The 230686-nt window shown below is 62.8% G+C and carries 219 protein-coding genes, 1 pseudogene and 1 riboswitch (1 of these 221 cut by a window edge); of the genes and pseudogenes, 114 read left to right on the top strand and 106 right to left on the bottom strand.

Annotated elements, in window-relative coordinates:
* Nucleotides 1-1112 carry the 5' portion of an exodeoxyribonuclease V subunit gamma gene (gene recC / locus ACFULT_RS21705; protein ID WP_378482433.1) on the bottom strand. Its footprint begins 2164 nt before the window's first position, so only the first 1112 of its 3276 coding nucleotides appear in the window; the start codon lies at nucleotides 1110-1112; its stop codon lies off the left edge, out of view.
* Nucleotides 1113-1284: 172 nt separating this feature from the next.
* On the opposite strand from recC, the gene ACFULT_RS21700 reads away from it, so the two are divergent.
* From ACFULT_RS21700 to ACFULT_RS21670, 7 genes are all read left to right on the top strand, one after another.
* On the top strand, nucleotides 1285-2883 hold the full coding sequence (locus ACFULT_RS21700; protein WP_378482432.1) for an FAD-dependent monooxygenase: 1599 nt from the start codon (nucleotides 1285-1287) through the stop codon (nucleotides 2881-2883).
* 75 nt (nucleotides 2884-2958) lie between these two features.
* On the top strand, nucleotides 2959-3312 hold the full coding sequence (locus tag ACFULT_RS21695; RefSeq protein WP_037105321.1) for a VOC family protein: 354 nt from the start codon (nucleotides 2959-2961) through the stop codon (nucleotides 3310-3312).
* Between the two features lie 197 nt (nucleotides 3313-3509).
* Nucleotides 3510-4922, top strand: coding sequence for a dicarboxylate/amino acid:cation symporter (locus ACFULT_RS21690; RefSeq protein WP_378482431.1), 1413 nt, complete (start codon nucleotides 3510-3512; stop codon nucleotides 4920-4922).
* 58 nt (nucleotides 4923-4980) lie between these two features.
* Nucleotides 4981-6105, top strand: coding sequence for a hypothetical protein (locus ACFULT_RS21685; RefSeq protein WP_378482430.1), 1125 nt, complete (start codon nucleotides 4981-4983; stop codon nucleotides 6103-6105).
* A gap of 193 nt (nucleotides 6106-6298) precedes the next feature.
* Entirely contained in the window at nucleotides 6299-7012 is a 714-nt protein-coding gene (locus tag ACFULT_RS21680) for an excalibur calcium-binding domain-containing protein (RefSeq protein ID WP_378482429.1), read from the top strand.
* Nucleotides 7013-7107: 95 nt separating this feature from the next.
* Nucleotides 7108-8412 carry a hypothetical protein gene (locus ACFULT_RS21675; RefSeq protein ID WP_378482428.1) on the top strand — a complete coding sequence of 435 codons (1305 nt, stop codon included), beginning with the start codon at nucleotides 7108-7110 and terminating at the stop codon, nucleotides 8410-8412.
* Between the two features lie 27 nt (nucleotides 8413-8439).
* Entirely contained in the window at nucleotides 8440-9108 is a 669-nt protein-coding gene (locus ACFULT_RS21670) for an NUDIX domain-containing protein (protein WP_037105313.1), read from the top strand.
* Nucleotides 9109-9134: 26 nt separating this feature from the next.
* On the opposite strand, the gene ACFULT_RS21665 is transcribed toward ACFULT_RS21670, so the two are convergent.
* The 3 genes from ACFULT_RS21665 to ACFULT_RS21655 form a co-directional block, all read right to left on the bottom strand.
* Nucleotides 9135-9644 carry an O-acetyl-ADP-ribose deacetylase gene (locus ACFULT_RS21665; protein ID WP_037105310.1) on the bottom strand — a complete coding sequence of 170 codons (510 nt, stop codon included), beginning with the start codon at nucleotides 9642-9644 and terminating at the stop codon, nucleotides 9135-9137.
* Between the two features lies 1 nt (nucleotide 9645).
* Entirely contained in the window at nucleotides 9646-10581 is a 936-nt protein-coding gene (locus tag ACFULT_RS21660; RefSeq protein WP_037105308.1) for an ADP-ribosylglycohydrolase family protein, read from the bottom strand.
* Nucleotides 10582-10646: 65 nt separating this feature from the next.
* Complete coding sequence (locus ACFULT_RS21655) at nucleotides 10647-11657, bottom strand: FAD-dependent monooxygenase (RefSeq protein ID WP_037105481.1); 1011 nt, start codon at nucleotides 11655-11657, stop codon at nucleotides 10647-10649.
* A gap of 53 nt (nucleotides 11658-11710) precedes the next feature.
* On the opposite strand from ACFULT_RS21655, the gene ACFULT_RS21650 reads away from it, so the two are divergent.
* The 4 genes from ACFULT_RS21650 to ACFULT_RS21635 all read left to right on the top strand — a co-directional run bounded on the left by ACFULT_RS21650 (nucleotide 11711) and on the right by ACFULT_RS21635 (nucleotide 16360).
* The gene (locus ACFULT_RS21650) at nucleotides 11711-12292 is read left to right on the top strand and encodes a TetR/AcrR family transcriptional regulator (RefSeq protein ID WP_037105306.1); all 582 of its coding nucleotides are present in this window, start codon (nucleotides 11711-11713) and stop codon (nucleotides 12290-12292) included.
* Between the two features lie 80 nt (nucleotides 12293-12372).
* Entirely contained in the window at nucleotides 12373-13389 is a 1017-nt protein-coding gene (locus ACFULT_RS21645) for a diiron oxygenase (RefSeq protein ID WP_037105304.1), read from the top strand.
* Nucleotides 13390-13450: 61 nt separating this feature from the next.
* A complete protein-coding gene (locus tag ACFULT_RS21640; RefSeq protein ID WP_176458401.1) occupies nucleotides 13451-15001 on the top strand; it encodes an FAD-dependent oxidoreductase in 1551 nt (516 codons plus the stop codon).
* 96 nt (nucleotides 15002-15097) lie between these two features.
* Nucleotides 15098-16360, top strand: coding sequence for a DUF2786 domain-containing protein (locus ACFULT_RS21635; protein ID WP_378482427.1), 1263 nt, complete (start codon nucleotides 15098-15100; stop codon nucleotides 16358-16360).
* 3 nt (nucleotides 16361-16363) lie between these two features.
* On the opposite strand, the gene ACFULT_RS21630 is transcribed toward ACFULT_RS21635, so the two are convergent.
* Nucleotides 16364-17356 (bottom strand): isopenicillin N synthase family oxygenase, encoded by a 993-nt coding sequence (locus ACFULT_RS21630; RefSeq protein ID WP_037105478.1) that lies wholly within the window; start codon nucleotides 17354-17356, stop codon nucleotides 16364-16366.
* 82 nt (nucleotides 17357-17438) lie between these two features.
* Here ACFULT_RS21630 and ACFULT_RS21625 point away from each other — a divergent pair, with 82 nt between their 5' ends.
* From ACFULT_RS21625 to ACFULT_RS21610, 4 genes are read left to right on the top strand one after another with little or no spacing between them, the layout of a single operon-like run.
* The gene (locus ACFULT_RS21625; RefSeq protein ID WP_037105296.1) at nucleotides 17439-17774 is read left to right on the top strand and encodes a helix-turn-helix transcriptional regulator; all 336 of its coding nucleotides are present in this window, start codon (nucleotides 17439-17441) and stop codon (nucleotides 17772-17774) included.
* Nucleotides 17771-18238, top strand: a complete 468-nt coding sequence (locus ACFULT_RS21620) for an SRPBCC family protein (RefSeq protein WP_378482426.1) — start codon at nucleotides 17771-17773, stop codon at nucleotides 18236-18238. The genes ACFULT_RS21625 and ACFULT_RS21620 overlap by 4 nt, the downstream gene beginning before the upstream one ends.
* A 24-nt stretch (nucleotides 18239-18262) precedes the next feature.
* The gene (locus tag ACFULT_RS21615) at nucleotides 18263-18640 is read left to right on the top strand and encodes a helix-turn-helix transcriptional regulator (RefSeq protein WP_230594070.1); all 378 of its coding nucleotides are present in this window, start codon (nucleotides 18263-18265) and stop codon (nucleotides 18638-18640) included.
* Nucleotides 18637-19122 carry an SRPBCC domain-containing protein gene (locus tag ACFULT_RS21610; RefSeq protein WP_378482425.1) on the top strand — a complete coding sequence of 162 codons (486 nt, stop codon included), beginning with the start codon at nucleotides 18637-18639 and terminating at the stop codon, nucleotides 19120-19122. Before ACFULT_RS21615 ends, ACFULT_RS21610 begins: the two co-directional genes overlap by 4 nt.
* Nucleotides 19123-19131: 9 nt before the next feature.
* Here the strand turns inward: ACFULT_RS21610 and ACFULT_RS21605 are convergent, their stop codons facing one another.
* The 3 genes from ACFULT_RS21605 to ACFULT_RS21595 all read right to left on the bottom strand — a co-directional run bounded on the left by ACFULT_RS21605 (nucleotide 19132) and on the right by ACFULT_RS21595 (nucleotide 20977).
* On the bottom strand, nucleotides 19132-19491 hold the full coding sequence (locus ACFULT_RS21605; RefSeq protein WP_019666704.1) for a VOC family protein: 360 nt from the start codon (nucleotides 19489-19491) through the stop codon (nucleotides 19132-19134).
* A gap of 19 nt (nucleotides 19492-19510) precedes the next feature.
* Nucleotides 19511-19921 (bottom strand): VOC family protein, encoded by a 411-nt coding sequence (locus ACFULT_RS21600; RefSeq protein WP_019666705.1) that lies wholly within the window; start codon nucleotides 19919-19921, stop codon nucleotides 19511-19513.
* 96 nt (nucleotides 19922-20017) lie between these two features.
* Nucleotides 20018-20977, bottom strand: coding sequence for a DMT family transporter (locus ACFULT_RS21595; RefSeq protein WP_378482424.1), 960 nt, complete (start codon nucleotides 20975-20977; stop codon nucleotides 20018-20020).
* A 38-nt stretch (nucleotides 20978-21015) separates the two neighbouring features.
* Between ACFULT_RS21595 and ACFULT_RS21590 the strand changes: the two genes are divergently transcribed.
* The gene (locus ACFULT_RS21590; protein ID WP_378482423.1) at nucleotides 21016-21549 is read left to right on the top strand and encodes a CGNR zinc finger domain-containing protein; all 534 of its coding nucleotides are present in this window, start codon (nucleotides 21016-21018) and stop codon (nucleotides 21547-21549) included.
* On the opposite strand, the gene ACFULT_RS21585 is transcribed toward ACFULT_RS21590, so the two are convergent.
* The 3 genes from ACFULT_RS21585 to ACFULT_RS21575 form a co-directional block, all read right to left on the bottom strand.
* A complete protein-coding gene (locus ACFULT_RS21585; RefSeq protein ID WP_378482422.1) occupies nucleotides 21546-22220 on the bottom strand; it encodes a DUF998 domain-containing protein in 675 nt (224 codons plus the stop codon). The two genes, ACFULT_RS21590 and ACFULT_RS21585, sit on opposite strands and share 4 nt — an antisense overlap.
* A gap of 73 nt (nucleotides 22221-22293) precedes the next feature.
* Nucleotides 22294-22821 (bottom strand): dihydrofolate reductase family protein, encoded by a 528-nt coding sequence (locus ACFULT_RS21580; protein ID WP_378482421.1) that lies wholly within the window; start codon nucleotides 22819-22821, stop codon nucleotides 22294-22296.
* 54 nt (nucleotides 22822-22875) lie between these two features.
* Nucleotides 22876-23661: an ankyrin repeat domain-containing protein gene (locus ACFULT_RS21575; RefSeq protein WP_378482420.1), complete on the bottom strand. Its 786-nt coding sequence runs from the start codon at nucleotides 23659-23661 to the stop codon at nucleotides 22876-22878.
* Nucleotides 23662-23786: 125 nt separating this feature from the next.
* Here ACFULT_RS21575 and ACFULT_RS21570 point away from each other — a divergent pair, with 125 nt between their 5' ends.
* Nucleotides 23787-24587, top strand: a complete 801-nt coding sequence (locus ACFULT_RS21570; protein ID WP_378482419.1) for an acyl-CoA thioesterase — start codon at nucleotides 23787-23789, stop codon at nucleotides 24585-24587.
* 4 nt (nucleotides 24588-24591) lie between these two features.
* Here ACFULT_RS21570 and ACFULT_RS21565 read toward each other — a convergent pair whose 3' ends face one another.
* The 5 genes from ACFULT_RS21565 to ACFULT_RS21545 form a co-directional block, all read right to left on the bottom strand.
* Entirely contained in the window at nucleotides 24592-25668 is a 1077-nt protein-coding gene (locus ACFULT_RS21565) for a superoxide dismutase (RefSeq protein ID WP_378482418.1), read from the bottom strand.
* A gap of 46 nt (nucleotides 25669-25714) precedes the next feature.
* Complete coding sequence (locus ACFULT_RS21560) at nucleotides 25715-27298, bottom strand: ABC-F family ATP-binding cassette domain-containing protein (protein ID WP_378482417.1); 1584 nt, start codon at nucleotides 27296-27298, stop codon at nucleotides 25715-25717.
* A gap of 93 nt (nucleotides 27299-27391) precedes the next feature.
* On the bottom strand, nucleotides 27392-28243 hold the full coding sequence (locus ACFULT_RS21555; RefSeq protein ID WP_037105270.1) for a sugar phosphate isomerase/epimerase: 852 nt from the start codon (nucleotides 28241-28243) through the stop codon (nucleotides 27392-27394).
* Nucleotides 28240-29421 (bottom strand): dihydrodipicolinate synthase family protein, encoded by a 1182-nt coding sequence (locus ACFULT_RS21550; RefSeq protein ID WP_378482416.1) that lies wholly within the window; start codon nucleotides 29419-29421, stop codon nucleotides 28240-28242. Before ACFULT_RS21550 ends, ACFULT_RS21555 begins: the two co-directional genes overlap by 4 nt.
* Nucleotides 29418-30575, bottom strand: a complete 1158-nt coding sequence (locus ACFULT_RS21545; RefSeq protein WP_094721125.1) for a Gfo/Idh/MocA family protein — start codon at nucleotides 30573-30575, stop codon at nucleotides 29418-29420. The genes ACFULT_RS21550 and ACFULT_RS21545 overlap by 4 nt, the downstream gene beginning before the upstream one ends.
* Nucleotides 30576-30779: 204 nt before the next feature.
* Between ACFULT_RS21545 and ACFULT_RS21540 the strand changes: the two genes are divergently transcribed.
* From ACFULT_RS21540 to ACFULT_RS21525, 4 genes are all read left to right on the top strand, one after another.
* Nucleotides 30780-31805, top strand: coding sequence for a LacI family DNA-binding transcriptional regulator (locus tag ACFULT_RS21540; RefSeq protein ID WP_037138849.1), 1026 nt, complete (start codon nucleotides 30780-30782; stop codon nucleotides 31803-31805).
* A gap of 114 nt (nucleotides 31806-31919) precedes the next feature.
* Nucleotides 31920-32804 carry an ABC transporter permease gene (locus tag ACFULT_RS21535; RefSeq protein ID WP_378482415.1) on the top strand — a complete coding sequence of 295 codons (885 nt, stop codon included), beginning with the start codon at nucleotides 31920-31922 and terminating at the stop codon, nucleotides 32802-32804.
* 17 nt (nucleotides 32805-32821) lie between these two features.
* Nucleotides 32822-33850: an ABC transporter substrate-binding protein gene (locus ACFULT_RS21530; protein WP_019666719.1), complete on the top strand. Its 1029-nt coding sequence runs from the start codon at nucleotides 32822-32824 to the stop codon at nucleotides 33848-33850.
* Nucleotides 33851-33859: 9 nt separating this feature from the next.
* On the top strand, nucleotides 33860-34669 hold the full coding sequence (locus ACFULT_RS21525; protein WP_378482414.1) for an ABC transporter ATP-binding protein: 810 nt from the start codon (nucleotides 33860-33862) through the stop codon (nucleotides 34667-34669).
* A gap of 54 nt (nucleotides 34670-34723) precedes the next feature.
* Here ACFULT_RS21525 and ACFULT_RS21520 read toward each other — a convergent pair whose 3' ends face one another.
* Genes ACFULT_RS21520 through ACFULT_RS21505 form a run of 4 tightly spaced genes read right to left on the bottom strand, consistent with a single transcriptional unit; the run spans nucleotide 34724 to nucleotide 40909 of the window.
* Nucleotides 34724-35773, bottom strand: a complete 1050-nt coding sequence (locus ACFULT_RS21520; protein ID WP_378482413.1) for a zinc-binding dehydrogenase — start codon at nucleotides 35771-35773, stop codon at nucleotides 34724-34726.
* Nucleotides 35774-35829: 56 nt separating this feature from the next.
* On the bottom strand, nucleotides 35830-36996 hold the full coding sequence (locus ACFULT_RS21515; protein WP_378482456.1) for an amidase: 1167 nt from the start codon (nucleotides 36994-36996) through the stop codon (nucleotides 35830-35832).
* A gap of 17 nt (nucleotides 36997-37013) precedes the next feature.
* Nucleotides 37014-38831, bottom strand: coding sequence for a hydantoinase B/oxoprolinase family protein (locus tag ACFULT_RS21510; RefSeq protein WP_378482412.1), 1818 nt, complete (start codon nucleotides 38829-38831; stop codon nucleotides 37014-37016).
* Nucleotides 38828-40909 (bottom strand): hydantoinase/oxoprolinase family protein, encoded by a 2082-nt coding sequence (locus tag ACFULT_RS21505; RefSeq protein ID WP_378482411.1) that lies wholly within the window; start codon nucleotides 40907-40909, stop codon nucleotides 38828-38830. The genes ACFULT_RS21510 and ACFULT_RS21505 overlap by 4 nt, the downstream gene beginning before the upstream one ends.
* A 284-nt stretch (nucleotides 40910-41193) precedes the next feature.
* On the opposite strand from ACFULT_RS21505, the gene ACFULT_RS21500 reads away from it, so the two are divergent.
* Complete coding sequence (locus ACFULT_RS21500; RefSeq protein ID WP_378482455.1) at nucleotides 41194-41937, top strand: FadR/GntR family transcriptional regulator; 744 nt, start codon at nucleotides 41194-41196, stop codon at nucleotides 41935-41937.
* Between the two features lie 75 nt (nucleotides 41938-42012).
* On the opposite strand, the gene ACFULT_RS21495 is transcribed toward ACFULT_RS21500, so the two are convergent.
* From ACFULT_RS21495 to aztB, 5 genes are all read right to left on the bottom strand, one after another.
* Nucleotides 42013-43023, bottom strand: coding sequence for a diiron oxygenase (locus ACFULT_RS21495; RefSeq protein WP_206539348.1), 1011 nt, complete (start codon nucleotides 43021-43023; stop codon nucleotides 42013-42015).
* A 198-nt stretch (nucleotides 43024-43221) separates the two neighbouring features.
* Entirely contained in the window at nucleotides 43222-44460 is a 1239-nt protein-coding gene (gene aztD / locus ACFULT_RS21490; protein WP_378482410.1) for a zinc metallochaperone AztD, read from the bottom strand.
* A gap of 120 nt (nucleotides 44461-44580) precedes the next feature.
* Nucleotides 44581-45471, bottom strand: coding sequence for a zinc ABC transporter substrate-binding protein AztC (gene aztC / locus ACFULT_RS21485; RefSeq protein ID WP_378482409.1), 891 nt, complete (start codon nucleotides 45469-45471; stop codon nucleotides 44581-44583).
* Nucleotides 45468-46688, bottom strand: coding sequence for a hypothetical protein (locus ACFULT_RS21480; RefSeq protein ID WP_378482408.1), 1221 nt, complete (start codon nucleotides 46686-46688; stop codon nucleotides 45468-45470). Before ACFULT_RS21480 ends, aztC begins: the two co-directional genes overlap by 4 nt.
* A 348-nt stretch (nucleotides 46689-47036) precedes the next feature.
* Entirely contained in the window at nucleotides 47037-47906 is an 870-nt protein-coding gene (gene aztB, locus ACFULT_RS21475) for a zinc ABC transporter permease AztB (RefSeq protein WP_378482407.1), read from the bottom strand.
* 21 nt (nucleotides 47907-47927) lie between these two features.
* Here aztB and aztA point away from each other — a divergent pair, with 21 nt between their 5' ends.
* Nucleotides 47928-48632: a zinc ABC transporter ATP-binding protein AztA gene (gene aztA / locus ACFULT_RS21470; RefSeq protein ID WP_378482406.1), complete on the top strand. Its 705-nt coding sequence runs from the start codon at nucleotides 47928-47930 to the stop codon at nucleotides 48630-48632.
* Here the strand turns inward: aztA and ACFULT_RS21465 are convergent.
* From ACFULT_RS21465 to ACFULT_RS21455, 3 genes are all read right to left on the bottom strand, one after another.
* On the bottom strand, nucleotides 48564-49187 hold the full coding sequence (locus ACFULT_RS21465) for a vancomycin high temperature exclusion protein (RefSeq protein ID WP_378482454.1): 624 nt from the start codon (nucleotides 49185-49187) through the stop codon (nucleotides 48564-48566). The genes aztA and ACFULT_RS21465 overlap by 69 nt on opposite strands.
* 104 nt (nucleotides 49188-49291) lie before the next feature.
* Nucleotides 49292-50770, bottom strand: coding sequence for an FAD-dependent oxidoreductase (locus tag ACFULT_RS21460; RefSeq protein ID WP_378482405.1), 1479 nt, complete (start codon nucleotides 50768-50770; stop codon nucleotides 49292-49294).
* A 53-nt stretch (nucleotides 50771-50823) separates the two neighbouring features.
* Nucleotides 50824-51213: a PPOX class F420-dependent oxidoreductase gene (locus tag ACFULT_RS21455; protein WP_378482404.1), complete on the bottom strand. Its 390-nt coding sequence runs from the start codon at nucleotides 51211-51213 to the stop codon at nucleotides 50824-50826.
* Nucleotides 51214-51355: 142 nt separating this feature from the next.
* Between ACFULT_RS21455 and ACFULT_RS21450 the strand changes: the two genes are divergently transcribed.
* Nucleotides 51356-52981 (top strand): long-chain fatty acid--CoA ligase, encoded by a 1626-nt coding sequence (locus ACFULT_RS21450; RefSeq protein ID WP_378482403.1) that lies wholly within the window; start codon nucleotides 51356-51358, stop codon nucleotides 52979-52981.
* A 344-nt stretch (nucleotides 52982-53325) separates the two neighbouring features.
* On the opposite strand, the gene ACFULT_RS21445 is transcribed toward ACFULT_RS21450, so the two are convergent.
* Entirely contained in the window at nucleotides 53326-53700 is a 375-nt protein-coding gene (locus tag ACFULT_RS21445) for a hypothetical protein (protein WP_378482402.1), read from the bottom strand.
* 15 nt (nucleotides 53701-53715) lie between these two features.
* Complete coding sequence (locus ACFULT_RS21440; protein WP_378482401.1) at nucleotides 53716-54213, bottom strand: DUF3558 family protein; 498 nt, start codon at nucleotides 54211-54213, stop codon at nucleotides 53716-53718.
* A gap of 194 nt (nucleotides 54214-54407) precedes the next feature.
* Here ACFULT_RS21440 and ACFULT_RS21435 point away from each other — a divergent pair, with 194 nt between their 5' ends.
* Both ACFULT_RS21435 and ACFULT_RS21430 read left to right on the top strand, forming a co-directional pair.
* Nucleotides 54408-54809, top strand: a complete 402-nt coding sequence (locus ACFULT_RS21435) for a hypothetical protein (protein WP_378482400.1) — start codon at nucleotides 54408-54410, stop codon at nucleotides 54807-54809.
* Between the two features lie 48 nt (nucleotides 54810-54857).
* Nucleotides 54858-55907: an HNH endonuclease gene (locus ACFULT_RS21430; RefSeq protein ID WP_378482399.1), complete on the top strand. Its 1050-nt coding sequence runs from the start codon at nucleotides 54858-54860 to the stop codon at nucleotides 55905-55907.
* Nucleotides 55908-55916: 9 nt separating this feature from the next.
* Here ACFULT_RS21430 and ACFULT_RS21425 read toward each other — a convergent pair whose 3' ends face one another.
* The 5 genes from ACFULT_RS21425 to ACFULT_RS21405 all read right to left on the bottom strand — a co-directional run bounded on the left by ACFULT_RS21425 (nucleotide 55917) and on the right by ACFULT_RS21405 (nucleotide 59136).
* Nucleotides 55917-56678, bottom strand: a complete 762-nt coding sequence (locus ACFULT_RS21425; protein WP_378482398.1) for a hypothetical protein — start codon at nucleotides 56676-56678, stop codon at nucleotides 55917-55919.
* Between the two features lie 61 nt (nucleotides 56679-56739).
* A complete protein-coding gene (locus ACFULT_RS21420; protein WP_378482397.1) occupies nucleotides 56740-57462 on the bottom strand; it encodes a hypothetical protein in 723 nt (240 codons plus the stop codon).
* Between the two features lie 46 nt (nucleotides 57463-57508).
* Nucleotides 57509-58576, bottom strand: a complete 1068-nt coding sequence (locus tag ACFULT_RS21415) for a hypothetical protein (protein ID WP_378482396.1) — start codon at nucleotides 58574-58576, stop codon at nucleotides 57509-57511.
* A 3-nt stretch (nucleotides 58577-58579) separates the two neighbouring features.
* Entirely contained in the window at nucleotides 58580-58864 is a 285-nt protein-coding gene (locus ACFULT_RS21410; protein ID WP_378482395.1) for a hypothetical protein, read from the bottom strand.
* On the bottom strand, nucleotides 58861-59136 hold the full coding sequence (locus tag ACFULT_RS21405) for an SAV_915 family protein (RefSeq protein ID WP_230620828.1): 276 nt from the start codon (nucleotides 59134-59136) through the stop codon (nucleotides 58861-58863). Before ACFULT_RS21405 ends, ACFULT_RS21410 begins: the two co-directional genes overlap by 4 nt.
* A 100-nt stretch (nucleotides 59137-59236) precedes the next feature.
* Between ACFULT_RS21405 and ACFULT_RS21400 the strand changes: the two genes are divergently transcribed.
* Nucleotides 59237-59530, top strand: a complete 294-nt coding sequence (locus ACFULT_RS21400) for a hypothetical protein (RefSeq protein ID WP_019666748.1) — start codon at nucleotides 59237-59239, stop codon at nucleotides 59528-59530.
* On the opposite strand, the gene ACFULT_RS21395 is transcribed toward ACFULT_RS21400, so the two are convergent.
* Entirely contained in the window at nucleotides 59512-60069 is a 558-nt protein-coding gene (locus ACFULT_RS21395; protein WP_378482394.1) for a dihydrofolate reductase family protein, read from the bottom strand. The two genes, ACFULT_RS21400 and ACFULT_RS21395, sit on opposite strands and share 19 nt — an antisense overlap.
* 224 nt (nucleotides 60070-60293) lie before the next feature.
* On the opposite strand from ACFULT_RS21395, the gene ACFULT_RS21390 reads away from it, so the two are divergent.
* The 3 genes from ACFULT_RS21390 (at nucleotide 60294) to ACFULT_RS21380 (ending at nucleotide 63255) form a co-directional block, all read left to right on the top strand.
* On the top strand, nucleotides 60294-60749 hold the full coding sequence (locus ACFULT_RS21390; RefSeq protein ID WP_094721106.1) for a MarR family winged helix-turn-helix transcriptional regulator: 456 nt from the start codon (nucleotides 60294-60296) through the stop codon (nucleotides 60747-60749).
* Nucleotides 60750-60850: 101 nt separating this feature from the next.
* The gene (locus tag ACFULT_RS21385; RefSeq protein WP_378482393.1) at nucleotides 60851-62446 is read left to right on the top strand and encodes an ATP-binding cassette domain-containing protein; all 1596 of its coding nucleotides are present in this window, start codon (nucleotides 60851-60853) and stop codon (nucleotides 62444-62446) included.
* Nucleotides 62443-63255: an ABC transporter permease gene (locus ACFULT_RS21380; protein WP_378482392.1), complete on the top strand. Its 813-nt coding sequence runs from the start codon at nucleotides 62443-62445 to the stop codon at nucleotides 63253-63255. The genes ACFULT_RS21385 and ACFULT_RS21380 overlap by 4 nt, the downstream gene beginning before the upstream one ends.
* A gap of 59 nt (nucleotides 63256-63314) precedes the next feature.
* Here the strand turns inward: ACFULT_RS21380 and ACFULT_RS21375 are convergent, their stop codons facing one another.
* The 19 genes from ACFULT_RS21375 to ACFULT_RS21285 all read right to left on the bottom strand — a co-directional run bounded on the left by ACFULT_RS21375 (nucleotide 63315) and on the right by ACFULT_RS21285 (nucleotide 80309).
* Nucleotides 63315-63695 carry a hypothetical protein gene (locus tag ACFULT_RS21375; protein WP_378482391.1) on the bottom strand — a complete coding sequence of 127 codons (381 nt, stop codon included), beginning with the start codon at nucleotides 63693-63695 and terminating at the stop codon, nucleotides 63315-63317.
* A gap of 7 nt (nucleotides 63696-63702) precedes the next feature.
* Nucleotides 63703-64212, bottom strand: coding sequence for a DUF3558 family protein (locus ACFULT_RS21370; RefSeq protein WP_378482390.1), 510 nt, complete (start codon nucleotides 64210-64212; stop codon nucleotides 63703-63705).
* Nucleotides 64213-64637: 425 nt separating this feature from the next.
* Nucleotides 64638-65489 (bottom strand): hypothetical protein, encoded by an 852-nt coding sequence (locus ACFULT_RS21365; RefSeq protein WP_378482389.1) that lies wholly within the window; start codon nucleotides 65487-65489, stop codon nucleotides 64638-64640.
* Nucleotides 65486-66301, bottom strand: a complete 816-nt coding sequence (locus tag ACFULT_RS21360) for a MerR family transcriptional regulator (protein WP_378482388.1) — start codon at nucleotides 66299-66301, stop codon at nucleotides 65486-65488. The genes ACFULT_RS21365 and ACFULT_RS21360 overlap by 4 nt, the downstream gene beginning before the upstream one ends.
* Nucleotides 66302-66462: 161 nt before the next feature.
* Nucleotides 66463-66843 carry a hypothetical protein gene (locus ACFULT_RS21355; RefSeq protein ID WP_378482387.1) on the bottom strand — a complete coding sequence of 127 codons (381 nt, stop codon included), beginning with the start codon at nucleotides 66841-66843 and terminating at the stop codon, nucleotides 66463-66465.
* A gap of 8 nt (nucleotides 66844-66851) precedes the next feature.
* Entirely contained in the window at nucleotides 66852-67349 is a 498-nt protein-coding gene (locus ACFULT_RS21350) for a DUF3558 family protein (RefSeq protein WP_378482386.1), read from the bottom strand.
* Nucleotides 67350-67674: 325 nt separating this feature from the next.
* On the bottom strand, nucleotides 67675-68052 hold the full coding sequence (locus ACFULT_RS21345; RefSeq protein ID WP_378482385.1) for a hypothetical protein: 378 nt from the start codon (nucleotides 68050-68052) through the stop codon (nucleotides 67675-67677).
* Nucleotides 68053-68062: 10 nt separating this feature from the next.
* On the bottom strand, nucleotides 68063-68506 hold the full coding sequence (locus tag ACFULT_RS21340) for a DUF3558 family protein (protein ID WP_378482384.1): 444 nt from the start codon (nucleotides 68504-68506) through the stop codon (nucleotides 68063-68065).
* Between the two features lie 158 nt (nucleotides 68507-68664).
* Nucleotides 68665-69105 (bottom strand): mandelate racemase/muconate lactonizing protein, encoded by a 441-nt coding sequence (locus ACFULT_RS21335; RefSeq protein WP_378482383.1) that lies wholly within the window; start codon nucleotides 69103-69105, stop codon nucleotides 68665-68667.
* Nucleotides 69106-69134: 29 nt separating this feature from the next.
* A riboswitch (SAM riboswitch) is annotated at nucleotides 69135-69255 on the bottom strand.
* Between the two features lie 281 nt (nucleotides 69256-69536).
* Nucleotides 69537-70163, bottom strand: coding sequence for a DUF305 domain-containing protein (locus ACFULT_RS21330; RefSeq protein ID WP_378482382.1), 627 nt, complete (start codon nucleotides 70161-70163; stop codon nucleotides 69537-69539).
* A 74-nt stretch (nucleotides 70164-70237) separates the two neighbouring features.
* Nucleotides 70238-70639 (bottom strand): DUF6153 family protein, encoded by a 402-nt coding sequence (locus ACFULT_RS21325; protein ID WP_378482381.1) that lies wholly within the window; start codon nucleotides 70637-70639, stop codon nucleotides 70238-70240.
* A 163-nt stretch (nucleotides 70640-70802) separates the two neighbouring features.
* Entirely contained in the window at nucleotides 70803-72014 is a 1212-nt protein-coding gene (locus tag ACFULT_RS21320; protein WP_378482380.1) for a Fic family protein, read from the bottom strand.
* Between the two features lie 82 nt (nucleotides 72015-72096).
* Entirely contained in the window at nucleotides 72097-72594 is a 498-nt protein-coding gene (locus tag ACFULT_RS21315; RefSeq protein ID WP_378482379.1) for a hypothetical protein, read from the bottom strand.
* Nucleotides 72591-73433, bottom strand: a complete 843-nt coding sequence (locus ACFULT_RS21310) for an SDR family NAD(P)-dependent oxidoreductase (protein WP_037105453.1) — start codon at nucleotides 73431-73433, stop codon at nucleotides 72591-72593. Before ACFULT_RS21310 ends, ACFULT_RS21315 begins: the two co-directional genes overlap by 4 nt.
* 209 nt (nucleotides 73434-73642) lie before the next feature.
* Nucleotides 73643-74104 (bottom strand): DUF3237 domain-containing protein, encoded by a 462-nt coding sequence (locus ACFULT_RS21305; protein ID WP_037105177.1) that lies wholly within the window; start codon nucleotides 74102-74104, stop codon nucleotides 73643-73645.
* Nucleotides 74101-74973 carry an amidohydrolase family protein gene (locus ACFULT_RS21300; RefSeq protein ID WP_378482453.1) on the bottom strand — a complete coding sequence of 291 codons (873 nt, stop codon included), beginning with the start codon at nucleotides 74971-74973 and terminating at the stop codon, nucleotides 74101-74103. Before ACFULT_RS21300 ends, ACFULT_RS21305 begins: the two co-directional genes overlap by 4 nt.
* 44 nt (nucleotides 74974-75017) lie before the next feature.
* The gene (locus ACFULT_RS21295; RefSeq protein ID WP_378482378.1) at nucleotides 75018-75965 is read right to left on the bottom strand and encodes a 3-hydroxyacyl-CoA dehydrogenase NAD-binding domain-containing protein; all 948 of its coding nucleotides are present in this window, start codon (nucleotides 75963-75965) and stop codon (nucleotides 75018-75020) included.
* Nucleotides 75962-78730, bottom strand: a complete 2769-nt coding sequence (locus tag ACFULT_RS21290) for an acetoacetate--CoA ligase (RefSeq protein WP_378482377.1) — start codon at nucleotides 78728-78730, stop codon at nucleotides 75962-75964. The genes ACFULT_RS21295 and ACFULT_RS21290 overlap by 4 nt, the downstream gene beginning before the upstream one ends.
* 1 nt (nucleotide 78731) lies before the next feature.
* On the bottom strand, nucleotides 78732-80309 hold the full coding sequence (locus ACFULT_RS21285) for a long-chain fatty acid--CoA ligase (RefSeq protein WP_378482376.1): 1578 nt from the start codon (nucleotides 80307-80309) through the stop codon (nucleotides 78732-78734).
* A gap of 126 nt (nucleotides 80310-80435) precedes the next feature.
* Here ACFULT_RS21285 and ACFULT_RS21280 point away from each other — a divergent pair, with 126 nt between their 5' ends.
* From ACFULT_RS21280 to ACFULT_RS21270, 3 genes are all read left to right on the top strand, one after another.
* Entirely contained in the window at nucleotides 80436-81269 is an 834-nt protein-coding gene (locus ACFULT_RS21280; RefSeq protein WP_378482375.1) for a PaaX family transcriptional regulator C-terminal domain-containing protein, read from the top strand.
* A 229-nt stretch (nucleotides 81270-81498) separates the two neighbouring features.
* Nucleotides 81499-82857, top strand: coding sequence for a hypothetical protein (locus tag ACFULT_RS21275; RefSeq protein ID WP_378482374.1), 1359 nt, complete (start codon nucleotides 81499-81501; stop codon nucleotides 82855-82857).
* Nucleotides 82858-82883: 26 nt separating this feature from the next.
* The gene (locus ACFULT_RS21270; RefSeq protein ID WP_378482373.1) at nucleotides 82884-83627 is read left to right on the top strand and encodes an HD domain-containing protein; all 744 of its coding nucleotides are present in this window, start codon (nucleotides 82884-82886) and stop codon (nucleotides 83625-83627) included.
* A gap of 122 nt (nucleotides 83628-83749) precedes the next feature.
* Here ACFULT_RS21270 and ACFULT_RS21265 read toward each other — a convergent pair whose 3' ends face one another.
* The gene (locus tag ACFULT_RS21265) at nucleotides 83750-84586 is read right to left on the bottom strand and encodes a hypothetical protein (RefSeq protein WP_378482372.1); all 837 of its coding nucleotides are present in this window, start codon (nucleotides 84584-84586) and stop codon (nucleotides 83750-83752) included.
* Nucleotides 84587-84985: 399 nt separating this feature from the next.
* Here ACFULT_RS21265 and ACFULT_RS21260 point away from each other — a divergent pair, with 399 nt between their 5' ends.
* A complete protein-coding gene (locus ACFULT_RS21260) occupies nucleotides 84986-86113 on the top strand; it encodes a hypothetical protein (RefSeq protein ID WP_378482371.1) in 1128 nt (375 codons plus the stop codon).
* 409 nt (nucleotides 86114-86522) lie between these two features.
* On the opposite strand, the gene ACFULT_RS21255 is transcribed toward ACFULT_RS21260, so the two are convergent.
* Nucleotides 86523-87668 carry a hypothetical protein gene (locus ACFULT_RS21255; protein ID WP_378482370.1) on the bottom strand — a complete coding sequence of 382 codons (1146 nt, stop codon included), beginning with the start codon at nucleotides 87666-87668 and terminating at the stop codon, nucleotides 86523-86525.
* A 9-nt stretch (nucleotides 87669-87677) separates the two neighbouring features.
* Here ACFULT_RS21255 and ACFULT_RS21250 point away from each other — a divergent pair, with 9 nt between their 5' ends.
* From ACFULT_RS21250 to ACFULT_RS21220, 7 genes are all read left to right on the top strand, one after another.
* Entirely contained in the window at nucleotides 87678-88103 is a 426-nt protein-coding gene (locus ACFULT_RS21250) for a hypothetical protein (protein ID WP_378482369.1), read from the top strand.
* Nucleotides 88104-88266: 163 nt separating this feature from the next.
* Nucleotides 88267-88620: a hypothetical protein gene (locus tag ACFULT_RS21245; RefSeq protein ID WP_378482368.1), complete on the top strand. Its 354-nt coding sequence runs from the start codon at nucleotides 88267-88269 to the stop codon at nucleotides 88618-88620.
* A 30-nt stretch (nucleotides 88621-88650) separates the two neighbouring features.
* The gene (locus ACFULT_RS21240; protein ID WP_378482367.1) at nucleotides 88651-91158 is read left to right on the top strand and encodes an ATP-binding protein; all 2508 of its coding nucleotides are present in this window, start codon (nucleotides 88651-88653) and stop codon (nucleotides 91156-91158) included.
* A gap of 472 nt (nucleotides 91159-91630) precedes the next feature.
* On the top strand, nucleotides 91631-92776 hold the full coding sequence (locus ACFULT_RS21235) for a hypothetical protein (protein WP_378482366.1): 1146 nt from the start codon (nucleotides 91631-91633) through the stop codon (nucleotides 92774-92776).
* Nucleotides 92777-92895: 119 nt separating this feature from the next.
* Nucleotides 92896-93186, top strand: coding sequence for a type II toxin-antitoxin system Phd/YefM family antitoxin (locus ACFULT_RS21230; RefSeq protein ID WP_378482365.1), 291 nt, complete (start codon nucleotides 92896-92898; stop codon nucleotides 93184-93186).
* A gap of 2384 nt (nucleotides 93187-95570) precedes the next feature.
* On the top strand, nucleotides 95571-96683 hold the full coding sequence (locus tag ACFULT_RS21225; RefSeq protein WP_378482364.1) for a ParB N-terminal domain-containing protein: 1113 nt from the start codon (nucleotides 95571-95573) through the stop codon (nucleotides 96681-96683).
* Nucleotides 96680-97531: a restriction endonuclease gene (locus ACFULT_RS21220; protein ID WP_378482363.1), complete on the top strand. Its 852-nt coding sequence runs from the start codon at nucleotides 96680-96682 to the stop codon at nucleotides 97529-97531. The genes ACFULT_RS21225 and ACFULT_RS21220 overlap by 4 nt, the downstream gene beginning before the upstream one ends.
* 45 nt (nucleotides 97532-97576) lie before the next feature.
* Here ACFULT_RS21220 and dndA read toward each other — a convergent pair whose 3' ends face one another.
* Nucleotides 97577-98764, bottom strand: coding sequence for a cysteine desulfurase DndA (gene dndA / locus ACFULT_RS21215; RefSeq protein WP_378482362.1), 1188 nt, complete (start codon nucleotides 98762-98764; stop codon nucleotides 97577-97579).
* 100 nt (nucleotides 98765-98864) lie between these two features.
* Here dndA and dndB point away from each other — a divergent pair, with 100 nt between their 5' ends.
* From dndB to ACFULT_RS21190, 5 genes are read left to right on the top strand one after another with little or no spacing between them, the layout of a single operon-like run.
* Nucleotides 98865-99992, top strand: coding sequence for a DNA sulfur modification protein DndB (dndB, locus tag ACFULT_RS21210; RefSeq protein ID WP_378482361.1), 1128 nt, complete (start codon nucleotides 98865-98867; stop codon nucleotides 99990-99992).
* Entirely contained in the window at nucleotides 99989-101518 is a 1530-nt protein-coding gene (gene dndC, locus ACFULT_RS21205; RefSeq protein WP_378482360.1) for a DNA phosphorothioation system sulfurtransferase DndC, read from the top strand. Before dndB ends, dndC begins: the two co-directional genes overlap by 4 nt.
* The gene (dndD, locus tag ACFULT_RS21200) at nucleotides 101515-103488 is read left to right on the top strand and encodes a DNA sulfur modification protein DndD (protein ID WP_378482359.1); all 1974 of its coding nucleotides are present in this window, start codon (nucleotides 101515-101517) and stop codon (nucleotides 103486-103488) included. Before dndC ends, dndD begins: the two co-directional genes overlap by 4 nt.
* Nucleotides 103489-103492: 4 nt before the next feature.
* Nucleotides 103493-103873, top strand: a complete 381-nt coding sequence (dndE, locus tag ACFULT_RS21195) for a DNA sulfur modification protein DndE (protein ID WP_378482358.1) — start codon at nucleotides 103493-103495, stop codon at nucleotides 103871-103873.
* Nucleotides 103874-103879: 6 nt separating this feature from the next.
* A complete protein-coding gene (locus tag ACFULT_RS21190; RefSeq protein ID WP_378482357.1) occupies nucleotides 103880-105337 on the top strand; it encodes a DNA phosphorothioation-associated putative methyltransferase in 1458 nt (485 codons plus the stop codon).
* A gap of 26 nt (nucleotides 105338-105363) precedes the next feature.
* Here the strand turns inward: ACFULT_RS21190 and ACFULT_RS21185 are convergent, their stop codons facing one another.
* The 9 genes from ACFULT_RS21185 to ACFULT_RS21145 all read right to left on the bottom strand — a co-directional run bounded on the left by ACFULT_RS21185 (nucleotide 105364) and on the right by ACFULT_RS21145 (nucleotide 120569).
* The gene (locus ACFULT_RS21185; RefSeq protein WP_378482356.1) at nucleotides 105364-105840 is read right to left on the bottom strand and encodes a hypothetical protein; all 477 of its coding nucleotides are present in this window, start codon (nucleotides 105838-105840) and stop codon (nucleotides 105364-105366) included.
* Nucleotides 105837-107903 carry an AAA family ATPase gene (locus ACFULT_RS21180; protein WP_378482355.1) on the bottom strand — a complete coding sequence of 689 codons (2067 nt, stop codon included), beginning with the start codon at nucleotides 107901-107903 and terminating at the stop codon, nucleotides 105837-105839. The genes ACFULT_RS21185 and ACFULT_RS21180 overlap by 4 nt, the downstream gene beginning before the upstream one ends.
* Nucleotides 107900-108064 carry a hypothetical protein gene (locus tag ACFULT_RS21175; RefSeq protein ID WP_378482354.1) on the bottom strand — a complete coding sequence of 55 codons (165 nt, stop codon included), beginning with the start codon at nucleotides 108062-108064 and terminating at the stop codon, nucleotides 107900-107902. The genes ACFULT_RS21180 and ACFULT_RS21175 overlap by 4 nt, the downstream gene beginning before the upstream one ends.
* 29 nt (nucleotides 108065-108093) lie before the next feature.
* Nucleotides 108094-110241, bottom strand: coding sequence for a DEAD/DEAH box helicase family protein (locus tag ACFULT_RS21170; protein ID WP_378482353.1), 2148 nt, complete (start codon nucleotides 110239-110241; stop codon nucleotides 108094-108096).
* A gap of 159 nt (nucleotides 110242-110400) precedes the next feature.
* Nucleotides 110401-111570 carry a hypothetical protein gene (locus ACFULT_RS21165; protein ID WP_378482352.1) on the bottom strand — a complete coding sequence of 390 codons (1170 nt, stop codon included), beginning with the start codon at nucleotides 111568-111570 and terminating at the stop codon, nucleotides 110401-110403.
* A gap of 592 nt (nucleotides 111571-112162) precedes the next feature.
* Nucleotides 112163-113863, bottom strand: a complete 1701-nt coding sequence (locus tag ACFULT_RS21160; protein WP_378482351.1) for a DEAD/DEAH box helicase — start codon at nucleotides 113861-113863, stop codon at nucleotides 112163-112165.
* Nucleotides 113860-118680: an AAA domain-containing protein gene (locus ACFULT_RS21155; protein WP_378482350.1), complete on the bottom strand. Its 4821-nt coding sequence runs from the start codon at nucleotides 118678-118680 to the stop codon at nucleotides 113860-113862. Before ACFULT_RS21155 ends, ACFULT_RS21160 begins: the two co-directional genes overlap by 4 nt.
* 558 nt (nucleotides 118681-119238) lie before the next feature.
* Nucleotides 119239-119472 carry a hypothetical protein gene (locus ACFULT_RS21150; RefSeq protein WP_378482349.1) on the bottom strand — a complete coding sequence of 78 codons (234 nt, stop codon included), beginning with the start codon at nucleotides 119470-119472 and terminating at the stop codon, nucleotides 119239-119241.
* Between the two features lie 680 nt (nucleotides 119473-120152).
* Nucleotides 120153-120569 carry a hypothetical protein gene (locus ACFULT_RS21145; RefSeq protein WP_378482348.1) on the bottom strand — a complete coding sequence of 139 codons (417 nt, stop codon included), beginning with the start codon at nucleotides 120567-120569 and terminating at the stop codon, nucleotides 120153-120155.
* 311 nt (nucleotides 120570-120880) lie between these two features.
* Here ACFULT_RS21145 and ACFULT_RS21140 point away from each other — a divergent pair, with 311 nt between their 5' ends.
* Both ACFULT_RS21140 and ACFULT_RS21135 read left to right on the top strand, forming a co-directional pair.
* Nucleotides 120881-121267 carry a DNA/RNA helicase domain-containing protein gene (locus tag ACFULT_RS21140; RefSeq protein ID WP_378482347.1) on the top strand — a complete coding sequence of 129 codons (387 nt, stop codon included), beginning with the start codon at nucleotides 120881-120883 and terminating at the stop codon, nucleotides 121265-121267.
* Nucleotides 121268-121287: 20 nt separating this feature from the next.
* Nucleotides 121288-121599, top strand: coding sequence for a winged helix-turn-helix domain-containing protein (locus tag ACFULT_RS21135; RefSeq protein ID WP_378482346.1), 312 nt, complete (start codon nucleotides 121288-121290; stop codon nucleotides 121597-121599).
* 11 nt (nucleotides 121600-121610) lie between these two features.
* Here the strand turns inward: ACFULT_RS21135 and ACFULT_RS21130 are convergent, their stop codons facing one another.
* A complete protein-coding gene (locus tag ACFULT_RS21130) occupies nucleotides 121611-122912 on the bottom strand; it encodes a hypothetical protein (protein ID WP_378482345.1) in 1302 nt (433 codons plus the stop codon).
* Nucleotides 122913-123073: 161 nt separating this feature from the next.
* Between ACFULT_RS21130 and ACFULT_RS21125 the strand changes: the two genes are divergently transcribed.
* From ACFULT_RS21125 to ACFULT_RS21105, 5 genes are all read left to right on the top strand, one after another.
* Nucleotides 123074-124375 carry a hypothetical protein gene (locus ACFULT_RS21125; protein WP_378482344.1) on the top strand — a complete coding sequence of 434 codons (1302 nt, stop codon included), beginning with the start codon at nucleotides 123074-123076 and terminating at the stop codon, nucleotides 124373-124375.
* Nucleotides 124372-126387 carry a hypothetical protein gene (locus ACFULT_RS21120; protein WP_378482343.1) on the top strand — a complete coding sequence of 672 codons (2016 nt, stop codon included), beginning with the start codon at nucleotides 124372-124374 and terminating at the stop codon, nucleotides 126385-126387. Before ACFULT_RS21125 ends, ACFULT_RS21120 begins: the two co-directional genes overlap by 4 nt.
* Nucleotides 126375-129095: a helicase-related protein gene (locus ACFULT_RS21115; RefSeq protein WP_378482342.1), complete on the top strand. Its 2721-nt coding sequence runs from the start codon at nucleotides 126375-126377 to the stop codon at nucleotides 129093-129095. The genes ACFULT_RS21120 and ACFULT_RS21115 overlap by 13 nt, the downstream gene beginning before the upstream one ends.
* A complete protein-coding gene (locus ACFULT_RS21110) occupies nucleotides 129092-129940 on the top strand; it encodes a hypothetical protein (RefSeq protein ID WP_378482341.1) in 849 nt (282 codons plus the stop codon). Before ACFULT_RS21115 ends, ACFULT_RS21110 begins: the two co-directional genes overlap by 4 nt.
* 134 nt (nucleotides 129941-130074) lie before the next feature.
* Complete coding sequence (locus ACFULT_RS21105; RefSeq protein WP_378482340.1) at nucleotides 130075-130854, top strand: hypothetical protein; 780 nt, start codon at nucleotides 130075-130077, stop codon at nucleotides 130852-130854.
* A 190-nt stretch (nucleotides 130855-131044) separates the two neighbouring features.
* Here ACFULT_RS21105 and ACFULT_RS21100 read toward each other — a convergent pair whose 3' ends face one another.
* Complete coding sequence (locus tag ACFULT_RS21100; protein WP_378482339.1) at nucleotides 131045-131665, bottom strand: maleylpyruvate isomerase family mycothiol-dependent enzyme; 621 nt, start codon at nucleotides 131663-131665, stop codon at nucleotides 131045-131047.
* Between the two features lie 91 nt (nucleotides 131666-131756).
* Entirely contained in the window at nucleotides 131757-132470 is a 714-nt protein-coding gene (locus ACFULT_RS21095; RefSeq protein ID WP_378482338.1) for a GntR family transcriptional regulator, read from the bottom strand.
* Nucleotides 132471-132579: 109 nt separating this feature from the next.
* Here ACFULT_RS21095 and ACFULT_RS21090 point away from each other — a divergent pair, with 109 nt between their 5' ends.
* The 6 genes from ACFULT_RS21090 to ACFULT_RS21065 all read left to right on the top strand — a co-directional run bounded on the left by ACFULT_RS21090 (nucleotide 132580) and on the right by ACFULT_RS21065 (nucleotide 138526).
* The gene (locus ACFULT_RS21090; protein WP_378482337.1) at nucleotides 132580-133299 is read left to right on the top strand and encodes a phosphonatase-like hydrolase; all 720 of its coding nucleotides are present in this window, start codon (nucleotides 132580-132582) and stop codon (nucleotides 133297-133299) included.
* A 38-nt stretch (nucleotides 133300-133337) separates the two neighbouring features.
* Complete coding sequence (locus ACFULT_RS21085) at nucleotides 133338-134306, top strand: phosphate/phosphite/phosphonate ABC transporter substrate-binding protein (protein ID WP_378482336.1); 969 nt, start codon at nucleotides 133338-133340, stop codon at nucleotides 134304-134306.
* 2 nt (nucleotides 134307-134308) lie between these two features.
* Entirely contained in the window at nucleotides 134309-135109 is an 801-nt protein-coding gene (gene phnC / locus ACFULT_RS21080; RefSeq protein WP_378482335.1) for a phosphonate ABC transporter ATP-binding protein, read from the top strand.
* The gene (gene phnE, locus ACFULT_RS21075) at nucleotides 135106-136689 is read left to right on the top strand and encodes a phosphonate ABC transporter, permease protein PhnE (protein WP_378482334.1); all 1584 of its coding nucleotides are present in this window, start codon (nucleotides 135106-135108) and stop codon (nucleotides 136687-136689) included. Before phnC ends, phnE begins: the two co-directional genes overlap by 4 nt.
* Nucleotides 136665-137690: a zinc-binding dehydrogenase gene (locus tag ACFULT_RS21070; RefSeq protein WP_378482333.1), complete on the top strand. Its 1026-nt coding sequence runs from the start codon at nucleotides 136665-136667 to the stop codon at nucleotides 137688-137690. The genes phnE and ACFULT_RS21070 overlap by 25 nt, the downstream gene beginning before the upstream one ends.
* A 62-nt stretch (nucleotides 137691-137752) precedes the next feature.
* Complete coding sequence (locus ACFULT_RS21065) at nucleotides 137753-138526, top strand: hypothetical protein (RefSeq protein WP_020112777.1); 774 nt, start codon at nucleotides 137753-137755, stop codon at nucleotides 138524-138526.
* Between the two features lie 12 nt (nucleotides 138527-138538).
* Here the strand turns inward: ACFULT_RS21065 and ACFULT_RS21060 are convergent, their stop codons facing one another.
* Complete coding sequence (locus tag ACFULT_RS21060) at nucleotides 138539-139603, bottom strand: diguanylate cyclase (RefSeq protein ID WP_378482332.1); 1065 nt, start codon at nucleotides 139601-139603, stop codon at nucleotides 138539-138541.
* A gap of 231 nt (nucleotides 139604-139834) precedes the next feature.
* On the opposite strand from ACFULT_RS21060, the gene ACFULT_RS21055 reads away from it, so the two are divergent.
* Nucleotides 139835-140179, top strand: coding sequence for a hypothetical protein (locus tag ACFULT_RS21055; protein WP_378482331.1), 345 nt, complete (start codon nucleotides 139835-139837; stop codon nucleotides 140177-140179).
* A gap of 20 nt (nucleotides 140180-140199) precedes the next feature.
* On the opposite strand, the gene ACFULT_RS21050 is transcribed toward ACFULT_RS21055, so the two are convergent.
* The 3 genes from ACFULT_RS21050 to ACFULT_RS21040 are packed head-to-tail and all read right to left on the bottom strand — an operon-like array spanning nucleotide 140200 to nucleotide 143400.
* Complete coding sequence (locus ACFULT_RS21050) at nucleotides 140200-140580, bottom strand: hypothetical protein (protein WP_378482330.1); 381 nt, start codon at nucleotides 140578-140580, stop codon at nucleotides 140200-140202.
* 40 nt (nucleotides 140581-140620) lie between these two features.
* Nucleotides 140621-140971, bottom strand: coding sequence for a hypothetical protein (locus ACFULT_RS21045; RefSeq protein WP_378482329.1), 351 nt, complete (start codon nucleotides 140969-140971; stop codon nucleotides 140621-140623).
* A complete protein-coding gene (locus tag ACFULT_RS21040; RefSeq protein ID WP_378482328.1) occupies nucleotides 140968-143400 on the bottom strand; it encodes an AAA family ATPase in 2433 nt (810 codons plus the stop codon). The genes ACFULT_RS21045 and ACFULT_RS21040 overlap by 4 nt, the downstream gene beginning before the upstream one ends.
* Before the next feature lie 179 nt (nucleotides 143401-143579).
* Between ACFULT_RS21040 and ACFULT_RS21035 the strand changes: the two genes are divergently transcribed.
* A complete protein-coding gene (locus ACFULT_RS21035) occupies nucleotides 143580-144452 on the top strand; it encodes a MurR/RpiR family transcriptional regulator (protein WP_378482327.1) in 873 nt (290 codons plus the stop codon).
* Nucleotides 144449-145300 carry an EamA family transporter gene (locus ACFULT_RS21030; RefSeq protein WP_378482326.1) on the top strand — a complete coding sequence of 284 codons (852 nt, stop codon included), beginning with the start codon at nucleotides 144449-144451 and terminating at the stop codon, nucleotides 145298-145300. Before ACFULT_RS21035 ends, ACFULT_RS21030 begins: the two co-directional genes overlap by 4 nt.
* Before the next feature lie 79 nt (nucleotides 145301-145379).
* Here the strand turns inward: ACFULT_RS21030 and ACFULT_RS21025 are convergent, their stop codons facing one another.
* Complete coding sequence (locus ACFULT_RS21025) at nucleotides 145380-146012, bottom strand: isochorismatase family protein (protein ID WP_378482325.1); 633 nt, start codon at nucleotides 146010-146012, stop codon at nucleotides 145380-145382.
* Between the two features lie 124 nt (nucleotides 146013-146136).
* On the opposite strand from ACFULT_RS21025, the gene ACFULT_RS21020 reads away from it, so the two are divergent.
* From ACFULT_RS21020 to ACFULT_RS21010, 3 genes are all read left to right on the top strand, one after another.
* On the top strand, nucleotides 146137-147138 hold the full coding sequence (locus ACFULT_RS21020) for a GlxA family transcriptional regulator (protein ID WP_378482324.1): 1002 nt from the start codon (nucleotides 146137-146139) through the stop codon (nucleotides 147136-147138).
* 27 nt (nucleotides 147139-147165) lie between these two features.
* The gene (locus ACFULT_RS21015; RefSeq protein ID WP_378482323.1) at nucleotides 147166-147996 is read left to right on the top strand and encodes an adenylate/guanylate cyclase domain-containing protein; all 831 of its coding nucleotides are present in this window, start codon (nucleotides 147166-147168) and stop codon (nucleotides 147994-147996) included.
* A 133-nt stretch (nucleotides 147997-148129) separates the two neighbouring features.
* Nucleotides 148130-148687 carry a hypothetical protein gene (locus ACFULT_RS21010; protein WP_378482322.1) on the top strand — a complete coding sequence of 186 codons (558 nt, stop codon included), beginning with the start codon at nucleotides 148130-148132 and terminating at the stop codon, nucleotides 148685-148687.
* 97 nt (nucleotides 148688-148784) lie between these two features.
* On the opposite strand, the gene ACFULT_RS21005 is transcribed toward ACFULT_RS21010, so the two are convergent.
* From ACFULT_RS21005 to ACFULT_RS20985, 5 genes are all read right to left on the bottom strand, one after another.
* Nucleotides 148785-149315: a hypothetical protein gene (locus ACFULT_RS21005; protein ID WP_378482321.1), complete on the bottom strand. Its 531-nt coding sequence runs from the start codon at nucleotides 149313-149315 to the stop codon at nucleotides 148785-148787.
* Between the two features lie 239 nt (nucleotides 149316-149554).
* A complete protein-coding gene (locus ACFULT_RS21000) occupies nucleotides 149555-150253 on the bottom strand; it encodes a type 1 glutamine amidotransferase domain-containing protein (protein WP_037105068.1) in 699 nt (232 codons plus the stop codon).
* A gap of 76 nt (nucleotides 150254-150329) precedes the next feature.
* Nucleotides 150330-150920, bottom strand: coding sequence for a TetR/AcrR family transcriptional regulator (locus ACFULT_RS20995; protein WP_378482320.1), 591 nt, complete (start codon nucleotides 150918-150920; stop codon nucleotides 150330-150332).
* 167 nt (nucleotides 150921-151087) lie between these two features.
* Nucleotides 151088-153322: an NADP-dependent isocitrate dehydrogenase gene (locus ACFULT_RS20990; RefSeq protein WP_378482319.1), complete on the bottom strand. Its 2235-nt coding sequence runs from the start codon at nucleotides 153320-153322 to the stop codon at nucleotides 151088-151090.
* 150 nt (nucleotides 153323-153472) lie between these two features.
* On the bottom strand, nucleotides 153473-154858 hold the full coding sequence (locus ACFULT_RS20985; RefSeq protein ID WP_378482318.1) for a serine hydrolase domain-containing protein: 1386 nt from the start codon (nucleotides 154856-154858) through the stop codon (nucleotides 153473-153475).
* Between the two features lie 155 nt (nucleotides 154859-155013).
* On the opposite strand from ACFULT_RS20985, the gene ACFULT_RS20980 reads away from it, so the two are divergent.
* Both ACFULT_RS20980 and ACFULT_RS20975 read left to right on the top strand, forming a co-directional pair.
* On the top strand, nucleotides 155014-155811 hold the full coding sequence (locus tag ACFULT_RS20980) for a hypothetical protein (RefSeq protein ID WP_378482317.1): 798 nt from the start codon (nucleotides 155014-155016) through the stop codon (nucleotides 155809-155811).
* Nucleotides 155812-156038: 227 nt separating this feature from the next.
* On the top strand, nucleotides 156039-157130 hold the full coding sequence (locus tag ACFULT_RS20975; protein ID WP_378482316.1) for a hypothetical protein: 1092 nt from the start codon (nucleotides 156039-156041) through the stop codon (nucleotides 157128-157130).
* 50 nt (nucleotides 157131-157180) lie between these two features.
* Here the strand turns inward: ACFULT_RS20975 and ACFULT_RS20970 are convergent, their stop codons facing one another.
* On the bottom strand, nucleotides 157181-157825 hold the full coding sequence (locus ACFULT_RS20970; RefSeq protein ID WP_342585470.1) for a VWA domain-containing protein: 645 nt from the start codon (nucleotides 157823-157825) through the stop codon (nucleotides 157181-157183).
* Between the two features lie 144 nt (nucleotides 157826-157969).
* On the opposite strand from ACFULT_RS20970, the gene ACFULT_RS20965 reads away from it, so the two are divergent.
* Nucleotides 157970-158653: a Tellurium resistance gene (locus ACFULT_RS20965; RefSeq protein ID WP_037105056.1), complete on the top strand. Its 684-nt coding sequence runs from the start codon at nucleotides 157970-157972 to the stop codon at nucleotides 158651-158653.
* 83 nt (nucleotides 158654-158736) lie between these two features.
* Here the strand turns inward: ACFULT_RS20965 and ACFULT_RS20960 are convergent, their stop codons facing one another.
* From ACFULT_RS20960 to ACFULT_RS20930, 7 genes are all read right to left on the bottom strand, one after another.
* Entirely contained in the window at nucleotides 158737-160086 is a 1350-nt protein-coding gene (locus ACFULT_RS20960; RefSeq protein WP_378482315.1) for a rhodanese-like domain-containing protein, read from the bottom strand.
* Nucleotides 160087-160141: 55 nt separating this feature from the next.
* On the bottom strand, nucleotides 160142-160411 hold the full coding sequence (locus ACFULT_RS20955; protein WP_027494148.1) for a metal-sensitive transcriptional regulator: 270 nt from the start codon (nucleotides 160409-160411) through the stop codon (nucleotides 160142-160144).
* Nucleotides 160412-160490: 79 nt separating this feature from the next.
* A complete protein-coding gene (locus ACFULT_RS20950; RefSeq protein ID WP_378482314.1) occupies nucleotides 160491-161264 on the bottom strand; it encodes a sulfite exporter TauE/SafE family protein in 774 nt (257 codons plus the stop codon).
* Entirely contained in the window at nucleotides 161264-161683 is a 420-nt protein-coding gene (locus ACFULT_RS20945; protein WP_378482313.1) for a DUF302 domain-containing protein, read from the bottom strand. Before ACFULT_RS20945 ends, ACFULT_RS20950 begins: the two co-directional genes overlap by 1 nt.
* A 42-nt stretch (nucleotides 161684-161725) precedes the next feature.
* A complete protein-coding gene (locus ACFULT_RS20940; RefSeq protein ID WP_378482312.1) occupies nucleotides 161726-161977 on the bottom strand; it encodes a YgaP-like transmembrane domain in 252 nt (83 codons plus the stop codon).
* Between the two features lie 32 nt (nucleotides 161978-162009).
* Nucleotides 162010-164076 carry an MMPL family transporter gene (locus tag ACFULT_RS20935; RefSeq protein WP_378482452.1) on the bottom strand — a complete coding sequence of 689 codons (2067 nt, stop codon included), beginning with the start codon at nucleotides 164074-164076 and terminating at the stop codon, nucleotides 162010-162012.
* A 636-nt stretch (nucleotides 164077-164712) separates the two neighbouring features.
* Nucleotides 164713-165255, bottom strand: coding sequence for a DUF2231 domain-containing protein (locus ACFULT_RS20930; RefSeq protein WP_378482311.1), 543 nt, complete (start codon nucleotides 165253-165255; stop codon nucleotides 164713-164715).
* A 104-nt stretch (nucleotides 165256-165359) separates the two neighbouring features.
* Between ACFULT_RS20930 and ACFULT_RS20925 the strand changes: the two genes are divergently transcribed.
* The 3 genes from ACFULT_RS20925 (at nucleotide 165360) to ACFULT_RS20915 (ending at nucleotide 171121) form a co-directional block, all read left to right on the top strand.
* Entirely contained in the window at nucleotides 165360-167660 is a 2301-nt protein-coding gene (locus tag ACFULT_RS20925) for an ATP-binding cassette domain-containing protein (RefSeq protein WP_378482310.1), read from the top strand.
* Nucleotides 167661-167680: 20 nt separating this feature from the next.
* Entirely contained in the window at nucleotides 167681-168562 is an 882-nt protein-coding gene (locus ACFULT_RS20920) for a hypothetical protein (protein ID WP_037105046.1), read from the top strand.
* A 153-nt stretch (nucleotides 168563-168715) separates the two neighbouring features.
* Nucleotides 168716-171121, top strand: a complete 2406-nt coding sequence (locus tag ACFULT_RS20915) for an ATP-dependent Clp protease ATP-binding subunit (protein WP_378482309.1) — start codon at nucleotides 168716-168718, stop codon at nucleotides 171119-171121.
* Between the two features lie 29 nt (nucleotides 171122-171150).
* On the opposite strand, the gene ACFULT_RS20910 is transcribed toward ACFULT_RS20915, so the two are convergent.
* Complete coding sequence (locus ACFULT_RS20910) at nucleotides 171151-171462, bottom strand: hypothetical protein (protein WP_094721058.1); 312 nt, start codon at nucleotides 171460-171462, stop codon at nucleotides 171151-171153.
* Nucleotides 171463-171535: 73 nt separating this feature from the next.
* On the opposite strand from ACFULT_RS20910, the gene ACFULT_RS20905 reads away from it, so the two are divergent.
* The gene (locus ACFULT_RS20905) at nucleotides 171536-171832 is read left to right on the top strand and encodes an antibiotic biosynthesis monooxygenase family protein (protein ID WP_378482308.1); all 297 of its coding nucleotides are present in this window, start codon (nucleotides 171536-171538) and stop codon (nucleotides 171830-171832) included.
* A gap of 37 nt (nucleotides 171833-171869) precedes the next feature.
* The gene (locus tag ACFULT_RS20900) at nucleotides 171870-172733 is read left to right on the top strand and encodes an alpha/beta fold hydrolase (RefSeq protein ID WP_255122902.1); all 864 of its coding nucleotides are present in this window, start codon (nucleotides 171870-171872) and stop codon (nucleotides 172731-172733) included.
* Here ACFULT_RS20900 and ACFULT_RS20895 read toward each other — a convergent pair.
* The gene (locus ACFULT_RS20895) at nucleotides 172726-174078 is read right to left on the bottom strand and encodes a cytochrome P450 (protein WP_378482307.1); all 1353 of its coding nucleotides are present in this window, start codon (nucleotides 174076-174078) and stop codon (nucleotides 172726-172728) included. The two genes, ACFULT_RS20900 and ACFULT_RS20895, sit on opposite strands and share 8 nt — an antisense overlap.
* 86 nt (nucleotides 174079-174164) lie before the next feature.
* Between ACFULT_RS20895 and ACFULT_RS20890 the strand changes: the two genes are divergently transcribed.
* From ACFULT_RS20890 to ACFULT_RS20880, 3 genes and pseudogenes are all read left to right on the top strand, one after another.
* A complete protein-coding gene (locus tag ACFULT_RS20890; protein WP_371828833.1) occupies nucleotides 174165-174779 on the top strand; it encodes a TetR/AcrR family transcriptional regulator in 615 nt (204 codons plus the stop codon).
* A gap of 20 nt (nucleotides 174780-174799) precedes the next feature.
* A pseudogene (locus ACFULT_RS20885) lies at nucleotides 174800-174928 on the top strand (DUF2256 domain-containing protein); the annotation flags it as partial.
* A gap of 15 nt (nucleotides 174929-174943) precedes the next feature.
* Nucleotides 174944-175195, top strand: a complete 252-nt coding sequence (locus ACFULT_RS20880; protein ID WP_255122905.1) for a DUF3253 domain-containing protein — start codon at nucleotides 174944-174946, stop codon at nucleotides 175193-175195.
* Here the strand turns inward: ACFULT_RS20880 and ACFULT_RS20875 are convergent.
* A complete protein-coding gene (locus tag ACFULT_RS20875) occupies nucleotides 175192-175806 on the bottom strand; it encodes a TetR/AcrR family transcriptional regulator (RefSeq protein ID WP_094721053.1) in 615 nt (204 codons plus the stop codon). The two genes, ACFULT_RS20880 and ACFULT_RS20875, sit on opposite strands and share 4 nt — an antisense overlap.
* 127 nt (nucleotides 175807-175933) lie before the next feature.
* On the opposite strand from ACFULT_RS20875, the gene ACFULT_RS20870 reads away from it, so the two are divergent.
* Nucleotides 175934-178144, top strand: coding sequence for an MMPL family transporter (locus ACFULT_RS20870; protein WP_378482306.1), 2211 nt, complete (start codon nucleotides 175934-175936; stop codon nucleotides 178142-178144).
* A gap of 67 nt (nucleotides 178145-178211) precedes the next feature.
* Here the strand turns inward: ACFULT_RS20870 and ACFULT_RS20865 are convergent, their stop codons facing one another.
* Nucleotides 178212-179156 (bottom strand): sugar-binding transcriptional regulator, encoded by a 945-nt coding sequence (locus ACFULT_RS20865; protein WP_094721051.1) that lies wholly within the window; start codon nucleotides 179154-179156, stop codon nucleotides 178212-178214.
* A gap of 130 nt (nucleotides 179157-179286) precedes the next feature.
* Here ACFULT_RS20865 and ACFULT_RS20860 point away from each other — a divergent pair, with 130 nt between their 5' ends.
* From ACFULT_RS20860 to ACFULT_RS20815, 10 genes are all read left to right on the top strand, one after another.
* Nucleotides 179287-179928, top strand: a complete 642-nt coding sequence (locus tag ACFULT_RS20860) for an SIS domain-containing protein (RefSeq protein WP_378482305.1) — start codon at nucleotides 179287-179289, stop codon at nucleotides 179926-179928.
* On the top strand, nucleotides 179925-181409 hold the full coding sequence (gene xylB / locus ACFULT_RS20855; protein ID WP_378482304.1) for a xylulokinase: 1485 nt from the start codon (nucleotides 179925-179927) through the stop codon (nucleotides 181407-181409). The genes ACFULT_RS20860 and xylB overlap by 4 nt, the downstream gene beginning before the upstream one ends.
* Nucleotides 181406-182023: a hypothetical protein gene (locus tag ACFULT_RS20850; protein WP_094721049.1), complete on the top strand. Its 618-nt coding sequence runs from the start codon at nucleotides 181406-181408 to the stop codon at nucleotides 182021-182023. Before xylB ends, ACFULT_RS20850 begins: the two co-directional genes overlap by 4 nt.
* Nucleotides 182020-183063, top strand: coding sequence for an NAD(P)-dependent alcohol dehydrogenase (locus ACFULT_RS20845; RefSeq protein WP_037105016.1), 1044 nt, complete (start codon nucleotides 182020-182022; stop codon nucleotides 183061-183063). The genes ACFULT_RS20850 and ACFULT_RS20845 overlap by 4 nt, the downstream gene beginning before the upstream one ends.
* A complete protein-coding gene (locus tag ACFULT_RS20840) occupies nucleotides 183060-183824 on the top strand; it encodes an SDR family NAD(P)-dependent oxidoreductase (protein WP_037105014.1) in 765 nt (254 codons plus the stop codon). Before ACFULT_RS20845 ends, ACFULT_RS20840 begins: the two co-directional genes overlap by 4 nt.
* On the top strand, nucleotides 183818-184873 hold the full coding sequence (locus tag ACFULT_RS20835) for a zinc-binding dehydrogenase (protein WP_378482303.1): 1056 nt from the start codon (nucleotides 183818-183820) through the stop codon (nucleotides 184871-184873). Before ACFULT_RS20840 ends, ACFULT_RS20835 begins: the two co-directional genes overlap by 7 nt.
* Nucleotides 184870-186453 (top strand): sugar ABC transporter ATP-binding protein, encoded by a 1584-nt coding sequence (locus tag ACFULT_RS20830; RefSeq protein ID WP_378482302.1) that lies wholly within the window; start codon nucleotides 184870-184872, stop codon nucleotides 186451-186453. The genes ACFULT_RS20835 and ACFULT_RS20830 overlap by 4 nt, the downstream gene beginning before the upstream one ends.
* On the top strand, nucleotides 186450-187469 hold the full coding sequence (locus ACFULT_RS20825) for an ABC transporter permease (protein ID WP_094721046.1): 1020 nt from the start codon (nucleotides 186450-186452) through the stop codon (nucleotides 187467-187469). The genes ACFULT_RS20830 and ACFULT_RS20825 overlap by 4 nt, the downstream gene beginning before the upstream one ends.
* Before the next feature lie 46 nt (nucleotides 187470-187515).
* On the top strand, nucleotides 187516-188556 hold the full coding sequence (locus ACFULT_RS20820; RefSeq protein ID WP_094721045.1) for a substrate-binding domain-containing protein: 1041 nt from the start codon (nucleotides 187516-187518) through the stop codon (nucleotides 188554-188556).
* A 96-nt stretch (nucleotides 188557-188652) separates the two neighbouring features.
* A complete protein-coding gene (locus tag ACFULT_RS20815; protein ID WP_037111034.1) occupies nucleotides 188653-189411 on the top strand; it encodes a GolD/DthD family dehydrogenase in 759 nt (252 codons plus the stop codon).
* An 18-nt stretch (nucleotides 189412-189429) separates the two neighbouring features.
* On the opposite strand, the gene sigJ is transcribed toward ACFULT_RS20815, so the two are convergent.
* The 4 genes from sigJ to ACFULT_RS20795 form a co-directional block, all read right to left on the bottom strand.
* Nucleotides 189430-190347 (bottom strand): RNA polymerase sigma factor SigJ, encoded by a 918-nt coding sequence (sigJ, locus tag ACFULT_RS20810; RefSeq protein ID WP_378482301.1) that lies wholly within the window; start codon nucleotides 190345-190347, stop codon nucleotides 189430-189432.
* Nucleotides 190348-190354: 7 nt separating this feature from the next.
* Entirely contained in the window at nucleotides 190355-191692 is a 1338-nt protein-coding gene (locus ACFULT_RS20805; protein ID WP_378482300.1) for an NAD(P)/FAD-dependent oxidoreductase, read from the bottom strand.
* Between the two features lie 91 nt (nucleotides 191693-191783).
* A complete protein-coding gene (locus ACFULT_RS20800) occupies nucleotides 191784-193034 on the bottom strand; it encodes a DUF4185 domain-containing protein (protein ID WP_378482299.1) in 1251 nt (416 codons plus the stop codon).
* 217 nt (nucleotides 193035-193251) lie between these two features.
* A complete protein-coding gene (locus ACFULT_RS20795) occupies nucleotides 193252-194007 on the bottom strand; it encodes a DUF559 domain-containing protein (protein WP_378482298.1) in 756 nt (251 codons plus the stop codon).
* Between the two features lie 240 nt (nucleotides 194008-194247).
* On the opposite strand from ACFULT_RS20795, the gene ACFULT_RS20790 reads away from it, so the two are divergent.
* Entirely contained in the window at nucleotides 194248-194904 is a 657-nt protein-coding gene (locus ACFULT_RS20790; protein ID WP_378482297.1) for a hypothetical protein, read from the top strand.
* 12 nt (nucleotides 194905-194916) lie between these two features.
* Nucleotides 194917-195843, top strand: a complete 927-nt coding sequence (locus ACFULT_RS20785; RefSeq protein ID WP_378482296.1) for an ABC transporter substrate-binding protein — start codon at nucleotides 194917-194919, stop codon at nucleotides 195841-195843.
* Here ACFULT_RS20785 and ACFULT_RS20780 read toward each other — a convergent pair.
* Both ACFULT_RS20780 and ACFULT_RS20775 read right to left on the bottom strand, forming a co-directional pair.
* Nucleotides 195840-197903 (bottom strand): helicase-associated domain-containing protein, encoded by a 2064-nt coding sequence (locus tag ACFULT_RS20780; protein ID WP_378482295.1) that lies wholly within the window; start codon nucleotides 197901-197903, stop codon nucleotides 195840-195842. The genes ACFULT_RS20785 and ACFULT_RS20780 overlap by 4 nt on opposite strands.
* A 58-nt stretch (nucleotides 197904-197961) precedes the next feature.
* On the bottom strand, nucleotides 197962-198780 hold the full coding sequence (locus ACFULT_RS20775) for an ABC transporter ATP-binding protein (protein ID WP_037111048.1): 819 nt from the start codon (nucleotides 198778-198780) through the stop codon (nucleotides 197962-197964).
* A gap of 239 nt (nucleotides 198781-199019) precedes the next feature.
* Here ACFULT_RS20775 and ACFULT_RS20770 point away from each other — a divergent pair, with 239 nt between their 5' ends.
* From ACFULT_RS20770 to ACFULT_RS20745, 6 genes are read left to right on the top strand one after another with little or no spacing between them, the layout of a single operon-like run.
* Nucleotides 199020-200051 (top strand): ABC transporter substrate-binding protein, encoded by a 1032-nt coding sequence (locus tag ACFULT_RS20770; RefSeq protein WP_052059317.1) that lies wholly within the window; start codon nucleotides 199020-199022, stop codon nucleotides 200049-200051.
* A gap of 34 nt (nucleotides 200052-200085) precedes the next feature.
* Nucleotides 200086-200739, top strand: a complete 654-nt coding sequence (locus ACFULT_RS20765) for an AAA family ATPase (RefSeq protein ID WP_141217182.1) — start codon at nucleotides 200086-200088, stop codon at nucleotides 200737-200739.
* Nucleotides 200736-202370 carry an ABC transporter permease gene (locus ACFULT_RS20760; protein WP_378482294.1) on the top strand — a complete coding sequence of 545 codons (1635 nt, stop codon included), beginning with the start codon at nucleotides 200736-200738 and terminating at the stop codon, nucleotides 202368-202370. Before ACFULT_RS20765 ends, ACFULT_RS20760 begins: the two co-directional genes overlap by 4 nt.
* Complete coding sequence (locus tag ACFULT_RS20755; protein ID WP_080733011.1) at nucleotides 202367-202987, top strand: helix-turn-helix domain-containing protein; 621 nt, start codon at nucleotides 202367-202369, stop codon at nucleotides 202985-202987. Before ACFULT_RS20760 ends, ACFULT_RS20755 begins: the two co-directional genes overlap by 4 nt.
* Before the next feature lie 6 nt (nucleotides 202988-202993).
* The gene (locus ACFULT_RS20750) at nucleotides 202994-204100 is read left to right on the top strand and encodes a mandelate racemase/muconate lactonizing enzyme family protein (protein WP_037111014.1); all 1107 of its coding nucleotides are present in this window, start codon (nucleotides 202994-202996) and stop codon (nucleotides 204098-204100) included.
* Nucleotides 204097-204951, top strand: coding sequence for an NAD(P)-dependent oxidoreductase (locus tag ACFULT_RS20745; RefSeq protein ID WP_094721035.1), 855 nt, complete (start codon nucleotides 204097-204099; stop codon nucleotides 204949-204951). Before ACFULT_RS20750 ends, ACFULT_RS20745 begins: the two co-directional genes overlap by 4 nt.
* Before the next feature lie 4 nt (nucleotides 204952-204955).
* On the opposite strand, the gene galK is transcribed toward ACFULT_RS20745, so the two are convergent.
* From galK to ACFULT_RS20730, 3 genes are read right to left on the bottom strand one after another with little or no spacing between them, the layout of a single operon-like run.
* Nucleotides 204956-206053, bottom strand: coding sequence for a galactokinase (galK, locus tag ACFULT_RS20740; protein ID WP_378482293.1), 1098 nt, complete (start codon nucleotides 206051-206053; stop codon nucleotides 204956-204958).
* Nucleotides 206050-207135, bottom strand: a complete 1086-nt coding sequence (galT, locus tag ACFULT_RS20735) for a galactose-1-phosphate uridylyltransferase (RefSeq protein WP_378482292.1) — start codon at nucleotides 207133-207135, stop codon at nucleotides 206050-206052. The genes galK and galT overlap by 4 nt, the downstream gene beginning before the upstream one ends.
* Nucleotides 207132-207914, bottom strand: coding sequence for a DeoR/GlpR family DNA-binding transcription regulator (locus tag ACFULT_RS20730; RefSeq protein WP_037138562.1), 783 nt, complete (start codon nucleotides 207912-207914; stop codon nucleotides 207132-207134). The genes galT and ACFULT_RS20730 overlap by 4 nt, the downstream gene beginning before the upstream one ends.
* Before the next feature lie 185 nt (nucleotides 207915-208099).
* Here ACFULT_RS20730 and ACFULT_RS20725 point away from each other — a divergent pair, with 185 nt between their 5' ends.
* Together ACFULT_RS20725 and ACFULT_RS20720 are read left to right on the top strand one after the other, a co-directional pair.
* Entirely contained in the window at nucleotides 208100-209806 is a 1707-nt protein-coding gene (locus ACFULT_RS20725) for a sodium:solute symporter family protein (protein ID WP_371828871.1), read from the top strand.
* A gap of 13 nt (nucleotides 209807-209819) precedes the next feature.
* Nucleotides 209820-210107, top strand: coding sequence for a hypothetical protein (locus ACFULT_RS20720; protein WP_037111001.1), 288 nt, complete (start codon nucleotides 209820-209822; stop codon nucleotides 210105-210107).
* A 56-nt stretch (nucleotides 210108-210163) separates the two neighbouring features.
* Here the strand turns inward: ACFULT_RS20720 and ACFULT_RS20715 are convergent, their stop codons facing one another.
* Both ACFULT_RS20715 and ACFULT_RS20710 read right to left on the bottom strand, forming a co-directional pair.
* A complete protein-coding gene (locus ACFULT_RS20715; RefSeq protein ID WP_378482291.1) occupies nucleotides 210164-210964 on the bottom strand; it encodes an IclR family transcriptional regulator in 801 nt (266 codons plus the stop codon).
* Nucleotides 210961-212460 carry an APC family permease gene (locus tag ACFULT_RS20710; protein WP_378482290.1) on the bottom strand — a complete coding sequence of 500 codons (1500 nt, stop codon included), beginning with the start codon at nucleotides 212458-212460 and terminating at the stop codon, nucleotides 210961-210963. The genes ACFULT_RS20715 and ACFULT_RS20710 overlap by 4 nt, the downstream gene beginning before the upstream one ends.
* Nucleotides 212461-212781: 321 nt before the next feature.
* Here ACFULT_RS20710 and ACFULT_RS20705 point away from each other — a divergent pair, with 321 nt between their 5' ends.
* The 14 genes from ACFULT_RS20705 (at nucleotide 212782) to ACFULT_RS20640 (ending at nucleotide 223803) form a co-directional block, all read left to right on the top strand.
* Entirely contained in the window at nucleotides 212782-213363 is a 582-nt protein-coding gene (locus ACFULT_RS20705) for a MauE/DoxX family redox-associated membrane protein (protein ID WP_378482289.1), read from the top strand.
* Nucleotides 213364-213391: 28 nt separating this feature from the next.
* Entirely contained in the window at nucleotides 213392-214003 is a 612-nt protein-coding gene (locus ACFULT_RS20700) for a redoxin domain-containing protein (protein WP_378482288.1), read from the top strand.
* Nucleotides 214004-214035: 32 nt separating this feature from the next.
* Nucleotides 214036-214734: a methylamine dehydrogenase light chain gene (locus ACFULT_RS20695; protein WP_020112685.1), complete on the top strand. Its 699-nt coding sequence runs from the start codon at nucleotides 214036-214038 to the stop codon at nucleotides 214732-214734.
* A complete protein-coding gene (locus ACFULT_RS20690; protein WP_378482287.1) occupies nucleotides 214731-216044 on the top strand; it encodes a hypothetical protein in 1314 nt (437 codons plus the stop codon). The genes ACFULT_RS20695 and ACFULT_RS20690 overlap by 4 nt, the downstream gene beginning before the upstream one ends.
* Nucleotides 216045-216064: 20 nt before the next feature.
* Nucleotides 216065-217630: a multicopper oxidase family protein gene (locus tag ACFULT_RS20685; RefSeq protein ID WP_378482451.1), complete on the top strand. Its 1566-nt coding sequence runs from the start codon at nucleotides 216065-216067 to the stop codon at nucleotides 217628-217630.
* 10 nt (nucleotides 217631-217640) lie between these two features.
* Nucleotides 217641-217979 (top strand): plastocyanin/azurin family copper-binding protein, encoded by a 339-nt coding sequence (locus ACFULT_RS20680; protein ID WP_037138557.1) that lies wholly within the window; start codon nucleotides 217641-217643, stop codon nucleotides 217977-217979.
* A gap of 8 nt (nucleotides 217980-217987) precedes the next feature.
* A complete protein-coding gene (locus ACFULT_RS20675) occupies nucleotides 217988-218284 on the top strand; it encodes a biphenyl 2,3-dioxygenase (RefSeq protein WP_378482286.1) in 297 nt (98 codons plus the stop codon).
* Nucleotides 218285-218312: 28 nt separating this feature from the next.
* Nucleotides 218313-219149: a methylamine utilization protein gene (locus ACFULT_RS20670; RefSeq protein ID WP_378482285.1), complete on the top strand. Its 837-nt coding sequence runs from the start codon at nucleotides 218313-218315 to the stop codon at nucleotides 219147-219149.
* 82 nt (nucleotides 219150-219231) lie between these two features.
* Complete coding sequence (locus ACFULT_RS20665) at nucleotides 219232-219486, top strand: hypothetical protein (RefSeq protein ID WP_019667678.1); 255 nt, start codon at nucleotides 219232-219234, stop codon at nucleotides 219484-219486.
* A 5-nt stretch (nucleotides 219487-219491) separates the two neighbouring features.
* Complete coding sequence (locus tag ACFULT_RS20660) at nucleotides 219492-220742, top strand: cupin domain-containing protein (RefSeq protein WP_378482450.1); 1251 nt, start codon at nucleotides 219492-219494, stop codon at nucleotides 220740-220742.
* Nucleotides 220743-220769: 27 nt separating this feature from the next.
* The gene (locus ACFULT_RS20655; protein ID WP_378482284.1) at nucleotides 220770-221891 is read left to right on the top strand and encodes a YbfB/YjiJ family MFS transporter; all 1122 of its coding nucleotides are present in this window, start codon (nucleotides 220770-220772) and stop codon (nucleotides 221889-221891) included.
* A 23-nt stretch (nucleotides 221892-221914) separates the two neighbouring features.
* A complete protein-coding gene (locus ACFULT_RS20650) occupies nucleotides 221915-222310 on the top strand; it encodes a DoxX family membrane protein (RefSeq protein ID WP_037111041.1) in 396 nt (131 codons plus the stop codon).
* Nucleotides 222307-222714, top strand: a complete 408-nt coding sequence (locus ACFULT_RS20645) for a CoA-binding protein (RefSeq protein ID WP_378482283.1) — start codon at nucleotides 222307-222309, stop codon at nucleotides 222712-222714. The genes ACFULT_RS20650 and ACFULT_RS20645 overlap by 4 nt, the downstream gene beginning before the upstream one ends.
* A 93-nt stretch (nucleotides 222715-222807) precedes the next feature.
* Nucleotides 222808-223803, top strand: coding sequence for an MBL fold metallo-hydrolase (locus ACFULT_RS20640; protein WP_378482282.1), 996 nt, complete (start codon nucleotides 222808-222810; stop codon nucleotides 223801-223803).
* Here the strand turns inward: ACFULT_RS20640 and ACFULT_RS20635 are convergent.
* A complete protein-coding gene (locus ACFULT_RS20635) occupies nucleotides 223777-224850 on the bottom strand; it encodes a DNA polymerase IV (protein ID WP_378482281.1) in 1074 nt (357 codons plus the stop codon). The genes ACFULT_RS20640 and ACFULT_RS20635 overlap by 27 nt on opposite strands.
* Before the next feature lie 125 nt (nucleotides 224851-224975).
* Between ACFULT_RS20635 and ACFULT_RS20630 the strand changes: the two genes are divergently transcribed.
* Nucleotides 224976-225641 carry an SIMPL domain-containing protein gene (locus tag ACFULT_RS20630; RefSeq protein WP_378482280.1) on the top strand — a complete coding sequence of 222 codons (666 nt, stop codon included), beginning with the start codon at nucleotides 224976-224978 and terminating at the stop codon, nucleotides 225639-225641.
* Between the two features lie 46 nt (nucleotides 225642-225687).
* Here the strand turns inward: ACFULT_RS20630 and ACFULT_RS20625 are convergent, their stop codons facing one another.
* Nucleotides 225688-226362 carry a GntR family transcriptional regulator gene (locus ACFULT_RS20625; RefSeq protein WP_378482279.1) on the bottom strand — a complete coding sequence of 225 codons (675 nt, stop codon included), beginning with the start codon at nucleotides 226360-226362 and terminating at the stop codon, nucleotides 225688-225690.
* Between the two features lie 263 nt (nucleotides 226363-226625).
* Between ACFULT_RS20625 and ACFULT_RS20620 the strand changes: the two genes are divergently transcribed.
* Nucleotides 226626-228041, top strand: a complete 1416-nt coding sequence (locus ACFULT_RS20620) for an MFS transporter (RefSeq protein ID WP_378482278.1) — start codon at nucleotides 226626-226628, stop codon at nucleotides 228039-228041.
* A gap of 3 nt (nucleotides 228042-228044) precedes the next feature.
* Nucleotides 228045-228767 carry an aspartate/glutamate racemase family protein gene (locus tag ACFULT_RS20615; RefSeq protein WP_378482277.1) on the top strand — a complete coding sequence of 241 codons (723 nt, stop codon included), beginning with the start codon at nucleotides 228045-228047 and terminating at the stop codon, nucleotides 228765-228767.
* Here the strand turns inward: ACFULT_RS20615 and ACFULT_RS20610 are convergent.
* Nucleotides 228722-230461: a metallophosphoesterase gene (locus ACFULT_RS20610; RefSeq protein WP_378482276.1), complete on the bottom strand. Its 1740-nt coding sequence runs from the start codon at nucleotides 230459-230461 to the stop codon at nucleotides 228722-228724. The two genes, ACFULT_RS20615 and ACFULT_RS20610, sit on opposite strands and share 46 nt — an antisense overlap.
* Nucleotides 230462-230686: the final 225 nt, after the last annotated feature.

The raw sequence follows: 230686 nt of genomic DNA, 5'->3' as shown, positions 1-230686 counted from the left end.
AGAGTCGGATCCTCTTCGAAGGCGTGGAGCAACACCTCGCGGAGGACCTCCACCTGCCGAGCCGCGCCATGGCACGCGTGCACGGCGATGGTTCCGTCGGGTGTCGCCGAATGCACCGGCGCGCGTGCAGCTTCGATATCGGCTTGGACACGTCCGAGCAGAGTGGGTACTTCGAAGGATTCTTCCTCGGCGCGATCGACGATCCTGGCGTCCAGAGCAAGGAGTCTCGACTGGAGCTCTCGGACGTCCCGGGACAGGCTGGCGAGCAGCGGGTGATCGATCGTCAGGATCGATCGGTCGTCCGCACGCTTGACGATGGAATTCGACCGCGCCCTCTCGTCCCACAGCGCACGGCTGGGATGCGGAAGCCAGAAGTGCACGTCTCGATGCTCGGAAATGGCTGCGACCACCTGCAGTTGATCCGTCGTCAGACGAGTAGCTCCGAAGATCGACAATCGGTCCGGAAGCCGGAGAAGATCAGGCCGCCTCCGCACGACGTCACAGCTTTCCGAGAGCCGTTCCGCCGGACTCGGCATGCCGATACGTTCACGGACCGCGCGCCACAGCTCGGCTTGCCAACGCAGATCCTCCGGCAGGTCGCCGCCGAGTCCGTCACTGTCGACGCCGCGCTGCCAGTCGACGAGCATGAGCGGCCGGTCCGCCCCGTAGGTGCGAAACAGACCCGCCAGATGAGCCGCCGTGGACCACCGACGTCCGGCGCGATGGTCGTCGGCACCGTGCCCGAGGTGGTGCGCCACCACCGCGCACCACGGCTGGTCCATCGACTCGTCGAGGACCGCGAGGGTTGCCCAGAGAACTCGATCCGTCGACCACGCGTCGTCCACCGGGTCGAAGCCCGCAGCGTCTGCCAGGGATTCGTCGACAAGCTTTGCCGGAGAGGGGAACTCGATGTTGGCGGCAACGCCGTCGCCCCTGTCACCACCGAGGCAGACCGACAGCCGCTGCGTCAACCACCGCTCGACACCACGTGCGGGGACGGAGACGACCTCGGCCGCGAACGGATCCGACAACGGTGTGGCCAGAACATCGGCCAGAGCGGACGCGAGAACACTCGTGCGTGTCGCACGATGGATCAGCAGCGTCAACGTCACTCCCTTTGCTCGTCGCCGGCGGCGGAAATCTGACTTGACCCTACTCGAGCCGACCGACACCGAATGCGACCCGCGAGTCATCCGTAAAGCATGAAATAGATCCGAGCAGGTCCGACGCGACCGGGCTGCGGCCGATACTCGGCGACATCGGGTCGACGGAGAGGGCGTACACGTGAGTGCAGATGTGCTGATTGCCGGAGCGGGACCGATCGGGCTGACCGCGGCAATAGAGCTGCGTAGGCGGGGTATCGACTGCCGCATCGTCGATTCCGCGTCGACGCCGCCGCAGTACGCGAAAGCCGTTGGTATTCAGCCGCGCACGCTGGAGGTGTTCGAGAACATGGGCGTCTCCGGTGCGATCCTCGATGCTTCGGTGCCGATGCGGGGTCAGATCGCGTTCGACGGAGGTGTCGAGGTCGGCCGAATCGAGCTGACGTTGCCGCCGGATGTTCCGTTCTGGTTCGCCGGACTCCCCCAGTACGAGACCGAACGCATTCTCGCCGAGCATCTGGCCGGGCTGGGGACGGTGGTCGAGCGGGGCGTCGGGCTGGCGTCGTTCGAGCAGGACGGGCAGCGCGTCACTGCGACGCTGACCGACGGATCGACAGCGGACGTGCAGTACTTGATCGGCTGCGACGGGGCTCACAGCGCGGTGCGCAAGCAGCTGGGGCTGACGTTCGAGGGTGGGGCGTTCGCGGAGGGCTACATGCTGGGCGACACCGAGGTCGACTGGTCGATACCGCCGGGATACGGGGTCAGGAGCTCGCACCGGACCGAGGACGGAACCGTCGACGATCTGCTGGTGGCGATCCCACTTCCCGGCCACGGTCGTTACCGGATGTCGATGTTCGTGCCGGAGGAGCTCACGGCCGCGCCCAGTGCCGGTGACGGCATCGTGCACGGCTTCACCGGTGGGCCGACGCCCGAGCTCCGCCATATCCAGGCGGTGTTGGACCGGTTGTCACCCGAACCGACGACCGCACGGAACCTGCGGTGGTCTTCCGTGTTCAAGATCAGCCACCGCATCGTCGACGCGTACGGCAGGGGCCGCGTCTTCGTCGCCGGCGACGCTGCGCACATTCACCCTCCGACCGGTGCTCAGGGCATGAACACCGGCATTCAGGATGCACACAATCTGGCGTGGAAGGTAGCGCTCTCCGTGCGGGGCATCGCCGCGGAAGGCCTGACGGACACCTACGACGCGGAGCGCAGGCCCGTCGGCGAGGACGTCGTCGGGATGACCGTCCGCAGCGCCCGCGAAGGAATCGGCGCCGGTGAGAACTCCTTCGAGACGACGATGCGTCGGCAAGCGCAATTGCTGATCTCCTACCCGCCGGGACCTCTCGTGTCGGCAGTCGACGACGCGTCGACCGCGGTGCAACCGGGAGAACGCGCTCCGGATGCTCGGGAGTTGCGTCGGGACATCGTCGCGTTCTCGTTTCGGTTGTTCGATCTGTTCGTCGGGGTGTCGCACACGCTGTTGCTGTGGTCGGACGACTCGCGAGGCTCGGGAGGCTGGGTGGCGGAGTACGAGGATCTGGCAGCTGCTGCCGTCACAGCGGCACACGGTCTACTCGACGCCTACCTGGTGGTCGCCGAGCGGGTCGACTCGACGTTGCCGGTGATCGTCGACGCGCAGGGGCAGTTTCGCGACGCGTATTCGGTTGTCGGTCCCGAGGTGTTCGTCGTGCGGCCCGACGGGTACCTGGGCCACCGGGGATCTCCCGATAGCGCGGCGGTCGTCGGCTATCTGAAAGGCACCTTCGCCTGAGAGCGATGACTTCGCACGCCGGGGCGGGTCTTCATAGGCGTACGAAGCACAGTTCTCTCTCGGAACGGACACCTCATGGCCATCGAACACGTACTCGCCGTCGTACCCGTGACGGACATCGACGCGGCCGAAACGTGGTACTCGTCGTTCTTCGGGGCGCCTGCCACCAACAACCCGATGCCGACCCTCGTCGAATGGCGGGTGACCGATGTCGGGTGGGTGCAGGTCACCGTCGACGACGTGCGTGCAGGCACCGGTCTGCTGAATTTCGGGATCGACGATCTCGACGCTCACCGCGCGGAACTCGCATCCCGAGGCATCGACGCCGGTGACGTCGTCGACGCGAACAAAGGCGTTCGGTTGTCGACGGTTCTCGATCCCGACGGCAACACCATCACCCTCATCGGCGGGTTCCGCGTCGACTACTGAACCCGGGCGCACGTACGAGGCCGAATCAACTGGGAGTAATCTCCAGTAAGTGATGCCGCTCCTGACCAGTCGACGCTACGTCGACCTGCGCCTGCAAGCGAGCTCTCTCTGTCTGTGACCGAGTCGTCTCGGCGTCGCATTCTCTGATTCGAAGGGCTTCTCTGCCCTCACCTCTCTTCTTGTCGAAAGGCATCTTCATGTCTGCGCCCAGTACTACGCGCGCGTCCCGCATACCCACGTGGGCAAAATCCTTCGGGCCTCAGATCGTCGCCGGGTTGATCCTCGGCGTCGTTCTCGGTCTCATCGCACGATCGATGCCCGACGCGGCCGACGGTAACGACAACTGGCTGGTCGGCACCGTCGCCACCATCGGGTCGAGTTACGTCAAGCTGCTCACCGTCGCGGTCGTGCCGCTGGTGTTCACCGCCATCGTGTCCTCGATCGCGAACCTTCGCCAGGTCGCCAACGCCGCCCGGTTGGCGGTCCAGACTCTGTTGTGGTTCGCGATCACCGCGTTCATCGCCGTGATCATCGGAATCGTCATCGGTCTGGTTGCTCAACCGGGTTCGCGCACCGGCGTCGAGGCGACGTCCGCCAAGGACCCGAGCAGCGTGGGGTCGTGGTGGTCGTTCCTCACCGGGTTGGTACCCAACAATTTCTTCGCTCTCGGCTCCAAGACGTCGGTGACGACCTCTGCTGCCGGTGACGGATTTGCCAGTACCGCAACCACTTCACTGAGTTTCAACATCCTTCAGTTGTTGGTGATCGCTGCAGCAATCGGAATCGCCGCACTGAAGATCGGCGACAAGGCCGAGCCGTTCCTCACCTTCAACGCGTCTCTACTCGCCATCGTGCAGAAGGTGCTGTGGTGGATCATCCGGCTTGCGCCGATCGGTACGGCCGCACTCATCGCGAACGCGGTCGCAACCTACGGATGGGATGCGATCGGTTCCCTCGGCGTCTTCACCGTCGCCATCTACGTCGGCCTGGCAATCGTGTTCTTCGTCGTATACCCCATCATCGTTCGTGCGCATGGCCTTTCGGTCCGACAGTTCTATTCGGGAGTGTGGCCGGCAACTCAGCTGGGATTCGTCTCTCGCTCCTCCATCGGCACATTGCCTCTGACCGAGCGAGTGACCGAACGCAACCTCGGCGTTCCCCGTGAATACGCTTCGTTCGCCGTTCCGCTGGGAGCAACGACCAAGATGGACGGTTGCGCCGCAATCTATCCCGCCATCGCCGCTATCTTCGTGGCCCAGTTCTACGGCGTCACGCTGACGTTCACCGACTATCTGTTGATCATCGTTGTCTCCGTCATCGGATCCGCCGCAACGGCAGGCACCACCGGAGCGACCGTCATGCTCACGTTGACCCTCTCCACACTGGGGCTCCCGCTCGCCGGAGTCGGCCTGTTGCTGGCCGTCGAGCCGATCGTCGACATGGGACGCACGGCAGTCAACGTGACCGGTCAGGCCCTCGTGCCCGCGATCGTTGCCAAGCGCGAGGGAATCCTCGACGAAGCCCGGTACAACAGTCCTCGCAACGGCGACCCGTTCAGCGACGACGACGTCACTCCGCCGACGGACCGACAGCCGCAGCTGTCGCCCTAGCAATGGTGGCTGCGACGGTGCGCCGAGCGCGCCGTCGCAGCCATTAAACTAGGCACTCATGGGATCCAAAGGACCGGCAAGCCGGGGGCAGAAGCGCGCAGCGAAAACGAAAGCGCGTGCCCGACGGCAACAATCCGCAGGCTCCGCTGCCCGCACATCCACGATCCCCCATGCCCTGCTGGAACATTTCCACTCCTGGCTCACCGATCGCGACATGGGTGAGCACGCCGACCGCGTCGTGAGCCTGGTGAAGACGACGCTGGGTCAGGTCGACCGGGCCAACCCGGGATTCGTCGTGACCTCGTGGACTCCGAACGACGCCCACTTCATCGTCGACGCCGTCGAGCGGATCGAGGACTCCGATCCGGACAACGGTGCTGCAGCAGCAACGAACATCGTCGTAACGCTGCTCGAATTCCTCACCTTCCTCGACGAGACCGACGCATGGACCGGTAGCGACGAGGACTTCGCGCACTGCATGGAAGACCTCACCGACTTCATCGACAACGATCCGGACGTCCTCGCCCCGGAAGACATCGAGTTGCCGCTCGTAGCGCCGGCCGACGAGTCGGCAGCACTGGCCGCACTTCCCGTCGTGGCCGGTGTCGCCGCCGTGGTCGACCGGGTGGGGTCCGGCGCATCGGTGAACGACATTCCCGAACTGTCGACGGCGCTGTCCGAGGAAGGCGAGCACGACCACTCGGACCACGAACCGCAGCCCGAGAACATCACGGCCTTGGACCACTGGGCAGTCGCGTTCGCCACCGACGTCCTGGAGACGGACGGCACCCGCGTCGTGCCAGGCTCGGCGGTGGACAGTTTCTCCTCGCGATCCGTCGACGTGCTTCGAGACGTCCTCACCCAGCACATCCGCCACCAACTCAGCATGAGCGAGACCGACGTCTCGATGGCCCTGTCGAACACCTTCGCGATTCAGACTTTGCTCGCGGCGATGACCGAGGACCTGCCACTCGACAACGCGGACGAGGACTACGAGGGCCTCGAAGGCGAGGACCTGCGAACGGCGCAGTTGATCGACTACCGGATCCGCGCCCTGCAGGAGCAAACCGTGCTGGTCTCCGCCGATGACGCACTGACCGTTCCCGAGGCGCTGCGGCCTGCTGTTCTGGCGGGCGTGACGCTGGCAGAACCGTTCGGGGATCAGGACCCGGAAGACCTGTAACGAACTGCGCGGTACGTACGACATGGTGCTCGGAATACAGCACACGGCCGGCGTGAAACAGTCCGCGGCAGCCGGATTCTCGCTTCGAGCCCCGCCGTCGTACGAAAGCACGATCCGTCGCATGATCGATCGGCCGTCTCGACTGGTCACGGTGCTCACGCGCCACTTCTCCATCACTCGAGGACTCCCCCCCATGACCGATCCTTTCTCCCAGCCCTACGTCTTCCCCGGCGCTGAACGACCCGAGCGACCCCGACCGTTGATCGGCCGGATCATCGCGTGGTGCGCCGCAGTACTCGGCGCGCTGGTCCTCCTCGCGTCCATCGCGGACTTCTCGCTCCCCGGCATCGTGTTCGGACTGTGTGTCGCCGTGGCCGGTGCGTTGTACTTGATCGTCAAGCCCTCCCATGGCCGAGTCGTCTGGGCAACTCCTGCCCTGGCAGCCATTCCCGCGCTCGTCGCCGTCGGCATCGTTGCGCCCGCACCGCACTCCGACGACGTTCCCGCTCCGGCGGCGTTCGCTGCACCGGCTATCGCCGAGGCGTCCCCGACGACGACCCGCCCGACGACCGCCCGACCGACGACGACCACTCCCACGGCCACGGTCGCGCCGACTACCACTGCACCGACGACCACCCTCGCGCCTGCTCCCGAGACCGTCACCGTCTATGCGCCTCCGCCGACCACTACCGTGCCGTACGTTCCCGAGCCCGCGCCGGTCTACATCGCCGAGCCCGAGCCGGAGTACGTGCCACCGGCCCCCGCGGCAGCGGCGGTTCCGTCGTACGTCTCGTACGCCAACTGCGCCGCGGTTCGGGCTGCCGGTGCCGCACCGATCTACGCAGGCGATCCCGGTTACAGCTCCAAACTCGACCGTGACGGCGACGGCGTCGGCTGCGAGAACTGAGCTCGCCGAACTTGTCGGACCCCACCGATACAGTTCTTGTCGCAGGCCGATTCGGCTGCCGCGCAAGCAATGACGTCAGTGGCAAGGGGTGCGCAGTGAACGACCGAAACTTCGATCTCATCGACTTCATCGAGGGTGCGTGGCGCACCTACCAGGCGGATCTCGCCGCGTTCGTCGCGGAGATGCCCGACGGTGAGGTACTGACGGTGAGTGCGGAGTCTGGGGTGGACCGGAGAGACGGGGACACGCCGTGGATCCGGGTGTCCTCGGGTCCGGATGGAGAGATTCGGTCGGACGCTGCGCTCGGGCGCTACCTCTACGACGGGATCGAGCCGCCGGTGGGCGACGACGAGAAGCTCGGCGAACTGGGGTGGGCCACGCCGGGTGAACGTGACGTCTTCGGAGTGAAGAGCTGCTCCCTGCAGTGCAACCGCTCCGACGCGGCTGATCTCGCGGAGCGAATAGTCACTGCGTTTCGGTCCGTCTGGCACGTCACCCACCCGGCGTTCCTGTCCGCAGACGCGGAGGGCGGTAGCGGACGGCAGTTTCGCACCGCGGCCGATCCTCGCCGCACCGATTCCACCGCACTGGTACCGCTGGACATCGATCATCTTCGCGCTCTGATGATCGACACCCTGCGCGGAGCCGGTATCGACATCTCGCAGGAGGACAACGGCGACATAGCAATCGGTGGATTCGCACTACCGGTCCACGTGTGTCTCGGGCCGGATGCCACGGCCGTGCGACTGCACGCTCCTCTCGTGACCGGTGTTCGGCACTCCACTGCGCTGTCACGCAAGATGGCCTGGCTCGGCACACGGTGGAAGGAGATCAACTTCGTCGTTGCGGGTGGGCAGTTGTTCGCAGGTGTCGACGTCACGACGCGCACCTTCGTCCCTCGCCACCTCACTGCCGCTATCTATTCGCTCGGTCTGTTCGTGGACCGCATCGACACCAGATTCGCGTCCGAGCTGGGCGGCACTGTGTTCGATCCGGACCACACACATCCCGATGCTCTTGCACAGGTCACGTGGTCCGACGACAGTGGAACGCTCGGCACTCTGCGGGCCGCGTGCGAGCTGACGGCCGGTCCCGTGGACACGGCGACCGTCGATGCGTTGTGCCGTCGCCAGGACCTGGCCGAACTCACCGAGCGCGCACTGTGGTCGGCCGAGCGCTTTCGTGGGCACGCCCACCGGCTGGGCGACGAACGCCGTCTCCGAGCCGCGGTCCTGTGCGACAAATTCGCGGCAGCCTGGGAGGACGTCGCTGCGAGCCTGAAGCGCGCCGCCCGGCCTGCACCTGCGCCAGTTCCCCGCGGCGAACAGACCCAGCTCTTCCTCCAGTTCGACCAGCCCTCGTTGTTCGATGTCCGAGTGGATAACTCACCAGCGCGCTAACAGCAGTAGGTGCGCTAACATCGACGAATGACCGAGGGCGCGGGCACGACACTGACGGATTACCCACGTCCGTCGGTAGCCGTCGACGTCGCAGTGCTGACCGTGCACGAGTCCGCATTGTTCGTGGTCACCGTCGACTCACCTCGTGGCCTTGCACTGCCCGGTACCTTCCTTCATCCCGGTGAACGCCTGTCCGATGCAGCGCATCGAGTGCTGCAATCGAAAGCCGGTATCACGGCACTGCAGTTTCACCAGATCGGCATGTTCGACGCCCCCGACCGCGACGACCGCGGTTGGGTCCTGTCGATGGCGCACGGCGCTGCAGTTCCGTACGGCTCGCTACCCATCGGTGTGAAAGTGGTTCGCATCGAGGATGATCGGCCATCACAGCCGTTGTCGTTCGACCACAGCGACATGGTCGTTCTCGCCGTCGAGGACCTGCGCCGGCGGTATGCGTCGAACATCGATCCGTCGCTTCTGCTCGGTGAGGAGTTCACGCTGCTCGAGCTGAAGCAGTTGTACGAGGTGGTGTTCGGGAATCGATTCCCGAAGGACACGTTCAGACGCCACGTGTCACCGGCGCTCGACGGGACCGGTGCGACGTCCGTCGCTGCGGGCGGCCGCCCGGCCGAGCTGTATCGACGGAAGGCCGGCGCGGTCCTGCCGGAAACGGCGTCCGCGCTGTTGCGGTCTTAGCCGCAGGATGCGGCCTGTCCGCTGAATCAGCCCAGCAGACGCGTCGTCGTTCGAGCAATGCTGTCACTGAAGGCGACGAGCGTCACCACGTCCACGGACGTTCGAGCGCCCGTGACGGCGGCGACCTGCTGCGCTACTGCATCGTCCACCGGCCATCCGTACGACCCGCCCGACACGAGGGGAAACGCCACCGTCGACGCGCCGAGCGAATCTGCGACGGCCAAACTACGCACGTATGCCGATCGCAGGATGCCCGATCGATCCTCGTGTGCCGAATACCGTGGTCCGACAGTGTGAATCACCCACCGAGCCGGCAATCGGCCTCCGGTGGTCGCGACGGCAGCGCCCGCGGCCAAGCCGTCGGGCAGGCTCGTGCGGCGCAGCTCCTTGCAGGCAGCGAGGATGTCGGGCCCTCCTGCTCGGTGGATCGCGCCGTCGACACCCCCTCCTCCCAGCAGCGTCGAATTGGCTGCGTTGACGATCGCGTCGACCCGCAGCGTGGTGATGTCGCCGTGAACGACGTCGATGATCGCCATGTCAGATCTCTCCTGTTATGTCGGCGGCAAGCGAGAGGAGATCCCTGCCGGTCAGGTTCGGGTACCCGTGCAGCATCATCTGCCACTTCTCCGGAACAGCCGACGCGCCCCAACGGGCTCCGACGAGTCCTCCGGCGATCGCGGCAGTGGTGTCGGTGTCACCGCCCGCGAGAACACAGAGCTCGAGCGTTCTCACCAGGTGTTTCGGTCCTACCTGCTCGGCTTTCGTTACTGCCCACCATGCCGTCTGCAGCGCGTGGACGACCCACCCGTTGTTCGGGAAGTCCGTCGGGCTCCCGTTCTCGGCCTCGTCGAGCAGTGGTGCCCAGAAGTCGGCCGCTTTCCCGGCGACGTCCAGCCATCCGCGCACGCCGTCGAAGTTTTCGTGATGGACGGCATGTGCGATCGCGAACGTCCAGAGCTGGCACGCCTCGCCTGCCCTCGGATCGGAATGCGTGAGTTCACTGATCGATCGGGCTGCGTTCGTCAGGTCGTCGGTGGTGTCGTTCAGGTACGCGAGTGCGACGGGGGCCGTACGCATCAGCGAACCGTTTCCTCCCGTGCGGCCGGTGAGAGCTGCCGCCCGACGTGTCATGTCCGCGGCGGATTCACTTCGGTACCCGAGTACCGACCGCGTCTGATGTCCGATGTCGGCCGGATTCGTGTCGTACCAGGCGACGAAATTGGCGGCCACGGCATCGAGTCCGGCGCCCTCTCCTGGTTTCGCCTCGCGGGCTGCGAGGGCCACTGCAACAGCCATGGATGTGTCGTCGGTCCACTCACCAGGCGCCCAATCGAACGGACCGCCGCCGATCATGTCGACGACAGTTCCCGGTGCTGGATGGGTGAACTCGTAGCCAGCACCGAGGGCATCCCCCGCTGCCGTGCCGAGTAGCACTCCGGCTGCGCGATTACTTCGACCGGTATTCGATGTCACTGCCGGATCTCCTTAGCTCGTTTGTGCGCTTAGATTAGCGCATATTTGAGCTAATCTGCAACAGCTCAACCGATCCGCGTCAGACCACCCGCCACCAGGTCCCGCACTCTCGTCCACCGACGAGCGGTTGCGCACGAACCAGCCAACGACGACGCGCGCGAGATCCGGTACGCCCGGCGGCGTCGAGCAGCGTCGTACCTACGCAGAGCGCCGGCGACCGTCTCCTCCTCGACGAGAGAAGAAGCCAGAGCGACCGCATCCAACAGGGACTCACACGCACCCCGGCCCAGATTGGGCGCCATTGCATGCGCGGCGTCACCGACGAGCGCGACATTCCCACGGACCCACGACTTCATCGACGGGATCGTCGCGAGCTCACGGAAATCGGTGCGCTGCTGATCGATTCGCGCAACAACGTCGGACACACCGCCGTGCCACGACGTGAAATGCTCCGCCATCGACTCGCCCTCACCCAGCTCCGTCAGCCTCACAGAGGCGAACCAATTCGTGCGACGACTGTCGTGGGGCGTCGTTCCGAACAGCTTGCCTCGTCCCCACGTCTCCGTCATGGACACACATGGGCCGTCGACGGTCCCCCGCCACGCAACAGCGCCCAACGGAATCGGCGTCCCCTCAGGACCGAAGACTTCCGACCGGATGGCGCTGTTGATCCCGTCGGCGGCGATGATCACGTCGCACTCGGACACGTCGGACAACGCTTCGACCCGGCGGCCGAACTCCACGACACCCGTCGGACTCGCCGCAGCCAACACTTCCAGCAGAGCCGGTCGAGGAACGAGACGCGCTGAATGCTTCGCGCCCAGACGAGCGATGCACGAACCGTCAGGGCGTAGAAATCGCGCGCCGGTCACTTCGACCGACGCGGATCGAACAGCGTCGCCGACCCCGACTGCATCCAGGGCCCGCAGCGCTTCCGGCCACATCCCCAGAGCCGTACCACCTGCGGACACCTCGTCCGACTTCTCGAGCACACAGACGTCCCACCCCGCGCCGACCAGAATCGGCGCGGCGGCGAGTCCTGCAATTCCACCCCCGACGATCACCGCTGACTTCATGTTCTGGACGATACTACGATCGTAGTGTACTGGCACTACTTTTATAGTGAGCCATGACCACCCAGCGCCGACACACCGCAGCAGCAGCTCTCGACCAGGTAGGCGAACACGGGCTCCACGGCCTCACGCATCGCAAGGTCGACGCTCGCGCAGGCGTGCCGGCGGGGACCACCTCGAACTACTTCCGCACTCGATCCGCCTTGATCGCAGGCGTGCTCGAACATCTCGAAGAACTCGACCGGGAGGCGTGGGAGAACGCATCCGCCACACCCCGACCTCGGTCTCGTGGGGAACTGACGGCAGCGCTGGTCGCATTCGTGGACGACGCGATCGGCCCGCGGCGAACACACACGATCGCGCGATTTGCACTCTTCGCCGCAGCGGCCACGGACCCCGAGTTGGCGAGAAGGCTCGGCGCAATCCGCGCCAGGATCGTCGAATGGGCAGAGAGCACCCTGATCCACATCTCCACCGAGGACACGGCATCGTGCGCCCGCGCGCTGTGCCACTACCTGGACGGCCTGATCCTCCATAAAATCGCCACTGCGACAAATTCGAGCACGCTGTCACACACAGAATCGGTGGATATCGGCGTAGCCGTCGACCGAATAACTGCAGGTGGAACCCGTTCTTGAAAGTTACTCGTGAGTAAGCTGGCTTTTGCTGATACTACGAGTTACATTAAAAACACGTTCGCACCATGTAGGAGGAAGCGATGACACTGACGTCAGAAGACGGCACGATCTCGATCGACCCGGACGCAGAGACCGAGAAGTACAACGAGACTCTGCGCCTTCTGTCCGAGGGCTCGGTGCACAAGCATTTCGACCCGTACGTGGACATCGACTGGGAGTCCCCCGAGTTCGCGGTGACCGAGAACGATCGCCGGTGGATTCTCCCGACCAAGACCGATCCGATCGGTGGGCACGCCTGGTACCAGGCTCTGCCGGAGGACAAGAAGATCGCGATCGGCATGTGGCGCCAAGCCAACGTGGCCAAGGTCGGACTGCAGTTCGAGAACATCCTCATTCGCGGGATGATGCAGTACGTCTTCTCCCTGCCCAACGGTTCGGCCGAGGCGCGGTACTGCACTCACGAGTCGATCGAAGAGTGCAACCACACGCTGATGTTCCAGGAAATGGTCAACCGGGTCGACAACGACGCACCCGGCATGAGTCGGCCGATGAAGATGCTGTCGCCGATCATCCCGTTGTTCGCGTCGATCGCCCCCGAACTGTTCTTCGTCGGCGTCCTCGCAGGCGAGGAGCCGATCGACCACATCCAGAAGGGCGTGCTGCGGTCGGGCGAGGAAATCCACCCGATCATGCAGGGCGTCATGGCCATTCACGTGGCCGAGGAAGCACGCCACATCTCCTTCGCGCACCAGCTGCTGCGTCGTCGCGTACCGAAGATGTCGAAGGTAGGTCGCTTCTTCCTGTCGCTCGCTTTCCCGATCGTCATGCGGGTGCTGTGCGACGCGATCGTCATTCCCCCGAAGCGGTTCTGGAAGAAGTTCGACATCCCCGCATCGGTCAAGAAGGACCTGTTCTGGGAGAGCGAGGAAGCCCAGCACACGCTGCAGGACTACTTCGGTGACGTGCGCATGCTCGCCAAGGACACCAAGATGATGAGCCGCCCGGCCAAGCTGATGTGGAAGCTGTGCGGAATCGACGGCAAGGCCTCGCGTTTCCGCAGCGAGCCGGACCGTAGCTCCAGCCAGTTCGCCGCCTGATCTTCCCCGTCCTTCACAGCGCCAGTTCTCTCCACAGCAGCGCCTGCCGTCAGGAATACTCATGCCCCACGTTGTCACCCAATCGTGTTGCAGCGACGCATCGTGCGTCTACGCATGCCCCGTCAACTGCATTCACCCGACACCCGACGAGCCTGATTTCCTGACGGCAGAGATGCTGCACATCGACCCGGCGTCATGCGTCGACTGCGGGGCGTGCGTGTCGGCGTGCCCCGTCGACGCGATCGTTCCCAAGTCGAAGCTCACCGAGAGTCAGCTTCCGTTCCTCACGATCAACTCCGATTTCTACAAGCAGGAACGGCCGCCGCGTCCGATCCTCGCCCCTGTGTCGCCTGCACCAGCGGTCACCAAGGAACGCGAGCCGCTGCGTGTGGCGATCGTCGGCTCCGGCCCGTCGGCCATGTACGCGGCCGACGAGTTGCTGACGCAGCCCGGGGTGAAGGTCGACGTGTACGACAGACTCCCCCAGCCCCACGGCCTCGCTCGCCTCGGCGTGGCACCCGATCACGAGAAGACTCGTCAGGTGTCGCGTCTGTTCGACCAGATTGCCGCGCAGTCCGGTTTCGAGTTCCACCTCGATACCGAGATCGGCAAGGACATCACCCACGAACAGCTGCTCGAGACTCACCACGCGGTGATCTACGCCGTGGGCGCCTCACGCGACCGCGAGTTGACGATCGACGGCGCGGACCTCCCGGGACGGACGTCGGCTACCGACTTCGTCGCCTGGTACAACGGGCACCCGGACCACTCGCACCGCCGGTACGACCTGTCGCACAAGCGCGCCGTCATCGTCGGCAACGGCAACGTCGCTCTCGATGTCGCGCGCATTCTCACCATCGATCCCGAGCGACTCGTGGGCACCAACGTGCCGGATCACGTGGTGAAGACCCTGCGCGAGTCGAAGATCGAGGAAGTGCTCGTCGTGGGCCGACGCGGTGTTGCGCAGTCGGCGTTCACCGTTCCCGAGTTCGCCGGCCTGCTCTCGACCCCGGGCATCGACATCTCGCTGCACCACGACGAGATCCAACTCGATGCCACCACGGCCGCGCTGGCCGACGCCGACGACCTTCCCCACGCGGTCGCGCAGAAGTTGCAGTTGCTGCGTCGCGTCGAGGACACCCCCGGCGGCGACAACAGGCGCATCGTGCTGCGCTACCTGCTCTCCCCCACCCGCATTCTCGGCGAAACCTCGGTCACCGGAGTCGAATTCGATCGGATGACGCTCGAGACGGACGACGACGGAGGCGTGCGCAGCGTCGCGACGGGCGAGAAGGAAACCGTCGACGCCGGACTCGTGCTCACCTCGATCGGCTACCGAGGCGTCGCGCTTCCCGGTGTGCCCTTCGACGACCGTCGCGGAGTCATCCCCAACGACGACGGCCGTGTGCTCGACTCCCCCGACGGTGAGGTCGTTCCCGGAACCTACGTGACCGGCTGGATCAAGCGCGGACCGTCGGGATTCATCGGAACCAACAAGTCCTGCGCGCAAGGGACCGTTCTGAACCTGGTCGAGGACTTCAACAACGGGCTGCTCCCCGATCTCGGTGTCGCAACCCCACCCCGCCGACAATGGCGACTCCGTCGCACGTGAGTGGATTTGATGTCGTAGTGCCCTGATAGAACTTTCGTCGACAGCGTTGCCAGCCCCTCACTGGCGTCGACGACACTCTCGACGAGGGGAACATTCATGGGCACTTCGGATCTGACTCGCGCCCCGCAGTGGTGGCTCGGGCACAGCAACATCGATATCGACATTCACACTCTGATGACCGCCGGAGTCGATCTGGCGTCCAGTCTGCTGACGGACGAGACGGCACTGCACGCCTTCGTCGGTCGGCTCATGGACATCGAGAATCGGCTTTCGGCGGCTCGGTTGTGCACCGAGAGCTCGGTGTTCTCCGCGTCGCTGCTGGAGACGGCGTTCGAGCGTGGGTGGATGCCTGCAGAACTCGTACACGTCGTCGGCCAGGGCGCAGACAAGGCAGCCGCACCGATGCTGGTGGTCCTTCTCGGCGAGCATGCACGGCGCAGTCATGCGTTCTCTCGTGCTCCCCAGGAGTGGATCGGGCAGTTGCGCACGCTCGGTGTCGATCCGGGTGCGGAGCTCGCCGGCCTCCGCACCAACCGCCGAGTCACGCCGCATGCATTCTGGACCACTTTCCTGCACCTGAATGCCACCGTCCGCCGGCTGCCCACCATGGAAACGACCGGGCCACCGCCGTCTCTTTGGGGCGAGAAGTCGCCATCCGGTCGCGTCAGGTCGGACGACAAGGTGCTCAACAAGATTCGCGGACTGTTGGCCAAGGCAGAATCGTCGTCGTTCTCGGGAGAACGAGAATCGTTCTCCGCCAAGGCGCAGGAACTGATGACGCGCTACGCCATCGATACCGCCATGGTCGACGCGCGCTCGACCGACCCCATCGACTCCCGTGTTTCCGTCAGAAGATTCACCGTCGACAACCCTTACGTCGATGCGAAAATGCGGTTGTTCTCGTCCGTCGCTCGACCCAACGGCGTCAAAACCGTTCACTACCGTAGATTTCAGCTGGTCGCCGCGGTAGGCATGCCCGTCGATATCGACTTGTGCGAGTTGCTCTACACGTCGTTGTTGGTGCAATCGGCCATGGAACTGGACGCGGTGGGTGTCGATTCGAGCAAGCGCGGCAGAGGTTTTCGCCGGTCGTTCCTGTTCGCCTATGCACAGCGAGTCGAGGAGCGCATCACCGAGGCATTCGTCCGAGCTCGCACCGAGGCCGGCGAACAGTACGGCACTGCTCTGGTCCCGGTCTTCGCCGAACGCGACCGAGCCGTCACGGCGATGTTCGACGAGATGTTCCCGAATCTGACGTCGAGGAAGACCAGCTTTTCCAATCGCAGTGGCTGGCATCATGGTCGGGTTGCTGCCGACCGTGCCGACATCACCGGAGGCCGAGAGAAAATCGAGGACTGACCCTCAGTACGCCGAGCTCGGACCGGTCGCCGTGATGCCGTGGTGGATCTCGGCGACATCCGGGTGGGCTCGTGTTCGCGACTTCCAGGCGTTCTCGCCGTAGGTCGCGAAGATGGGGTTGTTGGGATCGTCCTCGACGCCCCGGCTTCGAGCGGCGAGTTCGTCGGGCAGTTCGACAATGGGAATCACGGCGTCGAGGGCTGGATTGAGGAAGAACGGAATCGATACTCGGTCGGTGCCCTCACTGGGCGCGACGACGCGGTGGCGGGTGGCGCGCAAGTATCCTTGCGTCGCGAATTCGAGGAGCTCTCCGATGTTGACGATGAACGCATCCTGGACGGGCGGAACGTCGATCCACTCGTCCGGCGAGAGCTCCACCTGTAGGCCTCGGGAGTCCGGCTCGACGAGCAACAACGTCAACACTCCCGAATCCTTGTGCGCACCCACTCCCTGCGGGTTCTCGGAGCTTCCGGGGTACCGCACCACCTTGATCAGGGTTGCCGGGTTGTGTGCGAATGCGTCGTCGAACACGCCGGGCTCGGCACCGAGTGCCGTTGCCCATTGCCGTAGCAGCCGCAGGCCCATGTCGGACAGTTCCTGTTCCCACGCTTCGAACGCGGGACGCAGCTCCGGCAGCGCCGACGGCCAGAGGTTCGGCCCCTGCAAGTGCCAGTAGCCCTCTGCCCCGTCGACGAGGGCACGTTCGGGGCCGATGTCGATCTGTTCGCGCCAGTCGGTTCGTCCGTTGGTGAGCTCTCCACCGAGACGCGAGTACCCACGAAACTGCGGACTTTTCAGTTGAGAGATCTCGTCCTTGGCGCCGTCGTCCAGGTCGAAGAACTCCCGTGCCAGGCGCAGGACCTCCGCGATTCGGGAGCCGGACACCCCGTGGCCGGTCAGGTAGAAGAACCCGGATTCGTGGGCGGCGGCGAGCAGGTCGGCGCGAAATCGCACCGGATCGGAGTCCGCGTGTGTGAGGTCGAGAACCGGAAGCATGCTGTCCAGTATCGAACTCTGCATCGACATCCGCTAATACTTAGCTCTTGCGCTAACCATCCGAACGTTGATAGTTTGCCTCATGGCTCAGTTTTCGCCGACGCTCGATCTCGTCTTCCACGCACTGTCCGATCCCACCCGGCGGGCCGTTCTCGCACGCCTCGGACGAGGGCCGGCAAGCGTCGGCGAGTTGGCCGAGCCGTTCTCCATGGCCCTACCGTCCTTCCTGAAACACATCCGCCTCCTCGAGGACAGCGGGTGCATTCTGACCCACAAGACCGGGCGAACACGTATCTGCGCGCTCGTCGCCGATCCGTTCTCCGCCGTCGAACTGTGGCTCGAGAAACAGCGTTCCACCTGGGAAGCGCACACCGACCGTCTCGAACAGTTCGTCACCGAAACACAGGAGCCGTCATGACACACACGCAATCCGACCTCGATCTGACCGTCTCTCGGATCATTCGCGCACCACGCACACGAGTGTGGGAAGCCTGGACGACACCCTCCCAGCTGGAACAGTGGTGGGTCCCCAAGCCCGCTACTGCACGCGTCGTCGATCTCGAACTGCGGCCGGGTGGATCGTTCGTCACCGAGATCAGCGAAACAGGAGTGACCTTCGGGCCGCATATCGCGGGATGCTTCCTCGACGTCGTCGACGGGGAACGTGTGGTGTTCACGAATGCACTCACTGCAGGCTGGCGACCGGCTGCCGACCCGTTCATCACTGCCGTCATCACGTTCGCCGACCACCCGGGCGGGACCGAATATCTCGCAACGGTCATGCACAAGGATGCAGCCACGGCTGCGCAGCACGTCGAGCTCGGTTTTCACGACGGGTGGGGAACCGTCACCCGGCAGCTCGCCGAACTGGCCGAGGCCTGACAGGAAGTCCTCGACCCTTGACCGATGCCGACCGACCGCCTAACGTACAACCAAATGGTTGTAGATGAAGTGAGCGATGCCGATCTCGACCGCCTCTTCCAGGCGTTCGCGGACACCACTCGGCGCGACATCGTGTCCAGGCTTCTACGGAACGAGCATTCGGTGTCCTCGCTCGCCGCTCACTACTCCATGAGTTTCGCGGCCGTGCAGAAGCACGTTGCGATTTTGGAACGCGCTTCGGTCGTGAGCAAAGAGAAGCGCGGACGGGAGCAGATCGTGCGAATTCATTTGGTAGGCATCGAAAGAGCACGAGCACTGCTGGCCGAGTACGAAACGATCTGGCGCCGACGCGTCGACCGGATCGCCGATATCCTCGCCGAAGACCAGGGAGAACCCTCATGAGCGTCATCAGCACAACACAGAACCCCGACCGACTGAACTTCACGATCGTCGCCGAGTTCGACGCGACAGTCGACCGGGTGTGGCAGATCTGGGCCGACCCCCGTCAGCTCGAACGCTGGTGGGGCCCACCGACCTGGCCCGCGACCTTCGACACCCTCGAGTTCGTCGAAGGTGGCAAGGCGCTCTATTACATGACCGGTCCCGACGGCGAGAGGGCTCGCGGGTGGTGGCGCATCACGTCACTGGACGCTCCGTCGAGCCTGTCGTTCGACGACGGTTTCGCCGACGACGACTGGAACCCCATCGACAACGTGGGCGTCACGAAGACCGCCGTCACGCTCGAGGACGTCGACGGACGTACCCGCATGACGACGGTTGCGACCTTCGTCAGTGCCGAGCAGATGAACACGCTCATCGAGATGGGCATGGAGGAAGGCATGAGCCTGGCCATGGGGCAGATCGACGCCGTGCTTGCTGGGTAGTACCGGAAACTACTGCGCCGCCCAGATTCCCAGTTCGTTTCCGCTCGGGTCGGTGAAGTGAAAGCGTCGACCTCCGGGGAATTCGTACGGCCCGTTGACCACTTCACCGCCGGCTGCGGTCACTGCGTCCAGTGACGCTTCCAGGTCGTCGGAGTAGAGCAGAACGAACGGGCCACCGGTCGGGCGTGGTTCGGTGGAGAGCGCGAGACCACCGACCTCGTCCCCGTCGGCGCCTTGGATTCCGGCGTACTCGGGCCCGTAGTTGTTGAACCCCCAGCCGAATGCGCCGGAGTAGAAGGCCTGGGCTGCGGCCAGGTCTGTCACTGTCAGTTCGATGTAGTTCAGTCGATGGTGCATGTTCTCGGCCATGTCGGCAGCCTACTTTCCGTCACGAACCTGCGATGTTGACCAGCCAGTTGATGCCGAATCTGTCGGTGAGCATGCCGAAGGTGTCACCCCACGGGGCCTTGTTCAGACCCATCGTGTTCTGTGCCCCGTCGGCCAGTGTGTTCCAGTATCCGGTCAATTCGGCCTCGTCTTCGCCACTGAGCGAGACGGAGATGTTGTCGCCGACGTTCAGGTTCATGCTCGACGGCGTGTCCGCACCCATCAGAGTCAGACCGCTGGGCGAGACGAGTTGGCCGTGCATGATCTGGTCTTTCTCGGCCGGGTCGTCGCTCGCACCGAAGTCTGCGAACGTGTTGAGAGTGAGCTCGCCTCCGAACACGGAGTGGTAGAACTGCAGTGCCTCACGGGCGTCGCCGCGAAAATTGAGATACGGATTCAGGCGGGTCGTCATGATGTCTCCTCGCGCTCGGTGCCGTCCACTTAGGGGTTCGACGACAATCCTAGGAGCCTGGCTGCCGGCGGGGGCGTGTTCGAATATGTACGGCACTCACGGGATACGCGGCTCACCCAGCTTGACCACGATGACTCCGATCAGAATGAGAACGCCGCCCGAGATCTGAACGAGCCGTGGCGTTTCACCGAGAAGCAGCCAGGCGAACAGCAGAGCCGACACCACTTCCGTGAGCCCGACGAACGACGCGAGTCTCGACCCCAACCTGCGAATGGCGGCAATTCCGCACACGTAGGCCAGCGCCGCCGTCACGATGCCCAGCCCGAGGACAGACCCCCACCAGGGCATGCTCGCGCCTGCGAGGACGACATCGTCGGTGCTCGCCGCGAAGGGAACCACTCCGAGCGCGCCTGCGACGAGCAGAATCGTTCCGCCGCACAGCAATCCGGCAGCGGCCAGCGTCAACGGGGGCAGCCCGTTTCCCTCGTCGGCGGACATGATCCAGTACACGGCTGCGCCCGCCATTGCTGCCAGCGCCCACAGGATCCCGAGAGGGTCCAACGAAGCACCGGACACGAGATCGAGCACCAGGAACAAGCCGACGGCGGCGACGGCAGCGCCACCGACCGTCACCAGCGTCGGGCGCTGCCCTCGCCGCAACCACATCCACCCGATGACTGCCACCGGAGAGGTGAATTCGATGAGCAGCGCAACCCCGACCGGCATGTAGTTCACCGCGTTGAAGAATGCCAACTGGCAACCGGCGACGGCGAACACGCCGTAGGCGAGGATGGTGCGCAGATTCTTCGACAGCAGTGCCCACCGTCCCCGTAACGCGAGCACGCCGGGAACCAGAAGGACGGCGGCAGCGATCATGATCCTCGCCGTGACGGCGGACCCAGCCGTCCACCCGGCGTCGAGCAGGCTCTTCGCCAGCGGCCCGGACAGCCCGAACGCGGCCGATGACACAACCGCCAATCCCAGACCCGAGGCCAGCCTGGAGGGAGTGGCTGCCATCCCACCCGAGGAAGTTCCGTCATTGGTCAATGCCGTCATGGCTCATTACAGTAGGAACCGATTGGTAAGGTGTCAACATGGTTTTCACCGATGACACCGCAGGTGCGCTGGTGTCCGCCGTGGCCTTGGCCAACTCGGGCGAGGATCCCGACACACTCGTGACCCGAGACCAGCTGAAGGAGTTCTTCGCCCGACACCACTACACGGGACGGTTCGACGGCGACGCAGCCGAGCTCGATGCCGTCCGCGCCCTGCGTCCGTCGTTGCGCACTTTGCTGACGAGCGACCGCGACACTGCGGTGGAGCTCGTCAACGCGATCCTGGCCGACGCCTGCGCCTTGCCCCGGCTGGTCCGCCACGGCGAGACCGATTGGCACCTGCACGCGGTCAGCGACGACAGTCCCCTTGCGCGACGCATCGCCGTCGAGACCGCGATGGCGATGATCGACGTCATCCGCGCCGACGAACTCTCCCGTCTGACCATCTGCGCAGCCGAGTGCGAGGGGATCGTGCTCGACCTCTCGCGTAACCGATCGCGCAAGTTCTGCAGCACCGCGTGCGGTAACCGCACCGCCGTCGCGGCGTACCGGACGAGGCAGGCCGGAACCTAACGCTCGCGCACCCTGCTCGTCGACGCCGCTCGAACCCACAGGGCGAGTGAGATGAGCGCCAGCACCTCGGCGACCACCAGGGCACGCTCGACGTAACCCAACGTGACGACCCGGTACCAGGGAGTCGTCGTGGTCGCGCCGACGACGAGCGCGTACAGGATGGGGAGCAACGTGGCCACCGCCAGGAATGCCAGGCCGAGCGTCGACCGTGCTCGAACACCCCAGCGCCCGTCCCGCAGCCACGGGAGGGAGAAGGTGATCACGGCGATCGGCACACTCACGAACGCCACTGCCGCGCCGGCCCGGTGGATGGCACCGCCGAGCCCGAGTGTGGCGTCGTTGCTCCAATCCTGCTTGGGGACGGCGACAACGGCGACGAGGCCGACGGTCCACAGCGTGTGGGCAACCGCCGCTGTCGATCGTGGCCTGACCAACCCGGTGCGAACCGCAGCCACCAGGGTCGCGGCGGATCCCAGCGCAAGAAGCAGCACTCCTGCGGTGAAGACCCACTGCTGGGCGCCGAGGCCGTACTCACTGATGGTTCGGCGCAGGTGGCTGGGATTGCTCGCCGCGGTGTGAATGTCCAGCACGAGCACGAGCACGGAACCGAGGATGATGGCGACGGCACCGGCCGAGGCGGGTCGCACGAGGCGCGGTATGTCGATCGTCACCCGATCCACTGTGCCCGAAGAATGCGCCTTCAGGCTCGTCCCCGAAGTGGAAGTCACAGAACCGCGCGCCGTATCAGCGAAGCACGCGGTACCAGTTCTCGACTTCTCCGGGGATGCGTTCGAGGGTCACCCGCTCACCACCGGGGCGGTCGAAGAGGCGCACACCGTCGCCGAGGAGAACCGGCGCCGTGAAGACCAGGATCTCGTCGAGCAGCCCTTCGTCGATGCACTGCCGGGCGACATCGGCACCCAGCACGTTGACATACTGCTCCCCCGCCGCAGCGGCAGCGCATTCGACGGCTGCGTGCAGGTCGGTGGCGACCGAGACCCCGGGAATGGGATTCACCGGAGGTCGATGCGTCAGCAGCACGGTGGGGCCGTCGTACTGGCCACCGAACGCACCCTCGGCATCCGTTCCTCGATTGGGGTCGTCACCGAAGAAGGTGACGGCTCCACACAGAATTGCTCCGATTCGGGACAGCAGTCGATCCGCAGCCTCGTTCGGCTCCCCCACGTACTCGCTCAGCCAGGACATGTCCCCGCCGGGACCGGCGATGAATCCGTCGAGCGACATCGTCGCCGAATACAGCAGTGTGGCCATAACGTCGTACCTCTCTGGTCGGTTGCACGTTGAGACCTGCCGCGAGCGACGGAATCATCGGCCGGTCTCGATCCGAAATCCTCGGGCGCGCATCTCGTCGACCAGCTTCTCGCGTGAAGACAGGAAGTCGCGGTTCATCAGTGTGTCGTTCGTCCGAAACAGCGAGGGTAGGAACGTCTCACCGATGTCGTTACGTAAACCGCCGTCGTTACGTAAACCGGCGTCGGCTCCGGCTTTCACGAGCCGCAGGCACATGTCGACGTTGTTCACCGCCGCCGCCGAAAACAACGGAGTCTGACGACTCACTGTCTGACGGGTGTCGAGCGACGCCCCGGCGTCGATCATCACGTCGAGCATGTCCTCGCGCCCGTACAGCGCGATGCCGTGAACGGCGTTGCCGCCGAAGCGGTCCGGTGAGTCGACGAGGGTTGCGTCCCAGTTCAGCAGTGCCTGCATGGATTCGATGTTGTCTCGCAGCACTGCGTAGTTGAGGGCGTTGTAGCCGCCGACGGTCTCTGCGCGAGCGTCGGCTCCGGCCTCCAAGAGGGTGGTCACCGTGCGCGCCGAACCGAATTCGACCGCCCACAGCACTGGTGTTATCGCTGCTCGTTTGGGGTCGTGGTCGTTGCTGAGCGACTCGATGTCCGCGCCGTCCTCGACGAGGGAACGCACCTCGTCCAGGTTTCCCTTCTGTGCGGCGTCCAGCAGTGCGACGACTCGCGGGTCGTCGAAGTACTTGTCCGCGTCTGCGCCGAAGAATCTGGACAGCGGCTCGAAGGCACAACCGGAGAGGCACAGAGCCACCAGCAACGGGAGTGCCCACTTCGTGACCTTCGACATGACCGGTCCTTTCACTCGATGTAGAACGACCGTATGCGCGAACGAACAGCGGGCGAATCGGTGAAACTACTCGAGTCCGGTACTATGACGCGCAGCATAGAACCGCCGATCAGAGCAGGGGAACGATGTCCGACGATCATCAGTTCGACGACGCGATTGCACTCGAGAGCATCAGCCCCGGAGTGTTCCTGGGCCGCACCTCGGCGCCGTACAACAACATGGTCGGCCCGTTCGGTGGCGTGACGGCAGCAGCCTTCGTGCGAGCCGTCCGGCTGCATCCCGATCGTCTCGGCGACCCGGTCTCGCTCACGATCAACTTCGCCGGCCCCATCACCGAGGGCGAATTCCAGATCTCGACGCGCGCGGTGCGCACCAATCGATCGAACCAGCACTGGTACCTGGAATTGACCCAGGACGGCGTCGTTGCAACGACGGCGACCGCCGTGTTCGGCACTCGACGCGACACCTGGGACGACGACGAAGCCACTGCGCCGGCCGTGCCTGCGCCGTCCGAACTCGAGCCCGGTGGTTTCCCGGAGTTCATCGCGTGGGCGCGAAACTACGAAATGCGTTTCGCCGCAGGCGCGTTGAGCGAGAACGAAGCTGCAGACTCCGCCATCGCCCTGTGGGTCAGGGACACCCCGGCACGCGCATTGGATTTCGAGTCACTGACGTCGATGTGCGACGTGTTCTACCCACGCGTCTTCCAGCGCCGCGGCAAGTACGTGCCTGCCGGCACCATCTCGCTCACCATCCACTACTTCGCGACGGCCGACGATCTTGCTGTGCAGTCGGATTCGTTCGTTCTCGCGAACGCCGCAGCCCGACGGTTCCACAAGGGGTACTTCGATCAGTCGGCCGAGCTGTGGAGCAGCAACGAGAAGCTACTGGCGACAAGCCATCAGGTGGTGTACTACAAGGACTGAGCGCCTATTCTCGGATGGAGCTGACGGTGAAGGGCTCCACCGGATCTCCTCCCCGCTTGTCGAACTGACTGTTCACCACGAGCAGGCGATCGTCCGTGGCAGCGACGGTCGTCGGGTAGGCGAACGATCCGTCGGTGATCTCTCCGACGACTCGGCCGGACCTACCGTCGTCGGACAGCTCCACCCGTGAGATGAGTCCGTCGCGATTGCGGACGACGTAGAGCGTGTCGTCGTCGAGCTCGAGTCCGTCGGCGTTCACGAGAGTCCGACCGCCGAGATCGACTTGGGTCACTTCCTTCGACCGTCCGTCGACTCGGTACAGGTTTCCGGTGGACGACTGCGCGACGACCAATGCGTCGTCGTCGACCTCGACAATGCCGTTGGCGTTGAAGCCCTCGCCGTACTGGAACGGAGTGCCGTCGAAGTCGACGAAGGTTTCGAGCGGACCGTCCTGAGCTCCGTCGCGCACCTGCACTGCTGGAATGCGGAACAGCGCGGGGCTGCGCGAATCGGTGACGAACACGTCGCCGTTGTCGGCGATCGCGACGTCGTTCAGGAATGTCGCGTCCTCGCCGAGGCCGTTGGTGAACGTGCCGACGAGGGAACCGGACACACTGTCGTAGACCCAGACCTTGCCGGTGGGTCCCCCTGCGATGACGAGGCGGTTCACGTCGTCGACGTCGTTGTTGTTGTCGTTGTCGTTGTCGTCGTTGTCGTCGTTGTCGTCGTCACCATCGGAGACGTCGAGGCCCGCCGCGGCGGTTCGCCCGTCTGCACCGCCGGGTAGGAACACCTCCAGCTCAGGGGTGCCGAGCGTTCCCCGGAACACTGTTCCGTCGCCCGTCGACGTCACGTAGAACGTCTCGTCGTCGGCGGCGATGCCCTCGGGAAACACATCCGTTCCCGGCAGGGTGTAGATATCGGCGTTCGACGGCGCAGTTGTCGGTGTCGACGACGCCGGCGCCTGAGACGAGGACGTGGTGTCAGGCGCGGCGGCCGGCGTCGGATCGGAGGATCCGCATGCCGCCGCAAGCGCGGTGACTGCAGCAAGGGCGGGGATCACGAAGGGGGCGCGTTTCACCCTCCCGAGTGTTCCATATGTCCGAAAATCTGGCTGCTGCCCCAGGTCACAGCGGCATCTGCACCCCGGCAGTTTCGGCGACGCCGCCCTGGCCGTCGAAGGACAGTTGCCGCACGGCCACTTTCTCGACGAAGAAGCGGTCGTGGCTGACGAGGATCACGGCGCCCGGGAACGCGATGAGGGCGCGTTCGAGCACTTGCGTGCTGGCCAGGTCCAGGTGGTTGGTGGGCTCGTCGAGGACGATGACGCCTGCTCCGAACAACAGGCACTGCGCCAGCGCGACTCGGGCTTTCTGCCCGCCGGACAGCACGCCGATGCGCGTCTTGAGATCGAGTTCCGAGAACTGGAGCAAGGTCAGGAAGCGATTGACTTCCTTTTTCGTGGCGGTGAATGCCAGGCTGCCGGGCATGGCGTTCACTGCGTGCGTGACGGTGTCGTCGGGGTCCAGGTCCGCGAGCACCTTGTTGTAGTAGATGAACGACGGCGATTTCGTCTTCCACTTGACCTTTCCGGCGTCGGGTTGCTGTGCGCCGGTGAGGATGTCGACCAGGGTTGTCTTTCCGCATCCGTTGGGTCCGGTGATCGCGATCCGGTCACCTCGGTGGATCTCGAAGGACACATCGGAGAAGAGGTGTTGCTCGCCATGGCTTTTGGAGATTCCGGTGATCTCCGCCAGGTTGTCGTGGACGTGAAGTCCCCCGTAGATGGCGGTGACCACGGTGTCGACGGGTCGAGGATTCTTGGCCTTCTTGATGTTCGCAAGCCTGCGCTTGAGGACGCCGCTCGGGTTCTTCAGTGCTTCTTTTCTGTCGGAGATGGCTTCCTGTTCGTACGCCAGCAACTGCTGTTCGCTACTGAATTCCCGTTCGAGGTTCTTGAGTCGGAACTGCTTCTGCACAACGTATTCCGAGTACGAACCGTCGTACGTCTGCAGGTGATGGTTCTCGATCTCGACGATGCTGGTGACCACCTGCTCGAGGAAGTGCCGGTCGTGCGACACCACCAGCAGGGCTCCGCGGAAGTCTCGCAGCCAGCGTTCGAGCCACGCGATGCCTGCGACGTCGAGGAAGTTGGTGGGCTCGTCGAGCAACAGTACGTCCGGCGCTTCGAGCAGAATCTTCGCGAGCGCGGCGCGGTTTCTCCAGCCGCCGGACAACTTGCCGACGGGCAGATCCCGACGGTCGGCGTTGAACCCGAGCATGGACAGCACGGTGTCGATCTGCTGGTGGTAGGTCCAGCCGCCACTGCTGTCCATCGCTTCGAGCAACTCCGCCTGGCGATCGACCAGCTTGTACATCTGCTTCTCGTCCAGATCGCCACCCAACGCTGCCTCGACCTCGGCGAGCTCGGATTCGATCGCATGCACGGCTTTGAAGAGCGACTCCAGCTCGGCTTGGATGCTGCGCTCACCGTCGAGTTCCGAGAACTGGGAGAAGTACCCGATGCGGGCACCGTCGGTGACGTCGACGATTCCGGAATCCGGCTGCTCACGCCCCAACAGCAGCTGCAGCAGGGTCGTCTTGCCGGTGCCGTTGCGTCCGATCAGGCCGATCCTGTCGCCGTCGGCGAGCTTGAAGAACACTTCGCGAAGCATCACCTTGCCGTCGTATCCCTTGGCGACGTCGTTCATGCGGATCCAACTCAAACGAAACAGCTCCTACTAGGGATGTGACCGGGTATCGCCGACAACTGTAGGCCAGTTCACGGCGATCCCCGTCCACGCTCATCCCACGAGAGCCGGTAGCACCAGGTCGCGGTAGCGCTGTTTCATCGTGTCGACGACCAGGTCGCAGTCGGTGTCCCAGACTGCGGTGTTGAAGATCTCGACTTCGACGTCGCCGCGGTAGCCTGCCTCGCGTACCCAGGTGCCGATGGTCGTGAAGTCGATGACGCCGTCACCCATCATTCCGCGGGAGAGCAGTGGGTCGGCTTCCATCGGCACCAGCCAGTCGCATACCTGGTAGGAGCTGATGCGGCCACGTCGTCCCGCGGTGCGGATCAGCTCGTCCAGGTCCGGATCCCACCAGATGTGGAAGGTGTCGACGACGACGCCGACTGCCTCGGCCGGGTGGGGTTCGGCCATGGACAGTGCCTGTCCCAGAGTGGAGATGACGGCGCGATCGGCAACATACATCGGATGCAGCGGTTCGAGCGCTATTCGCACTCCCCGCTCGCGGGCGTACGGAACCAACTGGGCCAGGCGATCTTCGACGCGTGCGCGGGCGCCGATCAGGTCCTTGTCCGGGATTCCTCCCATCACCATGACCAGTTCCGGCGCTCCGAGTTCTGCGGCCTCGTCGAGTGCTCGGCGGTTGTCGTCGAGCCCGTCGTCGTCGAGGGCGGTCAGAAATCCGCCTCGGCACAGGCTCGATACGCGCAGGCCTGCGTCGGACACCAGCTTGGCAGCCTGCGCCACACCGACTTCGTGTACGCGGTCTCGCCATGGGCCGACGGCGCCGAGTCCGGCGCGAGCGGCGCCGTCGACCGCTTCCTTCAAGGTCCACCTGTTGACCGTCTTGGTGTTCAAAGACAATGCAGCGTAGGGGTTGTCGAGGTCGTAGCAGGCAAGCGTCACGACGTGACTCCGTTCAGTTCCAGGAACAGCTCCATTCGGTGCACGGCCAACGAGGGATCGTCGAGCAGACCTGCCCTGTCGGCCAGGACGAACAACTGCGTCAGATGTTCGACGCTTCGGCCCGACGCCAAGCCCCCGACCATCGAGAACCCCGGTTGTTTTCCGCGCAGCCAGGACAGGAAGGCAATACCGGTCTTGTAGTAATAGGTGGGCGCGGAGAAGATGTGGCGTCCCAGCTCCTGCGTCGAGCGCAGGATCTCCTCTGCACGGACGGTATTGCCGCGGTCGAGTTCCTGCAGGGCCGTCGACGCCGCGGGGTAGATGCCGGCGAAGATGCCGAGCAAAGCGTCGGAGTGGCCGTGCTCGTCGCCGATGATCAACTCCGGGTAGTTGAAGTCGTCTCCGGTGTACAACCGCACGCCCGACGGTAGTGATCGGCGCAAGGCGATCTCGTGCTGTGCGTCGAGCAGGGAGACCTTGACGCCGTCGACCTTGTCCGCGTGCTCGTCGACGAGTCCGCGGAACACCGAGGTGGCCTCGTCGATGTCGACGCTTCCCCAGTAGCCGGCGAGTGCCGGGTCGAACATAATACCCAGCCAGTGCAGGATGACGGGCCGATCGACTTCGCGAAGCAACGTGGAGTAGACGTAGCGGTAGTCGTCCGGTGACGCCGCGACTTTGGCGAGAGCGCGGGAGGCCATGACGATGACGTTGGCACCCGCTTCGGTGACGACGGCGATCTGCTCGCGATAGGCGTCCAGGACCATCTCGAGCCCGGCTCGACCCGTCGGCACGGCGTCGAGGTCCAGTTGGTCCGTTCCGGCACCGCAGGCCAGCAGTCCACCGACCTGTGCTGCTTCCGCACCCGAACGCCTGATCAGCTCCGCGGTCGCGGCCCAGTCCAACCCCATCCCGCGCTGGGCTGTGTCCATGGCGTCGGCAACGCCGAGTCCGTAGGACCAGAGTTCGCGACGGTAGGCAAGCGTTGCGTCCCAGTCGATATCCGCGAGTGCGCCGGGCGTGTTGTCTCCGGTGGCACGTGGGACGACGTGCGCGGCGGCGTAGACGATGCGCGAGGCGATCGGGCTCGTCGGCCGTGTCCACTCCCCTGGCTCTCCCAGCGTGTGAATGCCTCTGCCCGGCAACGCTATCGCCACACGCTGATCGACCGCGGTCACAGCGTGATCTCCGGAACGTCGAGTCGGCGGCCTTCCGCGGAGCTGCGGAGACCGAGCTCGGCCAGTTGCACTCCCCGAGCGGCGGAGAGCAATCCGTACCGGTGCGGTCGCTCGGCGATCACGTCACGGAGGAATTCTTCCCACTGCAGCTTGAATCCGTTGTCGAGCTCCGCGTTCGCGGGTACGTCGAGCCACTGGTCGCGGAACGGTTCCGTCACCGGGAGATCCGGGTTCCACACGGGCTTCGGTGTGTGGGATCGGTGCTGGGCGACGCACGTGCGCAGCCCGGCGACTGCGGAGCCGTGCGTGCCGTCGACCTGGAATTCGACGAGTTCGTCGCGGAACACCCGCACCGCCCACGACGAATTGATCTGGGCGACGACGCCGTTCTCGAGCTCGAAGATGCCGTAGGCGGAATCGTCGGCGGTGGCCGTGTATTCGCGCCCCTGCTCGTCCCAGCGTGTCGGAATGTGGGTCGACGCCTTGGCGGTGACGGTCTCGACCTTGCCGAGGATGCCTTCGAGAACGTAGTTCCAGTGGCAGAACATGTCGATGATGATGCCGCCGCCGTCCTCGGAGCGGTAGTTCCAGCTGGGACGCTGCGCCGGCTGACCGTCGCCTTCGAAAACCCAGTAGCCGAATTCGCCTCGCAGCGAGAGAATTCGACCGAAGAATCCCTCGTCGACCAGTCTCTTGAGCTTCACCAACCCTGGCAGGTAGAGCTTGTCGTGCACGACTCCTGCGGTGACGGAGGCGTTCTCGGCGATGCGGGCCAGTTCGATCGCTTCGGTGAGGGTCTCTGCGGTCGGCTTCTCGGTGAAGATGTGCTTGCCCGCCTTCATCGCCGACGCCAGTGCTTCGGCCCGTCGCGAGGTCACCTGGGCGTCGAAGTAGATGTCGATACTCTGATCGTCGATAACGGATGCGGCGTCGGTGCTGTATTCCGTGATGCCGTGCAGTGCGGCGAGTTCCTGCAGCTTGGCTTCGTTGCGACCGACGAGGATCGGCTCGACCTGGACGCGTGAGCCGTCGGCGAGAAGGACGCCGCCTTCCTCGCGAATGGGGAGGATCGAACGCAGGAGGTGCTGACGGTAACCCATGCGGCCGGTGACACCGTTCATGGCGATACGCAGGGTACGAGTGGGGTTGGGCATAGCAGTTGCCTGTTCTTCAGGAGGGACGTCGAGATGTGCACGGACGTTCAGGGCAGGGGACGGGCTGAGCCGTCGGGAAGGTTCCAGAAACGGTGTGGCGGAAAGTTCCACACGCGTCGAGCGAACAAGTCAGCTTCGGAATGCGCTTTCCAAGCTATGCTGTCCACGTCGGTTGGTCAAGCGGCAACTCGAGGAGAATCGATCATGGCGGCAGTGCGACTGCAGGACGTGGCCGCGGCGGCAGGGGTTTCCCAGGCCACCGCGTCGAGAGTCCTCAACGGCTCCTCGCGAATCCCGGGAGAAGGCGTCGCAGACCGGGTTCGCGCAGCCGCGGCAGACCTCGGCTATGTGGCAAATGCCCAGGCCCAAGCGCTCGCGCGGTCCTCCACCGGCCTGATCGGGCTGGTGGTCCACGACGTCGCGGATCCGTACTTCTCCTCGATCGTGCGCGGAGTGCAGAACGAGGCGCGCGCAGCCGGCAAGCTGGTCCTCCTGGCCAGCACCGAGCGCGATTTCGACATCGAACGCCAGTCGGTCAGCACCTTTATCTCGCACCGCGCCGACGCCATCATTCTGGCCGGCTCGCGTCAGAGCGGTGACCTGGATCGAGATCTGGAGAAGGAGTTCGCTGCGTATCGAAAGAACGACGGAAAAGTGGTGGTCATCGGTCAACCGCTACCGTTCGGCGCAGCCGTCGAACCGGAGAACTTCGTGGCGTCGGCGGCACTCGCCGAGGCATTGATCGGCGAGGGACACCGACGGTTCGCGATCATCGGCGGGCCCGGCAACATCCGCACGTCGGTGGACCGGCGAAACGGTTTCGTCGACGCCCTGGCCAGGCACGGCTTTGCCCCGGAAATCGAAGTGGCGGGCGACTTCTCACGGGACGGCGGATTCAGCGCTGCCCGACGCCTCGCCGCGGCGCTGGAACTGCATCCAGGCTCCGAGACCGCGCCGCCCTGCGTCTTCGCCGTCACGGACGTGATGGCGATCGGCGCCATTGCGGCGTGGCGCAGCCAGGGCCTTCGTGTGCCCGACGATGTCTGCGTCGCGGGTTTCGACGACATCCCGACGCTGCGGGATCACTTTCCGAGCCTGACGACGGTCGCCCTGTCGCTCGTGGAGATCGGTGAGCGTGCGGTGAAGCTCGCTCTCGACGGCGAGCAGGACACGCACGAGTACGCCCCCGGGACAGTCGTACTGCGCGCGAGCAGCGCTCTGACCAGGTGAACTTTAAGAACTCTTGACAGTGTGGGCGCGGTCACACTACATTCGCTTCAGCTTCGGAAAGCGCATTCCAGCGGGAGCGTCGTAGCCCGCCCACTACTAGCTCGAGGACTTCTCATGGCGGTAACAACGTCGGTCGAGATCCGTTCCGCTGAGCCGTCGGCACCACACCCTGCGCCGACGGATCATCGACGGAGCTTAAAGAACATTCTGCCCTCCTTCCGAAACACGTGGTCCGGACTGTGGCGCCCGCTCGCGCTCGTGGCCGTACTGGTAGCAGCATGGTGGGCGGTGACCGAGTCGGAACTCGTCGCGCCCTACATCCTCCCGTCGCCCAGCGACACTTGGTCGACGATGGCGGACAACGCCTCGTACCTCGCCGGGCACACCTGGGTCACCACGTACGAGACCATCGCCGGATTCGTGATCGCCGCGCTCGTCGGCGAAGCCGTTGCGGTACTGATGATCTACTCGTCCAGCATCGAGAAGACGATGTATCCACTCATCCTCTTCGCTCAGGTCATTCCCAAGATCGCCATCGCACCACTGTTCGTCGTCTGGCTCGGATTCGGAGCCAGCCCCAAGATCCTCGTCGCCGTGTTGATGGCGTTCTTCCCCATCGTCATCGCCGGCATGGCCGGACTGCGTTCGGTGGACCCCGAGATCCTCGAACTCACCTCCACGATGGGCGCCAGCAAATGGAAGACCTTCGCCAAGGTCCGGTTCCCGGCGTCGTTGCCGCAGCTGATGTCCGGCCTGAAGATCGCCGCGACACTCGCCGTCACGGGCGCGGTCGTCGGTGAATTCGTCGGAGCCAACGAAGGACTCGGCTACGTCATCCTCCAGGCGAACGGAAACATCGACACCGCAATGCTGTTCGCGGCGCTGATCATCATGTCCGCGCTCGGCATCATCCTCTTCATGATCATCGAGATCGCGGAGAAGTTCCTCATCCCCTGGCACGCGTCGCGTCGATCCACTGCATCCGCGTCCGCCGTCTGACACATCGGAGAAATCGAATGAAACTCGGAAAACTCGTCATCGCGGCGGCCGCCGCATCGTCCCTCGTACTCGCCGGTTGCAGCGGAGGCGGCGCCGAGGAGAAGGCTCCCGGCACCGACGGTGAAACCACGGCGACATCGCTGATGCTCAACTGGTACCCCTACGGCGAGCACGCGCCGTTCTACTACGGCGTGCAGGAGGGGATCTTCGCCAAGCACGGCATCGATCTGACCATCACCGCCGGCCAGGGCTCGACCAAGACCGCGCAGGCAGCGGGATCCAACCAGACCGACTTCGGCTGGGCCGACTCCGCGGCCGTCCTGTCCAACATCGACAAGGGCGTACAGATCAAGAGCGTGGGCGTCTTCCTGCAGACCACCCCCTCGGCCGTCCAGGTCTACGCCGACGGCCCCATCCAGACCACGGCCGACCTCGCCGGCAAGACCATCGCGGTCTCCGCGGGCGATGCGCCGACGACCACGTTCCCCATCTATCTCGATGCCGTCGGCGTCGAGGAGAGTTCGGTGTCCCAGCAGAGCCTCGACTCCGCAGGCAAGGTTGCCGCCATGTTGTCCGGCCAGGTGGACGGTTTGATCGGCTTCGCACACGATCAGGGCCCCAACATCGCGAACAAGAGTGGCCGCGAGATGCGGTACCTCAAGTACTCCGACGCGGGCCTGAACTTCTTCAGCAACGGCCTCATCGCCAACGAGTCGACCATCGAACGCTCCCCTGAGTTGGTCCAGGCCATGGTCGACGCCACCACCGAGTCCTTCGAAGCCGCCATCGCCAACCCCGAGGCGGCAGTGGCCTCCATGGTCGGCAAGGACCCGCAGACCCCGCCCGAGTCGGTGTTGCTGCAGCAGTGGCAGGAAACCATCCCGCTGCTCACCACCCCCAACACCGAGGGCAACGCACCGGGCGTCAACTCCGAAGAGGACTGGGTATCCACGATCACTGTTCTCTCCGACGCCGGCCTCCTCGAGAGCGCCGACGAGCCGTCGAAGTACTGGGATTCCACCTTCACCACGACCACCGAGCAGTGAGGTAGGGACATGACCGCCACCTTCGATCGACCGAAAACCGTCCTGACCGACACCGCAGTTGCCGTCGACGACCTGAGCGTCCACTTCTCCTCCAAACGAGGTGACGTGACAGCGCTCAGCGATGTCGACCTCACGGTAGGAGAAGGAGAGTTCGTCTCCATCGCCGGACCGTCGGGATGCGGCAAATCGACGCTGCTCAAAGTTGTTGCCGGACTGACCAATGCGAGTTCCGGCAGTGTGAGCCTGCGCGGCAAGCAGGTGAAGGGGCCGCAGCGGGGCATCGGTTACGTGTTCCAGCGCGCCGCACTTCTGGAATGGCGGACCGTCCGCAAGAACATCCTGCTGCAGGGCGAGATGCGCGGCATGAACCGCAAGCAGACAGCCGCGAAAGCCGACCAGCTGATCGAGATGACCGGCCTCAGCGGTTTCGAGAACGCACTCCCCCACGAACTGTCCGGCGGTATGCAGCAACGAGTCTCGCTGTGCCGCGCCCTGCTGCACGAGCCCGAAGTGTTGCTCATGGACGAACCGTTCGGCGCTCTCGACGCGCTCACCCGAGAGAAGATGAACGTCGAGTTGCATCGCATCTGGCGCGAAACCGGAACGACGGTGATGCTGGTGACGCACTCCGTGGCCGAGGCCGTGTACCTGGCCAATCGCGTCGTCGTGATGAGCCCGCGGCCCGGCCGGATCGTCGAAATCCTCGACGTCGACCTCCCCGCCGAGCGGGATTACAGCTCCACCATGGAACAGCCGGAGTTCATCACCGTCGCCAATCGGGTTCGCGACCTCCTCGGCGCGACGACGAGCGCCGACTGACCCTAGGTGAGTGGAAATGTGTCCTGGAGGACACATTTCCACTCACACAAGGCTCTAGCGGCGGGGATCTACCAATACCTTCGCGTGGGTGCTCTGTCCCGAATCCAGCTCGACGAACATGTCGGTCAACTCCCCGAGCCCGATCGTGCCGGTGTGCAGAGACGCGACATCGAGTCGCTTCTCGGCGATCGCGGTCATCGACCCGACGAAGTCCTCGTGGGAGTACGCCAACGATCCGATGACCGTGAGCTCGCGACTCTGCCAATCGCCGTAGCTCACCTGCGAGTCCGTTCCCGGGTAGCCCAGCAGCGACAGCACTCCGCCCCGACGAACCAACTGTGCCGACGGCTGGAGAAGACTTGCCACTCCGGTGCATTCGAAGAGAACGTCGGCACCGAGTCCGTTGGTTGCTCCGCGCAGCACGCGATCGAGGTCGGCCGGTTCCACCACGTCGGTGAACCCGAGCCGCGTCGCCTGCTCGCGGCGATGCGGTGACGGTTCGGAGACGATCACCCGGCCGGCACCGGCGTTGCGGGCGAGCTGCGCCGTGAGCAAGCCGATGGGCCCGGCTCCCTGCACCACCACGGTCGATCCGAGCGTCATGGCGGTCCGCTTCACTGCATGGAAAGTCACGGTCGCCGGTTCCACGAGGGCGGCTTCCTCGTCCGTGAGCGCGTCGGGCACCGCGACCACGCGACGGGCCGAGACGGTGAGCGTGGTGCCGAATCCGCCGTGCACCGGTGCGTCGTCGGTGATTCCGTTGGCCTCGGCGAACGCCAGATCACAGTGCGCTGCGTGTCCTGCCGTGCATTGAGGGCACCGCCCGCATGCTGGGCCCACTCCGCCGACGACCCGCTGCCCGACAGCAACGGTCGTGACGTCCTTGCCGATCGCGGAGACCGTTCCGGTCCACTCGTGGCCGAACACAGCCGGGGGCAGGGCAGCCGACGAGTACCCGTGGGTGTCGGTCGCGCAGATCCCGCAGTACCTGATGTCCACGATCACGCCGTCTTCCGCCGGCTCGGGTGCGTGTGCCTCGTCCACGGTCTCCGCTTGCTGCGGAGCAACGACACGGACGTAACGCTGGGCTTCCAACACGGACATGATGGTTACTTCCTTTGCAGACACTTCATAAAGTATCTACAACCATACGCTCCAGCTCACCTGGGTGAGCGGGTGTGCCAGTCCGTCACCGCCTGATAGCGCGAACCCATGCCGAACAGCTGCTGTTCGTGGTGGGCAGCGGCAGTGAGCTGCATTCCCACCGGCATACCCGAGCGGGAGTGGAATCCGACGGGAACAGCAAGAGTCGGACCCTCGTGCAGAGACCAGGGGTAACTGAACTGACCCATCCGGCGAGACTGGGCGACGACGTCGTCTCCCCCGTCGATGCGGGGAACGTCCACCGGCATCGTGGGGGTGAGCACCACGTCCACGTCCGTGAACACCTTCTTCAGTCCGGTGCGATACTCCGTTCGACCGCGGACGGCTGCCGCCCGTCGGGCATCGGAGATGCTCAGCCCGAGGGAGATTCTTTCGAGTGTCGCGGGCTGGAACAGTTCCGGTTGTCGGTCCACGCGGGTTCGGTGCCGGTGCGCCAGGTCCGAGTAGACGATGGTGTAGACGATGTCCTGAGCGTCGGCGACGCCCGGGATCTCGATCGGCACGACGTCGTAGCCGAGGGTTTCCAGAACTCGGGTTGCGGCATGGACGGCGTCGGCGACACCGCTGTCGACGTCGTCGGTGAAGAACGTGGTGGGAACACCGATCCGCCGGGTTGTCGCTGCGGCCGATGCTGGGTGGTCGGCGAGGACGCTGAACAGCCGGGCAACACCGTCGACCGTCCGTGCCATCGGCCCGACGGTGTCGAACTCCTCGCTGACCGGGAACACACCGTCGTTGCTGATCGCTCCCCAGGTCGGCCGGAGTCCGACGACACCGCACGCCGACGACGGCAGCCGCACCGAACCTCCGGTGTCCGTTCCCAGTGATGCGTCGACGAGTCCCGCGGCCACCGCGGATCCCGATCCCCCGCTGGAGCCCCCGGGTACCCGGCTCGTGTCCCACGGATTTCGAGGGACGGCGGCCGCGGTGTTCTGCGAAGTGACTCCGACCGCGAACTCAGCCATGTTCAGCTTCGCAGTGATCCGAGCGCCCGCGTCGAGCAGTCGAGCGACGACCTCCGCGTCGCGATTCGCCACGTGCCCGTCGAAGAATCTCGATGCACACGTGGTGGCCACCCCGTCGACATCGATGTTGTCCTTGACGCCGATTCTCATCCCGGCCACGGGGCCGGTGCCTGACCCGGCGCGGTCACACCAGGTGATGACCGCGCCGAGATCGGTCAGGCCGCGCTCCCGGCGCGCAGGCCCGCAGTTGCTTCCTCGTCGACGGTCCAGTTCTCGGTGTTCACGACCACACCGTAGTCACGGCGCGCGTCTTCCTCGGTCAGGTACTCGTCCCACACGTCGCTGAGCACCTGGAACGGGTCACGCTCGAATGGATTTCCGAAACCGCCGCCCGACGGGAGTTTGATCTCGAGCGTGTCGCCGGCCCGGATGGTTTCCTGAGTGACCTTGGAGTACAGCACTTCCTCGCGATCGGTCCCGGCGTTGCGGGTGAAGGATCCGGACACACCGTTGTGACCGCCCAGCGCGCCCGCCGGGGCGTCGGAGCGATTGTCTGCTTCCGAGCCGAGGAACGTGTCGGTCTCCATGAGCCACTTGCGTACGCTGCCGATGCCGCCGCGCCACCGCCCGGGAGCGGGGGCCTCGTCACGCAGTTCGTATCGCAGAGCCCGCATCGCGTGATTGAGCTCGAGTTCCTCGATCGGATTGTTTCGGGTGTTGGCCATCAACGCGTCGACGGCATCCATCCCGTCCTTGCCGTTCCGGCCGCCGTAGGATCCCTCGTTGATTTCGATGTAGACCCAATAGGATTCGCCGTCCGGCGCGATCCCGGAGTACGCGATCGCACACAGCGCTGCGGACGAACCGGCGACGGCGTGATCGGGAAGTACTGGTGCAAGCGCCAGGTTGATCGAGTCGAACACTCGATTGACCTGGGAGAAACGAGCGAAGCACGACGCCGGGAAGTCCGGGTTGAAGATGGTTCCCTCGGGTGCGTATGCCTTGACGGGCCGGAAGCACCCGTCGTTCTGCGGCACGAATTCCTCGGTGACGTCCTCGTCGAGCAGAATCGTGCGGATGGCCGAGACAGCCACGGGTAGAACGGAACCCTCGAACGGGACGTTGAACGCCGTCGGCACCTGACTGTTGGACCCGGTGAGATCGATGAGGATGTCCTCGCCGTCGACCTGGACTCGCACGGCCACCGCAAGCGGTCTACCGCGGTTCTTGCCGTCGTCGTCGAGGTAGCCGATGGGCGCGGAGTAGCTGCCGTCGGGGATCTCCCGAATCTTGTTCCGCAGCATCTTCTCCGAGTAGTCCATCCACCGCTCACCGGCACTCATGACGGTGTCGAGGCCGTACTTCTCCAGTAGCTCGGTGAACCGCTTCTCCCCGATCCGAGAGCAGGCAATGAGGGCTTCGAGGTCGCCGCGGTTCTGCTCCGGCGTGCGCACGTTGTCGAGGATGTGCTGGATCAGGTAGTCGTTGCGAACTCCGGCCTCGTAGATCTTCATGGAGTCCATGAGTTTGCCTTCGGCCCAGACGTCGACGACATCCATGCACAGTCCCGGGAAGTTTCCCCCGACATCCGATACGTGACCTGTGCAGCCGGCGAAGCCGATGTGCTCGCCCTGCCAGAAGATGGGGATGATCACGCCGTAGTCCGGCGAGTGCGCCGCCCCGTGGTACGGATGATTGTGCAGGATGACATCGCCCGGCTTGTACGTTCCCGCGAGCCGACGGTTGACTCCGCGGATGTAGGCGGGAATCGAACCGCAGTGCATGGGTGTGGAATCCGATTCGCAGAGCTCTCGTCCGTTGACGTCGAAGATGCCCGCGCCGAGGTCCTCGGACTCACGGATGAGGCTCGAATACGCCATTCGGTAGAGGACCTGCGCCATTTCCTTGGCCATGGACTGCAGTGCACCACCGATGACACGCAACGTGATCGGGTCGACCTCGACGTCGTTCCACGTTCGTGTTGCCTCACCGGCGAGTGACACTCCGGTCTTGGGCATCAGCGCCTTGCTCATGCGGATTTCCTCTCGATGATGATGTGGCCGACGGCGTCGACTTCTGCGCGCTGATTCATGCCGACGATGGTGGTCGAGTCGAACTGTTCGACGATGGCGGGCCCGTCGAACGTGTTGCCGGCGAGCAGCAGTGATCGCTCGTAGACCGGCGTCTCCACCCATTCGGGTTTGGCTGTCTCGTCGGCCCAGAACAGAGCCTGCGTCGTGGTCTTGATCGCGGCCGACGCGTCGGCGCCGCCTTTTTCGATGTCGGCGATGCGGACGTGAGGAACCGCGCCGACGCCGGTGACCCTGATGTTGATGAGCTGAACAGGTTTGTCGTCGAAGCGTTGTGAGTAGGTACGGCCGTGGGCTTCGTGGAACGCCTCGGCGGTGGTCTTGATCCACACGTCGTCGATCGCACCGTCGGGTGCTTGCACACGCAGTTCGTAACCCTGGCCGACGTATCGACAGTCGACGCTACGTTCGAGCGAGATGTTCTCGGCCGCAACGCCGTCGGCTTCGAGTTGCGCGATTGCCTGTTGGGACAATCGTTCCATCTGCGACGCGACCAGTTCGATGTCCGGGTCGGCCGACGTCGTCCACACCGTCGTGGGCACCTCGTAACGGATGTCGGTGGTCAGAAGCCCGACGGCCGAGGTGATGCCAGGGTGGCCCGGCACGATCACGCGAGGGATACCGAGTTGGTCGGCGATCTGCCAGGCGAACAGAGGCCCGGCGCCGCCCTCGGCGATCAGCGAGAAGTCGCGTGGGTCATACCCTTTGCGCACGGAGTGCAAGCTGATGGCCTCGGTCATCGAGTGCGCCAGAATCTTGAAGATACCCATTGCCGCTTCGTCGAGCGGGGTGCCGAGCTTGTCCGCGATGTGGGACTGAATGGCCTCACGGGCGAGTTCGGGCTTCACTTCCATGGTGCCGGACAGGAAACTGTTCTCCCGCAGCCAGCCCATCGAGACCATGGCGTCGGTCGAGGTGGGTTCGGTGCCGCCGCGGTCGTAACAGGCAGGACCCGGCACTGCTCCCGCACTGCGCGGCCCGACGCGGAACATGCCACCGTCGTCGACGACAGCGATGGATCCACCACCGGCACCGATGGTGTCGACCTCCGCCATCGGCACCATGGCGTGGTAGTCACCGATGCGGGTGTCGAGCAGGTGTTTCATGCGCAGTGCACCGTCGGGTGCCACGCCGACGTCGGCGGAGGTGCCACCGACGTCGAGGGTGATGACGCTCGGATATCCCGACGCCTTGCCGATTGCGCATCCGCCGAGCAGACCGGCGATGACGCCACTTGTCAGCAGCGACACCGGGATCTCGCTCGCGCTGCGCGATGTCACGAGGCCGCCCGCGGAGGTCATCAGGTGAACGTCCTCGCCGACCTGGGCATCCCGCGCCTTGCCGGCCAGGTTCGCGATGTACTTGGAGGTCTTCGGGCCGATGAATGCGTTCAGCGCAGCCGTCGAAAAGCGCTCGTACTCACGGTATTGCGGTGCGACCTCGCTGGAGAGGGAGACGAACACATCGGGGAATTCCTCGGCGATGATCGCCTTGACGCGTTGCTCGTGCGTCGGGTTGCGGTAGGAGTGCAGGAATGCGACAGCGATCGCCTGCACTCCGCGCTGCTTCAGCAGGCGCACCTGCTCGCGTACGGCGTCCTCGTCGAGCGGAGTCAGGACGGCGCCCGCGGCATCGATGCGTTCCGGCACGACGCGTCGGTTACGGCGCGGCACCAATTGCCACTTCTGCCACGGAAGGTCCTGGTAGTTCGAGTAATTGAGCGGGCGCTTCTTGCGGGCGATGTGGAGAAGGTCGCGGAAACCTTCGGTGGTGATCATGCCGACGTCGCATCCGTTGTGTTCGAGCACGATGTTCGTCGCCACGGTCGTACCGTGGAAGAACATGTCGATCTCCGACGGATCGATCCCCGCTCGTTCGGCGAGAACGGCGATGCCGTCCATGGTGCCGATGGAGGGATCGTGATTGGTCGACGGCGTCTTGTGCACCACGACGGTTCCGTCGTCGTCCCACAGCACGAGGTCGGTGAACGTTCCTCCGACATCGACTCCAATTCGTTTCATCAAAGCTTCCGTTTCTGCCGGCGCCCACTGTGGAGCGGAGAGGTGCTGAGTAGGCTCTTTCGACCCTGCGAGTGTCGTGGATCACTGATGCAAGGTGACACGAGTCATAGTGCCTGCCGATCCCGGCGAACGCAATACCTCTGATGTTTCTGCTCCGCACAGGCCCGGACGGGCCTCTTCCATCGGTACGATCCGGCGTGCCGACGCTAAAGAACGGATGATTCGACCGGACGTACACGTCACACGGGTTACGCTCATCGGCGACCAGACCCTGCGACCAGACCCTGCGACGAACGGACAGTGAGGACCTCGACGTGACCGATACGGTGCCGAAAAGCGGACCTGCGTATGCAGTCCTGGCCACTCGCTTGCGTGAGCGCATCCTGTCGGGAGAACTTCAACCGGGTCAACGACTGCCCGGGGATGCCGAGCTGACCGCAGAGTTCGGGGTCGGCAGGAGCACCATTCGCGAGGCGCTCAGATCTTTGGCCAGCCAGAATCTCATCCAAACGACGCGCGGAGTCACCGGCGGCAGCTTCGTCTCCGCCCCCACCGTCGGGCACATCAGTGCCCACCTGGAGACGGGGGTCGCCTTGATGGCAGCTGCGGAGACCGTGACCGTGGATCAGCTCATGGAGGTGCGCAATCTGATGGAGGTGCCGGCCGCGGGAATCGCCGCGTTTCGTCGCACCGACGAGCACATCGCGCAGTTACGCGAGACGATCTTCGACCCCACCGACGCCCAGGGTCCAGAGACGTTCACCAAGAATCAGGAGTTCCACCTGGTCTTGCTCCGCGCGGCCCAGAACCCGCTGCTCGAGTTGATCACTGCACCCGTCTTCCGGGTGTTGTCGGGCAGATTCGGCCGCGACCACGCCCCGGACGGTTTCTGGACGTGCGTCGACCACGACCATCGCGCGATTCTCGACGTCGTCGCCGACGGCGATTCCATGGGCGCGATGGACCTGATGCGCAAGCACCTCGACCACCTGGGTGATTCCTACCGCCAGATGGACATCCTGCGGTAATCATCTGCTGATTGTGCGAGTGGCCCGTGACGAGCTCGAGCAAAACTCTGATGTTTCGCCGCGATACGCGGTGGCTCAGTCGAGTGCGGAACGGTCCGGCTCGCCGCGGAATCGGGAGACCGAGCCGTCGATACGGAGCTTCTTCCACAGGTATTTGGCGGTGCGGTTGGTCATGCCGATTTCGTCGACCAGCATTCGGACGTCGCCGAAGTAGGACTGCAGTTGGTTGCTGCCCACCGGGCCACCCCAGTACGCCTCTTTGACGACCGAACGTGGAATGTCCAGGTCTGCGGCCAGTCTGCGCGGTGGCGCCATGATCACGCCGGCGAGCCAGCGCATGATGATCGGCGTCGACACCGAGACGAGCCACTTGTTGATTCTGCCGAGGTTCGGGTAGTGCTGACGGAGGAAGTGGTGCGCGAACGAGATGTGACGCGCTTCCTCGGCGATGTGAATCTCCATGGTGCGCAACATGGCCGGGGGAACGTCCTTACCCTGCCGGATGACTTCCTTCTGCCAGTGGTCGATCGGCTCTTCGCCCGCGAGGATTCCGATGAAGAACACGACGGGGAACGCTGCGCCCAGCATGCCCATCGTCGGTGAGGCGAGGCGGAAGTCGGTGCGCATACCCGGCACGTCGGCCCCGGATCGGTTGACCAACTCCTGGAACATCTGAATGTGGTTGCACTCCTCGGTGATCTCGTGGAGGCAGTACCGAAATTCGAGCGAGTTGTTCGGCATCTTCATGATGAACTGCATCATTCCGCGGATGAGGATGCTCTCGAACGCGGCACCTACCTTGACCGAGTTGATCTGGATGTGGTGTCCGATCTCGATCTGCCGTCCGCGCGGAAGTTGCTGGTACCACGCAGTCCCGCCGAGCGGATGGTAGTTCGGCAGTATCCACCGGGGATCGTGCGAGAACATCTGGAACTCTTCGCTGTCCCAGTCGATGTCTCGGTAGGGGTCGAAATTGCGGCGCACCGAACCTTCGGACAGAACATCGAGCATTTCGCGGTACGTCTCGACCGGAAGCCTGGTAGACCTGCCGGCACGTGACGTGCTCTTGCCGGTAACTGTAACCATGCGATCCTCTTCCCGTCCGTCACCGGCAATACGCCTGGTGGCAGCCCATCCACTCGGAAACAATCATGCTTGCTGGTAACCAAAGTTACACACACTTCTTCGGGATGGGAAGGGTCTTTCGACAACGAACATGCCCGGTGTCGGTGATCGATCACCGACACCGGGCATGGTTCATCCGATGTTGCCGCCTACGAGGGTCTAGCCGGTCACACCCGTCAGCTCGTTGGGTGTGTGGGCGAGCTCGCCCGTCTGGGTGACCTCGCCCGTGGACAGGTCCACGGCGTGGATCGAGTTCTTCGCCGGGTCCGAGACGAAGGCAGTTCCCTCGTGAACGAACAGCGCGGGGCGCGGCTCCTGCCACTTGACCGGTTCTTCCCACGCGTCGACGACGGGGATGGTCTGCGTGACGGACTTGCTGTTCACGTCGATGACGTGGAGCGCACCGTCGGTGCCGAGCACGATCGCTTCGCCTGCCGGTCCGCGTCCGAGCGAGCGGAAGGTGTAGCTGGTTCCGAGGTCGACGAGTGTGAGTTCGCCAGTCACGGTGTCGGTCAGCGAAACCCGGGTCGGACGCTCGAGCTCTGCGTCGGGATCGACCTTGTAGTCGCCGAGCAGAACCGGTGAGTCCTCGTCGCCGGCCTGGTTGCCGATGCGGCCGTATGCGTCCGGGCTCTGGACCTTGGTGATGGCACCATCACGGTAGATGAGCAGACCGTCCTGGCAGCCGACCACGACGGTCTCGTCGGCTGCAACAGCCTCGCCGTGCACGCCAGGGCACTCTTCGTTGCGGACGATTTCCTTGCGGTCGGCGTCCAGGACGACGATGCCGGTGCGCTCGTCCTCGTTACCGAGGGTGGTGAGCAATGCGCCATCCGAGAGTTCCACCGCGACACCGTGATGCGCCTCGGGCGTGGTGTAGGTGTCGGTCTCGGGCTTCTCGCCCTCGAGCAGCGCAGCTGATTCGAAGATCTCGACCTTGCCGGTACCGTCGTCGAACAGAACGGTCTTGCCGTCGTGCCGGACGACGTGCCCCGGTGTGGTGGCGTCGAACTCGACGTCGGTGAGTGCCGGCGTCGACGTGAAATGCTCCGAACCCGAGGTCCAGGTGCCGGCATCGAGTGCGGTGAAAGCACCTGAGCCACTGACGAAGACGTGGCGGCCGTCGCCGGCGGGGTTGAGTCGCGTGAAGCCGTCGATACCGGTGACGTCGTCGACGGTCTCGAGAGTGGCAGCGTCGAGGACCAGGACACCGCCGTCGTAGCTGACCGTCAAGCGCGGCGTCGCAGCGGAATTGGACACGGGTGCAGCTGCGGCCGAGCTTTCGCTGGTTTCACTGTCGGTCGAATCGGAAGAAGAGGAGCAGGCTGCCAACAAGGCAACCGAGGTGCCCAGCGCAACGACGGCGCCGAGCGATCGAGTGGTGCGGTTGTTCATCATGTTCCAAAGAAGTACAGGTACATGCAAATGATTGTCAAAGCCTATAGTGCGCACAAATGCATGTGTGACAAGCACTTTCACCTGCGTGTGCGCACCGTGGCACGCACACGCAGGTGTGGGTCAGCGCAGTCCCGCAGCGATGGCGGTCGAGTTGAAGTCCATCATGTCGAGATACGTCGGTGCATCCGAGTTCCCGTCCCCCAGCGACTCGGTGAACAGCTTCACGACGTCGACGTCGACTCCTGCTTCCGACGCCATGACCTGCGCCAGCCTGTCGGGCTGGGACGAGTCGACGAAGATGGTGGGCACGCCCGCGTCGCGCACGGTACCCGCGAGATCCGACAGGTCGGACGCACTCGGAGACGCCAGCGTCGTGCCGCTCGGGATGACTGCACCGATGACCTCGAAGTCGTAACGGTCTGCGAGGTAACCGAACACGTGGTGGTTCGTCACCAACTTGCGATTGACGATCGGCGCGAACCGCTCCTGCATGCGTCCGTCCAACTCGACGAGCTGGGCGTCGTAGTCCTGCGCGGCGGCTTCGACGTCGACGCCGTCCAGTGACTCGGTCACCGCATCCTTGATCAGCCCGACAGCCGTGCGCATACGTTCCGGGTCCGTCCAGATGTGGGGATCCGCGGCGCCCGACGACTGCCCGGAGACGTAGTCGATGGGGTCGACGCCGGGGCCGACCTCGAGAATGTCGGTGCCGTTCGCCCGTGCTGCGTCGATCGTCTTGGCGACGCCTTCCTCCAGCCCGAGACCGTTGGCGATCAACAGATCCGCCGATTCCACCCGCGCAGCCTCCGCTGCGGAGATCTCGAACGAATGCGGATCCGAGTTGGGCGGCATGAGCACCAGCACGTCGGCCTGGTCTCCGACGATGTTGGAGGTGATGTCGCCCAGAATGTTGGTGGTCACCACGATCGTCGGTGTGCCCGACGAGTCCGCACCCGAGCAGCCTGCCAGAATCAGCGCGGCCGGGAGGACCGCCAGCAGAAGCTTTTTCATGCGCCGATCACACCGATCGATGCGGGCGTGAAGTCGAAGTCGAAGGTTCGCGCGACGCGACCGCCGTCGCGGTAGTCGATTTCGGTGACCGTCCTGGCCACGGGATCGGAGACGTAGGCGCGGGTACCGCCGACCTGAAGTTCGGGCGCGTCGCCGTCGTCGGTCGTCGGTCGAACCACGGACGTGGACGACGTTTCGGCACCGGTCACCGCGTCGAACACACGGAACGTACCGTCCGCCTGCACGGAGAACACGGTCTTGCCGTCGCTCGACACTCCCGCCGACAGCGCCTCGTCGGCGGTCCTGGCCTGCACCCACTCCCCCGACCTCGTGTCGAGCACGAGAACCCCGGTCTCCGTCGGCGCGGCAACGAGTGCGCCCCGCGAACCGTGAGCGAACGACCATGCCCGAGCGTCGGGCGTCGGGTACGGAAACTTCGTCGTCGCGAAATCCGCCGATGCATCCACCTTCAGCACGCCGTCCTCGCAGGCGACGACGAAGTAGTTGGAGAACACCGCTTCCCCATGCATCTCCGGGCAGGCCGCGTCCAGCGGACGAACGACGTCACCCGAGCTGTCGCGCAATTCGAGACCCGTCGGCAGGTCTTCCTCCGTCCCACCGGTGGAGACCACGAAGTGATCGGACAGCGGAACCGCGATGCCGTGATGAGCGTTGGACTCGATCGTCGTCGCAACCGTCGACTCGGACTTGCTCAACGAATCGAAGTCGACGACATCCGCACGCCCGGCACCATCGAAGAACACCGACACCTTCCGGTCACCAGCGATGACGTGCGCGGGCTCGGCACCGTCGAGCGAGCCGATGTCGACGGGATCCTTGGTGTACGAATGCGTGTGGTCGCCGTGGTCGATCGTCCACGAGCCGGGATCGAGCAGATGCGCATGCTCGTCGTCGGTCGCGACGGCATAGCGACCGTTGATGGTCGTGATGATCGACGCGTTTTCGACATCGAACGTGTGGACGGACTCCTCGGTGGCGAGATCGAGAACCTCGATGCGACCGGAGTCGGCGTCGGCGACAACGAGTCGAGGCTCCGGACCCTCGACCTCGGTCGACCCCGCCTCCGCAGCCAGGTCACTACCCGCCCGAGCAGTGCCGGGCTCCTCCACAACGGGTGCATCTTCCGCGCCACTACCGCACCCCGCAGCAGTCAGGGCAACAATGCCAATGGTCAGAACGGTTTCACGGGCGATCACAGAACTCCTCGGAGCAGAAATGATAACGATTGTCGTTTATGTTAAACCATCGCCCAAGCCGAGCCCTACAGCCCCGGTTGGCACCCCCGGTCCGAGCGAAAGTGGGGTTCAGTCCGTCTGACTGACCAAACGGGTCGTTCGCTCCGGAACAGTGCAGCCCCGTTCGTCCGCACCCACCACCCCGCTCGGAGTAAACGTGCACCCCGGTTCGGAGCGAACGTGATGTTCGGTCAGTCAGACTGACCAAACGGTTCATTCGCTCCGGGATGGTGGACCCTCGATCGTCCGCACTCACCACCCCGGTTCGGAGCGAACGTGGCGTTCAGTCACTCTGAGTGACCGAACGGTTCATTCGGTCCGGGAAAGTGCACCCGCAGACACGTTCGGGACTTCCGAGGGACGGGTGCGCGAGAGTACGGATTTGCCCATGGCGACGAGGAAGAATTGGAGTACGGCCAGGCCGGCGATGGTGGCGCCGGCGGCGGTGTTGGCGTGCCAGGAGACGAGGAGTCCGGTGATGGTGGCGGACCAGCCGAGGAGGGTGGCGATGATCATCGACTGCACGATGGATCGCCCGAAGAGGTAGGCCGTGGCGGAGGGTGCGACGAGTAGGCCGAAGACGAGGAGTGTTCCGACGATTCGGAAGGATGCGACGACGGCCAGGACCACCAGGGCCAGGAGTACGACGTGTGCGAGGCGGGGCCGGAAACCGAAGGTGTGGGCTTTGCGTTCGTCGAAGACCATGGCGACGAAGGGGCGGTAGGCGACGACGGAGACGACGAGTGCGACGGCGGCTGCGACGACGAGGAACACCAGGTCCGCGTAGGTGGCAGAGAGGACGTCGCCGAAGAGGAAGGACGTCAGGTCGACGGCGAAGGATCGCGCGCGGGAGACGATCACCACGCCGAGTGCGAGCATGCCGACGAAGAGCAGTCCGATTCCGGTGTCCTCGGACAGTCGGGAGTTGCGGGAGACCCAGGCGACGCCGCCGATCATGACGACGGCACTCACTGCCGCTCCGATGAGCAGGTTCGCGCTGAGGAGGTACGCGATCGCGACGCCGGGCAGCATTCCGTGCGACACGGCATCGCTCAGGAATGCCATGCCGCGCAACACGACCCATGTTCCGACGAGCGCGCACAGTATCGACACGAGCATGCCAGCCCAGAGGGCGCGCTGCACGAACGAAACAGCGAAGGGGTCGAGTAGCCAGTCCACGGCCTGGAACCCTATGCGATAATGGTTGTCGTGAGCGAATCCGTGTCTGTTCGATCCCTGACCGTCCGGTACGGCAACACCGTTGCCCTCCACGACGTCAGTGCGTCGTTCGAGCCCGGCACTGTCACCGCTCTCGTCGGTCACAACGGTTCCGGCAAATCGACCGTGTTAAAATCTCTTGCAGGCATCGTCGAGCCCGCGTCGGGTGCGGTCGACATTCGACACAGACGCATCTGTTACGTTCCGCAGCGCAGTGACATCAACGATCGGATGGCTGTCACCGTCGGCGAGGTCGTTGCGATGGGGACGTGGCCACGTCGCGGAATCCTCGGTCGGGCCAGTGCTGCGGATCGCCGTGCCGTCGACGAGGCCATCGATCGACTCAAACTGACCGATCTCCGGTCGCGACGGTTGGCGGAGTTGTCCGGTGGGCAGCGTCAGCGGGCGCTGCTGGCGCAGGCGCTCGTCGAGCACGGCGATCTGGTTCTTCTGGACGAGCCGACGACGGGTCTCGACGCGGAGGCCCGCGAGATCATCAACAGCGCCGTCGACGACGAGGCGGCCCGCGGCGCCGTGGTGGTCATGGCCACTCACGACGCCGACGATGCAGATCGCGCGGATGTCACCATCACTCTCGGGCGCGGGGAGATTTTGTCGTCAACGTGTCGTGACCGTCAATTCGTCGGTGGCGGGGCTCACGACGGCAGGCTCGCGTCCGGACAGTAGGTCCAGCACGGCTTTGGGCCGCGCGAGCCATTCGCGACCGAAGTTGCGGAGCAACGCAAGTCGGTTGCATTCGCATTCTGCGTCCACCCCGTCGACGTCGATGCCTGCGTCCCGGCACAGCGCGACAGCTCTGGACACGTGCAAGCCTTGACTGACGACGAGCGCCTTCTCGACCCCGAAGGTTGTCGCGGCGCGCCAGCAGGTGTCGTAGGTGTCGAGGCCGTAGTCGTCGCCGACGATCTTGTCGGACGGGATTCCGGCGTCGACGAGATATTCGGTCATGGCAGCGATTTCGTTGCCGGACCGACCGTTCGCATCACCGGAGACCAGAACCGCGCGGGCTCGACCGGACTCGAACAGCGACACAGCAGCGTCGAGCCGACCTTCCAGGTACTTCATCGGCTTGCCGTCGCGCACCTGGGATCCGAGGACGATGACCACCGGCGCGGCAGGTGCGTCGGCGGCGTCGTGCACCCGCCCGAAGGACACGGTCGCCACCCATGCCGCCGACGCGAGGACAACGGCGAGCACGCCGACGACCAGGCCGACCGCCACTCGCCACAACTTCTTTCTCAACGAACTCCCGATCTCCGCCCGACGCTACCGGGCGTCACCGTACCGGCCGAGATTGAGGGATCTCTGAGGCAGTCGCCCGCTGTTCAGAGCAGGGCCAGCGCGGCGTCGATCGGCGCACGGTCGCCGAGAGGCGAGATGGCACCGACGTAGCCGTCGGGCCGCACGAGAACGACACCGTCGGGTGTCTTGAGCCCGTACCGCTGCGCGATCTTGCGCTCGGGATCGTCGACGACGACGGGAGTCGTGCCGGGCACCGACATCGAGAGGGTGCCGGCGACCAGGAGGTGGTCGTTCGGATGCTCCCGATGTGCCCGAGCGAGGCTGTGCCACAACTCGGTTCCGGCGACCGACGGCGCCGCGTCGCCAGGTGCCACGTGCCCGTGCACGCCTTGCCGCACGATCGGGCTGCCGTGGTAGGCGACGGTGAATTCCTCCATCTCGTCGGCGATCCGGTGCTGTGCGAACTCGGTCCCCGCAACGATACGCAGCACCTTGTTGCGCACGGTCCGAACGACTTTGGATTCGACGGTGGCAGCGGTGGTCAAGGTCGTCGTCTCGGCGATGACGTGAGCGGCGACGGGATGCCGCTCGTCGTGGTAGCTGTCGAGGAGCAGTTCCGACGCGTTCCCCCTCGTCGCCGCTGCGAGTTTCCAGCCGAGGTTGAACGCGTCCTGCATCCCGGTGTTCATACCCTGCCCGCCCGCGGGACTGTGCACGTGGGCGGCGTCGCCGGCGAGGAAGACCCTGCCGGTCCGGTACCTCGGCACCTGAGCGTGATGGATCTCGAATGTCGTCAGCCACCGGGGCGAGCGCAGGTGCACGCCGAGTCCTCGCTGAGTGCACACGCGCTGCAACCAGTCCAACGACGGCGCCCGCCCGGCCTCGGATGCGTCGATCGCTGCGATGACGCGGACGCGGTCGCCGACCATCGGAAACAGCATCGCCGGGCCCGACCCGGCGGACGCGAAGATGTGCATCGCGCTCGTATCGAACGGGTAGGTGGCGTCGACGTCGCCCATCAGGAAGCGCTCACCCACGAACGAGCCCTGCAGCTTCAGACCGAGGTGATGACGAACGGTGCTCGACGCCCCGTCACATCCCACGAGGTATCGGCACGCCACGGTCGCGTCCCCGACCGTTGCCCGCACCCCATCGCCGTCCTGGACGAAGTCGGTCAGCTCCTCCCCGCGCTGGATCTCGACCCCCAGGTCGAGCAGCCGCCTCGTCAAGACGGCTTCGGTTTCCGTCTGTGCCGTGGTCACCGTGAACGGGTAGGCACTGTCGACGGTGTCCAGCGGAATCTGCGCCAACAACTTTCCGTCGGCGTGGAAGTGCACGCCCACTGTCGTACGTCCCGATGCCACGATGTCGTCGACGACGCCCAGTGCATCCATCATTTCCAGGCTCCGAGAATGAACGACGACGGCGCGGGATTCATCGGTGGGTTCGGTGCGGCGGTCGATGACGCGCACTCGTGTGCCGCGGCGAGCGAGGTCGACGGCGAGAACCAGCCCGACTGGGCCCGCTCCCACCACCAGGACGTCGGTATCGAAGATCGTCATGCTGGAGATGGTGTCTCGAAACCAGTCCCGTGCGCGACGAGTTCGGTGAGAATTCACCCGCCGTCGATGGCAAGAATCACCCGGGGCTTGCGTCCACGCGCGACCACCCGCTCGATCAGCATCACGATCCGAAATTCGACGCCGTACTTCCTTCGAATCAACTCGGTTGCACGGCGCGCGGGCTCGTCGGCGACGATGCGCGCGGTACCAGCGTGCGCGACGGCGTCGTCGGGCACCTTTCCTCGCCGGTTGCACGGGCGGAGTTCGACGCGTCCCGAGTTCCTGATTCGTTTGACCTTGCCACTGTCGGTCGGGGTGAGCACGATCAGTTCGTCCCCGTCGCGGCCGATCCACACCGGCGTCGAGACCGGCTCGCCGGATCTGCGGAACGTGGTGAGCGAGACGAACGGCTGGTCGCCGAGCGCGAGGAACGAAGCGGTCATGGATGCCAACGTACGCGCTGATCGGTTCGTTGCCGACGGCTCGAGTCACTGCCGATTCTGCGGGCGCACTCGGCGGTAGTCCGTATTGTGCAAGTGTGACGCGCAGCACACAGCGCACGGAATGATTGGGAGTGGAACGTTCATGAAGAGCACCATGCAGGACACCCCGTTGTCGATCGGCCAGCTCGTTCGGTTCGGGACGTCGATTCACCCGGCAGCGGAGGTCACGACCTGGAGCGAGCACGGTCCGTCGACCGTCACGTTCGAGCATCTGGGCAAGCGGGCGGCGCAGCTCGCTCATGCGCTCCGGTCGATCGGGATCGACGACGACCAGAGGGTCGCCACGTTCATGTGGAACAACGCGCCTCACATGGAGGCGTACATGGCCGTTCCCGCGATGGGCGCGGTGCTGCACACGCTGAACATTCGTCTCTTCCCCGAGCAGCTCACCTACATCGTGAACCACGCCGAGGACCAGGTGATCATCGCCGACGCCAGCCTCCTGCCGCTTCTGACTCCGCTGCTTCCGACGATGCCGACGGTGCGTCACCTCGTCGTCGTCGGCGTCGATCCTGCTGTAGTCGACGCGCCCGACGGGATCGAAGTGCTCGCCTACGAGGCCCTCCTCGAAGGCCGCCCGGAGGAGTTCGACTGGCCGGAGCTCGACGAACGATCGGCTGCAGCAATGTGTTACACGTCCGGAACCACCGGTGATCCGAAGGGCGTGGTGTACTCGCACCGTTCCATTTGGCTGCATTCCATGCAGGCATGCATGTCCGACGCGATGGGCCTCGCTCAGTCGGACAAGGTGCTGGCGATCGTGCCGATGTTCCACGCGATGTCGTGGGGGTTGCCGTACGCCGCGTTGATGGTCGGGGCGTCGTTGATCATGCCGGACAGGTTTCTGCAGCCCGCTCCCCTTGCCGAGATGATGTCGACGTTGCGTCCGACGGCTGCTGCTGCCGTCCCGACGATCTGGCAGGCACTGCTTGTTCATCTCGACGAGCATCCAGCCGACCTGTCGAGCCTGCGAGATGTCCTCGTCGGCGGAAGTGCCTGCCCGCCTTCGCTGATGCGCGCCTTCCACGAGAAGTATGGGATACACATCACGCAGGCGTGGGGCATGACGGAGACCTCGCCCGTCGGCACCTCGGGACGACCCGATGTCGGACTGTCGGCGGAGAAAGAATTCGATCTCCGTTGCACGCAGGGGCGTTTCGTCGCTGCGGTTCGCGCTCGCCTCGTCGACGACAGCGGAAAGGAACTGCCCTGGGACGGCAAGCAGGTAGGCGAACTGGAGGTGCGGGGGCCGTGGATCACCGGCAGTTACTACCGTAACGACGCGCATGACAAGTTCGACGACGGCTGGCTCCGGACCGGCGATGTCGGCACCATCTCCCCCGGCGGTTACCTGACGCTGACGGACAGATCCAAGGACATCATCAAGTCCGGTGGCGAATGGATCTCGTCGGTGGAACTGGAGAATTACGTCATGGAGCATCCGGCCGTGCGCGAGGCCGCGGTCATCGGAGTTCCCGACCAGAAGTGGGACGAGCGTCCTCTGGTCGCCGTCGTGGTGCGCGACGGCGAAAAGGTCGCGGCCGAGGAGTTGCGCGAATTCCTCGACGGTCGAGTTGCTCACTGGCAGTTGCCCGAACGCTGGACCTTCATCGACGAAGTTCCCAAGACCAGCGTCGGCAAGTACGACAAGAAGCGTCTGCGAAGCTCCCACGCCGACGGCGCGTTGAACGTCATCGAACTGGGCTGAACCTTTGCACTGCACTTTTTTCGGAGCGAACGGGCCGTTCGGTCAGTCTGACTGACTGAACTCCACTTTCGCTCGGAGCTGGCCGTGGATGCAGACGAACGAAGGTGCCTCCACCCGGCACTTTCTCCGGAGCGAACGGCCCGTTTGATCAGTCTGACTGACTGAACGCCACTTTCGCTCGGAACTGGTCGTGGATGCAGACGAACGAAAGTGCCTCCACCCGGCACATTCTCCGGAGCGAACGGGCCGTTCGGTCAGTCTGACTGACTGAACACCACTTTCGCTCGGAGCTGGTGGTGGGCGCGAATGGACGAAGGCGTCGATTGAGTTTCGAGGGTCCGCAGCTACCGCGGACCCTCGAAACTCGACGCAGTCTCCTCGTCCCGAGCAACCGTGTCGGTGAAGAACTTCTTGAACACCGCCTGCATCTGCCGGACGACCTCGATATGGCCCTCGAGAACATCGACCATATTGTTCTCCCCTCCAACAGCTTTCTGCGAAAACACCTGCGCGATCTGTTTGCCCATATCGAAATCACCCCAGCCGGTGACATTGGCGAGTTCTTTGGCTGTGAATTGGTGTTCTCGGAGTCGATCGATGTAGGCGTCGCACGACGCGCTGCACATGCGCGCCGCCTCTTCATTCAGATAAAGATGTCCCTCGTCGGCGGCCACCGCGAGGGACTGCCAATACGTCAGGGAATCACCGTCGTTGCTCATCTTCGGTCCTGTTCACTAAGCGCTCGGTAGCGCGACTTCGAGATCGTCTACGTGGCGCTGCAGTATCGGGCAGGGATCCACGCCATCACCTACGTGCATGTAATCGATCGAAAAGACGACTATTCCTGATTGCAGATCGACAGCGAGGTTGCAGTCTATGATCGAGCGCGCAACATTGGTCTCGAACTGGAATGCATCTCGTCCGTTCAATACGGTATCGAACCCGTCGAGATTCGCGGGATCGTTGCGAGCCTCCTCGACAGTGCGATTCAACGACGACTTCACAACCAAGAAGTACGGCGCGTCGTGACCTTTGGGTTTGAATGAGCAGATATCCCAGTCCGGCACTTCGATCCCTCGACCCCAACCCACCTTTCGGTAGTCCGGATCCAAGCCGGTTGCCCCGATCTGTTCGGGGGTGATGCTGCACGGATCCCATCGAGTCGGCTCGGCCACCGCCTGCGGCGAGACCTCCCTCGCACACCCCCCAAGCAGGGCAGACGCCGCAATCACGGCCACAATCCATCTGCGCACACGGTCCCCCTCCGTCGAGTACGGCTACCAGATTAGACGCACTGCTTCCTTGATCGGTTCCACTTCGCCCGACAGCTGTAACGGACCTGACAGCAAAACCGACCAACTGTGTCGTACCCGTCTGGCACAGTGCACAGCACTTGACCCACCCTGCCTCTCGAGAAGAGAAACCCATGAACAATCAGTTCCACAACAGCCCCAACTACGGCACCATCAACATCCACCAGACCACTCACGTCGGCTACGTAGTTCCGCAGCGGTCCTGGCCGCGTCGCCATCCGATTCTGACGGCGCTTCTGGTGCTGTTCGGCATCGGTTTCATCGGTGCCAATCCGTGGATTCTGATTGTCGTGGCTGCGGTGTGGATCGGCATCAAGGTCTACCGGAATCAGGAAGCGAAGAAGCTCGCCGCGCGTCAGGAACAGCAGCGTCTGATCGACAGCGCGAACGCCCAGAACCAGGCCTACCTCAACGGCCACCAGTTCGGCACGCACGGGCACTTCCCCACCCAGCCGTTCCAGCCGGGCCAGTACCCCGCCCCTCAGCCCAACCAGCCCTACCCGTTCCAGGGTTGAGCTGTCGCGACGGACGGAAGTGGCTGACTACGAGATAGGTTCGGCACTATGATGGTTCCTTCCTTCGACACCACCGCGTTCGTGCAGCGTTTGGTCGAGTTGGTGGATACCGGTCGGCGTGAATCGACGTACAAGCTCGCTACGCTCATGGCGTTGATCGACGTGTGCGTCGAGAACGAAGCTGCGGATAACGGAACGCTCGCAGTCCCTGTCCAAGAATTGGCGCACCGCATCATTGCCTATTACTGGCCGCAGGTACGGACGTACGACGAACGGATTGTCCTCAGTCAGAACAAGTCTTCCGGCCGGACTATCCCGGTGCTGGTCGCTCGGTACAAAGCCTCGACCGCGTTCACCACGGCCGAGGCTGCACGGGAAGTCGAGGACGAGCATTACGTCGCGCTTGTCCGCGACGTGGAGCTCACGGTCGCTCGGCAACCGTTGACGCACTTTCACACTCCGGCCGGCCGCAACAATGACATTGCGAACGACGATTTCGTGTTCGACGCGCGCGGGTTTCACAAGAAGATGAGCAGGACGCACCTCGTGGAACGCGGTCATGTCGTTCTACGGAGCGGGGTCCCCCGCGCGCTTCGCGACACATCGGTTCTGCTCCGATCGTTCGTGAAGAACGCGTGGGTGGCCGATGTCGTTCGTATGAACAAAGTTTCGCTGGACGTCGAGGTGATCGACGGGTTCTTGTTCGGCACGTCGCGGGAAGCACTGACCACACTGAACGATCCTCTGCGTGACCTCCAGGACAACCGCTGCTTCTACTGCGACAGCAAGCTCGGGCCCGGAGCACATATAGACCATGTGCTCCCGTGGTCGCGAATTCCCATCGACGGCGTCGCGAATCTCGTCGCAGCGGATGCTGCCTGCAACCTTTCCAAGTCGGCGAGCGTACCCGTTCGCGCACATGTAGATCGAGCGCTGCGCCGACCACGATCGGATCTGCTCGCCATCGCGGACACAACCCGCGTGCCGCTTCTTCATGATCGGACGCGGTCTGCCGCGGACGGCGTTTACGCATCGCTGCCCGCCGGCGTTCCCCTCTGGATTCGGTCTCGTGAGTACGAACCGTTCGTACCTGTCTGATTCGAGCGCTCAGACCCGGCGATCCAATTGGTCAACGGCGTCGCGGAGCTGGGCGCCGATGCGGTCGGTGGTCTCGTCGAACATGTCCCGAGCGGCGTTGAGGTGTAGCGAGCCCAGCTCATCGCCTTCGCGGGTTTCGTATTCGCTGTCGTCGGGGGTGCCGTGGTTCTCGATCCAGCGGACTTTCTGAAGTTCTCGGTCGATTTCGACGAGCCCGTCGAGATAGGACCGTAACGCCGTGAGTCGGGCGATCAGTGTTCGCCGACGATCCGCCAAAGCGTCGATGCGCTCTTGGTAGATCTTCTGCACTTCGGCGTCGTCGGCAAGGTGGTTTGTCGGTTTGGGGCCGAGCCGCACGAATGCGGCTTCGAGCTTGCCTGCGCTCCAAGCGACAGAAGTCACCTCCGAGACCAAGTCGATGCGGACGATGCGGTGGGCGGTGTCCAGCGACGTCCACGCGCTCAACGACGAAATCTCGGCTGCGAGAACGACCACCGCGTGGACTACCTTGCCGCGGGTGGCCGACCGGAGAGCAAGCAACTCGGCGTGCTCGGCCCCGAGGTGATCGACACCGCGATCTCGATCGACGATCTTGCGAACTTTCTCCCGTCGCGGGGAACTTGGATCCGCTACCGCCGATCCACGCCATGCGTTCAGTGCCTCGCGCACAAGGTCAGGTTGTTTCGCGGCAGCCTTGGCGTCGAGACCGACCAAGGTGTCGTCGATGGCCCGAATGTCTGCCGACCGTCTATCGAACGGGTTCCACCTCATCGTCGCAAGGTACCTCAGGACTCGGACACTCGTCGCGCTCGTGGCGTGTTAGGCCCACTGGTCACGGCGTTATGGACGCCAGTCGCTGCGCCGCAGCATCGGTCCCGAGCTCGAACCGCATCTTGGGATTTTGCAGATAGAAGGCGATCCATGTCTGCAGGACTACTGGGTGGACGTCGAAACGCCGGCAGTCGAGATCCATCGTTATGATCGGTCGTTTCTCGATTCGCCAGAACCACGCGGTATCTCGTTTGTATCCCGAGAGAACAATGTCCGGTTTGAGCGATACACACTGGTGGGTGATAGTGACCCACCCTTGTGACGTCATCGAAATGCGGTCTTCTATCCGTACGGTGTGCAGGGAGTCCCACGATGCCCTCATGTCGAACGACCATCCTCGGTGTCGTACTCCGTCGGCATCCAGTTCCACCCACCCGTTGCGGACCGAACGCCATGCCAAGGCCCCGTAGAAGGTAAGGAACAGCGGAGTCAGAAACCACAGGCTAAGCCACATCAAGAGCGCGAACGCGCCGATGAGAGCGCTTCTCCAGAACAATCCCCACCGCTCGTACCGGATGGTGGAGCCGTGGACGCGGTGTAGTACAGCCGGTCCGACCTTCGACGAGTTCTGGTTGAACCACGGGCTGGTAGTACCCAGGACAAGGCAAAGCGCAGCGGCCAGGGCGAATTGGGCTGCATCTCCGCCATCACCCGACGAAATCGACAGTGCGCCGTATACGAGAAGTGCAGCAGCCGACAAGCCCACGGCACTGGACACAATCATTTTTGTTCGCGGTTTCCGTTTGTAGACAAACGGCTGCACGGTGGAATCAGAAGAGGGCGTCCCACGCTCCGGTTGCCAGTTCACCGATCGACCTTCCTGTCTCCGCCAATGCCTCTTCGCCACCTGTAATGGCCTGATCGACACTTCCAATTCCGGTCTCGTACATCGAATCAACGGCACCAGATGCGTAGATTCCGGCGATTGCGCCTGCCGCTGCGCCCGTCAGCGTCCCGAGTACAGGGACCGGAATGAAAGAACCGATCACCGCGCCGGCAGCAGCCGAAGCAGCGATGCCGGCGCCAGCGGAGACGATTGCCTGATCGGCCGGTTTCCCGTTGTGGATGTCCCATGCGACGCCGGCAACAGCGAGAGCGCCGCCGATACGCCCCGAAAGTTTGTCGGCGGTTTTGGTGAGGTCTTCTGCTGCCTCGGTCAGCACTGCCGCTCGCGCCGCAGTGGTACGCGCGTAATCCACGTCTCGATAGATCACCGATGACGGGGTTCCTTCGGACGCGTTGCGTGCCAGGTCGAAATATTTGGTCGACTCCGCATCCAGCCAAGCTGCTTTGTTCTTCATCGCCCACGTCTGGACGTCGACGACAGACATCGCGGCCGCGTCGACCACTTCGGTTGCCAGAAAGAACCAATCGACGTAGGGGTTGGTCCAGACTCCAACAAGCGCTTCTGCTGCTTCACGCTCGACCGAGCGAGACTCCTCAGCCGCTCTGGTCGCCTGGCCGTACGCAGCAGACAGGTCGCCCGACAGCGGATCGTCGATCGCGTCGCTGCTGATCGTCAGGCCGGCTGCTGCGGCATCACGGCGCGCATCCGCCATCATGGACTGCGCTTTCTGCAGGCCGGCCGCGAAATTGTCGATCTGCTGGGCGTGATCACGAGCCGCCACAGCGATCTTCTCCGCGCCTTCGGCGGCTCGAGTCAGCTTCGGCATCGCCGCGTCGGAGGCAGGGCCGTCCCAGGCGCCGTCGATTCGGTTGCGCGCGGCGAACACCTTCTCTTCCGCATCGTCCAGGACGGGCGCTAGCTGTTCACGCAGCCATCGCGATACTTGGCGGACTGACTCCGGATCACCGTCGATGTGGGTGTCTATGCTCATGTTCTATTCCGCCCATGCCGCGACGTTGATCTCGTCCGCTGCGACGATGTCCTGCTCGGCGTACCTGGTGGCGCACTCGTTCAGAGTCACGTTCAGGCCTGCTAGTCCCGAGACCAGCTCACCGGTGGAGGCCACGAAGATGCTCAGAATTCCGAGTATCGCGGCGGTGCCCACACCGCCGTCGACGGCACCGGGAATCGACGGTGCGATCTCGTCGACTCTCGTCGCAGCGTCCCGCACGTACCCCGCCTGCAGACGAATTTCCTCGTGATCGACGACGATGCTCATGATGCACGCGCCTTGTCCGGCACGACGACGTCGAGCAGCACCAGATCAAAGTGGGCGACCTCTTCGATCGCAGGCAGAAAGGTGATCGGAACCACGATCCACGGCTGGTCCCTGCCCATGCACGTGTGCAAACGATCGAGTGCCGAGTAGACCAGAAGCGCAGACCTGCCGTCGCGCGTGTCATTGATCAACACACGTGCATCCGACGGGTCCGAAACTTGTTCTGCGCACGGCACATACAACACCGGTGGATAATCTGACGGAATTTTCACGAAACGTCCTCCCCTGCTCCGGTGTGAAAACCGGTCCTACAGATTCAGACGCAACGAGTTGTAAATCGGTTCCACTGTCCGACGGATACCATCGGTGGGTATGGAACCTCAGAGTTACTCGTCCGGCGAGCGAGTGTTCGGGCCACCCCGCGGGACGTTCGACGCGGACTGGGCCGCCACCGCCCTTCGATCGAACGTGCCGGGTCTGGACTTCGCGACGTCGGTTCGGGTGATGGAGTATGCGTGGGAGCTAGTGCAGTCGCGTGACCTGCGCGGAGCCACGCTCGCCGACGCACTGAGTGACTCGACTGCCGTGAGTGTCGATTCCGACCTCGCCCGCGCAGCCGCGGCGGTGGCAACCGAAATCGCGGAGTTCTACCTCGACAGAGACTGATCGGCTCGGATATACCGCGACGCGACGACGCCGTGACTGAATTCCTCCCGCCCGACGAGCTCGAGTTCGACGCGCTCCGCCAGCCCGGCGAACAGGGTTGGCCCTCGACCGACCACAACAGGGTGAACGACGAACTCGTATTCGTCGATCAGTGCCATGTCGGCGAGTGCGAGTGGCAGTTGCACCCCGCCGGTGAAAATGCCGTTGCCCGGCTCGTTCTTGAGTCGCCGGACGGTTTCCTCGATGTCACCGTCGACTATCTCAGCGTTCCAGTCCACTGACGTCAGCGTGCTCGTGACGACGTATTTTCTGCTTTCGCTGATGCTCTGCGCAAACGGCGTTGTCCACTCCGGCATGTCGGGTGAGGGTCGTCTCCACGCCGATTCCATCATTTCGTACGTCGTCCTTCCGAACAGCAATGCATCAGCACGAGCGATGCTCTGCGCAGCGTGCAGGTGCAGATCCTCGGACGGGCGCGCGAAGTTGTGGTCGACGCAGCCGTCGAGCGAGACGTTGATGGAGTACCGCAGAGGCCGCATTCGGTGAATCTACTGGCTGACACGCCTCGTCGCCGCAAAATCGCTTTCGGTCGGAGCAGGATCCGGCGGACGTTGTGAACCGGTGGTGAAACCCGCGACCGGGGCGCAGGCTATCGATCGCGGCCATCGAACGGCACCGTTTTTCAGCGCTATCGACGTCGACGACGAATGCTGAAAGTTCGACAACATTGTTACCTTGCTTCTTAATGTACTAAGGTACCGATATGTACTCCTCGATCGTCGACAAGCTCCTCGCCATCACCAACATGTTTCAACAGGACATGACTCGGGCCTTTGCCGATACGCCTCTCACCGAGTCCCGGGTGGCAGTCATGTGGGTGCTGTCGCTTCGCGGTCCGTCGACTCAGCGGTCCCTGGCGCAAGCATTGTCCGTGACAGCCCGCAACGTTTCCGGCCTCGTGGATGCACTGGAAACACACGGATACATCGAGCGCAGTGCGCACCCGTCCGATCGCCGTGCCGTGTTGGTGACCCTCACGTCGAAAGGCGAAGCGGCGATGACCCGCATGCAGGCGGAACACGCACATCTCGAGGCTGAACTACGTAGCGCGGTCGAGCCTGAGGATTGGGCCGGTCTGGAAAACGGCATCGACGCGATCGTCACCCGCCTTGCCGAGCTGACGAACTCGACACAACCTGATGAGAAGGACGATCGATGAGCACTGCCGGAAAAGAACTGGAAAAGTTCAACGGCTTCCGAGCTCTGGTAAATCGGAGCGCGGGGATCGAAAGGATCATCTACTCAAGCATCGTGCGTGCGATGACAAGCAGACCCTGGAAAGCGCACGACGCACAAGGTTTTCGCTATCACGCCGAGAGCATGCCTCTCCTCATCGTGATCGTTGCACTTTCTGCGGTGGAGATCGTCGTCGTCGATCTACTTGTGCAGCAGTGGATCTGGATTAGAATTCCACTGCTCGTCATCGGGGTCTGGGGGCTGATCTGGCTGACCGGGCTCATCTGTGCGCATTTCATGCGGCCACACACGATCGGAAGCGAGGGCATCCGAGTCCGAGACGGGCTGGATATGGACGCGCACGTCGAGTGGGTCGATATTTGTTCCGTAGGAATCACGAGCCACAACCACAAACCCAAGACTCCCAGCGTGATCGACGACCGCGGGGGCCGATCTCTCGTGATGGCCATCAGCGACCGGACAAACATAAAGATCGAGCTGGAAAGACCGACCACGATAACCCTCCCCGGTCTGCCGCCGAAAGGTGGCCAACACATCATCGACCGAATTTACCTCTGGACAGATACGCCCGAGACCTACCTTGCTGCTGCGAAAGCACATATCGGCACCGAAGAAGGTTGTGCTGCCCAGCGCAGAGCGCATGCTGAGGACGCCAGACGGAGACAGCGGATGGCCGAATTTCGAAACAGCCCGACGATCGAGGTCAGCGGCCTCGTCAAACGTTTCGATGACACGACCGCACTCGACGGCATCGATCTCTCCGCGGAGTCCGGAACCGTACTGGGACTTCTCGGCCCGAACGGATCGGGCAAGACCACGACAGTACGTATCCTCGCAACCTTGATGAAACCCGATGCGGGTACTGCCCGGATCTGCGGTCACGACACCGTCCACGATGCCCATCTAGTGCGACAACTGATCGGGGTCACCGGCCAGTACGCATCGGTGGACAAAGACCTCAGCGGCTACCAAAACCTCGCCATGATCGGCCGACTGCTGGGGATGTCTCGTAGCCAGGCCCGAAGTCGTGCATCCGAACTGATCGAGGAGGCCGGCCTCGCCGCAGCAGCAGCAAGACCCGCGATGACCTACTCAGGCGGGATGCGCAGACGGCTCGATCTCGCGGCGAGCGTCATGGGCGACGCAGCTGTCGTCTTTCTCGACGAACCGACGACCGGGCTCGATCCGGTGCGTAGAGGCGAGACCTGGACCATGGTTCGCAGGCTCGCTACGCAAGGTTCGACCGTGCTTCTCACCACGCAGTATCTCGAAGAAGTGGACCACCTGGCCAACGACATCGTTGTCATCGACGCTGGAAAAGTCGTCGCACACGGGACGCCCGAGAACCTGAAACGGCGCATGGGCAGCCAAACACTCGATCTTCTCCTGAGCAATCCAGGGCAGCTCGACGAGGCGACGACACTAATTCGGAGCATCCTCGACGCCGCACCGGTAGTAGATGTCAAGTGCGGGCAACTCAGTGCCGCCGTATCCGATGGACAGGCCATGCCTGCGATCGTCCGGACCCTTGACGACGCATCCATCGAAATCAGCGAGCTCTCGCTGCGCCTCCCCAGTCTCGACGATGTGTTCCTCACACTTACCGGGCATCGCGCGAGTACCACCGTAGGAAAAAACGAGAAGGACTCAGCGCCATGACCAGTACAGCGTTTCCCGGGACAACCGCACCGCTGAAAAAGCGTGTCGGATTCGGACAGGTTGTCACGCAGTCGGCGTCGCTGTCGTGGCGCGGAATCGTAAAGATCCGCCGCAATCCTGCCGGGCTCGCAGACGTCGTCATCGGCCCTGCAATTTTCCTCGTACTCTTCGGCTACGTGTTCGGCGGCGCCATCTCGGGCAACACAAGCGAGTACCTTCAGTACGTGTTTCCCGGCATCCTGGGAATGATGACACTGCTTGCCACTATGGGCGTCGGAGTCTCACTGAGCGCGGACCTCTCCGAAGGCATCCTCGATCGCTTTGGCAGTCTCCCGATAGCACGCGTCGCGCCCCTCATCGGAGCAATCGGCAGCGATATCGTGCGACAGATCGTGTCGCTCGCTGCGCTGATCGGTTTCGGTCTCCTGCTGGGCGTGAGGTTCGAGACCGACGCGTGGTCGGTGCTTGCCGGGTGCGGGCTCGCACTCTTGTTTGCTCTGTCGGTGTCGTGGGCACTGATACTGCTCGCCCTGGCGATCGAAGATCCACAGGCAGTCCAAGGTCTAGGCGCTATACTGATCATTCCGCTTGCCTTCGCCAGCAACATCTTCGTTCCAGTCGAAACGATGCCCGGGTGGATGCAGACCGTCGCCTCATGGAACCCCGTCGGACACCTGGTGGACGCAGTTCGCGGCTTGATGATGGGAAGACCTGTGGGCGAACCTCTGGTGTACACACTCCTGTGGATGGCGGCATTCATCGTGATCTTCGCGCCTTTGTCGCTGATGGCTTACAACCGTCGACTCTAGACCTCGCCACCTAACATGCTGTCTCGGTGAGCCAACCAGCCGGGCGACCACCCATATCGCTACCTCGGTGCCTCGATCTGGATATCGCCGGCATTCGCAGCATCGACTTCATTCGTCGAAGTGAAGAACTTATCGAAGACAACCTTCATTTCTTCGACGATGTCGATATGACTCTGCAACACGTCGACCATGTTGTTCTCCCCGCCCACAGCCTTTTTGGCAAAAATGTCCTGCAGTTGAAGGCCCATATCGAAGTCACCCCAGCCGCTGACCCGAGCAAGCGCCGTGGCGGTCTCTTGATGATGTCTCAATTTAAGGATGTACTGTTCGCAAGCCGCAGAGCAGGCCTGCGCCGCTTCCGCATTCAAATAAAGCTGGTGGTTGTCAGCAGCTACAGCTAGCGCCTGCCAGTACGTCGAAATTTCGCCCGGATTACCCATATCTCCCCTACTTCGGCGTGGCAGGTATTGCAGATTCCAGATCGTTAACGTGCTGCAGTACGACCTGGCAAGAATCCACTCCGTCCGCCGCGTGATAGACCACTGTGAATACCACGACGCCGGCGGACACCTCTAGCGCAATGTTGCAGTCGCGAACGGACTTGCCCGTCTCCGTCGTATACATATGCGCGTCTCTTCCGCCCACTTGGAGTTCGCGAACGCTCAGGTTACCTTCGCGAGCGCGTGCGTCTGCGATCGTGAACTTGTCGCTCGATGTGACGTCCAGACCGTAGGGATAGGCCGTACCGCCTGGTGCGTGGAACACACATCGACTCCAATCTGGAACGACAATCCCTGTACCCCACCCCTCATCGCGATACTCCGGATCCAAGCCCGTTGCAGCGATTGCTTCTGGCGTGATGCTGCACGGATCCCAACGCTCGGCCGCCACGGGACTGCCATCGACGCCCCCACTACATCCGGCAAGCAGCATCACCAAAGCCACCAGCGTCGCCATCCGTCTACGCACCCGACCCCCTCGATCACGTCGATCAACAGATTAGACGCAACGACCATCGAGATGGTTCCAGTCAGGCTCCACCGACAGGTCGGGCGGGGGTTCTCTCTCATCGATTACTTCGCCGACGACCGTTGACGAGCCGGTTCTGCCCTTGGGGCACCCCAGTCGACGGAGACGCAATGCCGGTAGGTCGACATAGATCGTCTCTCGCACACCCTGTCCCTACTCGCACAGGTTGCATCCCGTGCGAGGAACTAGAGCCTGTGCGAGAACTCAGATCAGCCGACGCGGAGCCACGCTTTCGCTGCATGGTCTCAACCGGTCGGCGCATTACCCGGCAAAGTCGCCGTAGGCAAGACTGGCGAGTTCGAAACCTTCATCGCAGAGGAATGCGGTGAGAACCGCTCCGGGATGTCGTGTTCTCAGCGACGTGCAACCGGCGCTGCATCTCGGTGTAGCTCGGTCACCAGTGCAGCGGGGTCGTCGACATACATGCTGATACGTCTGACGGACGAGGCCTTGCGATGCTTTGGGAGCAACGCTGGTAGCCGAACTGAAATCGATTGGGCTAGTACAATATCGACATTCGTACCGTCGATGTTGGGAAGATGCAATCGGCTCTCTGTGGCAATGGGGGTGGTTTCGCAGAACCGGCGCGACAGGGTTGCGGACACGATGGAGCAACGCCCGATCGCGGCGATAGTCGAACCGGACTGCCGCACAACGAAATGAGTGTCGCTCAAATAGTGCGGACGGACTCGGTGGATTGCCAGATAGCCGAACACCGCGAACAAGGACCACACTGACAGCACCGCGAGTGCGATACGCAGCCACATCCATGGAAGAACGACATGAAGCACACAAATCTCTACGACTGTGACCACGCCGAAGGCAACCGGTAGCGTCATAGTCCCGCGGTTCGACCGGAACACCAGCGCACCCGGCTCGACGTCAGCTACGCGGCCCCTGATCCACAACCACAGAGACGTGTAGGCGCGAACCTCCGCCCGAATCATCGGCCAGAATGGCGAGTTCTCGGCCGTAGCGACCACCGCCGCTCTTGCATCCTCCCCGCCGCGACGGCGGGCCCGGTAGGTCGTCATCAGACCGAGCATCACGATAATGGCCAAGGGAAGTTCGACGGTGGCGAACAACAGCACGGCCTGCCCTGGCCCGAGGACGCCGGTCGCCAGGAGGATCGCATCGACAGCCAAGACAGTTGCTGCAAGCGCTTGCATGGATCGGTGAAAACTCATCGAGGCCAATACCTTCATGAGGCGCCCTTTACAGGGCTTGACTTGCTCACGAGCGCACGTTGGACTCGGGAGACCACCTCGCGTTGAGCCGGGTCCGGGATGATCGCGTCGAGTGGGATCGGCATGCCTGTTTCACCCGACTGTGTGGTGTCGAATTCGCTGCTGGAGAAGGGATCTGCCGCCTCGAACCAGGCCATCAACGTACGCGACAAACGTTCGATCACCGGTTCCGCCGAATCCAATGACTTTCCCTCCAGACTCGACCATTCGGACAGAAGTTCGGCGTACCGGGAACGCTGCTCGTCGTCGGCGATCGACGCCGCGTAGAACGACAGAAATTCCTGCGGTGCCTTACCCGAGATGGCGAGTACCTCGAGCAAGTCACGCTCTCGCTCGAGCGCTGTGCGGACTTCTGACGTCGGGGCGGATTCGAGAGCGCCGGCCAACAGTCCGGCGACCTTCGGAGGGAGCGCGGAGAGCGGCCGACCGCTCTCGACGTCGTCGACCATCGAGGAAAGCTTGATCAGCCGCTGTGTCAGTTTGGCGCGTTCGGCCTCGAGTGCTGCGACGAGTGCGCGTAGATCAGCGATTGTGTCGTCAGCGCCCTCGATGTCAGAGGCGTCGCGCGCGAGAACCGCGGCAACCGATCCGAGCGGGACGCCGTTGGTCGCGAGCCAGCGAATGCGCATGAGTCGAACGACATCGTTCATCGTGTACTCGCGGTAGCCGTTCCCGCGCCGTTGAGGCTCGGCGAGCAGACCGAGGCGGTGGTAGTGACGCACCGTTCTCGGTGTGGTGTCGGCCGCGGTAGCGAGTTGCCCTATCTGCATGCCTTCAGTCTCAACCATGACCTAGCGTCAAGGTCAATGCCTGAAATCTGCCGCCCCACCCTGAGCCCACACACCACAACGCCCACCGGCGCTCACGTAGTTTCAACCGGACCGACGCGTTGACCGGTTGAGACCAAGCTGCGCGTCCGCGCCAACTGCCGCTATCTCGGCCCTTCGACCTCAATTCCTGCGGCATTTGCCTTGTCGACGTCATGGGTCGAAGTGAAGAACATGTTGAAGACAACCTTCATCTCTTCGACGACGTCGATATGACTCTGCAACACGTCGACCATGTTGTTCTCGCCGCCCACAGCCTTTTTGGCAAAAATGTCCTGCAGTTGAAGGCCCATATCGAAGTCACCCCAGCCGGTAACGTTCCTGAGATCCCTCGCAGTCTTTTGGTGCCCCTTCAATTTTGCGATGTACTTGTCGCACGCTTCGTAGCAGGCGTGGGCAGCTTCCTCGTTCAGATACAACTGATTGTTGTCTGCAGCAACAGCCAGGGCCTTCCAATAGGTGACCGGTTCTCCAGGATTACTCATCGAGCCCCCTACTTCGGTGCGGCCGGAACCGCAAACTCCAGATCGTTGACGTGCCTCTCGACTACTTCGCAGGCATCCACGCCGTCGTCCATCTCATACAGCGCAGTGAACACCACAACGCCTGGCGGGACATCGATAGCGATCTTGCAGTCTCTGAGCGCCTTACCGAACTCGGTAACGTACATGTAGCCATCGCGACCACCGATTGTTAGATCACGGCCGTCACGATTAGAGGGGTCGGCACGGGCTTCGTCGAGCGTGTGCTCAATCGATGACATCACGCTCAGTCCGTAAGGCGAATTCGCGCCTCCTGGAGCACTGAACACGCACCGCGCCCAGTCCGGAACCTCGATACTGCGACCCCACCCTTCCTGACGGGTGGAGTTGTCCAACCCAGTTGCGTCCACCGCTTCTGGGGTGATGCTGCACGGATCCCAGCGTTCAGCAGCGACGGGACTGCCCTCGATACCCCCATTGCATCCGGCAAGCAGTGCCGCTACAGCCATCGATGCCGCTATTCGTGTACGCACCCGACCCCCTCGATCACGTCGATCAACAGGTTAGACGCAACAACCATCGAAATGGTTCCAGTCAGGCGCCACCAACAGGTCGGCCGGGGGGTTCTCTCTCATCGATCAGTTCGCCGACGATCGTTAACGAGCCGGTTCTGCCCTTGGGGCACCCCAGTCGATGGAGGCGGCAATGCCGGTAGGTCGACACAGATCGTCTCTCGCACACCCTGTCGCTACACGCTCACGTTGCATCCAGTGCGAGAAATCGGAGTACGAGCGTTAGGCCACGACCATCGCTGCGCGTCCGCGCCAACTGCCGCTATCTCGGCCCTTCGACCTCAATTCCTGCGGCATTTGCCTTGTCGACGTCACGGGTCGAAGTGAAGAACTTGTTGAAGACAACCTTCATTTCTTCGACGACGTCGATATGACTCTGCAACACGTCGACCATGTTGTTCTCGCCGCCTTCGGCTTTGTCGGCGAAAACCTTCTGCAGATGAAGTCCCATATCGAAGTCACCCCAGCCCGTCAGATCCCGAAGGTCCCGGGCAGTGTCCTGGTGTGCCCGTAGTCTCTCGATGTATTTTTCGCAGGACTCGTAACACGCCTGTGCCGCCTCGGAATTCAGGTACAGCTGATTGTTGTCAGCAGCTAGAGCTAGCGCCTGCCAGTATGTTGTTGGTTCGTCACTACTCATTTAGCCCCCCCTACTTGGACGCGGCAGGAACCGCGGACTCTAAATCTTCGACATGCATGGCTACCACCTCGCACGCGTCCACACCGTCTGCTTTGTTGTACAGCGCTTTGAAGACCACCACCCCCCGCGGCACCTCGACAGCGATCTGGCAGTCACGGATCGCGTCACCGAACTCAGTCCTGAACATGTAGGCGTCGCGCCCACCGATGAATAGATCGCGGCCATCCAAGTTGGTCGATTTTGCCCGAGCCTCAGCGATCGTGTGGTCCGTCGAAGACAGCACGCTCAATCCATAGCGCGAGTCGGCGCCACCTGGCGCCCGGAATACACATCTACCCCAGTCCGGGACTTCGATGCCCCTGCCCCACCCTGCTTCGCGGTACTCAGGATCCAAGCCCGTTGCCGCGACTGCCGACTGTTCGATGCTGCACGGATCCCAACGTTCAGCAGCCACGGGACTGCCCTCGACACCCCCACCGCATCCGGCAAGGAGAGCCAACAAAGCCACCTGCGCCGCTATCCGTCTACGCACCCGACCCCCTCGATCACGTCGATCAACAGGTTAGACGCATCGACCATCGAAACGGTTCCACTTGACCGCAGTGCGGTGACCTACAGGTCGGCCGGTCGTGCGAGGGATCTGACTGTCGACTCGGATGCTCGATACCCTGCCTCGTACATCCATGGCCAGTCGGCGAAATCCTCCGGGTCGACGACGAGGGACTCGATCCCGCCGTTGCCGAGCCGTTTCGGCCGGTTCGCCGGGTGGGACGGGAAGTCCTCGATCAGGTACTCACGCTGAAGACTTTGACGAAAGATCAGCCACGTCTCGGGAGTGAAGCCAACAGCTTCCGCCCTCTTGGCAAGATCTATCCACGCGTCGATGTTGGTGTAGCCACCGTCGAGGATGTGTTGCCTCGTCGCGATCATCGCGAAGGTTCCGTACCAGATCGGCGGGTAGTCGAGCAGGGTTCGGCACCACCGTCGCCTGCGTTCCGGCGGGATCGGGTTCCACTTCGCTTGTGCCTCAGCAAGTCCGAATGGATCAGACATGACTCACCTCGTCCCGGAGGTTCGGTACCTCCATCGACTTGCTCGCCGACGGTCGTCGGTCGAGCCGGTTCTTCCCCTGGGGCACCCCTGTCGATGGAAACGGGGTTGCCGGACAGTCGGCCAGGTACCGCGTGACTGCCACTCTTGAACCTGCATCCGACGATACTCGCCTTGGTCGTCGACCGACCAGCACTACCTCGTCGTCCGACGCGTGCGCTGAATGAACCGTCTCGAACCGATCATGTTCGACGTCGACCTACGGCACGAAGGGAATACCGTTTAGCAACGGTAGTACGAACAGACCTTGCAGCGACGATGCATGATTCGAGCCACGCCCGAACGGTTCCTCCCTGCAGTGTGACACCCAGCGAAGGGCCGCATCCCCGTCGAGGTGAATGAGGATGCGGCCCTTCGTTGGACAGAACTTCAGATCAGCCCAGCAGTTGCTGCATGGTGTCGATTTCTTGCTGCTGCGTGTCGACGATCGTGCGGGCCATCTGCTGCGCGTCCGGGTTGGATCCGTTCGCGATCTCGGCTTGCGCCATCTCGATCGCACCGGTGTGGTGAGCGATCATCATCGTCAACCACTGCCGATCGAACTCCGCACCCGTCAGGCCGGCCAACGCATCCATGTCCTGTTGGGTCATCATGCCCATTCCCGAGCCGTGATCCATGCCGCCCATGGTGCCCATGTCCCCCGAGGGTGCGGGCTGACCCCACTCGGCCAGCCAGCTCGTCAGCTGGTCCATCTCGGGCTGCTGCGCGGCAGCGATCGCCGACGCCAACGCCTGCACGTCCGGGTTGTCGCTACGGCCTTGCACCATCTCCGCCATCTCGACTGCCTGTGCGTGGTGTGGATACATCATCCGCGCAAACATCACGTCGGCATCGTTGAACTGAGCCGACGCACTCGCCGGCATCGACGACATAGTCGCGGACGACATCGACGTCATCGAATGCTCGTCCATCGATGAATCGGTCGAGGTGTCACTACAGCCGCTCAGCAGGAACGCGCCGACGGTGGCAGCGGCGATCGAGGCGGCAATCTTGGTATGCATGTGAAACTCCTTGCAAGAGTGAGTAGAACAGGGAATCAGATCCGCCGGTAGACGCTCGTCGACCGGGCTCCCTGTCACACTCGCAAGGTCACCGATTTGTCCAACACCCACAATGTCCACGGAGGAGCTCGCTCCTGAGTCGAGTCGACGCCCATGTGGCGCCACTCGGTCGATATCGGCGACAGGTCGATCTCACCGCTCGTCGCCGGGTCGGTCAGCGCAGACCACGACACCGTGGTGCCCATGCAGGGGTGCATCATCTGATGCGCCGACGGGCAGTCATGCTCGCCGAATGCGACAGGAACCGAGCCGTCGACGGCGTCCGACGCCACCATCGAGCCATGATCGCCGATCATCGATCCAGACGCCGACAGAACCGGCGTCACAGAATGCATCAGCAGCACCCCGAACACCACCAGGGCAATCAGAAGTCCAGTCGAGGCTGCGCCCCGTCCACGGAAGCCGACTGACTGCATGCCATCGACGATAGCAACATATACCCCCAGGGGGTAGCCCCGCCGGGCGGAATCCGCAGACCACTGGACAGCAAACCAGTCGACAACCGGGCACAGTTCGCCGTTCGCGTGACCTACTGACGCATCGTCCATCTACTGGGGCCGCTTGGGAATGCAGCGCAGTTCATCTCCGTCCTCGACGTGTGCGCTCGGCGAAACGGTCGAGTGCATCGAGGATCTCATCCGCTTGCCAGACGCGGTTTCGTCGCCCCTTCGAGGTCTGATGGAGAACTTCCGCGCCGACGAGTCGATCGATGGCCCGCTGAGCAGCCATGTCGCTGACACCGAATGTCCTTTGCACGAAGGCGTTGTCGATTACCGGTTGTGCAATCAGAGCGTCGAGGAGGCTCCACACAACCGATTCACGACGCGCAACCACGCCGGCGCCGAACCGGTCACGCACACCGGCGAGTTCGTCGACCAGCATCCTTCCGTTGGATACAGCTGCGAACGCCGCGGCATTCAGCCGGCGAACGATCGGTTCGACATCGCCCTGTCGGTACAAGTCGAGACTCGCAAAATACGACGCAGTATCGGCCAGCAGACCCGCGGACAGCGGAACCGTGACGCGTTCGACCACGTCTGCCCGACGGAGCATTGTATGTACCAACGACCTGCCGGTACGACCGTTGCCGTCGGTGAACGGGTGGATGGTCTCGAACTGCGCGTGCGCGACGGCCACCTGAGGAAGGACGGGCAGATCAGCTCTCGACGCGAACACGAAGAGGTCGTCCAAACAGGCCCCGAGTCGATCGTGATGCGGCGGAACGAATGCGGCGTGGTGGGGCCCGAAATCGGAGCCACCGATCCAGACCTGCTGAGTTCGCCATTGCCCTGCGTCGGGATCGCCCGCAGGCTCCATCAGTGCCCTGTGCATGGCCAGTACCGATCCGGCAGACACCGTCGAACTCGCTGCCAGTGCGGCCTCCATCGCACGCACGTTGCCGCTGACGATCGATGCGTTGCGACTGGTGGGTGAACCCAGCTCGGCCAGCGCGAGGGACCGCGCGCCGACCGTGAGGTTTTCGATCTGTGACGAGGCCGCACTCTCGGATCTGAGCAAGATCGAACTCATCGGCGCTAACTCGGTCGACGAGCCGAGACGCTGCGATGCGTACTCGTCGAATCGGACGATTTCACGCAGCGCGTCCTCGGATTCGGCCGCGACTTCATCGGTGAGTCGGAGTTCCAGATCGGCGATCCGCGGAGGCACTGCAGCCCTGTAGTCACCTGCATGCAGCTTGCGCTGTGTCCTGGAGGCAGCAGCGGCCGACGATTGCCATGGCCGATCTTCGTACTCGACGGCGGCCAGGCCGCTGTTCGAATCATTGGCCATCATGCAACCATACCAAACCTTAAATGACTATCGTTTGGTATGGGCCATGGTCATCCTTAGGCGGTTGACCGACTTCGGCCTCCTACACCATGCGCCTCAGCAGCGGGACCACCTCTGCTGAGATGCGGTTGCACACGGCCTGACGACGCGAAGAAACCACCGGGATGATCAGTACAGCATCCGCAACGGACGCGGCTTCGATATCGGCGACGAGGCCGGCCAGCCCGCTCGACGTTCCGACGTAACGAACCGTCTTGGTTGCGCCGGTCGAGGACGAAGCCAATTCCTTTCGTGCCGTGCGTGCGTCCTCGGCGATGTGCGTTTCCAACTCGAGAACGACGGCAACACTCGTCGCATCTTCTCCCTCGGTTCCGAGTTCACGTCGTATCCGCGTGCGCATCGACTGGGCTTGGCCGAGGTCGTCGGCTCGAATGAACACGGTCTTGGCCGGCGGAGATCCCGTGAGCCACACGTGGTCTTCAACGTCCGCCGTCGCGGACACGTCGAGGCACACATGGATTGTCGATGACTCGTGCTCGTCCGACTCCACTCCCGACGAACTCGCCATTTGGCTGGTCATGGCTGTGACGCGGCAAACTCTGCTGCAGCAGCTACGACGTCGGTTGCGAACGTTCCGAGTGTCACCGTGGTTGCGCCGCCGTCGACCGGGATGACGGTGCCGTTGACGTAGGCCGCCATGTCGCTGGCGAGGAAGGTAGCGACCGAGGCAATGTCGTCGGGAAACCCGACCCGACGCGAGGGCTGTCCGGGTCCGAGTCGCGCGGCCAGGAAGTCGGTGAACTGCTCGGATTTCGCGGGCTCGACGCCGAAGGTGCGGGCCATGATGGGAGTCATGATGATTCCGGGCGCGATGGCGTTCGATCGAATCCCGCTGGGGCCCAGTTCCGCGGCGGCCTGTCGCACCAGCCCTACGACGGCATGCTTGGCTGCGGTGTATCCGACGGTGCTCCAGCCACCTTGAATCGCTGCAGCACTGGCCGTGGAGATGATGCTGCCTGGAGTTCCTTGGGCGATGAACCGGCGCGCAGCATGCTTGTGTCCGAGCAACACCGATCGTGTCAGGAGAGCTGCGGTTCGGTCGAATCCATCGGGATCTGCGTCGATGATCGATGACGGGTCACCCTGTGCACCAGCGTTGTTCACCATGATGTCCAGCGATCCGAAAGTATCTGCAGCCAAAGCGACTGCCGCGGCGATGTCGGACTCGGTGGTGACATCGACGTGTGCGTAGACGGCGTGCTCCCCGAGCTCTGCAGCCAGGGCAGCTCCGGCATCGTCGTCGATATCGGTGAGAACGATCTGCGCGCCCTCGTCGACGAACCGAGATGCGATACCCCGTCCGATGCCACTCGCGGCTCCGGTGATGACGGCGACTTTGCCTGAAAGAAGAGTGGACACCACGAATCCTTTGTCCGTCGAATAAATTGCAGCACCTGACCGAGCTGACGCTAGCAACGGAAGAGTGTGTCCAGTAGTCCTCGAAAGAGGACTACTGGACACGTTCGAAAGCCCCGTCACGCTCGAGCCGACGGGCTTCTTCGACGGCAACGTGATGCTCGACCTGGCACCTGAGACACCGAAGGTGGGTGGGCACTGCTGTTGAGCGACTACTCCACAACGAACACATCGAGTTCGACGGTCACCGGGAACCGCTCTCCGCGTCCGACGAATGTTCGGTCGTTGATCCACGCCAACCTGCCGCTGGTCGTCGACAGATGCGGAGCCGTTCTGAAGTAAACGCGCTCCGCAGGTACCGGAACACCCTGGGAGAGAGACATCGTGTCCTCCACACTGGCGACCCGGATTCCGCCGTTGCGCACGAACACGGTGTCGCCGTCGTCTGTTTCGATCGCGTAGGTCGCATCGACCTCGGTGCGCGTCTCCGTTCGCTGCACTTGGATGTCGACGCCGCCGCCGACGACGCGTCCGCTCAGCTCGGGCCCTTGAACGTGCCCGCCGAGGATCGGGACGAGCCGCCTCCGTCCCTCGGGTGTGTCACCGAGGGCAACGGGTTCACCGACATCGACCGACAGGTGGGCGACAAAACGTGTCGACAGCGTCGGCGTCACTTCTCGGCCAACCCGAGGACTCCGATTGCGTTCTCCTTCATGATCAACGGCACAACCTCATCCTTGATGCCCAGCTCGGCGAAGTCCTTGATCCATCGGTCCGGCGTGAGCACCGGAAAGTCCGAGCCGAACAGCGCTTTGTGTTTGAGCAGAGAATTGATGTTGCGCACGAGCTGAGGCGGGAAGTACTTGGGCGACCAGCCCGACAAGTCGATGTAGACGTTCGCTTTGTGTGTCGCGATGGAGATCGACGAATCGACCCACGGCACCGATGGGTGCGCGAAAATCATGGTCAGTGTCGGGAAGTCCGCCGCAATGTCGTCGAGCAACATCGGATCCGAATACCTCAACTTGATTCCTCGACCGCCCGGAAGTCCTGCTCCGATTCCGGTTTGACCGGTGTGGAACAGTGCCACGAGCCCGTGCTCGGCACAGGTCTCGTAGATCGGGTAGTACTGGCGATCGTTGGGCTCGACATCCTGCAGGCTCGGGTGGAACTTCATCCCGCGAACGCCGTAGTCTCGCGCGAGAATCTCGATTCGAGCCACGGCCTCGGGAACGTTGTGCGGGTCGACCGAGCCGAACGGGATCAGGACGTCTGCATGTTCTGCAGCCCTGGCTGCGATCTCCTCACTGGAGACCGGCGGATGACCGAGCGCTGTTCGCGCGTCGACGGTGAACACCACGGCCGCCATCTTTCGCTCGCGGTAGTACGCGGCCAGGTCGTCGACAGTCGGAGTTCGGTTGACGCCTGGTTTGAAATACTTCGACGAGGCGTCGAGCAACTCTTGATCGAGCGAGCAATGGTGAGCGTCATCGGCTTCCACGTGAGTGTGGACGTCGATGGCAATTATGTCGTCGAGATCGATCGCTGGCGTATAGGGCACGGTACTCCTTACAAAATCTCGTGGTCTCAGGGCAGGTTGGTGCTGGAGCGCTTGAGTCTCATGATGTCGACCAACAGTCGGTCACGATCGGCGAGCAACTCGGCTTGATCGATGCCGTTCATCTCCTCGTCCATGCCTGCGACGAGCTTGTGGGCGAGTTCGGCGGTGAGTTGCGGTTCACCGAGATCGTCCATCCATTTCTGGGTCGGCGGACCCAAGTGTTCGAGCAGATGCCGCATCCCGCCCTGGCCGCCCGACAGGTGCTGCGCGGTCAACGGACCGACGATCGCCCACCGCAGACCAGGTCCATGGGAGATGGCGGTGTCGATGTCGGCGACGGTCGCGACGCCTCTGTCCACCAGCGAGTACGCCTCACGCCACAACGCAGCCTGCAGACGGTTGGTGATGTGCCCCGGCAACTCCGCACGCACCAAGACCGGCTTCTTACCGACGGACCGATAGAAATCGACCGCGGCCTGTGCGAGCTCGGACGTCGTCGCGGAGCCAGGAACCACCTCGACGAGCGGCACGATGTGGGCCGGATCGAACGGATGTCCCACAAGCACCCTGCCCGGATCGACAGCGGCGAACTTCTGCAGTGCGCTGGGAGCGAGCCCCGACGTCGACGACGCGACCACGACACCCGGTCGGGCGAACGAATCGATCTCGACCAGCAGCGCGCCTTTGTGTTCGAGCCGCTCGGGTCCGCTCTCCTGGACGAAGTCCGCGTCGTGAACGGCCTCGGCCACCGACCCCACAACCCGAAGGTCGCCGCGGTCCGCCGCCGATCGCCCCGACAGTTCCGTCGCGATGTCGAGCGTCCGCCTGAGCGAATCGAGAAGCCTCTGCTCGGCACCCTCGGCGGGATCGGTCGCCACCACGTCGAGACCCGCGGCGAGGAACGATGCCGCCCAGGCCGCGCCGATGACGCCGGTACCGACCACGGCGACCGTCGTGACGCGGGATCGCGTCACAGCGCACCCGCGAATGCGGCGAGGGAGTCGGGCTGCGCCAAGGAACCCGAGGAGACCACGGTGGACGGATCGGCGCCGAGCAGGATTCGCTTGACGGGGATTTCGAGTTTCTTCCCCGTGCGGTTGTACGGAACGACGGGGACAGCTCGAATGTCGTCCGGTACATGCCGCGGTGACAATGCCGTGCGCAGCGCCGTCGCGATCGACGTCCTCAGCTCGTCGTCCACGTCCGCCCCGTCGTCGGTCACGACGAAGAGCATCAGGCGACCCATCCCGCCGTGGTCGTCCTCCAGGTGGACGACGAGCGAGTCCCGCACACCGTCCATCTCGTCGACAACACGATAGAACTCGGCGGTTCCGAGCCGAACTCCACCGCGGTTGAGCGTTGCGTCGGACCGTCCGGTGATGACGACGCCACCGGATTCGCCGAAACGAATCCAGTCACCATGGCACCAGACTCCCGGGTACTTCTCGAAATACGCACTTCGGTAACGGGATCCGTCGCCATCGCCCCAGAACTTCACCGGCATCGACGGAACGGGCTCGGTGATCACCAGCTCGCCCAGCTCGCCGACGATCTCGTTGCCCGCGTCGTCGAACGCGGTCGCTGCGAAGCCGAGACTCGCCCCGGACATCTCGCCGTCGTACACAGGAGTCAGCGGTGACGCCTGCACGATCCCAGTGCACACGTCGGTACCTCCACTTCCGACATTGAGGAGAACACCGGGACCGAAACGCTCGCAGATCCAGCGGTATCCTTCGACCGGCAGCGGACTTCCTGCGGCGCCGAACTGACGGACCGCCGACAGGTCGAACTTCTGGGTCGGCTCGAATCCCTCACTGCGAGCGTTCATGACGACGCCAGGGCTCATCCCCATGACGGTCGCGCCGGTCTCGGCAGCGATACGCCACTGATAGCTGGAATCGGGATACATCGGATTGCCGTCCATCATGACGATCGACGATCGGACCAGGAGTCCGCCGACCAGAGTGTTCCACATCATCCACGCGGTCGTACTGAACCACGACAACGTATCGCCGGATCCTAGATCGAAGTGCAGTGCGTGATTCTTCAGGGTTTCCAGAAGAATCCCGCCGTGCCCGTGGACGATCGCCTTCGGCTTACCGGTGGTGCCCGACGAGAAGAGCACCATCAGCGGGTGGTCGAAGGGAACCGGCTCGACGTCGGGCAACGAACCGGGCGTAACGGACTCGTGGGTACCCAGGCCTACCCATGGCGTGACGCCGGATCCCTCGACCACGTTGTCGCCGTAGCGAACCGATACAACTGCCTGCACCGACGGCAATGCCGCACGGATGCTCGCCACCTCGTCACGCCGATCGATGCTTTTGGCGCCGTACTTGTAGCCGCCGACGACGAACAAGACCTTGGGCTCGACCTGATCGAAACGGTCGATGACGCTGGGCGATCCGAACTCCGGCGCGCATGCGGCCCAGATCGCACCGATGCTGACCGTCGCCAAGAACGCGACGAGGGTCTCGGGAATGTTGGGGAGGTACCCGGCCACGCGATCACCCCGCCCGACACCGAGATCGATCAAGCCTGCGCGCACGCGGCGAACCTCGTCACGCAAGGCGCCGAAGGTCATGTTGACATCACCGCGCGTCTGCGACCGTCCATAGACCGCAACGCTGTCGAGATCGTCCTCCGTGCCCAGTGACTGCTCGGTGTAGTTGATCAGGGCGCCAGGGAACCACCGCGCCCCTGGCATGACGCGAGCGTCGAGGACCGTCTCGTACGGTTGGTGCGTGACGACGCCGAAATAGTCCCAGATCGACTCCCAGAAGTCTTCGATGTCGGTACTCGACCAGGCCTGCAGGGCTTTCCAGTCGTCGAACCGGTGGCCGCGGTCGGCGTCGAGCCAGTCGAGATAAGCGCCGAGCTTCGAGGTCTTTCGTGCGTCCTCCGGAACCGGCCGAAGAACCGCCGGGGCCGATGCCGCCACCGCTGTGGTCGGCTTCTCGGCAACCTTCACCTTCGGGCCGGTCCCGTCGAGGAAGTCGGCTATCTTCTCCTTGGCTTCGACACTCGACTGCGCGACGGCGGCCATCAGGGACTCCATCATCAGCCCCTCGTTCGGTCCGATTTCGGCTATGGCCGGAAGTGTCTGCAACACCGCATAGTTGGTGACAGGCGAGTTTCCAGCCACCTTCGCGGCCAGTTCGAGAGCCAGGTCGTCGGCGCCGCCGTCGTCGACGAGGTAGGACGTCAGCCCCAGACGCTCGCCTTCGTCGGCGGTGAGGACGCGCCCGGTGAGCATCATGTCCTGCATGCGCGCAACCCCGATCAACCGCGGCACACGAACGGACGCACCGCCGCCGACGAACAGACCGCGCTGACCCTCGGGAAGCGCGAAGAACGTGCTGCGCTCGGCAACCCGAATATGCGCTGCCGCGGCGAGTTCGAGGCCACCACCGACGACGGCTCCGCGCAGCGACGCGATGACCGGCACGGTACCGTCGGCCATTTCGCCGAGCGCCTTGTGCCACATACGCGAGTGGTGCAATCCGCCGACTGCGTCACGTTCACCGAGTTCGGACAGATCGAGTCCGGCGCAGAAGTGGTTACCCGTTGCCGTCAGCACGATGGCCTTGATGCCCTGAGGAGGAGTCCGGAAGAATTCTTCGAGCGCGAGGATGGTGGCGTCGTTCAACGCATTCCGCTTGTGCGGACGATCGAGCGTCAGTAGTCCGATGTCACCTCGGCGTTCGAAGGTCAGGGAAGGGGAGACAGCGTCGGCCATGTCAGTTGCGGTCCATTCTGCGCAGGTCCTGCTTGCGGATCTTTCCTGAGCCGGTGCGCGGCAGTTCAGGCAGGAAGGTGACGATCTTGGGGATCTTGTAGCGCGCCAGGCGCTCGCCGGCGAACGCGCACAGCCCGTCTCGGTCGAGCGTCGATCCCTGCACACGCGTCACGAACGCGTGCCCGACCTCGCCCCAGGTACCGTCTGCGGTCCCGACGACGGCGCACTCGACCACGTCGGGGTGTTGCAGGAGGACGTTCTCGACCTCGGCCGGATAGACGTTCTCGCCGCCCGAGATGTACATGTCCTTCAAGCGGTCGACGATGTACACATAGCCCTCGTCGTCCTGGTAGGCGACATCGCCGGTGTGGAACCAACCACCGTCGGTGAACGACGCCTCGGTCGCGGCCACATTGCCCCAGTACCCGGGTGTGACATTCGGTCCACGAACGATCACCTCGCCCGGTACACCGGCTTGCACCGACTCGCCGTTACAGTCGACGATGCGAATCTCGTCGAACATCACCTGGTGGCCGGCTGATCCGGCCTTACGGACCGCATCGCGAGGTCCGAGGAATGTTGCACCGGGCGCAGTTTCGGTCATTCCGTACCCTTGGCAGAAGGTGATGCCCTTGGCCCGATAGGTCTCGATGAGGCCGATCGGTATCGGCGCTCCCCCGGACATCACGCTGCGGATGGACGACAGATCGGCGTCGGGCCAGCGCGGCGACCGACTGAGCTGGGCAAACATGGCCGTCACGCCGAACATCCACGTCACGCCGTAGCGATCGACGAGATCGAAGGTATCGTCCACGTCCCACTTGGGCGCAAGAACACACGTGCCGCCCTTGAGCAGCACTGTCAGCAGGATCTGATCGAGAGCGGCGACGTGAAACAACGGAGCCGACACCAAGGCCACCTCGTCCGCCGATACGTCGACGTCCAACAGCACGTTGTAGCTGTTCCACAACAGGTTCTCGTGGGTGAGGATCGCGCCCTTGGGATGCCCCGTCGTGCCCGACGTGTAGAGCACGAACGCGGGATCCTGGCCGCCGACCTCGGCCGCAGGCGCCGGTGACGGCGGAGGTTCGACCGGCTCGGTGGACCACTGGACGTACTGGATGCCGACGGCGCCGGCCAGCGCGTCGGCGGTCGCGAACATGACGCGGTCGACGAGGACGATGCGAATGCCCGCGTCGGATATCTGGTAGTCGAGTTCGGGAGCGGACAGCCGATGGTTGAGGGGAAGGAAAATAGCCCCGACGCGGAGGGCGGCAAGCATCACCTCGACGAGCGCGGGATGGTTCGGACCCAGGTACGCAATTCGATCGCCGGGCACCACCCCGGATTCGAGCAGTTCTGCCGCGCGGGTGAGGACGCGGTTGTGCACCTCGCGGTAGGTCAGTTCATGTCCGAGGTAGATCAACGCAGCGGCATCCGAGCTCATCCTGGCCCGGCGTTCCGACAGGGTGGCGAGCCCAGGGCGGTAGGGCGTGGTCAGCAGGCTCGAGTTCGGCGTGGCCGCTTCTCGACCCACCGTCGACGAATTGGCCGCCATCGCGGCTGGACTCTGACGCACGGAATCCTCACTGGTTGTCGGAGTGGAATGCTCCCCAGGAGCACCTCGAATGCTACGCACTTGAGTTACGTCACGTCAATGAACCGAGTCGCTTTTGCCGGTGCCGCGGCAAACTAGACTCGCCACATGCAGAACAGCGCGCCTGCCGATTCGACATCCGCAGTCACGAGCACCCCGCAGTCGCTCCTGCTTGCCTTTCTCGGAATGCATCTGCTCAGGAGGCCGATCGCGATCAGCGGAGGGTGCATCGTCGAAATATTCGGATGGTTGGACGTCGGGCAGTCTGCGACACGATCCCTTCTCGCACGGATGACCGAACGAGGAATTCTGGAGCGGTCCAAGCACGGACGCAACACGTTTTACGCTCTGACGCCCCGCGGATCGGCTGTGTTGGACGACGGTTCACGCAAGGTCTGGCGCGGGGCAGGCGACGCCGACTGGGACGGCACGTGGACGACGGTTGCCCTCTCCGTTCCCGAGGATTCCCGTCACTTACGTCACCGCGCTCGGTCGAGGCTCGGGTGGTCGGGTTTCGGCTATGTCCCATCAGGTCTGTGGGTGGCGCCGCGTCGCCACGACGTGCAGTCGATCCTCGGGGCGGAATTCGCCGACACCGACATCACCGTCATGGTCGGTCGAACATCACCGCCGACCAGCGATGAATCCTTGGTGGCAACGGCCTACGATTTGGACGCGATCTCCGACCGGTACATGGAATTCTCCGACAGGTGGGGCCGGACGCCCGTGGACCTGAATGCCGAAGATGCGTTCGCGGCGCGAATTCGACTGCAGGCGCATTGGTTGTCCTTGGGCCGTGCCGACCCGCTGCTTCCTACCGCGCTGCTACCTGAAAGATGGCCAGCCACAACGGCTGACACTATATTCAGGAAACTCGATTCCGAGTTCGAACGCGCATCGAACGGTCTCGAACTCATGCGACGCAGCACGATCTCGCGGTAGCGCATACTTCTGTGTCGGCCAGGAGCTCGGTTCGTCCCCTCGGCCCGGTGCGAAGATGCGTTTTCACACACCTGGGCGAAGCCCCGACGAACGACGAGGTCCACCGTCGAAACGTCCGTGCACAGCTCGAAAAGTCTGTCAGTGCGGCACGGTATAAAGATGGTGTCGGCGTTCCTTCTCGAGACAGCACTTCGCTGACATTCACGTCCATTCGACAGAAATGAGCAGTATGGAACTACCCACCCCTGCCCGCACGCCAACCGACCCACTAGCCTTCAACATCGTCGTCGAGGTCGACCTTCGCTTCGAAGACCTCACACCCCACCGCCGTATTGATCTGATCCACGCCGTCCGCCGCGACAACGCGCACGTAGACGAGTCCCCTCTCGGGAACGCACTGGTCTACTTCGACTCCGAGCACACCGACTGGGTGAAAGCCGGCCTCCTAGCGCTCGACGTCGCCAAGACAGTCAACCAGGCATGGCCGGTTGCCGGCGTCGAAGTCTGCCGATCCGATCTGTGGCTGGACGAGCCGTTCTTCGACCATGAGCTGGACGATCTCGGCGATCTGCCGGAGTGGTCGGCCCAGGCCGACCCCCGCCGCTGCTCGACAGTGATCGTCGAGGTCGAACCCGAGAGCGGAACAACGCGCCACCTCCGCGACGACCGACTGACGATGGTGCTCAACGATCCTCGCAACGTGCGGCTGAGTCGCTCTGCGGCCGGGCGGCCGCAGGTCATCCTCGAAACACGAGAATCGCCAGTTACGGCCGGACTCTCGATCGCCAAACCGTCGATCACCCTCGACCGAGACCGCACGATCACCCGAGTCCGGTCCGTGCGTGCCGACATCTACCGGGCCGAGGTCGCTCTGTACGACGACGTTGTCGAAATCGATGCAGCTCAGCCGCGGCTCCCCGAGTGGCGCTACGTGACCGACGACGGTGATCGGACCGTCGTCGTCACCGATCTCCGGGTCCGGCTCGAAGGGTGGAGCATCATCCACACGTCCGTAGACGGAATCACAGACACCAGCGACTTCGGCTTCGGGGCCGTCTGGCGCGACGATGACGGAAACCTGAACTCCGTCTGCGACGGCGACATCCTCGATGCCTGGGAAGCGCCCATCCCGCAGGGCTCGAACCTCGACGCATTCGTCGTAGACGGCACACGGCTCGACGTCGATCCCTGGGACGCGATGACGGAATGGCTGGCCGAGTCCATGTACGACCAACCTCTGGGCTTCCTGATCGAACTCGGTCCACAGGACTACGACGAGTCCGACGACAGCCCCGTCGTCTGCGCCCAGGTCGTCTTCCTCAGCGACGGCGTCCTGATGCTCAGGCTGTCGAAGCAAGTGCTCGAACGACTGTCGTTCGCGGACTACTCGTCCGACGGTCTCGCCCTCGATACCTGGCACTACGACGGATACTTCGACGACTGCACCGACGGATACCTGTTCACCCGCGATGTCCGACTGGTCGCCCAGACCTGCACCTCGTGGTTTCGAGACAAGGCAGGCTTCGACACAGCCGATGCACTCGGATGCTCCTATCGCACCGCCGATGAACTCCCCCGCTCCTCGTGATCCCCACTACCGAATCGGAGACCCCGATGACCGACAGCCCCCTCGCCGCCACCTTCAGAGCAACGAAACTCAAGAAGATGGATTCCGCCGCACTCGTTTTCGCGATCGACCACGAAGTCGATCACGATCGGGTCGACATCGGCACACTCCGCTACGCAATAGAAATTGCCACGGCCGTCCACCTGTCGCAGACCCGCATCGGCCGCGCCACCTACCCGGTGGATCCGTACATCGTCCATCCGCTCAGGAACGTCCTGCGTCTGGTCCGGCTCGGCTGCGCCGACACCGACGTACTCGCCGCCACCGCACTACACGACACCGTCGAAGACCAGCCCGAGAACATCGTGAAGGTCCTCGGCGCAGCTCAGGGCCTGCCAGCCGAGAACGCACTCCTGTTGATCGAGAAACATTTCGGCCACGAGACCGCGAGACTCGTTGCAGCAGTCACCAACCCACCGAGCTCTATCCCCTTGACGAAGGCAGAGAAGAACGCCGCCTATGCCCAGCACGTTGCGGACGTCATCACCGACCCCAAGGTCTTCCTCGTCAAATACGCCGACTTCATCGACAACGCCGGCAGCGTGCAGTATCTACAGGACGACGCCAAGCGAGCGAAACTGCAGGCCAAGTACGCGCCATTGGTACCGATCTTCACCAATGCCCTCGACGGACTGACAACGGCACTCGATCTGAACCCAAACGGCCTCACGGTCATCGAAGCGAAGCTGTCGAGACTGGCAGCAAGCCTGGCGGGCTCGGCAACTGCCTAGGCTTGTCAAGGCGCTGACCGACGACATCGAGGACAACGATCTCGCCGGTCGTCACCGGAGAACTCGATGTAGCTCACAGCCTTCGTCAACGCGAACTCGTCGAAATTCGGCATTCGAGGCGGTCAACCCACATATGGGATCTCCTCACACGAATCGAGACCACGGCTGCCCCTTACAGACTCGAATGTTTCACCGTTCTGGGGGAAGAACCACACCACGGACTTGTACATCCACCTTCCGTCGCAGTCGCCGAGGTCGTAGCCGACAACCGTTGACGGTTCGATCGGCGCCGTGGCAACGCTGTCTGCGACTGCGACATTGGGTGCCTCACCGATTCCGGAGGCTACCGGTCCTCCCCACTCGTTCCACACGATGCCGTCGATCATTCCCGAGGGACTTCCGCCATTGAAAACCTGTGGTGGACGGACCTCGCCGTAGCCAGCTTGATGCGGTCCCCATACGCGTCCGAGAACTGGCTCTGCCGCCCTCTGCGGGGAAGCATGGGCAACTCCGGATGCCTCCGCATACTCGAAGACGTAACCATTGGTGGAGAACTGGAACCCGTGACCCGTGTTGTCAGAACGGCACGACACGCCGGATTCTTGGACGTTGCATGTGAACCCGTCGACGGCCAGCGTCTCACCGTACGGCAGGACCGGCGTCAGCCCGTCCATGCGCCAGAACAATGCTTGGCTCAAACTTGCGAAACGTGCGGGCTCAACAGCGTTCACGAGAATCGCATTCGGCGCACCCATCTTCGAGGAGCCGAACTGCTGAACCTGCGGTGCGCCCGCCACCGCCATGTCCGTACTCGTCTTGGGCTGGCATCCCGTCATACGTTCGTCGGGACCTCGCTGCGCACTGTCGCCGAGGATGGCGCACCGCCACAAACCGCTAGGCGTGGTGAAGTAATAACCCGCAGCCCCGCCGGCGTAGACAGCGAACGTCGATGGATCCACAAGGTTTGGCTCCGACGTCGCCTCAGCAGGTTCTTGTTCGCTCGGTTCCGGAACAATTGTCACGAATCCACTCGACTGCAACTCGGCGGACTGCGTCGGTTCAGCCACTGGTGATGGAGAGACTGCCGACGCGCAGGCAGTAACCGACATCGCGATAGCGGCTGCAGCGCACAGTGTCCTCACACGCGGTGTCCTCACATGCGTCGACATGTTGTCGACGGTAAACCCCTCCACGAACCTGCACAGTCCGCCGTTCGCATGACGTTTCCGCAATGGCCAGAGAGCTTCCGCCTCCAGGAAGGCGAGCATTCCCCACTCAGATAAATCACTCGAGCAAAGAAAGATTTCGGCCGTTCGGCGGATACCGCTCCCCGACGACCAGCTCTAACATTGCCGGTCATGCGCCGCTACCGCCTGCTGTTGGTCTTGTTCACGTCGGTGCTTCTGGCCGTCGGCGCCGGCTGCGCAAACACGGCCGAGAATCCAGACCATTCTCAGCAATCACCGTCCGAATCCACCGCACAGGACAGCACGCCGGCCGGCAACCCCTGTGACGGTTCCCGCGGACCGTGCGAGGTTGTCGCATCGACCGATGTCGATGGCGACGGCGCTACCGACAACATCGGTGTCGAACTGGTCGACGGCCTCGTCACGGTCAGGATCGACACCGGAGGCGAAGTTTCTACCGCCAGCGTCGCCGACATGCACATACTTCGTCAGGACATCACCCCGTCGAACGTCTTCGTCGGGGCATTCCACATCACACGCCCGGTGGGTGCCGACATTGTCGTCGACGCCAAGTTCGGACTCGGTGGTTCGGAACTGTTCGGCGTCATCAGTTGGGATGACGGGCCCATCGTCGTTCCGGCACCGCCAGTGTTGGCATCGGAGTTCGAAGACCCCACCGCGTGGACCGTCCCGACGGAGGGACTCCGCGTACTGGTCCGGTGCCCAGCACCCGGCTCGGTCGGTGTGGTCACGACGGAAGGTGAAAGCAGCTACGGGATACCAACACCCGGCGGCGCCTACACTGAAACGGTCACCTCCACCTGGAATGGTGGCGCCTGGGCACGCACCGACACTGCACGAATCCCCGGCCAGTACGTGAGCCCAGACAAGATCGCCAAGACGGGAACATTCGAGTGCGAACCAGCCTACGAAACTCCACCCCCGTTTCCCGTGACGGTCTCGGCGCTCGATCCGAATATCATTCTCGGCGGACGGATTGCACCTTCGAACTCCATCGGTTACGGCGAAACAACACCGGAGACAGTATATTTCGGCGGATCGCCAAGCGGGATGGTGAGCGAGATCGCCTGGGACTCGTGGGGCGACGATCACGCAACAGGTCATGGGCAGGCGCTGTACGTGGTCACGTCGGTTGCTGACGCCGAGATGATGCCGGTCGAGGTGGTCGCCTTCGACATCCAAGTCTGCGACGGTAGCCGCGCATACTCGAAAATTGCCTGGTATTTCCCATCGCAGGGGGAAACGTTCAACCCCGGCAACAGCAACGGCATGTGCTGACGCAGCCGCCGGGCGACTCACGCGTGAAAAACATTTTGTCAGATCTACCGCTACCAGTCAGGCGTGCCTTTGTCTTCATCTCGATTCTCTCGTTGTCACTGTCCACCATGGCAGAATACTCAGTCGCTCCAACTGGGCGACCCGAGTCGACCTAGCCACTCGTAGGGAACGACTTTCGAACTACCAGCCCTAGCGTGACACAACCTCGATTGCCTGCATGAGTTCGATGGACCGCGACGACGCTGTGGGCGCCCCTCCCGCAGCACGACTACGCCCAGCACCTTGACTGCTGCGATGGACGCTAAAATGTTGGCCCCGAATTTCCATGATAAAAGCTCCGGTCGCTCCCAGAGTTCCGCGAGTCAGAATTCCTTGCTTCGTTCAGCAAACAAAAGGCGGTTGCTGATTACTACCTCCTATCGAAGCGCAGACGCCCGCGAGCGAAAATGTTCTCAGCCGCCAGTAACCAGGGCTCGTGCGGGTTGTTCACCCGAGCAATGATCCGCTCACATTCGTCGCGGTCGCCCCGGAGCTCGACCACGATCTCACCCCTGCCATCCGCTCGTTGACGTAGGTAAAGGTCGAAGTCGATCCCGGGAGGCAACTTTGCAAACCGCGTGATCAACTGTCTCAACACTATTCGCACGGTGGAGCCGGTGACCAAGTCGAAACGTACCTTGGAGAACTCATCGAGATTCATGACTTCGATGATTCTGGTTCGTAGCCCATCAGGAACAGGGATGTCCCGGTCGGCCACAAGGATGATCGACGCCTCGGTACCGGACAGGCTGTAGCTTGCGCCTTTGAGGCCGACGCCGGTGTCGAGGGATTCCCAAATCCCGTTCAGCCCTGCGTCCAGCTGAAAGCTGGCCTTGTCGAGGATGTCTGCGCTCTGTCCCACGTCGAGCTGGTTGGTGATCGTCTCGTTGCGTACCCGGTCGGGATCCACGCTGTCCAGTACCTGCTCGGCCTGCCGTTCCAGAATGACGTTGCCCACGCTCTGGCCAGAGGTCAACGCCACCAATGCCTGCAGAATTTCCGGGCGACGGCTCAAGGTGTGGTTCTCGAGTGCTTTACCAAGTAACTCTGCGTTTCGGTCCTGCATAGCAGTCCACGGACCTGGGATCGACATCAGCGGAATGTTGAGCTCACGGGATAGCTTCTGAGCCGCTTCAACCTGTGCAAACTGGATCCGGCCTGCCAGTGCTGCACGTTCGAACTCGTCAGCGCGTTCGGCCACCACACGTTTGAGCGCAATCTCCGCATCGACGTGCGCTCTCGCCATCGCCAACTGACCTTCGTGGTCGACCTCGATGAGTTCGGCTTCACGGCGGCGTTGCGCGGCACGTACTTCGATCTCGGTGAGCGCAACCTCGGCGACTTTGGAATCCATGTTGGCGATTTGAGCCAGTACGCCTTCCGGCCACGTGACATCGATGACCCGTGCCATCGTGACATGGATGAACTTCTCGTCGAGTCGGACCGTCCCCCCGGGGAATACGAACTCAGCGAATCCCGCACTGTAAATCTTCAGTGGGTCGGCGCCTGCGAGCATCGTACGAACATGACGCTCGAGGGCATCCGTCAACCGCGATTCGATCGCCGTCGTGAACGCCGCGCCTTCCGATTCGAGCAGCGCAAGGAGTCCCACCTGATCCGACTCCGGATCGATTCGAAAGCCGAGGGTGATGGCTGCCGACGGGAGAAACAGCGAGTCACCCAGCGGGACGTGGGAGAAGCGGATATCGACCGTCACGGTGCTCGTGCGCAGCTTCGCATAGGACGCGGCCTGGAACTGACCGAGACCGAAGTCCCATCGTCGTTGACCAGCTTTGATCAGTTGACGACCGCCACCCTTCTTGAAGATGACGAGCCACTGGCCTGGCTCCGGACTGAGTCTGCCCTGGATCGGGAATGTATCGCCCAACAACTGAGGCACACCGGACATCACACTCTCCTACTCGCCAGTGTCGGTCGTTCGACCGATTGACCATCGTACGGAATCAGGGTAGCGGCACGGCACGTAATTCAACCGAATGATCATGCCCACCAACATCTCTCGCAATTCTGCCAAGCTTGTCAAGCTGTAGTAGGTTTGACCTCCTTCAGCTGATCGTCCCGAAACAGCGAACTGGATAATCAAGGCGGCGCAGGTGGGCAACTCACGTTTCGACGATATTGCCGGCAAAGTTGTCGGAGGGGCGGCGGTGTTTCTGAACGCGACTGCCCCGCCGCCCGCGGCCGCTGACCTCGCGGAAAGAAATGAGTTTCTCGCGCCGCTGGTCGGCGCACATGTCAACGCCGCAGAGGCGGTGGCTCAGTTCGGTGAAGCGAGGGCGCAGCGCGATGAATCCGTCTCCGAACAGGTAGCCGAACCCGAGTATGCAGATCACGCGCCACCTGAGGACGTCGAACTATCCGAGGACACGACTACCGCCGAAGAGGCCAGTGACGCTGCCGAATCCACGGACGACTCCTCGTCGGACGCTTCCGGCGGGTTGTTGTGACGGACCGGGTAGCGAACGGCCGGTAGTAGCGTGAACATCAATACGCTCGAAATGGTGCACATCGACCGTGACCGTTGGGCATGGGCCGCGCGGGTGCCAGTCTTGCCCGACAGTATGGTCGAAGAAGAGCTGTACGGGCTCGATACGGTTCGACGTGCGTACCTCAATCTTGCAGAGGCTCTTGCCTATGCGGCTGCCGAGGGCTCCGCCCTGCAATTGCGCTTGCACTCGGCAGCTCGAAGCGCGTCTCATCCAGGTACGGTCAGCGCGTGGATTGTGGGCGCGGCAACCACCGTCGAAGACGCGAAGACGCTCGGCAACCTCGTCGTCACGAATCTGCCCGCAGAGCTGGATCTGCTACCCGCTAGCGGCGAGGACACAACGGATCTGTTCTGGTTCTTGACCCAGGGCGGTGCTCATCCGGACATCGCGGAGGTTCGGCGGAGACTCGAGGACGCGGATGTCGGACGATCGGCTGACCCTACCGCACGAGATGCGACCCATGTCGCGGTCTTGCAGTGGGCACCCGAGCCGCACGCTCTTCGGCGCGCGGTCGAGATGTTGTCGTACCACGAGGGCCGATGCGGCTTGATCCTTCATGCGGAAAGGACCGTTCCCAGCGTCGAACTGCTCGGGCACCTTTCAGACACAGTGGCATTGCTTCGATTCGACCCAGACCGTCGAACTGACAAGCTCGGCGACCAGATTTTGATGGAGAGCATCGAGGTACTACGCGACCTGCCGCGCGCCGCGCTGAAGGTCAGGGTGGCCGCCGTGAGCACGAACGGCCTTCTACCAGGGATGGTGGAATCGATCGGAATGGATCTCACCGGCCTTGGCGGTTTCGACATCGTGCGGCCCTCGGGTCTCGAACGATTCGACGCCGAGGAATTGTTGACCCTCGCGGTGGCGCACGACTGGGGGTTCGACCTCACAGACAAACTCGTACGTGAACTGGTCGAGATCTCGTCCCCCTCCCGGGCGGGCGCGGTAGTCCGTTTTCCCCAGCCACCTGTCGGCGGCTTGCCGGGCATTGCCAGCTCACCTCTTACGACACTGCCGCGATCACCACAACTGCAGCTGACAGGAAGCAACGGTCCTGCGTGCATTCTGGGCGTCGGTTTGACCGGTGGAACTGTCGAGCTGTCTTTGTCCGAGATCAATCGCCATGTCATGCTCGCCGGCCTCCCCGGTTTCGGCAAGACCACCTCTGTACAGCGTCTGCTCGAACAACTCTGGCTGGACCACAGAGTGCCGTTCTTGGTTCTCGACCCAGCGAAGTCGGACTATGCGGACCTCGCGGCGAGACTCGCGGACGACGGAGTCGAACACGTTGTTCTCGGTCCGGCGCATCCGGCGTTCAACCCCTTCGTCGTTCCACCTGGCTGCGACACAGCGGCGCACGCCGCACGAGTGGTGGGCGCCTTCGACGTTGCGCTCAGGCTCTCGGAGAGCTGGCCGTTCGGATACATCCTGCTGAGCCGTGCTCTGTACAAGTGCTACGAGACATCGGAGGCGCCGACACTGCGAGATTTCTATCGGACAGTGGGCGACATGATCCGGACTTCGGACTACTCCCCCAACACCCGATCGGAGATCATCGGGTCCTTACTCGGACGACTCGAGTCGCTGGTTCGAGGACCGATGGGCTCGGCGTTCGCGACGGGGCCGGATGCGGGGATCGACTGGGAGAGGCTCCTGAGTACACCCACCGTCGTCGAGTTCCGAGCATTTGCGGGTCCGACCGAACGCTCGCTGGTGTTTGCTCTTCTCATAGCCGGTCTTGCGTCGTATCGTGAAGCGCACCCGCCTGCCGGACGCCTCGCGCACGTCACCGTGCTCGAAGAAGCGCACCGAGTCTTGTCGAGCCGGAGCGATTCTCAGTCCGAGGGAGTCCGACTCCTCGTCGAGGCCGTGGCCGAGTTGCGTGGAAGCGGAGAAGGTTTCATCATCTGCGACCAGGCCCCGTCGACGCTCGATGCAACGTTGAGGAAAGTGATCGGCAGTCTCATATGCCACCGAATAGTCGACAGCACCGAACGCGAGATGCTCGGGAATGCACTGTTGCTCAACGAGCGGCAGGCGCAAGACCTCGCACGGCTCGATGTCGGTACAGCGGTCGTCTACGCCGCTGAGCGTGTGCAATCGGCCATGGTCCAAGTCTCACCGCCAACGTCGCGGCCGCCTAGCCTCCTTCTTACGAGCAGGCACAGCCTCGGAAGCGACGACGTTCATCCTGTGATGTGCATCGGATGTCCCTCGATGTGCACGGGTCTCGACTACGCAACATCCAGGCTTCGAAACCATCCCGCCGACGACGGTCTGATCGAAGATGTCTTCGCGGAATACAACGCCTCGCGCATAACCAGGGCCGAAGCCTGGTGCACCGCGGGCCACGTAGTCGCACTAGAACCAGCGTCGCGCTCGTCTCGACACTTCCTCAAGTCTCTCACCGAGTTGGCATCTGCCATGGACACTTTGGCCCCCACCAGATCCTCAGCCTCCACTGCACACAGGAGTTCACATGGCGAACAATGACAACGACCGGACAGCCGATCTCGCGTCGTACTTCACGTCGCCTGAGCCGGACACCGGGTCTCCAGCGTTGGCACCTGCTACCCCGGTCGAGCCAGCCGCTCCGCCTGCAGCGGGACCTACGCCGAAACCCTGGGTTCGACGGGAAGCCGGTGAGTCGAAACCACCACCGAGAGCTACGACTGCGCCAGCGAACAAAATCGATATGACGCGCTACGACGGTGGCGGTGTGAAGATCGAGCGGTCGGACGTCGGACATGCTGACGATGACCTCAACACTCCGATTGTCCAGGCGACCACGTCGGGACCGGCCAAACCCGAGAGTTCGATCGACAAGTACGTACGATCTTTGCTCGCGGTCGTCGGAATACCGACCCTGATCATCTTCATCGGCAACTGGGTTCCCGAGATCGGACTGTGGGGCTTCTATCGGACGATTGCAGACCAGGTCGCACCCGTCGCCGGAGGATGGCCTTTGCTGCGCGAGGCGGCCCCAGGCTGGGCATTCGATCACTGGACCGGCCTACAAGGCCTCTGTTTCGTACTCGTCCTCGCACTGTATATCTCCGTTCACATCAACAGTCCGCTCGCCCGGATTGTCGTTGTGCCCTTTGCTGGAGCGGTCGCCGTGCTGTACGCGTTGGCGGCCCTCATATCGTTATTCGCCGGTGCCATTCCTTCCAGCACAGTCGGTTTGCTCCTGTGCGTGATAGCCGCAGCACTGGGCGCCAAGATCGGCTATCAAGCGATGACGTCGACCTTAACGATCGGAAAAGTGCCTACACCCATGGCGCTTGCAGCCGCGATCGCGGCTGGTGTGACGGTGCTCCCAGCGTTGTCGGTCGGACGCTGGGCAACCGCTCAGAGTTTGACCGACCAGGCGGCAGCACTTGCACGAGACAATTCGGAGTTCATGGACGCATTTCTGCATGTGGCAACGTTTCTACAGTGGCTCACCGGTGCAGCCATCGTCGGGTTTGCCTTCTCGATTGTCGACATCGCCGTTGCAGTCGGAAGAAAATCTCTGATTAAGCCGATCATTACGAGTGTGGTCCTCCTTGGCCTCATCATCATCACCACGGGCGGCGCGTCCAGCACTTCGAAGACCGCGTCGACCGAACTCGCAACACTCGGCCCAGGCGAAGAAGTACAGAATTGCACAGCCTGGTGGACCACTGATGCCGTACCCGCAACCACATTTGCTGTGGCCGGCGGCGGCTGCGACGTTGTACGCATCTACGAAGGCAAAGTTCGTATCTCCGAGACCCCGCTCGGATTCAACGCGCAATCGACGAGCACGTGGACTACGACCACAGGTTCGCCGATCACCGTGCCCACACCGACGGCGTCGTACGGACAGACGATAGTGGTAGCCGGAGCTCAAGGGTCCAGAAGTCCCGGCGCATTCAACCTCGCCGGTGTCGGCTTTCAGACCGGCGCGATCAATTGGACGTACACCTGCGCCAATTATGACCCGTTCGCCTTCACGTTCTCTGGCAGCCAAGGCATGGACAACATCGACGGTGCAGTCTTCACTCCTCCCGGCGAGGGCCGCAGCGTCATCGTCAACTGCCTGGGGAACGTCCTGCACATCAATCCTGACAATGGCGCGGTGTTCTGACACGTGGTTGGGCACTCTGTGGCGGGTGGAGCTTTATCCTCGAAATCGTGTAGCGAGAAACCCATCGCCTGTGTGACGATAGGTGGCTAACCTAACGTGGTGGGCGGAAGTGAGGACGAATGATGATGCGCGACTGGCGAGATGACTACCCGAAGGCTATCCGTCCGAACGAGATGCTGAAGCGGTTCGAAAATCTGTCGGCACGAGTTGTCAACGACTGCAAGCCAGTCGTAGTCGAATCGAACGCTGGCGATGTGGTGCTCATGTCCGCAGCCGAATACCGCTCGATTATGGAGACGATGCACGTCTTTTCGAGCCCTGCGAATGGGCAAAGCGTGAACGACGGACTTGAGCAAGCCAGACGCGGCAGAAGCTCAGGTGACCGGTACCCCAAACGAGACGACTCTTGACTCCCCGTTCTCGACCATGCTGACCTCGTCAGAAACGGCCAGGCTTGCACCGACAATGGGACCAATTCGTAGGTCATACAGATCTTCCTAGAGCAACGTGGTGCGGCCAACCCAAGAACTAACCACGAGTCGGAGGTGATAGCGAACATCACGGAGGTGGATCTACTGCGTCCAATCGAACCCGTACGAATCCACAGACAGCTCATCCAACGCGCCGTCTCCAAGATCCTGGCCGACCGGAACCTCTATGGGCTCCGCCGAACCCGTGAGGTTCAGCGTGCAGAGGGTGGGTATGCGGTTCGTGCTCGTCGCCTGGAAGAAGAGCGTATTCGAAGACTCATTAGTCATCAGGTTCGACAATGTTCCCTGATTGGATTTCGGTGTGATGGCAAACATGAGTCTTACAACCATCGCCGTTCACCAGGCTGTAGTTCCGGACGGGCGCTTCTAGTATCTGATCGAACTCGGTGTAGTGGTAGTGGACAGGTGAATGGAAACTGCCAATGTCTGACAAAGAGGAGACGTGACCACGGTCTACCTGGACTCACCGGCACGATCGTGCGCGGCAGCGGAGTCTGTTGCAGAGTGGAGAACTCGCCCTGCGAAGAAGTGGCTTCTCAGTTGATCAGAACGGCGAACCCGCGCTGCCGGATCGGAGCCAATCCCACACGCTCGGTACCTCGGGTGGACCCACCCGTATTTCGTAAGTATCCGGTCCAGCGCTTTTCGGCGAGGTGGTGCTCTCACCGCAAAAGAAGCTGACCTGATAGCTTCCAGGCGCGAGCCCCTGGTGAGTGATGGACAACTTTTGGCCAGGCCCTGGCCAAGGGCCATTTGCGTTGTCCCCGAATGGATGCACAGACTGTGTCGCGGGTATCCCGATCCCGCCGAAGCACACGCCGTTCCCATTGGGGTTGGTGACGGTTGCCGTAATCGAGTCCACTGTCGTGGTGAACGACACAACCGGGGTATCGAAACCGTAGGCATTCGGCACTGCCATCGCGACGCTAGCGCCGATAACGTGAGTGCTGGCACACACGACACCTAGTGCACCGATTACGAACTTGCGCCCCGTTAAAGTCATTGGCTGATCGTAGAATACGGGGCGGGGTTTGCACAGCTTTGTTGAATCACGGTGTCGTTCTGCCCCAACGCCGGTGTGCAAAACTCAACCGCCTTCGCAGTTTTGCGCAGGAAAAACGACGACATGGCATGATCCGCGCATGGTCGAGACCTTGAAGGTGTTAGTGCCGCTCATCGACGGACTGATCGGTGGCTAGGTGGCAACGCAAAACGCACGCAAGACACCCACGACAACCTGACAACTCTCGTAGACATTGAATCCAAGCTGATCTAATCTGGTCACCGACCGGAATTGCGAAAATCGCGAGGCAGCGGGAACAGCGGCGACTGGATCGACAACCAACCTCGCTAGGGCTCGTTACTCCGCTACGTGGGAGTGCAGCTAACGAACAGTGCTTGGCCGTACTCAGTGCAGCCGTCACCGCAGGCTTGTTCGTGACGTGCGCGGTTGCCGTCGCCAGCGTCTTTGGACCCGCAGATGCCGGGGGTGGCGAAGAATGCCGACCACTACTCCTCGCCCTTGGTGCCGGAAGCGCCATATTGTCAGTCCTGATCGCTGGCAACAGTTGTGTGTCGTTCGAACGGGATCGCGCTGAGCGGCGCGGCACTTCTGGACACCTCGACCAACGCGCCAACTGCATGACGGTCTGCCTGCCGTAGCAGGCATTGAGCGAACCCAACTGCGTATCCCGCTCTCGCGCGCAGCCAAGTACATACGATACCGGCATCGAACTTGTCAATCCGACCGACCGCGATCTATCTATCCAAAGCGTCGGCCCATTGCTGGGCGCCCGCGAGTAACAATCGACGTGACGCGTCCATGACGTGCGGGTCGGAACGGCGAAGCACGTTGCAGTTGGCCTAATCAGCGATGGTTAACCGCCTTGCGACCTGAACGACCAAAGCGACAGACAACCGCCCCAAAATTACAGGCTCTTAGCCGGGAGTTGCGTCCGGACGCTTCCATCCAAGTTGTAGGTCAGAACGAGTGGCCAAACGCCCGGTCAACTTCGAACTCCCCTCGCTGCGGTTCTGGGCAGAGCGTCGACGATCACGAGTTCCGCGACAATAGCTCCATCCTCGTACCGGACGGCCACAGGGGACCCGCCAGACTGCCGTCGCGATTTGCGAGGTAATTCGCAAGCCACCTTAAGGATCCACCTACTGCGTCTTCCAAATCGGCCAACAGGAAATCGACGTCGAACTCCACGCTTCCAGCTCGAACGAGGCCGAGTAGCCACGCAAGGCCGCCACCTCGTAAGCTACGCTACCAGATACTTGACCAAGCCTAAGGAGTGCGAATGTACGACCAGGATTTGCAAGAACAGATCATCCCCCTGCACTGTATATATCTAGATCCTAACAATCCACGCTTTACTAACTTGAAGTCAAAGATACCCGACAAGAGAGCCCATGAAGAACAAGTCCAAAAAAATACTTACGAGAATATAAAGAAAGAGGGTGTAGAAGAACTATTCGGAAGTATTGTGCAGAACGGATTTCTTCCACTTGATCGAATAGTCCTTCGAGAGCTGGAGCCGGGCAGCGAACGGTACGTCGCAGTCGAGGGAAATCGACGGGTGGCGGCACTAAAGACAGTCGACGCCAGAATCCGGGGAGCCGAGATTGAAGAATCAGATTTGGGCGAGGAAGAACAAGCTTCTTTGCTGACGTCGATTCAATCGATCAAATGTTTAGTCTACACCGGATCACAGAAGAACGATATCGCTTGGATCCTTCAGGGAATACGTCACATAAGTGGGATCCGAGATTGGTCGCCTGCGCAACGCGCAGAACTGGTTTCGCGGGAGATCGACGAGAACGGTTTGAAATCTCGCCAGGTGGGACAGAAACTAGGGATTTCAACAGTTGCTGTAAATAGGCTATACAACGCAAATCGCGGACTACAACAAATGCTTGCGGACGAAGATTACTCAAGTCGTGCAAAGAAAGAATACTTTACACTGTTCGAAGAAGCGCACCGGCGTCCAGTGGTACGCAACTGGCTTGGTTGGAACGAGGCGGCAAAGAACTATGAAAACGTGGACAATTTGCAGACGTTTTTTCAACTTATCGGAGAAGACCCCGAAAATAACAGTAGGAGAAGAATTCACGATCCACGGCAGATCGGGGCCCTGGAGAAGCTAGTCAAAAGCGATCGTAGTGACCTAATCGAAAACGTTCTGCAATACGATATGCCTATAGATGAGGCAAAAGGTCGCCTCGACGAGGCGTCTACGAAGCATGATTGGAAATCTGAAATTGACCGTGCCACAAAAGCGCTGGCAAGCCTTCCCGCCACCTCGTTGGCAGCACAACCCACTGAGGTGTCGAAATCACTCCTGGCGTTAGCGACTGTCATTGAAGCGCTCCTTGCCGCAGTTCCTGGTGCAGTTGAAACCGTTCAGCCGTGACCCCACTTAAATTGATTCGCGAAGAGGCTATGTCGTTGGCAGTCTCAACGTTGCCACGAAAGACTGTGCACGTTCTTAGCCACCTTTCTCGCGCTTTTACCAATCACGGATATTCAGAGATGCAAAGTGATGAACTCGCCGAACTATGGGCCGACCGATTCTTGCTGCTCTTCGACGAATATATCGACGAAACATGGTCGTTAGATGAAATCGATCCGCCACTGTATGCGTCGACCATGCAGGAGCACGTCTTGCTGGGTGTTAGACATCCCCGCTTTATGGGCGGGATCAACGAAGATCGCTTGCAAATCATCAATTTTATTCGTTACTGCGACCCAGTCGAGTTCGTGTGGTGCTGCGCCATAGCGCTTGCCCATTGTGGAGCGTCTAAAGTTTTCATAGTCGACGGGCCGAACGACGGCGGCATCGACGTGCTGGGGCTCTACCGCACCCCGGCAATTCATGCTCACTGTGTAGCTATACAGGCAAAAGCCTGGACGGGCGGACTCTCTGCGCAGCACGTCGAGGATGTTGTGAACAAATACCATTTCGGGCTCAGGAAGCCCGTTTGGGAGATTTACGATGCACTGGTCGATCTACGCACCCAACCAGGGGTATCGAAATCTTTGATAATTGCCTCACGTGACGGCTTTGGATCGAGTGGACTCACTGCATCAAGAAGCCTTGGGAGCACTTGCTGGAGTTCATACAAAATTGGCTCGTTGGTGGCGCCAGGGTGGACGTACCAGGAATTTATCGAAATGGTCGGAATACTTCGCAAGCAATCACTTGCGAGAACGACCAACATAGTTCCGCTGGTGAGCTGGACGGTTCAGCAGGAGAAATAACGTCTGTGTAGCCAAGTTCATCCATTCTCTTGAATTTGTTGCCCATTACCTGATCCTCCCGAGGCTGATCGCGACTGCTTCCCAATCGGTGTCAGGTGTCAGATGGCACCATGAGAACCGTATTGCCCCACTGATTTGCTGATCTTCCAAACCCATTGCGACCAAAACATGACTTGGCTCATATACCTGCGATGTACAAGCAGAACCATTCGATACAGCGACGATCCTTTTTAGGTTGACAATTGCTGCTTCCGAATCAACGCCGGGAACCGAGAGGTTCAAGGTGTGCGGCATCGTCCGCGAGAGATCGCCATTAAACGAGACTTCCAGAGAAGCAAAGGCACTCATCGCCTCATCTCGAATTTTAAGCACGCGGGCATTTCGGGCAGAAAATTCCTTCATCGCGCTCATCACGGCGCTTCCTAGCCCTGCTATCAACGCTACCGGCAGAGTTCCGGAGCGTAAACCACGCTCTTGTCCACCACCGACCAAGAGTGGGACAAGTGGTACACGCGTGTACCCGCGTCGCCGGGCGATAAGAGCGCCAATTCCTTTCGGCGCAAACAATTTATGCCCCGAGACACTTATCAAGTCGATCCGTGAGTTCTCGAAAAACTTCGGCAGTTTACCGTAAGCTTGCGCACCGTCGACGTGGAAGTACGCTTCGCGATCGCGCAGTGAGCGTGCAATTTCTTCTATTGGCTGAATTACGCCGGTTTCGTTGTTGACTGCCATTACCGACACCAGAATTGTGTCGTCGCGTAAGGCAGTAGCAACGTCATCGGCATCAATCCAGCCCCCAGGAGTCGGGGCAACCTCCGTGACCTCAAACCCCCGCCTCGCCAACTCGCGAATAGGCTCGAGTACGGCCTTGTGCTCGATTTGAGTAGTGACGATGTGCATGCGGCCGGACTCCCGACCAGCCTGCTCAAGACCGAGAATGGCGAGATTGTTACTCTCCGTTGCCCCGCTGGTGAAGATCACCTCCTCAGGCTTCGCACCTGCGGGTGCCGCGACCTGCTCCCGCGCTCGGTTGACGCGCTCCTTCGCGCGCTGACCATAGGCATGGGTACGGCTGCCTGCGTTCCCAAAATCATCCTGCAGGTAATGGACGACTTCGGCTAGTACAGCAGGGTCGATCGGAGTGGTGGCGTTGCAATCCAAGTACACGGGCGACACAACAGCTGCATCGTTAGACGGAACAGAGTTGTCGGCACCCGGGGCTATCGTCATGCCGGAAACTGTACGCGATTTTTGGGGGCGCGTGTTCGTTAAACTAGCCGTGTTGTTCGGATGTATAGTTCCGTACATCAGCGACCGACATTGGAGGGTCATGGTCAAGCAGCCGAGCACCGTAGCAACGCGTAGCCCGGGCTTCGAGTACGTCTTCCCTGCCATCCGCGGGGTTCAGGCAGGTCGAGGCTACTTCGTGACGATGTGTCCTCTCAGACTGATACCGCGCCTGTTTCTGTTCGACGACGAGGAACTGGTTCCTGAGATGCGGGCCCAGCGGACACTCAACAAGGCGCGGGTACCGGAGATCGCTCGCTACGTGGTCGAGAATCCGGACAGCTACGTCTTCTCTGCACTGACGGCGTCCGTCGACGCCGACGTCACGTTCGAGCCGTTCAGCGGCGCTGGACCGAACGAGCGCATCGGCACGCTTACCATTCCTATGTCAGCAAAGTTCGTGATCAACGATGGCCAACACAGGCGGGCAGCGATCCAGGAAGCTTTGAGCCAGAACCCGGATCTTGGTGACGAGACGATCGCCATCGTCATGTTCTTAGACCTCGGCCTGAAGCGCTGCCAGCAGATGTTCGCGGACCTGAACAGGTACGCCATCCGCCCCGCCAAATCGATCAGCGTCCTGTACGACCACCGCGACGACATGTCAGCGATCACGCGCGTCGTTGTTTTTCAGTCCGACTTCTACAACGACTTGACTGAGACCGAGTCGAGCAACTTGGCAACACGCTCAAGAAAGTTGTTCACGTTGTCGGCTATGTACAGCGCAAACCGCGCTCTGCTCGATGGTTTCGACGACAGCACGTTTGATCAAAAGGTCGAGATGGCCCAGGTGTTCTGGGACACAGTCGCAAGATACATCCCAGAGTGGACCCAGGTGCGTCAACGCGAAGTCAGCGCGGGCGAAATACGGAGAGACTTCATACACAGCCACGGCATCGTGCTGCACTCGCTCGGCAAGGTTGGTAACACAATTCTGCGAGACACGCCGGATAAACGTAAATGGCCCCGAATCTTGAAACAGCTCGGAGACATCGACTGGCATCGTTCGAACTCTTCGACGTGGGAGGGGCGAGCCCTGTCCGGTGGCCGCGTCTCGAAGAGCGCTGGCAACGTTCTGCTGACCACAGCGCTAATCAGAAGAACATTGGGAATCTCGTTGCCCGCCGACGAGCAGCGTGCAGAAACTGCATTCAACGGAGGAGAAAAGTGACCATAAACCTGCCGATTCGACCTCGGTCTGCATTCGATGACTTGGGCCTAGCGGGCACGATTGACGAATTGGTCCTGCAAACGCAAACGCTCTACCTCGAGGACGGTATCCCCTGGGTCATCGGCTATTCAGGAGGTAAGGATTCAACCGCCGTGCTTCAGCTGGTATGGATGGCTATCGCAGCTCTCAAGCCGGAACAGCGGACCAAACAGGTGCACGTCATCAGCACCGACACTTTGGTCGAAAACCCTATCGTCGCAGCTTGGGTCACGCACTCTCTGGAGACGATCAGGGCGGCCGCAACCCAACAGGGATTGCCGATCGAGCCTCACCGTTTGACGCCCGCCGTCGCCGACACATTCTGGGTCAATCTCGCGGGTCGTGGGTACCCCGCCCCACGACCAAAGTTCCGATGGTGCACAGAGCGACTTAAGATCAAGCCCTCAAACACATTCATCATCAACATGGTGAAGTCTCACGGCGAAGCAATCCTCGTCCTCGGCACACGGAAAGCTGAGAGCTCGGGTCGTTCGCACCGGATGGTTGAACTCGAGTCACGCCGCGTGCGCGACCTGCTCAGCCCGAACGACTCACTCCCGAATTGCCTGGTTTACTCACCGGTCGAAAATTGGTCCAACGACGACGTATGGACCTTCCTCATGCAAACCAAGAACCCCTGGGGCTACTCCAACAAGGAGCTCCTCACGATGTACCAGGGCGCATCCTCTGACGGTGAATGCCCTCTGGTGGTGGACTCGACTACCCCTAGCTGCGGGGATAGCCGATTCGGTTGCTGGACATGCACCCTCGTCGACAAGGACAAATCGATGTCGGCCATGATCCAGAACGACGAGGAGAAGGAGTGGATGCTTCCACTGCTTGAGCTCAGAAACGAACTGGATGTCGCCGACGACCGCCACCTGCGCGACTTCAGGCGTATGAACGGTAGCGTCCAGCTGTTCCACGACCGAACTATCCCGGGTCCCTACACGCAGGAATCACGCGAGCGTTGGGTTAGAAAGCTGCTCGACGCCCAAACATGGATTCGCGCGAACGGACCTGACATCGTCCAAAGTCTAGAACTGGTGACGCTCCCCGAGCTGGAAGAGATTCGTCGACTCTGGGTGGTTGAGAAGCACGAGTTCGAGGACAACCTACCCGCGATTTACCGCGATGCAACGGGCGAAGAGTACCCGGGACGACCTCTCGACGAACACCTGCCCTTAGGCCCGGAGACAGTCGCGATTCTGCAAGATGTCGTCGGCGACGATCGACTTCACTTCGAACTGGTCCGAGAACTGTTAGATATCGAGCAGCGCCATCGTTCCCAGGCACGCCGAGCTGGACTATTCGAGTCACTTACCAAGGCAATGCGGCGAGGATTCTATGACGACGTGGACGACGCGATGAAGCGAGCCAATCAGCGACGCGATGCGATCGAGCGGCCCGACGATAGCGACTCGCCGGACGATCTCGATATAGCGGCGGGTTATGTCCGACCTGTTCCGACGGGGGTGGAGGCTTGATTCTCGACCAGCTCGTCCTACAAAACATCGGGACCTTCTCCGGGCGTCACAAAATTGAGCTCGCTCCGAAGTCGTCCGCCAAGCCGATCATCCTGGTCGGTGGGTTGAACGGTGCAGGTAAAACCACGATTCTTGAGTCGATCCACCTCGCGTTCTATGGCACTTTAGCTCAAGCCACGGGACGACGAACCGGCAGTTACGAAAACTACCTGCGTAGTTTGGTCCACAGAGGATCACCGCACGGGTCTACCTCGGGTGTAGAGCTTGCCTTTCGTGCCAACCAGCAGGGCGTTGAGCACAACTACCGGGTGATCAGAACCTGGGAAGGCGCGAAGGAGCCCGTCCGGGAGCGCGTGGAAGTCGAAGTCGACGGGGCCATCGACAAGGCCCTAACCTCAACGTGGGGCGAGCACGTCGAGACATTTCTGCCGCGCGGGATAGCCGGACTTTTCTTCTTCGACGGTGAGCAGATTGAGGCTCTCGCGGACATGCAGAAGTCCCGTGAGGTGCTTGGCTCCGCGCTATCGACGCTGCTCGGACTGGATCTAGTCGACCGACTCACTACAGACCTCGCTGTACTCAGACGGCGGCATCGTATGAACCAGATTCCAGAGGAGCTAAAAGCCAAAGTCGCCGAAAAGAAGGACGTTGCTACTAAATCCCGGCAGATTGAAGAAGCGACCGTCCAATCGATGGCGTCGCTCCGGGTCAAAGCAGAGCGCGCCAAGAAGCTACATTTTGAGCTCGCTGAGAAGTATCGATCGACCGGAGGCGAACTGCTCGACAAGCGGGTGGCCACAGAAAGCTCGACCGAGATTCATCGGGAAACGCTCGCCCAGCTTGAGACTGAGCTCCGCGAGGAAGCTGCCGATGTCGCACCGCTTTTACAGGTTGCAGAGTTGCTCAAGGGTTTGGAACAACAGAGCCGCGCGGAAGTCAATGCGGTGCAGCAGCAAATCGTCGCACGGGTGCTCAGTGAGCGGGACGACGCTATCGTCGGCCTGTTGAGCTCTTCCACGGTCGGGGCAGCGACACTAGAGTCAGTCGCTGCATACATGGCGGACGATCGGAAACGGCGCGAATCAGAGGGAGCCGTCCCCTCAATTACCGGTTTGAAGGATTCGGCCGGCATCGAATTTCTCAGAACCACAGCGCTCCCCGGTGCATCAAGGCGATTGACTTCCCTGTTGGAACGCCGCTTGACTACGCGGGCTGAACTAGACCAGTTGGAACGCGTGCTCGTCGCTATGCCCGACCCAGAGTCACTGGAGGAGCTCAAGGCCGAGTTGGACAGCGCGGCGGGGGAGCTTGCGCGCAAACAAGCAACCCTGACGATGGTCGAGGAGGCTCTGACAGCCAGCCGTGCTGAGCGGATCAAGGCCGACGCGGCTTACGAAAACGAACTGGACCGACTTGCACACGCCGAGCTTTCGATAGACGACGACACTCGGATCGTCACGCACGTGGATAAGGTCCGAGAAACTCTAGAGTCACTTCGTGGCGCGGCGACGCGCCGATACCTTGGTCGGATAGGTGACCTCGTTTTAGAGGCCCTCCAGAGACTTCTTCGCAAGGAGTCTCTCGTCGCCTCCGTAAGCATCGACCCGGATACATACACAGTAGAGCTGATGGGACGCGATGGGACCGCGTTACCCGCCAATCAGATGTCCGCCGGAGAGCGCCAACTGCTTGCGGTTTCACTCCTGTGGGGACTAGCACGCGCGTCGGGGCAACCACTACCCGTGGTTGTAGACACCCCACTTGGCCGACTCGACGGCTCACATAGGGGACACCTGGTTGACCGCTACTTCCCATATGCTAGCCACCAGGTGATTCTGCTGTCGACGGACACTGAAATCGACGAGGCAACCTACGGTCGAATCAAGAAATTCGTCGGTCGTTCGTATCGCCTCGATTTTGATCAAACGACCAATTCAACGTCCGTGCTGCCCGGCTACTTCTGGGAGTAATTAGATGCCTCTCGAACACGTTCGACTTTCTCAAACTGCCCGAGACCAACTGGTAACACTCAAGCGTCGAACCAAGATCGAGCACTGGAACGTTCTCTGCCGATGGGCACTGTGCCGATCGCTTGCCGAGACGACCGTGCCTCCGGCGATCAAACTCGTCACCGATAGCAGCGTAGAAATGACTTGGCGTGTATTCGCAGGAGCCCATGGTGACACCCTCTGGGCGTTGACGCGCTACAGATGCTACCGAGACGGGTTGCCGACGGACGAAGAGACGGTAGCGAACTATTTTCGGTTGCATCTTCACCGAGGTATCGGATACTTGATCGGTGACACGCGCTCTTCGGACATCGGGGGGCTCGTAAAACTTGCACTAACGGAGTAACCGTTGATGAAGACGCCATCCCAAGCCGTAGCACGACACCGGACGGCAATGGCTCGGTCCTCGTTGTCCAGGCCAGTGGACTTTGCCCTAACAGACAACATCTTGGCACCGGGCAGGACGTTCTTCGACTACGGATGCGGACGTGGGGATGATTTGCGAGCCCTATCGGCTTTGGGCTACTCAGTGTCGGGGTGGGACCCGGGTCATCGGCCTGCAGCGGCGAAGGACGTTGCAGACGTCGTCAATCTCGGATACGTCGTCAACGTCATCGAAGACCCGGTTGAACGACTCGAAACAATTCGAACGGCATGGTGTCTGACTCAAACCGTCTTAGTCGTTTCAGGTCGATTGGTCTGGGAGGCCAGGAATCTGGTGGGTCGACGTCTTGCAGACGGCATCATCACCCAGTCGGGGACGTTCCAAAAATTTTATGAACAAGATGAACTCGCAAGCTGGATTGAGCGTGCACTCGGCACAAAACCCGTTGCAGCAGCACCGGGCATCTTCTACGTCTTTAGGAACGACGCAGACCAACAACAATTCTTAGCAAATCGCGTACACACCTACAGACCACGTCTCCGTATTGATCCACACGTAACCTACGAGCAGCATCAAGAACTGCTGGCACCATTACTGAACTTCCTCACAATGCATGGACGCCAGCCGAGGCCAGGTGAGCTCACAGTCGAACACGAGTGCAAGATCAAAGCAGAATTCCATTCCCTCGGCCGGGCGATGAACCTAATTTACAAAGTCACCGACGACGCCCACTGGGAGAAAGTCCGAATTCAATGCCAGAGCGAACTCACGGTCTACTGCGCTCTCTCGCGATTTGGCAACCGCCCACGGTTCTCTCAGCTGGGAGCCGGCTTGCAGCGCGACATCCGGACACATTTTCAAACGTACAAAAACGTCACTACACAAGGTGACCGGTTACTCGCGAGCTGTGGAAACGCCATGATGGTGTTGATGGCAGCCCGTCATGCGGGCGTCGGTAAGCAAACCCCCTCGGCTCTTTACGTTCACCGCAACGCACTTGCAGAGCTTCCCCCGCTGCTACAGGTGTACGAAGGATGTGCACGAGTTCTTTGCGGGAGCACACCCTCCGCTAACATGGTGAAGCTGTCGGTAGTCAAACCCCAAGTGTCCTTCTTGACCTACCCCAATTTCGAGAGAAACGCCCACCCGACGCTTGCCAGCGCGATTACAGTTAACCTCCGTCACCTGACTGTGGACTGGCGCGATTATTCTCAGTCCGCTAACCCGCCTCTGCTCCATCGCAAGGAAGAGTTCGTAAGCGACGAGGATCCGAGACGTCGCCTTTACCACACATTGACACGCGCCGAGATTAACGCCGGTTTGTATGAACATCCCGAGCACATCGGCACTTTAAAGGGCTGGCAACAAATGCTGCGGTCCGCCGGAAAAGTAGTACGGGGACATCGCCTCTACAACTGGCCGTGAGAACTCCGTGGTGTCCCGATCCAACATTAAATACCCGCGAGCAGGTCCTCGATGCTCGCCGGGCCCGCAACGTCGTCGACTGATAAAGCTTCGTTTACGAGGGCCGACACTATGAGCTCGATTGGCTGACTCCGGGTGTTCATTTGATCCTGTATATGCTCAAGCCCCCCGTGAACGTACTCCTCGAACGAATCGACCCGCTCCTGCAAACGAGAGTTGTCTAAAATCTCAGCATCATCGACTCCCTCGCCGGTCATGTGCGATTTGATGGACACCATCGATACCAGCGCGTCGGCAAATGCAGGAACAGTTAGGGTTTCGTACCTTATTGGCTCGCCTGCTGCTTCCGAAAAAGTCGCAGATCGTTCGAATTTTAGTCCTACACTTGCAGCGAATAAAAGGACATCACGCCTGGTTGGAAAATAGGCGTCATCTCGCATCTCTTGAATAAGCTCCTCGTACTGGGCTGGGCGGCGCACCCGCACATCTACAGTTGTATTCATGAGTCGATCTCCTCAAAGAGGGAGTAGTTTGATTCAGCACCGGAAAGTATGTAATTGTAGTTCTTTCCATCAATCTCTAGCTCTTCCGAGACATTGCGGAGCGAGCTAGAGTTCATTACGACTACTCCGAGATTGCTAACATGCGATCGCAGTTCCTTGATTACATCCCCAAGCCCTTGGCTCTTGCTGACCAGTACCACCAGTTGCGGTGCCATGCGAGCGAGCGCGCGAGCTACCTCTTTCTGGTAGTTACGGTCAAGCGATCCGAAAGCAGCGTCCATAACGATGGGGTAACTACCTGCTCCGTCCGAGGCATCACCTTCTGCCCGCCCCTCGGACGGTATTTCGCGAGCTAGCTTAGACACGGCCGCAACAAACGAAACGCTTAGTATCTGGTTCTCACCCGTGGACTTCGGGACTTCCATTTCGACACCGTCAACATCTTGGTACAGCGACAACTCAAAGTCAGCATTCAATCGTGGGATGTACGGCTTCACCGAGATTCCACTAAAGATTGTCTGGAGTTCTTTCTCTAACCTTTCCCGCATCTCGGCCGAACGGATCTCCCGAATTTCCTCCAGAGCCCGTTGTACGCCGCGGACGAGGTCAGCTCGGTCTCGCGCCTTGCTGGCGTGCTCATCCTTGAGTTCTGCCTGGTCCAGCTGCTTACGAAGACTGTCCTGTCGAGCCGTTAAATCTTGAAGTCGGCTGCGTGCGACAGAGGCCGTGCTAACGCAGCGCTCGATACGTCTGTCGAGGTCCACCCTCTTGGACTCCAGCGCCTGCACATCCTCAAGTTCGGAATTTGCGAGCTGTCCAGACAGTTCGGAAACCTTAACCTCAAGTCGGTTGACGTTCTCGTTTGCGTCATCGACCCGCGACGTTAGGTCAGTCAGCGTCGCACGCAGGTCGTCCCGAGCGGATCGCATTTCGGGTAGTTTTCCGTTGAGTTCTTGCCAAGCCGTCTCGACCGCTTGCAGTCCCGCTCGCTGCCGCCACTCCTCCACGTGTTGACGCGATGAGCTGCCCGTAACCAGGGGCGCACCGCATATACACTGGTCATCATCGAGCAGTTTGTCCACGAACTCGCGTTTGAGCGGAGCCGGCAATGCCCCCTTTCGATACAAAGATGTCGCAACCTTTGCTGTCTCTGCAACAATGTCGTCAGTGAAAGCTAGGAATCCCCGTGTAGCCATGTGACTGCCGAGACCTGCTTTCGCCGACTCGCGGTCCGAACGAGCACGGGACAGCTCATCCTCTGCACTATCGCGCTCACGTTGAATATGGGACACACTCTCATGCTTTCCCAGTAGTTCAATGACCGCGTCGCGCTCCGTCCGGTAGGTTTCAAGCTCGCGCTCTGCTGATGTCAACACGTCTTGATGCGTCTGCTGCTCGTCCTCTGCTTCGTCGATCTTCCCCTGTAACTCACTTGCCACATCCCCGCCGCGATCTTTCACGGCTGCTGAGAGCTTTCTGGAAACCTTCGGAAGATGCTCGATGGCGCGTTCGACATGCTTAATGTTCAGCAGCGCTTTGATATCCTGCTGTATCTCACTGTAGGACCCCTTCTGGACGAGCTTCTCGATCCGCTCACCATTGAAGAAGAAAAATCTGCTGATACCCTCAGGCAGAATCGAGGAAATCATCTCTTGCGGCGCTCGTACTTCGCTCGACATACCGCTGCTGTCAATCGTCGAAAGAATGAGAGCAGGGTTAAGGACGCCAGGCTGATCGTCCGACTCCTTTAGAAGATCCGCCTGCCGAATCAAGCGGTACGCCTGACCTCCATGGTCGAATCCCAGTTCAACCGAGACTGTAACAACTGAGCCAGTCGCTGCGGAGCGCCACACAATGTCGGTGGCCATCCTGTCTTGTACTTCGACATCCTCCGACAGTGATCCATACAGTGCCCACGTGAAGGCGTTGAGCAACGTTGTTTTACCCGAACCGTTCGCGCCGAAGAACAAACTGACGGGCTTACTCGCATTAGACGCAAGGTTCATCCGCTGGATACCCTTGAACTGCCTGAAGTTAGCCAGCTCAATGTAGTGAAGCCTCATGGAATCAGCCCTTTTACGGCCGCAAGTATTTCGTCGGTGGGTTGAGCCGCACGAAGGTGGAGCTTCGACCGCTCAATTTCGAGAACCCGCTTCGTGAGCTTTCGCTCAAGCGGGGTTAGTTCTTGCAGTACCTGCTGTTCGGTACGGGCGGGGATCGTCATACTCTAACCTTTCGAGGTCGATGGATACGTCACAAATCCATGAGGTGGTACTGGGTTTTCAAGGGCCGTAAAGTGTCGAGCGTTTCGTGATAATTCTCGGAAATTTTCGCAAACTCGTTGACCCGCGCCAGTTCACGAACTAACAGATTTCGTTCGATGTTAAAGTTGATAGGCGATCCAGCCGGCGGTACCGCAATATAGTCGTAGATCGTGGCGTGCGTTTTCCCGGGAGCACGGCGCAAAAGCCGGCCCCGCCGCTGAATGAACTGACGCGGGTTGGTGCTGCTTGCCAGCAAATAGCCCAGCTTCGCATCGGGTATATCTACGCCTTCATCCAAGCATCTCATGGCCGCGAGCACTCGAAGATCTTCCCCGCTACTGAATCGTTTTATCAGCTCCGCGCGCAATCGACGGGGGGTCTCCGACGTATACGTATGAGCATGTAGCTGCATCTCATTCCCCACCATCGACATGACTGCATCAATCTGTTTCGTACCTGTCCATTCTCCCCCGTCGCGATCGTGTGGAGCGGAGCCTTCTGCACAATATATGAGTTGGTACCAATTTTCGCGCTCATGGTTCAAGTCTAAGTTAAGGGCAGCCAGTTTCCCCTGCGCGTGCCCGAGAATCGACGACCTTTGCCGCAACAAAGCCCCGAGCGGAGAATTCGCTTCAGCCGACTCCGGCAATTCGCCCGCTCGCAGCATTTTTCCAATCTTGACCGTTAGTTCGGAGTAAAAAAGGTACTCCTGAGGGTTCAGTTCGACAATTTTGGGATGGTAGTAGTACCGACATAGAGCGTGCAACTCATTTATCGCCCTCTCAATCCCTAACTCGAAAGCTACCGGTCCGAAATACTCAAGCAATCCGTCAGTTCCTTCGTCGTCAAACCAGCGTTCTGGAGTGGCCGACAACGCAAGTCGGTAGGTAGCATTGCCAGGAAGCAGTTTCCTGTAAGTCGCAGAGCCCAGATTGTGTGCTTCGTCCGCGATCAACATCAATGGAAGACTGATCCGACTCAAAATCGATTGAAACCGTGCTCCGGAAAAAGAACTATTCGTAGCTACTAGTATAACAACCTGGCGTCGACCGTACTGGGCAGATGCGAGTTGATGCTGAACGACAGGTAGCCAAACCTCACTGTTCTCATAAACTCCAACCGCATCAACCCCAAAGAGTCTGAATTCTTCCATCCACTGATCGACTAGCGCCTGAAGAGGGGCTACAACCAGAACGACCAACGGCCGCTCGTTGCCGTTCTCAACCGCAGCGATGTGAGACGCCGCGAATAGGGCAGTTTTCGTCTTTCCAGTGCCGGTCGCCATTTTCAACATTCCGCGGCCTTGCTGCCTTAGCCATGCAACCATTGCGTCTTTCTGATATTCCCGCTGTTCAAGGAACTCGGGCGGCCTCATACTTGGTCTGAGATCGCTTCCTTGGATAAGTTCTGGTCGCGGATCTGCAACAGGTAGCGCGACAACTTTACGATCGGTTGCAATCTCGATCAGTCGCTCTCTTGCGACAGACGGAAAGTCCTCAACAGCAAGGTTTTCAGTCTCGTTGTTCCACAAGCCATCGAAGTCTGCCTCCAACCGCAGAGCGCGCGCACCATCTCCTGGAATCCATCCCCTGTATACTTCGATCGATTCGAAATTGTTTACGAGCCCTCCGATAGTTTCGTTCGAGCTACCGGTGAATGCGATCAAATCACCAAGGCGATCCCGGACAACACCAATTTTCTCGTGATAAAGGCCAATTGCATGCTCACCCTCCACGAAAGCTAATTTTATATCGAGTCGACCCTGCGCTATCAAAGTCCCTACGACACTCAAGCCATCGAGCAAAACATCGTCTCGATCGTCGGTGAGTTCCCGCACAAGGCTGCGTTCGATTACGCTACGACGATCGTATCCCCTTGTTATGTCTTCTACGTCATCCGTTGTTAGATGTGGAGATGCAATTACCCTGATTAATCCCTTAGAATCGACAATTTTGTCTATGGCTTGCGCAAGCAACCGAAGGCTTCCAGACGTGAAATAACCAACCGCACGACTATAAGATACTGCGTTGGACAGTACCGGGAGGTAAAAGTCTGTAACGGAGCTCGTCCCATCGCTACGATACCGATTTTCAATTTGCAGCGATCGCAGACCACCGGTGGGCTCATCCGTTGTCATCGCACACAATCCCTTCTTGCACGTCTGAGATGCTGCGTATGCCTTCCGCACGTGCTGTTAACACGATCCTACGCATGGCTATTCGCAATGCACCTGCGCCATGTCCGCACAGAGATGGATCGGATGCTGGCGACGCTGGGCTAAATTGCGAGCGGGCTATCATCTTCTAAAGACGCTTATTTGGTTGCCAGAGCCGTCGTACACTAGCCAGAATGCCCAACCGTTTCTGAGTGGATTGAGAACGTTAGGGCTGTAATGAGCGACCACCGCCTTGGCGGCACCGCTTGGCGTCGCGTAGTCCCTCCCGGCCAGTGGACCGTCGACGATCTCAACAGCTCCGACCGTGGGGTACAGCCGCGCTTTTGTTTTCACTCCTTTATAGACGGAGTAGATAGCTACCGAATCTTCAGAGTGCGACAGGGACGGGCTCGCGTCTTGTGTGCGCGAAGAGATCGGACGTAGCAGGTCCAAGAGTTCATCAAGGTCATCGGAGTCGTCTACTACGGGTTCCGTCGAGAACGGCGAAGTCGACCTATGATTTTCGGGGGCTTCCAAGGTGTCCATCGGCGCTGGACGCTCGTCGCCAGCGGGGCTATCGCTAAGGGCCGAAACACGCGATGCTCTTGTCGAGGCCTGCTCGGCAGGATCCACCTCAGCTTCGGGCTTGAATTTATTGCTTACTGGCTCCGGCGTGACTGGTGTAGGTGCGATCGCCGGTTTAAACACCGAAATTCCGTCATCCACAAACTGTGCAGGATCTTGAATCGATAGTCGATCGGCGATCTTTTGAAGCGCGCGTGCTTCGATCATACGGACACGCTGGACACTCAACTTTGTCATGTCAGCCAGTTGCCAGTATGGCTTCGGATCGCTTCCGTCGATTCCGAAACGAGCGAGAATTAGACCCGCCTCTGCAGACTCGAGCGCGCTGAAAGAAGTCAACACCAGGTCGTATCGTTCGAGATTGTCGCCGGATGACAACGATGTTAGTAAGTTTTTAACTGCAGATACGTCATACTTGGCATTATGAACAACATTTGCTTTGCTCGATTTAGCCCTTTCTTGCGCTAGCTGCTCCTGCCGACGCAGCCTCGCCGACTTCGCCTCCTGCAACTTTTGTCTTACTTGCGCCTTTTGCTCTGCCGTAAGCAGTGAATCACGGTCAAGAAAGTCCGAAGCGTCGGCCAGTAACCCCGCACCTATAAGCGACGTGACTTTATCTAAGCGAGCGAGCTGGCGGTCGACCATATTCAGCTTGTCGCGATCTGGCGCAGCGGCACTCGTAGTTGCATAGCCGGGCTCAAGGCATCCGCAGTCGCTCCCGAGCACGATCCAGAGATGTCTCGCTCGTAAGGTAACAAACCGGCTAGGCGAGCTTGGTGGTCTTCGCCTTGAACTGCATTGATCAACCCTGCTCCTCTCACCTTGCGAGGCCGTCTAGCTGCGCTCGGACTTGAACTAACCTCACAATACGGGGTAGATGCAACGTCTACACCCCGGTCAGTCGAAAATCTTAGATTGCCTACTGATCGGCGCGGGCGTTCCTGGTGAGGTGTTACGGCTCAAGAACCGAAATAGGTCTCTCAATCGCTGGTTGGGCGGTTTGCACCCACGAAGCGCTCCAAGTGCTCACCTCTGGCCAATCGGGATTCGAGTGCCCGAGGTAGTCCTCTCCGCCGTTCCCTCTGTCTCCACAGTCCACGCTCACGTATGCACAACACGTCAGGTCGAGTAACGGCCAGCCGTTGCGAGAGAATTTTGGCACCGGTTACGGCTGCGACGGGACGCACTCTGCGACCAATTGGTCATTTCTGGGGACCTGAATTTCACTGAACCCGGTTGGTGCGCACGCCACCGCGGAAGCCCTGCATAGCGCTGCGAGGCAGATTGCAGAACGAGAGTCCCCCGCGTGGTTTTCCTGCTAGGAGGCAATTAAAGCCCGTCTCGTTGTTTCCGAGAGTGTTCTACTCAGAAGCTCCAACGCTGCCACGCCGCGCCTATCCAACTGAGCGACTTCGTCGGCCGGGATTTTCATCTTGTCCGAGAGTTGTCGAAGCGAACGCGGAGGTTCACCGTCGAGCCCGTACAACTCAATTACAACTGAGGCAATCCGAGCGTTAACCGATGCACACATACGCAATAAAGCATCGGCGACCTCTGGCTGAGCAGCGTGGGCAGCTAGTAGAACGTCTCGAATCGTAAAGGTAGGTAAACTCGCAGCCGGTGGACTTTGCACCGGCGGAACTGCTTGGCGAGGTTGCTGGACCGGTTCGACGAAGACTGGCTGCGCAATCGGACTAACCACAGATGCGATCTCTGAATCCGGTTCCAACCACTTTGCGAGTGCGGCGCCCGCATCACTCAGGGGAACGTCGACCTTCTCCACTGCTGCCTCCAGCAGCTCGTCGAAGAACGCCTGATGCGCTCCAAACGCTGGATCCTCGGACGTTCCCGGGACGTACACGATCACAAAGACTGCGGCACGACCGCCGGGCTTTAGCCGTAGGATCCGCCCCATCCGTTCGATCATCTGTCGTCGAGAACTGCAGCTTGCGATAATCACCCCGACGTCGACGGCCGGGATGTCAACGCCCTGATCCAGGACTCGCGATGCGACCAGATTGGTCAGAGCTCCGGACTTGTACTGCTGCAACATCCTTGTGCGTTCCAATGGCTTCAGCTCATTGGAGTAAGCGCCCGACTTCAAACCTAGATTGCGGAGTGCTTCCGCTCCTCGATTGCTCGACAGCGCGGTCTTGGAGAACACGATCGAACATTCTGACTTCTCAAGCGCCGGTCCGAGCGCCCCGAGCGCGTCCAACTTCGCCGTGCAGTCGGCCAGGAGTGCTTCTCGCCGGACAAATGCGCTGCGGAACCGGTCCGCAAGTCTGCCCTCCGGCAGAGCACGCTGGCCGGACAGCTTGTCGACCTCTTTCATGAACCGGCCGAACGGCGCAGCGGCCACGTGATACAGCCGGATGAGGTCGGCCCTGGCCTGCTTGGCTATCGCGTTGTGTTCTTCGAAGGCTGTTCGCTCCTGAGGCGTGAAATTAGCGGCCACGGTCAGCAATCGAATCGGTGCAAGAATCCCGTCGCGCATCCCTCGCGCGAAGTCACACCCAACAATGACGGTTTCGAAGTACGGCTGAATGTAGGTTTCAATTCCGTCATCCTGGCGCTCAAGGGTCGCGGTCAAGCCGAGCCTGTGTATGAATCGATCCGTCAAGACTCTGGCGTTACCGGGTGTTGCATAGTAATGCACTTCGTCGGCAACGAGAAGTGAGCCGTCGGGCGGACGCGGCGCCCCTTTGGAGATAGCCGACTGAATGGTGCTGATCAACACTCGGCTGCGCCGAAAGTCGTCGCGGTGGTTGTTACCGCGACGACCCACCGCAACCGTTGGCAGTTGCCGCTTAAGCTCCGCGTACCACTGCTCGAGAAGCTCTACTCCGGGGACGACGACCAGCACGCGCTGATCCATGCTCAGCGCATTGACAATAGCCGCGACTCCGACTCGAGTCTTACCCGTGCCGGTGACAGCCTCCACTACTGCACGACAACCGGTACCGCGCCACTTCGCGAAAGCTTCCTTTTGCCAATCTCGCAACGGCCCCGTTGTCATGCCCGTGCTCCTGGTCTTACCCACTCGACTAGTTTTCCGCGTTGACGTTGTACCAGCTCGTTGCGGTGAGTCATATTCTCGAGAACCGACTCGGCGTCCTCTGGATTCATACCGGTCAAGAGCGCACTCCGCCTGACCGTCAATGGTGAATTCGGCCTTGCGGCAGCCAGCAGAACAACGCGCGCTGCTGCATTGCTTGCAGCAGGCAGTGACGCCAACTGACCCTGAACTTCGGCAGGCAGCGCTTCAATACCGTTACGCCGTTCGACTGCCGGCATGGCAGGCCGAATTGTCACACGACGAGGCATAGCCGCCGGCGTGACCATCTTCTGGGCAGAGCGACGGAGCTCCGCCTGTCGCATCTCGATGACTGATACGGCGTTATTGACGTCGTCAATCGAGACCCCGAGATCGGAGGCCGTTTTCCCTGCGGAGAACTGTTTGCGTTGCTGGGCGTACACGATGGACTTGATCACATCGTCTTGCGACACCGACTTGCTCGGCTGAGTCGCTGGTGCAGAGACTCGTCCCCTGCCTCCGTACCTGGAGTCGACTCGGATACTTGTTCGATCATCGAACCTTGGAGGGCGCGTTTCGCCAGGTTCCAGCTCTACGGACAGCCCGTCATTCTTGCGAACCGGAGACTTGACTTCGATGACCACCGGCAACGGTGCGACCGTTGCCTCTACCAATGGGTCCTCGGCCATCGGGCCCGGAACCGCGACCTCTGCCTCCGCTGCCTCCTCGTCAGCCTCGTCAGCCTCGGCGGCGTCGTCGAGCAGTAGTGTTACAGGTTTCCACGCTCGACCATCTTCGGGGCTGTCGTTGCCGACCTCCCCTGGCAGGATGCCTAAACCGTCGAGTACCTCGACCAAGCGAACGAGGACACGATCGGGCGCCGAAGCGAACTCGGACGCGCGGACCCGAAAAAATGTCCAGCCACTTCTTCGAAGGTCTAATTCGCGACGAAGGCGCTCAGTGATCTCGTCACTGGAACGCACCCGTTCGTCGTCGCACTCAATCGCAAGTTTCGCCTCTGCACCCGTCACCACGAGATCTAGTACCAGCTCATTGATGGCAGCAGCAGGATTGACGTGGTAGTCGAAAGTGCGGAGTGACAGGAAGACCAACTGTGCTGTCATGGACGAGAAGTCCGCATGCTGTCGTGTGCTGCCCACATCCGAAGGCATCGGTCGCACCGGAACAGTCGGTGCGGCTTCGATGTAGGAGAGCAGCGATGTGCGCAAATCCTGTGACGATAGATCCGTTGTCTTGACCGAATGAAACAACCACAGTTGATCTCGCGCACGGGACGCTGCGACGTTGAACCTTCGCTGGTAAAGCTCGCGTTTCAGAACACTGGTCGCCGTGCCGGGCGCGATCACCATAGACAACAACATGACGTCCCGCTCATCGCCTTGAAAATCAGGTGCCGTGCCAACGCGTAGCCGTCGCGCATCACGCTGTTCCGCCGGGATGCGTGCGTCCATGAGCGATCTGATGAGTTTGGCTTGAGCCGCACTTTGTAGAACAACTACGCCGAGTGTCCTGTCTTCGTAGTCAGGATCGGCCAAACAGTCACACAAGCAGTCAACCAGAGACCTAGCCTCGGCCTCGTTGACCAGCGTCGCGCTTGAGCCGGTTGTGTGCGCCGCTGCTACATAAGTCGATCGAAGCGGCCGCAAACGCTCTGCACCGAACTGACGGACGGGAACGAGCGGGCGACCCGGGTAGAACTGCGCCGACGACCACTCGATGATCTCCGGCATAGATCGAAAGTGCTCACGGAGCTGGACGGGCTGAGCATATCGATTGTGCAGCAACGAAAACAGACTGGCGCCCAAGCCGAAGTTGTTTCGCACGTGAATCGGCAAGTCGTCGAGATACATGTCCAAACGCCGAAAGACGGCATCCGAGCTCGTCTGGGGAACCCTGTCCGGTGCACACTGTTTGTCGTCTCCTACGACGATGACACGAGGTGCGAGCCACATCAAGAACAGACTGCTCAGGTCAGCCTGACTCGCCTCGTCGACGATCACGACGTCGAACATGTCCTGCTTGGGCTCGATTGTCGCCAACACTTGGCGGATTGGCATGATCCACGCGGGGACCGAAGACTGTGCTTCGTGTAGCGCTGCACGCGCTGCAGCTCGGTAGCGCTGCGAGTGCTTCGAATTTCCCAATCCGAGCTGATTGACGTTGTCCTGATACGTGCGCAAGGCTTGCATTTCACGAGACGACATCCGCCGTAGGCAAGCACGCCAGGCAGACTCAGCCGCCAATGTTGCAGTAAGTGCAGCGATCTCAGCATCGACGCTGTCGAATTGGTCGTCAAGATCGACTTCGTCGGGTCGGGTCAATCGCTGTTCGACTTCTTGGCGCGCCCAACGCCACGCCCATGCTTCTTCGAAGGACGAGGATAGTGTGGACCAATCGGTGTCATGTTCGGCAGAGAGCGACTCCCGCAATGTCGGCGCAACCGAATCCACGACCCCGACTAATTCGTCGAGTCGTAGTTGTTCAGCTTGCTGCCGTACCGCCACGTCATACGGCGCCAACGTGCCGTCGAAGTGGCCGACGTCGCCGATCCGCAGCGCGTCGCACAACGCCGCCGACTCCGCGCTGTCCGCACCGCCAGTTGCGCCCTCGAATGCATCGGCGATAACTGCTAGCTCAGCCAGAGCAGCCGCGGAATCTGCACTGTTGATCGTCGATTCGAGAATGCCGGCAGCACCACGGACTCCGCCTAGGTCGTCGACTGTGAGATAGCCAGACGTTTCTCGGCCCAGAACTTCGACTTGGGAAACGATGCTGTGCACAGCGGATAGCTGAGCCCAAATTCGTTGCACATGGGTGATGCGGTCCGGCCTCGATTGCCCCGTAGAAATTGTTTGAACCCGAAGGGCGGAAGCGAGCGCGATCGCATCGTTGATTGCTAAGTGGGCGCTCAGGTGTTCCGCGACCAACCGGATCTGAGCCGCGGTGGTCGCAGGTGCCCCGTCGACCCGAGCATTCGCTTGCAGGTCGTCGACACGAATTTGCTCTCGGGGCGTCCGAAGCCATCTGAGCTTGTCGAACGGTCCGTCCTCGTACAGCCGAGCCAAGGCTTCGAACGCGTCCAATGCGTTGCGGTCGATCACGTCCACTTCGACGTTGGCCAAGCCGATCAAAGAATCGGACGCAACGGCATGCTCCAACAGCCGGCCGATCGACTGGGCGCGCGTCCAGTGATGGCCCAGCGAGTCATTCAAGACAGCATCGACCAATTGCAAGTACGACCGGTCGAGGCGACCGGCGTCTGCCAGAGTTTTACGGCACATCGCTGCCAACCGCTTGACCTCCGAAAGTGGCAGCTCCGCCAATGAAGCGTTGGTGTCCCGCTGCTGCGCTCTCGCGCACAAACGGCGCACAGAAGATGCAGCGGGAAGCAGCTTCGCGAGCGGCGGCAGAGTCTGGTTGCGTCTGTCTTCTGCCTGCTGTTTCACAGCATCGAGGAGCGTCGTCAGTTCGACGAACTCGCCCGTTGTAAGTGGAGGGTGTTCAACGTACAGCGGACCTGGCAGCCAACTTGATTGCGTCGCAGTTAATCCAAGAGTACTGATCACATCGGACAGCGTTCCCGTGAACTTCCCGCCGAAGTCGTGGGCCTCGGACTCTGCAGAGCGGGCACCGATCAACCGATCTTCGAGTTGATACCTCCGATACTGTGCACCGCTTCGACGCTTCGCGAGGTCTTCGATCGAACGGTCCGCCTTGTCGACCTCGAAGTTGTTTCGGCGTTCCGCAATCGTCGACACACTACGGTTCAACTCTTCCGATCCCCCGCGAGCGAGATCGGTGATCGACACGCACAGGTCCTGCAGTTCGGTCGGGAGCTTGTCTCGAAGGACGCGGAGGGCCTGAGATTTCTCGCTTGTGACGAGCACGCGCTGACCTTGCGCCATGAGTGCCGACATCACATTAGCTATGGTGTGAGACTTGCCAGTACCTGGAGGGCCTTCGACGACCACTCCCGTATCGAGTGCGAGTCTGTCCATGATGCTCGCCTGCGCGCGATTAGCCGGCAGAGGAAACAGAGGCTCAAGGGTCGGATCTGCCGATGACTTGCCCAGCCACTCCAGGCGTGCGGTCGAGTCGATGCTCTCGACGAGTTGAGCCAAGCCGAGTGGCACCGTCGCTCCTCCATCGAGTGCGGCGATCATCGCGTCGTAGTACGACACAAGCGCAAAATTGGTCCGTTTGCGCAATACCAACGCCGGCGATGATCGGAGCGTTCCTCTACGGGCAGCAGGCGGTACGGAACGATCGTTGACATGTCGGGTCTTTCCTGCAAGCGACTTGCTAGCCCAATTGGCCAATATCACTGACGAGTCAGCAGACAACGGGTTGCTGATCGTCTCGCTGAGCCGTCGTTCGATTTTCACCGACACCGCGGGATCCAGGTTGTCGAGTCCCGCGAAAAGCTGACGATCTTCGAGTCTGGGTGTGCTTCCCTCGGTCAGACGGACCAGTAGGTCGCCGGTTGCTTCGTCTCGCGTGATGTCCGCCGTTTGGGTAATCAGGTGCGCGTCGACGAACACAGCGCCGATCGCTGATGACAGGAAACCCGCAGCAACCACGAGCTCAAGGGACTCCGGCTGAGCGGTCAGGTCGTCACGCATCCGATCAACTGAGCGGAACAGCTCGGCGTGAGGACGAAGGCGCTTGTCTTCTGCAGCCCACGCACGCCACGACGTCATCCATGTTTCGAAGTGTGCGCGAATGTCGGCTGGCTGCGGTTCGGCTAGAGCCGGCTTCGTGGACGACTCGTCGACCACTCCGGCGATGACTCCCGCTATCTCACTGGGCGGAGATGGCGGCGGTTTGACACTTGTCCGCCTGATGCGAATCGCAACCTCTCCCGGAGCGGCGGACTCGTCGACATCAAGCGGCCGATCAGCTCGATAAACCCACTCCATTCGCGTCGAAGGCCCGTACGCGCGCACAGGCTTGGACTGTGAGGACGCGGTTTCGCGTAAAAACTCGAGCAAGCGGCGTACACGTCCACGGAGCTCGGCGTCGTCGCCACCCGGCATACAAGAACCTCTCTGCAGTAACAGTTGCAGTGTCAATGTATCCGGACATACCGACACCAGTCACGATACTTGTAGCCGGGCCGTTGCGATTCTCGTCGTGATGGAAACCGTTGTGAGAGGTCAGGACCGCGTGGCTTGCTGAACAGCCACCGAGCTACGCGCAAGATTCATTCGAATGAATTAATCTTGGTCGGGTCTCTACGCGCGATTGTCGGCTACGTCGTGGGAGCGGCAGTCACCCCTCGGCATGTCGGCTCGGACTGGGGAACAACAGTCTTGCGCAAAAACTTATAGTCGGGCTCAGTCGATATAGAGAAGGTCACCGGTGGAGTCCTCGCGGCTGATGCTGGCTTGCTGGGTGATGAGGTGCGTGGCGATGCGCTGGTCAGCGATGGTGGCGTCGAGGTAGCCGGAGGCGATGACGAGTTCGAGGGACTCGGGCTGGGTGCCGAGGTCGTGGAGCATGAGGCCGACGGATCGAAAGAGTTCGGCGAGGGGTCGGCGTGCTTGGTCTTCGAGTGCCAGCCGGTCCATGCGTGAAGCCAGTCGTGGGCTTCGGTGGGTGCACCCGTTTTGACCGAGGGCGGGGTGGTGGTCTCGTCTATGTGCTTCTCTAACTCGACCGGAAGTCCAGGTGGCTGCTCGATACTGGTGCGCGGAATGCGAACCGCCACGTCACCTGGGGCGACGTCGGTATTCACGTCGAGGGGTCGGGCATCGTCGAACAGCCACTCGACGCGGGCGTCGACGCCGTACTGGCGAATCGGCTTGGACTGGGCACCAACAGTCTCGCGCAGGAACTTGAGCAGGCGCCGTACGCGTCCGCGGAGCTCAGCGTCATCTGAAGCCGACGTCGAATCCTTACATTTCGAACTAACTGATCAGGACTCAACTTATAGGGAGTGGGTGACACTCACCGGCGAGATGACGCGAACCACCAGACGGCTAGCGGCACCCTGATGAAGACGAAATCGTCTCTATCTGCACTGTTGACATCGCCCGGAGTGTGAAATGTCGAATACCCCAAAATTTACCGGGCCGAGAATCATTCGGATGAATGAACAGACCTACCTATGGCGCCAGGGCCGACCACCCGCCAAGTTGCCAGAGCGCTCGCCGGATACACGCGTCTACTCCGTACCTCAGCTCAACCGTGTTGCGTGTACTTCGCACTGGACCCAAAGCTTTGTGGACGGGACATCTCTCAGCGTTCTTCAGAAGCTTGGCACGTGCGACGCTCGCCAGCTCAACCCCACCAGGTCTGCCAAACTCGTGAGGTCTCGCAATGCTGCAGCCAGTCGTACTTCCACCTCCGCAAACGCATCAGTACTACTGCTGGAATCAGTCCACTGCCAGAATTCGAGGATCGAGCCGATGGTCCCGGCAAGGTTCGCTAGCGAGTCGAACACTGGGTGGCTCTGCTCAGTGGGCGATCGCCTCGCGCGCTCGAGGTCAGGACCGTACGGCAGCGGAAACTCCAGAACGTCGAACAGCCGGACCAGATACAACGTGACATCCGCGATTTCGCTTGTGACCAACTCCAAAGCAGCCAGGTTGACGCGGGCTCCGGGCGAAGAGAACGCACTCGCCACCGCAACAGCTAGTTCGCCGAACTCGCCGCCGAGAGCCAATGCCAAATTTTTGGGAGTGTGAAACTGGCCCCAGTCGCGCTCGACTGCGAACGCACGTTAATCACCCATCACCTCTTCGAGGGTGGTCATTCAGATACGTTAGCGGGTTCGAAGAGTTCGGTGTGCCCCTACTCGCAATCCTGCCAGACGCGCCGCCGACGGCGACCAGTGAGCGAGATCGACTGGGGACTCGTCGCTGGCGCGCGTCACACCCCGCCCCCTGCCGCTCTCTCCTCTAGCATTGGCACGCGGCCCGACGGGCTTCTCGCTCCAGCAGTGTCAAGATATGCCCCACCCGCACGAATCGATTCGTGCTGCCTTGGGGAAATATTGACACTGCTTCGCACTACCGCCGATCATGTCCTAGGGATCTCCGATCCGAATTCGTTTGTCGAGCAGTTATTGGAGGCGATGCTCAAGTCGGATGCGTCTACACCGCAAAAGGTTTCGAGTACGACTGGAGCGGGGTCATTCTCGGACCCGATCTTGTCTGGCGAAGCGGTAAGTTCGTTTCACGCCGCGAGTTCAACAAGGACCCTGCCTTCAAGTCCAGTGAAAAAGTTAGCGATCTGCGGTTCGATCACTTGGTCCGGAATGTTTACAAGGTGCTCCTGACCCGCGGAATGATCGGCACGGTCATCTACTCGACGGACCCCGAGACGCTAGAAGCACTGAAGGAACTCGCGTCAGTACGGTAGGAACATTGGAGGCAAGGATCTTGCGTGCAACTTCACAAGCTCTACTTGGGGATTGGCTGATCCTGATTCTCGGTGAGAATTCTGGAAAGGTCACGAAAGCGCAAGCGCTCGCAGCTATGGAGGGCAGGTTCGGACATCTTCTGAATGCGGTGGATTGGCAACTGCAGCCGTCGGGCAAAGAGGTGAAGTGGCACAACCAGACTGCCTGGGAGCGCAACAATCTTGTCAAGTCCGGAATCTTGGCCCCAGTAAGCGAATCCGGTCGCGGTGTGTGGCGCCTGACAGCCAAGGGCCGAGCACACTACGACCGAATCCGTTCGAGCTTCAACTGACTAACCGTGGCTTATTTATCGGGATTGACCGACGGCCTGGCTGGCTCGGCTGACTTACGACCCACCGCGACATTCTGGAGATTGCGGCCGAGCCATCCGAGGCCACTTGCACCGGCGTCGACTGCTTTGCCTCCGATCGCGACAGCAGCACCACCGACCGCCTTAGCGCGGTTGCCTACTTCTGCCAGCGCGTCCGAGATCGAAGGGTCCTCGTGCTCGATCCATCCTGCAACCTGGCTACCCCTGGCGCTGGCGAAGTCGTCGAGATCTTGACGCAGGGACGATATGTCACGCTTCAGGTCACTGGTCGAGATCCATCGAACGATCTCGAGCGGTTTGACCGTCGCATAATTGGCTAGCTCGCTTCTGGCGTGGATGAGTAGTTCGCCGTCCCGCTCGAAGTGTTCCAGCAGCAACACCCGGGCAGACTTCACAACGGTTTCGAGGTGCTCCGGCTCGGTGGCTCTAACACGCTCGATGCGCATCTTTTGCCACAAGTACAACGACTGCTCCGCAATCACCAAAAGCTGCAACGTCTCTCCGAGCCGCTTGTCCTCCACGGCGTTCTTGAGATAACTCGCCCGATCCTGAACCGGCTTCAGTGAGTCGAAACCCGCTACGGTGCGCTTGGCATGCTCGCGCAACCTCGCGATACCAACCTCGAGAACGGGACCGAGAGACGCGATGGATTCCCAGTCGGCGGTTGGCAGCGCACCAGTCTCTCCGAAAACCTTCGCAATTCGTGAGAGCGCCTCATGGTTGCCGACAACGTCACCTACTTGCGACGCCTGTGCCAGAACAAGGATCTTGTCGACGGTTCCCTGGACACGCTCGACTGCATCGGCAACGGACTGAACCGCAGTTTGCAAAGCAATCTGGACTGCGAGCATCTGAACGCCCAACGCACGTGTCGGCGTCATCGACACGTTTTGCCACTGCATCTGCCCGCGGAACTTGTGCGACGCGTCGACGACGGTCATACGGTTGTATCCGCCGGTCCCGGGCATGACTCGATACGACTGCAGCATCTTCAGACTCTCAGGAGAGAGTCGGACAAACTGCCCCTGTCCTACGGCGTTGGTGGCCGCGGCACCGGCCACCGCAGCAGCTGACGTGAACGACGTCTTGTCCACGCCCGTCACCTGAACCGCATCACCGGCGAGGTCCTTGATCCGAGCCAGGTAGCCCTCTACGGCTACGTCGTCGCCAGACACCAGAACACCTTCCGGTTGGACCGAGACCGCGATACCAGCGCTCGCCAGAAAAGCCTGGTCGTCTTCGGAATACGGGGTCGGCAAAGACTCGTCTGTCATGTGGTCCATCCTGTAGCGAGGCGAAAGTGTTCGCCCGAATATAGGCGATTGCCCGGTTTTGTTACAGCATGAACAGTTCCTCGACTCCCTGCGCACTGCTAACCGAACTGGTAGAACCGACTCGTGGCCCTCTTTGCGAAAATTCCCCGCCGGGTGAGCGCGTGACTTCAGCTCTAGCCGGGTTCACGCTCCCCCAACTGTCCACGTTCGACCCGCCGGTCTCCGGGGAAGGCAGCCTCGACCCGATGGGACTAGGGGCGATCTCGGAGCGATTGTCCGACGTGTTGGTCCCCGGGTTCAGAGCGCGAATGTCCCGCTATCGCCTACTGACCGCCATGGCTGTGGGCTCCGTCGTGTGCGAGCCGTTCGAGTCCGAGCGGGCCAAGGACGGTGTAACCACACCACAGATCGCGTTCGAGTGGATCGTCCTGGAAGCGTTCGCGCGCAGCTCCAACACCGCATTGCGCGGCATCCCCGGTCTGCAGAAGGCCAGGGCGGTGAAGGACCGGCGAGACAGGCTGTCCGCGAACTCGTATTTGAAGGGGCCGTCAGTCTTCGGTTTTCACGGTGTCTACAAGCCACTGGCGACCGACCTCGATATCGTGACGAGAACGCTGTCACCAGGCCGCCGGCAGCCTGCCCTGATCGAGGCGTGGGAACGAGAATCGAGCCTCACTGGGTTTCTCGACGGCAAGGCCGGCTCCCCAGGAGGAGACTTACGCAAAGATATCCACGCCGCTATGAGGCGCAGTTTCGATACCATGCGGTGCGAGGTGGCACCGACCGGCAAAGCAATTCGAACACTCGCCGAGGCACTCGACCCCGACGACGCTGGCGCTGGCGAACGTTGCGAGCTCCGGACTGCCTTCGACGACGGCCCGGCACTCCGCAGCGAACTCGCACGCCTCCTTGAAGTCGGACTCGATGACGCAATGACCGAGCGCGAGGCAATCGCTGTCATCGCCGATGCCGCGTCAGCGGAACTCCGTCAAATTCTCGATGCGGTGGTGGCGTACGAGAACTTTGCTCGCACGCTCGACGTCTGCTTCCGCACGCTGTGCCACGTGTCGTACTCCCTCAACACCACGCCGATCACCCCAGCATCGATACACGAGCATCCGACCTTCGTCGAGTCGGCAGCCCGACTACCCGGCTTGCACCGGCGCGTCACTGACACCCTTGGATCCGTACTGTCATCCACAATCGAGTTCGACACGCGGTTCTCGGAGTTCGCAGACTCGACAACCCCGGCGGACTTGGCTGAGCTCATTATGAACCACCATTCGAGCATTCAGGCGTCGAAGCCGCCCCTGGGCAAGCGGTCCTGGTTCGAGCCTTACCGGGACGGATGGCTGGTGCGACCAGGCTACGAAGTGAGCGTGCAGCCAGCTCTGGATGGGCCCTTTATTCACCCGACGCGCGTCCAAGCGCTGCGTCGCTTTCTTTGGGACACAGCCATATGACCGCGAAGATGCTGGATCACTGGTCTGCCCCCGCGGGAAGCGGCTCGGCGATAGCCGCCCTGGCCACTACCTACACGTTCGATTCGCAGTTCTTCACCGACGATTGCCTCAGTCGGTTTCTCGCCCTGTCCGCAGTGACGGGTGAGGGTGACAAGATCAGTTCCACCGCAGCACTATTCGAAGAAGAACTACGACTGAGTGAGACCACCGCTGTCTCCGTCTTGATAGACAGGGGAACACAAGCCGACAGGCGAAACCTCCGATGGGACATCCTGCCTGTTGCGACCGGACACGGCCTGCTCCATGCGAAAGTCGTTGTTCTTGTGTGGGAACACCATGCGCGCATCGTCGTGGGGTCTGCAAACCTGACCCCGGCAGGCTATCGGCGGCAGCTCGAAGCGGCAGTTGCGTTCGACATCGCAGAGGGGTGCCAAGTTCCCCGCGGTACCCTGACCGGAATCGTCGACGAGCTCCGTTCCTACCTTGCTCTCCTCCCCGTCGAGGCGGAGCCATCCCTGAACCGCGCTGTCGGCACGCTCGACCTCGTCACCGAACGGATCGACGCGCACGCCCCATCATCACCGAACGGTAATCCAGTCCATCTGGCCGTTGCACCCTCAGCGCCCGGGCGGTCCCCGTTGGATGCCTACGAATCAGTATGGCGCACATCGAAGAAACCCCTGCGCGCCACTGTCTTGTCGCCCTTTTGGGACGCAGCCACAAGCAAGTCAGCGATGAACGCCATCTACGCGCTCCTGACTGGGCAACCAAAGACGGCGCGCAGTGTGACGGCCGTCTTGGGAACCGACGTGCTCGGCGCCATCATGGCGCCTCGCGAACTTGCCGGTCAGGTCGACAAAGTCCGCGCCCTGGAACCCGTGGACAAAGAGCAGCGCACGCTGCATGCCAAGACCCTTCTTTTGGAGAACGACGAATGGGTCGCGTGCCTTATCGGATCGTCGAATGCCACGTCGGCCGGTTGGGGCCTTCACCCGACGCGCGGACACCGCGAACTCAATATCTGGATCGGTGCTGCACGCTCCTCGCCCACGGGTCGTGCACTACGCAACCTGGTCAAGGCGCAGGGGTCGGTCGATCTGAGTTCCGCGACGGTCGTCGAAATCGACGAAGACAGCACCGAACTACCCTCTTTGCCTTCATTCTTCAAGTGGTGCACCGTCGACGTCACGCCCACCACCGCGTCGCTGACTTTGAGTTTCGATACTTCGCACAGCGAACCGAACAACTGGTCGGTGTACGAAACGGTCGGCACAACGACCACTGAACAGCGAACATGGCGCGCACAGTCGCAACCTACGTCCATCGTCGTCGACATCGACAGGTCTCGCGTCCCGTCATTTCTCACGGCCACATGGACGGAAGACGGGGAGAAGAAGACTGCGCAGTGGTTCGTCAACGTAGCTGACCCCAGCACGCTGCCGCTGCCGAATGAACTCGCAGACCTTCCGGCTCAGCTACTACTGGACGCCTTGAGTTCGACGCGCCCCATTCCCGCTGCCGTCGAACACGAACTCCGCAAGAACGAAGCACGTAAAGCCGCGGGCGCAGACCCCACGGACGCGCTTCGTAGGTTCGACACGAGTGGGCTTCTCCTACATCGGACTCGGACGCGGTCCGTCGCACTATGGGGAATGCGTGAGCGCCTGAGTACCCGTGCATCATCGCCGGCAGTTCTGCGCAGCCGTCTGTTCGGGATCATCGGTCCCGTCGAGATCGCCCGGCTTCTTACATCGGACAAGCCTGGAGTCGAAGCGGAATCAGCCAGCGAACGTCATTTTCTGTTGGCCGAGATCGCGCTGACGCTCGGTACCGTCGATTGGACGACCGCGTTGCAACGAATCGACACTGGTGTCGCCAAGTCGATTCTCACCGAGGCATTCTCCGCCATAGAGGAATACCAAGGCTCCCTCGCTCACGACGAGGTCGGCTCGGAAACGATCGAGTACGCCGCCGACGCATTCAAGGAGGCACGTACCGCATGTGGACTTTGAGTTCCGGGGTCGAACTAGCCAACGACAACGTACCGGCCGTCGATGCCGAACGTCAGCAGAAAACTGCAGCGGAAATCCTCCGCCGTTTCACGCATCAACCTGGATTGATCTTGGCCGACGAGGTCGGCATGGGCAAGACCTTCGTAGCGTTGGCTGTGGCGGCTTCCGTTGTGCGCGCAGCCGGACACGAGCAGCCGGTCGTTGTCATGGTGCCGCCGTCAGTCGCGGACAAGTGGCCACGAGAGTGGGCGACGTTCGCAGAGAAGTGTATGTCCGACGCGTCGGACATACGAGTTTCCGGCGCGGTCCGTCATGGCATCGAATTCCTCAAGCTACTTGACGACCCACCAGACCGTCGCAAGCACATCATCTTCCTGACTCACGGCGCGCTCAACAGGACAACGAATGACCCCTTCGTGCGGCTGGCGCTTCTGCGCAGGGCCGGCCGGCGGCGCGCAGAATTGCAGAAGAAGCGGCCCGCGATTGCCAAGAACGCGTCGGTCCTACTGGGTGACAAACGCTTCAAAGACGAGGAATTGATCGGGTGGATGCTCGAGACGCCCGAGAACAAGTGGATGGATCTGTGGAACAAGTACTCCAACTCCACGTCCCTCGACGACGACCCCGTCCCCGCGGCCTTCGTCGATGCCATCGACAACGACATCCTGGAACCGCTGAGGGATGCCCTGGCCCTGTTGCCGATGCGCCAGTCGGCCAACTTCGACGCTCGGTTGGCGGAGGCGAAAGCTGCGTTGACCAAAGCGATGCGCGACGCGTGGACGGACAGCCTGCGCAAACTGGATGTACATCTTCCGCTTCTGATTCTGGACGAAGCTCACCACGTCAAGAACGACAACACGATGTCAAGCCTGTTCGCCAACGAGGCCGAAGAAGACGCAGAAGCTTTGAAGGGACCACTCGGCGGGATGTTCGACCGAATGCTGTTCTTGACTGCAACCCCCTTCCAGCTCGGGCATCACGAACTACTCAGCGTGCTCGGACGATTCGACGGCGTTCGATGGCAGACAGCTGAAGACCGAAAGGCTTTCAAAACGACGGTCGAAGACCTGGGCAATGCCCTCGACTCGTCCAGATCGGCCGCCATTCAGTTCGAGAAGCGTTGGTCCGCAATCGACCCCGTCGAAGACGCTTCATTGGTGGACCTCCCGAGTTTCGACACACCCGAACGGACCGGATTGAGCTCCGCGGCTCGGGCCGCAGTGACATCAGGAGCTGTGGCACGAATCGCGAATTCTCGTGCCGCGGCAGCACTACGGCCGTGGGTCATTCGACACCTCAAGCCGAACGATCTGGAACGCAGACGCTACCGTGCTGGCGCAGCTGTGTTGGACAGCTCTGCAGGCGACATAGGCCTGCCGATCAGCAATGCGGCAGCACTTCCGTTCCTGTTGGCAGGGCGAGCAGATGCTGTAGCGCGACTGTCCAAGGACGCCACCGGCTCGACCCGCTCGCTATTCTCATACGGAATTGCCTCCTCGTTCGAGGCCTATCGCAACACTCGGTCGAGTGGAGCCGCCACAACCGACGATACCGAGACTCCGGCGCCGATGGCCACGGTGTCGGGACCTGTCAAGTGGTACCTGGACCGCATCGAGAAACTATTGCCGGACGACCCCGCAAGCCACGCCCGACATCCCAAAATAGCGGCAACCGTCGAGCGCACACTTCAATTGTGGGACGACGGCGAGAAAGTTCTGGTCTTCTGCTTCTACCGCGAGACCGGAAAAGCGTTGCGCCTGCACATTGCACGCGCACTGCAGAAGCGAACCACCGAACGCGCGGCAGCAGCATTGTCGATTGATCCCTCAGATCCGTCGGCCGTCAGTGAGGCCACCACTCGGCTCAGTGCGCGGCTGCTCCGAAGTGACGGAGCGGGATACACACGAATTCGCGACACCGCATCGTCGTGGGCTCCCATGCTGGATGAGCCGTCGCGACGTCGTCTGGGCGAAGTTGTCGTGCGCTTCCTCCGCACGGAATCGTTCCTGGTGAGGTTCACTCCGCTGTCGCCGACCATGACCGTCGACGACCTGCTCGCTGGCCTGGAGACCGTCGGCGCAGGCGGGGTTTCTTTGCGCCGCCGCATCGAATCGTTTGCTGTGTTTCTGTCTCGGCGACCGCTCGAGGACAGAGAACGCATCCTTGAGATTCTCATGACCACTCGTACGGGAGACATCACCGTCGACGAGGGCGACACCGACGAGATCGACCCCGGCGAGCAATCGTCCCAACAAACCAATATCGCGCCCAACGTGCGTCTCGCAAACGGCGAGGTGGCCCGCGAGACACGGCAGCGCCTGATGGCGTCGTTCAATTCTCCGTTCTTTCCCGACGTGTTGATCGCGAGTTCGGTCATGGCGGAGGGCGTCGACCTCCACACCGCGTGCCGCCATGTCATCCACCACGACCTGGATTGGAACCCGGCGACTTTGGAGCAACGCACGGGCCGATTGGATCGCCTCGGGTCCGCAGCTCTGCTCGCCGGGGAGCCAGTCATCGTGTACGAGCCATACCTGGGCGGCACCCACGACGAACGGATGTATCGCGTGGTGAAGGACCGTGAGCGGTGGTTCGGTGTTGTCATGGGTGATACGCGAACCAAAGACGATGCGGACGATCAGAGCGAGAAGCTACCCCTGCCGTCAGCTTTGATCGAGGAACTCACCATGGATTTGGCCGTCACATGATGCTGCCGCCCGCCGAGCCGATTCAGTTGATTCCCGGCCAACGCGCGTTCATCGGATTCGGTCGGCCTTGGAAGCACGCGGTCATTGCGTTGATGGGGACCGAGACCGGCTACAAGCCGTGGTTCTACAGTGACGAGATGCGCGACGGTGACGTGCTGATCACCGTCCTCGACACTTCACCTCGGGTGTTCGGCTGTATCGAGTTCATCGGATGGGACTTCGTCGCCGATTGCTTCAACATCAAGGCAAGCGCCAACCTCTATCGACTCCCGGTCGTTCCGGAGTGGATGACGCTGCCCGCACAGTCGGAACCTCTCGACGTGCCACTAGCCGACAAGTTGCTCAACGCACTCGGACGAGAGCGATGGGGCGTCACCCAATACAAGTTCGGACTTGCTCCGCCATCGACAGCCGAGGCAGCCCGGGTCATTCTGAACAGTGGCAGTCTTTGCACCCACTGCGATGCCCGGATAGACCTAAATCAGCCTGACCCCGCGGATCAGATCCACACGCATCTGGCAGCGGCTTACTCACACGTGGAAAATCACTATTCCGATTGGCCTGCCGCCCTCTGCCAGACTTGTTATCTCGACATGAGCACCCAAGGATTTCTCAATTACCTGGACTTTCGATTCTCGAGTAACCCCCAATGCCCCAGGTGTTTCGCGAGGCGATCGACTGAGTGTGTCTACCAGCCTTATGTGACGGACGTGCAACCGTCTGATGCCCCCTGGGACGTCGACGCTGCCGATTACCCTCTCGGCCCGGACGGGTCCTGGTTATGCCACCAGTGCCACTTCGTCTTCGGCGACGCCCCGCCCGGACCAGCCCACTGGCGCTGGTAGTCGACCCAGTCGCTTTCCGGACCTGCTTGAGTAAGCGCGGCGAGCGTCCGCTGGTAGGCAGTCGAAGCGGCGAAATGTCGTACCCCGCCGATACAGTGAGGGAAAAATTGCTTCCCCAGCACGAGGAGATCCAGTTGTCTGTCCCCGGCGACAACGCTGCTGCGCGCAACATCGGCGACGAGGAGCTCAGTTCGAGCCGCCTCGCGCCCGCCTCGGTCTGCCCCCGTTGGTATTTCGCGACCACAATCAACGCGGAGCGCTATGCGGTCATCGCAGACCTCGAACACAACTACTCCGGGTGGTCCGTGGAGATTGCCCACGAAGGAAACGTCCACCTCGGTCAGCTTTCACAGAAGGCCCTATGGCGCAGTGAAGAACCTGACTTCAACCTCATCGGGTTGGGCGATCCGGTCACCGGCTGGGCTGTACCCATCGATGGCGGCGCGATCGTGGAGGCGTTCATCACCCCAACTGGCACACGCATCGAGCTCGACAAGTGGGTGTACACCATCGAATGGCTCGTCGAATCCCTCACCGATCAGCCAGTAGCGCTCATCATCGACCTCGGTCCGAACGACTACGTCCAGAACGAGGACGATCCTGGCGACGTCCCGTGTGCCCAGCTGCAGGTAATGGCCGATGACGTGTACATGGTTCGCCGTTCTCGCACCGAACTTGGCCATCTGATGTTGACCGACTACTCCACTGCCGGAGTCACCCTCGACAAGTGGTACCTGCAAGAGCACTTCCACGACTGCACAGACGGCTACATGTTCACCCGAGATCGCCGCCTGGCTGCGGAAATATGCGCAACCTGGTTCCGTGACAACCAGGAAGCCAACATGACGAGCGAACTCGGCTGCAACTATCGCTACGCCGACGAACTGCTGTCGGAGGATCCAAAGCTGTTCTGAGGGTCGGTCGCCCCGCCCCGAGACCCAGTCATCCACAACAACACGTCAAGCAGTCGTATTGTCGAAATATCCTGCAGCTCTGCAGGCGCGGCCGAACGAATCCAAGTCGGCAATAGGCAAGCCCAGCGGTGAGTGATGATCCCTCAGTTCGCTGCGTCCGAGGCCATACCGCCTGGAACACCTCGACCGCCTATTCGGCACGCTTCAGGTGCTGCTCCACTGATTCCCGGCCGGTGAGGAGGAGGACGAGACGCCCGGCGGGAAGGGTGATTTCCAGGCCCTTTCCGATGCGAAAGTCCATGTCCGACGCCACGGCGGTGTGTCCGCGCAGATCGACGCCGAAGTGTTCCATTCGGTTCTTCGTTTTGATGACGTTCAGCGTCGTCAGCAATTGCTCCGGGGTGGCGGTGTGGGGGCGGCCGAGCCCCTCGGTGAGATCAAGTCCGTGAATGACGTCGTGACAGAAGGAGTCCGCGAGGTCCCCGCCGGGGACCTTCCACTTGGTGGAGACGTTGGCGTGCAGCACCTCGACCAGCTGGACGCGCGTCATACGCTCGATGTCCCGGCGCGCCAATCGGTCTGCCGCACGGTCGAAGTCTCCCCGCGCCGAGATCATCGCCATCATCAGCCTGGGCAGTCCGATTCTGAAGGGCATGGACAGGTGCGCCGCCAGATGTTCGACGGTCCAGCCGTCGCACAAGGTCGGGTGCGTCCACTCCGTCTCGCTCAGGCTGCCGAGCAGCTCTGCAGTAGCTGTTCGCTGGTCCCGTGTCATGGCGACGAATTTTTCGTCGGTTACGTTCTCGGTCACGCCTGAATGCTCCTTGCCGCGGTTTCGGGTGGTCTGGGGGTGTCGACCCCTCCCCCGCCGAAAATTCATCGCGACCGAGAGAAACGTCAGCTCAGGCGTGCATTTCCGCGGTGAAGGTCATGCGGTCCCCACGGTAGAGGGAGCGTCTCTGTTCGATGGGCATACCGTCCTTGTCGAAGGAGACACGATTGAGCAGGAACATCGGCGTCCGGGTGTCCACCGTCAGCAGAGCAGCTTCTCTGGCGTCGGGCAGCACCGTTTCGATGGTGTCGACGACGCGACCGAAAACGACTCCACGGGTGCGTAGTTCGGCGTAGAGCGAGACGCGGTAGTCGAAGGTCTCCACCAGACCGGGAATCCGATACTCCGGAATGCGCGTGGTTTCGAGGCCGACGCGTGTACCGTCCGTCGTGAACACACGCTCGAGCTGGACGACCGCATCACCCGGCTCGACACGCAGCAGCTCGGCAGTGTCGTCGTCGGCCTTGCTGACGGTCCAGCCGACGAGAATACGAGTTGCCGACAGCCCCTTGTCACGCGCCGCTTCGGTGTAGGAGCCGATAGCGAGTGGCAGAACCACTTTGGGCGCAGCGACCACGGTGGCGCGCCCTCGGCGCTCGACTCTCCCGGCTACCAACAACTCTCGCATCGCCTGCCGCAGCGTCTCCCGCGATACCCCGTGCCGCTCGGCCAGATCTCGCTCGGACGGAAACGGGTCCCCCGGCGACAGATCGTCGAGCAGCGCGTCCAACTCGCGACGCACGACTTGATGCTTGAGCACCCGAGGTTCCGAGTCATCGACCATGACCTGACCATAGCAGCAATTGGTCTAGACCTAAGTTGTCGAGAGTCGTTCACGTTCCGTTCATGCCAGCAACACGCATTGGTCTATACCAAACGACATCGTTTCCCTCATGCCCAACGCCACCAGCCTCGCCCACCTACCGTCGGCCACCGAACGCACCCTCCCCGTCGAGCTCGTCGTCATGGATATGGCAGGCACCACCGTGTCCGACGACGGCCTGGTCCTCGCGTCGTTCGACGCCGCCGCGACCTCGGTGAGCCTCCCCGAAACCGGCCCCGAACGCGAGGACGCGCGCCGATACGTCCTCGACACCATGGGCCAGTCCAAAATCGAGGTGTTCCGCGCACTGTTCGGCGACGAAGACCGCGCCCAGGCTGCGAATTCCGCGTTCGAAGCCGCCTACGACGCACGGATCGACAGCGGCGTGACCGCCATCGCCGGAGCAGCCGACGCCATCACACGACTACGAGACGCCGGCACCAAAGTCATTCTCACAACAGGCTTCTCGCCGGCAACTCAGGAGCGCATCCTCGACACGCTCGGCTGGAAGAACATCGCCGACGCGTACCTGGCGCCCGGTGACGCCGGCCGCGGCCGTCCGTTTCCGGATCTGGTGTTGACTGCCGCACTACGCGCGCAGGTCAGCGACATGACGGCCGTGACCATCGTCGGTGACACCTCCAACGACATCGACTCCGGACGACGTGCAGGCGCCTCGGTGCTCGTCGGCGTCCTCACCGGCGCGCACTCGGAAGACCAACTGCGCGCCGCCAATCCCACGCACGTACTCCCCAGCGTCGCCGATCTCCCTGCTCTTCTCCTGCACTGACCCTCTCCACACAGACCTCGAGAACGGACATCACCGCCATGATCACTCTCGCTTCCCGCCGCGCCGGCATCGCCGCCGCAATCTGTTCGGTGACGGCCCTCGTCGCCGCCGGCTGCTCCAGCTCCGGCGCCGACGCCACCAACGAGCAGGGCTTTCCCGAAACCATCACGCTGGCAGCCATTCCCGCCGAGAACTCCACCGACCTGCGGGCCAGCTACGACCCGGTGATCGAGCGCCTCCAGCGCGAGACGGGCGCCACCGTCGAGTTCGTGCAAGCCTCGGACTATGCAGGCGTCGTCGAAGGCCTGATCGCCGGCAACGTCGACCTCGCGTTCTTCGGACCGTTCGCCTACGTGGTCGCCGGAATCAACGGTGCCGAGATGACGCCGCTGGGCGCCGTCGTCCAGGACGAAGGAACCCCACCCGGATACCAGTCCTACGGAATCACACGCTCGGACAACGCGTCCGTCAACTCCCTCGCCGATTACGCGGGCAAGAAGGTGTGCTTCGTCGACCCGAGTTCCACATCGGGATACCTGTACCCGTCTGCGGGCCTCATCGAGGAAGGCGTCGTCGCCTCGGGATCCGAGGGCGACATCTCCGCAGGCGTCACGCCGATCTACGCGGGTGGTCACGACGCATCGGCGCTCGCCGTCAAAGCAGGCGACTGCGACGCCGGATTCGCGTTCGACACCATGGTCGACCGGACGATGATCGACAACGGCGAACTCGCACCCGGTGAACTGAAGACGGTGTGGAAGTCCGAGACGATCGCCGGATCCCTGTTCGCCGCCAACAACGACCTCGGCACCGAGGCGATCGACAAGCTGAAAACGATCTTCAGCGAGGGCACGAACTCCGACGCCTTCATCGCCGACGGCATCTGCTCCGAGGAATGCCGCATCACCGACGAAGACGCCTGGGGCGTCGTGCCCGCCCAGGACAGCGACTACGACGGCGTCCGCCACGTCTGCGACGTGACCGGCTCCGAGAAGTGCCAGGGCTGACCATGTCTCCCCTGATCGAGCGCAAGGACATCGTCGTCAGCGCACACGACGTCACCAAGAAGTTCGGGACCACGACCGCACTGAAGAACGTCAACCTCGACGTCCACCGCGGAGAAATGCTGGTGCTATTGGGCCTTTCGGGGTCCGGGAAGTCCACTCTGCTGCGCTGCATCAACGGTCTGCATCCCATCACGTCGGGAAACATCACCGCCCTCGACACCCGAGTCGACCTGGCGTCGCGACGGTCGGTGCGCGACCTCCGCAAGAAGGTCGGCTTCATCTTCCAACACTTCAACCTCGTCGGACGTCTGAGCTGCCTCGAGAACGTTCTCGTCGGAGGCCTCGGGCGACTGGCCGTTCCACGCTACGGCGCAGTGACCTATCCCAAAGCGATGCGCGCCGAGGCACTTCGGTGCCTCGACCGCGTCGGGCTCGCCGACTTCGCCGAACGCCGCGCCGACACTCTCTCCGGCGGTCAGCAGCAACGCGTCGCCATCGCTCGCACGCTGATGCAGCGGCCGAGCATCGTCCTCGCCGACGAACCCGTCGCATCGCTCGACCCGGAGAACGCCGGAATCGTCATGGACCTGCTACAACGCGTCTGCACCGAGGAGAAGCTGACGGTGGTGTGCACCCTGCACCAGGTCGACCTCGCGCTCGGGTGGGCACACCGACTCGTCGGGCTGCGCGACGGCGAAATCGTTCTCGATCGACCGGCCGCAGGACTGGCACGAGAGGACATCATGCCGATCTACCAGCGGATCGCACCGGAGGAAGACACACGCTCGGCGGCGAAGCGGTGACCATCACCCTGGAACCGAAAACCGAACCCCCACAGACCGAGTCCCGACGGCGGTGGCTTCTGCCGTCACTCGGCGCGATCGCGGTCGTGCTGACGCTCTTGTCCGCCGGCTACATCGATTTCGCACCCGCCGCGCTCGTCGACGGGCTCGAAGACGTGCAACGACTGCTCGGCCGGATGCTCCCACCCCGCGTCGACGACACCGGCCGGATCGTCTCGCTCGCCTTCGACACCCTGTTGATGGCAGTGCTCGGCACCGTTCTGGCCGCGATCGTCTCCGTACCACTGGCGTTCCTCGCGGCACGCAACACGACGCCGCACCCGATCGTCTACAGCGTGGCGCGCGCGATCATCACCTTCTGCCGCGCGATGCCCGACCTGCTGTTCGCCGTCCTGTTCGTCCGCGCCCTCGGAATCGGTGTGTTGCCGGGCATTCTCGCCCTCGCACTGCATTCGATCGGCATGCTCGGCAAGCTGTTCGCCGACGCCATCGAGGAGGCCGACGGCGGACCACGCGAAGCCGTGCGCGCCACCGGCGTCGGCTACGTCCGAGAGATGATCAATGCTGTTGTACCGCAGGTCATTCCCGCATGGATCGCAGCGTTCGTCTACCGGATCGACATCAACCTCAGGATGTCCGTCGTGCTGGGATTCGTCGGCGCGGGCGGTATCGGTTTTGCTCTGCAGGACGCCCTGCGCGGGTTGATCTATCCCCGTGCACTCGGCATCGTTCTCGTGATCCTCGCCATCATCGCGGCGATGGAGTTGGCTGCCATCCTTTTGCGGCGAATGCTGCTCGTCCCGTCGGCGGCGGGACCCGCTCGCGATCGCGCCATGAAGATGGGCGCGTCGGCCGTTCTGATCGTCACCACTATTGCGTCCTTCGTCGTCCTGGAACTCGACCCCAGGTCGTTGTTCACCTGGATCGGGCCGTCGATCGAGGTGTTCGGCCGCATGGTCCCACCGGACTTCTCCTCTCTCGGTGCAGATCTCGTCGACGCCACCGTGCAGACCATCGCGATCGGCATCGTCGCCACCGCCATCGGCATCGTTCTGTCCATCCCGGTCGGCATCCTCGCCGCACGCAACGTCACTCCTCATCCGGTGGTGTACTGGCTGGCCAGATCATGGATCCTGCTGGTCCGCGCCGTACCGGAGCTCATCCTTGCGGTCGTGTTCGTCGCAGCGCTCGGCCTGGGCCCGGTTGCCGGCACGTGCGCGCTCGCGATCGGCTCCGTCGGGTTCCTCGGAAAGCTCGTCGCCGACGCGGTCGAGGAGATCGACTCCGGTCCGCTCGAAGCGGTATCGTCCGTCGGCGGTGGCTGGTGGAACAAGATCGTCAATGCAGTCGTGCCGCAGGCAGTTCCGTCGATCGTCGGATCGAGCCTGTATCTGCTCGACGTCAACATCCGCACCTCGACCATCCTCGGAATCGTCGGTGCAGGCGGAATCGGATTCCTGTTGTTCGAGTCGATACGCACACTCAACTTCGACGTGGCAGGCGCCATCGTCCTCGTCATCTTCGTCGTCGTCTACGCAGTCGAAAGGATTTCCGGATGGATCAGGTCACTCCTCGTCTGACGCAGGCAGCGGTATGGACGCCCGACGGCATCGACATACAGACCCTCGAGATCCCGGAACTCACGTCGGGAGACGTTCTGGTGGAGGTCGCCCTCGCCACCGTGTGTGGGAGCGACCTGCACACGGTGACGGGTCGACGCCCCGCGGCGTGCCCGTCCGTTCTGGGGCACGAGGCCGTCGGGACGGTGGTTGCGGTAGGCGACGACGCGTCGGCCTCGGTCGGTGACCGGGTGGTGTGGTCGGTGACCGTGCCCTGCGGACGATGCGCGCGGTGCGCGTCGGGATTCACCGCGAAGTGCGTCGACGTACGCAAGGTGGGGCACGAATCCGCCGTCGGCGAATGGGCTCTGAGCGGTTCCTACGCCCGGCACATCGTCTTGCCGAAGGGCACCGCGATCGCGCCCGTACCCGAGACGATGCCCGACGCCGTGGCCGCGCCCGCGGCATGCGCGACGGCGACCGTGATGGCGGCGCTCCAGGCCGCGGGCGACCTGGTCGGCCGACGGGTGCTGATCTACGGCGCGGGAATGCTCGGCATCACCGCGGCCGCCGCGTCGGCTCATCGAGGTGCAGTGAGCGTGTTCGTCGTCGATCACAATCCTCAGCGGCAAAGTCACGCCCGTGCCTTCGGCGCCATCGACGACGACGATCAGTCGGTGGACGTGGCAATCGACTTCACCGGCGCCGCGGCAGCGGTCCAAGCTGCGCTCGGAAGACTCGACACCGGTGGGCGACTCGTTCTGGCCGGATCGGTCACCCCCGGCCCACCGATCAGCGTCGACCCCGAACGCGTCGTGCGCGGATGGTTGACCATCACCGGCGTGCACAACTACGAGCCACACCACCTGACCCAGGCCGTCGACTTCCTGCATACGACCGGTGATCGGTACCCCTGGGCCGAACTGGTCGACGCCCCGGTACCCCTCACGGACCTCGCACGCGTCCTCGTCCCGACGCGACCGGGCATACTCCGAGCATCCGTCGCTCCCGGCGCTTCCTGAGGTCGGCGGTGCGGCTCCCGGCGTCGATCGAACGTGTCGGTGCCCGGTGCCAAGATATCGGCATGTCACAACTCGACGACGGATTCACACCGCCGAAGGCCTGTGTTCAGTGGTGCCAGTTGCGCAGCTACGAGTTGCAGGTTCTCGACGACGGGGTCGAGGTGGATCTCGATTGGTGGAACCTGCATCTCCGCAACGCGGGCCATGACATCCGCCTGCGCGGACGCGACCTCGACGGCGCCGTCGTCAGCGACGGTTCGGCCATCGTGCAGCGCAACGATCTACGCGTCGGCACCGCCCTCGTCGTGGGCGATCAGCCGTCGCTCGGTCTGCTGTTCTTGTGCGCGGCGTGGCAGGGTGGGCACAGGAACCGCAAATCGAAACGACGTTTTCCCGACGTCCAGAACCCGCACCTCAGCCGGCCGGACGAAGACCCGTTCGCGAAAACCCGGGCCGTCCTGGACCGGTGCATTCGAGACCGCATCGTTCCCGAGCTACCAGGCGGCTCGTGGTCCGGCTGGCCGGATACACCCGGTGTCGGAATGTCATTGATGGCCACGTTCCTGTGGGCCACCGAGACGTCCGTCGAGCGCGGCAAGGCTCAGCTCATCGACCAGTACGGCGTCTCGACGCTCATCCACGAGGGGTGGCTGGAGGATCCCGCGGTCACCGGATTCACCCGCAAGCGGTACGAGCGCTACGTCGAACTGCTCACCCGCTGGGCGTCGGACATCGGTACCCGCCCCGAGCTGGTGGAGATGTGGCTCGTCGAACGGTGGAACGCCCGTCGGCGAGAGGCGCGCGAAGGCCGATACGCGGAGCCAACTCTGTTCTGAGGTCCACCCGCGTCACAGATCGGTCGGTCGAGTGTCGTCGACGTGAATGGAGTTTCCGCCGGCCTTCTTGGCCGTGTACATCGCGGCGTCGGCCCTGTCGCAGGCACGCCAGAGATCCTCGACCGACGAGCGGGCCGGCAGCCGTGCAACACCGATGCTCACCGTCGTGCTGCCCGCTCGTCCCTTGTCCAGGTGGACGAGGAGCCGCTGTGCCCGCGCGAGCGCCTCGGCGTCTTCCGCCTCGACCAGGATCAGAAATTCCTCTCCCCCGATCCGCGCCGACAGTGCAGGCGCCGGGAACTCCGCGTACAGGGTGCTCGCGATGTCTCTGAGCACCATGTCGCCGTGAGCATGCCCGTAGCTGTCGTTGATGCCTTTGAAATCGTCGAGATCGACGATCATCAGGGAACCAGGGCCCCGCACGCGCTCGGCGAACACGGAATCGAACCCACGCCGATTCAACAGACCGGTCAGCGGGTCGTAGAACGCGGACGCAGCATCACGCCGAAGCAACAGCAAAAGCATGTGCGCGAGGATTGGCGCCGAAAACAGCACGAGCGTCAGGACCACGAGGTACGCACACGCCAGCACCACATCGGCATCCGGCGACGTCACCGCTTCGGTGAACAAGATCCCGACCGTGGTGACCGACAGAACTTGATGAGCGACGAACAGCTTCGGGCTGTGGAACGTGACGATGTAGCTGCCGATGACTCCCAGAGCAGCCGCGCACGGCAAAGCCACGAACGGATCCCGCAACGACAGGAGCAGCACGACAGCACCGATTTCGAGATAGCCGACGAACACTCGCGACATCGTCCGCGAAAGCCAGGACCGGCGGAGCCACACCAGGGCGATGACCGTTGCGGTCGCCGCGAGCGAATACGCGATCACCCGCCCGTTCCCATCTGGCACACCGGCAGGCGTGTGCGCCGCCAGCACGCAGAGCACTGCATACAGTCCGCACCACGACGACACCGCCCAGTTGGCATTGCGAAGAAGCGGATCCCGTCGGTGATACGCGACGGTCCAGTCGTAGTCGGCGGGGTGATACCACCATCGCAAAAACTGTCGCATCGTCCTCAGGCACGCCCTCTTGCAGATCCCATGGATCACCGCAGCCCGGAACGTTACCGAGCCGACCCCTCGTGCCCGCAGTGACGTGAACCAGTCAACCAGAGTTGTCCGCCTCGAGCGACCACGGTGCAGTGCACTGAAGGCACGAGTCGTCACTCCGAGGTAACGAGCACTTTCGGTCGGGCGATTCACGAATCATCACCGAACGTGCCCTCGGCAACTGGAGCAACGATGTTGAAACGGATACTCGCCGCAATCGTCCTCGCCGTCGGTATCGCCGCGGTTGCGGCTCCGGCCGCATCAGCAGACCCCGTGTACTACCTGCCGGGCCCGGTGGACGCGACCGACTCGTTCGTCGGTGTCCTCGATCCCGCGGCCTACGGTTCTCGCAGCGATGCTTCCTTGCTCATCAGCCCGTATGGCACGTCCCAACCCATCCGCTGCTCATGGGCCCGCGGACAGGGCTTCTGCAGTCAAACCGATCTCTGGGGCAATCACGTCACCCTGAACCGGCTCTTCTTCGTCCCGGGGTCAGCGACGTACATGGACCGGCCGGTGTACGTCTTCACGCCCTGACGAAGGGTCTCTCGGGTCGATCACTTCTGGAGAAGAAGTTCACTGATCCTCGACCACGCATCACGATCGATCCAGGACGGGTTGGCCTGCTGAGGTGACCGGAACACTTCCAACTCGGGGAAGTGAAAAAGTTTCTCCGCAAGAATGGGTTCGTCGAACAACGAGATGTCCGTGGGCACCTTCCACCGCTCGCCCGGCACCGCAACACCGGTCAAGTGACCGGCTCCCCACACACCGCGCCGCCGAGGGCCACTGACCCAGAACAGAACCGGGTGGCCCTCGGCCATCAAGCGAGTTCGATAGTTGTCCGCAACGCACCACCATTCGTGTGCCTTACCCGAGGCAACCATTGGCGCAAGATCCGTGGACGCGGGATTGCACTTGATCACCCAGGCACCCAACGTAGCGAGAGTAATAGGGCGGTGGTTCATCAGCACCAGTTCACGCGACCGGACCCGGCTCGAGCAACACTGCCACCACCCTGCACAGGTGCCGCACCTCGGACACCGTGGGCGCCAGTTCGTAAGCGTGGTGGTGGCACACGTTGCTGAGCCGGTTCCAGGCCATCGCGGCAGCGTCTGCGCGTTCGGCAGTGTCCAAGGACCGAAGAACGACCAGCTTCGACCGCATGTTCGCGCCAGGTGCATCGACGCCGAGTGCACGACAACGCTCGTCGACCAAGTCCTCCAACGCCTGCCGCGCCAGAAAGGCAGCAAGCCGCGCAGAGCTCCCCGCTGCACCCACACTCCCGTCGAGCAATCTCTCCGCGTTGCGCAGCGAAACGGCGCTCATGCCTTCAGCATTCCGTCGACCATTCGGCCCAAGTCATCGACCGCGATCGAATCGACGGTCACTGTTGCACCGTGTACGCCGGCGTTGGCGAGTCTGAGAGTAGGGTGCCGTTCAGGTCGATAGCTGAGCCACCCGGCCACATCCTTGTCGGCGTCGCCGTGCACTGCCAACGCAAGCCGTTGCCGAGTCTTGTGCACTTCGCCCCAGCGCTTCTCCGTTTCCTCTCGACTCTCCCCCGCCCTGTGCCGATTCGCGTAGAACAATTGCTGTGCAGCCGATTCGAGTGCCAACCGGAACAATCCCGGCGCTACCCGGCGTTTCACGTCGTCGGGAACTCCGTCGTCTTTCACGAGCGCACGGACGTCGGAGACGTACCGCTTCGCTTGATTGAGCGTCTCCTTGACGTAGATCTTCGAGCCGGTCTCACGCGTGACTTCCACCAACCTGGCATCGACGGCCATGTGCCGGATGGCGGTGGCGAGTCGGTCGTCGTGAGAGAAGACCACGACCTGACGGGTCTCGGCCAGTCTCGACAGGACGCGGATGAAGCCGTCGATCTTCGCCGGATCCATTGCCTGGATGGGATCGTCGAGCACGATGAACCGGAACGGACTGTTCGGCGTCGTCGCCCGCGGAATGAACAACGCCAGCGCGAGGGCATGCAACTCGCCCTGACTCATCACTGACAACGCCTCCGACGGCGCGCCATCGACCGTCCCCTTCAATACCGCTTTACGACGAGTACTGCTGCCCTCCAGATTGATTGCTCCGATGTCGACGTTACTTTCCTGCCGGAGTTCGGCCCAGATCTCGCGCGCCTGCTCCGCGATGGGCGCCAGCCGCTGATTGCGGAGATCGGCCGCATGAGCGGTCATCCACTTCTTGGCGGCATCGAGAGTCTCCACGACCTCATCGGTCTCGGCGGCCTTGTTTTCCATCTGCGCCCACGACGCCAACCGCGATGCAATAGGCGCCCACGTGTCCTCCCGCGCCTCGATCGCATCGAGAGCTTCCTGCCTCAGCGCCGCACCCGACGCCACCACCGCAGGAAGCGTGACGGACAGATGTTCGGCGAGATCGGCTTCGGACGCCGCACGCACCGCCGCGACCGCATCGCGATACGCCGCCGCCGATGGCAGGTCGACGTCCCCGGCGTCGGCCAGTTCGTCGACCAATGCCGCCGCGTCCCGACGGGCTCGGTCCAGGTCGCGCCGACTCTGTTTGTACTGCGCCAGCGTGTCGTCCTCCGCGGAGATCCGCCGCTGTGCAGACTCTGCCCACGCGTCGTCGAGTGTCCCGGTGGTGCAGACGGGGCACTCCGATGCGCCGGTCTTGCCGTGAAGTTCGAGTGCCGCACCGAGCAGTGCCGTGCGTCGTTCGGCAATGTCGAAGGCGTCGTTCGCCAACACCTGCGCGCCCGCCGATGCCGACCGAAGAGCCCCGACGACGACGTCGACCTGGGTGTGGAGCGGGACGGACAACGCAGTCACAGCACGCAGACCTGCCAGCTCCGGCGCACTGCCCGTGTCGCTACCCGTAGCCAGGGCAACCACGGCTCCGACGTCGATCGAACGCTTCTTCAACAGCGCCGCAGCCTTGGCTGCTCGCTCGTCGGCAGAATCCGCGACGATGCGCTTGAGCGACGCCAGCTCGCCCTTGACCTGCTGGCGAGGGACTCTGGCGAGTTTGAGTGCTGCGGTGAGACGCTTCTCGGCGTCGGTGATCTCCTCGAGTCCGAGGAGTTTCGCGAGCGCGTCGTACAACATCGACGGGCTGTCCTCGATCAAGCCCCCGATTTCGTCGTAGGACAGGATCGGGCGATGCAATTCGACCGCCGACTTCCAACCCAACGCATCGGTGCCCGCGATGCGCTTGGCTTTCCCGACCTGCGTCCACGTCGCGTTGTCTTCGAGTGACGCGTCTTTCGCCCAGTCGACGCCGACGACGGTAGGGTCCGAGCCCTCGACCGTGAGTCCGACGCGCACGAAGCACTCCGACGACTCGTGTAGGTTCTGCCAGGTTTCCTTCCACAACGCAGCCTTCTTCTCCCACCGGTAGCTCTTTCCGGTGACAGCGAACTCGAGCGCCTCGGCGAAACTGGACTTGCCCGAACCGTTGCGGCCGCTGACGATGGTGATGCCGGGCGCGGGATGCAGCGTCAGCTCCGACTCAGGCCCGATACCGCGAAACCCTGCGACCGCGATGGACGTCAGAAACGCTCCGACCGGATCAGCCTCGATCTCACCGTGAGCGGCCCGACGAGCCTGCAGCAACGTGACGCCGTCGAGCTGATCGCTCAGGGCTTTGTCGCCTTCGAGTGCCGCGAGCACCAGGTACTTCGCGTCGTCGGCCAAATGTCGGTCCTCGTCGATGGCGTCGAAGACGACCTCCATGAGCGGTCTGTCCACGGCCTCGTCAGGCTTGGTCATCGGCACTCCCCTGTCGTGTCTGTCTGATTCCCGAACCAGACCCCACAGTTCCATACGAGACCGACACACGTACCTCGACTACATCCAGCAACGGCATGGAAACCGAGTTACCTATTTGTTGCAATGTATGAAACGCTGATACCTTCCAGGGAGATCGCTCACCGACACGGAGAGTCCCGATGACCCCACCGACGCACCCGTTCGACATGACGAGCCTCCAGGCCGCACTGCGGGCCGTTCTACCGAGCCTGCGAGCCAGTGACGCGTCGGTGATCCGCGCCGTTCTCGACGAACCAGAATTCGTCCAGACTGCATCCACCGCCGAAGTGGCCGAGCGTGCCGGCGTGTCGAACGCGACGGTGGTGCGCGCCGCACGTGCAGCCGGTTTCACCGGTTTCAGCGATCTCAAGTTCGCCGTGGCTCGAGCCTCCGGTGGCGCAGGGATGTTCGTCCCACCTCCGCGGTTGACGGACATTCGAACTCCACACGAATTGGTCGAATCCATACTGTCCAGCCATGTCAGTGTCGTGGAGGCAGTACGGGGCACACTCGACGGAGCAGTACTGCAGAACGCCGTCGAGGCGGTGAACCGCGCGGGCCGCATCCTGGTGTCGGGTTCCGGAACGTCCGCCGCCGTCGCAGCGGACGCAGCCTTCCGGTTCTCCTCGATCGGATTGATGGTCCAGGCCCCCGTCGACCACCTGTCGACGCTCGTCGTCGCGCGCCTCCTGCGGCCATCGGATGTACTTCTGATCGTCAGTCACACCGGGATCACTCCGCAGACCGTGGCGGTGGCCGACGCTGCGCGGCATGCGGGCGCGACCGTCGTCGCCATCACGAGTTTCACGGCGTCGCCACTCGTCGACGTCGCCGAGCACGTATTGGTAGCCGGCGGATCCGAACTCGATCTGCAGCTCGCTCAGTCGAGCAGCCGATTGGCGCATCTCACCGTCGTCGACATGCTACATGCGGGAGTTGCGTTGGCAGACATGGAAAGAACTCGCCGTGCGGAATCGATGGGCTTCGATACTCCTGCAGCGGACCACCGGTGAACAATGTAGCCCTGGGGTTCGTAGGGTTGGCCGCAGTGCTGCACGCTGTGTGGAACATCGCCGCCAAACGATTCACCGGCGACGCAGCACTGTTCGTGTGGGTGTACATGACAGCCTCAGCGCTACTCTGCCTCCCTGTCGCGTGGGTTCTCGGCGACTGGACCCCGTCGTGGGCCCTGGTTCTCGGACCGCTCGTCACTGCCATCCTTCACATCGCATATTCCATCACCCTTCAGATCGGTTATGCACGTGCCGATCTCAACGTGGTCTACCCGGTGGCGCGTGGTACGGGACCGTTGATCACAGTGATAGTTGCGGTCGCTGTTCTCGGTGAGCGACCCGGGGTCCTTCCACTGCTCGGCGGCATCGTCATCCTGATCGGAATAGTCGTCGTGACGGGCTTTCGCCGAGGACAGAGTGGTTCGACCCGAACCGGGGTGCTCTTCGGCACCGCGACCGGCGCGGCAATTGCTGCCTACACGCTGTGGGACCACTTCTCGGTTGTCACACTGCACCTCGCCCCGATCACGTATTTCGCTCTGGCAGTGTCGATGCAGTCCCTGCTGCTCACTCCGAAAGCCCTCGGTAAGGGCACCGAAATTCGGCAGCTGCTCCGAACCTACTGGCGTGAAGTCTCGGTCGTCGCAGCGTTGTCCCCCGCTGCCTACATTCTGGTTCTGATTGCCATGAAAACTTTGCCGCTGTCGGTCGTCGCCCCAGCACGCGAGTCGTCGATCGTCATCGGTTCCCTGCTGGCATGGTGGCTGTTTCACGAGGCCAATCCGGTACGGCGCCTAGCTGGTTCCGCAGTGGTACTCGGCGGGATCGTACTGATCGCAGCAACTTGACTCTCCCCAGAGTCCCGCGTCGTACGACGGCGTCGACGCCACCCACTCCGATTGCGTCCGTCGCGTCCATCCAGCGCAGCTAGGCGACCGCCTCGTTGCCCTGTGCGGCCGAGACCACCAGATTGCTCGACGGCACTGCGTGGCCGGACTTCACGGCTTCGGTCCAGTCGGCGGTAGTCGTCACCGACGCGAAGTTGGACTGGTAGAGCACCATCAGCGCCGTGTGCAGTTGTTCGGCCGAGACGGTTCCGGCCTCGTTCGACAGGTTGATCGCGCCGGTGGCGTCGGACAGGATCTCTGCGGTGAGGCCGAGGACCTCGGTGTCCGCCGACGTCGCGAGGTCGCAGTTGTTGGTCATGTAGCCGACGATCGTGACGGTGTCGACGCCCTCGGATTTCAGCCACTCGGCGACGTCCGTGCCCGCGAACACACTGCTGAACTTCTTTTCGACGCGCTTCCATGACGGCTGAAGCTGGGCCTCGATAACCGGGTGCAGGTGGTAGGTGGGTGTTCCCTTGACGAAGGCGGGCGAACCTTCCGGCATCTCGTGTTGCACGATCGCAACGGGAAGACTCTGCGCTGTAGCAACGTCGAGTGCGCTGACGATGTTGGCAAGCGATTCGTCACGAGGTGGGTACTGAATCTTCAGCGATCCCTCGAAGTATTCCTGCTGGACGTCGATGACGATGAGTGCGCGGCGTGGTGTGGTCATGTTCTTCTCCTGATCGGGGGCGTTCGACAGCGTCGAATCCAATCCTGCGCTGACACGGGTTGTGCGCACGAGTGGCACGGATGCATACTTTCGATGAAATAGCGCCAAACGACGTGGGGGGCCGATGAAGATCGCGCTGTACGCCTTCGACGGAATCACGATGTTCCACCTCGCAGCCCCGCTGATGGTGTTCGGAGAGGTGGCACGGCTGAATCTGGCGTCGGACTGGGACACGCAACTGTGGTCCGATCGTGCGGGATCCATCCTGACGACGGAGGGCTACACACTCGGCGACATCGCGGACCCGAGCACCGTCGACTGGGCGGACATCGTCATCGTCCCGTCGTGGCCGGAGACGCTTCCCCCGATCGGCGCTGCACTGGCGGACCAACTCCGCACCGCGCACGCGCGCGGAGCGCAGATCGCAGGCCTGTGCCTCGGATCTTTCGCCGTGGCCGACACCGGACTGCTCGGCGGCCGCACGGCCGTCACGCACTGGACCAAGATGCGCGATCTCCGCGAACGCAACGCCCAGGCCGACATCGACGAATCCGTCCTCTACATCGACCACGGTGACGTCATGACCTCCGCAGGCACCGCGTCGTCGATCGATTCATGCCTCCACATCGTCCGCAAGCACCTCGGTTCTGCAGCGGCCACGCGCGTCGCACGCAGTCTCGTCGTCGCGCCGCACCGCGAAGGCGGTCAAGCGCAGTACATCGAGCGGCCACTGCCCAAGGCCGCCGAGGACACCGCTATCGCCGACGTGATGGAGTGGGTCCTCGGCCGACTCGACGAGCCCCTGCCCATCGAGCGACTCGCCCAACGGGCACGCATGAGCCGACGCAACTTCATCAGACAATTTCAGCTGGCGACCGGATCGACGCCAGCGAAGTGGGTCCTGGATCAGCGACTGAACGAGGCAAGGACATTGCTGGAGACGAGCAGTCGCACCATCGAACGCATTTCTGCCACATGCGGATTCGGCAGCGCGGTGACCTTCCGCCAGAACTTCGCGTCGGCGTTCGGGGTGAGTCCGACGGCCTATCGTAAGCAGTTCGCTCCACTGCTTGATCGCTCGAATCACTCGACCGGGCAGCGAAGAGTACGGGGTACTTGCCCGTGACTGCGCGACTCCGACGAAGATGAGCATGTGACCCTGTGGATAGTGGCAGCCGGCGTGGAACTCGCCGTCATCGTTGCGCTCGGAGTGCTCCTCATCGTCTCGCGCACGAAGTTGAAGGACACACGAGTGGCCCTCGAACGCGCACGCCGGGACTCGCCCCGGCGTCGGCGACGCGGTTTGGTCCCGCTCGCAATCCGAACCACCTTCAACACAGCCGACTCACTGATCCAGAAGGGCTTCGGAGCCACCGTGCGCAACTCGGTCGAAGACCTGGCAGGTTGGGCGCAAGTCGAACGCCCGGACCTCGCCAGGATGACGGCCGACGGTGACGTGGTGGTCGTCTTCTCGGATATCGAAGGCTCGACGGCACGCAACGAAGAACTCGGCGATCGTGGATGGTTGAAGTTGCTCGAAAAACACAACCGGCTGATCACGACACACGTCGAGCGGCACGGCGGCCACGTCGTGAAGAATCAGGGCGACGGGTTCATGATCGCGTTCTCCGACGCGGCGCAGGCAGTTCGGTGCGGAATTCAAGTCCAGGACGCGCTGCGCGCCAAACCCGACAAGTGGAGCGGCATCCGTGTGCGCATGGGTATTCACGTCGGCAGCTCTGTCCGGCGGGGCGACGACCTCTTCGGGCTCAACGTCGCCATGGCGGCACGTGTCGCCAGTCAAGCCGAGGGCGGCGAGATTCTCGTCAGTGAACCCGTCCGTCGCGCACTGATCAAGGCGTACGACATCGATCTCGGCACACCGCGCGAGGTGGAACTCAAAGGGATGAAAGGCAGTTTCGAGTTGTATCCGGTGGAGCTGCCGGCCTTGCCCGCAGCCCCCGACGTCGTCGAAGCGGGTTGAGAGGCAGACCATCTCGAACCCGACGTGCATATCGTGACGGGGTCGTGACATGCACTCCGCTAACAACGCGTCGACCCACCCCGATGTTCTGCATGGAAGTGTTGCACTCCGCAGCCACCGGTGAGGACATGCGATGACGCGAATCGTGAACGTGAGATACCGGCGGGCACGACATGCCCTCGTCACCGCGTGTGCAATCGCCGCGCTGACCGCATGCGGAACGACGAACGACGAAGCCGCGCCCTCGCTGTCGTCGGCAACCTCGTCTCAGCCGACGACAGCCGTCCCACCCACCGTCACCGCCGTCGATCCCGCCGACTTCGCCATGGAGACCCGCGACGGAGTCGAATGGGTGTCGCCGTCGCGCAACATCTACTGCCACATCACCGAAGGCGAATTCTCGTCGGGATGCCAAGCAGCCGACGCGCCGGTCCCGGACGGCGCCAACTGCACCAACCCGACCTTCACGGTCGACCAATTGTCCAAAGGATTCTTCCTGTCCCCCAACAAGGCGACTCCCAACTGCTTCAACCAGGGAGTGTTCGGCGGCGACCCCGACCAGATCCTGCCGTACGACCACTCCATCAGCTACAACGGTTTCACCTGCACGTCGAGAGAGGACGCAATGATGTGCGACGCAGGCGGTGGACACGGGTTCGTACTGTCCATGCAGGAAGCTCGCGCGTACTGACGGCTCCATCGCTTGGATGGTTCACCCATACGGCCGGATAGCCAGGGTGCGCCATCCAAGCGGGAAGCGAGCCAGAGGACTTTCGCCTGAATCGCCGTCAGGGCACCAACACCACACCGATACCCGGAATGAGGGTGTCCACCCGCGGCGGCCCCCAGTATTCGCGCGAATGAGTCACGACGATGGCAACCGGCCCTGCACCCGTCTTCGCCACCACCTCCGTCGGCAAACCCTCTCCGGTGAGCTCGAGCGGAACGTTGCCGTTCGGAATCGCCGGATCGTACGGCGGCCTCTCGTAACCCGACAGCTCCCAGTGCCGCAGACCCTCGGAACCCGTTGCACCAGTAGCTAGATTGCGCCAATGCACCGTCAAGAACCGATAGGGATACTGGGGGTCCCACGCAGCGACGTTCGCAGCGGAGATAGTCACGACACCAGGCTCTGCTCCGACGGTGGTCTTCATCGGAATGGTCTGGAACAACCCACCCGGCACAGCACCCGGAGCGATCTGAAAGCCGGTGACCACCGGAACCGGCGTGATGCTGGTCTGCGGCGCCGCGGCAGCCGTGCCCGCACCCAGGACCAGCGAACCGAACAACGCCGTCGTTACCACGGCTCTTCGCAACACTTTTCGCATAACCTCTCCCCTTTCGTGAGTGAAATGTAGGCCAGGGCCTACATTTCCACTCACGACACCTTCGCAAAACGGGCGGCAGCACGTCTACCCATACACCGATTCGTGACGGGGTTGTGACACCGTCGCTTTCGTGCTGTCCCTGCAGGAGGCAAGAGCGCCCTGACTGGAGTGGGGAATCCTAGGTGGGTGGAAATCCACAGCGAGCCATGGATTTCCACCCACGAAGGGCATCACCGATCAGCCGAAACCCGTCCGTCGACCAATTCGAGGAGCTCGGTCGCAGCGGCGGCCGAGGAGTTGGGGTTCTGCCCGGTGATCAAGATTCCGTCGCGAACGACGTACGACTCCCAGTCTGCGCCCTTGCTGTAGGCAGCGCCCAGCCCGACGAGCTCGTCCTCGACGAGGAAAGGGACAATGTCGGTCAGCCCGACGCCGTCTTCTTCGGTGTTGGTGAATCCAGTGACTGTCCGACCCTTGACCAGCGCGCTACCGTCGGATCCTGTGACATGCCGCAGTACACCCGGCGCGTGGCAGACCAACGCGACCGGGATGTCGTTTCGCAGGGCGGTTTCGATCAGCGAGATCGAGTCACGATCCTCAGCGAGGTCCCACAGCGGTCCGTGCCCGCCCGGGTAGAAGACTGCGTCGAAGTCGGTGACGTCGACGGAGTTCAGCAGGACCGTCTCGGCAAGCTGAGCACCGGCGGCCTCGTCGGCTTCGAATCGGTGCGTGTCGTCGGTCTGGAAATCCGGTTCGTTGCTCTTGGGATCGAGCGGCGGCTGACCGCCCGCCGGTGATGCCAGCGTGATGTCCGCGCCCGAGTCCTTGAATCGGTAGTACGGCGCGGCGAGTTCTTCGAGCCAGAACCCGGTCTTGCGGCCAGTGCTCCCCAGGGTGTCGTGCGAGGTCAAAACCATCAGAACCTTCATGTTTTCCACCTTTGTTCTTGTAGTAGACCGGTCGTCTACTAACGGATACAGGTATGCACGATAGGCACACCGCAGCTCAGATACCCAGAATGCTTTTCGACAGCACCAGCGCACCGTCCATCGACTCGGTAGTGCGACTCAGCTTGGCCGTGACGCTCGCGCCGAGCCACAGATCGTACAAAGACGCCGCCACGAGGCGCGGGTCTCCCCCGAACGAGACCGAACCCTCCGCCACGCCTGCGCGGATGGCACGTTCGATCCTCTCGGTGATTGCCGCGATGCCGTCCCTCAGCGCGATGCGCATGGACTCCGACAAGTCCGCCACCTCCGCACCCAGCTTGACCGCCAGACATTTCCCCTGGCAGTCGAAACTGCTCTGCGATTCGATCCACGACTCGAAGTAGTCCTCGATCCGCTGTGCCCACGTCCGATCTTTACGGCTCAGGATTGCGTCGAAGTCCGCCAAGTAGTCCGCGAAGTACGACTTCAGCATCGCCTCGCCCAGCGCATCCTTCGATGCGAAGTGGTAGTAGAACGAACCCTTGGGAGCGTGCACCGCCGTCAATATCTGACTCAAACCAACTGCTGTGTAACCTTTTCGAGCCATCAGATCCCGAGAGCACGCAATGATTGCCTCACGCGTATCGGTAGTTTCGATCTCTGGCATGACCCTTACCGTACACGCTAGTAGACCGGTCGTCTACTAGTCGGGGGCTTCAATGGCTTCGTACGATCGGACAGCCAGATAGGGTTACCGCTCGAACGGGCTGTTCATGTCGAAACCCGTTGTGAGTGGAAATGTAGGCCCTGGCCTACATTTCCACCCACGTGGGGTCAGGCGATGAAGCCGGCCAGAGCCTCGTTGAGCGTCTTGCTCGGACGCATGACGGCGGCGGTGGCTTCCTGGTCGGGGAAGTAGTATCCGCCGATGTCGACGGCCTGCCCCTGTACCTCGTTCAGTTCCTTGACGATCTGCTCTTCGTTCTCCGCCAATGCCTTTGCCAGTGGCTTGAAGTGCTTCGCCAGATCCGCATCCTCGGTCTGTGCGGCGAGCTCCTCCGCCCAGTACAGAGCGAGGTAGAACTGGCTTCCGCGGTTGTCGAGTTCGCCGGTCGAGCGCGACGGGCCCTTGCTGTTCTCGAGCAGCTTTCCGGTGGCTGCATCGAGTGCCTTGCCGAGAACCGTTGCCTTGCCGCCGGTCTTGGTGCCGAGGTCTTCGAGGCTGACCGCGAGAGCGAGGTACTCACCCAGCGAGTCCCACCGGAGGTGGTTCTCCTCGATGAGCTGCTTGACGTGCTTCGGAGCCGAGCCGCCTGCACCGGTCTCGTACAGTCCGCCGCCTGCCATCAAGGGAACGATGGAGAGCATCTTGGCAGACGTGCCGAGCTCGAGGATCGGGAACAGGTCGGTCAGGTAGTCGCGGAGGATGTTGCCCGTCGCGGAGATGGTGTCCAGCCCGCGGATGAGGCGCTCCATCGTGTAGCGGATGGCGCGGACCTGCGACATGATCTGGATGTCCAGACCCTCGGTGTCGTGATCCTTCAGGTACTTGCGCACCTTGCCGATCAGCTCGTTCTCGTGCGGGCGGTACGGGTCCAGCCAGAAGACGACCGGCATGCCGGACTCACGGGTACGGCGTACGGCCAGTGCAACCCAGTCGCGGATCGGCGCATCCTTGACGATGCACAGACGCCAGATATCGCCCTCTTCTACGTTCTGAGTCAGCAGAACCTCGCCCGTCGCCAGGTCGGTGATGTTCGCGACGCCGCCCTCGGGGACCTCGAACGTCTTGTCGTGCGAGCCGTACTCCTCGGCCTTCTGCGCCATCAGACCGACGTTGGGAACGGTGCCCATCGTGGTGGGGTCGAACGCCCCGTTGGTCTTGCAGAAGTTGATCATCTCCTGGTAGATCCGGAAGAACGTCGACTCGGGGCTGACTGCCTTGGTGTCCTTCGGCCGTCCGTCCGCGCCCCACATCTTGCCGCCGCTGCGAATCATCGCGGGCATCGATGCGTCGACGATGACGTCGCTGGGCGAATGGAAGTTGGAGATGCCGCGCGCCGAGTCGACCATGGCCAGCTCGGGGCGCTTCTCGTGACACTTGTGCAGATCGTCGATGATCTCTTCACGCTGCGCGCTGGGGAGGGACTCGATCTTGCTGTAGAGATCCGAGAGACCGTTGTTGACGTTGACGCCGAGCTCCTCGAACAGCTCGCCGTGCTTGGCGAACGCGTCCTTGTAGAAGACCTTGACGGCGTGTCCGAAGACGATGGGGTGCGACACCCGCATCATCGTGGCCTTGACGTGCAGGGAGAACATGATGCCCGTCTTGTAGGCGTCCTCCATCTGCTCTTCGTAGAACTCGATGAGCGCCTTCTTGCTCATGAACATGCTGTCGATGACGTCGCCGTCGGTCAGCGACACCTTCTCCTTGAGGACGACGGTCTTGCCGCTTTCGGTCAGCAGCTCCATCTTCACCTCGCGGTCGCCGTCGACCGTCATCGACTTCTCGCCGTGGTAGAAGTCGCCGTGACGCATGTGTGCGACGTGCGTACGCGACGCAGGCGACCATTCGCCCATGCTGTGCGGGTGCTTGCGGGCGTATTCCTTCACGGCCTTCGGTGCGCGGCGATCCGAGTTGCCTTCACGCAGAACAGGGTTCACTGCACTGCCGAGGCACTTGGTGTAGCGGTCGCGGATCTCGCGCTCTTCGTCGGTCTTCGGGTTGCCCGGGAAATCGGGGATGGCGTAGCCCTTGTCCTGCAGCTCCTTGATGGCTGCGAGCAACTGAGGGACCGAGGCGCTGATGTTCGGCAGCTTGATGATGTTGGTGTCGGGGTCCTGGGTGAGGCGCCCGAGCTCGGCCAGGTTGTCCGTGACGCGCTGGTCTTCGTTCAGATAATCGGGGAACTCGGCGAGGATGCGGCTGGCGACAGAGATGTCAGTGGATTCGACGTTGATCTCGGCCGCGCTGGCAAAAGCACGTATGACCGGCAGAAACGCGTGAGTCGCCAACATCGGCGCCTCGTCGGTCAGGGTGTAGATGATGGTCGGCTGTTTTGCTGTCATGTTCGCCTTTGCCTCTGTTTCAACGTCGTCTTTTGGATGCGTCCACCTCCAACTTTAAACTTGCCGACGCGAGTCCGTGCGGGGCAGTGTTGGGTACGGCTTAGTTACCCATCGGTAGCCCCGTCGGCGTCGCCGAGCAGGGCCTGCTCGTCACCCCTCGGCAGTGCGAGAACGCAGTTTTCGGTACCCGACCGCGGATTTTATGACCACAACTACGGTGGCGACGAAGACCGCCGCGAGCAACACCCAGAACGCAACGGTCACGTCCGGCGCCCACAACCACATCGCCGACAACGTCCCGCCCGCCAAGGCCGGAACACCGATCACGGCGCCGACGATCACCGCCCCTCCCACCACGACAGCGGCGACGCCCCGAACGATCGCACCCACAGCAGACCGCTCCCCCGTACCGCGCACGACCGACCAGCCCGACGCCGCCAACAGAACGGTCGCGAGTCCGAGCAGGACCCCCAACACCGCCGGCGCCATGGACGACGGCAGATCCGACGCGGATCCGTCGAGCACCAGGGTCGTCACGTTTCTACCGACGGAAGCCACACGCTCGGCCTCGATCTCGCCATACCGGTTGGTGGCCAGCACGATTGCCCTGTCCTCCCCTGGCACCAACGCGACGTAGGTGTAGTAGCCGGGCACCGCACCCGAGTGCCACCACACGTCGTGGCCCTCGATGTCCTCGTTGTACAGACCGTCGCCGTACGCCGTGCCGTGCCCGGTGTCGGTCGCCACCGGATCACCCAGGTTGCCCAGTCGCCACGACGCGTACCGGCCGAGATCGTCGATCGTCCCGGCCAGATATCCATAGCCGAGGCCTGCCGAATCCACGCCCACGTCCACCGACCTGGAGGTCCCGAAGAACGGAACGTGGCCGTCCGGGACGGCCGCGGTGTACGCGTCGGGATCGGTGATGGTGCCCGACGCGCCCGCGGGATCGAGAACGTACCGTCGCATCGCTTCCGCATACTGCCCAGCGGTGACCTGCTCGACCACGGCCTGCACGAGCAGATAGTTGAGGCTCGAGTACCGGAACGTGCCGCGCGGGCCGATGCTGCTCGGTTGCTGCATCGAGTCGACGGCGTCGGACGCGGATTCCCGACGGGTCCAGTCGTCGGTGACGGAGACGTCGTGCGGTAGCCCACTGGTGTGACGTATCAGGTCGCCGACGGTGACCTGTGGGTCACCGAGCAGATGCTCGGCCTGCGGCAGGACGTCGACGACGACGGTGGCGTCCCGAAGAAGGCCGTCGGTCTCCAGACCTCGTACGGTGGCCGCCGCGAGCTGTTTCGACACCGAACCCCACACGAAGGGGGCGCCTGCCTCCGGTCCCGACGAGGCGTCGTCGACGAGTCCCTCGGAATCGACGATCTGCACGGCCATACTCGGTGCCCCGATGTCCGAGGCCCATCGCTCGACCTGTTGCTGCAGTGAGGGCGGCGGAGCCGCATCGGCGAGCATCGTCGAACCGGCGGCCACCAGGAGGAGCAGAACCACCAGGAACCCACGTCGAACAACCGTCACCGCACTCGCTCCCCACCCGAAGTCGTTTGCCCCTCGCATCTTGACGGTGCAGCAACCCCACCGCAACCCTGAGCCCACCCAGTGGACCCGCACCCGTCGGACCAGCAGTTATCATGACTCGGATAGTTCAAAACTTTTCCAGTTCAGGAGGCCTCATGATCGAGGATCCTGACTTCGACACGGAAGTGAACACGTCCTGGGCAGTGTTCGCTGCGCGCCTGGGCCGGTATCTCGACGGCATGCGCGCACCTCAGACCCTCACCCTTCTGTCGGACTCGGTCTGGCAGGTGAGCGGACTGTCGGTGGTTCTCGCCAAGGACCGTGACATCGTCGACGCGGTGGCGCACGTCCCCAGGTCGCTGCTCGACGCACGTACTGCGGAGGAGCGAACGACCCTCGCGTACGCCCGGTGGCGCGCCAGCCCGGCCCGGTCGCACCCGGACGGCACGGAGCTCAGGATCAGCGGCAACGGCACGCCCATTGCCCGCACGGTCATGACACTGTTCCGGGATTTCGGACGGATCAGCCACCCATCGTTCCTGGCGCTCGACGCCACCGGCGCTTCGCCGGGTTGGATCCTCGACGGAGGCCGAGCCCGAACGGACGATGATCTGACCTCGCGAGTGTTCGCCGTGCTGGGACCTGTGGCCGTGGACCGCCTCGTCCGCGGCGCGCACATCCGAGTACTCGACGACGAGTCCGTCGTCGAGTACTCGGCAACCTACAACGCTGACCCGCTCACGCCCGCGTCGACACTCCGGCTGGCAGAATCGTGGCCCGACATGGCATTTCGCGTCGGGACCGACGCGCTCACCGTGGTAGCGCGCGTCGATTGCTCTCCGTTGGTCGAGGAACACCTTGTCCGTAAGGCACGGATGTTCACTCGATTTCTCGACGAAGTAGGCCCACGCTTCACGAATCGAGTGTCAGGGAGCGCAAGCCGTCGACGCTGATGTCACGCACCACCGAAAGACTCGATCCCCAGCGCCGCGGCGACCGTCGTCATTCAATCGAATGACCACGATTCTGGGGGGTACGGGACACGAAATCGCAGATCACTTGCATCGGTGCATGACTCGACCCTGAAATCGGAAATGCGGTGTCGGTTCGCGCAGCTACAGTGACGTGTGAATACCGAGTCGGGTTGTCGACTCACTGCACACAGCAAGGAGGTTCCATCATGCCCACGGAACCTGATTTCGACACCGAGATCGATATCGCATGGACCCAGTTCTCGCACCGACTGAGTACATACGTCGCAGCGATGTCCGACGGGGATTCGCTCGCGATCTGCACCGGCCGCGGGATCCCGAGCGAACGCGACGACCTGTCGATGATCTCTGTCAACGCATCTTCGACCGACTTGGTCGGCACCCTCGAAGGCACTCTTGCTCAATCGTTCTCGGACATGGATCGACGCACGTTGGCACATGCCGGGTGGTCGGTCGGAGCAGAAGATCCGGCGGGATTTCGAATCGTCGGGGGTGCGGAGGTGATCGCCGGTGCCGTTGTTGCCATGCTACGCGATTGCCGCGGCATCGTGCACCCGACAGTTGTCGCTGCCAGCGCTGCGGGTGCTCCCCTGGCGGACGTTTTCGACTCCAGTTCTGCCGTGGAAAGCTGGGAAACCAGGAATGCCCACGATCGATTGGTCGAACAGGTCGACGCGGCACTGACCTCCATTCTGGGCTTCAGACCGATCAAGGACGACAATGGCGACGTTCCTTTCGGAGACAGGGGCATCGAGTCCTACCTCCGAGTCTGTACGTCCGAGCCTGTCGTGGAGCTCTCCACGACCTTCGCCGCACACCCCCTCTGTCACGACGGCGCAGCGGTCGCGGCAGAGTACGCGCAGGTAGCGCCCGACCTCAAGTTTCGTGTCGCGGAGGACTGCGTCATCGCGTCCGCTCGCGTCGATTGCTCTCCCCTGGTGGAAGAGCATCTCGGCCGTGCAATGGGATCCTTGCTCAGGTTCGTCGAGGATCATGGTGCCGAGATACTTCGACGCCTGTCCGAGACCTCGTCAGCGCTCCGGACACCTCCCGAGTTGCGGACCCTCGTCGAACTCGAATCAGGTGACGAACTGACACCGGAAGACGTTGCGCTCATCTGCCACAACGACCGAGACCGCATTCTCGAACTGCTGCAGTTCGCTTCTGCTCCGGACGCCGACATGAAGGACACCGACATGAAGGACACCGTCCTGACGTCACTTCGCAACGCGCTGCGGTACGTAGTCCTGACTTTGCCACGCACGCAATCCGTCACCTGATCGCATGAGTCCGGCCCACCCGATCGATGGGCCGACCTCATACGCTTCGTTCACTCCCCACGCGCTCGGCGACGATCCTCTTCCGAGAAGCCCTGCACCGGGGGCGCTCCCATCACCGAGGCGCGCTTGCGACTCTGGTAGCTCGCCACCGAATCGAACGCGGACGTGACGCCCACGGTGGTGGACACGTACGTCATGGACTTGTCACGGGCGAAGCCGAGGTCGGTGCCCACGTCCACTGCATCGATGTTGGCGCCGAGAAACACGAAGTCCCACTGATAGTCCCGCTCCTGCTGTTCGATGAGGGCGCGAACAGCCGTGTTGCTCCACTCCTTGCTCGCGTTCTCGTGACCGTCGGTCATCACGAGGATGGTGACCGAACCAGGACGCTCGTTCTCGGGTGTGGCCGCGAGCTCCGAGCCCACGTCGGTGATGAGCCGGCCGATGGCGTCGTACAGCGCCGTCATGCCCCGAGGCTCGAGCACGAGAGGCGGAACAGAATCGATCGGCTGCGAGCTGTAGACCATGTCGTAGCGATCGTCGAACTGCGCAAGAGTGACCACCGTGTCACCCTCGTGCGCACGCTCTTTCGCGATGAACGAGTCGAAACCACCGCGAGTGTCATCCGCAATGGCGTTCATGGAACCCGAGCGGTCGAGCAAAGCGGCCACCAGAGACAACTGTGGATTCGTCAAAGAAAACCTCCTGAGAAAGTGCGCGGACTCGCGCAGACGAAGCGGGTGAAGCTGATGAAGGGAACCGTACCGAGGGGTACCGACACGTTTGCCCGCTATCCTCGGACAAGGCAAAACGGACACGACGACGAGTAGGCAAATTTCATGGCGATCGACTACACCCGCAAGCCTTCGACCCCGGCGACGCCCGCGGTGAGCCTGAGCAAGGTGACGCTGTCCAAGTCTGCTCCCTCGGTGAGCCTGACGAAGGCCGGCGAGTCGCAGGGCACGATGCGCGTCAATCTGAACTGGTCGACGGGCGCGACACCCGCGCCGAAGAAGAAGGGCTTTCTGGCGAAGCTGGCCGCCGCGTCCTACGGGACCGGAGGCGTCGATCTCGACCTCGGCTGCCTCTACGAGCTCGCCGACGGCTCGAAAGGCGTCATCCAAGCGCTCGGCAACAGCTTCGGAGCCGTCGATCGCGCTCCGTACATCGCACTCGACGGTGACGATCGCTCGGGCACTGTCGTCGGCGGCGAGAACATGCACATCAACCTCGCCCGCCCCGAGATGTTCAAGCGGGTCCTGATCTTCGCGATGATCTACGAGGGCGCCCCCAATTGGGCCGCAGTCGACGGCGTCGTCACCCTGTTCCCGACCTCGGGTCCACAGGTCGAGGTGAAGCTCGAGTCGGACAGCAACTCCGCTCGAATCTGCGCAATTGCGTTGCTGGAGAGCGGGAAACAGGGAGTCACCGTAACCCGCTTGGTGGAATACATCCAGGGCAGCCAGTCGGATCTCGACAAGAAGTACGGCTGGGGAATGAAATGGGCTGCGGGACGAAAGTAGCCGAAGGCGATCGTCCCGCAGTGCCCGTAGCCGCCACTACATCACCACGCCCCTTTCGGGAGATCGGTCTGACCGCACGGCTATTATGTGTCGACCGGCTGCACGGCGTGATCGTAGTCGTCGTCGATCAGTGTCACGGTGCGGTGTTCGCGGTCGAGCAGTGAGGCCGCGATCGAAGCTCGGTAGCCGGAGGCGCAGTGCACCCACACGTCGCCGTCGGGGACCTCTCCAAGTCGGTGTGGCAGTTCGTGAAGGGGGATATTCACTGCACCGGGGATATGGCCCTCCGCGTACTCGGACTGTTGACGTGTGTCGAGCACAGTGATATCGGAGTCGATTGCGGCAAGTCCGGCGAAGTCGGACACCTCGTAGGACCGCACGTGTCCGTCGCCGGCGAGTGAGTGAATCTCACCGACAGCCGAACCGGAGGGGCGGTCGATTCCGACGCGCGCCAACTCTCTTGTGGCCTCGTCAATTTGATCGGAGGTGTCACCGATCAATGTCAGCGGTGCACCCCACTGGTAGAGCCATCCGAGGTAGGTGACGAACGTCGTCGACAGCTCGAAACCGAGGGAACCGTCGAGATGCCCAGCAGCGAAGGCGGTCCGCGCCCGAAGGTCGACGACCCACTCTCCGTCGTCGATGCGCCTGCGTAGTTCGTCGGGGTCGACGAGTTCTGGGGTGGACAGATCGATCGGGGCCGGACCTACGGAGTTGATGACACCCATGTGGGCGTAGTACGCGGGGTAGGCCGACAGTCCTGCGATCAACTCGTCGACGTAGGTCTGTTCGTCCTGCGTCAGGGCCGGGTTCGACCGCCGCTGTTCGCCAATGGTCGACGAGTCGCCGCTGGTGGGGGTCGCGGAGCAGAAGCTACCGAACCCGTGGGTGGGGTAGACCTCGACATCGGCGGGCAGCTCGGCGGCGATACGACGGACCGAGTGGAACTGCGCATGGGTGAGCTCGTCGGTGTGCTCGGAGCCGAGCAGGTCGGTGCGGCCGGTGGATCCGTACAGCATCGAGCCGCCGGTGAAGATCGCGACCGGCTGTTCGCCCAGGTGTAGTACGTAGCTGACGTGATGATGTGTATGGCCTGGCATGTGCATGACCTGGAACGTCGCCGATCCCGCTTCGACGACATCGCCGTCCCCAACTGCCCGTCGCTCGAATTCGACCGGATCGCCCTCGGGCACGACGTATTCGGCTCCGGTAGCGCGCGCGAGTTCGAGCCCGCCGGTGACGTAGTCGTTGTGGATGTGGGTCTCGAGTACGTGGGTGATCGCGGCGTTCTTCTCCGCTGCCAATGCCAGGACGCGGTCGATGTCACGTTGGGGATCGATCACGACGGCGATGCCGTCGTGGCTGATCAGGTAGCTGCGGTCGCCGAGACTCGACGTTTCGATGATGGCGATATCTGGATCGGTCGTGCTCATGGGTACTCCTACGGTGTTGGCGGGTCGGCCTCGTTTCTGACGTGGAATGTGTCGTTCAGGCCAGTGCGAGGAAGAGTTTTTCCAGTTCTGCTTCGGTCATGGGTTCTTTGTTGTCTGCGGTGTCGCCGGTCATGCATTCGCGGAGGCCGGTGGCCACGATCTTGAAGCCGGCTTTGTCGAGGGCGCGGGAGACGGCGGCGAGTTGTGTGACAACGTCTTTGCAGTCGCGTCCGTTCTCGATCATGCCGATCACACCGGCGAGCTGGCCGTGTGCGCGGCGCAGACGGTTGAGTACCAATGCGATGCTGTCTTCGTCGCCGATCATTGCGGTCTCCTGAGGGTGTGTGGTGGCGGTAGAGCTTCCAGATTACCCCCGGGGGCATCGGTTCGGTGTAAGCGGTCGTTCATGAAAGAACGAGGGTGTCGACAAGTACGTAGCCTGCGACAACGAACACCAGACAGGCGAACCACTTCCGGAGCCCGTCGGTGTCGATGCGTGTGCTCAGTTGTCCGGCAACCAGCGAGCCTGCGATCGCAGCACCGGCGAACACGGCTGTCAGTGCCCAGTTCCCGCCGAGCCCGTCGGCCTGAGCGATCAGTCCGGCGGCGGAGTTGGCGACGATCACCACCAGCGACGTTCCGACGGCGACGCTCATCTCGATTCCCAGCAGCAGCACCAGAGCGGGGATGATCAGAAATCCTCCGCCGACGCCGAACAGTCCGGTGAGGACACCGACCCCGAACCCGGTAGGTATGGACCGTGGTGCGCATCGTCGCCAATCGATCCCGGATTTTCCTGTCTTGCATGCAGTTCCGACATCGTCGGTGCTGCGCAGCATCCGCGCCCCGGCGATGATCATGACGATCGCGAAGCCGATCATTACTGCGGGCTCGGGCAAATGCCTGCCCAGGGCGCTGCCGACCAGGGTGCCGACGATACCGGTGGCCGCGAAGATCGCCGCCAGTCGCCACTCGACGAGCTTCGCCCGCACCTTGGGGATGGCCCCGGTCGCCGAGGCGACACCGATCACCAGCAAGGATGTCGGTATCGCCTCCGACAGGTCCATTCCGAGGGCGTAGACGAGAACCGGGACGGCGAGGATCGACCCGCCGCCACCGAGGAGACCGAGCAGGATGCCGACGGCAACGCCGAGGACCAGTGCCAGGGCCAGGGTCATCAGCTGTGGGCTGTGTCCTGGCCACCGAGTGCGTCGATGGCGGCCTGGAGCTTGGTGGTGGCCTCGGCGGCAACGTCGGACAGGGCGGGTTCTCCGGTCGCTTGGACCATGATGTCCGGGTTCATCGCTTCGACGAAGATCGACCCTGATGTCGCGGTGTCGGCGCGCACGACGACATTGCACGGCAACAGCAAGCCGATCTGGCGCATTACGCCGACGGCGCGGTGCGCGAGGGTTGGATTGCAGGCACCGAGGATCAGGTACCGCTCCATATCCTCCCCGAGTTTGGCCTTCAACGTGGCCTGCATGTCGATTTCGGTGAGAACGCCGAATCCCTGTTCAGTCAGGGCGGCCTTGACGGAGTCGACTGCGGTGTCGAAGTCGGTGTCGGCCAGGGTGGTCGAGAGTGCGATGCTCATGAGGCACGTTCCTTTCGGTAGTCGAACTGAGGTGAATCGGGCCTACCCGTTTCGGGGCCGACGAATACTTGGCACGCCCGCTGTGGTGAGGAGTGCACTGGCCGGGCACCAGCCGACCGCGGCGTAGAGGGCGAGGTTCGCTGCAGCGAACGCACTCAGCAGTCGCCATTGCGGTGCGTGCAGTTCGCCGAGGACCAGGCCGGTGGCAGTGACACCGGCAGCGAGGGCGGGAACAATACGTTCGATCGGCCATCCTGCGAACGCGGACGAGTGGGAGGTGCTCGGGTCGACCATGGTTGCTCTTTTCGGTGTGGTGGTGAGGGTGGTCAGTGCGAGAAGCTGATCGAGGGCAAAACTTTGCGCAGCCAGGCCGGCGACCACCAGGCGGCATGACCGCTCACACGCAGTAGGACCGGGAGCAGGATCAGTCTGATCAAGAAAGCGTCGAGCAGTACCGCGACACCGAGAATGATGCCCATTTCCTTCGGTGGGAGAGGATCGGAGAGCGCGAAGGTGAAGAACACAGCGACCATCACCGCAGCGGCGGCGAAGATGACCCGGCCGGAGTGGGCCAGCCCGTCCACCTGGGCGGCTTTCGGGTCCCCGGTCTTCTCGTAGTGCTCTTTCGCGGTGGCGAGCAGGAACACGGTGTAGTCCATGGCGATGGCGAAAATCATCGCGAAGAAGAACACCGGACCCCAGCCGTCGAGAAACCCTTGTGGGGTGAAGCCGAGCAATGACGCACCATGCCCGTCCTGGAAGATCAGCTTCGCGACCCCGAACGCCGCGGCGGTCGAGAGCAGACTGACTGCGGTGCCGAGGATCGCGATCAGGGGCGCCTGCAATGCCACGAGCAGCAGAACGAACCCGAGGGCCAGGATGATCCCGATCACCAGCGGAAGATAATCGTTCAGAGCCTGCTGCAGATCGAGGTTCTCCGCAGGGGCACCGCCGACGAGCGCAGACTCCGGCAGCTGTGCGCGCAGGTCATCGAGGATTGTGCCCATTCTCTCGCCCGAAGGATCAACGGTGGGAAGCGCCTGGAGCAGTGAGTAGTTCGAGCCGTCTGCGGCTGGTTGCGGTGGCGTGACCATCGAGATGCCGTCGACGGCGCTTGCTGCGTTGGCGGTGGCGTCGGAATCCGAGGAGGGGGCGATGATCTGTAGTGCGCCGGGTGCTCCGTCACCGAACTGAGCCTGGACGAGCTCGTAGCCCTGGCGGACCGGTGCATCTTCTGGGACGACGGAGATCGATGGCATCGCGACTTTCAGTCCGAGGACCGGCAGCGCCAGGGCGATGAGTATGCCCACGGACACCAGCGCGAACGGCCAAGGGTGCTTGTGCAACAGTTCTCCCCAGGCTGCGAACTTCGGGGAGCGGTGCTGCTGACGCTTGGCGTATGGCAGGGATGCGGCGTTGACCTTGGAGCCGAGCGCTCCCAGCGTGGCGGGAAGCAAGGTCATGGTGGCGATCAGCACGAACGTGACAGCGAGCATGATGCCCACGGCCATGGTGCGCACCGCCGGTGCGGGAACAAGCAACACGGCGGACAGGCTCACCAGGACCGTCAGTCCGGACAGGACCACGGCTTTGCCTGCGGTGTCCATGGTTTCGGCGACCGCAGCACGTGGATCGGCGTTGCGCAGTGCGTCGCGGAACCGGGCGACGATGAACAGGGCGTAGTCGATGCCCAGGGCGAGGGCGAACATCATCGCGAAGTTCATCGCCCACACCGAGATCGGCGTGACCCCGTTGAGCAGCACCAGCCCTCCGGCGGATGCGACGAGTCCGGCGACGGTAAGCAGCAGTGGCAAACCTGCGGCGACGAGTGATCCGAAGGCGAGCACCATGATCGCCAAAGTGACGGGCCAGGAGAATAGTTCGGCCTGAATCATCGCATCGTGGTTCGCTTTGTTGAAGTCCGACCACAGGGCCGAGGATCCGGTGGGATAGACCTCGATACCGTCGCCGGACAGTGCGGTGAGCTCGCCTTTGACCTCGTCGACGGCTTTGACCATATCGTCGGTACTCGCGTTGGCGCCGGCGACGATGATGCCGGTGTGTCCGTCCGGGCTGATGGTCATGCCCGGTTGAGGGGCGACGATGTCGCCGAAGCGGGCGTCACCGCCGAACACGGCCGCGACGTCGGTGAGCGTCTTCTGCATCGCTACGTCCTCGATCGTGGCGGTGTCGGAATGCACGACCACTTGTACTGCTGCGGAGGAGTTTCCGCCGAAATGCTGCTGGGCCAGTTCCCGGACCTGAACGGACTCCGACCCGTTGGCCTGCCAGCCGGCCCCGGCCAGCGATGAGAACACCGATGGCGCTGCAGAACCCAGGGCGATGAGGGCGATCAGCCAGGTTCCGAACACCCATCGGCGACGTGCAACCATCGCGCTTCCCAGGCGGCCGAGCGCGCCGGGTGTGGATGGGCGATCGCGATCATGACGGCCGGTAACCGTCGCGGTAGCTGGCTTGGTCAACGTTCCTTCTCCTAATACGGGTGGGGGTATGCAGCAAGGCCAAAGAGGCCCAAAGTTTTCTCGACGCGTTGTTCAGGGGAGGGTCAGCGACGAAAAAGGAAACGGACGAAGCTCTTGCGTGAATCGGGATCGGACGCCCCGGTGGAGCAGGAGCACTGCCGCGGCCGCGGAACATTTTCCATCACGCTGTCGATATGGCGACCGCAACCGGCCCAGGTTGGTCTTACCGCACGCCGGACACGAGACGGGGTAGCACATGGCAGTCCTTTCTGGCGGGTACATCCCCACAATGACACATACCTACGGGGGTATGCAAGTACCCCCAGGGGTATGTAATCGAGTGGGCATATCCGCGATCGCACGATGCATGTCGTTTTTGGATCCAACGCGATGCTGAGCTTGCGATTGCTGGGGGATGTCCGGGGCTTCCGATGTGAAAACTGCCGTCACTCGAAAGTCAATGCGCTGTGCACGCGCGGCCTACGACGCCTCTGCCCGCGAGTTTCTGCAAACCTGGGCAGTTGCGCCCCAGTTGGATTCGAGGTTTTACGTCAGCTGATGCTCGTCGAACGCGGGCCGCTCGGCCGGCTCCTCGGTGACACTGTAGGCAAGGTGACCACCGATGACGCCGCCGAGACCGGCAGCGGTGAGTCCGGCGAGCGCGAGGCCCTTCGCGGCCCCGTCCGTGCGACGGCGTCGGCGGAGGAACGAGCCGAGGAACAGGAACACGCCGGTGGCGTTCGCTCCCGCATGGATGATCCCGACTCGGCGTGCACGTGGGCCGCGGGTGGACCAGTCACCCCACCCGGTGGCAATGGTTGCGGGCGCCGACAGCAGACCGAGCCCGATCAGCCGCTGAGCGGCCTTCGACTCGGAGCCGACGAGGTCGAGCACGACGGCGCTCGTCCACGCGCCGACCGTCACGTTCACCAACGCCGGGTGGATGGGGTGGCCCACGAACGACCCGCGCAACAGTCCACCGACCACTGTGTCGTCGAGTGCGGGCTTCAGGACGCCGTTGATCGCATCGCTCTCCTTGTCCAGGAAGGACGCATCTTCGAGGCTGTTCAATACTCCGGGGAGGCTCATGTGATCTCGCCTACCCCGCGGATCACGACGTCAACCTCTGGGTTGGCTAACCAAACCAGAGATTACCGTACGCTGTACGGTATGCTGCGCGAGCATCCCGTCGGATGCGTCGAGCTTGTCGAAAGGTGCCTGCAGAGACGACCACGGCCGAAGCCTTGAACACGATCCTCGTTCGCGGCGCCCGCGAGAACAACCTGCGCGACGTCGACCTCGACCTGCCCAAACGCGAACTGATCGTGTTCGCCGGAGTCTCCGGTTCCGGCAAATCCTCGTTGGTGTTCGACACCATCGCCGCCGAAGCGCAGCGCCAGATCAACTCGACGTTCACCGCATTCGCCCAGACGTTCCTGCCCTCCTACGGCCGGCCCGACGCCGATCTGATCGCCAACCTCTCTGCCGTCGTCATCGTCGACCAGAAGCGTCTGTTCGGAGGGCCCCGGTCGACCGTCGGCACCATCACCGACATCGGTGACTGGCTGCGCATGCTGTGGTCCCGCGGGGTGACGCCGTCGGTCGGCTACGCGAACGCGTTCTCCTTCAACGACCCGGCCGGCATGTGCCCCGAATGCGAGGGACTCGGGGAAGCGAAGATCATCGACATGGACGAACTCGTCGACGAATCGAAGTCGTTGCGCGAAGGCCCTTTCAAGCACCCGGACTTCGAGCCGGGCAAGTGGCCGTACCGAGTGTTCGCCGACTCCGGTCTGTTCGATCTGGACGTCCCCGTCGAGCAGTACTCCGCCCGTGAACGCCACATCTTCTTCGATGCCAAGCCCGGTGAGGTCGACGTGGTCAACACCGAGGCCCTCATGAAGAGCTACGAAGGGATCGTCTCGCGCTTTCGCCGCAGCTATCTGTCGAAGGATGCCGATGCACTCAAGGGCAAAGCGAAGGCAGCGTTCGACCGGATCGTCACGCGCGGCGAGTGCGAGGCATGTGGCGGCACCCGCTACAACGACACCATTCGCGGCGCGACGCTCCACGGACTGTCGTTACCCGACGCCTTCGCCATGCAAGTGTCCGACCTCGCCGAGCGTATCGCCGGATGGAACCTGAAGGACCTGAACACCTTCCGTGACGAGATCGTGCTGCAACTGCGCAGGCTCGTCGATCTCGGGCTCGGCTATCTCAGCCTGAACCGAGCGACGTCGACCCTGTCCGGGGGCGAATCTCAGCGCATCAAGATGGTGCGCCACCTCGGCGCGACGCTCAACGACATGCTCTACGTGTTCGACGAGCCGACCACCGGCCTGCACCCACGCGACGTGCACCGCCTCAACGACATGCTCCTTGCGCTGCGAGACAAGGGAAACACGGTCCTCGTCGTCGAGCACGATCCTGAAGTGATGGCCATCGCCGATCGCATCGTCGAAATAGGTCCGGGCGCAGGCAAAACCGGAGGGAACGTGGTGTTCGAAGGAACCTACGACGAATTGGTGGCGGCCGACACCAGAACAGGTAGTGCGCTCCGCCGCGACGGTCAGTCCATCTCCGCTCCACGAACACCCACCGGCTACCTGCACATCACCGGTGCCGACACCCACAACCTCCGAAACGTCGATGCCGACATTCCACTGGGCATTCTGACAGCCGTCACCGGCGTCGCGGGATCGGGGAAATCGAGTCTCATCCACGGTCATCTGCGTTCGGTCGCACCCGACGCCGTCATCATCGACCAATCGCCCATCCGCGGATCACGGCGCTCCTCCCCCGCAACGTATTCCGGACTCCTCGACCCCATCCGCGCGTACTTCGCGAAGAAGACCGGCCAGCCGGCGTCCCTGTTCTCTCCCAATTCCGACGGTGCCTGCCCCGACTGTCAGGGCAGCGGCATCATTTTCACCGATCTGGGGTTCACAGACCCGGTCTCCAGTACCTGTGAAACGTGCCAGGGACGGCGTTTTCGGCCGGGGGCGATCCGGCACACCGTCGACGATGTAAGTATCGCGGACGTATTCGAGATGTCCGTCGAGGACGCGCAGGACTTCTTCGAGGTCAAGAAGATTCGTGACATCCTGCGCCGCTGCTCCGACGTCGGCCTCGGATATCTCTCGCTGGGCCAGAATCTTTCGTCGTTGTCCGGTGGAGAACGTCAGCGCCTCAAGCTCGCGACGGAACTGGTCGGATCGTCTCCCATCCTGGTCCTGGACGAACCCACCACCGGCCTGCACCCGTCGGATGTCTCGAATCTCATCGCACTGTTGTCCGGCATGGTCGACGAGGGCCGCAGCGTCATCGTCATCGAGCACAACCTCGACATCGTCGCAGCAGCCGACTGGGTCATCGATCTCGGACCCGACGGCGGCCACAATGGAGGTGAGGTCGTGTTCACCGGAACGGTCGCGGATCTCGTGAACACCGACACGCACACAGGTGTCTATCTCGCCAAGAGCCTGAGGCGCTGACCCGACGGCGGGTAGGTTCGGTGATCATGAGCAGCGACACATCGACCGCCCTGGCGCGCGCCGCCTACACCACGTTCGAGCCGTTTCACATCACCGCCTATTTCAATCCCCTGCTGAAGTCGGTCTCCGCGGACGCTGGGTTGGACGGGCACGCGTGGTACGTCGGGTCGCGTGCCGCACCGCTCGGTGAGACCACGGCGGGTGTCGTCGCGGCGACGTTCTACAACTTCAATCCTGCGCTGATCGAGCGCGTGTGGCCGGCGGCCGTCGACGCCGGGCTGGAGAAGATCACCGAACGCCGATGGACCATGCTCGACACCGTCCTCGGCGACGCGCTGGGCGACCTGGCGTCCGACCCCGATCTCCCCCGCGTGGCCGATCGGCTGCGCGACATCGGCGACACCGCCTGTTTCGCAGGTCGGCCGTTGTCTGCAGCATGGCATTCGACAGAGCGACCGGACGCACCACATCTGGCGCTGTGGCACTCCATCGCCGTGATCCGCGAATGGCGAGGCGACGGCCACCTGGCCGCACTGGTCGACGCACAACTCGATCCGACGGAAGCCGTCGTGTTCCACGAGGCGGAGCATCCGGACCCGAAAGCTCGACGAGTGCTCGGCAAGCGCATCACCCAGCTCACCCGTCAGTGGTCGGACGAGGAGTGGGCCGCCGCCGCGGATCGTCTGGTCTCCCGCGGATTGCTGACGACCACCGACGGCCGGGAAGCCCTCACCGATCGAGGCGTCGAACAGGACGCGCACATCGAGGCCCGGACCGATGCGCTGGCGTCGTCGATCTGGAAGAACGTGCCCGACGCGGAAGCCCTGGTCACCAGTGTCCGCCCGTACGTCAAGGCCGTCATCGACGCGGGCATCCTGCCCGGCACCAAGAAGAAGAGCTGATCGACCGAGCGTCTCCGCGCACAAGGCCCCGTCGACCGTGGTCGGCGGGGCTTCGTGCTGCCCGGGGGAATTTATTGGTGTCGGAGGGAATTGATATCGTCGCGAGCACGTTAATTGAGCCGAAGACGCTCAACCTTGCAGTAGGAGGAACGAATGCCGGCATACCTGGGTCCGCAGGGTCCCCGCCGTATCGACATCAGCCGTTTGATGAGCACGGCCACCCAGTCGCTCATCGGAGATGCAGCCACGTTCGCTGCCGGTCGCGGTGATGCAGAACTGGATGCACTGCACGTTCTGCACGTCATGGCGAAGAACGACCCCACCCAGGACCTCATGCAGCGCGCGGGTGCTACCCCCGACTCGGTGGCGGACGCCGTGGAACTTCGGCTTCCCCAGGCGCGCGAGACCTCGGTCAGCGCCACCGCCCTGAGCAGCACGCTGAAGACCGCCATCCTCGAGGCCCACCACATCGCGCAAAGCCTCGGTTCGACGTACATCGATCCCGAGCACCTGTTCCTGTCCTTCGCCGCCGATCCGGAGCACATCGCCGGCCGACTGCTTGCGGACGAGGGCATCACTCCCGAGGGCCTGCAGACCGCACTGAAGGGCGGTTCCGTGGAACCGCAGTCGGAGTCCGAGACGCCGACGCTCGACAAGTACGGCATCGATCTGACCGAGCGCGCCCGCGAGGGTGGTATCGACCCGGTCGTCGGCCGTGCCGACGAGATCGCGCAGACCATCGAAATCCTCTCCCGCCGCACCAAGAACAACCCAGTCCTCGTCGGCGAGGCAGGTGTCGGCAAGACAGCCGTCGTCGAAGGGCTGGCTCAGCGCATCGTCGACGGTGACGTTCCCGATCGGTTGTCGGGCAAGCGAATCGTGCAACTCGACCTGTCGTCGATGGTTGCGGGCACCCGCTACCGCGGTGATTTCGAGGAGCGCTTGACCAAGGTGATCGACGAGATCGTCGCGCACTCCGACGAGCTCATCGTGTTCATCGACGAGGTACACACCATCGCCGGCGCAGGCGGAGGTGCCGAGGGCGCCATGGATGCCGGAAACATCCTCAAGCCCAAGCTCGCTCGCGGCGAACTGCACATCGTCGGCGCCACCACCCTGGACGAGTACCGCACGAATATCGAGAAGGACCCCGCCCTCGAACGCAGGTTCCAGCCGGTGACGGTTCCCGAGCCGAGCGTGGACGACGCCAAGGCGATCCTCACCGGGCTGCGTAGTCGGTACGAGGAGCACCACGGTGTCACTTACACCGACGAGGCGATCAGTGCCGCCGTCGAACTCTCCGATCGCTACATCGGTGACCGCTTCCTCCCGGACAAGGCCATCGACCTCGTCGATCAGGCAGGTGCCCGCAAGCAACTCGCCAGGCCGAGCATCGACGTCGACGCGATCGAGAAGAAGATCGCCGCAGTGGAAGTCGAGAAGGCGACGGCCATCGAGAAGGAAGACTACGAGCGCGCCTCTCAGCTTCGCGACGAGGCACAGCAGTTGCAGAACCGTCTGAACGGCAAGTCCGATGACGATGCCCCCGAGGTGTCCGCCGAGGACATCGCCGAGATCGTCTCGCGGGCAACCGGAATCCCGGCAAGCCAAATGACGCAGGAAGAGAAAGAACGTCTGCGGCGTCTGGAATCCGAGTTGCACGAGCGCGTCGTCGGACAGGACGAGGCCGTCGAGGCCATCGCCCGTGCGGTGCGGCGCAGCCGGACCGGCATGAGCGACCCGGACCGTCCCGTCGGCAGCTTCCTGTTCCTCGGGCCGACCGGCGTCGGCAAGACCGAGCTCGCAAAAGCACTGGCTGCGTCTCTGTTCGGCGACGAGAAGAAGATGCTGCGCCTCGACATGAGCGAGTTCGGTGAACGCCACACCGTCAGCCGACTCGTCGGTGCACCTCCCGGATACGTCGGTTACGGCGAAGCGGGCCAGCTCACCGAGCAGGTGCGACGCAATCCGTACTCGGTGGTGCTGCTCGACGAGATCGAGAAGGCCCACCCCGACGTGTTCGACACGCTTCTCCAGGTGCTCGACGACGGCAGGTTGACCGACGGCCAGGGCCGCACGGTGAACTTCAGGAACACCGTGGTGATCATGACCAGCAACCTCGGCTCGGACATCATCTCCAGCAAGTCCGGCGGCACCGGGTTCAACACCGGTGTCCTCGACGAGAAGCCGTTGCGTGCACGAGTCATGGGACGCCTCCGTGAAGCGATGCGGCCGGAGTTCCTGAACCGCATCGACGAAATCGTGGTGTTCCGCAAGCTCGACACCGAGCAGCTGCATCGCATCACCGATCTGATGCTCGCCGAAAGCCGGGAACGTCTCTCGGCCAAGGGCATCGAGATCACGTTCAGCGACTCGGCCGTCGACTGGCTGGCGAAGAACGGTCACCAGCCCGAATTCGGTGCCAGGCCGTTGCGTCGATCCATCCAGCGGGCACTCGACGACAAGATCGCCGACCTGCTCCTGGACGACATCCTCGCCGAAGGCGGCAGCGTATCCGTCGACGTCGCGGACGACGAACTCGCGTTGAACGTGGCGTAGCGCAGCTCCGTCGAAACCCTCCCGTGCAGTCAGGCGCGGGAGGGTTTCTCACGTAGTGGCCACCGCCGATACCTGCGTACCGCTATGACGTATCGCACCCACGCAACCAGCAGCGAGACGACAAGGATCAGAACCCATCCGACCATGACGAAGTACCAGGTTCCCCAGATAAGGACAAGGGCAACAGCCACCCCTGCAGTCTCCGGCGAGAACACCCCATTCATTGCCGCCAAGACCCAGAGGACAACAATCGCGGTCCCTGCGCACACCCCGTAGGTCGCTACAGCACTCGCCACGAGCGATTCCCGCCACAGCCACACGAACGACGGCTTCTGTTCCATCGATCCCCCACCATCGTCATTGACGACACTCCCCGACCGGCAGAAAACAACGCACTGCGGCAAAGATGAGCAGATGATTCTGGAGCATGCTCTACTTCACGTCACATCCGATCGCTCGGAGGAATTCGAGACCGCTTTTGCGTACGCCAAGTCGATCATCTCTGCGATGCCGGGGTTTGTGACGCTCTCCCTCTCACGCGGCGTGGAACAACCAGGGGTCTATCTTCTGCTCGTCGAGTGGGACACCCTCGAAGCCCATACCAAGGGTTTCCGCGGATCAGCCGAGTACCAGGAGTGGAAGGCGTTGCTGCACCACTTCTACGACCCGTTTCCGGTCGTCGAGCACTTTTCGCCGGTTCTTCGGGCCTAGCATGGGTATACCCCTCAGCACCGAAGGAGACCAACCAGTGCCCACTGCAGCGTCGTACACCTCGAAGCAGGATCAGCTCGAGATCAGCACCTATACCTGGCCCACTGCGGTCACTCCTGCTCGTGGTGTCGTTCAGATTGCCCATGGTCTTGCCGAGCACGGCAGTCGATACGCCCGCTTCGCCGGGGCGCTGAACGACGCTGGGTTTCATGTCGTGGCATCCGATCATCGGGGCCATGGCACGTCGATCGCGCAGACACCGGGCGATCTGGGGTCACTTGGCTTCCCCGCACTGTGGGCGGATATCGAACAACTCGGCGAGAAACTGTTGAACGATTACCCGGATCTACCTCTGTTCTTGTTCGCGCACTCGATGGGTTCATTTGCCGCCCAACATGTTCTGATCGAGCGGTCCGACCTGTACGAGGGTGTGGTCCTGTCCGGGTCCACCACCCTCGATGTGCTCGCCGCGGGCATGGTCGACGCCCCAGCCGGCGATCTCAGCGTGTTCAACAGCGCCTTCGAGCACCGCACCGGATACGAGTGGTTGTCGCGCGACGAGTCGGAAGTCGACGCCTATGTCGCCGACGAGCTGTGCGGTTTCGACCTGCCCGCGGCGACGGTGCCTGCAATGTTCACCGAGGCGGACACACTTGCCGACCCGCACAAGCTCGAGGAGATCCGGTCCGACCTGCCGCTGCTGATTGCGTCGGGATCCGACGACCCGCTGGCCGGCGGCGGACAGTTGATCGAGCAACTGGCCGCACGCTACCGCGAGGCGGGGCTCAGCGACGTGACGGTCAAGATCTACCCCGGAGCCCGCCACGAGATCCTGAACGAAACGAACAGGGACGAGGTCACCGCAGACATCGTCGGCTGGCTGACGAGCCGTCTCACCTGAGCCGGAGCTTCACGGGCTGCCCGTCCTCAGGGAAGGGCAGCGACGTGAAGTTCAGTGGTGCAACGTAACTCGGGTCGACTTCCCAGTCGAATCGGAGCAACAGATGATGCATGATCGTCTTGATCTCCGCTCCGGCGAAGAACATTCCGATGCACTTGTGCACTCCGCCACCGAACGGCTCCCACGCGTAGCGATGAACCTTGTCCTCGCGTCGATCTGCACAGAACCTGTCCGGATCGAACTTCTCCGGATCCGGCCAGTACTGCGCCATGTGATGAGTGAAGTGCGGGGCGACGGATGCGTATGTTCCCGCCGGGACGAACTTTCCCTGCACCTCGGTATCTTTCACAGCGCGACGAGCCACGACGGGAGTCGGCGACACGAGGCGCAGGCATTCCTTCATGACCAGGTCGACGCTCACCAGTTCGTCGAGCTGATCCAGCGTCGGCGAACTCGTACCCAGAGCCAGCGATTCGGCTCGGCACTTCTCCCGCCACTGCGGATGCTGCCCGAGGTACTGCATCATCGTCGACAGCGTGATGGTCGAGGTGTCGTGCGCCGCCATCAGCAAGAAGATCATGTGGTCGACCACTTCGTCGTCCGAAAAGCGCTGACCCGTATCGGATTCGATGTGACAGAGGACAGAGAAGAGATCATCGGTCTCGCGGGCGCGGCGCGCAGGCAGATAACGCCGGAAGAAGTCGTCGAGCACCTTCCGTCCGTCGAGCCCACGCTTCCATCGAGTCCCGGGTAGGCGGTATCGAACGATGGACGTGGCAGCCTGGACGCAGGCTACGAAACTTGCGTTCACAACGTCGATCTCGGCATCGCTGCTGTCCTCGGCTCCACCCATGAACACCGACGTCGCGACGTCGAGAGTCAGCGCCTTCAGTGCCGGATAGACCTGTACGGCGTCGCCGGCGTGCCACCCGTCGAGCCCCGCGGCAACCACCGGATTGAGAGAGTCGACCGATCTGACGAGTCTCTCGCGGGTGAACGCCTGCTGCATGATTCGTCGATGACGCAGGTGCTCGTCGGAATCCAACAGCATGAGTCCGCCGTGGAAGAACGGGCCGATGAGCAGCGACCACCCGTCGCTGTTGACGAACGCCTTGTCCTTGTTCTGCAGGACCTCCTGGCATGCGTCCGGCCCGAGGACGGTGATCCATCGCTGCCCGGCCATCGTCAGCCACGACACGTCGCCGTACTTGTCCCATCGACTACGAAACAGAGTCAGGGGATCGCGAATGTACTCGAGCGTGTGACCGACGACAGGCAGTCCCCCGTCACCGGAGACCGCTTTCAACGGGGATCGAGCCGGTGGTTCCGCCAGGATTCGTGCCATTCGCCAGACCTTCCTCGATCTGACAGGACGTTCTGTCAGATAACTGTAGTCTGCGTCACACTTGTCGCGTCTGTCAACATCTATTCATGTCCACAACCCGCAGATACGCAGGCATGAGCGCCGACGACCGCGCCGCCGACCGTCGGGCGCGCCTGCTCGAAGCCGGACTGGAGGTGTTCGCGGCCTCGGGAGCAAACGGCGCGACCATGACGGCGATCTGCGCGCAGGCCAAACTCACCGAACGCTACTTCTACGAGAGCTTCACCAGCAGAGACGATCTGCTGCGCAGCGTCGTCGACGCGGTGTCCGACGAGATCCGCACCGCCGCACTGGACGCACTCCACTCCCCCGCGGACAACGTCGAAGCCCAGGTTCGGCACGCCATCACCGCGTTCGTCACCGTCCTCACCGACGATCGCCGCAAAGGCCGCGTCGCGATGATCGAGTCCTCGGCCGTCGAGTCGCTGCGCACTCACCGTCGAGAATCGATGCGTGAATTCGCCCGTCTCGTCGCCGCAGAAGCACACGAGCTCTACGGCGACCACGCGCTACCCGAGCCCGAATCGGAAATCACGGGCCTCCTGTTCATCGGCGGCCTGGCCGAACTCGTCGTCGCCTGGTTGAACGACGAGATCGACGTGACCCCGTCACAGATCGTCGACGCCGCAACGCGCCAATTCGTCGCCACGACGCATCGCTGAGGAAAGCTACAGTCGACAGGGTGGCTCACACTCGTCGACCGAAGCAGTCGACACCCGCGGACAAGACGTGCGCGTCGTGCGGGCGGCGCATCGAGTGGCGCAGGAAGTGGGAGAAGAACTGGGATGACATCAAGTACTGCAGCGATTCCTGCCGGCGGCACAAGGTGAGTGCGACGGACCGTCAGCTGGAGGACAAGATTCGAGAGCTACTCGACGCCCGTTCCCGAGACTCCACGATCTGCCCGTCCGATGTTGCGCGCGCAGTATCCGAAGACGACTGGCGCGACCTGATGGAGCCGGTGCGCCGGGCCGCGCGACGACTGGTCGATGCGGGTGAAGTCCAGATCACCCAGAAGGGCTCGGTGGTGGACCCGTCGACAGCCAAGGGTCCCATCAGAATTCGCTGGACACGCTAGCTGTCCAACCGCGGCCACAGCGGTGGTTCCGAGTGCAATTGCTGCATCACGTACTTCATTATTTCCAGAATTCGCGGCAATGCCTCTGCGTCGTCGCCCAGGTCGCGCATCGGACTGCGCTCACCTACCAGTTCCAGCACCGTCGTCGTCATCCGCGCAGTCGCCTTGCTGTACAGGTCGTCGTGCGGGCGCCCGAGCCTGTCGGCGACTGCGTGCTCGAGCATCATGCGTTCGTGCATGTACTGCTCGAACAACCGTGTCGTGAGTGACGGCGTCACGTCCAGAATCTGCTGAATCTGGACGAAGCGTTCACTGCCCGCTCGGGGCGTCAGGAGCAGTGCACGGAGCGCGTGCCCCAAGGACACTTCGAGTGGCTCGTCCTCGGGTCGCGAGCGCAGTTCGTCCGCCATCTGACCGTTCAGTTCCAGCGGCCCGACCACCAGTAAGTCCTTGGTCGGGTAGTAGCGGTACAGCGTGGTCGTCCCGATCTCCGCCTTGGCGGCGATGTCCTCCATGGTCGTCTTGTCGTACCCGCGATCGAGGAACAGCGCGAACGCCGCATCCAGTATCAATTCGCGCGTTTGCGCCGCGTGCACTTCACGTAGCCCCATGCCAGCAATGTAGCAGCTGCCCCCTTCTCGGTAGTGACTACCATCACGACTCGCAATGTGGTAGTCACTACCAATTAGGTTTACGCTCCTTGATCAGAGATCACTTCCAATCGAAAGGTGCCCCCCCATGGCATGGCAACTGTTCAGGCTGGGCCGCTGGTCCTTCCTGCACCGAAAACTCGTCGCAGGGATCTGGGTGGTCTTGCTACTCCTCGGAGTGCTCGGCGCGTCGACACTGAACACCCAGACCTCCGACTCGTTCGAGCTCGACGGCATCGAATCGACCGAAGCGTTCTCGCTCATCTCCGAACGCAGCGGCGAATCGGCGGACGGTGCAACTGCCCGCATAGTGTTCGAGGCGCCGGAAGGACAATCGCTGACCGACCCGGCAAACCAGGCCGCGGTCGCCGACGCCATCGCCTCCGCCCAGACCGAGCACGTCGCCTCCGCAACCGACCCGTTCACCACCGGCACCATCTCGGAGAACGGCCGGGCCGCCTACGCGACCGTGACCTACACGACGCCCGCAGTCGACCTCGTCGACGCGGACCGCAACGCCCTCGACGACGCGAAGACGGTAGGCGAGAACGCAGGGCTGACCGTTGCCGTCGGCGGCGACGCCGTCACCGCCACGGGCGAGGTTCCGCTCGGCGAGTTGATCGGCATCGGTGTCGCGATCATCGTTCTCGCCATCACCTTCGGATCTCTCGTTGCTGCAGGCATGCCACTTCTGACGGCACTCATCGGCGTCGGAATCGGCATCATGGGCATCACCGTGCTCGGCGCATTCGTCGAACTCAGTTCGGTGACCTCCGCATTGGGCACGATGCTCGGGCTCGCCGTCGGAATCGACTACGCACTCTTCATCATGTCTCGCTACCAAAGCGAAGTCAGACAGGGACATTCGATGGAAGAGGCGGCAGGCAAGGCCGTCGGAACTGCAGGGTCGGCGGTCATCTTCGCGGGACTGACCGTAATCATCGCGCTCGCCGGACTGTCGGTGTGCGGCATCGGATTCCTCACTCAAATGGGCATCGGCGGCGCCTTCATGGTGTTCATCGCAGTGCTCGTCGCGTTGACTCTTTTGCCCGCGATCCTCGGATTCGCCGGCAAGAAGGTCCTCGGAGGAAAGATCAAGGGCCTGAAGGTTGTCGATCCCGAGAACCCGGAAACACGCACCAACGGGCAGCGGTGGGTCGAGAAGGTGAGCGCGTTCAAATGGCCTGCACTTGTCGCAGGATTGCTCGTTGCTGCCGTCGTCTCTTTGCCGATCGCCTCGATGGAACTTGCACTGCCCGACGACGGCACAGCTCCTACCGGCAGCGACAACCGCGTCGCATTCGACACCATCGCCGACAACTTCGGTCCCGGCGCCAACGGCCCTCTCGTCGTCGTCATCGACACCGAAAACGCAGCGGATCCGGTCGCGGCCGTCGGCACCGCCGTCGACAAGCTGGACGGCATCGGCACCGACATCGCAGCCATCGCGCCTCCGGTCCCCGAAATACTCGAACCTCAGCTCGCAGCAGTCGGATTCACGACCGTCCAGATCATTCCCGACAGCGCACCATCCGACGCGGCCACCAAGGAACTCGTGTCGACCATCCGCGAGACCATGTCGGATCTGCCCTCCGAAACCGGAGCTCGCGCTCTCGTGACAGGACAGACGGCAGTGGGAGTCGACATCGCCGACGAGCTCACCTCGGTGTTCCCGCTCTACCTGGCGGTCGTCGTCGGACTTGCCTTCATTCTGCTGATGTTGGTGTTCCGCTCGATCCTGGTGCCGCTCAAAGCCGCTCTCGGATTCTTGCTCTCGGTGGGTATCTCGCTCGGGGCGACCGTGGCAGTGTTCCAGTGGGGCTGGTTGGCGAACCTCATCGGCGTCGACACCCAGTCACCCGTGATCTTCATCCTCCCGCTGCTGCTGACCGGCATCCTGTTCGGTCTGGCCATGGACTACGAGGTGTTCCTCGTCAGCCGAATGCGTGAAGCCTTCGTGCACGGCACCCCGGCGCGACAGGCCGTTGTCGTGGGCTTCCAGCACAGTGCGCGCGTCGTCGTCGCAGCAGCCGTGATCATGTTCGGCGTCTTCGCCGGCTTCGCACTGACAGATCAGGTGATCATCAAGACCATCGGATTCGCCTTGGCCATCGGCATTCTCGCCGACGCCTTCCTGGTCCGCATGATGATCGTCCCGGCCGTCATGGCCATCGTCGGCGACAAGATGTGGTGGCTGCCCGCGTGGCTCGACCGCCTCCTACCCAACCTGGACGTGGAGGGCGAGGGCTTGAACGACAAGCTGGCCCCGGCGAGAACTCCGGAACCTGCACACAGCTGATCTCAGGATCCGTCGTGGCCGCCTCGATCGCTCGAGGCGGCCACGTCGACATCCCGCAGGCGGCGTCTCAGCGAAGCAGCCCTGCTGCGGTGGTCGCATCGATGATCAGCGAGGACACCAAACCGGACTTCAGGACCGACCGAACAGCCGCGAGTTTCTTCTCGCCCGCGACGATGGCAACGACGTCGGCAATCCCCCTCAAGTCCTCTTCCGAGACCCCGATCCGGCGATCGTCCAATCCATCGACGCGGTTTCCGTCGGAGTCCAGCAGTAGCGCACAAGACTCGGCAACCACACCTTTTGCCGTGAGCTCCTGCGCTTCGTCCGGCGACAGCAGGTCGTAGACCTGGGACAGGCCAGGCTTCCACGCCCCGATGGACACAACCGCTTTGGTCACCGACGCATGATGTTTCAGCGTCTCCTGAATGCCACGACTCCCCCGCAACGCGTCGCCGGTTCTGGAGTCGGCCACCACCAGCGGCGCATACATCGACCACGCGTGTCCGCTACCGAGCTCGGTGATCCGACGCACCAACTCGGCCGAGGTCGAGCTGACTGCTCCCGCCATTCCGGTCAACTGCACCACGTCGCACGTCGCGATGGAATCCAGATGTGTCGTCATCCTCGACAGCGTTCGTCCACAGTCCACCCCGAGTACGTCCGCGGACGTGACGATTTCACTGAGCAGATCGGCGGTGACACGGCCGACCGCATCCCACAGGACGTCCTGCTCATCCCCTCCCGTGCGAACCGCGAATGCCATACGTAGCCCGAACGTGTCCTTGAGTGCACGAGACAGTTCGATGTCGATCGACTCCGGTGCGTGAACCTTGATCTCGACCATGCCGGACGTCACGGCATCCTCGAGTATTCGCGCGATCTTGAACCGGGACAGACCCAATTCGTCGGCGATCTGTATTCGGGTCCGCCCGTCGAGGTAGTAGCGCCGCGCGACCAGTCCGCGTTGAGTCAGTTCTTCCGGACCAACTCGCGGAACATTCTGCTCCGGCATGACCCCTCCCTTCGGCTCACATGAGCCCCATCATGATGCCTCATGCTCATATGAGCAACCTCGTTGACATATGAGCAATCCGCCATGCATGATCCTGTTCACAAATCACGTGAGCAGTGAGGTACTACATATGAGCAAGCTCGACGACGCCGCCCTGCAGCGTCTCGCGCACACGGTGCTGGTTCGAGAGGCCTCGGGCCTGAGCACCCTCGCCGACACCGTCGAACCCAGCGTCGTCCGCGTCGCGCGGGCAATGGTCGACACAACAGGCAAGGTCATCACCACCGGATCCGGGACGTCCGGGATCATGGCCGAACGAATGGCACATCTGCTCTCCGTATGCGGTACCCCGTCGTTGTATCTCCCAGCAATGGACGCACTGCACGGCGGCATGGCCGCGATCAGCACCGACGACCTCGTTCTCGCGATCTCGAAGACCGGCCGATCGACCGAACTCACCCAATTGACGAGCCGACTCGTTGCCCGCGGAATCCGAGTCATCGCTGTCACCGAAGCAGCCGACTCGCCATTCGCCCAGGCAGCGACCGACGTCGCCGTACTACCCGCCACCGCGCCGGATGCAGACCCCGGCAACATGATTGCCCTGGCCAGCACGTTGGCTGTCGGCGCGTGGGGCGACGCTGTGAGTGTCGTCGCCATGGCACTCACCGGCCACACACTCCACGACGTCGTCGATTCGCATCCCGCAGGTGGCGTGGGCACCCGCGTCGACGTGTTGGCCGGCAGCGACGCCCCGGTGGTGGGACTGTGAGCCGGACCGTCGTGGTCGGTGTCGACTCGTCCACTCAGTCGTGCAAGGCAGAGGTCCGCGATGCCGACACCGGTGAGCTTCTGGCCTCGGGCACTGCGCCGCACACGCCCGCCTTCCCGCCGTGTAGCGAACAGGATCCACGGTCGTGGTGGGACGCCCTGGTCACCGCCGTCCGCGCTGCTCTCGGTTCAGCAGGCGAGGTCTCGGTCTCCGCGATGTCGGTGGCGGCACAATGCCACGGCCTGGTTCTACTGGACAAGGACGACGAACCCCTGCGTCCGGCCAAGCTGTGGAACGACACGACCGGTGCCGATCAACTCGCGAAACTCGTCGAGCGAATCGGCGGCCCGCAGTGGGTACGTTCCATCGGATCCCTGCCTACCGCAGCGTTCACGATCGCGAAGCTGGCCTGGGTGGCCGAGCACGAGCCCCATGTACTGGATTCAGCACGACGCGTTCTCCTTCCCCACGACTACCTGACCTACCGCCTCACCGGCCGGGCCGTGACCGACCGCTCCGACGCGTCCGGCACCGGATACTTCGACGCCACCACGGACTCCTGGCTACCCGAGTACCTCGATGCCGCCGCAGGCGCGCGTGACTGGCTTCCGATGCTGCCGACTGTCCTCGGCGGCGCCGACGCGGCAGGCTACTTGACCGAGCGCGCAGCCACCGAACTCGGCATCACCGGACCGGTACTCGTGGGAGCAGGCGCAGGCGATCAGCACGCCGCCTACCTCGGTCTCGGCCTGAGCGACGGCGATCAATACATCGGTCTCGGCACCTCCGGAGTCGTCGCGACCTCCACTCGCACCCCAGTCTTCGACGAAGGCGGCATCGTCAACGGGGTCGCCGACACGACGGGCGGTTACCTACCGCTCATCTGCACCCTCAATGCGGCGCGGGTCGGGGACACCGCGGCCAGAATCCTCGGAACCGATCACGCCGGCCTCGCCGATCTCGCACTCGCAGCGCCACCGACGGTCGGACCCACCCTGGTCCCGTTCCTCGACGGTGAACGCACCCCCAACCGCCCCCACGCTCGAGGTCTGCTGTCCGAGATCACGTCGGCGACGACGCGGGAGGAAATGGCACGCGCATTCCTGGAAGGACCGCTGCTGTCCCTGCTCTCGGGCCGAGACGCGCTGCGTTCGTTCGGCATTCGCTGCGACGGCCCCCTGACGGTCGTCGGGGGCGGTGCCCGGTCACGAGCGACACTGCAACTGCTCGCGGATCTCGCCGGCGACATCGTGACCGTCCCGGACGCCGACGAGGCAACCGCTCGCGGTGCGTGCGTACAGGCCGCTGCCGTCGCTGCGGGTCACGACATCGACGGCATGGTCGAGCTCTCTCAGCGCTGGACGCCCGCGGCCCGCGCGACGGTTGCTCCTCGCAAGACCGGGCGCGACATCGCCGCGGTCCGCGAGAACTGGCGTCGGGCAGCTGCCGTGGACGTACTCGATCGGAGTGACGCGTCATGACCGTCGCACTTGCGCCCTGGCACACCGGCCTCGAAAGCGTCCTGGCGGGAAGCATCTACGCTGCGGCGTCCGGCTCACGCGTCGACGCCGCGCGTGCCCTCGTCGATGCGGGCATCTCGGTGCACGTCGACGTCATGGCACCCGGGGAAGATCTGCCGTCCGGCATCGATGCGGCCGAGCTCGCCGAACTCGCCCACGTGGTTCCGCAGAGCATGCTCGGGATCCATCTCATCGGCAGCGCCGCAGGAGTTCGAAAGCTGCTCCCGACGATCCCGGACTGCGGAGATCTGTACGTACCTATCGGAATTCGCGACGAACGTGACTGCCGACTCTGGGCAGCGGTCTGGGACGAGTTCGACGACACTGCGCCGACGGCCGCGGATCTGAAGGGCTATCACGGGGTGCTCGTCATGCTTCTGCAGCCGGGAACCTCCGGCACCGCAGACCCGGATCGACTCGGGTTCGTGCGCATGTTCTCCGCCCACGGCAACGTCACCGTCGACGGCGGTGTCACACCCGAGCTGATACCTCGCTGCCGCTCCGCCGGCGCCACGACGCTCGTCGTCGGCCGCGCCCTACTCACCGATCACACACTGCCGGAAGGACAATCATGACCACCGCCACCCCCACACCTCCCGCATCCTCGATGCGCGCGAGCGTGATGACCGGCGTGCGCACGCTGGAGATCGAGGACCGCCCAGTCCCCACCCCGGCACCGTACGAAGTTCTGATCGAGGTCGCTGCTGTCGGCGTCTGCGGCTCCGATGTGCATTACTACCGTGAAGGCCGGATCGGCGACTTCGTCGTCCACGACCCGATGGTGCTCGGCCACGAACTGTCCGGCCGTATCGCCGCTGTCGGCGACGGTGTCGATGCCGCGCGCATCGGCCAACGAGTGGCCGTCGAACCACAGCATCCGTGCCGTCGCTGCACACAATGCATGGCCGGCCGCTACAACCTCTGCCCCGACATGAAGTTCTACGCGACACCGCCGATCGACGGCGCGTTCTGCCGGTACGTCACCATCGACGCCGACTTCGCGCATCCAGTCCCCGATTCGTTGTCCGACGAGGCTGCTGCTCTTCTCGAACCGCTCTCGGTTGCAGTCACGACCATGCGCAAGGCAGGCATCGTGCCGGGATCGTCGATCCTGATCGCCGGAGCCGGGCCCATCGGCATCATCACCGCCCAAGCGGCGCGTGCATTCGGGGCGGCACGCATCGTGGTCTCCGATCCCGTCGAGTCGAGGCGCGAGCGCGCTCTCACCTTCGGCGCAACCGAGGTCATCGACCCGATGACCCAGGACGTCGCAGCACTCGACCCTCAGGTGGACGCCTTCGTCGACGCCAGCGGAGCAGTTCCAGCCGTTCAGAGCGGCATCCGCGCCGTCGGCCCGGCCGGCCGTGTCGTCCTCGTCGGCATGGGCGCCGACAACTACCCGCTTCCCGTCAGCCACATCCAGAACTTGGAGATCACCGTCACCGGCGTGTTCCGTTACACCGATACATGGCCGGCGGCAATCCATCTCGCGTCCACCGGACTCGTCGATCTGGATCGACTCGTCACCGGACGCTATGACCTCGAGCATGTCGCCGACGCGCTCGAGAGCGACACCGACCCTGCCAGCCTCAAGTCGATAGTGGTGCCTGCATGAGCAACAATCCTTTTGATCTGACCGGACGAACCGCAATCGTCACGGGCGGCAACCAAGGACTCGGACGCGCGTTCGCGTTCGGTCTCGCTGCCGCCGGCGCGCACGTCGCCATCGCCGGACGCAGCGCAGAACGTAACGAAAAGGTCGTCGCCGAGGCGGCAGCCGAAGGGTTCACATTCGAGGCCATCACCGCCGACATCACCGAGCATGCCGACATCGAACGTATGACCGTCGAGGCAATCGAGAAGCTCGGCAAGATCGACATTCTCGTCAACAATGCCGGCACCTGCTACCACAACGATTCGTGGGACGTCACCGAGAACGAGTGGGACAACGTCTTCGATCTGAACGTGAAAGCACTGTGGGAGTGCAGCATTGCCGTCGGTGCACACATGCGCGAACGGGGCACCGGCTCGATCGTGAACATCGGATCGATGTCCGGCATCATCGTCAACCGCCCGCAGATGCAGCCCGCCTACAACGCGTCCAAGGCGGCAGTTCATCACCTCACCAAATCACTGGCGGCCGAATGGGGTCCGTTGGGGATTCGTGTCAACGCAGTCGCCCCCGGTTACTGCAAGACCGAAATGGCGCCGGTCGACCGCCCCGACCTCAAGCGCTACTGGATCGACGATGCTCCGATGCAGCGCTACGCCATGCCGGAGGAAATCGCACCGAGCGTCGTGTTCCTGGCGAGCGACGCCGCGAGTTTCATCACCGGGTCGGTTCTCGTCGCAGACGGAGGATACACAGCATGGTGAGTACTGAAACTGCAACCGTCCGACGCATTCTCGTCGAGGGAATCGACGACGTCAGCGTCGAGACCGTTGCCGCTCCCGAAGCCGGGAGCGGGGAAGTGCGTGTGCGCAGCACGGTCGTCGGGATCTGTGGTTCCGACATTCACGCGGCGCACGGCCGTCATCCGTTCATCGATCTTCCCTTCCGCCCCGGTCACGAAGTGGTCGGGATCGTCGATGCCGCAGGCGACGGGGTCGATCCCTCTCTCGTCGGACGTCGTGTCGTCGTCGAACCGAACCTCGCGTGCGGCCGGTGCACGCAGTGTCTGGCCGGTCGTTACAACATCTGCGCCGAACTCGCCGTGTTCGGATGTCAGACCCCTGGCGGACTCACCGACGCGTTCACCATCGCCGAGGATCGTGTCATCCCGCTGGCCGACGGGCTCGACGACCGCCATGCCGCATTGATCGAACCGCTCGCCACCCCGGTGCACGCAGTTCGTCGAGCGGCCGGACTCGTCGGCGGTCTGGACGGCAAGCGTGTCGCGGTAGTGGGCGCGGGCCCGATCGGATTGTTCGTACTCCTCGCCGCCCGACGCGCAGGTGCCACAGTCGTCGTTGCCGATCTGCTCGACTCCAAGCGCGCACGAGCCGAACGCCTCGGGGCCGTCGGCAGCTTCGACCCGGCCTCGGGCGACGCCGTCGCTGCGGCGAAGGCCGCACTCGGCGGACCGGCCGATGTCGTCATCGACTGCGTGTCCCGTGAATCGTCGGTTGCGCAGGCGATCGACATCGTCGACAAGGGCGGCGCCGTGCTGATCGTCGGTGTCGCCGCGGGTGCTACCCCGGTCCCCCTCGATCTGATTCAGGACCGCGAGATCATCGTTGCAGGATGCCTGATGTACGTGCGAGAGGACGTCCAGGAAGCAATCGACATGCTCACCGAGGGCGCGGTACCGATCGACGAATTCGTCACGGCGGAATTTCCGTTGGAACGCGCCGCGGAAGCGTTCACCGCCTCGACCGATCCCGAGCAGGTCAAGGTCCTGATCACCGTCGGTGACCGGCCATGACCGCGCTCCTCGAGTGTCAGGACGTGACAAAGAGTTTCGGTGGAGTCCCTGTGCTGAAAGGGATCACGCTCGAGCTCGAACCCGGCACCGTCACGGCTCTGGCCGGTGAGAACGGTGCGGGTAAGTCGACGCTCATGAAGATCGCGACCGGGCAGCTGCGCGCCGATACCGGCACGGTCACGATCGGCGAGCACACACTCTCTTCCGGCGACCCACGCGACGCGGTTCGTCACGGCGTCGCGATCGTCCCGCAGGAACTGGCGTCGATCGACGACATGACGGTCTACGAGAACATGTTCGTCGGGCGCGAGAAGCGTCGCGGTATCTTCCTCGACCGTCGCGCGATGATCAAGGAAGCCGCCGAGACACTCAGTGTCTTCGACGTATCCATCTCCCCCACCGCACGCATGGGCTCGCTACCGGTCGGCCTTCGACAGATCATCGAGATCGTCAAGGCCGCCCGCACGGGCGCCCAGGTCGTCATGCTCGACGAGCCGACCTCCGCTATCTCCGAGCGGGAGGTCGAGGGCCTGTACAAGGTCATGCAGCAGCTCCGTGACCGCGGTGTCGCCATGGTCTACACCACGCACAAGATGGCCGAAATCCGCGCGATCGCAGACCGTGTCGTCGTCCTGCGTGACGGGAAGTTGATCACCGACGAGAAGCTCACGGAGATCACCGACGACGAGATCGTCACCGCGATGATCGGCCGTGAACTCGAGAACCTCTTCCCTTCGGTCGGCAAAGACACCGGGGAGGTCGTTCTGGAAGTCGAGAACCTTCAGGTCGTCGGCGCATCCGAGCCGGTGAACCTGACCGTCCGCCGCGGTGAGATCGTCGGCCTCGCAGGACTTGTCGGCGCCGGCCGCACCGAGTTGCTCGAAGCATTGTTCGGGATGCGGTCGGTGGCGTCGGGAACCGTGAAGGTATCCGGCAAGACGGTTCCGAAAGGTAAACCAGCGGCGGCGATCACCGCAGGGATGGCCATGGTGCCCGAGGACCGCAAGGTCAACGGTGTCGTGCTGTCGATGAGCGTGCTGGACAACGGTTCTCTGCCGAGACTGTCCTCGTTCAGCATCGCCGGATGGCTTCGCAACAAGTCCCGCTCCACGGCAGTGTCCGACGCCATGGACTCGGTCCGACTCCGTAGCCGTGGACTCGGCCAGAGCGTGGGCACATTGTCGGGCGGAAATCAGCAGAAAGTAGTACTCGCACGCTGGCTGACCGGTACCGTCGACGTGTTGCTGCTCGACGAGCCCACCCGCGGCGTCGACGTCGGAGCTCGCTCCGAGATCTACCGCATCATCACCGAATTCGCCAGCCGCGGAATGGCTGTCGTCATGGCGTCGTCGGACATGCCCGAAATCGTGGGCCTGTCGCATCGAGCGTTCGTGATGCGCGAGGGTGCTTTCGTCGGCGAACTCGACCGCGATGCGCTCGATCACCCCGAAGTCCAGGATTCCGTGTTCCGACTGGCAACGGCTCTGGACACCCGGGCAGCAGAAACCCGGGCCACCGATACACCAAGCGAAATCGTTGCGACCGAGAAACGGTCGCCACTCGAGGAGGCACCACAGTGACAACACCCGTCGCTGAACCGGACGAGAAGACGTCCGTATCGGCCGTAACCGGAGAGCCCGTTCGTCGGTTCTCCAGCGCGTGGGCCGGCGCACTCGCACTGCGTTACTCGATGGTCATCGTCATGCTGCTGGTGATCGCGTACTTCTCCTACCGCAGTGCCCGATTCGGCACCGTCGACAACCTGCAGACCATTCTCGTCGCGGCTGCACCGTTCGCGCTGATCGCACTCGGCCAGACTCTCGTGATCCTGACCGGAGGAATCGACCTCTCGGTCGGCAGTGTCATCGCAGTGTCCGCCATGGCGTCCGCTGCTGTGGCCAAAGCGAACCCGGGCCAGGTCTGGTTGACAGTGCTGGTCGCAATGTTCGTCGGCCTCGTCGCAGGTTCGATCAACGGATTTCTGGTTTCTCGCATCAATGTTCCCCCGTTCATCGCGACACTCGGTATGCTCACCGCAGGTTCGGGTTTCGCGTACGTGATCGGTGGTGGCGCACCGATCAACGGCCTTCCGGCAGAGTTCGGCCAGATCGCCAACACCAAGATCTTCGGCCTTCAGATCCCAGTCCTCGTGATGATCATCGGCATCATCGTCCTGGCAGTGGTGATGAAGCGAACCGCCTACGGCATGCGTGTCTACGCAGTCGGCGGCAACCGTACCGCCGCCGAAATCGCGGGAATCAATGCCAAGAACGTTCTCTTCAGTGTCTACGCATTGTCCGGTGTGCTCGCCGGACTGTCCGGCGTGATGCTGGCGTCCCGTGTCATCTCCGGTCCACCGAACCTGGGCCAGGGCTACGAACTCGACGCCATCGCGGCGGTCGTCATCGGAGGCGCAAGCCTCATGGGCGGACGCGGCACCATCTGGGGAACTGCGCTCGGCCTGTTCATGATCCAAACGCTCAACAACGGTCTCGACCTGCTCGTCGTCCCCGCGTACTGGCAGGACGTCATCAAGGGCGTACTCATCGTCGCTGCGGTCTCGGTCGACGTCTGGTCGTCCAAGCGAAGAACCTGACCGCTCTCGTCCCTCACATCACTACCCACCGATCCGGAGAAGAACAATGAAGTTTGCTTCCAAGATGCTGACCGTGGCGGCCACGGGCCTCCTCGCCGTCGGCGTCACTGCCTGCGGCGCAGGCGACACCAGCGCCCAGGACGGCAAGACGCGCATCGGCGTCACCGTGTACGACATGAGTTCCTTCATCACCGCAGGCAAGGAAGGAATGGAAACCTACGCTGCGGCCAACGACATCGAGCTGCTGTGGAACTCGGCGAACAACGACGTCTCGGTCCAGGCAAGCCAGGTCGACTCCCTCATCAATCAGGGTGTCGACGCCATCATCGTGGTGCCGGCACAGGCTGATTCGCTGGCACCTCAGGTCCAGTCCGCCAAGGACAAGGGCATTCCGGTCATCGCCGTGAACGCCGAACTCGAGACCGATCAAATCTCCGGCAACGTTCAGCCCGACGACGTGGCGGCAGGCGCGCAGGAAATGCAGATGATGGCCGACGAGCTCGGCGGGCGCGGCAACATCGTCATCCTGCAGGGACCGCTCGGTGGCTCCGGCGAGATCAACCGTGGCGCGGGCATCGACCAGGTTCTGGCGAAGTACCCGGACATCAAGGTGCTCGCCAAGGACACCGCCAACTGGAAGCGCGACGAAGCCGTCAACAAGACGAAGAACTGGCTCTCGAGCTTCGGCGATCAGATCGACGGCGTCGTCGCACAGAACGACGACATGGGCCTCGGCGCGCTGCAAGCACTCAAGGAAGCCGGACGCACCGACGTCCCCATCGTGGGCATCGACGGCATCGAGGACGGCCTGAACGCGGTCAAGAGCGGTGAATTCATCGGCACCTCGCTGCAGAACGGCACTGTCGAACTCTCGGCGGGTCTCGCGGTTGCCAACAAGATCGCCAAGGGCGAAGACGTCGACACCGCACCGGTGTACGTCATGCCTGCCATCACGGCCGACAACGTCGATGTCGCCATCGAGCACGTCGTGACCGACCGTCAGGCATTCCTGGACGGGCTGGTGGATCTGACCGCCCAGAACCTCGAGACCGGCAACATCGCCAACGAGGGAATCCCCGGACAGTAATTACCCGGTTCCGATCTTCGAGGCGGGGCGGCAGCTCTCCCCCTCCAGCCCGCCCCGCCTCGAATTCCACCCACCCGTAGAGAAAGGCCCGCCTCCATGACCGCACTGCCCGCTCCCGTCGATCTTTCCCTCGACGGCAAGGTCGCCGTCGTCACCGGCGGTGCGTCGGGCATCGGCGCAGCGATCGGCGCGGCCTACGCCGCGCAAGGAGCACGCGTCGTACTGGTCGATCGCGACGGCGATGCGGCAGCGAAGCAGGCCGCCGAGATCGGCGCTCACAGCGTCGCATGCGACGTAGCCGACCGATCATCGGTTGCGCACGCCGCACAGAACGTCGTCGCGGACTTCGGTCGGGTGGACATCCTGGTCAACTCCGCTGGTGTCGCTCGGCTCGCAGCCGCCGAGGACCTCTCCGACGACTTCTGGAATCTGACGATGAACGTCAACCTCACCGGAACGTTCCTCGTGTGTCAGGAATTCGGACGCGTCATGCTGGCTGCGGGAAGCGGCCGGATCGTCAACATCGCGTCCCAGGCGGCAACAGTAGCCATCGAGGAACACGCGGCCTACTGTGCGTCGAAATTCGGCGTACTGGGTCTGACGAAAGTCCTTGCCGCCGAATGGGCCGGCCGCGGAGTCACCGTCAACACCATCTCCCCCACCGTCGTGATGACACCGTTGGGCCGCGACGCATGGACCAATCCGAAGGGCGACGCTCTGCGCGCGCGTATCCCGGTGGGCCGCTTCGCCGAGACCGAGGACATCACCACGGTGGCTGTCTTCCTGGCCTCCCCGGGCGCGGCCATGATCAACGGCGCCGACATCCTCGTCGACGGTGGTTACACGATTCTGTGATCCGAAGTCGTTGGTGAGTCAGATGTTTCGCGGCAGCCAGCTGGTCAACTTCTCCGGGTTCAGCATGAACCAGACGTCGACGATGCGGCCGTCCACGACGCGGAAGTTGGCCGTCCCGATTGTCCGATGATCCGCCAGAAGTCGATAACCGAGGCCGTCCGCCATCCGGGTCTCCTCGACACGCAGAGCGGGCTGCTTCGCGACGACACCGAGCACGAACCGCGCCACGCGGTCGGAGCCGAGAACCGGCCGTCTGGCAGCACTGACGAATCCTCCACCGTCGGAACGCAAAGTCACGTCGGGGGCCAGCACCTTCATCAGCTCGCCGATGTCGCCGCCGCGGCTGGCCGCCAAAAAAGAGCGAACCGTTGCATCATGATCGGATTCCGCCACGAGCGTCGAGCGTTGCTCGCGGACATGCCGTCGAGCGGCCGACGCCAATTGCCTCGTTGCTGCAGGAGAGCGGCCGACGATACCCGCGATCTCGTCGAAGGGCACCGCGAACACGTCGTGCAGTACGAACGCCACACGTTCGGCAGGAGTCATCGCTTCCAGTACGACCAGAAGCGCAGTGCTGACGGCGTCGTCGAGGGTGACGCGGTCTGCCGGATCGACCTCCGTCGCCGTTCCCGCGAACAGGTCGGCCGGCACAGGCTCCGGAAGCCACTCACCGACATAGCGTTCACGCCTCGCCCGCGCAGAACCGAGGAGGTCGAGTGCCACCCGACTACCCACTCGTGTCAACCACGCTGCCGGATTGACGATCTCCGCCCGTTCCTCCTCGTTCAGTCGATACCACCGCAGATACGTCTCCTGCACCACGTCCTCGGCGTCGGAGAGCGTCCCGGTCATCCGATAGGCCATCGACAGCAACCTGCGTCGCTCGTCGTGGACGTCGCCGAGATGTGCAGGCAAGGACTCGGTCTCGTCGGCCATCACCGGATCATGCCACCCTCTCGGTGGGCGGGGTGGGCTCCACTCCTGAACTGGTGAACGCCCGGCGAGGCGCGACGGTCGCCGCGAGCGACGCGATGTCCCTGCGTCCGACGAACGCGCCGACCCAGCCGAGCAGAACGCGGACCTTGCGCTCCCACGTCGGTACCGCAAGGACGTGATACCCGCGGTGCATCGCCCATGCGGGCCATCCTTTGACGATGATCCACTTGTACTGGAACAGACCGTGTCCTCGTCCGAGAGTGGCGACGACCCCGAGGCTACTGTGCACGTACTCCTTCGGTTCACGACCTCGCACGCTCTCGACGATGTTGGACGCCAACCTTTTTGCCTGCCGAACCGCGTGTTGCGCATTGGGAACGGTCGTCGCTCCGTGCCCGACGGCAAGGTCCGGCACTACCGCGTTGTCGCCCGCCGCCCACGCGTCGGCGACGATCTCTTCCTCGGTTCCGACGCGTAGGTCGGCGCGGGTCACGAGAAATCCTCGTGCGTCGACGGGGAGGTCCGTGTGCCGTGCAACAACGCCGTTCGCGGCGTTGCCTGCAGTCCAGACGATCAGATCCGAGTCGAACTCCTCCCCCGTCGACAACACCACGTGTCCGCCGACGGCCGACACCATCTGGGCGTTCAGGTGCACATGCGCACCGCGGTCCCGCAGATGCCGGACGACCCAGCGTCCCGGCCCGTCGCTCACCTCGGGCAGGATCCTGCCCTGCGCCTCGACGAGGTGGAATGCAAGCTCGCGGGCTCCGATCTCCGGGTAGTACGGCAGTTGCTCCGTCGCCAGAGACAGCGCCTCGGCAAAGCCCTCGACTCCCGAGAATCCACCGCCCACGAACGTCACTGTCAGCAGGCGGGCACGCTCGGGGCCGTCGGGCAGAGCGGCTGCCCGGTCGAATGCGGTGAGCAGCCTGTCCCGGATCGCGACGGCCTCCTCCACGTTCTTCATGCCGATTGCTTCGTCGACGAGGCCCGGAATCGGGAACGTCCGCGTGACGGCACCGGCCGTGACCACGACGATGTCGTAGTTCAGTTCGATGTCGCGGCCGTCGAGGCCGTGAGCTCGGACGAGCTTTCGTGCATGATCGATCCGGTCCACGGTGGCGGCAACGAGGGTGGTTCGGCGCAGGTGCCGACGCAGCGACACGACGGTGTGCCTCGGCTCGATCGCGCCGGAGACCACCTCGGGCAGAAACGGCTGGTAGGTCATGTACGGGCGAGGATCCACCAGAGTCACGTGCGCCTCGTCGCGGTGAAGCTTCTTCTCGAGATTCAGCGCTGTGTAGAGCCCGGCGTACCCGCCGCCGACGATGAGGATCTCCGTCATGTCCCGCCTCCGATTGTGTCTGTACCCCTACGACGACACAGCCGTCTCATGTGTGAGGTGACACGATCGGATCAACCGGTGCGGGACTCGGCTACTTCAGTACGTCGACGTTGGTCCGCAGGAGCAGCACGTTGTAGTCCGACCATCGTGACGCGGTGAAGTAGAGGTCGTTGCCGCTGGACAGTGGGTGGATGTACGGCGCATAGATCCCGCCGTTGGTCTGCCAGCTGTTCAGGAGCGTCTTCGGCGCACTCCACGGCCCCTCGGGCTTCTCCGATGTGCGGGCCACGATGGTCCGGTCCACCTCGTTGCCGTACAACATGACATACCGCTTCAAAGTCCCGTTCCAGGCCACCGACAATTCGCTGACGGGTTCCGTCACCACCGACTTCGAATCGGCCACATTCGTCGACCAGGGCTTGGCCTGATCCTGCGTCGAGTACTCGTACTTCGTCAGGTCGAGGATCTCCTCCGGCTTCACGCGGGCAACGAACGCGGCACCGAAACGACCGTTGGGCGTACCGAATTGGTAGATGTAGCCGTCCTGACCCTTCGCGTACGCGTTCATCTGATACTTGCCGTTACTCTCCTCGACCTGAGGGAACGCTGGAATCGTGATGCCTGCGTTGACCCGGATCGTCGCGGGCGCAGTCTGCCAGGTCTGCCCGTTGTCCCTCGACATCGCGATCGCGGAGAAGTTGGTGACCCAACGACCGGGCGCTCCCCACGAGCGCACCGACATGTAGTTCATGTACTGCACATCGCCGATCGAGATGGCCGCAGTAGGAATGACGGTGTCCTCGACACCTGCGACGCCCAGGCTGGGAACGACCTCGCTGGCGAATCCTGCCGGTTCCACGACCGCGCCCGACGTGGAATCGCCCGGAACTCCGTCGGTGACGGTGATGCCGTCGGCGAGATTCTTGTCGTCCGACCGCAGGAGAACGTTGCTTCGCCACTGCGCCCCGGTCACCGAGCAATTGCCGAACGTGTCACCGAACGCCATCAGCGTCTGCCCGGAGCCGTTGTCCCAGCTGATGCCCAGATCCGTCCCGGAGATGCCGAACCGGTCGTAGGTGTTGTTGGGGCTCAACGGCCCGGTTACCCATGCAACCGACGTCGCGTTGCCGGAGATCGAGGGAAGCTGGCCCTGCGGTCCCCGCGGATTCTTCTCGGGGCCACCACCCGCACTGCCCGACGACCCGAACAGCGGCGACGAGCCCGGTCCACCGATGCCTCCACACGGTTCTGCACTGGCGGTGGGTGACGAGAGAACCGTGAGTCCGCTCGCCGCGAGGGTAAGTACAGCGCCGATCGCCATCTGCCGAGTACGTGCGCGCATGAACGCTCCCCACCGTGTCGTGTGACTCGTGTTACTCATGAGACTGATGGGGTGAGTGTTACGTAAATCCCCGCTTCTCGCAAGGCGTCCGCACACCACAAATACACAAGCAGCAGAATGACATCCGTGTAAGTTGGCCCAGTTCAGGCCCGATCCTGATGCTCCACTATCGAGTCGAAAGCGCGGAAAACCGCAGATTCGTCGAAAGAATGGAGCGTCAGGCACCCCTGCTGCGTCTACGGCGCCGCACAACGCCGACGATCTGATCCGCCACGGTGTCGACATCGCGGTACACCGTCGCAGCGGAGTAGCGGAGCACCAACCAGTCGTCGAGGATCATCCGGTTCTGCCTGACCCTGTCGTTGTCGAAAGGCCCGGGCGCGATGTGGTACTCGCGCCCGTCGATCTCCACGTCGACCTTGGCGTGATAGTCCACGAGATCTCCGAAGTACGGGCCGATGGGTGCGTTGATGTTCATCCGAACACCGCGAGCCCGGACGGCCCTGGCGACCATCCGCTCCGGTTCGGAGAATGTTCCGGGGCAACAGTGCTCCAACTGACGACGAACCTCACGCATGCCCTTCATTCCTTTCGTGGCAACGATGTGGTCGGTGACCGCTCGCCACGACACCCGTGCGCCGATATTGCGGTCGAAGAACTGTTCGAGCGGATCACCGGCCAATGTGGACGCGACGTCCACGAAGCACTGCGCGGCGAATACCACCGGTAGGCCGTGCCTTTCGGTCGACGACACGGACCGGCGGTGCAGCACGAATCCGTCGACACTGCTGACCCGTACCGATACCGGCACGGTCGCGTGAACCGTCGACGGCTCGTCGTCGAGCAGGCCCCAGAGCCACGCTGCGCTGTCGTGACTGAGTACTGCGTCGCTCCGCCACAGGGTGAGAGCGGTACACAGGTCGAAGTAGGACGGATCGGGATCCGAGTAGATCCGAGGAAGGACCCTGATCAAGCGACCAGTCCGTACCCTCCGTGCGATCCCGGACCGTGCAATCCCCTGACTCTCCAGTTGTGCACGCGTGTAGACCCCCATAGCTCGTCACTCTGCACTGTCGTCCGCGCGTCCACCCCTCGGCGAACGGCCGCCTGTGGATAACGAGAACGCCTGTGGATGAACCAGCTGCCGTCGAATTTCGTACCGACAGGACGATCGATTGGGAATGGTTGCCCGCATGTAGTTGGATCGTCAGTCATGGCGGCAACCGAGCGTTTCACCTTTCCGACCGAACGAGCCCAGCGCACGACGGTGCTGACCGGCACGGTATCCGGCCACCGAACGAGGTACTGGGAACTGTCCGATCACATCGCCTATCCCGACATCCGCAACATCGTCGCGGACTACGTCAACGCCACCATCTCCGACCCGGCGAACACCGTCCGGCACGGGTGGACCGTCGCCGCGCTTCCCGCGGGAGACTCCCCCGCCCACGAGCGTCGGCTCCTGACCCTCACCTGCGGCGGAGTCGACACCCTCGTCGTCACCGAATTCAGCAACGACGAGGACGACTCGATCGAACTGGAAATGACCGTCAACACCGACATGGCCGACGGGTACTCCGACGAACAGCTCGACTTCTCCACCGACCTGGTCAGCGCCGCACGAGCAACGGCAGGCACCACGGACGTGTGGTCGTGGCGAATCGACATCGGCGCACTCTTGACCGACGAGGCCGGCATCGACTTCGGAATCACCGACGACGAATTCGACGACCTGGCCTACGCCCTGAACTCACGTTCGATGACCGACCGCGCACCGGACACCACCGACCACAACGACGACCTCGCCGGCGACCTGCTCGCCGAGGCCTATCGGCAGCTGCGGGACGCCGACGACGCTACCGTCGCCTGACACGTCGGAGGAATGGAGAACATGACACATCGACCGGTGCGCATACCGACAGTTCTGGCCGCGACTGCGGCAGCCGTTGCCTTGGTTGTCTCGGGGTGCGGGAGCGGAACGACCGACGAACAACCCGCGGACCAGTCCGCCGCTGACGGGACGTTTCCCAGGACCGTTGGGGCCGACGTAGTCATCGAGTCGAGGCCGACATCCATTGTCTCACTGAGCCCGACGGCGACGGAGACGTTGTTCGCCGTCGGTGCAGGCGAGCAGGTGGTCGCGGTGGACAGTCAGTCCGACTTCCCGACCGACGCTCCGAGAACCGAGCTGTCCGCGTACACACCGAGCTTGGAGGCGATCATCGGCTACGACCCGGATCTGGTGGTGGCCTCCGACGACATCGACGGCCTCGTCGCCGGTTTGGACGCAGCCGAAGTACCAATCCTGCTGCTCCCCGCTGCGACGAGTATCGACGACACCTACGCCCAGATCGAGACCATTGCCGACGCCACCGGTCACGACGCCGAAGGCGACGCAGTGGTCGCGGACATGCGTACTCGCATCGATGCCGCGGTGGCGAGCGTTCCGCAGTCGAACGCAACCTACTTCCACGAACTCGATTCGATGCTATACACGGTGACGAGCGAGAGCTTCATCGGCCGAATCTACGGCCTGTTCGGCTTGACCAGTATCGCCGACGGTGCCGGCACCGATTATCCGCAGATGTCCGACGAAGGTGTCGTCACTGCCGACCCCGACATTGTCTTCCTCGCCGACTCCCAGTGCTGCGGCGTGACGGCCGAAGCCGTTGCAGCTCGGCCAGGTTGGGCGTCGACCACCGCTGTGCGTGACGGCTCGATCGTCACGATGGACGAGGATCTGTCGAGCCGGTGGGGTCCGCGCGTCGCGGATCAGGTCGAAGCCGTCGCCTCTGCGCTCGGCGGCTAGTCACCGGCCGAGGCGAGCGTTTCGGCCAGTTCGTCGTAGGACGGCGCCATACCGAGGGCGTAGGACGGCGCCGGCTCTGCATTCAGCGCCACCTGCGTGCGCCCGATTACTACCTGTCCGTCCGAATCACGACGCACAGGTGCATATCCCGCTGATCGAAGCGCCTCGAGCGAGGTCTCGATCGGCGCGGTGAACCCGACAACCGTGGGCGCGAGAACAACCGGACCGAGCTTCGACAACCGCCTGTTCGCGGTGATCTCCGAGATCAACGCTTCGTCGGGCGCGACGACTGCGCAGGCGAGTGCGTAGGCACCGATGCTGCCGTGCGTGCGGGCCACGTCGTTCACCAGGTAGGTCAACGCCTGCGGAATGTCACCGGTCGAGTACCTGGCGAGACCGTCGAGCACCTCGGTGACGGTGAGGCCGTCGTCGAAAGCTCCACGAACACTGACCTGATCGAACCTCCACGTCGTGGCGGCGCCGGTCGCCTCGCGAACTGCGACACTGTCGAAGAAGTGGGCCAGCGCGGTGCCGGGCGGCCCGAACACCACAGCCGTCAGATCTGCGCCGACGGTCGCACGCGTGTGCGCCGTGGACACGGCCCGCTCCACTGCGTCGAACACGTTCTCGGACAACAAAGCTCGACCCAGATCGGTGCCGGCGCCCAGCGCCCGGGCGCCGACGAGTTCCGCCTCACGCTGCGTCATCTGCAGTATGTCCAGGCCCTCCTCGACGGGAAAGCACGGGAACGTCCACCCGAGCATTGTCACCACTGCGCCGTCGTCGGCGAAGGCGTGTCCCTCCTGAACGAGGTCGTGTGCCGACACGACCGCGCGGCGCAGCAATCTCGGCGGGATCTGGCGCGAGTCGTCGGCGATGCCTTCGTACGTCGCGAGATACACGGCGTCGGCGTTCCACCATGTCTGCAGCAGTGATGCTGCCTGGGTTCCGGGATCACTTGCCAACCACTGCGCCGCGCGGTCCGTCGCGACCAGAACGTGCCCAGCCGGAACGCGTCTTCGGCCTTTCGGCGTCGGCAGAGCTTCGAAGCCAAGCAGAAGAGCGCTCAACGCCAATTCCAGAGCTACTTCGACGGCGTCGACCTCGGCGTGCAGGTCCTTGGCTATCGCGCGCACTGTACGCACGCCGACGGCACCGGATTTGAGTAACTGAATCGGCGTGGTCGATGCGGATTCGATCACCCCGGTCACCACCTCCACCATGCGAAGAACGCGCGCCGACGCTTCCGCCTGCACGTGCCCTGCATCGACCGGTTCGGAGTCGAACTCGGGCGGAGTCGGGCTGAACGGTAGAACGAAATCGGCACCGAGAAGCGCCCGAGTCACCTGCACCGGCATCGACACCGGTCCGTTCGCGACCTGCCATGCCAATCCCCGCTGCACTGCCCATGCGCCGGGACGCGCGGCCGTCAGATACACCGGATCCGCGTAGAGGATCGAGTCTCGGCGCGCAGCTTCGTACAGAAACTCTTTCTCGGCGTCCGGCGCAGTCTCCACCACGCTCCGCAGCGCATCGGGGTCGTCGAACAACGACACGAGCTGTTCCACCACCTCGGGCCGGGCCCCGTCTCCGCGGAGACCCAGCTTCGTGGAGACCGAACGCAGCACCGGAAGCGCAGCCGCATCGAAGGACCGGCGAACATCGGTGCCGTAACTTCGAACCGCGTACACCGGGAGAGGATGTACCGCTGTCAGCACCCCATCAGACACCCACGCGATCTGCAGTTCGGACAGATCCTCCACTACAGCCTCGAAGCCCGACTCCGGATCTCCCAGCAACCGACGGACGGCATCGACCGTCGCCGGCATCCGCAGCTGTTTGCACAGCGCAACAGCGGACAGCACCTCCACCGCCGGCCGCGGAAGCGTCAGGTAGACATCTGCGAACGAATCGCCCCCGACCAGATGACGTGCCAGCTCGTCGAGATCCTCGGGAGCATCCGTCCGCGCCACATGCCGGCGCCGCAGCAGCAACGCCAGCGAATCCACGTCCAAAGCCGCAATTCGCTCGCGAACGGACTCCTCGACAGCGGTAAGCATGACCGCAACCCTAGTTCTCCCGAGGTGGATATACAGCGGCGCATTCCGCACGGCAGCGTCAGGCGGACAAGCGATCCCCGGCACCGAAGAGAAGATCCGACAAATGATCGTGCAGCCGATGGAATTCCGGAGAACGCATCATCTCCGGCGTCCGTGGGCGAGGAAGATCGATCGGCACCATCTCGACGACACGGCCGGGGCGCGCACCCATCACCGCGACGACGTCGGACAGGAACACTGCTTCGGCAATGCCGTGCGTGACCATCAAGGTGGTGGCGGGCTTCTCCGTCCAGATGCGGAGAAGCTCGATGTTGAGACGTTGCCGCGTCATGTCGTCGAGCGCGCCGAACGGCTCGTCGAGCAGCAGGACGGACGGCCGCAGAACAAGAGCTCGAGCAATCGACACCCGCTGCCTCATTCCGCCCGACAGCTGAGCAGGCTTGGCCTTCTCGAAACCGCCCAATCCCACGAGCCCGATCAGGTCGGCGATGGCCGTGGCGTCCACGTCGCGTCCAGCAACTTCGAGCGGTAGGCGGATGTTGGATTCGACCGAGCGCCAGGGCAACAGCGCGGAATCCTGAAACGCGATACCCAGTTCGTGGTCACGCTGCAGCTCCTTCGGCGAGCGGCCGTCGATCAGGGCGACACCTGCTGTAGGAGTGTCCAGTCCTGCCAGGATTCGAAGCACAGTCGACTTGCCGCATCCTGACGGTCCGAGAAGCGACAAGAATTGCCCCTCCGATGTTTTGATGTTCACATCGTCGAGTGCGTGTACCTGTTCGCGGCCGAGGGAAAACGTTTTGGTGAGGCCGCTGATATCGATTCCGGTACCGGGAGGGCGCAGCGGTACGACGGACTTCGCGACGGAATTCTCCATGGTTGTGTCCTTGTGGTTGGTTCGCCGTGCGGCAAACATAATCTTGCTCCGATCACGAACCCTACGCCCAGCATTGACGCGAAGCTACGGCTCATACGCAGTTCAATCAAGGTTTACGCGACGAAACATCATGGAAACGATTCACTGCCAATCTTGCTCTGGTCAAGATTGAATTCTTCGACTCCACTCGCCGCTTCTGCTCAGGGACGCGCAGATAAGCGACTCTCATAGGAGACCTCATGGATCGTCGCGCCTTCCTACGTATCGGTGCCGCCGGCGCCGGCCTCATCGCCGCAGGCCCCGTCCTCGCTGCGTGCGGCAGCAGTTCGAGCGCCGGATCGTCCGCAGCATCGGGCGACATCGCATATCAACTCAGCTGGATCAAGAACTTCCAATTCGCCGGCGAATACATCGCCGACGACAAGGGTTACTACCGCGACGCAGGATTGACCGTCGATCTGCTCGCCGGTGGACCGAACGTCGCGGTAGACGCGGTCGCCGAATCCGGCAAGGCCCTGGTCACGCAGAGCTCCCCCGACTTCACCGCCAACGCGGTCGGGGCCGGTGCAGACCTGAAGATCATCGGTGCGAGCTACCAGAAAAGCCCGTTCTCGATCATCTCGATGGCCACTCCCATCACTTCACCCGCAGACCTCGCGGGAAAGACGATCGGCATCCAGGCAGTGAACCAAACTGCGTGGGATGCGTTTTTGCGACTCAACGAGATCGACTCGAGCACCTTCACCCAAGTTCCGGTCCAGCACGATCTCACCCCACTGATCTCCGGGGAAGTCGACGGCTTCTGGGGTTACTCCAACGACGATGCAGTTCAGCTGCGCGAGAAGGGGAACGCGATCACGATCATGCTGCTCGCCGATCACGGATACCTCCTGCCGACGGGCACGTACACCGTGCGATCCGATTCACTGACGGATCCGGACAAGCGGGCACGAGTGATCGCATTCATGAAGGCGGACATCCGGGGATGGCAGGACGCGATCGCCGATCCCGCCGCGGGGGCGAAGCTCGCAGTCGAGGTCTACGGGAAGGACAACGGCCTGGACCTGTCCGCCCAGACTGCGTCCTGCGTTGCCTCGAACGATCTCATGGTCACGCCCGACACCACGGCGAACGGCTTGTTCACGATGACCCCGGATCTGATCGCGCAGTCCGTCCGCACCTTGGGAGCCGGTGGCATCACTGCCTCGGAGACCTTGTTCGACATGAGCATCCTCGACGAGATCTACGCCGACGGCCCCACCGTTTCCTGATACACGCCACCCTCACAAGAAGGACACGCCTGCAATGCCTCAACCCGAACAGAACGACGACATCTGGAGCCGCGCAGTCACGGTCGGTGGTTTCCGAGTGGACGAAGTCCGCTCCGTCCTACAGAAATCGATACGACGCGGACTCGTCGAGGAAGCCGCGCTCGCTGCCTACGAGCTGTTCCGCACCGGAGTCCAAACCGAAGAGTTGCTGTGGCGACGGTTGGAGATCATCGCAGTCGAGGACGTCGGCGCCGGACTACCCGCAGCCCCGTCGCTGCTGCACGCCATGAACGAGCAGCGTGTCCGCCAGACAACCGACCTCGAACGGTGGATGTATTCGGCGCACGCAGTCAAACTGTTGGCTTCGGCTCCGAAAGATCGCAGCACCATGGAGTTGGCGTTCTGGGCGTCGGTACAGATCGACAGCGGGGAACGGTCCGTGGAAATTCTCGACATGCACGTCGACCACCACACCCGGCGCGGTGTGAAGGCCGGTCGCGACACCGATTTCTGGTGGGCGGCAGGTGGTTACAAGCTGGTCGACGAGATCGATCCCGACGGTTCGCCGTGGTCGGCCTACGTGCGCAGCCTTCTCGGAGGTGACGGGCACGATCCGGCCGCAGAGGGCGGGTATTCGTCACCGTACCCGGGCGAATCGATCGACGACGCTCTGGACTCCATGCCATGACGGTGCTGCGCCGTCCGCGTTCGACCGCCCTCGTCGGCATGATCTCGGTCCTCGTCGTCTGGCAGCTTCTGTCGCTGACGTTGCTGAGGGCTGGAGGCACCGTTCCCGGACCGATCGAAATCGTGTCTCAGGTGTTCGACGACGGACTGGGTCTCTATGTCGACAATTCACTGGTCACGGTCGGCGCGGCGGCGCAGGGTTATCTATGGGGAAATCTCTGTGCAGTCGCGCTGGCCGTGGTCGCCCTCGTGGTTCCCCCGTTCGCCAAGCCCATCATGCAGATCGGCGTGTTCTCGTACTGTCTGCCGATCGTTGCGATCGGACCGCTCTTCGCCATCGTGTTCGAGGAAGGCATGTCCCGCGTGGTGCTCGCCGGGATGTCCGTCTTCTTCACCACTCTCATCGGAGTGGCGACGGGTCTGCGCGCCGCGGACTCGGCCAGCATCGACGTCGTCACCGCACAAGGCGGTGGTGCCTGGATGGCTCTGCGGAAGGTTCGTTTCGTCTCTGCACTACCCGCGCTGTTCACCGGCCTCCAGATCGCGGCGCCTGCAGCACTCCTCGGCGCGATCATCGGTGAATACATCGGCGCCGACAATGGACTCGGTGTGCTCATGATCAGTTCGCAACAGTCCATGCAGATACCGCGAACATGGGCAGTTGCGCTCGCCGGGGCTCTCATCGCAGGGGTCGCGTATGTGCTGATCGGAGTGCTGGCGCGCCTAGCTGTTCCGTGGTCGTCCGACCTCAGCGCTCGTGCCATGGCGGCCTCACCGCTCGATCCGAATCGAGCGACCGGCACCGGGCCGAAGGCCGCGGCGCGCGCCGTGTCGAGCGCGATCATCGGAGTACTCGCTGTGTGCATCGTCTGGAGCGGCTTTCTCGCCGTCACCGGTGTCTCGTCGTTCATCGGCCGGTCTCCGACGGACGTCGCACAATTCCTCCTCGACGGACCGGCGACCGGCGCAGACACTCGATCGGACCTCCTGCCACTGGCCTCACAGACCCTTCGCGATGCCGTCGTCGGGCTCGGTGCCGGAATGTCGGCTGCCATCGTCGTCGCCGCACTGTTCGCGTTGTCCCCCTCGGTCAAGAGCGCGTTCATGGGAGTCGTTCTTGCGGTTCGCACTGTGCCGCTGATAGCGATGGCACCGCTGATCGTGCTTGTCGTCGGCCGCGGCGCCTGGAGCGTCGCAGTCATCGGTGGTCTCGTCACCTTCTTCCCGACGCTGGTGACAGTGCTCCTGTCGCTCGAGCGAATCCCCAAGGACGCAGCCGACCTGATGGCGTCGTTGCACGCGTCTCGCTGGCGCACGTTCGTGACGGTCCAGGTCCCCATGGCCACGTCGGGGTTGATCTCCTCACTTCGGATTGCAGCGCCGCTCGCGTTCACCGGAGCATTGCTGGCAGAGTGGCTCGCCACCGGCGATGGCCTGGGTTACGACATGATCCTGTCCATGACGACAGCCCGGTACGACATGCTGTGGGCGGAGGTCGTTCTCGTCACCGCAATGACGTTCGCCGTCTATGCAGCGGTCGGGATACTCGAGAAGCTCTCGGCCAGAATGTACTCCGGAAGCGTCGCAACGCCCACAGCTGTTCAGGTCCCCGCCAGAAAGGTCAACGCATGAGCCCCGAGCCGTCGGACATGGCCGAACGCACCAAGATGGGACAGACCATCCGGGCCGTGCGGCAGGTGCAGGGACTCACGCTGGTTCGTCTGGCCGAGCTGTCCGGACTGTCCAATCCGTTCCTCAGTCAGGTCGAACGGGGTAAGGCACAACCGAGCATGGATTCCCTGCGACGCATCGCCGACGCCCTCGGCACCACCATCCCCATGCTCACAGCCAGCGCCCACTCGTCGAGCGCAGAATCGGAAATATGCATCGTGCGCGCCGACGATCCACTCGTCAGCACCCACGAAATGGGATACACCAGGCCTTTGGTTCGCGGCACGCGCAGCCTCAATCCGCTCGAGTTCCACATAACGTCCGACATCTACGAGCAGACCTATTGGACGCACTCCGTCGCCGAGTTCATCCACATTCTGTCGGGTTCGCTGATGGTCGACCTCGACACCGAGGGCACCCACGTGCTGGCAACAGGCGACTCACTCTACGTTCCCGGCGGATTGAATCACCGCTGGCGAATCACTGGGAAGTGGCCTGCACGCGCACTGGTGGTGCAGGCGGGACCCCACGACGACGCCGATCTCGAAGCGCGATCCGCGCACGGAAGACAGGACTGAACGCCCGTGAAGATCACCTCGGTCACCCCGCTGCCGATGCGCTGCTTGTCCGCCAACGGTCCGATGACATTCTTCGTCGTCAGGATCGAGACCGATACAGGGCTCGTCGGATTCGGCGAAAGTTGCGACTGCTTCGGCATCTCCTACCCCACTGTGCACGCTGCTGTGATTCGAGATGCATTCGCTCCCTTGATCATCGGGGAAACACTCGATGCCGTCGAACCGCTGATCACCAAGATCAGGCGCGCTACCCGCCGAGAACTGGGCGAGAGTTGGGCGAGCGCGCAGGCTCGAAGCGCAATCGAAATTGCGCTATGGGATCTCGTCGGCCAGGAACAGAGGAGATCGGTCTCCTCACTGCTCGGCCGTGTGCGGGATCGAATCCCCGTGTACGCAGGCAGCAGTCCGTTCCTCGACGACCACCCCGCGGAATTCCACTTGAAGCAACTCGAGCCCATGCTCGACCGCGGAGTGCGCCACGTCAAGCTGCGCACCGGGCCCCGCCCCGACGCAGCCGTCGACACGCTCGCAGACCTGCGTCGGCTCCTCGGGCATGACATCGAGATGATGGTCGATGCCAGCGAGTCTCTCGACCTGCCGACCACTGCGAGGCTGTCGGACAGGATGGCCGAGCTGGACATTCGGTGGTTGGAGGAGCCGCTACTGCAGTCTCGGCACCGGGCACTCGCGGTGGCCGCGACTCGCAGCCGCATTCCGATCGCCTCGGGCGAACATCTGTTCAGCGCGGAGGAAGCTTCGGCAGCGCTGAGCGCGGGTGAGATTTCCGTCGTGCAACCCGATCCATGCATCTCCGGCGGTATCGCCGAGGCACGGCAGATCGCCGCGATGGCCGCAGGATTCGGCGTTCGGGCCGTCTTGCATTACCACGCGGGCCTTATCGGTCTGGGCGCAGTGCTCCAGGTCGCGGCCTCGGCACCCGACGTCGATCTGCTCGAGTACCCGATACATCTGGACACAGTGCTGCGCACCCAATCCGGGAGCGACGATTTGGGAATCGCCGCGATAGACGACGGATGCCTCGCTCTGCCGGACGGACCGGGACTCGGGGTCACTCTCCTCCAGTCCGCCTTCGACGAAGGCTCGTTCGTATGAGAGTGATGGTTACCGGTTCGCGAGGAAAAGTCGGTCGTGCAGCAGTGAAGGCGCTCAGCGACGCAGGCCATGACGTCCACGGCGTCGACCTGGCGTCTCCGAACTACGACGACCCCTTGCCCTACGTTCGAGCTGACGTCACCGAAGCCGCCGACATGTTCGCCGTCATCCGAAACGTAGACGCAGTGGTACATGCAGCGGGAATCCCGGAGCCGACCAAAGACGTTGCGCACAAGGTTTTCTCGACCAACACGATGGGGACCTTCAACGTAATCGAAGCCTGCGTCGCCGCTGGGGTGTCACGCCTTGTCAACATCTCGAGCGACAGTGTCCCTGGATACACCTGGTCGGGGGGCCGAATCACGCCGTCGAGGTATCCCATCGACGAGACGCATGCGAATTCACCCATCGACCCGTACGCACTGTCCAAACTGTTCGGCGAGCAACTGTGCGACGCCGCATGCAGGCGAGCCGAAATCGATGCCGTCTCCATCCGCGCAACCTGGGTGATCACACCCGAGACCTACGCCGCCAACCTCGGACCCATCACCGCAGATCCAACGATCGGCAGTGCGGTCTTCTGGTCCTACATCGACGTTCGCGACCTCGCCGACCTGATAGTCCTCGCCACCGAGCAGCCTGTCTCCGGACACGAAGTCGTCTTCGCCGCCGCCGAGGACAACATCGGCGGACGTGACATCCGGAACGCAATCGAAACGGCGTATCCCGACGTCACCATCGATCGAATCGAACGCGCGGATGCAGGTGGATACGACATCACCAAGGCGCGCAGGTTGTTCGGCTGGAAACCCGTTCACAGCTGGCGGGACCACCTCGTGGAGCCGAGATGAAAAGCTAGAAGTTACAGCTTGCCAGCGACGCGCCCGCTCCGGCCCGGGCGGTGAAGACCGTCGGCGCAGGGAAGCCGCCGTCCGAGATGTCGCTCTCGACCGCTGCGGTGATGCGGTCGACGTCGGGTGCCGGAACGAGTGCGATCACGCATCCCCCGAAACCGCCTCCGGTCATGCGTGCGCCGAGAGCTCCGTGCGCACCGAGCGATTCGGCGATGAGATCGATGTGGGGTGTGGTGATCTCGAAGTCGTCGCGCATCGAGGCGTGCGATTGGTCCATCAGAGCACCGACCCGACGAAAGTCACCACTCGCCATGGCTTTCGCGCACTCGAGTACACGTTGATTCTCGCTGAGGACATGGCGGGCTCTCGCCCGATCGACTGCATCCTCGATCCGATCCAGAACGTCCTCGCCCTGTACCTCTCGCAGAGTTTCGACGCCCAGCTCCCGCGCCGCGCGGGTACACGACTCGCGACGTGCCCGGTACTCCCCTGTCGAGTGCTGATGCGCCGCATTGGAATTGACGACCAACAGCGCCAGATCGTGCGCGTCGAGCTCGAACGCAACCGGTTCGACGGACGAGGTCTCGAAATCGATGAGCAGCGCCCGGGCGACCTCGCCGCCCAAAGACGCCAGCTGATCCATCAGCCCCGTCGGCGCACCCACGAAATCGTTCTCACCGCGCTGCGCGAGCCGTGCGACGTCCAGAGGTTCGAGTTCGGTTCCGGTGGCCGCGTTCATGCTCAGGAGCACGGCACATTCGAGGGCCGCCGAGGAGGACAGACCCGCCCCGATGGGCACGTCGCTGTGAACGCTCATCGCGCCTCCGACGACGGGGTGCCCCGCCTGCGCGAGCGCCCAGACCACACCGGCCGCATAGGACGCCCAGCCGTCGACGTCACCGGGCTGCGCAGTCACGTCGAACGCGGAACCGGCGCCCTCTTCGTCGCTGGCCAGCGTGATTCGGTCCGACCCGTCCGGCTCGAACGTCACCGTGGTGCGTTCCTCCAGTGCGATGGGCATCGCAAAACCGAGGTTGTAATCGGTATGCTCGCCGATCAGGTTGATCCGCCCTGGCGCGTACGCCGTGTACGTGGTCACAATGCCTTCAATCTGTCGGCCATCTGCTCGGGGGTGACGTCGGTGATGAACGCGTCCATTGCCGATTCGGATCCGGCCAAGTACTTGAGTTTGGTCTCCGACCGTCGCACCGACATCAGCTCGATGTGAAAGTACCCGTCCGCCTGGATTCCGTCGGACCGATACTGATGCAAGGCCGAGATGTACGGCAGCGGTGCCGGATACATCCTGTCGAAACGGCCCAGAACGTCGAGGTAGACGTCGGTCAGCGAGTCGAGTTCGTCCTCGGTCAGATCCACCAGACTGTGGACGTGTCGATTCGGGTAGATGTGCACCTCGACGGGCCAGCGGGCCGCGAACGGGACGAATGCTGTGAAGTGCTCGCCGGACACCAGCACCCTACGGCCGTCGGCGATCTCCTGCGCGAGGATATCGCCGAACAAGTTTCGTCCGTGGACCGCGGCGAACTCGCGAGCCTGACGCAGCATCGACGTCGTCCGAGGAGTCAGGTACGGGTACCCGTAGATCTGTCCGTGCGGATGAGACAGCGTGACGCCGATGTCCTCCCCTCGGTTCTCGAAACAAAAGACCTGCTCGATGCCGTCGCGTCCCAACAGATCTGCGGTTCGCTCGCGCCACACGTCGACGACGAGACGAGCATGGTCGTGAGACAGATCAGCGAAGGACGCCGTGTGGTTGCTGGAGAAACAGATGACCTCGCAGCGCCCGATTCCGGGGGCCTGCAGATCACCGTCGTGCAGAATCGGTGCATCGGGTCCTGCGTGCGACAGACTCGGAAAGCGATTCTCGAACACGACCACGTCGTAATCCGCTGCAGGAACTTCACTTCTGTCTCCGCCCGGCGACGGACACAGAGGGCACTGATCCGCGGGCGGCTTGTACGTACGGTCCTGCCGCAACGCCGCGATCGCAACCCAGTCGCCGGTCTGACGGTCACGCCGTACCTCCGACTGCGCCCCCTTCGGTCGTGCGGCCAAAGGCCGAACATCCGGAACAGGGTGAGCGACGTTGCCGGGCAACGAGAAGAAGAGGATCTCCCGGCCGTCGGCGAGCTCGGCACGAACGGGGTGCTGCGTGGTCATGATTTCTCCGTCTCGGCTACCAGAATGTTCTCCACGTGCGGTGCCAACGCGGCCCTGTCGGCCACGTCGAGACCGTCGTCGACGACGAGTGTGTCGATATCCGACATCCGCCCGAACACGTTGGTGCCCACTTCTCGATATTTGGTGTTGTCGGCCAACACGAACAACCGTCGACTGGTTGCGATGAGCCGACGATTGGTCTCGGCCTCGGCGATGTTCGGTGTGGTCAAACCGGATTCGATGTCGAAACCGTGCACACCGAGGAACACTGCGTCGACGCGGAACACGTCGAGAGCCGCATTGGCGATCGGCCCGACGAGCGCGTCCGACGGGGTGCGCGAGCCCCCGGTGAGATAAACGACAGGATTGGGCTCGTCGGGATGTCCGGTGAGCTCCTGAAAGATCGAAATCGAGTTGGTGACAACGGTGATGGCGTCACGACCCCTGAGCAGTTTCGCGAGTTCCAGCGTCGTGGTACCGGCACTGACGGCGATGGTCATTCCGTCCTCGACTGCACCGAGGGCTGCACGGCCGATAGCGACCTTCTCGGCGTGCTGCCGAGCTGCCTTCGCCGTCGACGGTGGTTCGATTCCCCGGTTCCCCCGCACGATTGCTCCGCCGTGGACCTTGCGGAGCACTTGACGCTCGTCCAGAACGTCAAGATCGCGCCGGATCGTCATCTCCGAGACACCCAGGAGATCCGCCAGGTCGACCACCTTGACTGCGCCGTCGGTATGCAGCGCCGCCAGGATCGCGGAGTGGCGTTCCGCTGCCAGCATCGGCACCTACCTCTGATTCGGGGCACGACTGAATCGGTGCACCAGCGACCTTGATGAATCGAACATTACCAAACAGAACCGGACACAAATGCGGGAACGGATGTACGTAATTGTTTGAACCTGTTACTTTGTGTTCACATCGCTCACACCAGTGAGCCAGCTCACTCAACCAGGGAGGTTGACGCGTGACGTCGACTCTTGCGGCAGAAGGCGTGCTTTCGTTCAACACGAACGCGCTGGACTACGTGCTCATCGCCGTGTATTTCGTGTTCGTTCTCGGGATCGGCTACGTCGCCCGCCGACAGCTCTCCACCAGCTTGGACTTCTTTCTCTCGGGACGCAGACTTCCCGCGTGGGTCACCGGCATCGCCTTCGTGTCGGCGAACCTCGGCGCCGTCGAGATCATGGGCATGTCCGCGAACGGCGCCCAGCTGGGCCTCGCCACCATGCATTACTACTGGATCGGTGCTATCCCTGCGATGCTGTTCCTCGGCATCGTGATGATGCCGTTCTACTACGGCTCCAAGGTGCGCAGCGTCCCCGAGTTCATGCGCAAACGATTCGACACCAAAGCCCACCTCGTCAACGCCATCAGTTTCGCCGTCGCACAGATCCTGATCGCGGGCGTCAACCTGTTCCTTCTGGCCACCGTCGTGAAAGTCCTTCTCGGATGGTCACTGTGGGTCTCGCTCATCGTGGCCGCAGCCATCGTGCTCACCTACACCGTCCTCGGTGGCCTCTCCGCAGCGATCTACAACGAGGTGCTGCAGTTCTTCGTCATCCTCGCCGCCCTGGTTCCGCTGACGGTGATCGGTTTGATCAAGATCGGCGGGTGGTCCGGCCTCAAGGACAAGGTCGTACCGACGGTCACCGACGGCACCGTCACTGCCTCGACGGGAGAACAACTCTCGTCGTGGCCGGGGCAAGCGCTGAGCGGGTTCGACTCACCGATCCTGTCCGTGATCGGCATCGTGTTCGGTCTCGGATTCGTCCTGTCCTTCGGATACTGGACGACCAACTTCGTCGAGGTCCAGCGCGCGATGGCGTCGAGTTCGATGTCCGCAGCGCGCCGCGCACCGATCATCGGTGCGATCCCGAAGATGCTGGTGCCCTTCGTAGTCGTGGTCCCCGGCATGATCGCCGCCGCCGCGATCGGAGACATGATCAACCTGAAGGAAAACGGGACCGGCGACATCACATACAACGACGCGATGCTGTTGATGATGCGAGACATCCTCCCCAACGGCCTGCTGGGCGTGGCCGTCGCCGGCTTGATGGCTGCATTCATGGCAGGTATGGCGGCGAACATCTCCGCGTTCAACACCGTCTTCAGTTACGACCTGTGGCAGCAGTACATCGTCAAGAATCGCGAGGACGGTTACTACATCACCGTCGGTCGCGTCGCGACCGTCGCCGCAACGATTCTCGCGATCTTCACCGCGCTCATCGCGTCGGGTTACTCCAACTTGATGGACTACCTGCAGACGCTGTTCGGTTTCTTCAACGCTCCCCTGTTCGCCACATTCATCCTCGGTATGTTCTGGAAGAAGATGACGCCCGCAGCGGGATGGATCGGACTCGTCTCGGGCACGTCCGCAGCGGTCCTGGTGTTCATTCTGTCGGAAGTCGGCGTGATCAACCTCCCAGGACAGGGCATGCCGTTCGTCGCGGCGTCGGCTGCATTCGTCGTCGACATCGTGGTCAGCATCGGCGTCAGTATGGTGACACAGCCGAAACCGGCGAAGGAACTCGTGGGATTCGTCTACTCGGAGACTCCGCGCGACATGTTCACCGACCCCGAAGATGCCACGAACCCCTGGTACAAGCGGCCGGTTCCATTGGCGGGCTTCGCGCTCGGCCTCGTCGTCGTCCTCAACATCGTCTTCCACTAGAGGAGAACCGGAAATGACTACACCCGACAAGAACCCCGGCCTGGTGGCGCGGTTGTTCGACATCCGTTCCGTCATCGGCGCACTGCTCGGCATCTACGGGATCCTGCTGACCCTCGCCGGCCTGTTTCCGTCGGTTTTCGGTAACAAGACCCACTCGTCGCCGTCCAACAACGTCGTCGACATGAGCGTCGGTACCAGCGCCAACCTGTGGGTCGGACTGGTGATGCTCGCAATCGCACTGATCTTCGGCGCCTGGGCCATCGCCCGGCCCGCAGTCGTGGGCGACGCACCAGGCGAATAGCGCCCCGGGTCAGTGGGGACGCGTCTCGACGGACACGTCCCCACTCACCCGCAGGGTCACAACAGGCCCCTCAACTCGGCCGCGCCTGCTCTGAGAAAACGCACGAGCGCGTCGTTGTCCGGCGATACTCGGCCCGCAATTCCTTGCAAACACAGACCGCCGACGACCTCGGACCCCGTATCACGGACCGGAACCGCGAGGGCCGCTCGGCCGATGCGCGATTCCTCGTTCTCGAACGACAATTCGGCCGCAAGAATTTGCGCAATATCGGCGTGCAACGACAACCCGTCCACGACGGTACGAGCGGTGACGGATCTCAGTTCGAGGCCGTCCAGGCACCGAGGCCGGTAGGCCAACATCAGCTTGCCCGCAGCGTGTGCGTGCAGGTTTCGGGAAATCGTCGCTGCGGAGACCACCTCGTGATCCGGATCGGTGTCGACGGTCCGCAATGTTCCACCCCGAAACGATGTGACGTACAAGCCGTGCCGTGTCTCGCGGCGCATGGCGTCGACCACCTGAGCGACGGAACGAACCGGCCCGGTGCCGGTCGCCGCGTATGCGAGTTCGGACGTCCGGCGACCCAATGCGAAACCCGACAGGTCCGGGGTTCGCGCCAGGAAACCGTCGGCGACGAGGTAATTGAGCATTCGATACGCCGTGGCCGGAGGCACGTCCGTGTGTGCAGCGATCTGTTTGGCGGTCACGCCCGCTCCGAGATATGCCACCGCCTCGAGCATCGCGAGCGCTTTCTGAACAGCCTTCGGCTGCTGTCCTCCGAAGCCCGTCCCCGAACCTCGTTGTCTCTCGGCCCGGCCCGATGCACCCAACGCCTCACGTCGTTCGGTCGCCACGGTCACCGCCCGCGAGGACTCGGCGTGAGGACGGGCCGACCGGTGTCGTCGATTTCGAGTGATGCCGATCCCGGCAAAAGATCCTCGGTCTGCACGCTGTCGAAAACGCCGATGGCATCGATACTTCCGGGACGGAAACGACGGAGGATCGCGAACCACACCGATCCCGACGCCGCAAGACCGACGCACCAGAGGATGTACAGCCAGGCGCCCAGCCGACCGGTGTCGATGACGGTGACCACCAGCAGACCCGCACCGGCCGCGGCGGCGAGTACCCCGCACGATCTGGTGAAGGCGGTGTGTTCGTCGATGCGTTCGAGGAAACGCAGAGCCGCTACGGCCAGCATCGTGTAGCCGAGGATGAGCGCGATCTCGACCACCACGTCGTAGTTGTCCGGGGCGTGATCCGGGTCGTGCCACACAGAACCGATCAACGACGCCACGACGAAGAGGGCGACGGCGGCGTAGGGCGTACGGAATCTCGCGTGCACACGCTCGAACATTCCGGGGATGACTCGTTCGAGGCTCATCGAGAACAGCAGACGTGAACCTGCCTGCGCGAAACCGAGAGTCGACGCGATCCACGACGAACACACTCCGACGTTCACCGCCAACACCAGAGCTGCGCTCGCGCCGGACTCGGTGCCGCCGAAGTACGCGCCGAGCAGCACTCCCGCGTGTCCGGTCATTCCTGCCCATCCCGCGAAAACGTAGAGTGCCCCGACGAGCATCGGCGTCACCAGAACAGTGGATGTCACCGTCCGCAACGGTTTTCGTGCTTCCGGACCGAAGAACGCGGCGCTCTCGAACCCAGCCAGGCTCAGAATCGTCTGCATCGCCAGAAACAGCACGAACCCGATCGGCGCGGACGCGGACGAGGTGCCCACCGCTGTCTCGACAGGTGCCTGCAGCATGAGGACGGATATGAGCACCAACGTGCACACCTCGATGACGAGAATCGTTCGCGCCGCGAAGCGAACACCCCGGATCGCAATGAGTCCAACCGCCGCCGCCACGACCACGCACGCACCCGTCGACGACCACGACGGCAACGAGAGCCCCACTTCATCGCCCAGCTTGACCAGGTTGGCACCCGCATTGGACAACACCGAGATGGACACTCCGACGTATCCCACGAGCAAAGCGGCTCCCGCTGTCAGAGTCGCACGCTTGCCCAGTCCGTGCGCCACGAAGCTGTACAACGAACCCGACGCTGCGAGCCTGCAGGTGAACTGACGGATGCACAGCGACACCAGAGCCATCACGAGGGTCGCGCCGACGATCGCGGCCATCCCGCCGACCCCGTTGTGAGCCGACGACATCCACAACGCGATGAAGACCATGCACGTCGCGGGCGCCATCGTCGACATGGATTGCCCGACCAGGTCGAACGGCGTCAGCTGCCTCCGACCTAGTGCGCTCAGAGGTGACCGAACGACATCGGTCGGCCGCTCGGTGAGCGCGGCCTCCCGTAGAGCTGCGCTCAGTGCGCTTGTGTTCATGTGCATCCTGGTGGAGAGGTGGACCTGTCCGGAGAAATGTACGACCACCCGGTTGCACCCGTGTTTCGTCGATGACGGTTGTGCAACGTTCAAGTGAGAATCTCACCGAAGAATCTGCGCCGGGCGAACTCGTTATGTGTCCTGCGCCACTTCCCCACCGCCGACGCTTCGTCTACCAGGGGCATCCCGAGGTTTCTTGTTTCACACGGGGCAGACGAGCACGTAACGCAGCAGAAGCAACCGCGTCGCATCGCACTCCCATGCTGTGAACCGACCACTCGAACAACTCGGGTCGGTGCAAGGAGAAAGTGAGGGCGCACGATGGTCTGGGCAGCTCTTTCCAGCGTGATCGGTGCGGTTCTGTTGGTGGCCGGGCTTCCGAAGGTACGTGACCGCGCGCGGATGATCCGTGTCGTCCGCGGATACAAGGTCCTGCCCGACGGCGTGGCCGCGGTGGTCGGAAGCGCCCTGCCGTACGTCGAGATCCTTCTCGGGATCGCGCTGATCCTCGGTATCGTTCCGGCCCTGACCGGGTCGCTGTCGGCACTGTTGTTCGCGGCCTTCTTCGTCGGCCTGACCATCAACCTGATCCGCGGACGTCTAGAACTCGACTGCGGTTGCTTCGCGTTCGGAGGCGGTACCGACGAGATCGAACACATCGGGTGGTGGCATTCGACGCGCGCAGCAACGCTCGCGATTGCCGGTTCGGCTGTTGCGCTCGCTCCCTCCATCACCGTCGTGGAACGCATCACCGGTGCAGGGGTCGGCGTGTTCGCCGTGACAGTCGTGTGTGTCGGTCTGTACGTCCGCTCGTTCATGTCGTTCGGTCGCCGCCCCATCGACGACTACCTGACCAACGCCGCCATCGAGATGCGCGCCGTCTCGACCATCAGCCGTTACTGACCATCACCACTCGAAAGGCCCACTCCTCATGACCGTCTTCCTCACCACCATGGTCGTCCTGCTGGCCGCGGCCGTCGTCGGACTTCTGCTGATGATTCTCGGGCTCGCCCGCGAAATCGGGCGCGTACAAGTACGTCTCGGTCCTCTAGGCGCCCGCATGATGGACACCGGACCCAAGATCGAGCAGGTCGGCCCGACGTTCCACGGCCTGAAAGATCATGTCGGGCGAACGGTCAGCGTCGCAGGCCACCGGGACCGTCCACAGCTCTTGTTGTTCACCGCACCAGGGTGCTCGACATGCAAGTCGTTGCTTCCCGGTATGAAGGCAATGGCGAAGGGCGAGAGCGACGTCGACATCGTCGTGATCTCCGACGGTACCCCGGAAGAACACGCGGAATTCCTCGCCGGCGCCGACATCGGAAGTGAGATGAGCTACGTCGACGGACGCGACGTCGGCATTGCCTACCAGGTCGGAACCACTCCCTTCGGAATCATGCTCGACGAGCACGGCAAGATCAAGGCCAAGGGCCTGTGCAATCACATGGCACAGGTCGAAAGCTTGCTCAACGCACTGGAATCCGGCACACCTTCCCTGCAGCACCTTCACACCCAGGCCGCCGCCAACCGCGGCGTCGCTTGATTTTTCGCCAACCGAACAAGGACGGAGAACACATGGATCATCAGGACCACGACCACAGCGATCACGCGAACCCCACCGAACAGCGATATCCCGTTGACGAAAGCGTCGTCGCAGAGCAAGCCGAGTGGATGGCAGGCCGCGGCGGTAGTTTCGCGAGCCGATCAGGGCGCAAGCTTTCCGAGCGTGTCTCACGCCGATCGATGATCTCCCGTATCGGGCGCTGGACCCTCGGCGCATCAGGAGTGGCCATCGTCAGCTCGCTCCCGGTGTCGCGTGCGTACGCCCAGGAAACACCGTCGGCCCCGACCCCGGAGCCCCAGGTTCCCGAGTACGACGGCAGCAACCCGGCCGAGTGCGACTACTGGCGCTGGTGTTCGATGGACGGAACGTCCTGTGCTGCATGTCAAGGCGGCGGATTGACCACATGCGCACCGGGATCCAAGCCCGGCGCGGAGTTCTGGGTCGGCTGCTGCACCAACCCGGCAGACGGAAAGACTTACCTCATCGCGTACTACGACTGCTGCGGAGCCCCCAGCTGCTCCAACGCATTCTGCGGCGAGCCGGACATGCAAGCATCGATGTACAACCCCGTCAGCGGCAGCTACGACCAGGAAATCATCTGGTGTGTCTCGGACGAGTCTCAGGCATACACCTGCACCATGGCTCCGATCGTCGGCGCCGACTGCCAGGCACGCCCCGCCGCGCGCCCGAAGGTGGGTGCGGGCTCGTGACACGACACAGCCGCAGAGCAGCCATCGCGGTCGTTCCGGTCGCGGCACTGCTCGCCGTCACCTCCTGCAGTTCTTCCAGCGAGGACACCCAGGAGTCCGCATCGTCGACCGAGGTGACCTACCCCACCGTCGAATTCACCGTTCCAGGTGAGGGGATCGGCCTCGGGGAGGAAGACCAGGAGATCACCGGCCAGATTCCCGAACCGTTGCACGTCGCAGAGATCACCCCGATCGGCGCCGATCAGATCCTCGGCATCGAAGGCGGCTTCGGCAAACTCGAGATGACCGTCAACGCGCTCGATCCGGCAACGGGTGAAGTTACGACACGAATCACGGTCGGACCAGGCATCTGGGATCCCGTCGTACACGGATTCGTCGGAGACAGCGCGAGCGACCCCGCCGTCATCGCCGCCGAAGTGTGGCGCCCACGCGGATCACGAGGAGCTGCGGACTTCACCGTGAGCACGTACTCCGGGAATCTCCTCGAGCCGAAGGAAGCCTCGCTCCCCGACGTTGCCCGTGTGCACTCCCGCGAAGGATCGAACGCGGTCACCTCCGACGGCAAGTACTTCGTCAGCTGGGATGACGGCCTGTACGGAATCCGAGTCGTCGACCTCGAAGCGGGCACGGAATCCGGTGCCATCCGCATCGTCGGGTGCGGCCCGTTCACCTGGATGGTCGGGCACGACCTGTACAGCGTCTGCGAAGACACCCGGGAACTGTTGCACGTCAACATCGGCGAGGACGGCGTACCCACCGAAGTCGGACGCGACAAGGTGCTACCGGACGACTTCGTCAGTGCCCGGAAGACCACGTTCGCCGAGGAAGCCAAGAAGGCATTGCTGGTCAGCGAGAACGGTGACGTGTACCTCTTCGACGTGTCGGGCGGACTGCCCACCGACACCGTTTCGCCGATCGGCAACGCGGGCGACCCGTCGGGACGGTTCTCGGAGAACGTCGTCAACGCCGACGCCAGCCGAATTGCCATCAGTTACACCGACAGCATCGTCCATCCGGACTCCGCGCGCGGGGGGTCCGTCGCCAAGGTCGTACTCTTCGACGCCGCCAACCTGGCACCCGTGAAGTCGTTGGCCCTGGCGGACATGGGTATCGAGAGTTTCTCGTCCATGGCGTACAGCGTCGACGGCACGACGTTCTACGTACTCGGCGACGGGCAGGAGGTCGACGGCGAAGCACCACAGAAGCTCGTCGGGTTCGACGCCTCGACCGGCGCGCAGGTCAGTTCGGTGGAGATCGACGGCGCCGTCACGCCGATCACCGACCTGATCACACCCGAGGTGATGGAGTGACTCGACCGGACCCCCGGTTGATGCTAGGCCGACGCCGATTCCTGTCCCTGGCGACAGCAGGCGTCGGCCTGGCGGGAATCGGCGTACTCGGAGTGACCGGATGCAGTTCCTCGTCGGACGCTGCATCCGGCACGACCGACAAGCTCGACTACATCAAGCCCACCGACCCGGAGGTCGCAGCAGCGGAGGCTGCGCGGTCGTCCACCGGCAGAACGGTTGCGTACGCACTGACTGCCGGGCTCGGGACCGTCGACCTGGGTGGCCGGTTCGTCGACACCTGGACTTACGGAACCGGTGCGCTCGCTCCCGAGATCCGATCGACCGCAAGCGACACGGTGCGCGTGTCGGTGACGAACTCGCTGCCGTCCGACACCAGCATCCACTGGCACGGAATCCGCATCCGTAACGACATGGACGGCGTGCCGCCGGTAACGCAGGACGCCATCGTGCCCGGTTCGACGTTCGAGTACTCGTTCGTTGCACCGGATCCTGGAACATATTGGTATCACTCGCATTCCGGGCTTCAGGCCGACCGCGGCTTGTTCGGTGCACTGATCGTGGAGGATCCCGACGACACATCCGGGGCCGACGCCGATGCCGTCCTCGTGCTCGACGACTGGGTGGACGGCATGGGGACGAGCCCGGAGGCGGTCATGGCTGCACTGAACCCCGATCTGCACGGCGGTGGCCATGCCGGACACGGCGGCGCGAACGTTCCGATTCCCGTCGGCGCCGACGAAGCCACCGTTGCAACTGCATTGACGTCGACAGGCCACGGAGATTCGCAGGCGCTCGGCGGGATGACGCAGCACATCGCTTACCCGATGCACCTGATCAACGGTCGACCGCCCAACGACCCCGCAGTGGTCGAGGCTGCACCGGGTTCGCGCCTGCGTTTACGCATAGTCAATGCGGGAGCGGAGACGCCGTACAGATTCGCGGTTGCCGGTCACCGTATGACGATCATCGCGGTCGACGGTTACGACGTCGTGCCCACCGAGGCCGACGCCATCCTCGTCGGGATGGCGCAACGCTACGACGTGATGGTCACAGTGGCGTCGGGTGCATGGCCGATCGTCGCTGCGGTGGAGGGCCGCCCGGGATATGCGTCGACGGTGCTGCGCACTACTGATGCGGCGCCTCTCACCGATCCCGATGTGGGAGGGTCCATCCCCGAACTCGGCCGCGAGCTCGTGCTCGAGAGCTCGCTGCGTCCTGCCGCGAAGACCGTACTGACCCCCAAGTCTCCCGACCGCGACTATCAGGTCGACCTGTTGCAGGCCGGCGACCGGTACGTGTGGGCAATGGCCGGGGCAGACGCAGGCAAACTCGTGATGAAACAGGGTGAACGCGTTCGAATCACGATGAACAACACGTCGACCATGTGGCACCCGATGCACACGCACGGTCACACGTTCGCGGTGCCCGAGTACGGCGGACTCCGCCGAGACACCGTCAACGTACTGCCCGGCACATCGCTCGCCATCGAATTCGACGCCGACAACCCTGGCGAGTGGATGTTCCACTGCCACAACGCTTACCACTTCGAAGCCGGTATGACGGCCAACTTGATGTATATCCGATGAGAGGTAACCCATGAAGAAATTCCTGATTCTGACACTCGCGCTGGCGGCCCTGTTCGGATTCACCGCCTGCAGCAGTGATTCCGGGAGCGACGAGCCGGCTGCCACCGTCCGTGTCGAGAACATGAGCTACAGCCCGGCGTCGGTGACCATCAAGAAGGGCGAGACGGTCGAGTGGGTATTCGACGACAACGGGCTACCCCACGACGTCGTCGAATCGAGCAACGAGACATTCAAGAGTGAACTGCTCACCGAGGGCAGCTACACCTACACCTTCGAGGAGGCAGGCACATTCGACTACCACTGCACCCCGCACCCGATGATGCTCGGCACCGTCGTCGTCGAGGACTGAGAACCGCCGTGTCGATCTCGATTCTGCTGCTCGCCTCCGGGTGTGCGTCCGAACCCGACATCGACGCGACCGTGCTCGTCAGCAACGTCCGCTTCGAACCGCAGGAGGTGTTCGTTCCCGTCGGGGGCACCGTCGAATGGCAGTTCGACGATGGAGGACTTCTTCACGAGGTTCACGCCGACGGTGTCTTCGACAGTGGTGTCAACGGCGACAGCATATTTCGATTCACGTTCGACACGCCTGGTGACGTGGAGTACCACTGCTCGATTCACCCGTACATGTCCGGAACGGTTCACGTCGGTTGACGCGAGCCATGCACCGAGGAGGTAACAGATGACCACCATGATCGATCACACCGCACTGCAGCAGGATATGCCGCAGATCAGGCCGCCGCTCAGGGCGTCGGTAGGTCTCGGCAGCCGCACCCTTCTCGCGTCCGCCGCCGCGGCACTCGGCGCAGGCTCAGCACTTGTGTTCTCGCCCACGCCGGCAGCAAGCCTGACGGGTGCGGTGGTCGCGGCGGGAGCAATCACCGCTCTTGCGGCCAATTGGTCGACGTGCGGGATGTCCGTCGCCGGTGTCGTCGTGGCGCCCAAGCAGCCCGGACGCAGGGGTGCGTCGACGCCTGCGCGTCGACTCGCCTGGCACGCACTGGGTTCCGTGACGACGGGGTCGATCACGGGTGCCGCCCTCGGCGCCGTCGGCGGATTCGTACTGGGCGCAGTGCCCGTCGCGCTTGCGCTCGGCGTGTGGGCCGCGCTGTCGTTGGCCTACGGTCTGCACGAGACGGGACTGCTGAAGATGCCGACACCGATGCGTCGACAGCAACTCCCTCGGCACCTTCGGCGCAGCATGGAACCGTGGAAGGTCTCGTTGCTGTTCGGCGCCATCATCGGACCTGGTTTCCTGATCTACATCAGGTCCAGCGCGTACTACCTTCTGGCACTGGGAGTAGCGGCTGTGGGATCGCCCGCCCTGGGGGCTGCGACGTTCGTGACGGTATCGCTCGGTCGATGCATGCCCAGCCTGTTCGCCCTGCTGTACACCCGTCGAGGCGGTTCGATGCCCGGCTTCCTCTCCTTGATGTGCATCGTGGATCGGCGAGTCCAGGCCATCACCGGCGCTGTGTTGATCGGTCTCGCTGCCTTCGCCACCGTGGGGATTGTTTAGAAGCCCGTCGAACCGTCAATCCACGATTTCGAGCGGGGACAGCCCCTCGTTCCCAGAAGTCAGGTCGACCGGAAGGTTTTCGATGAGCATCAACGACGACGACATCACCACCAGCGGATCCGGCGGAGAAGGCCCCGCTGACGGTGGATCCAACCCCAACGGCCACGACGGCGGAGCCGACGGCACCGCAGGCCCGGGTGAAGGACCCGCAGACGGCGGATCCAACCCCAACGGCCACGACGGCGGAGCCGACGGCACCGCAGGCCCGGGCGAAGGACCCGCAGACGGCGGTTCCAACCCGAACGGACACGACGGCGGTGCGGACGGCTCGGCTTGAGCGACATGCACGCAGACCAGCGCGGACCGGAATTCCGGTCCGCGCTCGGTCGTCTGATCTCCATTCCCGAGCGCGCTTTCTCCGACGAGGTGTGGGGGCGCACGCCGTTGCTCACCCGCGCCTCGGAACTCGACCGCACATTCGAGGATCTACTGACGCCCGCCGACGTCGACGAACTGGTGTCCCACCGCGGCGTCCGTACGCCCTTCGCGCGGATGGCCAAGGACGGAGCGCTCCTGGACAAGTCCGAGTTCACGTCGTCGGCCGGCTTCGGGGCCGAGATGCCCGATCAGCTCGACTCGTCCGCTGTGTTGTCCGCGTTCGCCGACGGACACACGCTGGTGTTGCAAGGACTTCATCGGCTGTGGCCGCCACTGATCGACTTCACCCGCGATCTGGTCGACGATCTCGGCCATCCCAGTCAGGTCAACGCGTACATCACCCCCGCCGCCTCGACGGGATTCTCGCCGCACTACGACGTGCACGACGTGTTCGTCCTACAGATCAGTGGCGAGAAGCGGTGGATGATTCACCCTCCCGTCCACACGCATCCATTGTCGAACCAACCGTGGTCCGACCGGCGCGAGGCCGTCGAGAAGCAGGCAAGCAACACGCCGTACCTCGACACCGTCCTGACGCCCGGTGACGTCCTCTATCTGCCGCGGGGATGGATTCATTCCGCGGAAGCATTGGGCGACACGACGATCCACCTCACCATCGGCGTGGCGTCGTTCAACGACTACGACATCGCACATCGCGTTCTCGGCGCTCTCCAGGACGACGCGCGCATTCGCGAGCCATTGCCCGCTGGGCTCGACCTGACGGATCCGGACGCAACCGCACCTCACGTGGACCGAGTACTCGATAACGTCGCAGCGGCATTGGAACGCATCCGATCGGATCCGGAGGCACGACGCTCGATCGCCGACGAATTGGCCGCGCGCCTGGTCGCGATCACTCGACCGGCACCGGTCGATCCGCTGCGCACGGTCGCGTTCATCGCCTCTCTCGACGCTGCTTCCCTGGTTACATGGAGGCAGGGGCTGTCCCCTCGCATCACCCGCAGCAACGGACGGGTCCACGTCGGCCTTCGCGACAAGACGATCTCCCTACCCGACGAGTGCGCCGATGCACTCGACGATCTCCGCAGCGGACAACCCCGCCGTGTCGCGGACATGCGCGGTCTCGACCCCGACAGCGCGCTGGTGGTGGCGAAACGGCTGCTCAGGGAGGGCATCATCGTGCCGTCGGAGTGAACTGCACCCCCACGTATAGTTAGCCGAGTGAACGGAATTACTGGCGGCCGCCGCGTCTCACTCACCGCAGCCGCGGGGCTTGCCGCTGCTATGGGCGTCGGCCGGTTCGTCTTCACGCCGCTCCTACCGATCATGGTCGATTCGGCTGGAGTCACGCCGAGCAGCGGTGCGGTCATCGCGACGGCCAACTACACCGGCTACCTCGTCGGCGCGATACTTCTGTCGCTCCGACCCACCCTCAACAGCACAACAGCGTTCCGCACCTGGGTCGCTCTGCTCGTCGTCAGCGAAATTGCGATGGCGTTCGCCGACGGCACCTTCGCGTTCTCGATGCTCCGGTTCGTCGCCGGTCTGGCGAGCGCCGCCGTGTTCCTCGGCTGCGCGAGCACCGTCGCGCGGCACGTCGGCGCGTCACCCGGCATCGCGTTCGGCGGTGTCGGAGCGGGAATCGCCGCGTCCGGCATTCTCACTCTCGTTGCAGCACCTCACCTTTCGTGGCAGGCATTGTGGATCGCGTCCGCTGTACTGACGGCCGTCGTCATCGCCCCCACGCTCGCGCTCGATATTCATGCCGAGTCCAGGCGGACCAACGGAAACGTCGGGCCCTCGCCGCAGGAACGCCGAATCTGGCGAGTGCTGCTCGCTGCGTACTTCCTCGAAGGACTCGGATACATCATCGTCGGTACCTTCCTCGTCGCCGCCGTCGGCGGACACGGAAGCTCGTCGGTCGGTCCCGCGGTATGGATCGTCGTCGGTTGCGCCGCAGTTCCGGCAACCGTGCTGTGGCACGCGGTCGCCCAACGCGTCACACCGTCGCGAGCACTCGTCGCCGCATTCGGCCTACAGACCGTGTCCGCGATCCTGCCTGCAGTCAGCGACAGTCCCGCGGTCGCACTCGTCGCCGCAGTTCTCTTCGGCGGCACGTTCATGGGCATCACCATGCTGACCATGGGCATGGCCGGCGGCCTGCCCATCGGGAGAACTGCAGCAACACTGACGACCGTCTACGGCATCGGACAGGTCATGGGTCCACTCGTCGTCGCCCCAGCGCTCGGTGACTCCTACTCCATCGCGTTCGTGGTGGCGGCGGTCGTGCTGGCACTGGGTACGGCAGGAGCCGTCCTCGCCGCGCGACTGCACACGAACTGAACGAACCCTGGCACCATGTGGTCATGAAGGCCATCGCTCGACTACTGCTCGGCGCATTCCTCATGTTCGCAGGCTTCAGCCATCTGTTCTGGGCGCGCACAGAATTCGCCGCACAGGTACCGACCTGGGTTCCTCTGGACACCGACTTCGTCGTTCTCGCGTCGGGCGTCGTCGAGATTGCCCTGGGGCTTGCGCTCGTGTTCGTCCGCAGGCCGGCAGTGGGCTGGATCGTCGCAGCATTTTTCGTCGCGGTGTTTCCAGGCAACATCAGCCAGTTCCTGACACACACCGATGCATTCGGCCTCGATACCGACGCCGCACGCGGAATCCGGTTGCTGTTCCAGCCCCTGCTGATCGTGTGGGCGCTGTGGTGTACCGATGCGATCGGACGACGCCGAAGAGTAGCGTCGCGATCATGACGTCCTGGCGAGACTCCGAGTCGGTGAATCTCATGCTCGACGAGCTCGAGACCTGGGCCGTTGTGGGACTGTCCGGTAATCCGCAGCGCACCGCCTACGACATTGCCTCCCTCCTTCAACGCAGGGGCAAACGCATCGTCCCGATTCACCCGAACGCGCCGACGGTTCTCGGGGAACAGGGATACGCGGCGCTCGCCGAGGTGCCGTTTCCAATCGATGTCGTCGACGTGTTCCGTCGATCAGAGCAAGCAGGCCAGTTCGCCGACGAGGCTGTCGCCGTGGGCGCGAAGGGCGTGTGGTTTCAACTGGGCGTCATCGACGAAGCCGCCTTCACCCGGACTCTCGCTGCCGGAGTTCCGATGGTGATGGACACCTGCCCGGCCATCGAGTGGCGTCGCCGCTGATCTACTGATCGGCACCCCGAATTCCCTTGTGCTTCTCGCCGGGGTCAGTATGAAGGAAGGAACTGATTACTTGGACCAAGCAACGAGGTAGGCATGAGCGACGCAGCAGCGATCGGCGACGGGATCCTCCAGATCCCCGTCCCCATCACCGACAGTCCGCTCGGCCACACGCTGGTGTACGCCATGGAGTCGCCCGGCGGCCTCGTCCTGGTCGACGCGGGATGGGACGACGACAACGCATGGGCCGGCCTCACCTCCGGATTGGAAGCCGTCGGACACTCCATCACCGACGTCGAGGGCGTAGTGCTGACGCACTTCCATCCCGATCACACCGGGCTGTGCGGTCGAGTCCGCGCGGCGTCGGGAGCGTGGGTCGCGATGCACGAGGCCGATCACGCCGAGTTCCACAAGATGACCGCACCGCGGGGCCCCGAATGGCTCGATCGTCAGCGAGCGAACATGATCGCTGCCGGTGCACCGAACGCCGACATAGCCGCCTGGCAGGAACTCGACCTACAGCCGCCGACCGGACCGGATTCGGCGCCCGATCGCATACTGCGCGACGGAGACACGATCGACCTGACCGGACGAGGGCTGCGCGCTGTCTTCACCCCCGGTCACACGCCTGGTCACGTGTGCTTCCACCTGCCCGACGCCGACGTCATGTTCACCGGCGACCACGTCCTGCAGAAGACGACACCTCACGTCGGCAACTTCGTCTACCCGCTCGAGGAGAGAGACGCACTTGCAGAGTTCTTCGACTCGCTGCGTCACGTGCAGTCCATGAACGTGACACGCGGACTGGGTTCTCACGGAATCGGTATCGACGACGTCGGAGTGCGCGCGGGCGAACTCATCGAGCACCACGAAGAACGATTGGACCATCTGTACGAGGCTTTCGCCGACGACGAGATCACCGTCTGGGAGGTCGCCGAACGCATGAAGTGGTACAAACCCTGGAGCGATATCTCCCCGTTCCACAAGACCCTCGCACTGTCCGAAGCCGCCGCGCACCTTCGAAGCCTGGTGTCTCGCAATCAGGTTGCCCAGATCCCCGGCTCGTCACCCGCGCTCTTCGCCCGAATCTGACGCAGCGGGAGGCGTCATCTCGAGGCGGACGCCCATGAGCCGAACCTTGCGAGAGTGGTCCAACCTCTGCACCAAAGCTGCCGCCGCGTCGGAAATGATCCGAGGATCGAAGGTAGGCGGCCCGTCGAGTGCAGCTGTGGTGGTGTGGGTTTCGAAAGGCGCGTAACGCACCTTCAGCGTCACTCGCACGGCAGGTCTGTCCTCTGCGACGAGATCCTCACGCACCTTCAGCGCCAGAGACCTCACCTCGGCGGTGATGGCCTCCCAATCCTCCAGGTTTTCCTGAAACGTGGTTTCCCGGCTGTGAGAACGAGCGATCCACGGCGCTGCGGACACCGGGGACAGGTCGACCCCTCGCCCTTTGGTTCCGATCCACGGCCCGGTTTTCGGACCGAACGCAGCCGCCAGGGCCGAATCGTCGGTCGCCGCCAACTCCGACACCGTGGTGATACCGAGACTCGCAAGCTTCTTCGCGGTCTTCTTCCCGATTCCCCACAACGCATCCGTCGGGCGGTCTCCCATCACCTCGAACCAGTTGGCGGACGTCAAGGTGTAGATACCCTGCGGCTTGCCGAAATCCGTTGCAATCTTCGCGCGTAACTTGTTGTCCCCGATGCCGACTGAACAATGCAGCCCGGACGCATCCAACACCGTGTCGTGGACCCTGCGTGCGAAGGACACCGGATCCTCGGTCTCGACGCCGAGAAACGCCTCGTCCCAACCCAGCACTTCGACTACCACGTTCAAGCTTCGGAGTGCGTCCATCACGATGTTCGACGCCGCCGTATATGCCTCCCCGTCGACCGGCAGGAAGATCGCGTCGGGCAGCTTCTTGAAAGCGACCCGCAACGGCATCCCCGATCCGACGCCGAACGCCCGCGCCTCATAGGAGGCCGTCGACACCACTCCCCGTTCCGTCGGATCGCCCCTACCGCCGACCACCACCTGCTTTCCCGCCAGCTCGGGGTTGCGCAGCACCTCCACTGCCGCAATGAACTGATCCATGTCCACATGCAACACCCACCGTCGGCGCACAGATGCGGTCATGCCGCCCATTCTGCGCCACCCCCGCGCCGCGCGTCGATCCCCGGTCGGGGATGTCGCCGCGGGCCGGATAGACACGCGTCGTTCGCTCGAATGAAGCGCTACCCCTTGTGTGCCACACTCCCATCATGGAGTCGAACCCTGTCGAGATCACGGTCGTCGGCCGAGGCCAGGCGACGTACCCGCCGGAGCGATGCACGGTGTCCCTGTCGGTCCGAACCGACGGCCGCACGGCCGAGGCTGCGGCCGAACCCGCTCACCGCCTGGTCAGAGAGCTGACCGGCTTGATCGATCCGCTGTACAACCCTTCGAGCGGCCCGATCGACGCATGGGCTCTCGATCAGGTAAGGCACTCGCGGTCCAGGCCGTTCAACCACAACGGGGATCAGCTTCCCTACGTCTATCAGGCGCTTGCGTCGATCGAGGTGAAGTTCAGCCAGATCGACGTGGTCGACGCGTTCGTCTATGCGGTGTCGGCACTCGACGGCGTGGACATCGGCCACTTCGATTGGTCGCTGACCGAAGCGACGTCGGCCGAGAACACCCGTCAGGTCCGCGCGAGTGCCGTCCAGGACGCACTGAGCAAGGCAGAGGTATTCGCGCACAGCGTGGGCCGATCGACGGTCAGTGCCCGTGCGATAGCGGACCCGGGACTTCTCGGTGTTGCAACCGCATCCCATCAGGACTATGTGGTCGCATCTCGAGCCTACGCAGCAACCGACGACGGATTCGAACTCAAACCACAGGACATCGTCATTCGCGCCGAAGTTCACGCAAGATTCGTCGCAACCTGACACCTCGATGCGGTCGTCGAGAGGTGGCCGTGCCGCCCCACTGGCATCATGCAGTCGGATCGAATCCCGGAACCGCGGACAGTGTCTCGAACGTGCGTTGCCTTCCCCATTCGACATGGGAGTACGCAACGGCCGCAGCAAGTTCAGGATTACCTTCGGCTATTGCATCGACCAACGAGACGTGTTCGCGGTGTCTGATGCTGGGTTCGCGCTCCATGTTCGCGACGTTGAGCCGGTTGCTACGTTCCCGTAGGGGCTCCATGATGACGACGAAAAGCCGGTTGTCTGCCAGCGATTCGATCGTCGCGTGAACGCCGCCGCTCTCGCGGTGGAACGACGGTAGGTCGCCTGCGTGCAACGCATCTCCGGCGCGCGTCACCGCATCGACGAGCGCCGACGCGTCGGCGCCCACCGCGACCGCGGACGCCGCCTTACGGGCCGCGAGCGGCTCCAGCGCCGAGCGCAGATCGTAGAGTTCGTTGACCCCGCTCCGCGTCACCATCGTCACGACGGCCGGTCGACGCGGAGACAACGCGACGAGCCCCGCGGCCTCGAGCATAGGAAGCGCCTCACGGATCGGCACCCGGGACACATCGAGTTCAGCGCTGAGATCTCTCTCGCGCAATGGTTCACCGGCCGGTATACGTCCGTCGAGAATGCGCGCGCGAATTTCGTCGAACACACGGCGTGACAGACTCGCCGACGCTGCACCCTGTTCCATGCACTGTCCTCCATCGTCGTTCGCCCATGTGTACCAGCACCACCAGCAGCACCACCCTAGGTATACCAAGAACCCAACTCGACGATGCAGTCCCGTCAGCCCACGACGCCGGCGAGTCCGTGTTACGCCATCAGTTCGCTGCTCTTACATGTGTTTAACAGAACGGAAACCCAACAGCGGACATCCGGCCGTAGATTCTCGCTCATCACTTGGTATACCAACGACGGTATCCATCGACCACCAGCCGCGAAAGGCACACCGGGATGAGCACCCTGCCCTCGTCGATGAACTCTCCACAGGATTCACCCGCCGAACGAACGACACTCGGCACACAGATCGAATCCGCGTACTCACGTATCGGCCTCACCTCCGCCCACATCGGGATCGTCGCCATGGTGTTGTTCGGCGTCTTCTTCGATGCCATCGAGCAGAACGCCGTCGGCATCTCCGGACCGGTCCTCCGCGCCGACTGGGGCCTCGGGGGCACCGAAATCGGGTTGCTCAACACCGCTACGTTCACAGCGGTTGCCCTCGGTCGCATTCTCGCGGGTGTAGTCATGGACCGCCTCGGGCGCCGAACTCTGCTGGGCGCCAACCTTCTGGTGTTCGCGTTCGGATCTCTCCTGTGCGCGGTCGCGCCCAACTACGAAGTTCTCGTCGCCGCGCGATTCCTCGTCGGCCTGGGACTCGGCGGAGAGATAGCCGTTGCGGTCATCATGCTGTCGGAGTTCTTCTCGGCTCGGCACCGAGGTACAGCCGTCGGCCTCATCAACGTCGCTGCGGCAGGACTGGGCAACATGCTCGCCCCGCTCTTCGGCGTCATCGTGTTCGCGATCTTCACCGGCGAGGATCGCTGGCGGTGGCTGTTCGGAATGCTGGTCCTACCCGCACTCGCAGTGGTGTTCTATCGGAGGTCACTGCCGGAGACTCCCCGATACCTCGCAGCCACCGGACGAATCGACGAGGCGAACACCGTCATCAACCGCCTTGCTCAGGGCAAGCTCCGAGGAACTCTCGACTCCGAGAAGCTCTATCTGGACAAGGCAACACTCGCAGCGGACACGGCTGCACCCAAGGTTCGGTGGACCGAGATGTTCGGTGCACGCTATCGCCGAAGCACGCTCGCCTTGGGTGTCGCAGTCTGCATGTCCTACGCCGCGCAAATTTCCATGCTGACACTCATTCCCATCATCCTCACCGAACGCGGGATGTCGATCACCAGCGCACTCTGGTACACGCTCGTCATGCAGTCGGGATCCTTGATCGGCGCGATCACCGCGGCCCTGATCGCCCGGAAGCTTCCCCGCAAGATCACCCTGACGGCAGGCGCAAGCCTCGGTACCGCCGCGGCACTCGGTTTCGGATTCTTCGCCACCGACATCGGACTGGTGCTGTTCTTCGGTGCACTCTTCAACTTCTCGGTGATCGTTCTGAACACCACCATCTGGCTGTTCGCCCCTGAGCAGTACCCGACTCGCATTCGCGGACTTGCCACCTCCGTCATCCTTGCCATCGGCTCTCTCTCGGGTGGCTTGTTCCCCTTGATCGCCGGAGCAGTACTGGACAGCTCAGGAGTCCCCGCGATGTTCGCCGTTCTCACCGCACTCTTCGTCGTATGCGCGGTCGCAGTTCAGTTCCCCCGAGAAACCTTCGGACACCCCATGCCAGAGGATGATTGATTCATGAGCAGCGTGCCCACGATTCTGGTGGTCAACCCCAACACCAACGCCTCGACCACCGACATGCTCGTCGCGGTTGCCGAGAAGGCCATGGACGGATCGAGATACGACGTCGTCGGAGTCACCGCAGCGTCGGGTCCGCGCATGATCGTCGACGCCGAGGCTCTTGCGGAAGCGGCCGAACATACCGTTGCTGCAGCGCTCTCCGGTATCGACGTACACAGGCCGTGTGCAGTGATCATCGGCGCATTCGGCGATCCTGGAGCCGCGGCCCTTCGGCAGCTCGTCGACATCCCCGTCGTCGGAATCGGGCAGGCCGCAGTGTCGACGGCAGCTCGGGGAGGTCGACGCTTCGCCATCGCGACCACCACATCGCTGTTGGAACCGTCGTTGCGGGAGCTGGTCCGACACTGCAGCCCCGATGCCGATTTCGCAGGAATCTTTCTGACGGACTCCGACCCGCTCGTACTCGCCCGAGACCACGACGCCAGTGTGTTCGAACTCGGCACAGCGGTCGACGACGCCGCCGCAGCGGGCGCCGAAGCCGTGATCATCGGCGGTGGTCCGCTCAGCGACTCAGCTCGGCAACTCGCCCTCCGTACCGACGTAGTGATCGTCGAACCCGTTCCGAGCGCAGCATTGTGGGTGCTCGAACGGATGGAATCGAACCACAACTCCGATCAGGACGAACCGAACACACCGCTCATCGGGTCATCTCGCCGATAGGTGACGCGATCGAACTCGCGGCCGTACTCGTCGATCGCGGAAATCGTCATCTCGCTCGGTGTGATTCCGGGAATCCCGGGAGCGACGTCGACGGAGACGAACGAGTAGTTTCTGAAGCGAACCCGAGACCACCCTACGGCTTCAGTGGCCTTCTCGCCGTCGGGCGTCCAGACGTAGCTGTTCGGAACAGCGTTGTCCGGCAACTCGTTTCCTCTGTACGTCTCCTGCTCGGAGGGCTGAAATGTGTACCGAGGCCGGCCGCCACCGCCTACCGTGTAATACACCGTCCCGTCGGACTTCGGATACACGACGGCGTGGTCGGCCGCCGTCCGTGTCGGGCGTCCGGCCCGGATGGGGTCGGTTCGTTCGAAGACGTGATTGTGCCCTTGCAGAACCACATCCACCTCGTAGCGGTCGAACAACTTCGTCCATGCGTCGCGAACACCACCGTCGGACGCATGGGCTTCGGTAGTCGAGTAGGCACAGTGGTGGAAGAAGCACACCACGAAATCGATGTTCGGATCCGCCCTGAAGCGTTCGAGTGACCTTTCCACCCATGTGTTCTGCCTGCCGCCGCTGTAGCCGGTGTTGGCCTTGATCTCGTACGACACATCGTTGGCGTCGAGCGACAGCACGGCGACATTGCCGTACACGAACGAATAGACCGAAGGGCAGCCTGCAGGACCGTTCTCGGGTTGATCGAGCCTGGCCGCATGTCCCCCGTACCCGTTCGCACCGTACAACGCTTCCATGTCGTGGTTACCCGTGGCGAAGAACCAGGGTGTGCTCGCCGCACTTCGCTCGATGGCGGCGAAGTAGCCGTCCCACACGAAAGGGTTGTACTTGTCGAAGCCTTTCGGCTGAGTCACCCCGCTGGGAGCGAACTGAGCAGGGAGGCCGGCGCCCGACGGATCCGCGTACGCGATGTCGCCCGCCAAAACATGAAAGTCCGGTCTGCGCGCCGCGATCTGCCCGACGATGTTCGCCGCATGACGAACAGATGGCTCGTTGTCGGCTTTGTAGTACAGATCGTCGTAATCCCCTGCCTTCAGACCCGGCGGCCGAGAGGGTGTTTCATCGACACCTTGATCGCCCATCATCGTGAAGCGGAACGGAGCACTCCGACCTGGAGGCAACGCTGTCCACACCGTCTGCACGTCACTGACGTAGCCGTCGTTGGTACGCCAGCGATAGAAATGCGGAGTCTTGGGAGCCAGCCCGTCGACGGGCACGTGAACGTAGAACTGCTCGGCACCGAGGATGCCGCCGTCGGTCTGCGGCACCTGACTGACCAGATTACGAACCTCCGCTGCAGTTGTCGCCCCCAGCGCCGGAGTCGGCCCATGATCGAGGAACACCCCCGTCACCCCAAGATTTCGCGACAACTGAGCCGAGAATCGAAGCTGCGTGGCCGAATCCACACCGAACGACGTGTGACGACCACCCACCGCAAGCGGCGCATCCTGCGCATACGCACGACCGGACCACGCTGCATTCCCAACGGCAGCCGCCGCAGCAGTAGCAGCCGAACCAACCAGAAAGCGTCTCCGGGATACAGGATTCCGCTTCAGAAACGAACGAATCCAATCGTGCTGCTCCGCCATGGTCATATCAGAAGCAAGAGCCTCCGGAACTCCAGCGGCAACGGTTTCTCCTCGCGGATTCATCGGCATACCCCGACTGTTCCGCTGCAAAGAATACTTACCGACGCACACGATCGACTTGACGATGAAGCCGACGTGAACAGCGATGAAGAACGGGACGAACGAGTATCAAAAGGACCTCGCTCGACCTGCGTCTCAAACGCTCGCCGTTGTGTCAGGTGCACGGCCAGGTGCTGGCACCTGGGTGAGCGTTCAGCCCATTGGTGTGCGTCTGGCTCGTGGGTGTGCGTCTGTGTCTCTGCCTGGCGGAGATGG

Source organism: Rhodococcus sp. NPDC057297, assembly GCF_042667435.1.
Taxonomy (GTDB): Bacteria; Actinomycetota; Actinomycetes; order Mycobacteriales; family Mycobacteriaceae; genus Rhodococcoides.
The sequence above is the reverse complement of the archived record's forward strand: the minus strand, read 5'-3'. Positions and strand labels throughout refer to the sequence as shown.

Bases quoted from the DNA above. Each gene is read 5' to 3' on its own strand.
- ACFULT_RS21695 (WP_037105321.1), top strand. From the start codon at position 2,959: ATGGCCATCGAACACGTACTCGCCGTCGTACCCGTGACGGACATCGAC.
- ACFULT_RS21690 (WP_378482431.1), top strand. From the start codon at position 3,510: ATGTCTGCGCCCAGTACTACGCGCGCGTCCCGCATACCCACGTGGGCA.
- ACFULT_RS21685 (WP_378482430.1), top strand. From the start codon at position 4,981: ATGGGATCCAAAGGACCGGCAAGCCGGGGGCAGAAGCGCGCAGCGAAA.
- ACFULT_RS21680 (WP_378482429.1), top strand. From the start codon at position 6,299: ATGACCGATCCTTTCTCCCAGCCCTACGTCTTCCCCGGCGCTGAACGA.
- ACFULT_RS21670 (WP_037105313.1), top strand. From the start codon at position 8,440: ATGACCGAGGGCGCGGGCACGACACTGACGGATTACCCACGTCCGTCG.
- ACFULT_RS21665 (WP_037105310.1), bottom strand. From the start codon at position 9,644: ATGGCGATCATCGACGTCGTTCACGGCGACATCACCACGCTGCGGGTC.
- ACFULT_RS21655 (WP_037105481.1), bottom strand. From the start codon at position 11,657: ATGAAGTCAGCGGTGATCGTCGGGGGTGGAATTGCAGGACTCGCCGCC.
- ACFULT_RS21650 (WP_037105306.1), top strand. From the start codon at position 11,711: ATGACCACCCAGCGCCGACACACCGCAGCAGCAGCTCTCGACCAGGTA.
- ACFULT_RS21645 (WP_037105304.1), top strand. From the start codon at position 12,373: ATGACACTGACGTCAGAAGACGGCACGATCTCGATCGACCCGGACGCA.
- ACFULT_RS21640 (WP_176458401.1), top strand. From the start codon at position 13,451: ATGCCCCACGTTGTCACCCAATCGTGTTGCAGCGACGCATCGTGCGTC.
- ACFULT_RS21635 (WP_378482427.1), top strand. From the start codon at position 15,098: ATGGGCACTTCGGATCTGACTCGCGCCCCGCAGTGGTGGCTCGGGCAC.
- ACFULT_RS21630 (WP_037105478.1), bottom strand. From the start codon at position 17,356: ATGCTTCCGGTTCTCGACCTCACACACGCGGACTCCGATCCGGTGCGA.
- ACFULT_RS21625 (WP_037105296.1), top strand. From the start codon at position 17,439: ATGGCTCAGTTTTCGCCGACGCTCGATCTCGTCTTCCACGCACTGTCC.
- ACFULT_RS21620 (WP_378482426.1), top strand. From the start codon at position 17,771: ATGACACACACGCAATCCGACCTCGATCTGACCGTCTCTCGGATCATT.
- ACFULT_RS21615 (WP_230594070.1), top strand. From the start codon at position 18,263: ATGCCGACCGACCGCCTAACGTACAACCAAATGGTTGTAGATGAAGTG.
- ACFULT_RS21610 (WP_378482425.1), top strand. From the start codon at position 18,637: ATGAGCGTCATCAGCACAACACAGAACCCCGACCGACTGAACTTCACG.
- ACFULT_RS21605 (WP_019666704.1), bottom strand. From the start codon at position 19,491: ATGGCCGAGAACATGCACCATCGACTGAACTACATCGAACTGACAGTG.
- ACFULT_RS21600 (WP_019666705.1), bottom strand. From the start codon at position 19,921: ATGACGACCCGCCTGAATCCGTATCTCAATTTTCGCGGCGACGCCCGT.
- ACFULT_RS21595 (WP_378482424.1), bottom strand. From the start codon at position 20,977: ATGACGGCATTGACCAATGACGGAACTTCCTCGGGTGGGATGGCAGCC.
- ACFULT_RS21590 (WP_378482423.1), top strand. From the start codon at position 21,016: ATGGTTTTCACCGATGACACCGCAGGTGCGCTGGTGTCCGCCGTGGCC.
- ACFULT_RS21580 (WP_378482421.1), bottom strand. From the start codon at position 22,821: ATGGCCACACTGCTGTATTCGGCGACGATGTCGCTCGACGGATTCATC.
- ACFULT_RS21575 (WP_378482420.1), bottom strand. From the start codon at position 23,661: ATGTCGAAGGTCACGAAGTGGGCACTCCCGTTGCTGGTGGCTCTGTGC.
- ACFULT_RS21570 (WP_378482419.1), top strand. From the start codon at position 23,787: ATGTCCGACGATCATCAGTTCGACGACGCGATTGCACTCGAGAGCATC.
- ACFULT_RS21560 (WP_378482417.1), bottom strand. From the start codon at position 27,298: ATGAACGACGTCGCCAAGGGATACGACGGCAAGGTGATGCTTCGCGAA.
- ACFULT_RS21545 (WP_094721125.1), bottom strand. From the start codon at position 30,575: ATGCCCAACCCCACTCGTACCCTGCGTATCGCCATGAACGGTGTCACC.
- ACFULT_RS21540 (WP_037138849.1), top strand. From the start codon at position 30,780: ATGGCGGCAGTGCGACTGCAGGACGTGGCCGCGGCGGCAGGGGTTTCC.
- ACFULT_RS21535 (WP_378482415.1), top strand. From the start codon at position 31,920: ATGGCGGTAACAACGTCGGTCGAGATCCGTTCCGCTGAGCCGTCGGCA.
- ACFULT_RS21530 (WP_019666719.1), top strand. From the start codon at position 32,822: ATGAAACTCGGAAAACTCGTCATCGCGGCGGCCGCCGCATCGTCCCTC.
- ACFULT_RS21525 (WP_378482414.1), top strand. From the start codon at position 33,860: ATGACCGCCACCTTCGATCGACCGAAAACCGTCCTGACCGACACCGCA.
- ACFULT_RS21520 (WP_378482413.1), bottom strand. From the start codon at position 35,773: ATGTCCGTGTTGGAAGCCCAGCGTTACGTCCGTGTCGTTGCTCCGCAG.
- ACFULT_RS21510 (WP_378482412.1), bottom strand. From the start codon at position 38,831: ATGAGCAAGGCGCTGATGCCCAAGACCGGAGTGTCACTCGCCGGTGAG.
- ACFULT_RS21505 (WP_378482411.1), bottom strand. From the start codon at position 40,909: ATGAAACGAATTGGAGTCGATGTCGGAGGAACGTTCACCGACCTCGTG.
- ACFULT_RS21495 (WP_206539348.1), bottom strand. From the start codon at position 43,023: ATGGTTACAGTTACCGGCAAGAGCACGTCACGTGCCGGCAGGTCTACC.
- aztD (WP_378482410.1), bottom strand. From the start codon at position 44,460: ATGATGAACAACCGCACCACTCGATCGCTCGGCGCCGTCGTTGCGCTG.
- aztC (WP_378482409.1), bottom strand. From the start codon at position 45,471: ATGAAAAAGCTTCTGCTGGCGGTCCTCCCGGCCGCGCTGATTCTGGCA.
- aztA (WP_378482406.1), top strand. From the start codon at position 47,928: ATGGTTGTCGTGAGCGAATCCGTGTCTGTTCGATCCCTGACCGTCCGG.
- ACFULT_RS21460 (WP_378482405.1), bottom strand. From the start codon at position 50,770: ATGACGATCTTCGATACCGACGTCCTGGTGGTGGGAGCGGGCCCAGTC.
- ACFULT_RS21455 (WP_378482404.1), bottom strand. From the start codon at position 51,213: ATGACCGCTTCGTTCCTCGCGCTCGGCGACCAGCCGTTCGTCTCGCTC.
- ACFULT_RS21450 (WP_378482403.1), top strand. From the start codon at position 51,356: ATGAAGAGCACCATGCAGGACACCCCGTTGTCGATCGGCCAGCTCGTT.
- ACFULT_RS21445 (WP_378482402.1), bottom strand. From the start codon at position 53,700: ATGAGCAACGACGGTGATTCCCTGACGTATTGGCAGTCCCTCGCGGTG.
- ACFULT_RS21435 (WP_378482400.1), top strand. From the start codon at position 54,408: ATGAACAATCAGTTCCACAACAGCCCCAACTACGGCACCATCAACATC.
- ACFULT_RS21430 (WP_378482399.1), top strand. From the start codon at position 54,858: ATGATGGTTCCTTCCTTCGACACCACCGCGTTCGTGCAGCGTTTGGTC.
- ACFULT_RS21425 (WP_378482398.1), bottom strand. From the start codon at position 56,678: ATGAGGTGGAACCCGTTCGATAGACGGTCGGCAGACATTCGGGCCATC.
- ACFULT_RS21420 (WP_378482397.1), bottom strand. From the start codon at position 57,462: ATGATTGTGTCCAGTGCCGTGGGCTTGTCGGCTGCTGCACTTCTCGTA.
- ACFULT_RS21415 (WP_378482396.1), bottom strand. From the start codon at position 58,576: ATGAGCATAGACACCCACATCGACGGTGATCCGGAGTCAGTCCGCCAA.
- ACFULT_RS21410 (WP_378482395.1), bottom strand. From the start codon at position 58,864: ATGAGCATCGTCGTCGATCACGAGGAAATTCGTCTGCAGGCGGGGTAC.
- ACFULT_RS21400 (WP_019666748.1), top strand. From the start codon at position 59,237: ATGGAACCTCAGAGTTACTCGTCCGGCGAGCGAGTGTTCGGGCCACCC.
- ACFULT_RS21395 (WP_378482394.1), bottom strand. From the start codon at position 60,069: ATGCGGCCTCTGCGGTACTCCATCAACGTCTCGCTCGACGGCTGCGTC.
- ACFULT_RS21390 (WP_094721106.1), top strand. From the start codon at position 60,294: ATGTACTCCTCGATCGTCGACAAGCTCCTCGCCATCACCAACATGTTT.
- ACFULT_RS21385 (WP_378482393.1), top strand. From the start codon at position 60,851: ATGACAAGCAGACCCTGGAAAGCGCACGACGCACAAGGTTTTCGCTAT.
- ACFULT_RS21380 (WP_378482392.1), top strand. From the start codon at position 62,443: ATGACCAGTACAGCGTTTCCCGGGACAACCGCACCGCTGAAAAAGCGT.
- ACFULT_RS21375 (WP_378482391.1), bottom strand. From the start codon at position 63,695: ATGGGTAATCCGGGCGAAATTTCGACGTACTGGCAGGCGCTAGCTGTA.
- ACFULT_RS21370 (WP_378482390.1), bottom strand. From the start codon at position 64,212: ATGGCGACGCTGGTGGCTTTGGTGATGCTGCTTGCCGGATGTAGTGGG.
- ACFULT_RS21365 (WP_378482389.1), bottom strand. From the start codon at position 65,489: ATGAAGGTATTGGCCTCGATGAGTTTTCACCGATCCATGCAAGCGCTT.
- ACFULT_RS21360 (WP_378482388.1), bottom strand. From the start codon at position 66,301: ATGCAGATAGGGCAACTCGCTACCGCGGCCGACACCACACCGAGAACG.
- ACFULT_RS21355 (WP_378482387.1), bottom strand. From the start codon at position 66,843: ATGAGTAATCCTGGAGAACCGGTCACCTATTGGAAGGCCCTGGCTGTT.
- ACFULT_RS21350 (WP_378482386.1), bottom strand. From the start codon at position 67,349: ATGGCTGTAGCGGCACTGCTTGCCGGATGCAATGGGGGTATCGAGGGC.
- ACFULT_RS21345 (WP_378482385.1), bottom strand. From the start codon at position 68,052: ATGAGTAGTGACGAACCAACAACATACTGGCAGGCGCTAGCTCTAGCT.
- ACFULT_RS21335 (WP_378482383.1), bottom strand. From the start codon at position 69,105: ATGTCTGATCCATTCGGACTTGCTGAGGCACAAGCGAAGTGGAACCCG.
- ACFULT_RS21330 (WP_378482382.1), bottom strand. From the start codon at position 70,163: ATGCATACCAAGATTGCCGCCTCGATCGCCGCTGCCACCGTCGGCGCG.
- ACFULT_RS21325 (WP_378482381.1), bottom strand. From the start codon at position 70,639: ATGCAGTCAGTCGGCTTCCGTGGACGGGGCGCAGCCTCGACTGGACTT.
- ACFULT_RS21320 (WP_378482380.1), bottom strand. From the start codon at position 72,014: ATGGCCAATGATTCGAACAGCGGCCTGGCCGCCGTCGAGTACGAAGAT.
- ACFULT_RS21315 (WP_378482379.1), bottom strand. From the start codon at position 72,594: ATGACCAGCCAAATGGCGAGTTCGTCGGGAGTGGAGTCGGACGAGCAC.
- ACFULT_RS21290 (WP_378482377.1), bottom strand. From the start codon at position 78,730: ATGGCCGACGCTGTCTCCCCTTCCCTGACCTTCGAACGCCGAGGTGAC.
- ACFULT_RS21280 (WP_378482375.1), top strand. From the start codon at position 80,436: ATGCAGAACAGCGCGCCTGCCGATTCGACATCCGCAGTCACGAGCACC.
- ACFULT_RS21275 (WP_378482374.1), top strand. From the start codon at position 81,499: ATGGAACTACCCACCCCTGCCCGCACGCCAACCGACCCACTAGCCTTC.
- ACFULT_RS21270 (WP_378482373.1), top strand. From the start codon at position 82,884: ATGACCGACAGCCCCCTCGCCGCCACCTTCAGAGCAACGAAACTCAAG.
- ACFULT_RS21260 (WP_378482371.1), top strand. From the start codon at position 84,986: ATGCGCCGCTACCGCCTGCTGTTGGTCTTGTTCACGTCGGTGCTTCTG.
- ACFULT_RS21255 (WP_378482370.1), bottom strand. From the start codon at position 87,668: ATGCTCGCAGGCGCCGACCCACTGAAGATTTACAGTGCGGGATTCGCT.
- ACFULT_RS21250 (WP_378482369.1), top strand. From the start codon at position 87,678: ATGACGCTCGAGGGCATCCGTCAACCGCGATTCGATCGCCGTCGTGAA.
- ACFULT_RS21230 (WP_378482365.1), top strand. From the start codon at position 92,896: ATGATGATGCGCGACTGGCGAGATGACTACCCGAAGGCTATCCGTCCG.
- ACFULT_RS21225 (WP_378482364.1), top strand. From the start codon at position 95,571: ATGTACGACCAGGATTTGCAAGAACAGATCATCCCCCTGCACTGTATA.
- dndA (WP_378482362.1), bottom strand. From the start codon at position 98,764: ATGACGATAGCCCCGGGTGCCGACAACTCTGTTCCGTCTAACGATGCA.
- dndB (WP_378482361.1), top strand. From the start codon at position 98,865: ATGGTCAAGCAGCCGAGCACCGTAGCAACGCGTAGCCCGGGCTTCGAG.
- dndE (WP_378482358.1), top strand. From the start codon at position 103,493: ATGCCTCTCGAACACGTTCGACTTTCTCAAACTGCCCGAGACCAACTG.
- ACFULT_RS21190 (WP_378482357.1), top strand. From the start codon at position 103,880: ATGAAGACGCCATCCCAAGCCGTAGCACGACACCGGACGGCAATGGCT.
- ACFULT_RS21185 (WP_378482356.1), bottom strand. From the start codon at position 105,840: ATGAATACAACTGTAGATGTGCGGGTGCGCCGCCCAGCCCAGTACGAG.
- ACFULT_RS21180 (WP_378482355.1), bottom strand. From the start codon at position 107,903: ATGAGGCTTCACTACATTGAGCTGGCTAACTTCAGGCAGTTCAAGGGT.
- ACFULT_RS21175 (WP_378482354.1), bottom strand. From the start codon at position 108,064: ATGACGATCCCCGCCCGTACCGAACAGCAGGTACTGCAAGAACTAACC.
- ACFULT_RS21170 (WP_378482353.1), bottom strand. From the start codon at position 110,241: ATGACAACGGATGAGCCCACCGGTGGTCTGCGATCGCTGCAAATTGAA.
- ACFULT_RS21160 (WP_378482351.1), bottom strand. From the start codon at position 113,863: ATGACAACGGGGCCGTTGCGAGATTGGCAAAAGGAAGCTTTCGCGAAG.
- ACFULT_RS21150 (WP_378482349.1), bottom strand. From the start codon at position 119,472: ATGGACCGGCTGGCACTCGAAGACCAAGCACGCCGACCCCTCGCCGAA.
- ACFULT_RS21130 (WP_378482345.1), bottom strand. From the start codon at position 122,912: ATGACAGACGAGTCTTTGCCGACCCCGTATTCCGAAGACGACCAGGCT.
- ACFULT_RS21120 (WP_378482343.1), top strand. From the start codon at position 124,372: ATGACCGCGAAGATGCTGGATCACTGGTCTGCCCCCGCGGGAAGCGGC.
- ACFULT_RS21115 (WP_378482342.1), top strand. From the start codon at position 126,375: ATGTGGACTTTGAGTTCCGGGGTCGAACTAGCCAACGACAACGTACCG.
- ACFULT_RS21110 (WP_378482341.1), top strand. From the start codon at position 129,092: ATGATGCTGCCGCCCGCCGAGCCGATTCAGTTGATTCCCGGCCAACGC.
- ACFULT_RS21095 (WP_378482338.1), bottom strand. From the start codon at position 132,470: ATGGTCGATGACTCGGAACCTCGGGTGCTCAAGCATCAAGTCGTGCGT.
- ACFULT_RS21090 (WP_378482337.1), top strand. From the start codon at position 132,580: ATGCCCAACGCCACCAGCCTCGCCCACCTACCGTCGGCCACCGAACGC.
- ACFULT_RS21085 (WP_378482336.1), top strand. From the start codon at position 133,338: ATGATCACTCTCGCTTCCCGCCGCGCCGGCATCGCCGCCGCAATCTGT.
- phnC (WP_378482335.1), top strand. From the start codon at position 134,309: ATGTCTCCCCTGATCGAGCGCAAGGACATCGTCGTCAGCGCACACGAC.
- ACFULT_RS21070 (WP_378482333.1), top strand. From the start codon at position 136,665: ATGGATCAGGTCACTCCTCGTCTGACGCAGGCAGCGGTATGGACGCCC.
- ACFULT_RS21065 (WP_020112777.1), top strand. From the start codon at position 137,753: ATGTCACAACTCGACGACGGATTCACACCGCCGAAGGCCTGTGTTCAG.
- ACFULT_RS21060 (WP_378482332.1), bottom strand. From the start codon at position 139,603: ATGCGACAGTTTTTGCGATGGTGGTATCACCCCGCCGACTACGACTGG.
- ACFULT_RS21055 (WP_378482331.1), top strand. From the start codon at position 139,835: ATGTTGAAACGGATACTCGCCGCAATCGTCCTCGCCGTCGGTATCGCC.
- ACFULT_RS21045 (WP_378482329.1), bottom strand. From the start codon at position 140,971: ATGAGCGCCGTTTCGCTGCGCAACGCGGAGAGATTGCTCGACGGGAGT.
- ACFULT_RS21040 (WP_378482328.1), bottom strand. From the start codon at position 143,400: ATGACCAAGCCTGACGAGGCCGTGGACAGACCGCTCATGGAGGTCGTC.
- ACFULT_RS21035 (WP_378482327.1), top strand. From the start codon at position 143,580: ATGACCCCACCGACGCACCCGTTCGACATGACGAGCCTCCAGGCCGCA.
- ACFULT_RS21025 (WP_378482325.1), bottom strand. From the start codon at position 146,012: ATGACCACACCACGCCGCGCACTCATCGTCATCGACGTCCAGCAGGAA.
- ACFULT_RS21020 (WP_378482324.1), top strand. From the start codon at position 146,137: ATGAAGATCGCGCTGTACGCCTTCGACGGAATCACGATGTTCCACCTC.
- ACFULT_RS21010 (WP_378482322.1), top strand. From the start codon at position 148,130: ATGACGCGAATCGTGAACGTGAGATACCGGCGGGCACGACATGCCCTC.
- ACFULT_RS21000 (WP_037105068.1), bottom strand. From the start codon at position 150,253: ATGAAGGTTCTGATGGTTTTGACCTCGCACGACACCCTGGGGAGCACT.
- ACFULT_RS20995 (WP_378482320.1), bottom strand. From the start codon at position 150,920: ATGCCAGAGATCGAAACTACCGATACGCGTGAGGCAATCATTGCGTGC.
- ACFULT_RS20990 (WP_378482319.1), bottom strand. From the start codon at position 153,322: ATGACAGCAAAACAGCCGACCATCATCTACACCCTGACCGACGAGGCG.
- ACFULT_RS20980 (WP_378482317.1), top strand. From the start codon at position 155,014: ATGATCGAGGATCCTGACTTCGACACGGAAGTGAACACGTCCTGGGCA.
- ACFULT_RS20975 (WP_378482316.1), top strand. From the start codon at position 156,039: ATGCCCACGGAACCTGATTTCGACACCGAGATCGATATCGCATGGACC.
- ACFULT_RS20965 (WP_037105056.1), top strand. From the start codon at position 157,970: ATGGCGATCGACTACACCCGCAAGCCTTCGACCCCGGCGACGCCCGCG.
- ACFULT_RS20960 (WP_378482315.1), bottom strand. From the start codon at position 160,086: ATGAGCACGACCGATCCAGATATCGCCATCATCGAAACGTCGAGTCTC.
- ACFULT_RS20955 (WP_027494148.1), bottom strand. From the start codon at position 160,411: ATGATCGGCGACGAAGACAGCATCGCATTGGTACTCAACCGTCTGCGC.
- ACFULT_RS20950 (WP_378482314.1), bottom strand. From the start codon at position 161,264: ATGACCCTGGCCCTGGCACTGGTCCTCGGCGTTGCCGTCGGCATCCTG.
- ACFULT_RS20945 (WP_378482313.1), bottom strand. From the start codon at position 161,683: ATGAGCATCGCACTCTCGACCACCCTGGCCGACACCGACTTCGACACC.
- ACFULT_RS20940 (WP_378482312.1), bottom strand. From the start codon at position 161,977: ATGGTCGACCCGAGCACCTCCCACTCGTCCGCGTTCGCAGGATGGCCG.
- ACFULT_RS20935 (WP_378482452.1), bottom strand. From the start codon at position 164,076: ATGGTTGCACGTCGCCGATGGGTGTTCGGAACCTGGCTGATCGCCCTC.
- ACFULT_RS20930 (WP_378482311.1), bottom strand. From the start codon at position 165,255: ATGAGCCTCCCCGGAGTATTGAACAGCCTCGAAGATGCGTCCTTCCTG.
- ACFULT_RS20925 (WP_378482310.1), top strand. From the start codon at position 165,360: ATGCGTCGAGCTTGTCGAAAGGTGCCTGCAGAGACGACCACGGCCGAA.
- ACFULT_RS20915 (WP_378482309.1), top strand. From the start codon at position 168,716: ATGCCGGCATACCTGGGTCCGCAGGGTCCCCGCCGTATCGACATCAGC.
- ACFULT_RS20910 (WP_094721058.1), bottom strand. From the start codon at position 171,462: ATGGAACAGAAGCCGTCGTTCGTGTGGCTGTGGCGGGAATCGCTCGTG.
- ACFULT_RS20905 (WP_378482308.1), top strand. From the start codon at position 171,536: ATGATTCTGGAGCATGCTCTACTTCACGTCACATCCGATCGCTCGGAG.
- ACFULT_RS20895 (WP_378482307.1), bottom strand. From the start codon at position 174,078: ATGGCACGAATCCTGGCGGAACCACCGGCTCGATCCCCGTTGAAAGCG.
- ACFULT_RS20890 (WP_371828833.1), top strand. From the start codon at position 174,165: ATGTCCACAACCCGCAGATACGCAGGCATGAGCGCCGACGACCGCGCC.
- ACFULT_RS20875 (WP_094721053.1), bottom strand. From the start codon at position 175,806: ATGGGGCTACGTGAAGTGCACGCGGCGCAAACGCGCGAATTGATACTG.
- ACFULT_RS20870 (WP_378482306.1), top strand. From the start codon at position 175,934: ATGGCATGGCAACTGTTCAGGCTGGGCCGCTGGTCCTTCCTGCACCGA.
- ACFULT_RS20865 (WP_094721051.1), bottom strand. From the start codon at position 179,156: ATGCCGGAGCAGAATGTTCCGCGAGTTGGTCCGGAAGAACTGACTCAA.
- ACFULT_RS20860 (WP_378482305.1), top strand. From the start codon at position 179,287: ATGAGCAAGCTCGACGACGCCGCCCTGCAGCGTCTCGCGCACACGGTG.
- ACFULT_RS20850 (WP_094721049.1), top strand. From the start codon at position 181,406: ATGACCGTCGCACTTGCGCCCTGGCACACCGGCCTCGAAAGCGTCCTG.
- ACFULT_RS20845 (WP_037105016.1), top strand. From the start codon at position 182,020: ATGACCACCGCCACCCCCACACCTCCCGCATCCTCGATGCGCGCGAGC.
- ACFULT_RS20840 (WP_037105014.1), top strand. From the start codon at position 183,060: ATGAGCAACAATCCTTTTGATCTGACCGGACGAACCGCAATCGTCACG.
- ACFULT_RS20835 (WP_378482303.1), top strand. From the start codon at position 183,818: ATGGTGAGTACTGAAACTGCAACCGTCCGACGCATTCTCGTCGAGGGA.
- ACFULT_RS20830 (WP_378482302.1), top strand. From the start codon at position 184,870: ATGACCGCGCTCCTCGAGTGTCAGGACGTGACAAAGAGTTTCGGTGGA.
- ACFULT_RS20820 (WP_094721045.1), top strand. From the start codon at position 187,516: ATGAAGTTTGCTTCCAAGATGCTGACCGTGGCGGCCACGGGCCTCCTC.
- ACFULT_RS20815 (WP_037111034.1), top strand. From the start codon at position 188,653: ATGACCGCACTGCCCGCTCCCGTCGATCTTTCCCTCGACGGCAAGGTC.
- sigJ (WP_378482301.1), bottom strand. From the start codon at position 190,347: ATGGCCGACGAGACCGAGTCCTTGCCTGCACATCTCGGCGACGTCCAC.
- ACFULT_RS20805 (WP_378482300.1), bottom strand. From the start codon at position 191,692: ATGACGGAGATCCTCATCGTCGGCGGCGGGTACGCCGGGCTCTACACA.
- ACFULT_RS20800 (WP_378482299.1), bottom strand. From the start codon at position 193,034: ATGCGCGCACGTACTCGGCAGATGGCGATCGGCGCTGTACTTACCCTC.
- ACFULT_RS20790 (WP_378482297.1), top strand. From the start codon at position 194,248: ATGGCGGCAACCGAGCGTTTCACCTTTCCGACCGAACGAGCCCAGCGC.
- ACFULT_RS20785 (WP_378482296.1), top strand. From the start codon at position 194,917: ATGGAGAACATGACACATCGACCGGTGCGCATACCGACAGTTCTGGCC.
- ACFULT_RS20780 (WP_378482295.1), bottom strand. From the start codon at position 197,903: ATGCTTACCGCTGTCGAGGAGTCCGTTCGCGAGCGAATTGCGGCTTTG.
- ACFULT_RS20775 (WP_037111048.1), bottom strand. From the start codon at position 198,780: ATGGAGAATTCCGTCGCGAAGTCCGTCGTACCGCTGCGCCCTCCCGGT.
- ACFULT_RS20770 (WP_052059317.1), top strand. From the start codon at position 199,020: ATGGATCGTCGCGCCTTCCTACGTATCGGTGCCGCCGGCGCCGGCCTC.
- ACFULT_RS20765 (WP_141217182.1), top strand. From the start codon at position 200,086: ATGCCTCAACCCGAACAGAACGACGACATCTGGAGCCGCGCAGTCACG.
- ACFULT_RS20760 (WP_378482294.1), top strand. From the start codon at position 200,736: ATGACGGTGCTGCGCCGTCCGCGTTCGACCGCCCTCGTCGGCATGATC.
- ACFULT_RS20755 (WP_080733011.1), top strand. From the start codon at position 202,367: ATGAGCCCCGAGCCGTCGGACATGGCCGAACGCACCAAGATGGGACAG.
- ACFULT_RS20745 (WP_094721035.1), top strand. From the start codon at position 204,097: ATGAGAGTGATGGTTACCGGTTCGCGAGGAAAAGTCGGTCGTGCAGCA.
- galT (WP_378482292.1), bottom strand. From the start codon at position 207,135: ATGACCACGCAGCACCCCGTTCGTGCCGAGCTCGCCGACGGCCGGGAG.
- ACFULT_RS20730 (WP_037138562.1), bottom strand. From the start codon at position 207,914: ATGCTGGCAGCGGAACGCCACTCCGCGATCCTGGCGGCGCTGCATACC.
- ACFULT_RS20720 (WP_037111001.1), top strand. From the start codon at position 209,820: ATGACTACACCCGACAAGAACCCCGGCCTGGTGGCGCGGTTGTTCGAC.
- ACFULT_RS20710 (WP_378482290.1), bottom strand. From the start codon at position 212,460: ATGAACACAAGCGCACTGAGCGCAGCTCTACGGGAGGCCGCGCTCACC.
- ACFULT_RS20705 (WP_378482289.1), top strand. From the start codon at position 212,782: ATGGTCTGGGCAGCTCTTTCCAGCGTGATCGGTGCGGTTCTGTTGGTG.
- ACFULT_RS20700 (WP_378482288.1), top strand. From the start codon at position 213,392: ATGACCGTCTTCCTCACCACCATGGTCGTCCTGCTGGCCGCGGCCGTC.
- ACFULT_RS20695 (WP_020112685.1), top strand. From the start codon at position 214,036: ATGGATCATCAGGACCACGACCACAGCGATCACGCGAACCCCACCGAA.
- ACFULT_RS20685 (WP_378482451.1), top strand. From the start codon at position 216,065: ATGCTAGGCCGACGCCGATTCCTGTCCCTGGCGACAGCAGGCGTCGGC.
- ACFULT_RS20680 (WP_037138557.1), top strand. From the start codon at position 217,641: ATGAAGAAATTCCTGATTCTGACACTCGCGCTGGCGGCCCTGTTCGGA.
- ACFULT_RS20670 (WP_378482285.1), top strand. From the start codon at position 218,313: ATGACCACCATGATCGATCACACCGCACTGCAGCAGGATATGCCGCAG.
- ACFULT_RS20665 (WP_019667678.1), top strand. From the start codon at position 219,232: ATGAGCATCAACGACGACGACATCACCACCAGCGGATCCGGCGGAGAA.
- ACFULT_RS20660 (WP_378482450.1), top strand. From the start codon at position 219,492: ATGCACGCAGACCAGCGCGGACCGGAATTCCGGTCCGCGCTCGGTCGT.
- ACFULT_RS20650 (WP_037111041.1), top strand. From the start codon at position 221,915: ATGAAGGCCATCGCTCGACTACTGCTCGGCGCATTCCTCATGTTCGCA.
- ACFULT_RS20645 (WP_378482283.1), top strand. From the start codon at position 222,307: ATGACGTCCTGGCGAGACTCCGAGTCGGTGAATCTCATGCTCGACGAG.
- ACFULT_RS20640 (WP_378482282.1), top strand. From the start codon at position 222,808: ATGAGCGACGCAGCAGCGATCGGCGACGGGATCCTCCAGATCCCCGTC.
- ACFULT_RS20635 (WP_378482281.1), bottom strand. From the start codon at position 224,850: ATGACCGCATCTGTGCGCCGACGGTGGGTGTTGCATGTGGACATGGAT.
- ACFULT_RS20630 (WP_378482280.1), top strand. From the start codon at position 224,976: ATGGAGTCGAACCCTGTCGAGATCACGGTCGTCGGCCGAGGCCAGGCG.
- ACFULT_RS20625 (WP_378482279.1), bottom strand. From the start codon at position 226,362: ATGGAACAGGGTGCAGCGTCGGCGAGTCTGTCACGCCGTGTGTTCGAC.
- ACFULT_RS20620 (WP_378482278.1), top strand. From the start codon at position 226,626: ATGAGCACCCTGCCCTCGTCGATGAACTCTCCACAGGATTCACCCGCC.
- ACFULT_RS20615 (WP_378482277.1), top strand. From the start codon at position 228,045: ATGAGCAGCGTGCCCACGATTCTGGTGGTCAACCCCAACACCAACGCC.